The sequence below is a fragment of the Wolbachia endosymbiont (group A) of Chalcis sispes genome, assembly GCF_964026765.1.
In the GTDB taxonomy this organism is placed as follows: domain Bacteria; phylum Pseudomonadota; class Alphaproteobacteria; order Rickettsiales; family Anaplasmataceae; genus Wolbachia; species Wolbachia pipientis.
This window is the reverse complement of record NZ_OZ034697.1, coordinates 1-230,686: the sequence shown is the minus strand read 5'-3', so window position 1 is coordinate 230,686 and position 230,686 is coordinate 1. Positions and strand designations below refer to the sequence as shown.

At 34.7% G+C, this 230,686-nt stretch carries 218 protein-coding genes, 9 tRNA genes, 1 rRNA gene, 2 other RNA genes and 5 pseudogenes (1 of these 235 cut by a window edge); 115 read left to right on the top strand and 120 right to left on the bottom strand.

Translation table 11 applies throughout. The features are described 5' to 3' along the window. A protein-coding gene (locus AAGD72_RS01180) for a penicillin-binding protein 2 (RefSeq protein ID WP_341814919.1) crosses the window boundary here: on the top strand, positions 1–1,209 show its 3' portion. It extends 339 nt beyond the left edge of the window; 1,209 of the gene's 1,548 nt are visible here — the last part of the coding sequence; its start codon lies off the left edge, out of view; the stop codon is at positions 1,207–1,209. Positions 1,210–1,211: 2 nt separating this feature from the next. Here the strand turns inward: AAGD72_RS01180 and AAGD72_RS01175 are convergent, their stop codons facing one another. Together AAGD72_RS01175 and elbB are read right to left on the bottom strand one after the other, a co-directional pair. Further along, entirely contained in the window at positions 1,212–1,520 is a 309-nt protein-coding gene (locus tag AAGD72_RS01175; RefSeq protein WP_341814918.1) for a hypothetical protein, read from the bottom strand. A gap of 190 nt (positions 1,521–1,710) precedes the next feature. Next, positions 1,711–2,418 (bottom strand): isoprenoid biosynthesis glyoxalase ElbB, encoded by a 708-nt coding sequence (gene elbB / locus AAGD72_RS01170; RefSeq protein ID WP_341814917.1) that lies wholly within the window; start codon positions 2,416–2,418, stop codon positions 1,711–1,713. A gap of 136 nt (positions 2,419–2,554) precedes the next feature. Here elbB and AAGD72_RS01165 point away from each other — a divergent pair, with 136 nt between their 5' ends. Next, complete coding sequence (locus AAGD72_RS01165; protein ID WP_341814916.1) at positions 2,555–3,214, top strand: hypothetical protein; 660 nt, start codon at positions 2,555–2,557, stop codon at positions 3,212–3,214. Next, positions 3,196–3,588, top strand: coding sequence for a hypothetical protein (locus AAGD72_RS01160; RefSeq protein ID WP_341814915.1), 393 nt, complete (start codon positions 3,196–3,198; stop codon positions 3,586–3,588). Before AAGD72_RS01165 ends, AAGD72_RS01160 begins: the two co-directional genes overlap by 19 nt. A 44-nt stretch (positions 3,589–3,632) precedes the next feature. Here the strand turns inward: AAGD72_RS01160 and AAGD72_RS01155 are convergent, their stop codons facing one another. The 10 genes from AAGD72_RS01155 to AAGD72_RS01110 form a co-directional block, all read right to left on the bottom strand. Beyond that, the gene (locus AAGD72_RS01155) at positions 3,633–4,184 is read right to left on the bottom strand and encodes a 5-formyltetrahydrofolate cyclo-ligase (protein ID WP_341814914.1); all 552 of its coding nucleotides are present in this window, start codon (positions 4,182–4,184) and stop codon (positions 3,633–3,635) included. After that, positions 4,168–4,788 carry an oxidoreductase gene (locus tag AAGD72_RS01150; protein ID WP_182309699.1) on the bottom strand — a complete coding sequence of 207 codons (621 nt, stop codon included), beginning with the start codon at positions 4,786–4,788 and terminating at the stop codon, positions 4,168–4,170. The genes AAGD72_RS01155 and AAGD72_RS01150 overlap by 17 nt, the downstream gene beginning before the upstream one ends. A gap of 87 nt (positions 4,789–4,875) precedes the next feature. Then, positions 4,876–6,021 (bottom strand): SurA N-terminal domain-containing protein, encoded by a 1,146-nt coding sequence (locus AAGD72_RS01145; protein WP_341814913.1) that lies wholly within the window; start codon positions 6,019–6,021, stop codon positions 4,876–4,878. A 159-nt stretch (positions 6,022–6,180) separates the two neighbouring features. Then, positions 6,181–6,271: transfer RNA gene (locus AAGD72_RS01140), tRNA-Ser, on the bottom strand. Between the two features lie 133 nt (positions 6,272–6,404). Next, on the bottom strand, positions 6,405–6,911 hold the full coding sequence (gene ppa / locus AAGD72_RS01135) for an inorganic diphosphatase (RefSeq protein WP_341814912.1): 507 nt from the start codon (positions 6,909–6,911) through the stop codon (positions 6,405–6,407). A gap of 69 nt (positions 6,912–6,980) precedes the next feature. Next, positions 6,981–8,240, bottom strand: coding sequence for a hypothetical protein (locus AAGD72_RS01130; protein WP_341814911.1), 1,260 nt, complete (start codon positions 8,238–8,240; stop codon positions 6,981–6,983). 66 nt (positions 8,241–8,306) lie between these two features. Next, positions 8,307–8,456: a hypothetical protein gene (locus AAGD72_RS01125; protein ID WP_265029901.1), complete on the bottom strand. Its 150-nt coding sequence runs from the start codon at positions 8,454–8,456 to the stop codon at positions 8,307–8,309. A gap of 583 nt (positions 8,457–9,039) precedes the next feature. Then, positions 9,040–10,152, bottom strand: a complete 1,113-nt coding sequence (gene mnmA / locus AAGD72_RS01120; RefSeq protein WP_264705474.1) for a tRNA 2-thiouridine(34) synthase MnmA — start codon at positions 10,150–10,152, stop codon at positions 9,040–9,042. Positions 10,153–10,468: 316 nt separating this feature from the next. Then, a complete protein-coding gene (locus tag AAGD72_RS01115; protein ID WP_007548791.1) occupies positions 10,469–11,545 on the bottom strand; it encodes a rod shape-determining protein in 1,077 nt (358 codons plus the stop codon). Between the two features lie 23 nt (positions 11,546–11,568). After that, positions 11,569–12,990, bottom strand: coding sequence for a carboxypeptidase (locus AAGD72_RS01110; RefSeq protein WP_341814910.1), 1,422 nt, complete (start codon positions 12,988–12,990; stop codon positions 11,569–11,571). A 275-nt stretch (positions 12,991–13,265) separates the two neighbouring features. On the opposite strand from AAGD72_RS01110, the gene AAGD72_RS01105 reads away from it, so the two are divergent. The 4 genes from AAGD72_RS01105 (at position 13,266) to AAGD72_RS01090 (ending at position 17,900) form a co-directional block, all read left to right on the top strand. Then, on the top strand, positions 13,266–13,745 hold the full coding sequence (locus AAGD72_RS01105; RefSeq protein WP_010081889.1) for an OmpA family protein: 480 nt from the start codon (positions 13,266–13,268) through the stop codon (positions 13,743–13,745). A 184-nt stretch (positions 13,746–13,929) separates the two neighbouring features. Next, positions 13,930–15,225 (top strand): tRNA lysidine(34) synthetase TilS, encoded by a 1,296-nt coding sequence (tilS, locus tag AAGD72_RS01100; RefSeq protein WP_341814909.1) that lies wholly within the window; start codon positions 13,930–13,932, stop codon positions 15,223–15,225. A gap of 12 nt (positions 15,226–15,237) precedes the next feature. Next, positions 15,238–17,076 (top strand): ATP-dependent zinc metalloprotease FtsH, encoded by a 1,839-nt coding sequence (gene ftsH, locus AAGD72_RS01095; protein ID WP_151807536.1) that lies wholly within the window; start codon positions 15,238–15,240, stop codon positions 17,074–17,076. A 155-nt stretch (positions 17,077–17,231) separates the two neighbouring features. Further along, positions 17,232–17,900 carry a hypothetical protein gene (locus tag AAGD72_RS01090; protein ID WP_010081999.1) on the top strand — a complete coding sequence of 223 codons (669 nt, stop codon included), beginning with the start codon at positions 17,232–17,234 and terminating at the stop codon, positions 17,898–17,900. Here AAGD72_RS01090 and tmk read toward each other — a convergent pair. Then, a complete protein-coding gene (gene tmk, locus AAGD72_RS01085) occupies positions 17,893–18,483 on the bottom strand; it encodes a dTMP kinase (protein ID WP_341814908.1) in 591 nt (196 codons plus the stop codon). The genes AAGD72_RS01090 and tmk overlap by 8 nt on opposite strands. 108 nt (positions 18,484–18,591) lie before the next feature. Between tmk and AAGD72_RS01080 the strand changes: the two genes are divergently transcribed. After that, positions 18,592–19,164 (top strand): thioredoxin family protein, encoded by a 573-nt coding sequence (locus AAGD72_RS01080; protein ID WP_006279694.1) that lies wholly within the window; start codon positions 18,592–18,594, stop codon positions 19,162–19,164. A gap of 5 nt (positions 19,165–19,169) precedes the next feature. After that, complete coding sequence (locus AAGD72_RS01075) at positions 19,170–20,888, top strand: monovalent cation:proton antiporter-2 (CPA2) family protein (protein WP_341814907.1); 1,719 nt, start codon at positions 19,170–19,172, stop codon at positions 20,886–20,888. A 30-nt stretch (positions 20,889–20,918) separates the two neighbouring features. Here the strand turns inward: AAGD72_RS01075 and AAGD72_RS01070 are convergent, their stop codons facing one another. The 4 genes from AAGD72_RS01070 to AAGD72_RS01055 are packed head-to-tail and all read right to left on the bottom strand — an operon-like array spanning position 20,919 to position 23,197. Then, positions 20,919–21,536, bottom strand: a complete 618-nt coding sequence (locus AAGD72_RS01070; RefSeq protein WP_182321165.1) for an SURF1 family protein — start codon at positions 21,534–21,536, stop codon at positions 20,919–20,921. A gap of 1 nt (position 21,537) precedes the next feature. Further along, a complete protein-coding gene (gene bfr / locus AAGD72_RS01065; RefSeq protein ID WP_077188433.1) occupies positions 21,538–22,014 on the bottom strand; it encodes a bacterioferritin in 477 nt (158 codons plus the stop codon). Positions 22,015–22,073: 59 nt separating this feature from the next. Continuing rightward, positions 22,074–22,559 (bottom strand): RDD family protein, encoded by a 486-nt coding sequence (locus tag AAGD72_RS01060; RefSeq protein ID WP_341814906.1) that lies wholly within the window; start codon positions 22,557–22,559, stop codon positions 22,074–22,076. Continuing rightward, the gene (locus tag AAGD72_RS01055; protein WP_155969299.1) at positions 22,559–23,197 is read right to left on the bottom strand and encodes an HAD family hydrolase; all 639 of its coding nucleotides are present in this window, start codon (positions 23,195–23,197) and stop codon (positions 22,559–22,561) included. Before AAGD72_RS01055 ends, AAGD72_RS01060 begins: the two co-directional genes overlap by 1 nt. A gap of 151 nt (positions 23,198–23,348) precedes the next feature. On the opposite strand from AAGD72_RS01055, the gene AAGD72_RS01050 reads away from it, so the two are divergent. Further along, complete coding sequence (locus AAGD72_RS01050; RefSeq protein WP_341814905.1) at positions 23,349–23,726, top strand: hypothetical protein; 378 nt, start codon at positions 23,349–23,351, stop codon at positions 23,724–23,726. On the opposite strand, the gene AAGD72_RS01045 is transcribed toward AAGD72_RS01050, so the two are convergent. Then, a protein-coding gene (locus AAGD72_RS01045; RefSeq protein WP_341814566.1) for an IS5 family transposase occupies positions 23,712–24,501 on the bottom strand; the annotation gives its coding sequence in 2 pieces (ribosomal slippage) (positions 23,712–24,239 and positions 24,241–24,501; 789 coding nt in all). The genes AAGD72_RS01050 and AAGD72_RS01045 overlap by 15 nt on opposite strands. 177 nt (positions 24,502–24,678) lie before the next feature. Here AAGD72_RS01045 and AAGD72_RS01040 point away from each other — a divergent pair. The 3 genes from AAGD72_RS01040 (at position 24,679) to AAGD72_RS01030 (ending at position 27,105) form a co-directional block, all read left to right on the top strand. Then, on the top strand, positions 24,679–25,047 hold the full coding sequence (locus AAGD72_RS01040; protein WP_341814904.1) for a hypothetical protein: 369 nt from the start codon (positions 24,679–24,681) through the stop codon (positions 25,045–25,047). Between the two features lie 875 nt (positions 25,048–25,922). Continuing rightward, positions 25,923–26,453, top strand: a complete 531-nt coding sequence (locus AAGD72_RS01035) for a phospholipase D family protein (protein WP_015589462.1) — start codon at positions 25,923–25,925, stop codon at positions 26,451–26,453. 109 nt (positions 26,454–26,562) lie between these two features. After that, positions 26,563–27,105 carry a hypothetical protein gene (locus AAGD72_RS01030; RefSeq protein WP_151807529.1) on the top strand — a complete coding sequence of 181 codons (543 nt, stop codon included), beginning with the start codon at positions 26,563–26,565 and terminating at the stop codon, positions 27,103–27,105. A 338-nt stretch (positions 27,106–27,443) separates the two neighbouring features. Here the strand turns inward: AAGD72_RS01030 and rnc are convergent, their stop codons facing one another. The 17 genes from rnc to AAGD72_RS00940 all read right to left on the bottom strand — a co-directional run bounded on the left by rnc (position 27,444) and on the right by AAGD72_RS00940 (position 45,552). Then, on the bottom strand, positions 27,444–28,142 hold the full coding sequence (gene rnc / locus AAGD72_RS01020) for a ribonuclease III (RefSeq protein WP_006279914.1): 699 nt from the start codon (positions 28,140–28,142) through the stop codon (positions 27,444–27,446). A gap of 187 nt (positions 28,143–28,329) precedes the next feature. After that, positions 28,330–29,397, bottom strand: coding sequence for a quinone-dependent dihydroorotate dehydrogenase (locus tag AAGD72_RS01015; protein ID WP_341814903.1), 1,068 nt, complete (start codon positions 29,395–29,397; stop codon positions 28,330–28,332). A 121-nt stretch (positions 29,398–29,518) separates the two neighbouring features. Further along, positions 29,519–29,590 (bottom strand) — tRNA-Cys (locus tag AAGD72_RS01010). Positions 29,591–29,595: 5 nt separating this feature from the next. Beyond that, positions 29,596–30,492 carry a class I fructose-bisphosphate aldolase gene (locus AAGD72_RS01005; protein WP_038228077.1) on the bottom strand — a complete coding sequence of 299 codons (897 nt, stop codon included), beginning with the start codon at positions 30,490–30,492 and terminating at the stop codon, positions 29,596–29,598. A gap of 64 nt (positions 30,493–30,556) precedes the next feature. Then, on the bottom strand, positions 30,557–32,863 hold the full coding sequence (locus AAGD72_RS01000; protein WP_070357007.1) for an AAA family ATPase: 2,307 nt from the start codon (positions 32,861–32,863) through the stop codon (positions 30,557–30,559). Positions 32,864–33,066: 203 nt separating this feature from the next. Further along, positions 33,067–34,275 (bottom strand): DEAD/DEAH box helicase, encoded by a 1,209-nt coding sequence (locus tag AAGD72_RS00995; protein ID WP_174515734.1) that lies wholly within the window; start codon positions 34,273–34,275, stop codon positions 33,067–33,069. Positions 34,276–34,328: 53 nt separating this feature from the next. Beyond that, complete coding sequence (locus AAGD72_RS00990; RefSeq protein WP_006279919.1) at positions 34,329–34,580, bottom strand: cold-shock protein; 252 nt, start codon at positions 34,578–34,580, stop codon at positions 34,329–34,331. A gap of 174 nt (positions 34,581–34,754) precedes the next feature. Beyond that, complete coding sequence (locus tag AAGD72_RS00985) at positions 34,755–36,089, bottom strand: TldD/PmbA family protein (protein WP_010081974.1); 1,335 nt, start codon at positions 36,087–36,089, stop codon at positions 34,755–34,757. 18 nt (positions 36,090–36,107) lie between these two features. Beyond that, on the bottom strand, positions 36,108–36,980 hold the full coding sequence (gene atpG / locus AAGD72_RS00980) for an ATP synthase F1 subunit gamma (RefSeq protein WP_341814902.1): 873 nt from the start codon (positions 36,978–36,980) through the stop codon (positions 36,108–36,110). Between the two features lie 198 nt (positions 36,981–37,178). After that, on the bottom strand, positions 37,179–38,399 hold the full coding sequence (locus AAGD72_RS00975; protein WP_007548692.1) for a hypothetical protein: 1,221 nt from the start codon (positions 38,397–38,399) through the stop codon (positions 37,179–37,181). Continuing rightward, positions 38,396–39,127: a hypothetical protein gene (locus tag AAGD72_RS00970; protein WP_341814901.1), complete on the bottom strand. Its 732-nt coding sequence runs from the start codon at positions 39,125–39,127 to the stop codon at positions 38,396–38,398. The genes AAGD72_RS00975 and AAGD72_RS00970 overlap by 4 nt, the downstream gene beginning before the upstream one ends. Next, positions 39,120–40,349 (bottom strand): lipoprotein-releasing ABC transporter permease subunit, encoded by a 1,230-nt coding sequence (locus AAGD72_RS00965; RefSeq protein ID WP_341814900.1) that lies wholly within the window; start codon positions 40,347–40,349, stop codon positions 39,120–39,122. The genes AAGD72_RS00970 and AAGD72_RS00965 overlap by 8 nt, the downstream gene beginning before the upstream one ends. A 141-nt stretch (positions 40,350–40,490) precedes the next feature. Continuing rightward, positions 40,491–41,780, bottom strand: coding sequence for a sugar phosphate nucleotidyltransferase (locus AAGD72_RS00960; protein ID WP_341814899.1), 1,290 nt, complete (start codon positions 41,778–41,780; stop codon positions 40,491–40,493). 113 nt (positions 41,781–41,893) lie between these two features. Next, positions 41,894–43,132, bottom strand: coding sequence for a hypothetical protein (locus AAGD72_RS00955; RefSeq protein ID WP_010082038.1), 1,239 nt, complete (start codon positions 43,130–43,132; stop codon positions 41,894–41,896). 84 nt (positions 43,133–43,216) lie between these two features. Then, positions 43,217–43,573, bottom strand: coding sequence for a succinate dehydrogenase, hydrophobic membrane anchor protein (sdhD, locus tag AAGD72_RS00950; protein WP_007548461.1), 357 nt, complete (start codon positions 43,571–43,573; stop codon positions 43,217–43,219). Then, on the bottom strand, positions 43,570–43,947 hold the full coding sequence (gene sdhC / locus AAGD72_RS00945; RefSeq protein ID WP_007548462.1) for a succinate dehydrogenase, cytochrome b556 subunit: 378 nt from the start codon (positions 43,945–43,947) through the stop codon (positions 43,570–43,572). The genes sdhD and sdhC overlap by 4 nt, the downstream gene beginning before the upstream one ends. Before the next feature lie 100 nt (positions 43,948–44,047). Next, positions 44,048–45,552, bottom strand: a 16S ribosomal RNA gene (locus tag AAGD72_RS00940). 154 nt (positions 45,553–45,706) lie between these two features. Between AAGD72_RS00940 and AAGD72_RS00935 the strand changes: the two genes are divergently transcribed. Beyond that, complete coding sequence (locus tag AAGD72_RS00935; protein ID WP_006279813.1) at positions 45,707–46,321, top strand: hypothetical protein; 615 nt, start codon at positions 45,707–45,709, stop codon at positions 46,319–46,321. A gap of 812 nt (positions 46,322–47,133) precedes the next feature. Here AAGD72_RS00935 and AAGD72_RS00930 read toward each other — a convergent pair. The 3 genes from AAGD72_RS00930 to AAGD72_RS00920 all read right to left on the bottom strand — a co-directional run bounded on the left by AAGD72_RS00930 (position 47,134) and on the right by AAGD72_RS00920 (position 51,395). Then, the gene (locus AAGD72_RS00930; RefSeq protein WP_213863303.1) at positions 47,134–47,985 is read right to left on the bottom strand and encodes a ParB/RepB/Spo0J family partition protein; all 852 of its coding nucleotides are present in this window, start codon (positions 47,983–47,985) and stop codon (positions 47,134–47,136) included. Further along, the gene (locus AAGD72_RS00925; RefSeq protein WP_006280226.1) at positions 47,982–48,824 is read right to left on the bottom strand and encodes a ParA family protein; all 843 of its coding nucleotides are present in this window, start codon (positions 48,822–48,824) and stop codon (positions 47,982–47,984) included. The genes AAGD72_RS00930 and AAGD72_RS00925 overlap by 4 nt, the downstream gene beginning before the upstream one ends. Positions 48,825–48,914: 90 nt before the next feature. Beyond that, positions 48,915–51,395 (bottom strand): response regulator, encoded by a 2,481-nt coding sequence (locus AAGD72_RS00920; protein WP_341814898.1) that lies wholly within the window; start codon positions 51,393–51,395, stop codon positions 48,915–48,917. A gap of 160 nt (positions 51,396–51,555) precedes the next feature. On the opposite strand from AAGD72_RS00920, the gene hemF reads away from it, so the two are divergent. The 5 genes from hemF (at position 51,556) to AAGD72_RS00895 (ending at position 55,393) form a co-directional block, all read left to right on the top strand. Further along, the gene (gene hemF / locus AAGD72_RS00915) at positions 51,556–52,380 is read left to right on the top strand and encodes an oxygen-dependent coproporphyrinogen oxidase (protein ID WP_341814897.1); all 825 of its coding nucleotides are present in this window, start codon (positions 51,556–51,558) and stop codon (positions 52,378–52,380) included. 81 nt (positions 52,381–52,461) lie between these two features. Continuing rightward, on the top strand, positions 52,462–53,628 hold the full coding sequence (locus AAGD72_RS00910; protein WP_341814896.1) for a hypothetical protein: 1,167 nt from the start codon (positions 52,462–52,464) through the stop codon (positions 53,626–53,628). A gap of 36 nt (positions 53,629–53,664) precedes the next feature. After that, positions 53,665–54,454, top strand: a protein-coding gene (locus AAGD72_RS00905; protein ID WP_341814578.1) for an IS5 family transposase whose coding sequence is annotated in 2 segments (ribosomal slippage) — positions 53,665–53,925 and positions 53,927–54,454 — 789 coding nt in all. Because the reading frame shifts where the segments join, the coding sequence is not laid out codon by codon here. A gap of 152 nt (positions 54,455–54,606) precedes the next feature. Beyond that, positions 54,607–54,678 (top strand) — tRNA-Glu (locus tag AAGD72_RS00900). A 28-nt stretch (positions 54,679–54,706) separates the two neighbouring features. Next, positions 54,707–55,393 (top strand): 16S rRNA (uracil(1498)-N(3))-methyltransferase, encoded by a 687-nt coding sequence (locus tag AAGD72_RS00895; RefSeq protein WP_006279818.1) that lies wholly within the window; start codon positions 54,707–54,709, stop codon positions 55,391–55,393. 135 nt (positions 55,394–55,528) lie between these two features. Here AAGD72_RS00895 and AAGD72_RS00890 read toward each other — a convergent pair. Next, positions 55,529–56,318 (bottom strand): IS5 family transposase gene (locus AAGD72_RS00890; RefSeq protein ID WP_341814566.1). Its coding sequence is split into 2 segments (ribosomal slippage): positions 55,529–56,056 and positions 56,058–56,318, totalling 789 coding nucleotides; the frame shifts between segments, so codons are not numbered across the junction. Between the two features lie 158 nt (positions 56,319–56,476). Between AAGD72_RS00890 and AAGD72_RS00885 the strand changes: the two genes are divergently transcribed. From AAGD72_RS00885 to sucD, 4 genes are all read left to right on the top strand, one after another. Continuing rightward, a tRNA-Pro gene (locus AAGD72_RS00885) sits at positions 56,477–56,550 on the top strand. A 199-nt stretch (positions 56,551–56,749) separates the two neighbouring features. Beyond that, entirely contained in the window at positions 56,750–56,950 is a 201-nt protein-coding gene (gene rpsU, locus AAGD72_RS00880) for a 30S ribosomal protein S21 (RefSeq protein ID WP_006279819.1), read from the top strand. A 37-nt stretch (positions 56,951–56,987) separates the two neighbouring features. After that, positions 56,988–58,139 carry an ADP-forming succinate--CoA ligase subunit beta gene (gene sucC, locus AAGD72_RS00875; protein WP_341814895.1) on the top strand — a complete coding sequence of 384 codons (1,152 nt, stop codon included), beginning with the start codon at positions 56,988–56,990 and terminating at the stop codon, positions 58,137–58,139. A gap of 3 nt (positions 58,140–58,142) precedes the next feature. After that, on the top strand, positions 58,143–59,018 hold the full coding sequence (sucD, locus tag AAGD72_RS00870; RefSeq protein ID WP_015589444.1) for a succinate--CoA ligase subunit alpha: 876 nt from the start codon (positions 58,143–58,145) through the stop codon (positions 59,016–59,018). An 8-nt stretch (positions 59,019–59,026) separates the two neighbouring features. Here sucD and dapF read toward each other — a convergent pair whose 3' ends face one another. Beyond that, positions 59,027–59,815, bottom strand: coding sequence for a diaminopimelate epimerase (gene dapF / locus AAGD72_RS00865; protein ID WP_341815104.1), 789 nt, complete (start codon positions 59,813–59,815; stop codon positions 59,027–59,029). Continuing rightward, positions 59,796–60,383: a nitroreductase family protein gene (locus tag AAGD72_RS00860; RefSeq protein ID WP_341814894.1), complete on the bottom strand. Its 588-nt coding sequence runs from the start codon at positions 60,381–60,383 to the stop codon at positions 59,796–59,798. Before AAGD72_RS00860 ends, dapF begins: the two co-directional genes overlap by 20 nt. An 85-nt stretch (positions 60,384–60,468) precedes the next feature. On the opposite strand from AAGD72_RS00860, the gene AAGD72_RS00855 reads away from it, so the two are divergent. Next, positions 60,469–60,996, top strand: a complete 528-nt coding sequence (locus AAGD72_RS00855) for a biotin transporter BioY (protein ID WP_341814893.1) — start codon at positions 60,469–60,471, stop codon at positions 60,994–60,996. Next, on the top strand, positions 60,993–61,394 hold the full coding sequence (locus AAGD72_RS00850) for a DUF1284 domain-containing protein (protein WP_264719070.1): 402 nt from the start codon (positions 60,993–60,995) through the stop codon (positions 61,392–61,394). Before AAGD72_RS00855 ends, AAGD72_RS00850 begins: the two co-directional genes overlap by 4 nt. Positions 61,395–62,313: 919 nt before the next feature. On the opposite strand, the gene AAGD72_RS00845 is transcribed toward AAGD72_RS00850, so the two are convergent. Further along, positions 62,314–63,103, bottom strand: a protein-coding gene (locus tag AAGD72_RS00845) for an IS5 family transposase (protein WP_341814578.1) whose coding sequence is annotated in 2 segments (ribosomal slippage) — positions 62,314–62,841 and positions 62,843–63,103 — 789 coding nt in all. Because the reading frame shifts where the segments join, the coding sequence is not laid out codon by codon here. A gap of 66 nt (positions 63,104–63,169) precedes the next feature. Between AAGD72_RS00845 and AAGD72_RS00840 the strand changes: the two genes are divergently transcribed. The 3 genes from AAGD72_RS00840 (at position 63,170) to AAGD72_RS00830 (ending at position 65,443) form a co-directional block, all read left to right on the top strand. Next, positions 63,170–63,472 (top strand): hypothetical protein, encoded by a 303-nt coding sequence (locus AAGD72_RS00840; RefSeq protein WP_341814892.1) that lies wholly within the window; start codon positions 63,170–63,172, stop codon positions 63,470–63,472. A gap of 24 nt (positions 63,473–63,496) precedes the next feature. After that, the gene (locus tag AAGD72_RS00835) at positions 63,497–63,796 is read left to right on the top strand and encodes a hypothetical protein (RefSeq protein WP_341814891.1); all 300 of its coding nucleotides are present in this window, start codon (positions 63,497–63,499) and stop codon (positions 63,794–63,796) included. Between the two features lie 120 nt (positions 63,797–63,916). Further along, the gene (locus tag AAGD72_RS00830) at positions 63,917–65,443 is read left to right on the top strand and encodes an acyl-CoA carboxylase subunit beta (protein WP_015589410.1); all 1,527 of its coding nucleotides are present in this window, start codon (positions 63,917–63,919) and stop codon (positions 65,441–65,443) included. Between the two features lie 53 nt (positions 65,444–65,496). On the opposite strand, the gene AAGD72_RS00825 is transcribed toward AAGD72_RS00830, so the two are convergent. Further along, a tRNA-Thr gene (locus AAGD72_RS00825) sits at positions 65,497–65,569 on the bottom strand. A gap of 247 nt (positions 65,570–65,816) precedes the next feature. Between AAGD72_RS00825 and mutM the strand changes: the two genes are divergently transcribed. Together mutM and pdxH are read left to right on the top strand one after the other, a co-directional pair. Next, the gene (gene mutM / locus AAGD72_RS00820) at positions 65,817–66,623 is read left to right on the top strand and encodes a bifunctional DNA-formamidopyrimidine glycosylase/DNA-(apurinic or apyrimidinic site) lyase (RefSeq protein WP_341815103.1); all 807 of its coding nucleotides are present in this window, start codon (positions 65,817–65,819) and stop codon (positions 66,621–66,623) included. A 16-nt stretch (positions 66,624–66,639) separates the two neighbouring features. Beyond that, positions 66,640–67,233: a pyridoxamine 5'-phosphate oxidase gene (gene pdxH, locus AAGD72_RS00815; protein WP_022626142.1), complete on the top strand. Its 594-nt coding sequence runs from the start codon at positions 66,640–66,642 to the stop codon at positions 67,231–67,233. Between the two features lie 3 nt (positions 67,234–67,236). On the opposite strand, the gene AAGD72_RS00810 is transcribed toward pdxH, so the two are convergent. Further along, positions 67,237–67,313: transfer RNA gene (locus AAGD72_RS00810), tRNA-Met, on the bottom strand. Between the two features lie 62 nt (positions 67,314–67,375). On the opposite strand from AAGD72_RS00810, the gene AAGD72_RS00805 reads away from it, so the two are divergent. From AAGD72_RS00805 to AAGD72_RS00795, 3 genes are all read left to right on the top strand, one after another. Next, complete coding sequence (locus tag AAGD72_RS00805; RefSeq protein ID WP_341814890.1) at positions 67,376–69,529, top strand: ComEC/Rec2 family competence protein; 2,154 nt, start codon at positions 67,376–67,378, stop codon at positions 69,527–69,529. Positions 69,530–69,590: 61 nt separating this feature from the next. Further along, positions 69,591–71,387, top strand: coding sequence for a hypothetical protein (locus AAGD72_RS00800; protein WP_341814889.1), 1,797 nt, complete (start codon positions 69,591–69,593; stop codon positions 71,385–71,387). Then, complete coding sequence (locus AAGD72_RS00795) at positions 71,378–72,322, top strand: RluA family pseudouridine synthase (protein ID WP_341815102.1); 945 nt, start codon at positions 71,378–71,380, stop codon at positions 72,320–72,322. The genes AAGD72_RS00800 and AAGD72_RS00795 overlap by 10 nt, the downstream gene beginning before the upstream one ends. An 11-nt stretch (positions 72,323–72,333) precedes the next feature. Here AAGD72_RS00795 and AAGD72_RS00790 read toward each other — a convergent pair whose 3' ends face one another. The 6 genes from AAGD72_RS00790 to AAGD72_RS00765 all read right to left on the bottom strand — a co-directional run bounded on the left by AAGD72_RS00790 (position 72,334) and on the right by AAGD72_RS00765 (position 75,679). Continuing rightward, positions 72,334–72,684 carry a diacylglycerol kinase gene (locus AAGD72_RS00790; protein WP_341814888.1) on the bottom strand — a complete coding sequence of 117 codons (351 nt, stop codon included), beginning with the start codon at positions 72,682–72,684 and terminating at the stop codon, positions 72,334–72,336. A 197-nt stretch (positions 72,685–72,881) separates the two neighbouring features. Further along, positions 72,882–73,671 (bottom strand): IS5 family transposase gene (locus tag AAGD72_RS00785; protein ID WP_341814578.1). Its coding sequence is split into 2 segments (ribosomal slippage): positions 72,882–73,409 and positions 73,411–73,671, totalling 789 coding nucleotides; the frame shifts between segments, so codons are not numbered across the junction. A gap of 26 nt (positions 73,672–73,697) precedes the next feature. Continuing rightward, on the bottom strand, positions 73,698–73,856 hold the full coding sequence (locus AAGD72_RS00780; RefSeq protein WP_341814887.1) for a hypothetical protein: 159 nt from the start codon (positions 73,854–73,856) through the stop codon (positions 73,698–73,700). Between the two features lie 80 nt (positions 73,857–73,936). Further along, positions 73,937–74,149: an EndoU domain-containing protein gene (locus tag AAGD72_RS00775; protein WP_007550068.1), complete on the bottom strand. Its 213-nt coding sequence runs from the start codon at positions 74,147–74,149 to the stop codon at positions 73,937–73,939. Then, positions 74,146–74,433 (bottom strand): hypothetical protein, encoded by a 288-nt coding sequence (locus tag AAGD72_RS00770; RefSeq protein ID WP_012673373.1) that lies wholly within the window; start codon positions 74,431–74,433, stop codon positions 74,146–74,148. Before AAGD72_RS00770 ends, AAGD72_RS00775 begins: the two co-directional genes overlap by 4 nt. Positions 74,434–74,482: 49 nt before the next feature. Continuing rightward, positions 74,483–75,679, bottom strand: coding sequence for a phosphoglycerate kinase (locus tag AAGD72_RS00765; RefSeq protein ID WP_341814886.1), 1,197 nt, complete (start codon positions 75,677–75,679; stop codon positions 74,483–74,485). A 992-nt stretch (positions 75,680–76,671) separates the two neighbouring features. On the opposite strand from AAGD72_RS00765, the gene AAGD72_RS00760 reads away from it, so the two are divergent. The 7 genes from AAGD72_RS00760 to AAGD72_RS00730 all read left to right on the top strand — a co-directional run bounded on the left by AAGD72_RS00760 (position 76,672) and on the right by AAGD72_RS00730 (position 85,847). Continuing rightward, on the top strand, positions 76,672–77,193 hold the full coding sequence (locus tag AAGD72_RS00760; protein WP_065094760.1) for a cytochrome b: 522 nt from the start codon (positions 76,672–76,674) through the stop codon (positions 77,191–77,193). A 5-nt stretch (positions 77,194–77,198) separates the two neighbouring features. Further along, positions 77,199–78,227: a nitronate monooxygenase gene (locus AAGD72_RS00755; protein WP_341814885.1), complete on the top strand. Its 1,029-nt coding sequence runs from the start codon at positions 77,199–77,201 to the stop codon at positions 78,225–78,227. Positions 78,228–78,349: 122 nt separating this feature from the next. Beyond that, positions 78,350–79,573, top strand: coding sequence for a hypothetical protein (locus tag AAGD72_RS00750; protein ID WP_264329821.1), 1,224 nt, complete (start codon positions 78,350–78,352; stop codon positions 79,571–79,573). A gap of 94 nt (positions 79,574–79,667) precedes the next feature. Beyond that, positions 79,668–80,042, top strand: a complete 375-nt coding sequence (locus AAGD72_RS00745; protein WP_274978971.1) for a hypothetical protein — start codon at positions 79,668–79,670, stop codon at positions 80,040–80,042. 44 nt (positions 80,043–80,086) lie between these two features. Continuing rightward, positions 80,087–82,441 (top strand): type VI secretion protein, encoded by a 2,355-nt coding sequence (locus tag AAGD72_RS00740; protein WP_341814884.1) that lies wholly within the window; start codon positions 80,087–80,089, stop codon positions 82,439–82,441. Then, positions 82,422–85,238, top strand: a complete 2,817-nt coding sequence (locus AAGD72_RS00735) for a hypothetical protein (RefSeq protein ID WP_341814883.1) — start codon at positions 82,422–82,424, stop codon at positions 85,236–85,238. Before AAGD72_RS00740 ends, AAGD72_RS00735 begins: the two co-directional genes overlap by 20 nt. A 123-nt stretch (positions 85,239–85,361) precedes the next feature. Then, a complete protein-coding gene (locus tag AAGD72_RS00730; protein ID WP_265024126.1) occupies positions 85,362–85,847 on the top strand; it encodes a hypothetical protein in 486 nt (161 codons plus the stop codon). Here AAGD72_RS00730 and AAGD72_RS00725 read toward each other — a convergent pair. Next, positions 85,844–86,335, bottom strand: a complete 492-nt coding sequence (locus tag AAGD72_RS00725; protein WP_007551030.1) for an SH3 domain-containing protein — start codon at positions 86,333–86,335, stop codon at positions 85,844–85,846. The two genes, AAGD72_RS00730 and AAGD72_RS00725, sit on opposite strands and share 4 nt — an antisense overlap. Positions 86,336–86,405: 70 nt before the next feature. Here AAGD72_RS00725 and AAGD72_RS00720 point away from each other — a divergent pair, with 70 nt between their 5' ends. Next, complete coding sequence (locus AAGD72_RS00720; RefSeq protein ID WP_341814882.1) at positions 86,406–87,770, top strand: pyruvate dehydrogenase complex dihydrolipoamide acetyltransferase; 1,365 nt, start codon at positions 86,406–86,408, stop codon at positions 87,768–87,770. Between the two features lie 69 nt (positions 87,771–87,839). Further along, positions 87,840–88,664 (top strand): hypothetical protein, encoded by an 825-nt coding sequence (locus tag AAGD72_RS00715; protein ID WP_151807644.1) that lies wholly within the window; start codon positions 87,840–87,842, stop codon positions 88,662–88,664. Between the two features lie 45 nt (positions 88,665–88,709). On the opposite strand, the gene AAGD72_RS00710 is transcribed toward AAGD72_RS00715, so the two are convergent. The 3 genes from AAGD72_RS00710 to ndk all read right to left on the bottom strand — a co-directional run bounded on the left by AAGD72_RS00710 (position 88,710) and on the right by ndk (position 92,031). Beyond that, the gene (locus AAGD72_RS00710; RefSeq protein WP_264719054.1) at positions 88,710–89,930 is read right to left on the bottom strand and encodes a KAP family NTPase; all 1,221 of its coding nucleotides are present in this window, start codon (positions 89,928–89,930) and stop codon (positions 88,710–88,712) included. Positions 89,931–89,933: 3 nt separating this feature from the next. After that, positions 89,934–90,539, bottom strand: a complete 606-nt coding sequence (gene recR / locus AAGD72_RS00705) for a recombination mediator RecR (RefSeq protein WP_006280217.1) — start codon at positions 90,537–90,539, stop codon at positions 89,934–89,936. 1,072 nt (positions 90,540–91,611) lie between these two features. Further along, the gene (ndk, locus tag AAGD72_RS00700) at positions 91,612–92,031 is read right to left on the bottom strand and encodes a nucleoside-diphosphate kinase (RefSeq protein ID WP_182309846.1); all 420 of its coding nucleotides are present in this window, start codon (positions 92,029–92,031) and stop codon (positions 91,612–91,614) included. Between the two features lie 113 nt (positions 92,032–92,144). Between ndk and AAGD72_RS00695 the strand changes: the two genes are divergently transcribed. The 3 genes from AAGD72_RS00695 to AAGD72_RS00685 all read left to right on the top strand — a co-directional run bounded on the left by AAGD72_RS00695 (position 92,145) and on the right by AAGD72_RS00685 (position 94,782). Beyond that, entirely contained in the window at positions 92,145–92,966 is an 822-nt protein-coding gene (locus AAGD72_RS00695) for a hypothetical protein (RefSeq protein WP_341814881.1), read from the top strand. Then, on the top strand, positions 92,967–93,914 hold the full coding sequence (gene hemH, locus AAGD72_RS00690) for a ferrochelatase (protein ID WP_341814880.1): 948 nt from the start codon (positions 92,967–92,969) through the stop codon (positions 93,912–93,914). 70 nt (positions 93,915–93,984) lie between these two features. Further along, entirely contained in the window at positions 93,985–94,782 is a 798-nt protein-coding gene (locus tag AAGD72_RS00685; protein WP_341814879.1) for a hypothetical protein, read from the top strand. Positions 94,783–94,785: 3 nt separating this feature from the next. Here AAGD72_RS00685 and gshA read toward each other — a convergent pair whose 3' ends face one another. Next, positions 94,786–95,946 (bottom strand): glutamate--cysteine ligase, encoded by a 1,161-nt coding sequence (gene gshA, locus AAGD72_RS00680; protein WP_012673378.1) that lies wholly within the window; start codon positions 95,944–95,946, stop codon positions 94,786–94,788. 115 nt (positions 95,947–96,061) lie between these two features. Here gshA and hslV point away from each other — a divergent pair, with 115 nt between their 5' ends. Together hslV and hslU are read left to right on the top strand one after the other, a co-directional pair. After that, positions 96,062–96,616, top strand: a complete 555-nt coding sequence (gene hslV, locus AAGD72_RS00675; RefSeq protein ID WP_006280198.1) for an ATP-dependent protease subunit HslV — start codon at positions 96,062–96,064, stop codon at positions 96,614–96,616. 1 nt (position 96,617) lies between these two features. After that, positions 96,618–98,108, top strand: a complete 1,491-nt coding sequence (gene hslU / locus AAGD72_RS00670) for an ATP-dependent protease ATPase subunit HslU (protein ID WP_006280200.1) — start codon at positions 96,618–96,620, stop codon at positions 98,106–98,108. A 68-nt stretch (positions 98,109–98,176) separates the two neighbouring features. Here the strand turns inward: hslU and AAGD72_RS00665 are convergent, their stop codons facing one another. Both AAGD72_RS00665 and AAGD72_RS00660 read right to left on the bottom strand, forming a co-directional pair. Further along, positions 98,177–99,118, bottom strand: a complete 942-nt coding sequence (locus AAGD72_RS00665) for an FKBP-type peptidyl-prolyl cis-trans isomerase (protein WP_010963087.1) — start codon at positions 99,116–99,118, stop codon at positions 98,177–98,179. Beyond that, positions 99,111–100,118, bottom strand: a complete 1,008-nt coding sequence (locus tag AAGD72_RS00660) for a polyprenyl synthetase family protein (protein ID WP_341814878.1) — start codon at positions 100,116–100,118, stop codon at positions 99,111–99,113. The genes AAGD72_RS00665 and AAGD72_RS00660 overlap by 8 nt, the downstream gene beginning before the upstream one ends. Positions 100,119–100,299: 181 nt before the next feature. Between AAGD72_RS00660 and acpP the strand changes: the two genes are divergently transcribed. From acpP to thyX, 5 genes are all read left to right on the top strand, one after another. After that, the gene (acpP, locus tag AAGD72_RS00655) at positions 100,300–100,524 is read left to right on the top strand and encodes an acyl carrier protein (RefSeq protein WP_213863337.1); all 225 of its coding nucleotides are present in this window, start codon (positions 100,300–100,302) and stop codon (positions 100,522–100,524) included. Positions 100,525–100,537: 13 nt separating this feature from the next. After that, positions 100,538–101,809 (top strand): beta-ketoacyl-ACP synthase II, encoded by a 1,272-nt coding sequence (gene fabF, locus AAGD72_RS00650; RefSeq protein ID WP_077188419.1) that lies wholly within the window; start codon positions 100,538–100,540, stop codon positions 101,807–101,809. A gap of 457 nt (positions 101,810–102,266) precedes the next feature. Then, the gene (locus AAGD72_RS00645) at positions 102,267–102,863 is read left to right on the top strand and encodes a CPBP family intramembrane glutamic endopeptidase (RefSeq protein ID WP_010082032.1); all 597 of its coding nucleotides are present in this window, start codon (positions 102,267–102,269) and stop codon (positions 102,861–102,863) included. A gap of 155 nt (positions 102,864–103,018) precedes the next feature. Continuing rightward, positions 103,019–104,296 (top strand): UDP-N-acetylglucosamine 1-carboxyvinyltransferase, encoded by a 1,278-nt coding sequence (murA, locus tag AAGD72_RS00640; protein ID WP_341814877.1) that lies wholly within the window; start codon positions 103,019–103,021, stop codon positions 104,294–104,296. A gap of 9 nt (positions 104,297–104,305) precedes the next feature. Further along, the gene (thyX, locus tag AAGD72_RS00635) at positions 104,306–105,160 is read left to right on the top strand and encodes an FAD-dependent thymidylate synthase (protein ID WP_015589436.1); all 855 of its coding nucleotides are present in this window, start codon (positions 104,306–104,308) and stop codon (positions 105,158–105,160) included. Positions 105,161–105,232: 72 nt separating this feature from the next. On the opposite strand, the gene AAGD72_RS00630 is transcribed toward thyX, so the two are convergent. Beyond that, complete coding sequence (locus tag AAGD72_RS00630; RefSeq protein WP_141456689.1) at positions 105,233–107,017, bottom strand: hypothetical protein; 1,785 nt, start codon at positions 107,015–107,017, stop codon at positions 105,233–105,235. Positions 107,018–107,161: 144 nt separating this feature from the next. On the opposite strand from AAGD72_RS00630, the gene priA reads away from it, so the two are divergent. Continuing rightward, the gene (gene priA / locus AAGD72_RS00625) at positions 107,162–109,504 is read left to right on the top strand and encodes a primosomal protein N' (RefSeq protein WP_341814876.1); all 2,343 of its coding nucleotides are present in this window, start codon (positions 107,162–107,164) and stop codon (positions 109,502–109,504) included. A 9-nt stretch (positions 109,505–109,513) separates the two neighbouring features. Here priA and petA read toward each other — a convergent pair whose 3' ends face one another. The 8 genes from petA to AAGD72_RS00585 all read right to left on the bottom strand — a co-directional run bounded on the left by petA (position 109,514) and on the right by AAGD72_RS00585 (position 116,929). Beyond that, entirely contained in the window at positions 109,514–110,113 is a 600-nt protein-coding gene (gene petA, locus AAGD72_RS00620; protein ID WP_182309809.1) for a ubiquinol-cytochrome c reductase iron-sulfur subunit, read from the bottom strand. Between the two features lie 86 nt (positions 110,114–110,199). Beyond that, on the bottom strand, positions 110,200–112,908 hold the full coding sequence (gyrA, locus tag AAGD72_RS00615) for a DNA gyrase subunit A (RefSeq protein ID WP_341814875.1): 2,709 nt from the start codon (positions 112,906–112,908) through the stop codon (positions 110,200–110,202). 52 nt (positions 112,909–112,960) lie between these two features. Further along, positions 112,961–113,033 (bottom strand) — tRNA-Val (locus AAGD72_RS00610). A 224-nt stretch (positions 113,034–113,257) separates the two neighbouring features. Next, positions 113,258–114,214, bottom strand: a complete 957-nt coding sequence (locus AAGD72_RS00605) for an IS5 family transposase (RefSeq protein ID WP_341814569.1) — start codon at positions 114,212–114,214, stop codon at positions 113,258–113,260. Positions 114,215–114,398: 184 nt separating this feature from the next. Further along, positions 114,399–114,806, bottom strand: a complete 408-nt coding sequence (locus AAGD72_RS00600) for a transposase (RefSeq protein WP_341814874.1) — start codon at positions 114,804–114,806, stop codon at positions 114,399–114,401. Between the two features lie 19 nt (positions 114,807–114,825). Beyond that, positions 114,826–115,026 (bottom strand): hypothetical protein, encoded by a 201-nt coding sequence (locus AAGD72_RS00595; protein ID WP_010082383.1) that lies wholly within the window; start codon positions 115,024–115,026, stop codon positions 114,826–114,828. Then, positions 115,010–115,339 (bottom strand): transposase, encoded by a 330-nt coding sequence (locus AAGD72_RS00590; protein WP_007548762.1) that lies wholly within the window; start codon positions 115,337–115,339, stop codon positions 115,010–115,012. The genes AAGD72_RS00595 and AAGD72_RS00590 overlap by 17 nt, the downstream gene beginning before the upstream one ends. Before the next feature lie 714 nt (positions 115,340–116,053). Next, the gene (locus AAGD72_RS00585; RefSeq protein ID WP_341814873.1) at positions 116,054–116,929 is read right to left on the bottom strand and encodes a tetratricopeptide repeat protein; all 876 of its coding nucleotides are present in this window, start codon (positions 116,927–116,929) and stop codon (positions 116,054–116,056) included. A gap of 512 nt (positions 116,930–117,441) precedes the next feature. Here AAGD72_RS00585 and AAGD72_RS00580 point away from each other — a divergent pair. Together AAGD72_RS00580 and AAGD72_RS00575 are read left to right on the top strand one after the other, a co-directional pair. Continuing rightward, positions 117,442–118,231, top strand: a protein-coding gene (locus AAGD72_RS00580; protein WP_341814578.1) for an IS5 family transposase whose coding sequence is annotated in 2 segments (ribosomal slippage) — positions 117,442–117,702 and positions 117,704–118,231 — 789 coding nt in all. Because the reading frame shifts where the segments join, the coding sequence is not laid out codon by codon here. Between the two features lie 7 nt (positions 118,232–118,238). After that, positions 118,239–118,940 (top strand): annotated as a pseudogene (locus tag AAGD72_RS00575) (IS4 family transposase); the annotation flags it as partial. Between the two features lie 9 nt (positions 118,941–118,949). Here AAGD72_RS00575 and AAGD72_RS00570 read toward each other — a convergent pair. Further along, positions 118,950–119,159: a hypothetical protein gene (locus tag AAGD72_RS00570; protein WP_015589377.1), complete on the bottom strand. Its 210-nt coding sequence runs from the start codon at positions 119,157–119,159 to the stop codon at positions 118,950–118,952. Between the two features lie 131 nt (positions 119,160–119,290). Here AAGD72_RS00570 and der point away from each other — a divergent pair, with 131 nt between their 5' ends. From der to AAGD72_RS00545, 5 genes are all read left to right on the top strand, one after another. Next, a complete protein-coding gene (gene der, locus AAGD72_RS00565; protein ID WP_012673406.1) occupies positions 119,291–120,616 on the top strand; it encodes a ribosome biogenesis GTPase Der in 1,326 nt (441 codons plus the stop codon). Beyond that, positions 120,613–121,134, top strand: coding sequence for a disulfide bond formation protein B (locus AAGD72_RS00560; protein ID WP_015589379.1), 522 nt, complete (start codon positions 120,613–120,615; stop codon positions 121,132–121,134). Before der ends, AAGD72_RS00560 begins: the two co-directional genes overlap by 4 nt. Continuing rightward, positions 121,109–121,651: a demethoxyubiquinone hydroxylase family protein gene (locus tag AAGD72_RS00555; RefSeq protein WP_006279362.1), complete on the top strand. Its 543-nt coding sequence runs from the start codon at positions 121,109–121,111 to the stop codon at positions 121,649–121,651. Before AAGD72_RS00560 ends, AAGD72_RS00555 begins: the two co-directional genes overlap by 26 nt. 580 nt (positions 121,652–122,231) lie before the next feature. After that, complete coding sequence (gene mraY / locus AAGD72_RS00550) at positions 122,232–123,212, top strand: phospho-N-acetylmuramoyl-pentapeptide-transferase (RefSeq protein WP_151807633.1); 981 nt, start codon at positions 122,232–122,234, stop codon at positions 123,210–123,212. A 6-nt stretch (positions 123,213–123,218) separates the two neighbouring features. Beyond that, entirely contained in the window at positions 123,219–123,815 is a 597-nt protein-coding gene (locus AAGD72_RS00545; RefSeq protein WP_015589381.1) for a ribonuclease HII, read from the top strand. 3 nt (positions 123,816–123,818) lie between these two features. Here the strand turns inward: AAGD72_RS00545 and virB9 are convergent, their stop codons facing one another. From virB9 to AAGD72_RS00530, 3 genes are all read right to left on the bottom strand, one after another. Beyond that, positions 123,819–124,601 (bottom strand): P-type conjugative transfer protein VirB9, encoded by a 783-nt coding sequence (gene virB9 / locus AAGD72_RS00540; protein WP_015589382.1) that lies wholly within the window; start codon positions 124,599–124,601, stop codon positions 123,819–123,821. Between the two features lie 185 nt (positions 124,602–124,786). Beyond that, complete coding sequence (gene mlaD, locus AAGD72_RS00535; protein WP_007548591.1) at positions 124,787–125,242, bottom strand: outer membrane lipid asymmetry maintenance protein MlaD; 456 nt, start codon at positions 125,240–125,242, stop codon at positions 124,787–124,789. Between the two features lie 2 nt (positions 125,243–125,244). Beyond that, positions 125,245–125,559 carry an NADH-ubiquinone oxidoreductase subunit NDUFA12 family protein gene (locus tag AAGD72_RS00530; protein ID WP_341814872.1) on the bottom strand — a complete coding sequence of 105 codons (315 nt, stop codon included), beginning with the start codon at positions 125,557–125,559 and terminating at the stop codon, positions 125,245–125,247. Between the two features lie 64 nt (positions 125,560–125,623). Between AAGD72_RS00530 and AAGD72_RS00525 the strand changes: the two genes are divergently transcribed. From AAGD72_RS00525 to purF, 3 genes are read left to right on the top strand one after another with little or no spacing between them, the layout of a single operon-like run. Next, positions 125,624–127,090 (top strand): proton-conducting transporter membrane subunit, encoded by a 1,467-nt coding sequence (locus AAGD72_RS00525; RefSeq protein WP_341814871.1) that lies wholly within the window; start codon positions 125,624–125,626, stop codon positions 127,088–127,090. Positions 127,091–127,143: 53 nt separating this feature from the next. Continuing rightward, positions 127,144–128,247, top strand: coding sequence for a rod shape-determining protein RodA (gene rodA / locus AAGD72_RS00520; protein ID WP_341814870.1), 1,104 nt, complete (start codon positions 127,144–127,146; stop codon positions 128,245–128,247). 25 nt (positions 128,248–128,272) lie between these two features. After that, on the top strand, positions 128,273–129,658 hold the full coding sequence (gene purF / locus AAGD72_RS00515; protein ID WP_341814869.1) for an amidophosphoribosyltransferase: 1,386 nt from the start codon (positions 128,273–128,275) through the stop codon (positions 129,656–129,658). Positions 129,659–129,677: 19 nt separating this feature from the next. Here purF and AAGD72_RS00510 read toward each other — a convergent pair whose 3' ends face one another. After that, entirely contained in the window at positions 129,678–130,187 is a 510-nt protein-coding gene (locus tag AAGD72_RS00510; protein WP_155969260.1) for a DNA-3-methyladenine glycosylase, read from the bottom strand. A gap of 286 nt (positions 130,188–130,473) precedes the next feature. On the opposite strand from AAGD72_RS00510, the gene AAGD72_RS00505 reads away from it, so the two are divergent. After that, on the top strand, positions 130,474–131,430 hold the full coding sequence (locus AAGD72_RS00505) for an IS5 family transposase (protein ID WP_341814569.1): 957 nt from the start codon (positions 130,474–130,476) through the stop codon (positions 131,428–131,430). 253 nt (positions 131,431–131,683) lie between these two features. Here AAGD72_RS00505 and ruvB read toward each other — a convergent pair whose 3' ends face one another. From ruvB to rsfS, 7 genes are all read right to left on the bottom strand, one after another. Then, entirely contained in the window at positions 131,684–132,658 is a 975-nt protein-coding gene (ruvB, locus tag AAGD72_RS00500; RefSeq protein ID WP_007548585.1) for a Holliday junction branch migration DNA helicase RuvB, read from the bottom strand. After that, the gene (ruvA, locus tag AAGD72_RS00495; protein ID WP_341814868.1) at positions 132,655–133,236 is read right to left on the bottom strand and encodes a Holliday junction branch migration protein RuvA; all 582 of its coding nucleotides are present in this window, start codon (positions 133,234–133,236) and stop codon (positions 132,655–132,657) included. Before ruvA ends, ruvB begins: the two co-directional genes overlap by 4 nt. A gap of 679 nt (positions 133,237–133,915) precedes the next feature. Then, positions 133,916–134,323 (bottom strand): transposase, encoded by a 408-nt coding sequence (locus AAGD72_RS00490; RefSeq protein ID WP_051062209.1) that lies wholly within the window; start codon positions 134,321–134,323, stop codon positions 133,916–133,918. A 19-nt stretch (positions 134,324–134,342) separates the two neighbouring features. After that, positions 134,343–134,543, bottom strand: a complete 201-nt coding sequence (locus AAGD72_RS00485; RefSeq protein ID WP_010082383.1) for a hypothetical protein — start codon at positions 134,541–134,543, stop codon at positions 134,343–134,345. Next, positions 134,527–134,856: a transposase gene (locus AAGD72_RS00480; RefSeq protein WP_007548762.1), complete on the bottom strand. Its 330-nt coding sequence runs from the start codon at positions 134,854–134,856 to the stop codon at positions 134,527–134,529. The genes AAGD72_RS00485 and AAGD72_RS00480 overlap by 17 nt, the downstream gene beginning before the upstream one ends. Before the next feature lie 395 nt (positions 134,857–135,251). Further along, positions 135,252–136,502 (bottom strand): tyrosine--tRNA ligase, encoded by a 1,251-nt coding sequence (tyrS, locus tag AAGD72_RS00475; protein WP_007548582.1) that lies wholly within the window; start codon positions 136,500–136,502, stop codon positions 135,252–135,254. Positions 136,503–136,733: 231 nt separating this feature from the next. Continuing rightward, on the bottom strand, positions 136,734–137,051 hold the full coding sequence (gene rsfS, locus AAGD72_RS00470) for a ribosome silencing factor (RefSeq protein ID WP_006279567.1): 318 nt from the start codon (positions 137,049–137,051) through the stop codon (positions 136,734–136,736). Between the two features lie 179 nt (positions 137,052–137,230). On the opposite strand from rsfS, the gene AAGD72_RS00465 reads away from it, so the two are divergent. Genes AAGD72_RS00465 through AAGD72_RS00455 form a run of 3 tightly spaced genes read left to right on the top strand, consistent with a single transcriptional unit; the run spans position 137,231 to position 139,093 of the window. After that, entirely contained in the window at positions 137,231–137,848 is a 618-nt protein-coding gene (locus tag AAGD72_RS00465) for an AAA family ATPase (protein ID WP_022626414.1), read from the top strand. Between the two features lie 34 nt (positions 137,849–137,882). Beyond that, entirely contained in the window at positions 137,883–138,329 is a 447-nt protein-coding gene (locus AAGD72_RS00460) for an RNA pyrophosphohydrolase (RefSeq protein WP_007548581.1), read from the top strand. Beyond that, entirely contained in the window at positions 138,326–139,093 is a 768-nt protein-coding gene (locus AAGD72_RS00455) for a TatD family hydrolase (RefSeq protein WP_341814867.1), read from the top strand. The genes AAGD72_RS00460 and AAGD72_RS00455 overlap by 4 nt, the downstream gene beginning before the upstream one ends. Positions 139,094–139,120: 27 nt before the next feature. Here AAGD72_RS00455 and mdh read toward each other — a convergent pair whose 3' ends face one another. From mdh to AAGD72_RS00420, 7 genes are read right to left on the bottom strand one after another with little or no spacing between them, the layout of a single operon-like run. Continuing rightward, positions 139,121–140,071, bottom strand: a complete 951-nt coding sequence (gene mdh / locus AAGD72_RS00450) for a malate dehydrogenase (protein WP_341814866.1) — start codon at positions 140,069–140,071, stop codon at positions 139,121–139,123. 3 nt (positions 140,072–140,074) lie between these two features. Further along, positions 140,075–140,647 carry an NADH-quinone oxidoreductase subunit C gene (locus tag AAGD72_RS00445; protein ID WP_341814865.1) on the bottom strand — a complete coding sequence of 191 codons (573 nt, stop codon included), beginning with the start codon at positions 140,645–140,647 and terminating at the stop codon, positions 140,075–140,077. Further along, the gene (locus AAGD72_RS00440; protein WP_096617324.1) at positions 140,640–141,155 is read right to left on the bottom strand and encodes a NuoB/complex I 20 kDa subunit family protein; all 516 of its coding nucleotides are present in this window, start codon (positions 141,153–141,155) and stop codon (positions 140,640–140,642) included. The genes AAGD72_RS00445 and AAGD72_RS00440 overlap by 8 nt, the downstream gene beginning before the upstream one ends. 3 nt (positions 141,156–141,158) lie before the next feature. Further along, positions 141,159–141,512, bottom strand: a complete 354-nt coding sequence (locus AAGD72_RS00435; protein WP_265015749.1) for an NADH-quinone oxidoreductase subunit A — start codon at positions 141,510–141,512, stop codon at positions 141,159–141,161. Between the two features lie 18 nt (positions 141,513–141,530). Then, positions 141,531–141,899, bottom strand: coding sequence for an HIT domain-containing protein (locus tag AAGD72_RS00430; RefSeq protein ID WP_341814864.1), 369 nt, complete (start codon positions 141,897–141,899; stop codon positions 141,531–141,533). A 3-nt stretch (positions 141,900–141,902) separates the two neighbouring features. After that, positions 141,903–142,178: a hypothetical protein gene (locus AAGD72_RS00425; protein ID WP_341814863.1), complete on the bottom strand. Its 276-nt coding sequence runs from the start codon at positions 142,176–142,178 to the stop codon at positions 141,903–141,905. A 4-nt stretch (positions 142,179–142,182) separates the two neighbouring features. Next, the gene (locus AAGD72_RS00420) at positions 142,183–142,980 is read right to left on the bottom strand and encodes a hypothetical protein (protein ID WP_341814862.1); all 798 of its coding nucleotides are present in this window, start codon (positions 142,978–142,980) and stop codon (positions 142,183–142,185) included. Positions 142,981–143,165: 185 nt separating this feature from the next. On the opposite strand from AAGD72_RS00420, the gene AAGD72_RS00415 reads away from it, so the two are divergent. Both AAGD72_RS00415 and AAGD72_RS00410 read left to right on the top strand, forming a co-directional pair. After that, positions 143,166–144,542, top strand: a complete 1,377-nt coding sequence (locus AAGD72_RS00415) for a UDP-N-acetylmuramoyl-tripeptide--D-alanyl-D-alanine ligase (protein WP_341814861.1) — start codon at positions 143,166–143,168, stop codon at positions 144,540–144,542. A gap of 50 nt (positions 144,543–144,592) precedes the next feature. Further along, on the top strand, positions 144,593–145,543 hold the full coding sequence (locus tag AAGD72_RS00410; RefSeq protein WP_341814860.1) for a complex I NDUFA9 subunit family protein: 951 nt from the start codon (positions 144,593–144,595) through the stop codon (positions 145,541–145,543). A gap of 8 nt (positions 145,544–145,551) precedes the next feature. Here AAGD72_RS00410 and AAGD72_RS00405 read toward each other — a convergent pair. Continuing rightward, positions 145,552–145,625: transfer RNA gene (locus AAGD72_RS00405), tRNA-Arg, on the bottom strand. A gap of 417 nt (positions 145,626–146,042) precedes the next feature. Then, on the bottom strand, positions 146,043–146,219 hold the full coding sequence (locus tag AAGD72_RS00400) for a hypothetical protein (protein ID WP_182309489.1): 177 nt from the start codon (positions 146,217–146,219) through the stop codon (positions 146,043–146,045). A gap of 756 nt (positions 146,220–146,975) precedes the next feature. On the opposite strand from AAGD72_RS00400, the gene terL reads away from it, so the two are divergent. Together terL and topA are read left to right on the top strand one after the other, a co-directional pair. Then, positions 146,976–148,418 carry a phage terminase large subunit gene (gene terL, locus AAGD72_RS00395; RefSeq protein ID WP_341814859.1) on the top strand — a complete coding sequence of 481 codons (1,443 nt, stop codon included), beginning with the start codon at positions 146,976–146,978 and terminating at the stop codon, positions 148,416–148,418. A gap of 276 nt (positions 148,419–148,694) precedes the next feature. Then, positions 148,695–151,145 carry a type I DNA topoisomerase gene (gene topA, locus AAGD72_RS00390; RefSeq protein WP_341814858.1) on the top strand — a complete coding sequence of 817 codons (2,451 nt, stop codon included), beginning with the start codon at positions 148,695–148,697 and terminating at the stop codon, positions 151,143–151,145. Between the two features lie 178 nt (positions 151,146–151,323). Here the strand turns inward: topA and AAGD72_RS00385 are convergent, their stop codons facing one another. Continuing rightward, a complete protein-coding gene (locus tag AAGD72_RS00385) occupies positions 151,324–152,151 on the bottom strand; it encodes a rhodanese-related sulfurtransferase (RefSeq protein WP_341814857.1) in 828 nt (275 codons plus the stop codon). Between the two features lie 129 nt (positions 152,152–152,280). On the opposite strand from AAGD72_RS00385, the gene AAGD72_RS00380 reads away from it, so the two are divergent. Beyond that, positions 152,281–153,879, top strand: coding sequence for an iron ABC transporter permease (locus tag AAGD72_RS00380; RefSeq protein ID WP_341814856.1), 1,599 nt, complete (start codon positions 152,281–152,283; stop codon positions 153,877–153,879). Positions 153,880–153,889: 10 nt separating this feature from the next. Here the strand turns inward: AAGD72_RS00380 and AAGD72_RS00375 are convergent, their stop codons facing one another. Both AAGD72_RS00375 and apaG read right to left on the bottom strand, forming a co-directional pair. Beyond that, complete coding sequence (locus AAGD72_RS00375) at positions 153,890–154,795, bottom strand: Rpn family recombination-promoting nuclease/putative transposase (RefSeq protein ID WP_341814855.1); 906 nt, start codon at positions 154,793–154,795, stop codon at positions 153,890–153,892. A 314-nt stretch (positions 154,796–155,109) separates the two neighbouring features. Beyond that, the gene (gene apaG, locus AAGD72_RS00370) at positions 155,110–155,511 is read right to left on the bottom strand and encodes a Co2+/Mg2+ efflux protein ApaG (RefSeq protein ID WP_007549064.1); all 402 of its coding nucleotides are present in this window, start codon (positions 155,509–155,511) and stop codon (positions 155,110–155,112) included. Positions 155,512–155,607: 96 nt separating this feature from the next. Between apaG and AAGD72_RS00365 the strand changes: the two genes are divergently transcribed. Beyond that, positions 155,608–156,672 carry a 5-(carboxyamino)imidazole ribonucleotide synthase gene (locus AAGD72_RS00365; RefSeq protein ID WP_341814854.1) on the top strand — a complete coding sequence of 355 codons (1,065 nt, stop codon included), beginning with the start codon at positions 155,608–155,610 and terminating at the stop codon, positions 156,670–156,672. A gap of 958 nt (positions 156,673–157,630) precedes the next feature. Here AAGD72_RS00365 and AAGD72_RS00360 read toward each other — a convergent pair. Beyond that, the gene (locus AAGD72_RS00360; protein WP_341814852.1) at positions 157,631–158,824 is read right to left on the bottom strand and encodes a bifunctional 2-C-methyl-D-erythritol 4-phosphate cytidylyltransferase/2-C-methyl-D-erythritol 2,4-cyclodiphosphate synthase; all 1,194 of its coding nucleotides are present in this window, start codon (positions 158,822–158,824) and stop codon (positions 157,631–157,633) included. A 263-nt stretch (positions 158,825–159,087) separates the two neighbouring features. Here AAGD72_RS00360 and AAGD72_RS00355 point away from each other — a divergent pair, with 263 nt between their 5' ends. Both AAGD72_RS00355 and AAGD72_RS00350 read left to right on the top strand, forming a co-directional pair. After that, positions 159,088–160,152, top strand: coding sequence for an AI-2E family transporter (locus AAGD72_RS00355; RefSeq protein ID WP_341814851.1), 1,065 nt, complete (start codon positions 159,088–159,090; stop codon positions 160,150–160,152). Between the two features lie 129 nt (positions 160,153–160,281). Further along, positions 160,282–160,917, top strand: coding sequence for a DnaA ATPase domain-containing protein (locus AAGD72_RS00350; protein ID WP_006280257.1), 636 nt, complete (start codon positions 160,282–160,284; stop codon positions 160,915–160,917). 92 nt (positions 160,918–161,009) lie between these two features. On the opposite strand, the gene AAGD72_RS00345 is transcribed toward AAGD72_RS00350, so the two are convergent. Continuing rightward, positions 161,010–161,800, bottom strand: a protein-coding gene (locus tag AAGD72_RS00345) for an IS5 family transposase (RefSeq protein WP_410529947.1) whose coding sequence is annotated in 2 segments (ribosomal slippage) — positions 161,010–161,528 and positions 161,531–161,800 — 789 coding nt in all. Because the reading frame shifts where the segments join, the coding sequence is not laid out codon by codon here. A 188-nt stretch (positions 161,801–161,988) separates the two neighbouring features. On the opposite strand from AAGD72_RS00345, the gene AAGD72_RS00340 reads away from it, so the two are divergent. The 5 genes from AAGD72_RS00340 to AAGD72_RS00320 all read left to right on the top strand — a co-directional run bounded on the left by AAGD72_RS00340 (position 161,989) and on the right by AAGD72_RS00320 (position 165,568). Then, the gene (locus tag AAGD72_RS00340; protein WP_007549057.1) at positions 161,989–162,159 is read left to right on the top strand and encodes a hypothetical protein; all 171 of its coding nucleotides are present in this window, start codon (positions 161,989–161,991) and stop codon (positions 162,157–162,159) included. Beyond that, positions 162,149–163,135: a tyrosine recombinase gene (locus AAGD72_RS00335; protein WP_341814850.1), complete on the top strand. Its 987-nt coding sequence runs from the start codon at positions 162,149–162,151 to the stop codon at positions 163,133–163,135. Before AAGD72_RS00340 ends, AAGD72_RS00335 begins: the two co-directional genes overlap by 11 nt. Positions 163,136–163,328: 193 nt before the next feature. Continuing rightward, positions 163,329–163,916 (top strand): lysophospholipid acyltransferase family protein, encoded by a 588-nt coding sequence (locus AAGD72_RS00330; protein ID WP_010081980.1) that lies wholly within the window; start codon positions 163,329–163,331, stop codon positions 163,914–163,916. A gap of 51 nt (positions 163,917–163,967) precedes the next feature. Then, a complete protein-coding gene (rpsT, locus tag AAGD72_RS00325; protein WP_012673338.1) occupies positions 163,968–164,237 on the top strand; it encodes a 30S ribosomal protein S20 in 270 nt (89 codons plus the stop codon). Positions 164,238–164,317: 80 nt separating this feature from the next. Beyond that, a complete protein-coding gene (locus AAGD72_RS00320) occupies positions 164,318–165,568 on the top strand; it encodes a citrate synthase (protein WP_341814849.1) in 1,251 nt (416 codons plus the stop codon). A 189-nt stretch (positions 165,569–165,757) separates the two neighbouring features. On the opposite strand, the pseudogene AAGD72_RS00315 reads toward AAGD72_RS00320, so the two are convergent. Both AAGD72_RS00315 and AAGD72_RS00310 read right to left on the bottom strand, forming a co-directional pair. Next, a pseudogene (locus AAGD72_RS00315) lies at positions 165,758–166,901 on the bottom strand (transposase). Positions 166,902–167,197: 296 nt separating this feature from the next. Beyond that, complete coding sequence (locus AAGD72_RS00310; RefSeq protein ID WP_010963040.1) at positions 167,198–167,590, bottom strand: TraR/DksA family transcriptional regulator; 393 nt, start codon at positions 167,588–167,590, stop codon at positions 167,198–167,200. Between the two features lie 106 nt (positions 167,591–167,696). Between AAGD72_RS00310 and AAGD72_RS00305 the strand changes: the two genes are divergently transcribed. Next, positions 167,697–168,344 (top strand): heme exporter protein CcmB, encoded by a 648-nt coding sequence (locus AAGD72_RS00305; RefSeq protein WP_341814848.1) that lies wholly within the window; start codon positions 167,697–167,699, stop codon positions 168,342–168,344. A gap of 458 nt (positions 168,345–168,802) precedes the next feature. Here the strand turns inward: AAGD72_RS00305 and trmB are convergent, their stop codons facing one another. Further along, positions 168,803–169,468 carry a tRNA (guanosine(46)-N7)-methyltransferase TrmB gene (trmB, locus tag AAGD72_RS00300; RefSeq protein ID WP_012673367.1) on the bottom strand — a complete coding sequence of 222 codons (666 nt, stop codon included), beginning with the start codon at positions 169,466–169,468 and terminating at the stop codon, positions 168,803–168,805. 139 nt (positions 169,469–169,607) lie between these two features. Here trmB and AAGD72_RS00295 point away from each other — a divergent pair, with 139 nt between their 5' ends. The 3 genes from AAGD72_RS00295 to AAGD72_RS00285 all read left to right on the top strand — a co-directional run bounded on the left by AAGD72_RS00295 (position 169,608) and on the right by AAGD72_RS00285 (position 171,967). Next, entirely contained in the window at positions 169,608–171,260 is a 1,653-nt protein-coding gene (locus AAGD72_RS00295; RefSeq protein ID WP_341814847.1) for a 30S ribosomal protein S1, read from the top strand. Positions 171,261–171,289: 29 nt separating this feature from the next. Next, a complete protein-coding gene (locus AAGD72_RS00290; RefSeq protein WP_010963035.1) occupies positions 171,290–171,568 on the top strand; it encodes an HU family DNA-binding protein in 279 nt (92 codons plus the stop codon). A 72-nt stretch (positions 171,569–171,640) separates the two neighbouring features. After that, a complete protein-coding gene (locus AAGD72_RS00285; protein WP_151808012.1) occupies positions 171,641–171,967 on the top strand; it encodes a cell division protein ZapA in 327 nt (108 codons plus the stop codon). On the opposite strand, the gene AAGD72_RS00280 is transcribed toward AAGD72_RS00285, so the two are convergent. After that, positions 171,942–172,220 carry a succinate dehydrogenase assembly factor 2 gene (locus AAGD72_RS00280; protein WP_006279484.1) on the bottom strand — a complete coding sequence of 93 codons (279 nt, stop codon included), beginning with the start codon at positions 172,218–172,220 and terminating at the stop codon, positions 171,942–171,944. The two genes, AAGD72_RS00285 and AAGD72_RS00280, sit on opposite strands and share 26 nt — an antisense overlap. A 99-nt stretch (positions 172,221–172,319) precedes the next feature. Between AAGD72_RS00280 and rseP the strand changes: the two genes are divergently transcribed. The 8 genes from rseP (at position 172,320) to surE (ending at position 184,653) form a co-directional block, all read left to right on the top strand. Then, a complete protein-coding gene (gene rseP, locus AAGD72_RS00275; RefSeq protein WP_012673365.1) occupies positions 172,320–173,438 on the top strand; it encodes an RIP metalloprotease RseP in 1,119 nt (372 codons plus the stop codon). An 8-nt stretch (positions 173,439–173,446) separates the two neighbouring features. Beyond that, the gene (gene bamA, locus AAGD72_RS00270) at positions 173,447–175,783 is read left to right on the top strand and encodes an outer membrane protein assembly factor BamA (RefSeq protein ID WP_341814846.1); all 2,337 of its coding nucleotides are present in this window, start codon (positions 173,447–173,449) and stop codon (positions 175,781–175,783) included. Next, a complete protein-coding gene (locus AAGD72_RS00265; RefSeq protein WP_077188197.1) occupies positions 175,784–176,335 on the top strand; it encodes an OmpH family outer membrane protein in 552 nt (183 codons plus the stop codon). Between the two features lie 4 nt (positions 176,336–176,339). Continuing rightward, positions 176,340–176,771, top strand: coding sequence for a 3-hydroxyacyl-ACP dehydratase FabZ (gene fabZ, locus AAGD72_RS00260; protein WP_065094742.1), 432 nt, complete (start codon positions 176,340–176,342; stop codon positions 176,769–176,771). A 45-nt stretch (positions 176,772–176,816) separates the two neighbouring features. After that, on the top strand, positions 176,817–179,576 hold the full coding sequence (locus tag AAGD72_RS00255; protein ID WP_341814845.1) for an FAD-dependent oxidoreductase: 2,760 nt from the start codon (positions 176,817–176,819) through the stop codon (positions 179,574–179,576). Between the two features lie 303 nt (positions 179,577–179,879). Next, on the top strand, positions 179,880–181,439 hold the full coding sequence (locus tag AAGD72_RS00250; RefSeq protein ID WP_341814844.1) for a proton-conducting transporter membrane subunit: 1,560 nt from the start codon (positions 179,880–179,882) through the stop codon (positions 181,437–181,439). After that, a complete protein-coding gene (gene ffh, locus AAGD72_RS00245) occupies positions 181,424–182,767 on the top strand; it encodes a signal recognition particle protein (protein ID WP_264719024.1) in 1,344 nt (447 codons plus the stop codon). Before AAGD72_RS00250 ends, ffh begins: the two co-directional genes overlap by 16 nt. A 1,133-nt stretch (positions 182,768–183,900) precedes the next feature. After that, on the top strand, positions 183,901–184,653 hold the full coding sequence (gene surE, locus AAGD72_RS00240; RefSeq protein WP_341814843.1) for a 5'/3'-nucleotidase SurE: 753 nt from the start codon (positions 183,901–183,903) through the stop codon (positions 184,651–184,653). 20 nt (positions 184,654–184,673) lie between these two features. Here surE and hisS read toward each other — a convergent pair whose 3' ends face one another. Further along, complete coding sequence (gene hisS / locus AAGD72_RS00235) at positions 184,674–185,900, bottom strand: histidine--tRNA ligase (RefSeq protein WP_341814842.1); 1,227 nt, start codon at positions 185,898–185,900, stop codon at positions 184,674–184,676. Further along, on the bottom strand, positions 185,897–186,460 hold the full coding sequence (locus AAGD72_RS00230) for a NifU family protein (protein ID WP_341815101.1): 564 nt from the start codon (positions 186,458–186,460) through the stop codon (positions 185,897–185,899). Before AAGD72_RS00230 ends, hisS begins: the two co-directional genes overlap by 4 nt. A 169-nt stretch (positions 186,461–186,629) precedes the next feature. On the opposite strand from AAGD72_RS00230, the gene AAGD72_RS00225 reads away from it, so the two are divergent. Continuing rightward, positions 186,630–186,881: a J domain-containing protein gene (locus tag AAGD72_RS00225; RefSeq protein ID WP_341814841.1), complete on the top strand. Its 252-nt coding sequence runs from the start codon at positions 186,630–186,632 to the stop codon at positions 186,879–186,881. A 19-nt stretch (positions 186,882–186,900) separates the two neighbouring features. Here the strand turns inward: AAGD72_RS00225 and AAGD72_RS00220 are convergent, their stop codons facing one another. Beyond that, positions 186,901–188,430: an N-acetylmuramoyl-L-alanine amidase gene (locus AAGD72_RS00220; protein WP_341814840.1), complete on the bottom strand. Its 1,530-nt coding sequence runs from the start codon at positions 188,428–188,430 to the stop codon at positions 186,901–186,903. Between the two features lie 68 nt (positions 188,431–188,498). Here AAGD72_RS00220 and AAGD72_RS00215 point away from each other — a divergent pair, with 68 nt between their 5' ends. From AAGD72_RS00215 to truA, 5 genes and pseudogenes are all read left to right on the top strand, one after another. Further along, positions 188,499–188,669, top strand: a complete 171-nt coding sequence (locus AAGD72_RS00215) for a J domain-containing protein (protein ID WP_341814839.1) — start codon at positions 188,499–188,501, stop codon at positions 188,667–188,669. A 104-nt stretch (positions 188,670–188,773) separates the two neighbouring features. Next, positions 188,774–190,003, top strand: coding sequence for a cytochrome b/b6 (locus tag AAGD72_RS00210; RefSeq protein ID WP_341814838.1), 1,230 nt, complete (start codon positions 188,774–188,776; stop codon positions 190,001–190,003). A gap of 272 nt (positions 190,004–190,275) precedes the next feature. Beyond that, complete coding sequence (locus AAGD72_RS00205; protein WP_341814837.1) at positions 190,276–191,034, top strand: cytochrome c1; 759 nt, start codon at positions 190,276–190,278, stop codon at positions 191,032–191,034. 284 nt (positions 191,035–191,318) lie between these two features. Next, positions 191,319–191,441 (top strand): annotated as a pseudogene (locus AAGD72_RS00200) (IS630 transposase-related protein); the annotation flags it as partial. 71 nt (positions 191,442–191,512) lie between these two features. Beyond that, on the top strand, positions 191,513–192,250 hold the full coding sequence (truA, locus tag AAGD72_RS00195) for a tRNA pseudouridine(38-40) synthase TruA (RefSeq protein ID WP_264719016.1): 738 nt from the start codon (positions 191,513–191,515) through the stop codon (positions 192,248–192,250). A gap of 88 nt (positions 192,251–192,338) precedes the next feature. Here truA and dnaN read toward each other — a convergent pair whose 3' ends face one another. From dnaN to ffs, 7 genes are all read right to left on the bottom strand, one after another. Further along, a complete protein-coding gene (gene dnaN / locus AAGD72_RS00190) occupies positions 192,339–193,496 on the bottom strand; it encodes a DNA polymerase III subunit beta (RefSeq protein WP_264719014.1) in 1,158 nt (385 codons plus the stop codon). Positions 193,497–193,619: 123 nt separating this feature from the next. Continuing rightward, entirely contained in the window at positions 193,620–194,117 is a 498-nt protein-coding gene (locus AAGD72_RS00185) for an invasion associated locus B family protein (protein WP_341814836.1), read from the bottom strand. Continuing rightward, complete coding sequence (locus tag AAGD72_RS00180; protein WP_341814835.1) at positions 194,110–195,003, bottom strand: RNA polymerase factor sigma-32; 894 nt, start codon at positions 195,001–195,003, stop codon at positions 194,110–194,112. Before AAGD72_RS00180 ends, AAGD72_RS00185 begins: the two co-directional genes overlap by 8 nt. A gap of 318 nt (positions 195,004–195,321) precedes the next feature. Beyond that, a complete protein-coding gene (locus AAGD72_RS00175; RefSeq protein WP_341814834.1) occupies positions 195,322–196,008 on the bottom strand; it encodes an acyloxyacyl hydrolase in 687 nt (228 codons plus the stop codon). Positions 196,009–196,598: 590 nt separating this feature from the next. Further along, positions 196,599–196,931 carry a YbaB/EbfC family nucleoid-associated protein gene (locus AAGD72_RS00170; protein ID WP_010963017.1) on the bottom strand — a complete coding sequence of 111 codons (333 nt, stop codon included), beginning with the start codon at positions 196,929–196,931 and terminating at the stop codon, positions 196,599–196,601. A gap of 3 nt (positions 196,932–196,934) precedes the next feature. After that, entirely contained in the window at positions 196,935–198,536 is a 1,602-nt protein-coding gene (gene dnaX, locus AAGD72_RS00165) for a DNA polymerase III subunit gamma/tau (protein ID WP_012673353.1), read from the bottom strand. A gap of 21 nt (positions 198,537–198,557) precedes the next feature. Further along, an RNA gene (ffs, locus tag AAGD72_RS00160) (signal recognition particle sRNA small type) lies at positions 198,558–198,647 on the bottom strand. Positions 198,648–198,883: 236 nt separating this feature from the next. On the opposite strand from ffs, the pseudogene AAGD72_RS06325 reads away from it, so the two are divergent. Both AAGD72_RS06325 and AAGD72_RS00150 read left to right on the top strand, forming a co-directional pair. Beyond that, positions 198,884–199,000 (top strand): annotated as a pseudogene (locus AAGD72_RS06325) (WPE palindromic element domain-containing protein); the annotation flags it as partial. Positions 199,001–199,107: 107 nt separating this feature from the next. Next, a complete protein-coding gene (locus AAGD72_RS00150) occupies positions 199,108–199,761 on the top strand; it encodes a glutathione S-transferase family protein (protein ID WP_065094500.1) in 654 nt (217 codons plus the stop codon). A 1-nt stretch (position 199,762) separates the two neighbouring features. Here the strand turns inward: AAGD72_RS00150 and AAGD72_RS00145 are convergent, their stop codons facing one another. Then, a complete protein-coding gene (locus tag AAGD72_RS00145) occupies positions 199,763–200,410 on the bottom strand; it encodes an O-methyltransferase (protein ID WP_010081993.1) in 648 nt (215 codons plus the stop codon). Between the two features lie 250 nt (positions 200,411–200,660). On the opposite strand from AAGD72_RS00145, the gene AAGD72_RS00140 reads away from it, so the two are divergent. Then, a complete protein-coding gene (locus tag AAGD72_RS00140; RefSeq protein WP_341814833.1) occupies positions 200,661–200,939 on the top strand; it encodes a DUF2671 domain-containing protein in 279 nt (92 codons plus the stop codon). Positions 200,940–200,968: 29 nt separating this feature from the next. Here the strand turns inward: AAGD72_RS00140 and AAGD72_RS00135 are convergent, their stop codons facing one another. The 3 genes from AAGD72_RS00135 to ssrS form a co-directional block, all read right to left on the bottom strand. Further along, positions 200,969–201,673, bottom strand: a complete 705-nt coding sequence (locus AAGD72_RS00135) for a DsbA family protein (protein WP_038199341.1) — start codon at positions 201,671–201,673, stop codon at positions 200,969–200,971. Positions 201,674–201,727: 54 nt separating this feature from the next. After that, positions 201,728–202,150: a type II toxin-antitoxin system RatA family toxin gene (locus AAGD72_RS00130; RefSeq protein WP_245611012.1), complete on the bottom strand. Its 423-nt coding sequence runs from the start codon at positions 202,148–202,150 to the stop codon at positions 201,728–201,730. Positions 202,151–202,208: 58 nt separating this feature from the next. Beyond that, a non-coding RNA gene (ssrS, locus tag AAGD72_RS00125) (6S RNA) lies at positions 202,209–202,369 on the bottom strand. A 116-nt stretch (positions 202,370–202,485) separates the two neighbouring features. Here ssrS and AAGD72_RS00120 point away from each other — a divergent pair. Together AAGD72_RS00120 and AAGD72_RS00115 are read left to right on the top strand one after the other, a co-directional pair. Then, complete coding sequence (locus AAGD72_RS00120) at positions 202,486–203,076, top strand: phospholipid-binding protein MlaC (RefSeq protein WP_010963011.1); 591 nt, start codon at positions 202,486–202,488, stop codon at positions 203,074–203,076. After that, positions 203,073–204,362: a folylpolyglutamate synthase/dihydrofolate synthase family protein gene (locus AAGD72_RS00115; RefSeq protein WP_341814832.1), complete on the top strand. Its 1,290-nt coding sequence runs from the start codon at positions 203,073–203,075 to the stop codon at positions 204,360–204,362. Before AAGD72_RS00120 ends, AAGD72_RS00115 begins: the two co-directional genes overlap by 4 nt. On the opposite strand, the gene AAGD72_RS00110 is transcribed toward AAGD72_RS00115, so the two are convergent. Then, positions 204,330–205,292: a J domain-containing protein gene (locus AAGD72_RS00110; protein WP_341815144.1), complete on the bottom strand. Its 963-nt coding sequence runs from the start codon at positions 205,290–205,292 to the stop codon at positions 204,330–204,332. The two genes, AAGD72_RS00115 and AAGD72_RS00110, sit on opposite strands and share 33 nt — an antisense overlap. Positions 205,293–205,916: 624 nt before the next feature. Between AAGD72_RS00110 and recA the strand changes: the two genes are divergently transcribed. The 6 genes from recA to plsY all read left to right on the top strand — a co-directional run bounded on the left by recA (position 205,917) and on the right by plsY (position 212,188). Continuing rightward, complete coding sequence (recA, locus tag AAGD72_RS00105) at positions 205,917–206,984, top strand: recombinase RecA (protein ID WP_010963008.1); 1,068 nt, start codon at positions 205,917–205,919, stop codon at positions 206,982–206,984. A 187-nt stretch (positions 206,985–207,171) separates the two neighbouring features. Then, positions 207,172–207,864 carry a phosphatidylserine decarboxylase gene (locus AAGD72_RS00100; RefSeq protein WP_007548750.1) on the top strand — a complete coding sequence of 231 codons (693 nt, stop codon included), beginning with the start codon at positions 207,172–207,174 and terminating at the stop codon, positions 207,862–207,864. After that, a complete protein-coding gene (locus tag AAGD72_RS00095; protein WP_015589351.1) occupies positions 207,861–208,631 on the top strand; it encodes a CDP-alcohol phosphatidyltransferase family protein in 771 nt (256 codons plus the stop codon). The genes AAGD72_RS00100 and AAGD72_RS00095 overlap by 4 nt, the downstream gene beginning before the upstream one ends. A 22-nt stretch (positions 208,632–208,653) precedes the next feature. Then, positions 208,654–209,997: an alanine/glycine:cation symporter family protein gene (locus AAGD72_RS00090; protein WP_038199325.1), complete on the top strand. Its 1,344-nt coding sequence runs from the start codon at positions 208,654–208,656 to the stop codon at positions 209,995–209,997. A gap of 1 nt (position 209,998) precedes the next feature. After that, positions 209,999–211,465 carry an alanine/glycine:cation symporter family protein gene (locus AAGD72_RS00085; protein WP_077188354.1) on the top strand — a complete coding sequence of 489 codons (1,467 nt, stop codon included), beginning with the start codon at positions 209,999–210,001 and terminating at the stop codon, positions 211,463–211,465. A gap of 147 nt (positions 211,466–211,612) precedes the next feature. After that, positions 211,613–212,188, top strand: a complete 576-nt coding sequence (gene plsY / locus AAGD72_RS00080) for a glycerol-3-phosphate 1-O-acyltransferase PlsY (protein ID WP_182367509.1) — start codon at positions 211,613–211,615, stop codon at positions 212,186–212,188. Here plsY and AAGD72_RS00075 read toward each other — a convergent pair. The 3 genes from AAGD72_RS00075 to AAGD72_RS00065 all read right to left on the bottom strand — a co-directional run bounded on the left by AAGD72_RS00075 (position 212,179) and on the right by AAGD72_RS00065 (position 215,119). Then, positions 212,179–214,071, bottom strand: coding sequence for a hypothetical protein (locus AAGD72_RS00075; protein WP_341814831.1), 1,893 nt, complete (start codon positions 214,069–214,071; stop codon positions 212,179–212,181). The two genes, plsY and AAGD72_RS00075, sit on opposite strands and share 10 nt — an antisense overlap. A gap of 52 nt (positions 214,072–214,123) precedes the next feature. Next, complete coding sequence (locus AAGD72_RS00070; protein ID WP_083250476.1) at positions 214,124–215,035, bottom strand: cation diffusion facilitator family transporter; 912 nt, start codon at positions 215,033–215,035, stop codon at positions 214,124–214,126. 11 nt (positions 215,036–215,046) lie between these two features. After that, positions 215,047–215,119, bottom strand: a tRNA-Val gene (locus AAGD72_RS00065). A 250-nt stretch (positions 215,120–215,369) separates the two neighbouring features. Between AAGD72_RS00065 and AAGD72_RS00060 the strand changes: the two genes are divergently transcribed. The 5 genes from AAGD72_RS00060 (at position 215,370) to AAGD72_RS00040 (ending at position 221,113) form a co-directional block, all read left to right on the top strand. Next, complete coding sequence (locus AAGD72_RS00060; RefSeq protein WP_341814830.1) at positions 215,370–218,711, top strand: peptidase M2; 3,342 nt, start codon at positions 215,370–215,372, stop codon at positions 218,709–218,711. A gap of 17 nt (positions 218,712–218,728) precedes the next feature. Then, positions 218,729–218,884, top strand: coding sequence for a hypothetical protein (locus tag AAGD72_RS00055; RefSeq protein WP_153296799.1), 156 nt, complete (start codon positions 218,729–218,731; stop codon positions 218,882–218,884). Positions 218,885–219,172: 288 nt separating this feature from the next. Next, the gene (locus tag AAGD72_RS00050; protein ID WP_174516150.1) at positions 219,173–219,337 is read left to right on the top strand and encodes a hypothetical protein; all 165 of its coding nucleotides are present in this window, start codon (positions 219,173–219,175) and stop codon (positions 219,335–219,337) included. Positions 219,338–219,371: 34 nt separating this feature from the next. Next, positions 219,372–220,259, top strand: coding sequence for a hypothetical protein (locus tag AAGD72_RS00045; RefSeq protein ID WP_341814829.1), 888 nt, complete (start codon positions 219,372–219,374; stop codon positions 220,257–220,259). A 64-nt stretch (positions 220,260–220,323) separates the two neighbouring features. Further along, a protein-coding gene (locus tag AAGD72_RS00040) for an IS5 family transposase (RefSeq protein WP_341814578.1) occupies positions 220,324–221,113 on the top strand; the annotation gives its coding sequence in 2 pieces (ribosomal slippage) (positions 220,324–220,584 and positions 220,586–221,113; 789 coding nt in all). Positions 221,114–222,192: 1,079 nt separating this feature from the next. Here AAGD72_RS00040 and glyA read toward each other — a convergent pair. From glyA to AAGD72_RS00020, 4 genes are all read right to left on the bottom strand, one after another. Then, a complete protein-coding gene (glyA, locus tag AAGD72_RS00035) occupies positions 222,193–223,470 on the bottom strand; it encodes a serine hydroxymethyltransferase (RefSeq protein ID WP_341814828.1) in 1,278 nt (425 codons plus the stop codon). A gap of 40 nt (positions 223,471–223,510) precedes the next feature. Then, positions 223,511–224,731 carry an MFS transporter gene (locus AAGD72_RS00030; protein WP_010081954.1) on the bottom strand — a complete coding sequence of 407 codons (1,221 nt, stop codon included), beginning with the start codon at positions 224,729–224,731 and terminating at the stop codon, positions 223,511–223,513. A 135-nt stretch (positions 224,732–224,866) separates the two neighbouring features. Continuing rightward, positions 224,867–226,096, bottom strand: a complete 1,230-nt coding sequence (locus AAGD72_RS00025; protein ID WP_010962993.1) for an MFS transporter — start codon at positions 226,094–226,096, stop codon at positions 224,867–224,869. Between the two features lie 75 nt (positions 226,097–226,171). Further along, positions 226,172–227,386, bottom strand: a complete 1,215-nt coding sequence (locus AAGD72_RS00020) for an MFS transporter (RefSeq protein WP_174515889.1) — start codon at positions 227,384–227,386, stop codon at positions 226,172–226,174. A gap of 488 nt (positions 227,387–227,874) precedes the next feature. Here AAGD72_RS00020 and AAGD72_RS00015 point away from each other — a divergent pair, with 488 nt between their 5' ends. Then, entirely contained in the window at positions 227,875–228,363 is a 489-nt protein-coding gene (locus AAGD72_RS00015; protein WP_006280043.1) for a hypothetical protein, read from the top strand. A 45-nt stretch (positions 228,364–228,408) separates the two neighbouring features. Here the strand turns inward: AAGD72_RS00015 and AAGD72_RS00010 are convergent, their stop codons facing one another. Beyond that, positions 228,409–229,602: a pyridoxal phosphate-dependent aminotransferase gene (locus AAGD72_RS00010; protein WP_010082012.1), complete on the bottom strand. Its 1,194-nt coding sequence runs from the start codon at positions 229,600–229,602 to the stop codon at positions 228,409–228,411. Between the two features lie 123 nt (positions 229,603–229,725). Continuing rightward, positions 229,726–230,619: pseudogene (hemE, locus tag AAGD72_RS00005) on the bottom strand (uroporphyrinogen decarboxylase); the annotation flags it as partial. Between the last annotated feature and the right edge of the window lie 67 nt (positions 230,620–230,686).

The window sequence follows — 230,686 nt, the reverse complement described above, 5'->3', positions numbered from 1 at the left end:
ATAAAGCGGCACTTGACTCCAAAAGAATTACTAGCGATCAAAAACGCTGGTGTACCAGGAGTAAATTTTTATGACGACATAAAGCGTATATATCCTCACAGTAATTTATTTTCACACGTGCTTGGTTACACTGACATAGATGGCAATGGTATTGCAGGAGTTGAGGCGTATATAAGTAAAAACAATGAGCAAGAAAAGCCCATAATACTATCCTTAGATACACGAGTGCAAAGCATAGTGCATGAAGAGCTAACTAAAGCTGTAAGCAGATATCAGGCACTTGGCGGAGTAGGAATTGTTTTAAATGTGAGAAATAGTGAAGTTATCTCGATGGTCAGCCTACCTGATTTTAATCCCAACTTACAGAATAAGGCAGAAGACGTACAAAAGTTTAATCGCGCCAGTCTTGGGGTATATGAGATGGGGTCGGTATTAAAATACTTTACAATAGCCGCAGCGCTTGATGCGAACGCTACAAAAACTAGCGATTTATATGACGTATCAACACCAATCACCATTGGAAAGTATAAAATTCAGGATTTTCACAAATCTAAAATTCCAAAAATTACTGTGCAAGATATATTCGTAAAATCATCCAACATTGGTGCAGCAAAAATTGCAGTCAAATTAGGTATTGAAAAACAGGTAGAATACTTTAAAGCTATGAAGCTATTTTCTCCTTTGAAAATAGAAATACCAGAAAAATCCACACCGATAGTCCCGGATAAATGGAGTGAAAACACTTTAATAACAGCATCTTATGGTTATGGCATAGCTGTAACTCCTATACATCTTGCACAAACTGCAGCAGCATTAATCAATAATGGGATATTTCATAACGCAACCTTGATGTTGAATAAAAGAAGTATAGGAGAGCAAATTATCTCAAGAAGAACCTCCAGGGAAATGAGAAAATTATTACGTGCAGCAGTAACAGATGGCACTGGCAGAAAAGCAAAAATAAAGGCATATTCAATAGGAGGAAAAACTGGATCGGCGGAAAAAGTTGTAGATGGTAAATATAGCAAAGATGCAAACATAGCATCATTTATAGGAGTGCTAACTATGCTTGACCCAAGGTACATAGTGCTAATTGCTATTGATGAGCCTCAAGGGATGCACCATACCGGGGGAGTAATTGCTGCACCTATAGTAAGAAACATTATAAATAGAGTAGCACCTATACTAAATGTTACACCTGAGATGTAAAATTATGATTGCTTTACTATAATTTCAAATTTATCATTACCAAAATCCTTATTAATATACCAAGAACCATCATCTTTAGTTATAAATTCAAGACCTTTAAGGTCTCTTTTTATTGTCTTTCCATTTTGACCATCAATAGCGATATTAATATCGAATGTAATAACGTCTAGATTTATCATAGCTTCTTTCCCGCTGCATGAATTTAGACTGAACTTGCCTAACATGACATCATTAAAACTCACTTCCCCCGTATAGACATCACACTGACTATCCACACAACACGTAGTTTCAATATAGAAAAGGTCTGACATATAAAACACCTTGCGTTTATAAAAAAAGAGCTAAATATATATAGCTAGTGCAGCCCTACGCCACGCCGCTAACAAGTAGTAAAGCGTCGATAAACCTAAGTTACTTTAGCTACGTAGCCATAATACAGCTAGAAATGTAAAATTCAACAGTTAATTGTGTGATTAATAGAGAAGTCTTATTTAGTACACCTTATAGGAATGGCTGTTTAGTTTTTTTGTTAATCTTTTTTACCATGCTGTCAATCATATGCTTTATCCCTTGATATACAGAGTATGTACTTTCGTCGCTACGCATATAAGCAGAACAGGAAAATACATTATGTTCTTCGTCTTCTATTGATAACTCTGTATCGCATTTTATGTGCTCGCCGCCAAGCCTTTCTATCAACTGTTCTCTGTCATCTCCTATAGTTACCTTAACCTTACTTTCTTCTTTACCTATCTTGCTACTTAAAATTGAAACAATGATGGCTGGAGATATGCATATCGCTCCTATTGGCTTTTTTGTAACAAAAAATTCTAAAACTAATCTTTCAAATTCAGGCATTACTGTCACCATGTCTTTACTTTCAGCTAAGTCAGATAAATTTTTCGCAACCCCGTATCCACCAGGTACAACTAGCATGTCAAAATTTTCAGCTTTGGCTTCTTTTAAGTCATATATTTCGCCTCTTGCGATTCTTGCTGCTTCCACAAGTACATTCCTTTTTTCTTTTGTTGCCTCTTTTGTTCTATGATTCATAACTTGTGTGATATTGATATCAGGTGCAAAGCATTTAACATCCACTTCCTGCTGATCAAGCACAAGCAAACTTAAAACCGCTTCTCTTACCTCTGCACCGTCAAGGTGACCACACCCTGATAAGACCACAGCAGCTTTTAATTTTTTTTCACCCATAAAGTACCTTGATTTCATATAATCTAGATATTTTAATACAAATTCCATATTTGGAAAGGGGTGTGTTATATCAATTATAATATAATTAATGATTAGTATGTATAATTAGGCATATTTATAATCAACGAAGCTGAATATGGAATCTAGCAATAGTATGTTTTTTGACACTGACTATCCAGAACTAAGAAAAGCTATTTCAGATATAATAGAAAGTATTGCACAATCCTCACAAGAGGGGAAAAAAGAGTTATTTACAACCCTATCAGAACAAGTTAAAGGGATGAACCTCAAAGATTTAGGTTTAGCGATTAATGACCAAGGCTTGCAAAAGGAGGTCAACAAAGAATTATTTATAAAATTCATTGAAGAAGCGCTTGAAGGTTTAACTTCTGAAAATGTTAACTCAAAAATAATAGAAGAGGCGTTAGAATCTGTTAACCAACAAGCAATAAGTAATGTTATAAATAATAATAAAGGTCCGCTGGATAATCTAGTCAATTATTTTAAATCAGCCTCTGCAAATGAAAAAATAGGAATAGCTTCTGCTGGAATGGTATTAGGAGTAGCATTTTCTCCGCTTATTGTGCTTGCTACATTAATAGCGCTTGTAGGTATTGGAGCACGTTATGTAGGAATAGGTATAGGAAAGGCAGGGGAAAAAATAAAAGAAGGTGCGATTGATGCAGGAAAAGCAGTGAAAAGTTTATCTAAAAATTTAGGGGATAAATTGCCTGAGGTTGGGCCAAAAAAAATAACTTTAGTAAATTATACAACAGTTTGGCTCAAGAGATTATAGGCTATAATATGTCCGAAGAAGGTGAAAAAATAAAAAACGCCCAGAGTAAAGCAAAGGTCATAGGCATGCTTCAAAATGAAGGGCAGCGATCTGCTATACAAGAGTTAGTAAAGAATGGAACTATTCAAAATTTTTCAGAAGATGACATGAAAAAGCTTAGAGAAAAAGGTACTAGTACTTATGAAAGTGATAAGGAAGCACTTGAGGAACTTATGGAGAAATTTCAATCTAAAATTATGGCCATTGGTGAGGGTAAAATAGAGGAGGTAGAAAAAATTGTTGATGAGAAAGTTGCAGCAATGAAGCCATCTTCTCACTTAGGTATTTCAAGTGCTGCACGAGTGAGTGAAGGAGGAATCACAGGACCAAGTTGATGCATTTTTTTACGCAAAAATTACTATCAGAAAGTGGGGTTACGCTACTCCTTTTTATCCACTTTTTTGAGCAATCCACTTCCACATCTAACACACATCTCAGTGATTATAATATCCAATTTTTGATCATGTTTTTCTACAGGTAAATCTTTACAATATTGTTTCTCATAGGCTACACCTATAAATATTTTTCCAAGTGGCCGCAGTTTTTCTATCATTGTATCATACCAACCACCGCCAAAACCCAATCTATTAAAATGATCATCAAAAGCAATAACAGGAGTAATGATTGTGTCGGGAATTACATCTTCATTTATTTCGTTCCATTTCTCAAATTTTAGTAACTTATTTTTATTAGGAATTGCTACTTTATAATCTAAATCGAGCAAACGACACATCAAAGGGACAACATTTATTTCCCCGTCCATTGGAATGTAAGCTGCTATTGTTTTGCCTTTAACGTAGCTTAAGTTCTGATTAAAGAGATTAATAAGGGAATTTGTTGCATAACTGGAATAACTTTCATCAATATCTTTTCTTATAGCTCTATATTGCTCTCTTATTTCCTTTTTGTGCTGTTTAATATCTTTGAACATGATCTATCCATTTCGCAGTAAGTTTTTCTTGTAAACTATTTTGCTTCAAGCGCTCACTTAAAAAGTCAAAGTCAATAAACTCCATATCCTGGTCTTGATTACTGCAACTATAAACAAAACTCCTTTCTCCTGTTTTCGCATTTATGTGTTGCTGCACACACTGAGCGCAGATTTCTTTCATCATACACTGCATAGGAGAATTAACTGATGATATTGCTATGTGGCCTGATTTTAGATATGGCTTTAAAATTGTTTTTCTAGCTTCATTCACAGCTTTCATCATTTTGTCAGAACCAATAGTGATAATTTTATCTATAACGTTCAAATTAATACCTAATCTTCCTTGTTGATAAGAGACTATTGCATCAACTATATTACCATGAAAGGATTTATCTTGATCTCTGCTTGTTTCTATCAATCCTTCTTCACATGCCCAAACTACTGCATTTGATGCACGCTCTATCAGTGCTCGTTTAAATACATCACTTAACTTCTTATAGCCAGCAAAGTACAAAACCTTGTTATTATTTTCAAGACATGCCTTCCCTATCGAAAATAACACTGCATTTCCAACTCCACCACCAATTAGCATTATATTCTTCATGTGCTACTTTAACTACATTTGTTCAAATTTTTTGAAATTTTGTAGAATAAAGGCACACAAAGACAGAGACAAGGACACTCTCTGACTTCAACTAAACCGATAACTGACAGCTGCACTTTTACGTATAATATCCAATAACAAGTTGCTTTGTATCATAATCTTTTGTTGGTACATCTGCTGTTTAATTGCTTCTATATCCGCTGCATTACTCTTGATATCACACAACATCATCAACTTTGCAGTGCCATTTTCTCTCAATTCTACTATTTCATTCACACTTGTTTTACTAAATAAAATCTGTAAATCAGGATTTAAATCTCGCATTTTTATTTCAAATTCCTTTGCGTTTGGCAACTTAAAATTATCTGCCAATTTATCAAAATTTAAACAATTAACTTTTTGCTCCTTGAGATTATCTAATAAACTTTCTGAACCTTCAACCACAATCTGTTTTAATTTTAAAGTGCTTTCCAGCAGTGCATGATTAAGTTGTACTTTATCTATTACTTTTATAACAGAGTAACCTTCACTAAAACTGAATGGACCTGCTATGTCGCTGGTTTCTAATCCTTCTAAAACGTTCTTGAGTTTTCCTTTTAGCTGACTTAAATTAACTGTTGCTTTACGCATCTTTATTGGAGATTCTGGGTTATTACTGTTGCGTAATTTTTTTACTAAATCTTCAGCTATACCATAAACGTCCTTGTCTTTTTGATCAGGAATTATAAACTCTTGGAACGTGATAAGATAATCCGGCTTTTCTGTTTGCCTTTTTACATCATTTACTTCTTTATCGCTTATATTAATAAATGGCACAATTCTTACTTCAATAATTTTGCTCCACAGTAACTGACATTTTATTTGTTTTCTTAAAATACTAAGATCTATATTATGCTTTTCTATGTATTGATCAACTTCATTAGCCTTAAGTTTAAAACTTTGGGTTAAAAATAACATGACAGCATTATCTAACTCCTCGTTGCTCAATTTTATATTCAGCCTCTGCGCTTCATTGATAATGATAATTTCTTCTATTAGCTCCCTAAGAACTTGAGGCTTTGCTTCTTTTTGATTAACGCTTTGAGTGCCAAACAATGAATTTATAAAGTTGATGCGCTTTTCGATATCTAAATTTGAAATTGGTTCACCATTTACATCTGCAATAATTTCAATCTCGGTTGCAAGCAACCTAAGTGGCAACACTATTAACAGTAAAATTAGTATTCTATACATACAAGCAAAGTTATTTAGTTAATAACCAATTCTATAATAAATACTGAGTCAATGCTAGCCAACTTTTTAATAGTTAAAGACGGAAATAAAAAAAACATTACAACAAGATCAGGTAAACAGGCTAATATAGCGAATTTAAACCGTGCTAAAAACAGTATACGGAAGGAGAGGGATTCGAACCCTCGATACGACTTTTGGGTCGTATAACGGTTTAGCAAACCGCCGCCTTCAGCCGCTCGGCCACCCTTCCAAATTTAGAACCTAAAGATTATATAATACCAAGACCTCTACCACCTGTCTAATGCTTTTAATTGCAATATTTACCCATTAAAAACAACCACATTTTTCCGAATAACTGTAATTCCAGGCTAAATCAATGCAAACTAATTTCTGCTTTTTTCAATGATTTTCTTTGCTTCTTCTATACCAACCCATTCTCCAACTGCTACCGTTTTTCCCTTTTCTAGATCTTTATAATGAGAAAAGAAATGAGCAATTTTATCTAGTAGGCTTTTAGATAAATCAGAATAGTCCTTTATATTGTCATAATAGCTATCAACACTGGAAACAGGCACAGCTAATATTTTCTCATCTTCTCCTTTTTCATCTTTAGTGAGTAATGCACCTATTGGACGCACCGATATTAAAACACTAGATGCTAAGGAAAATTGAGTTAGCACCAAAACATCCACAGGGTCACCATCACCTGCGCAGGTATTTGGTATAAACCCATAATTGCAAGGATAAGTCATTGAGGTAGACAAAAATCTGTCAACTTGTAACAACCCAAACTCTTTATTAAATTCATACTTTACAGGCTCAGCATTTGCACTTATTTCAATTACCACATTCACCGCATTTGGTCCCGCTGTTATTTTACTTAAATCCATAAATCACCTCTTAACTTAAGAATAAGCATTATACAATATGTGCTTTTAAGTTGCCACATTTATGTAGTTCTAAGCTTGTTTTACATGGGGCGGTTCTAATTTTTTATTCTGCACATCATCGACTGTTGAAAGCGGTGGTTTCAATAATTGAAATAAGGCATATACTATTATGATAGTAAGCACTGCAGCAATTACTAGATTAGCAAAATTATCCTGTGGTAGGACACCTTTTATTGGATTAAATAATTTTTGCTCCATAAGGAAATAATCAGCAACATATAACCCAACAGATAATACAAACATACCCAAAATAAGTTTACAGGCTGTATTTTTATGGTTCTTTTCTTTTTTCTTGCTGACAATGAAATTTGACCTACATTTATTCTCTTTTTGTGGCACTGAGTAGTATATATTTTTAGGGTTTGTTACTAATTGTTCAAATTCATCACTATTCTGGTTTTTTAGCAATTGCTTCAAGGTTGGTCCAATGCTTTTAAAGGTTGGAAAATTTTGATTATTTTGATCTGCCAACATATTAAATGTTCTGTTTAGGCTACCTATCTTTTCGCGATTCAGCGTATATTTAGTGGCTCTATTTTGATCTTTCAGATTAATACTTTGCAGTAATCCAGCTAAATTCGTTATATATGTGAGAAAGACCACGTTATCTATTATTGGTAAATTTTCTTTTTTTATCGACTCTTTGTGATGTTCAGAAAGCTTATGATAGTCGACAAGTATAGAAAATAACAACACTACATCCTTGTCTACTTTTATGTCTTGATGAATAGAATAATAGCTGCTGATAACGCACTTATTTAATGCAAATTCTCTATCGTATTTATTTAATGTAGTTTCTTCATCTAGCAACTTTCTAACACCAATGAGTACTTTACTTTCAAAATCTTTTTCTGTTTTAAATATTGGTTCTCTCTTTGGATTTGCTAAGATGTTAAGTAAATCTAATTTTCTTCCATCTACTACTTCATTTATATCTCTATTTAACTCAGACCCTTTAATAACTTCATATATTTTATCTATGACATCTTTAGTATTCAGGTTATTGTTTTCACTAAGTATCTTATAAGCTTGAGCATAAATTAAAAACAGCCCTTGTAGACTAAACTTTAAGTTAAAATATTCATCTAATGGCTCCCTCTCTTTTTTAATGAATGCAGACAAACCAAAATGATTTCTGCGGTCCATACTACGATCTAAGTCAGCATGTTGAAAGCCACCTAAAAAAATAAACAAAGTCTCTAATAAATTACCCTTACCAACAATTTTTATTAGTTTTTCTTTTATTAGTTCTTCAATTTCTTTTATCATTGCTGAAACCTATAATGTTCTACTTTATAGTATAAGGGATACATGGCAAAATAGCAATAAATTTTATTAGACTTCTTGCATAACCCAAACTAAGTAGAAAAAGGTATCACCCAAGTAGCTGACACTGGTTCCTTTATGACGGCAGTGCCCTCTTCTTGTCATCCCAGTGCCCAGACACTGGGATCCAGGAAAGTTTGCTTGTGCACTATATAACATTTTCGATCAAAAGCTGGATTCCAGTGTCAAGCACTGGAATGACACCTTCCGTATAAATATTAAGAAATTTACCAAACGAAAAAAAAGGCAAAAGAAGCCCTGGGGTTATTATCTGCTTTAAAATATTGGCGTTTTTTATGTTTTAAACGCTTGACAAGCAAGATTTAGCTGCTTTTAATTGCAACTAACTTACGCTGCAAATGTTTAAGAAATTTACTAAGCAGAAAAAAAGACAAAGAATCCCCGAGTTAGCTAGTCTTTTACTATCTCTGTCGAGTATTGGCATTTTTTGATGTCTTGTAACGCTTTATAAGCGCGTTCAGCTTATTTAGATAAAAATCTAGATGTAGATGAAGTTTTGTAAAGACATACAGTATCTATATACTGCAAAAAATTGAACATAAGACGCCGATACATTAAGTAATCCTTACCTTTTAATCTGCAGATTGGCGAAAGCAAATACAATAGCTTCAGTTTCATGATAAGGGGGCTGGCGAGGTTTGTCAAGGAAGTTTTTTCGTTTCTGTTATATGGTTATGCAAGAAGTCTATTGTATGTTTACACTCTGCATTAAAGCTTTTAGTTAAGAGCATATCCATCCACCGCCGATAACTTGCTCATCTTTATACGCTACACAGGCTTGACCTGGACTGATGCCAAAGTAATCGTCGTTTAAAATGACACAGGCTTTATTTTTTTCGTCAGTTGAATGTATTGTTGCTAAACTTCCCGCATGTGATGATCTCAGCTTCACAGTTACTTCCATACCTTCCTTTGGTTGTTCTAACCAATTTAACTCCTTGATCAATATTTTTTTTTGCATTAATACGTTGATCGGACCTACTATAACCTCATTATTTTCTGTATTAATTTTTATCACATAAAGAGGTTCATTGTGTGCGATACCCAAGCCCTTTCTTTGCCCCACTGTAAAATTTACTATGCCACTGTGCTCGCCTAGCACTTTTCCATTAACATCCACTATTTTACCTTTCTGTACAGATTGTGGAGCTAATTTAGCTATTGTTTTACTATAGCTTTCGGAAACAAAGCATATATCTTGACTGTCTGGCTTTTCAGAAATTTGTAAACTGAAATACTTTGCTAATTTTCTTATATCACTTTTATAGAACCCACCTAGTGGAAATCGCAAAAGCTTCAATTGCTCTTGAGTTGTAGCAAACAAAAAATAACTTTGATCTTTACTTTTATCAATGCTTCTGCACAACTTTACCTCACCATTTTTTTCTAACCTTCTCACGTAATGTCCTGTTACGAGCACATCCGCACCAAGATTTTTTGTAACTTGCAATAGATCACGAAATTTTACCGTTTGGTTACATCTCACGCATGGTATGGGAGTTTCCCCACGCATATAGGTACTCGCAAAATCCTCTATTACTTCCTTTTTGAATATTTCCTCATAGTTTAAAATATAGTGAGGAAAGCCAACACTTTCAGCTACACGCTTAGCGTCATAAATATCCTGTCCAGCGCAGCATGCACCCTTTCTTGCGTTAGCATTGCCATCAGTGCCATATAGCTGAAGAGTTACACCTATCACCTGGTACCCAAGGTTATGTAGCAGTGCTGCAGCAACCGAGCTATCAACTCCCCCGGACATTGCAACAATAGCCTTGGTCTGGTGCGGAGCTTTATCTTTTAGCAGAGGTTCAATTTCAAATTCTTTTAGCATAATCGCCTTAATTTATAAACGCAAATCTTGTGTCATTCCAACATACAACTGTGCAAACGTTTTGATTTGGGGGCAATTTACATAGTAGATGATGTCATGAAAGTAGCTGACACTGGAATCTAGCTTCTATTACACAAATTCATTAAAACAGCATATTTATTTGTAATCAAGTTTCCTGGATCCCAGTGTTAGCTACTCGGATGACACCCTTTTCTGCTAGAAGTTGCCTTCAAATTACTTGGTGCATGACACTGGGATCTCATTTATATTACATAATTCCATCAAAACAATTCGATAAACTACCTTCAAAAATAATTTAATCTTGCTTGAATAAAACATGGCCAAAATAATCCATGTTTTCAAGCACTTTTCCACTACCTAAGGCAACACAACAAAGTGGGTCATCTGCAACACGAACCGGTAATTTTGTTGTTTCACTGATAACTTTACCTAGATTACGTAATAATCCACCACCACCGGATAAAACTATTCCTCTATCGACTATATCAGAAGAAAGTTCAGGTGGAGTGCTCTCCAGCGCAGTCTTAATAGCAGAAATTATCTGATGTACAGGCTCTATTAAACTCTCTGCAACTTGGTATTCTGATAAAAGCATTTCTTTTGGCATGCCACTCACTAAATCCCTGCCCTTAATTATCATTCCCTCTTTGTTATTTTCACCTGGCAGACTGGCTGAACCTATGCTTTTCTTAATTTTCTCAGCGGTTGTTTCACCGATTAATAACTTATGATTTTCACGAATATATGATTTTATTGCTTCATCCATAATATCGCCACCTACTCTGGCAGAACGTGAATAAACAATTCCACCTAAAGAAATAATTGCAACTTCAGTTGTACCGCCTCCTATATCAACAATCATAGAACCCTCAGGTTCAGTAACCGGGAGCCCAGCTCCGATTGCTGCAGCCATTGGTTCTTCAATTAAAAATACTTCATTTGCACCAGCACTTTCTGCTGCATCTTGTATAGCACGCCTTTCAACTGGCGTGGATCCAGATGGAACGCATATGATAATATTAGGTTTATTAACAGTGAATTTTGTGTTTGCACTGCGTATGAAATATTTTAGCATTTCTTCCGCACTTTTAAAATCAGCAATAACTCCATCCTTTAAGGGCCTTATCGCCTCTATTTCTCCAGGCGTTTTCCCAAGCATCATTTTAGCTTTTTTACCAAAAGCATAAGGAACGTAACTTCCTTTTTCTTTTATTCTTGCTACAACTGAAGGCTCATCAAGCACTATTCCCTGATTTTTCTGATAAACTAAAGTGTTTGCAGTACCAAGGTCTATAGCAATATCGCTAGCAAACAAACCTTTGAAAGTAAAAAGGCTATAAAACTTTCCGGTTAATTTTCGAACAAAATTCATACGCAACTCAAGAAAATCATTTATTAAGACAAATTATACTTTTCAGATAAGTAGCTAATGCAGCACTCAACGTCTAAACCCTTACCTGTTACTTTTTTTAGCAGTTCCAGGCCACACTTTGCACTGTATATATTTTGAGATAACCAACTGATAAGTAAACTAAAATCTCCTTTTATTATAGCACTTAATGATTCGTAATGATTCTTTTTAACGCAAGAGAAAACCTGCACAGCAGCAATTAAAGCAATAATTTTTATAGGAAAGTAGCCCATAACACCGCTTGCCCAATATTCATCTTGAAAATAAGTGTTTAGCTCATTTTCAGCTTTTACTGGAATTTTATAGTGCTTCATACCTTCCAGCCACGCATCATGCAGGTCTTTGACTTCCAATGTACCATTTATTATATCTTGTTCTAACCTAGTTCTCAACATAATATGAGCTAACAGACTAAATTCATCTGCATTTTTTAAAAAAGAAGAAAGGTTTATTTCATTGAAAATCAAGTACAAATTTTCAACACTGCTAACTTTCTCGTTAGTTTTGCCTTTTATAGCAAATTTCTCTTTTATGTGTGGTTGAATAAACTCAATAAATTCTCTGGATGTTCCAATCATCCTTTCCATGAATAACCCTTGAGTTTCATACATAACATGTCTCGTAATTGGACTACTTATAGAATTTTGCGCTAAACATTTTTGATAAATTGCATAACCACTATGCCGTAAAAGTGAAAATAAACCATAACAAAAATCAGATTCATCATAATCTATAGGGTAGTAATAAGAAGTACGAATCTCATTTAGTGCAATACCCATTTGCTGTAAACATAATGAGCCAAGTTCAATCTGTTTCTGAGTAGCAACTTTTTGTATATTAGTAACCTTATCCTTTTTCTGCTTTTCAATTATTTTATCTACATTTTCGCTAAAAAATTTGCCTACCTTGGGGAATACTTCCCTTATATTCTTTTCTGTGATATCAGAGTCATAGTCAGCAAGCAGTGAGTCGTATTTTGAGCATTTTAATTGCTGCGATTTTATAGAAGCTACTTCGCGAATGAGTGTGATTAAATCAGTAAAACGTTCTTTTAGTTTTTCTAAGTTACTGGTTTCAGAATGAGATAGCTTCCATAAATTTTGGCATTCAACCTTAGCTTTGGATAAAGACTTTACTAAATCAATAGGAACAGCACTGTTGCTTTTATGTATTCTCTCTATTAACTTTAGCTGCTGAGTATTTGCACTTTTTTTGTTACCAAGAGCATCTGCTAATGATTCCTTTATTGCGTCATGAGAGATAATTTCATGTCTGATTTCTTCTAGAAGACTCATTTGTTCAACTTTGTCCTCTATATTCAATTGGCTTTGGTTTAGTACTTTTAGCGTATTTTCGATATTCTTTACCCTATATAATACTTCCTCTAAAAACTTATAAGATTGCATATTTGTTCATTATTTTAGAAAACATCTGTTTAATACCGTAATAGATTAATAATAAAGTTAAAAGTATATTTGCTTAAAGTACAATAAAAAATTGTACTTTTTATTCTTTTATTGGATTTTTCTACTCAGAGTCCAGCATATTATAGGAAAATTAATTGTAAGGTTGTAGAAAAAGTATTTAGTATTTTATTTCTCTTGACTATATTACAATATGGAGAGATATTAGCTACTGAAATTAAAGTTACGCACTATTTAAAATTTATGGAGGTTTAGTAATGTGGAGTAGACTGGTTATAATGTGCTGTTTTTGTTTATTACTTACTGGTGTAAGTTCTTGCCCAAAAAAAGGAGCAAATACAACAAATAAAATAAATTCTGTTGTTAAGCAGATAGGTGATAAAAGAGTTTTCTTTGGTTATGATGAATCTAGTATTGCTGAAGTAAGTGCAGATGCATTACTTGACGTAATGGAGGTGTTACAAGATAACCCTGACGCGAAGGTTACTTTAACTGGTCACACTGACAACCGTGGTTCTCATGAATATAATCTTGCGCTAGGCGCTAGAAGGGCAGATGCAGCTAAAAAATTTATGGTTAGTTGTACACCCTACATAGAAAACAGAATAAAAACTGCTTCTAAAGGTGAAACTGAGCCTTTGGTTAATGTAAAAGATGATTCTAGAAATTCTAAATATGAAAAAGAGCATGCTAAAAATCGTAGAGTGGAATTTTCATTTTCTGGAATAAAGAAATAGTTTCTTGCATTAAAACCTGGATCCCAGTGTCAAACACTGGGATGACATAAAGAAAGGGCACTGGGGTAGACAAAAAAGGACAAACTTGTCATATTTCGTTGTTTGTTAGCGGGATCTATATATACCACAAATAAGTCGCGGTATGACGTAAGAGATCTGACCTGTCTGGCCATCAAGAGACATAATGGAATTAGAGTTATTATTTCAAAATGTGGTTAATAGTTTTGCTTTCTATAACAATCAAGTTGCAGTTGCAGTATCAGGTGGTGTAGATAGTATAGTCTTACTGCACTTAATGACTAACTGGGCAAAAAAAAACAAGCTTTCACTTCCTACAGCATTAACAGTAAATCATGGGTTACGTCCAGAGTCTCAAAAAGAAGCTGATTTTGTTGTAAGTTATGTAAAGGAACTTGGAGCAAAGGAATCGTTCATATTAAATTGGGAGAAGCAAAATATTAAAGGCAATATTCAGTTACAGGCACGAAAAGCACGGTATAAGTTACTAGCAGAGTGGTGTAAAAATAATAATGTTAAATATTTACTTGTTGCTCATCACAAAGATGATCAAGCAGAAACGTTCTTGTTAAGATTAGAGCGAGGTAGTGGCGTAGATGGATTATCATCAATGGACTACAAGTCTTTCCTAAATGGTATTTATATATTTAGGCCATTGTTAAATTTTAGTCGTAGTGAAATAGAAAAGTACGCTAAGCTTCATCGGTTAAAATGGATCGAAGATAGAAGCAACTATGACTTAAAATACAGGCGAACTTTATACCGTAACTTACTTAAAGCAAGTGATAATCAAGAGATTTTAACAGAGCGAATATGCCTCACAGCCCTTCATATGAAAAGAGCTGCAAAAGCGTTGATGCACTACACACGCCTTGCGTTTAATGACTGCGTTAATGTGCATGATCTTGGTTATATTGAAATTAAACTAAGTGAGTTTTATCAATTGCCAGAGGAAATAGCCTTGAGGCTTCTTCTTTACTCCATAATGGCAATTGCCAGTAAACATTATAAACCAAGGTACAACAGCCTTATCGTAATATTTAATAAAATATTGCAAAAGGATAGTAATGTTAACTGTACACTTTCTGGGTGTAAAATAAGAAAACATGGAGAAAATATCTTGATAATTAGAGAATCGTCAAAGATACAAGAAATTACCTTAAACCTACCTTTAAATGAACCTACTCAATGGGATAACAGATTTAGCTGCACAATACTCGGAAATCAAGAGTGTTCAGTTATCATCGCTCCATTAAAAAAAACACAAAAAGTTCCTGAATTTCTGAAGGATTACAACTGCTGCCCTGAAGTTTTCTATTCTTTGCCTGTAGTGCTAAAAGATGGAAAGGTGCTTGCTTATCCTGATGTAAATTATAACGGAAAAAATACCAATGACGATAAGGTTCAATGCATTATTAATAGCACGATAAAACAAAATTTGGTAAGCTTGATTAGTATTTAGTTAGAAATAGAAATGAAAAAATTTTTAGAAGGCTTATTGATCTGGTTAGTAATTATTGTTCTTATTTCAGTTGCTTATATTCAGTTCAGCGGAAATGTAGGTAAAAGTAAAACAATTATACCTTTTTCGGAATTTTTAACTAGACTAGAAGACAATGATGTAGAAAATATTGTCATAAAAAACCAGAGCATTGAAGGCAAGTTCAGGGACGGTTCAAGTTTCAATTCAAGCGGTGTCATATATAGCGACCTAATAAAAAATTTACATGATAGAAAAGTGAGATTCTCCTTTTCAACTGGAGATTCTGCCATGAACGTAATTGGTGGATTACTTATCTCATGGGTCCCAACATTTATCTTTATTGGCTTCTTGCTATTCTTTCTTAAACAAACACAAGCGGGGGGCAACAGAACTATAAGCTTTGGCAAGTCAAGGGCTAGACTCATGACTAGTGGAAAAAAAGTAACATTTGATGATGTTGCCGGAATTGATGAAGCAAAAGAAGAGCTAGTAGAGATCGTTGATTTTCTTAAACAAAGGCAAAAATTTCAAATATTAGGTGGAAAAATACCAAAAGGGTGCCTTTTGATTGGCTCTCCTGGAACTGGTAAAACTTTACTTGCTCGTGCAATTGCAGGAGAAGCTAATGTGCCATTCTTTAGTATTTCTGGATCTGATTTTGTTGAAATGTTTGTGGGTGTTGGTGCAAGTCGTGTTCGTGATATGTTTGATCAAGGCAAGAAAAATGCTCCTTGTATAATTTTTATAGATGAAATAGATGCGGTGGGTAGACATCGTGGCATTGGTCTTGGTGGCGGCAATGATGAAAGAGAACAAACATTAAATCAGTTATTAGTTGAGATGGATGGCTTTGAGTCTAATGAAGGTGTAATAATAATTGCTGCGACTAACCGTCCGGATGTCTTAGATCCAGCACTGCTTAGACCTGGTCGTTTTGACCGACAGATTACTATTTCTTTACCCGATATAAATGGGCGTGAAAAGATATTAAATACTCATATAAAGAAAATATCAATAGCACCAGATGTAAACGTGAAAACAGTTGCAAGAGGAACACCAGGTTTTTCAGGGGCTGATCTAGCAAATTTGGTGAATGAATCTGCACTTATCGCTGCAAGAAGAAACAAGAAGATTGTTACCATGGATGATTTCGAATATGCACGTGATAAAGTGATGATGGGCGTAGAAAGGCGATCTCTCATTATGACAGAAGAGGAAAAGAGACTGACTGCATACCATGAAGCTGGTCATGCGATGATTGCTGTTAATATGCCTGCTTCTGATCCTATACACAAGGCAACAATTATTCCACGCGGTAGGGCACTCGGTTTAGTTATGAGACTACCAGAAACAGATAGAGTGTCCCTCACAAGAGAAAAGATGCTAGCAGATATAACTGTTGCAATGGGTGGAAGAGTGGCAGAAGAGCTAATTTTTGGCTACGATAAAGTCACAAGCGGTGCATCTTCGGATATAAAACAAGCATCTGATTTATCACGCGCTATGGTAACAAAATGGGGAATGAGTGACAAAATAGGTCCGATCTATCACAATCGCGAACAAACCATGCATGGTTCTGACATAATTTCTGAAGATACGTTAAAACTTATAGATGAAGAAGTGAAGAAAGTTGTGTCTTCTTGCTATGAAAAAGCAAAAGAGATTTTGACCAAGCATAAGAAAGGCTTAGATCTCATTGCCGAAAATCTACTGGAGTTTGAAACTTTAACAGGAGATGAAATAAAGGACATATTAAATGGAAAAAAAATTGTTAGAGAGGAAAATGAGAAGAATGAGAAAATAAAAAAATCCTCTCTCTATGAGAGTTGACCTCATCTTAAAAATGTTAATCAGCTAACGCTGCAATAAAACAATTTAGAATTGTAACTGTCAATATAAATTGTATTAAAATATTCATAATATTGCATTTTCATCACAATAATGCTATCATTCAGTTAGTATTAATGTTTAATGAGGTGTGAGTAATGATTGATATAGCTTCTATTGGTGTAAGTACAGTTATTGATCAGAATTATAGAAGAAAAGCACAATTATGTTTATCAGGATTATTTGTAACTGTGTCAATAGCAACTGTTACCTGGTTTATTTTCCCTGCGTCACAAAATGTATTAGCTCCGTTTTTACTTCCGGCTATGTTCTTGCTCTTCACTTTATCGATGGGTTATTACATGTTCATATTTAGTTGTGAAGAAAAATCTTTGGTAAAGAATGTTCTTGGTATGGTTGAACCGGCTGAATCGGTAAAGAGAGTGCATTGCCAAGAAAATATTAAGTCCTTATTAGCAGAAGTGAGAAGTACTACGAAAGATAGGTTTCGTAACGTGCTTGTTAATCTTTGTTTTGAAGATCGTAGTAAAGCACACAAACTTGCATTATATGTGAAAGAAATTGACGATATTGTGTCTTCAATAAAAAATAAAGACCTCTTAGACCATTTTGATCAATTTTTTACTATTACTGAAGTAAGCAATAAAAAAAATAGAAGTGAATTAATGAACCTCGCAAGGGCATATAAGATGATAAGTGAAGAAGATCCAGACAAAATACAGGATTTTTTAGCTACTCAAACAAAAAGTTATTCATATGAAATAATGTTACCTGAAATTGATAATTTTCTATCACAAGCTAGGTGATTTTATCAATAATTTCATTGTGTACGTGATTATCATTTTTTGTTTCAATTCCAGTGATAACACTGCACCTAACGGGCTCTTTTATGGCTATTTCCTGAAATCCTTTTCTGACCTTATTGTAAAAATTAACATCCATTTCTTCATATTTATTCTTGTCTTTTGCTCTATTTAACCCAACTTTAACATCAATATCTAGAATAAATGTAATATCTGGACATTTAATTTCCACTAGCTTATGTAAGTCCCTTATTAGCCCTAAGTCAACTCCAAACCCATATCCTTGGTATGCAATAGTTGAATCAATAAACCGATCACAAATCACTATTTTTCCTTCTGCAAGAGCTGGTAATATTAATTTTTTCATATGTTCGCGCCTCATCGAGATAAGTAGCAAGAGTTCAGAAATAGGATCAATGTTATTCGTTAACAACACTCCTCTTATCTTTTCTGCAAAATCAGTGCCACCTGGTTCTCGAGTCAATACCACATTATTTTCGCCGTGAATTTGCTTAAAATGATTTGCAAGTAGCTTAGATTGTGTTGTTTTACCAGAGCCGTCTATTCCTTCGAAAGTTATGAACATAAGTTTTATAATTATAATACTAAAAAAGAATATGCAAACAGTATACATAGAAACCGTTTGACATTTAAATAATAAGACCGTAAATTACATATGGTATAATAATAGTCTATGGTTGCTCTGAATACTCCTAAAGTCGATTTTAGTTTTACTGCAAAAGATTTTAATCTTTTGGGAGTAGACAATAAATATTATGCATTAAGTGACTGTTGTGGAAAAAATGGTCTTATTATAATGTTTATATGCAATCACTGTCCTTACGTTCAGTCAATTATTAGCAATCTGGTAAGCGATGTTGATCAATTGAAAAAAGATTATCAGGTAAACACCATTGCAATAATGCCAAATGATGTAAATGAATATCCAGAAGATTCCTTTGAAAATATGATTAATTTTGCCAAGGAAAATAAGTTTACATTTCCATATTTAATTGATAGTACACAGAAAATAGCTAAAGAATACGGGGCTGTTTGCACTCCTGACTTTTTTGGCTTTAATTCTAATTTAAACCTTTGCTATCGTGGACGTTTTAACGACACAAAAAAAGAAAAGGTTCAAAGCTATGAAGTAGGAAGTAGTGACTTATTTCAAGCTATGAAATTTATTGCAGAAACTGGTAATTCTCCAATTGACCAAAAATCAAGTATTGGCTGCTCAATTAAATGGTCTAATTCTACAGGTTAAATATCATGCACAGTGGCTCTCAGCATTTGTTTGATATTATAATTTTGCTTTCTGCTGCTGTGTTTATAGTCATAGCATTTTGGAAAATGAATATTAGTCCAGTGCTTGGTTACTTCGTTGCAGGTGCAGTTATTGGTTCTCACGGATTTAATCTGATACACTCAGCTGAAGCAATGGATAATCTTGCAGAATTTGGTGTAGTTTTTCTATTATTCATTATAGGCCTTGAATTGACATTTGAACGCCTGATCGCTATGCGTATTCATGTATTTGGGTTCGGTTCTCTTCAAGTTATAGTTACCATGGTAGCAATATGGTGCATCGCTCTTGCTTTCGGAGTGAATACGAATATAGCAACAGTTATTGGTGGTGGGCTTGCGCTATCCTCAACAGCAATAGTGTTGCAGGTTCTGCAAGAAAAAGGTTCTCAAGCAAGTCAGGTTGGTAGGTTGTCGATAGCAGTGCTATTAATGCAAGATTTTGCAGTGGTACCATTAATAGTATTGGTACCTTTACTTACTGGCAATTCTGAGCACAGCCTGATAAGCTCATTGGCAGGTTCATTGGTGCAAGCAGCTATTGCATTAGTGCTGATATTTATAACTGGTAGATTATTGCTTAGACCTTTATTTTCGGTTATTGCTAAAATGGAAAGTAATGAGATCTTTATATCAACAACGCTTTTAATAGTATTAGGAGCAGCATTTATTACTGAGCAATTCCATTTATCGTTAGCATTAGGTGCATTTGTTGCTGGATTGTTAGTTGCAGAAACAGAATATAGACACTCAGTAGAACACGCAGTATTGCCATTTAAAGATTTGTTTCTTGGCTTATTTTTCATGACTGTTGGTATGTCCATCAATACCGAACTTTTACTCAATAAGTTACCACTAATTACTTTATTATCGATTATCCTTATCGTTTTAAAAACATCTATTATATATATATTGTGTAGATTTTTTGGGTTTAAGAGTGCACCTGCTATACAAGCTGGGTTACTGCTTTCACAAGGCGGTGAATTTGCGTTTATTTTGTTTCGCTTAGCAGATGAGCTAAATGTGCTACCAAGTGAAATCGCTCAAGTACTTATGATGGTAACTACAGTAACCATGGCTTTCACTCCTCTTTTATCGGGGCTTGGAGATTGGATAGCAAACTCATTTAGCACTGAGAAAACAATATTAGATGATGAAGCTGTTGAAACAGATACACAAGATCTTTATAACCATGTGATAGTTGCTGGATTTGGTAGAGTGGGATATATGGTAACAAAAATGCTTACGGCAGAGCATTTAAGTTACGTTGTTGTAGATATTCAATCGAAAATAGTCAAAGAAGGAAAAAGTGATAATTTTCCTATATATCTTGGAGATGTTACAAGATGTGAAATTTTAAAATCGGTAGGAATAGAAAGAGCTCAAGCTCTCGTTATTTCAATAAAGAATGAAGTTACTATAAAAAAAGTTGTTTCTTTAGTTGCAGCAAATTTTCCGCATGTAAATATTGTAATACGCTTACCAGATCTGAGTAATGTGGAGGTTTATAGAGATCTAGGAGCTAGTAAAATTATTCCTGAAACATCTGAGATAGGATTGCAGCTAGGTGGAGCTGCACTGAGCCTTAGTGGTATTAGCGAAAGTGGAGTTACGTCTTTAAAAAGTAGATTCAGAAAAGGCAATTACAGTATGTTAAAAGACCTTGGTAGTGATAAAGATGAATAACTACTTTTCTAATTTTATGTACAGAAAGCTTCAAGCTTTATTGAGGTTTTGCCTATAGTAAATTACGCACATAATCAACCAAGTTAAGGAAAGTGCAAACCAAGTGATTGCATATTCCAAATGCTTCATTGGCTGTATAGCTACTTTGCTGCCAAAATTGTTCGGCCACAATACACACTTCTCTAGCTTAATACCTAACTCATTGGAAATTTCTTCTGTACTCAGGGTAAACCATGTATTCGAAGCAGTATCGTTCTTGATAAACCAATTTTTACTTTTATTGCTATCGCAATATAAAATTCCATCTGCAACTACTTTTTCAATTTTTACTTTTTTCTCCTTTTTTTCTCTGACTATTCCTTTATTCACCAACATGTAACGTCCAGTGGTGAGCAACATAGGAGACAGCACGTGATAGCCGTGTTGCCCTGCAAAAACATATAGTTCTATGTCACTTAGAATCCCATCAATCTTGACATGCCTATAGTTAAATTTTTCAAGGTCGTTATTGGGCAATAGATGAACCACTGGAAGACTCATACTTTTAATAATATTATTCTTCCAGTTCAATCTGAATATTTGCCATAACCCTAATAAAAAAAGAAGTGAGCAAGGTATAATTAAAATAAATACTATCTTTTTTAACACTCTATATTTGTGTTCTTAAATAGTTTTCAACACCCATTAGTTCAATAAGATCGATCTGTTTCTCAATCCAATGAAAGTGCTCTTCTTCATTTTTTAACATCTCTTCTAATAACATTACACTAACAAAATCCTTTTCTTTCTCAGCGATAGAAATCGTTTCTTTGATATCCTTAATACCTTTTCCCTCTAATTTCAAATTAGCTTCTAAGATTTTCCGTATTGTGTCTTTTGTAAACTTTCCATCATACTTTGATATTTCGTTTGTATCCTGAAAATTTGGGACTCCTTTAAATAACAAAATTCTTTCTGCCAACTTGTTTGCATGTTCAAGTTCTTCGTTAAGCTCATTTTTTACCTTTTCTGCAAGTCTATTAATTCCATTGTTTTTGAGAATCGCAAAATGCAAAAGATACTGGCGTACAGAAGTCAGCTCATTGGTCAATAATTTGTTCAAATGTTTTACTATCTCTTCATTCATAATCTTCCCTTAGTTCAATTCATCAGCATAATTTATATGATAACGATAGTTATAGCAACTCATTTAATAATTCCTTTGATAACAACCGTATTAAATAGCATGTCGTGGTATGTCTGTTTCTTTTTAGAAAAACAAGCAACTAGATACCAATAGAGGGTGAGCAGCACCATCATTACTTTCAATGCACTCAAGACATTCACTAATACTTCCTGATCTCGCAAAAATTCAGTAAGGACAACTACTACACTGTTTAACAGAGGAAGAAAAAACTGGGAAGTGCTTCTGTCAAACGCTAAATTCAAGTCTATTTTAGAATTATCTAAATTGATAGTATATATATTCATTAACTGCTGACCAGGAGTTGCTTGGGCCTTTGAAGATATAAAATATGTGAAGTAACTACAATTTACACACATGTATGATAGATGTAAGATCAACGGAGAATCCTCTAATAGCAGTATAATTAATAAAGTTGGAATTAATAAAATTGCTACATCTATTAAATATGCGCAAAAGCGCCTTTTTATGCTGGCAATCTCTGTCATTACCTATCTTCCAAATATTTTATTATGAAATCTGTAAGCTTATCAAAATGTTGAAAACATAACAAATCTTCATAACCGCTTATTGATTGACCGTATATAATAGGTAAACAATTGGCATTTTGTGCACACAGAACATCTGTGATGCTATCACCAACGAAAAACACATTTTCTCTATTTATAGGCAACGTACTCTCTTCTAGTGCAAATAGCAGTGGGGTTGCAGATGGTTTATCTTCTGCAGTATCGCATGACCCAACCACTCTTTCAAAGTAAGAATCTAGTTTAAAATAGGCAACTTCTTTACGTAAATTAGTATTTTTCTTATTACTTACTATTGCTAGATAAACATTGTGGCTTTTCAGTGTCTGCAACATTTTCTCTACTCCTTGATTCAGAGCAATGTTTTGCAATAGTGCATCATCTAAATATTGTTGATATATCTGATTCGCTTTTTTCCACTGATCGCCAAATAAATTGACCATATAGCTCTTTCTCGACTCATGGGAATTTCTATCAGCAGCTTTATTACTATACCCCATTGAGTTTATGGTATGTTTAATAGCATTAAAAATGTTATCTTGAGTGTCAACTAAGGTATTATCCCAATCGAATACTACTGCTAATGGGCTGTTTTTCATTTCTATATTGTTATATATTTTAAGTTAATAAGTAAATAGCATTTTAATGAAAAAGATATAAATAGGACGCTCTACCACAAGTTATGTTAACTGTTTTTTATATAATTAGCTAATATACTGGTTATATGATATGTTTTAATAGGTAATAGGTATGGCCCAGACATCTCAAGAAAGTGTTGAAAAAAAGTTTAAAGACGTCTTTGAACGTTCTCCAGGTGCTTTTCCAGAAGGTACCTCATTAGAAGAGAAGGTTAATTATATCGCAAAAGGAACAAAGGCTCTAAAAGCTGTGAAAAGTAAGGAGCTTGAGAACAAAATGAAAAACGTTGCAGAATTGAATCAGAAACTTGAAAGTCAAGAAGGACGTGCAGATGAAAAAGCACGTCAAGATTTTGAAAGAATTGCTGAGCTTGACCAACAATATAAAGGGAAGGGCATCTTCACAAGTGAAAAAGTTGCAGAATTAAAAAATGACAAAAAATTTCAAGAAGCAGCTAACACTCTTAGAACCTGTTTAAAATCTTCGTAATAGGAGAGAAATGAAGGAAAGGACAATCATTTGCAAGCTGGTATTGAGTTTACGTTCGCAATTTTTCCATAGCCGTCTACACTTTTCTAACCAAGCAAAAGAACGCTCAACAACCCATCTCTTTGGCAATACAACAAAAGAATGTAATTCACTGCGCTTTATTACCTCAACAGTTGCACCAATAATATCTTTTATTTGGGTTGCAAAAATTTTTCCTGTGTAGCCTGCATCAACCAATATATTTTTGACTTCAGAAAGGGTATCTTTAGCATTTTCAACCATTCTTACAGCGCTACTACGATCAGTTACTTCTGCTGTTGTTACATAAATTGCATGTGGTAGACCTTGAGTATCAACTGCAATATGACGCTTTATGCCTGAAATCTTTTTACCTGCATCATAGCCCTTTTTTTCAGCAGTATCTGTGTTTTTAACACTTTGAGCATCAATTATACAGAAGCTAGTTTTCTCTTTCCGACCATTGTTGATACGGATCTCTCCAACCAATTTTTTTTAAAACTAATTCCAACAAACTTGGTTCTTCTCCATTCTTTTTATTCCACATTTGAAAATAGTAATATACGCTTTCCCACCTTGGAAAATCTTTTGGCAACATTCTCCACTGGCAACCACTTTTTAGGACGTATAACACTGTACGAAATACATCATACAAATCAAGTTTTCTTGGTCTCGTTTTCTTCCTGCTACTCTCTAGTATTGGTCTGATTTTTTCAAATTGCTCTCGACTCATATCACTTGGATAATTTTTACGCATAGATATACCTCATTCTTAATCTACCACTATTTTACCTCATCTCTCCGAGATTTTAAACAGGTTCTTAGAGAAACTACAACAGAAGGTAAAAGTGTTGAACAGAGTGGACAAAAAAAGACTTCTGAGGCTTCTGTACAAACAGATACACAGCCATCAGAGCACATCGTTAGTCCCTCAGTGAGCAAGAGTTCTGTAAAAGAGAAGCTCAACACTGAGCCGGACAAAAAAGATACCACGCCTCAACCACAAGAAAATCAAAAAGAAGAAGGGTTTTTGAGTCTTCTGAAGCGCTTTGTTAAGAAAATATTAGAAAAATTTTTAGGTGAAGGTGAAAAGGATGTAGAGAATGCTCGTGGCATGAAAGAAGATGCTCAAAGAGATACGTCAAATAACGAAGAGCAACAAAAGAGTAAGCAGCTTGATGAAATTTTAAAGGACAAAAGTGTAAGCGAGGGTTTGAAGCAGGCAACAAAGCTTGAGAACCCGGCAATAACGCCTGTTAATACTCCTAAAGTGAATGAAGTAAACACGGGTCGTGAAAGGTGATCCGCTTTCAAGCTTCATTATACCGCCACGAACCGTCATACCGCCGCGGTATCTCATCCGCTAACAAGTAGCGGGATGACGATTGTCAGGGTGTCATCCCAGTGTCCCTATGATGTCATCCCAGTGCCCTGACTACTTGGATCTAGCAAGCTTTGCTTGCAAATAAGTCTAATACGCGTCGCGTTTTATGCCAAAACACAATTGGAGTTACATGCAAAATAGATCCCAGTGTCACGCACTGGGATGACATCATCCTTTTTTTGGGATTCCAGCGTCACGCGCTGGAATGACACCTCTCTTGGGCTCTCTTAGCTATAAATATTAAGGAATTTACCAAACGAAAAAAAAGGCAAAAGAAGCCCCGTGGTTGGCTAATTACTTACATTATACTTTCAAGTATGGCGTTTTTTTATTCTAAACGCTTAATAACCGCGATTTAGTTGCTTTTAAGCCGCAACTAATCTAAATTATAAACATTAAGAAATTTACTAAACAGAAAAAAAGGCAAAAGAAACCCTAGGGTAGCTAGTTATTCACTATCCATTTTTTAAATCGGCGTTTTTTGATGTTTTAAATGCTTTATAAGCGCATTTCAGCTTATATTAGGTAAAAACCTAGAAATTTTATAAAGACATAAGGTGCACATAGTGCAAAAAATTAAACATGGGACGCCAGATACGTGAGTTTTTTTGTCATTTAATCTGTACAGAGAAGATAAATAAATAGCTTCAGTTTCATGATAAGGGGGCTGGCGGAGTTTGTCAAGTAAGTTTTTTCGTTTCTAACGGTTGTTGCCAAAAACTATGCAAGAAGTCTATTGACAGGTGATTAAATTATAATGTAGCCTATCGCCGTATATCCGGGGGTGGGTTGTTGTGAGGCTTTTTCACTTTTTATTCTTGTTAATGTGTTTTTCTCTGTATTACTATGCGGGTTTTATATTTTCGCCCTGCCCAAAAGCTACGGTTTGCTTTTCACCTGGAGAAGATTGTGCTGTACCGATAATCAACGTAATAGATCAGTCTAAAAAATCTATCTTAGTTCAAGAATATACATTTACTCTTGGAACAGTTGCAAAATCTTTGATTAATGCTAAAGAACGCGGTGTTGATGTTAAAGTCATCTTAGATAAATCGCAACTCTACTCAAAATATAGTGTTATAAATGAATTATTTTCAGGTGGAGTACCAATTTGGATCGATGATAAGCCAAAGATTGCTCATAATAAGATAATGATTGTTGACAATCAAAAAGTCATCACAGGGTCATTTAACCTTAGTAAGACAGCTAAAAAAGGAAATGCTGAAAATTTATTAATTATTACAGATTATCCTGAATTGATTCAGCAGTATGTGAAAAACTGGGAGGCACGAATGTCACAATCTTACAAATACGCTCCCAACTAATCGAGAGCGCTTGCTCAAAATCAGTTTTAAAAACAGCAAGGGAGAGCTTTTTTGATTGATTGGCATAATGATTATGATATAATGAACTAAAAATTTAAGGAATAAAGTAATGGATTATATAAATGATGCTGCCGGTAGCTACACTGCTATTCATGATTTTTTTCAAAACAACGGTGTTGGAGATTACAAAGTTCAATGCAATTATGGTGGGGTGCCGTATGCTACTGATGAGTACGTGCATTCTGGCGATAAATTTTGGAGTAATAATTTCATAGACTCACATTTTGGCAGGGAAATAAAAATGTATCCTCAAAGTGAACTTTTAGCTAAAGAATATGCTGGAAATACGTTGCCAGTTTCAATATCACTAGATAAGGATTTAATAAAAATGAAGGAATGTCAGAAAAAAACGAAATTTGTGGAACTAGAAAGGGAGTCAGGTGATTTAGTGCATGATAAGCAAAAGTATGTAAAGTGTTACACAACAAAGCTATCATATGATAATGTACATATTTACAATAACGATAAAGTTTCAACATTTAGCATAAAATACGACGTGCCAAATGATCCGAAATACAGTTTAAATATAACATTTACAAAGGTTAATGATAATAAACCAGGATTTTGGCAGAAATTTAAAAATATGTTTTAACGTGACCATTCACTGGTTTTTACTCAATCAACCAACAACAGTTAATATCAAATTTTTATAATTAAAAAATATGCTATTTTTTAAAACTTTCATTCTCCTTGACTCTGTCAACTTCACAAAACAACTCTTGGACCAAATGTATCTGGCATAACACCTTTTGGTAACTTGCTACTTCTTTTTTTCCGCATCTCCGACAACAGCCATTGATATTCCACTACATAAGGCTTGATTTTTGGTAGATCAACTTTTTTATGAATAATACTATGCTTCTCCTTAAATTGACCATTTACCCTAAACGCTATTAGCTTCCTTAAAATTTACATTAATGCCTATTTTGCCTAAACTGAAGCGTCTTTTCCAATTTTTTCTAGCATCAACTCAGCAGCTTTTTGTTCAGCAATCTTTTTACTAGAAGCGCATGCAGAAACTTTACCATAATCTTCTATGCAAACTGATATAGTAAATTCAGGATTGTGCGCTGGTCCAGTTTGTTTTACAAGCTCATACTCTGGTAAAGGCAATTTGTTTTTCTGAGTCCACTCTTGCAGTGAGGTTTTAGGATCTTGAGGGGGGTCAAGCATGCCTTTAGCTAGCTTTTCCCAATATTGGATAATAAATTTTTCAACATTTTCAAGCCCGCCATCAATATAAATTGCACCTATTAGTGCTTCAAGCGAGTTTTCTAAATTTTTTAAGTTACATCTCCCTCCATTGCAGCGTTCACTATTATTCATGATGATAAAGCTGCCTAATTTTATTTCTTTAGCAACATTAGCAATGGTGTTGCCACAAACTAAATCCGTCTTTCTTTTTGCCAATGCTCCTTCTTTTTCTTCAGGAAATAGTTTAAACAGTGTGGCAGATACAACCATATTCAAAACACTATCGCCCAAAAACTCTAGTCTTTCGTAGCTTACAATCTGGTTTTTGCTATTCCTTTTATTTACGCTTGGGTGAGTTAGTGCCTCTTCTAATATTGCATAATTTGTAAATTTATAATCAATGATCTTAGATATTGCATCATTCAAACTCTTCATACCCATTATTTAAAAGAATAACACTTCCTACCACACCTTTATACCAAAGAATTAGTTTTGTTTTATTAAAATAATACCAACAACTTCCAAAATATACAGTTTAATAGACTGCTTGCATAACCATTATTTGAATAATGATTCATCGATGTTATTCCAGTATCGGCTACTTAGGTGACAGAGAAGATGTTTAATGTATACAACCCACCACCTCACTAATGTTACTAAATCCATCTCTCCTTATTAGTTCTGCAAGTTCTAGATTAATTTTGTTTACAACTTGAGGTCCGTGGTATATGAGAGCAGTGTACAACTGCACCAAAGAAGCTCCTGCCTTTATTTTTTTATATGCATCAGCACCACTTGAGATTCCTCCGCACCCTATCAATAATATTTTGCCCTTAGTAAATTTGTACATATCGCCCAATAACTCGGTTGAAAGTTTAAACAGCGGTTTGCCACTCAACCCACCACTCTCGTTGTGGTGGGAATGCAGATTATCTCTACTTACCGTAGTGTTGCTTACTGTTAATCCGTCAATCTTATATTCCAACGCAAGCTCAGCGATATTTTCTTTCGTTTGCTGATCTACATCTGGTGAAATTTTTAATATTATTGGTATGGATTTAGAATTATCAATTGATTTCCGGGTTAGAGTTACGGATCTCAACAATTCCGATAATTCTTGCTTATTGTGCAGATTGCGTAAATTAGGCGTGTTTGGGGATGAGATGTTCAGCACTATATAATTGCTCTTTCCATATACTATCTTTATTAAGTCAACATAATCACTGATTTGGTTCTTTGATGTACTGTTTTTTCCTATGTTGATGCCAAAAATGCAGTCATCAAGCTTGGTTTCACCTATTTGTTTAAGAAAATAGTCTATTCCTTTATTGTTAAATCCCAATCTGTTAATTACCCCTTGATCTTTAATTAACCGAAAAATTCTTGGCTTTTTGTTTCCATATTGTGGATTACGAGTTACAGTACCAGTTTCAATAAACCCAAAACCAAATGAGAGCATAGGCCTTATAACTTCTGCATTCTTGTCAAAACCTGCAGCCAGACCTACGGGGCTTCTGAGCTTATTACCAAAAAAATTCACACTCAAAGATTCTGGTAGCTCTATAGGATTCTTATAAGGTATTTTCTTTAATGCCATAATTGCCAAAGAGTGAGCAACTTCGGGCGGTAGTAAAAATAGTAAATTACGTTTGTAAAACACTTTGCTTATTTTTAGTTTATTTTTTACCATGAAACGCTATAAGAGTATAACCATAACTTGAAAAGAAATTGATTTTACTATGGACAAGCTTTCTCTATAGGTTACACACTTAAAGCTACTGTTAACTTTTACAAGATATAGAAAATGAAAGAGGCCGGGACCGGAATTGAACCGGTATAAAAGGATTTGCAGTCCTCTGCATAAGCCATTCTGCCACCCAGCCGTTTTTTATGTGTAGATATCCATTATATCTTTTAGCATAGATAAAGCTTCCTCCCTTTTGCGTTGGAAAGTGTTACGTCCAATGATTGAACCATTACCGCCACCCTGCTTAATTTCTTTCGCTTCATTGTATATGTTATCTACTTCCTTCGATTCACCACCAGAAAAAACTACTATTCTTTTCCCTGCAAAACAAGACCTTTTAACATATTCAATTCTTTTAGATAATGATTCAATATTTTCTGTTTCTATTTTCTCCCTTTCCAAATATTTAGTTGGAAGTTTTACTTTTATTATATTAGCGCCAAGCAAAGCTGCCATGTGCGCAGCATAGGCAATAACATCAACTGCTGTTTCACCTTCTTTGGAAATCCCTTCACCGCGTGGATAAGACCATAGCACTACTGCAAGCCCATAAGATTTGGCTTCAGCTATGATTCCACGGGCTTCCTCCATCATATCGAAACACTTAGCAGAACCAGGATATATAGTAAATCCGACAGCTAAGCATCCCAAACGCAGCGCATCTTTCACAGAAGAGGTTATTGCCTGATCAGAGGTTAGATCCTTTGAATGTAAAGAGTTGGAACTATTAAGTTTCAAAATAAGTGGGAGCATTCCAGCATAAGTTGCAGCACCAGCTTCAATCATACCAAGTGGAGCAGCATATGCACTTACTCCCGAATCAACCGCAAGCTGAAAATGATAATGTGGGTCATAAGCATCAGGGTTAACTTCAAAACTTTTAATTGGACCATGCTCAAATCCTTGATCTACTGGCAGAATCACTAACTTGCCAGTGCCGCCAAGCTTTCCATGCATGAGAATACGAGTAAGATTTGCTTTTACCCCAGGGTTTTCACTTTCGTAGTAGCTTAGGACTTGTTTTACTTTATCACTTATCACTATAATTCAAATTGAATTTAAGTTATAGATTGTAACAAAGATGAAGTTCAATACAAGGATTTTAAACTATATCAAAAGCAATTTTATTTTCTACTTTATTCATATAGATTCTTAATTTCTTTCCTTTTATTAATTTACGATTCAGTATTTCTTCCGCTAAGTAACTTTTTATCTCTTTTTCAATAAGTCTCTCTATCGGACGTGCTCCCATTTCCTTACTATAACCTGTTTGTGCAAGATAAGATTTCACTTCATCTTCTACCAAGCAGTTTATGCCTTTTTGCGTCAGCTGCTTTTTCAGTTCCTGAATAAATTTATCTACAATATGCAGAATTATATCCGCATTTAAGTCAGAAAAAGAAATAATCGCATCAAGACGATTACGAAATTCAGGGCTAAAAACCTGTTCTATCGCTTTTTCACTATCACCAGTGTTAAATTTTTTATGCCCAAAGCCAACAAAACTTTTGCTGCGTTCAGCTGCTCCTGCATTAGTTGTCATAATTAAGATTATATTGGAAAAGTTAACTTTACGTCCGTAAGTGTCTGTAACGCAACCATAATCCATAATTTGTAGCAATATATTATAGATATCGCTATGAGCCTTTTCAATTTCATCAAGCAGCACAACACTATATTGATTATTAGATACAGACTCTGTGAGTAATCCACCCTGATCATAACCTACATATCCAGGAGGAGAACCAATCATCCTTGATATCGTATGAGACTCAATATATTCGGACATATCAAAGCGTATAAGATTCATGCCCATGCTTTCTGCTAATTGTTTTGCTAGCTCGGTTTTACCAACACCGGTTGGCCCTGCAAAAAGATAATTTGCTAAAGGCTTATTGTAATTTCTCAACCCAGATTTAGCAATTTTAATAGAATTAACAAGAGATTCTATTGCCTGCTCTTGGCCAAAAATCACCTTCTCTAGATTAGCTTTTAAAGACTTTACTTTCTGCAAATCATCAGATTCAGATCCGCAAGGCACATTTGTAATTCTAGTAATGGTATTCTTAATATCTCTACTATTTACAATTTTACCCCTGTTTCTTAGCAATTTACAATATGCCCCTGCCTCATCAATAACATCAACCGCTTTATCAGGTAATATTCGCCCAGTAATATACTTATGCGAAAGTTCAGCCGCAGACCTAATGGCATTCTTTGTATAATATACTCCATGATACCCTTCATAGTAGTGCTTTATACCATCTAGTATCTTTATCGTTTCGTTAACAGAAGATTCCTTAACATTAATTTTTTGAAACCTCCTCGCTAATGCTTTATCTTTTTCAAAACTATTGCTGTATTCTCTATATGTAGTTGCACCTATACAACGCAGTGTACCTCTTGCAAGCGCAGGTTTGAGTAGGTTACCTGCATCAAGAAAGCTACCACTTGTAGAACCTGCTCCAATGATAGTGTGTATTTCGTCAATAAAAAGGATAGCACCTGGTTTTGCCTCAATCGCTTTTATTATAGATTTTATTCTCTCTTCAAAATCACCTCTATAGCGTGTCCCTGCAAGGAGTGACCCTAAATCCAAAGCATAAATTATACTGGACCTGAGCGCACTTGGAACACTGTTTTCAATGATTTTGAGTACCAAACCCTCAACTATTGTGGTTTTGCCAACACCTGGATCTCCAACATATAAAGGGTTGTTTTTTCTACGCCTCAATAATATTTCTATAGTGCGATTTAATTCATAATCACGACCAATAACATAATCTATTTTTTTGCTTCTTGCATAGTCATTTAAATTTTTACAATAACTTTGTAGAATTTCCTCATCTTTTAGTAGCTCACCTTTATTTACTGTAGTAGGAGCATCATTATTTTTATCAAGTTTTACTTTATGATTAGTGGTGTATTCATCTATATCGTTAGAGTATTTCATGTTAGATATGTGGTAAATCAAATTGGAATCTTTCGCACTTTGTTTCTGCAATAGATCTTCAACGTATAAATCTTGCCCAGACAAAATTTCTACTAGAACACTTGCTCCATTTATTTCTTTTTTCCCCAAGCTATGAGCCCGTATTATTGCTCTGTGTATTATGCATTGAAACATTGAGCTAGGTTTAACTCCACTGATAATCAATTCAGAACTGCTTTGTAAAAACCCTTTTATATTATTATTATAATCATTAGCCTTAATATTGCATCTTGATAGAATGTTATCCATACTGATGATTTCATCGGCTCTGATATTACATCTTGATAAAACGTAATTTACATCCACGTCTTTAGTTAACGCCAGCAATAAATGTTCTACTTTCGCATATTTAAGATTAAAATTAGAAGCAATGAATAGTGCTCTATTCAAACTTGCCTCTAAGTTTTTGGAAATCATCTCCTATTCTCTTTAAAAGTGGGAACTCATATATAATGAATAGCACACAATTATTAAAAAAATTGAAATCCAGCAGTTCGCTGTAGCCAATTTGAATCCCACTCTGGATCTACGTCATAGCACCGCAATATCTCAGCATAGATTCCGCTAATGAGTAGCGGAATGACGAGTTTTACGCTTATCAAATTGTAGGTAAATCCTATTTAATACGCTTTTTCTAGTACTCTGCTTTTCTTCTTAAATGCATTGATCTTTTTTCTACCGTATTTAGTCTTTAACGTACTTGGCCTTTTAAAGACCTTTTTGCTGTTACGTTTTTTAAATTGCACACTACAATCAAAATTTAGCTCTCCTTCTTTGTCTGCCAGTGCAGGCAGTCTTCTCTTATCTTGAGGTGTAACAAAAGATAGCGCATACCCTTCAGCTCCAGCGCGTGCAGTTCTACCTATACGATGAATATAGTCAGCTTGCGATTGTGGTGCATCATAATTGATAACATGTTGAATGTGGGGAATATCAAGGCCGCGAGAAGCAACATCTGTTGCAACCATGATTTGATTACGGCCACGACGAAAAGAATTAATGACCCTTTCGCGCTTGTGCTGCCTTAAATCACCATGAATTGCTAAAGCGCTATAGTCATCTTTGTGCAATCTGTTAGCTAGCTGATCCGCTCCTCGCTTTGTTTTGACAAAGATAATGATTGATCCTTCGCGCTGACATAGTTGTGTAACAAGCTTTTCATATTTTTCTGATTCTGATGCATAAACAATTTCTTGCTTAATTTTTACAGAAGTTGTAACCTCACAATCAACAGAAATACGTTCTGGTCGATTAAGGTACTTCTCAGCAAGTTTTACTATATCTCCAGGAAGAGTTGCAGAAAACATAAGAGTTTGCCTTATTTTAGGCAAATGCTTCATAATTTCTTCAATCTGAACTCCAAAGCCCATATCAAACATACGATCCGTTTCATCAAGCACAAGAACGCTAACATTGCGAGTAATCAAAGTTTTACGCTCAATATGGTCTATAATACGACCAGGAGTACCTATTACAATTTGTGGTTTTTTCTGAAGCTGATTTAGCTGCCTAAAAATAGGCTCACCACCAATCAACAAAGCGACCCTTAGTGCAGAATTTTGAGATAAGAGTTTTCTTATCTCATTTGTTACCTGATGCGCAAGCTCTCTGGTTGGCACGATGACTAAAGCTGAACCAGTGTTAGGCTCATTCAGCAACTTAGCAACCAACGGAATAGCAAATGCTAAAGTTTTTCCAGTCCCCGTTTGAGCAGATCCGAGAATATCTTTACCTTGTAGCGCTAAGGGAATCGCTTGTATTTGAATCGGAGTTGGGACGAAAAGATTATTTTTATCTAGAGCTTGTCTAAGCGAAGCTGGGAGACCCATCTCATGAAAATTATTCACAATACGTTAATCCTGTTAAAAGACTTCATAATAGATTAATCTTCCAATCTTAAATTTATTGCAGATTTTTTATCTTCTCCGTTTCTACCGCGCTCCTCTTTAACCTCATAACTCACCCTTTCTCCTTTTATTCCCTTCTCTTTATTCTCTCCTTTAAGTGCCTCAGGTCTTATTCCCGAACGTTCCAATGTGCTAATATGTACAAAAACGTCACCCCCTTTACCTTCTGGCTTGATGAAACCATAGCCTTTTTCGGCATTAAACCATTTTACATTACCAAATTCCATTTAAACAACTCCTAAATTATTAACTAACATTACTAATGTGATGAAAAACTTTGAAATTACGATTGAGAATGCTTTAAGCTTAGCTATTGAAACTAAACCTTTATACTCCATAGTCTATTCTTAACATTACATGACAATAATACACAATTGTTGTACTTGATGCAAATAAATTTTTTAATCGTTAAGCGAACCTGCAACCGTCATTTCGCTAACTTTAATCGTTGGTGAATTAAATTGCCCACAAAAAGTTAGATCATCTGCAACGACTAAATTGCTAAACATATCCTTCAAATTGCTAGCAATGGTAATCTCATGTATTGGATACGTTATTTTTCCATTTTCTATAAAAAATCCGGAAGCGCCTTGGCTGTAATCGCCATTGATTAAATTGACACCAAAACCAAATAAATCAGTTACATATATTCCCTCTTTCACTTCCTGAATTAATTCTTCAAACGATACATCACCATTCTCAATGTAGAGGTTACTAGCTGCAGGAATAACTGCAGCATTACTTGCACGAGTTGCACTTCCGGTTGTTTCTGAGTCTAATTTTCTAGCCGAGTATAAGTCTAAAATCCAATTTTGTAATATTCCGTTTTTTACAAATATATTTTTCTTGCTAGTTATCCCTTCTCCATCAAATGGTCTCGATGCTATGCCTCTTGGCAACAATGGATCATCGATAATATTAATTCTATCGTTGAAAATCTGAGCGTTTAAACTACCCCTCAAGAAAGAACTGTTGCTTATAATACTGCTCCCATTTATAGCAGAAGCAAAACTTTTTACTAGCCCTTTTGCTGCTCTTTTTTCAAAAATAACTGGAAATTTACCAGTTTTCATTGTACGTGAATTCAATTGATCAACTGCTCTTTTTGCTGCTTCTTTTCCCATTAACTCTGGCAACTTTAAATCACTAAAATTACATGCTATATCATAATCGTAACCAACCTTCATTTCACTTTCTCTTCCAGCAACAACAGAGACCTGATTAGCAAAGGTTGATTTACTAAACGAGCCAATAAAACCAGAAACAGTCGATAATACTGTATTCACTAAAGCGTATGAAGAAGAGGCTCCTTCAGAATTAGTGATACTCTTATGTGCAAGGGCTGAATTTTCTGCAGCTTCAGCAATTTCTTTTAGGTTATCAACGGTTACAACATTATTATCTGAGATACTTAAATCTGCAGAAGAGATATAATTACTACCATTTACAGCAAAATTAATGCAAGGATCTTCTGGCGCATTCTTTGCCATTTCTACCACTTGGCTTACTGTATCACTCAGATTATTCAAATCGTTTGTAGAAATATACGCAGCTTTGTTTTTACCTGCTATAGCTCTGATTCCTACAGTGCAATTTTTAGATTGTGATATTTGCTCAATTTTTGATAGACGCTGAGAAACTGAAGTCTTATTAGTTTCATATATTGTAACTTCCGCATCTTGATTTTGCTTTTTTATTAGTTTAGTAATATCTGCTGCAATATTTAATATATTCATTTTCTATTCCTTAGATTTCTATAAAGATTCTGCACCACCTATAACTTCAATTAAATCAGTCGTAATCGCTGCTTGACGAAAACGATTATAAAGCAATGCTAATTTGTTCAGTATCTCTTTAGTGTTTCTGTTTGCTGATTCCATAGCAACCATTCTAGCACTATTCTCACTCGTTGCACTTTCAAGTAAAGCAGAGTAAAGAGCAATTACAACGTAATCTTGAACCAAAGATTTTAAAATAAATTCAATATTTTGTGGTTCATACTCATAGCCGTAATCTGTTGTTGGACCAGCCAGAGAGCTATCAATCAAGGATGAGTCTTTACTCCATGGTTTTATTGTTTCCAACATTGGTTTTTGCGTGAAGGTATTATAGAATTTACTATAAAAAACTTTAACTTTATCGTATTTACTTAAATCTATACCATCAACCAAAGCTTCTACGTGCTTTAACGTGATTCCCTTACTATTTTCAATTTTTAAGATACTTTTAGAGTCAAATCTATTTTTACCTACATCAAAAGCTTTTTTACCAAGAAATACAATATCTACTTTTTTGCCATTTGCGATTGACTTATTTACACGCTCTTGACTAAATTTGACAATAGAAGAGTTAAAGTTGCCGCACAAGCCACGATCAGACGCAATAATGAATACTAGGTAAGAACCGTCGTTACTGACATTTAGAATTTTTGCCAGTAATTCTTGATCAACTGATAGCATTAATGAAAAAATAATGTTATGCAGCTTAGATACATATAATTTTGAATTTAATAACTTCTTTTGGCTTTGTAACAACTTTGCTGCAGAAACCATTTGCATTATTTTCGTGGTTTTCTGTACAGACCTAATATTCTTAATTCTTAAGGATAATTCCTTTAAGCTCTTCATTTTGTATACAACCCTGATTTATTAAAATATATAACTGTTAGTGTCTAAAAGCAAGTTTTTTTGACATTAAAACCAAGTCTAGCTAAGAAACTTGCAGGTTTATTGTTTGGAGATAAGGATTATATTAAGAAAGTGCTCTAACTTCAGCAATATCAATGTGAAAGTAGCCTAATGGTAATTTCTACACTTTGTGGAATTTTATAATATATAATAAACACAATTAAAACTATTACAACTTGAACACTTATGATCCCATTGTTCTAGTTCCCTGTTACAATTTTTACATTTCCAGCCTGGATCAGGCAAAGCTTCTGAGCCCATCTTGTTTAGCCAATAAATTACCTTGTCGTGTTCTTGCAATGTAACCTTGAGTTGTATTACAATAAAGTAGATTGACATGTAATTAGCTTTTTTCATAGCAGTGTCTAAATATTGACTTGCAAGATCATATTTACCTGAACTCATTGAGGACAAAGCAAGTAAACAGTAACTAAAATAATAATCAGGGCGTAAGTTGTATAGTCTTTCAGCACCTTTACTATTTAAATTGATGTACATTTTAGCTGACTGAGGAGTAGGATTTACTGTATACTCTGCCTCTAGCACTGCAGAAGCTTTTCTGATTTTTCCAAGTTTAATATATAATTCTGCCTTTAAATAATTGATGGGCTGAAAAATTGCACTATAACGTTGTGCTCTAAATAAAGACTTTATAGCCTCCTTAAAATTTCCTTTACTTTCATATTGCTTTGCTAAAGCGCAATAAAACACTGCAAACATTTCTTTATGATCAAAGGGGAGAAAAATATTGGACTTAACTGCTTCCTTCAACCTCAAAATTGCATTAATCCAATCTTCTTTCAATATGCAATGCTCTATTTGAAAGGGAATAGATAGCATTTTATCGTTAATTGAACTAGAGCAATATTCTATAAATTTTTGAAAGACTACTTTTTCTTGTTTGAGGTGGACAATCAGCTTATTGGCTAGAAGTAGAGCTAAGTTACGATTTTTATTTGCAATATTTGTTAAACCGTTACTGAAAAAGCTGTAATTTCCCGTCTTACCTGAGTTAAAGAGCTTTATTAAAGACAACCTATCGCTCTCCTCACTCAGACTTTTAACTAGCTTTTGGGCATTCTCTATATTGTCTAAGTCTATGCTAAAGAAAGCTTCAAAGAGAAGCAATTCTTCCCTATCCCTTCTTCTATTTCTTATGTTGGCAAATGTTGATGAAATGGAGGAAAAAAAGCGTACAAGTGTAATTAATAAAAATAATAAAACTACACAAGTAAAAATAATGAAATATAGATCAATACTTATAGTGTAATTGCCTAATTCCAATTTTATTACTTCACCACTTACCTTGACCCATATACCAAATAAAAACGAAAAAGCGAAAATTATAAAATAAATCATGAGATATATTGTAATAAGTGATGATATATTGTTGAAATATTCTTAGAAGCTACAATAAAACCATTCAATTTATTCAGCCATGGCTTGAATTCTGAATGCGTTAAATTGCTTACTGTAACAGTTATATTTTGCCAATCATTATCATTTATTGACTCCTCAATTTCTGCGAATTTTACTCTTAATGGATCATTTCGGTCATCTACCTTTATCCAGTTTGAAATGATTTTTTTAGACAATGTACTTTTGTTGTAATCGATAGTATCAATAGTTTTTTCAAAAGATAACTTCAATTCGTGTAAGGTATTTATCTCTTTCAAATTTTCTAATTCATCTACTGCATTTTCTATCTCTGGATCGTCAAGCTCTGATATCAAAGGCTTTATTGAATTTATATGGTTATCAAATTTTGCTTCTCGCAATAACGAATTCTTCATTTTAACCACAAGTAATAGCAATTTTGCAAGGTTCTTACATCTTGAATTATTATCACCTTGCTCACACTGAGCATGCTGACTTCTCTTTAAGTCAAATATCCTTTTTTCCATTCTAGATTGATTAACTTCAAGCAACATTTTCAATTCATCTATGTTTTCCGTCAAAACTTTTATACTATCATCGCTTTCTTGTTGATTCATTTTTAAAAAGATTATGTTATTTATTGTGATGTAACCGGTAAATAACAATACAATTAAGAACCAACCTATGTACTTTTGCTGAGTATCATTCATAACGTAGTATCTCTGCAGGATCTTGTGCAGCTGCCTGCAATGCAGGAGCAATTGTCGCTAAAAATGATAAGAGTAACGCAAGTGCAGAAATACTTACTACATCTTGAGGGACTAATATCACCGGTAAACTTGAAAAAAAGTATATCATAGGATCAAACAGCTTGACGTTAGTAATGTTTTCTAAAAACACTCTAATGCTTTCGATATTGAGAGAAAAAACGACACCTATAATACAGCCAAGACAAGTTCCCGTAAAACCGATTAATAGACCACAAGCGCAAAATATGCGCATAATGCTTCCACTTGTTGCACCAAATGTACGCATAATTGCAATCGCGGATTTCTTTTCTTGCACTATCATCATTAAATTTGAGATAATATTAAACGCTGCTACAACTATAATCAAAGTAAGAATTAAAAACATCACATTTCTTTCAGTTTTTAAAGCACTGAAATAATGGCTTTGCTGTGATTGCCAACTTTCAGCTTTCATTCCTATTTCTTTTTCTATAGCATCTGCCAGCTTATCAGCTCTAGTAACGTCGTCTACAAGTACTTCTATATTTTTTATGCTATTTTCATAATTAAAAAAGGCTTGTGCTGATTTTAGAGGCATATATATCAAGGTATTATCATACTCAAACATACCCATATCAAATATTGCTATAACTTTATATTTTTTCATTCGCGGCATTTCACCAAGTAATGCATCAAATTCTTCAGATGATATAAACGTAATTTCGTCGCCATAGTCAATGTTCAAAACTTCTGCCAATCGTGCTCCTATTATTATCCCTTCATCAAATTTTTTTACATCACCTATAATTACATTATTTGTAACGGCAGTACTATCAAGCAAGTCTTTAGTTGACACACCTCGCACTACGCTACCTGCAATTTTACCATTTGCTGCAATAATGACTTGATCATTGGTCATAGGAGTAGCTTTTAATATACCAGGAATTCTCTCAATAGATTTTGAAACTGCGTAGTAATCTGAATTTATGTTCCTATTAAAATAAACATTAATATGGCCATCAATACCAAGTATTGAGTCAAGCAACTTTGCTCTGAATCCGTTCATCACAGACATCACCACTATTAGTGTTGCAACTCCAAGGGCAATACCGATAATAGAGAACAAAGTCATTATAGAGCAAAATCTGGCATTTTTCGCTCGCAAATAGCAAGCAGCCATAGTAATTTCAAAGGCAATGGACATTACAAAATATTTTGAGGTTAAACATTATATTTTTGAAACTTCGTATAATTGTAGACTTTTCTTTATTTGAAAACTAGAGATTTTTGCTTCCTTAAATTTAGCAGGCTTATAGAATATATTCAATACTATAACATTAGAATTTCAAAATCTTCCATATACATCATCCAACCTCACTATATCATTATCAGATAAATGCTCTCCTATCTGAAATTCAACTATTTCAAGTGGAAAGCTTGTGCTTCTATTTTCAATCCTATGGGAAACTTCCCTTGGGATTTCTATCATATGGTCTTTTACTATAGCATATTCTTTGTCTTCTAAACTAACATACCCAACTCCTGATAGCACTATATGGTATTCATCTCTATAGTGATGGAATTGCTTAGAAGTGCAGCTTAATGGATTTATAAAAAGATATTTTATAAGAAAATTTTCGCTCATTAAAATTATACTACAAAATCCCCATGGTTTAACTTCTTTCCTTATCGCCTTTACTTTCTTAACTTTATGAATAAATGAAATTAGACTTTTGTTTGGTTGCTTACAAGCTCCACCCAATAAATTTTTATTACTTTCTGTCGTTGAAACTGGTTCTTTTTCTCTAATCACATGCTGAAATGACACCGGTTCTTTACTAAACTTCTCACTCAATTCTAAAACTGAATTCCAAGTTCCAACATCCAACCAATCGAAATTAGCTTCTATCATTGCAACGTTTTTTGCTTTTTCCATCACCAAGTAATCAATGGATATGTCTTTAATTCCTGCAAAATCTTGTTGTTTTAAATATAGAAATCTCTTTTGCGGTGTGAAATGTTTAAAACATGAATTGTAAAGATTCAGGGCAGATTTTTTGATCTCATCTATGTAGCGTTTTGCTTTAAACACAAATATTCCAGAGTTCCAATAATGATCGTTACTTAATTCATGCTCAGGTTTCTCTATGAAATCCTTCACTATATGATACTTTTCCTTATGATCATAAACTGCTTTTATATAGCCGTATTCAGAATTGAATTCATTAGGCTTAACCCCAAAAGTGACTATAGAGTTAGTTTCAGAGGCTAACTTAGACGCTTTTTGAGTAGAAGCATAAAAACTATTCAAATCACCTATGAAATGATCTGAAGGCAGAATTAACATTGTCTCGTTTTCATTGCAGAGAAGCGCAGCAATTAATATCGCTGCTGCTGTTCCAATTTTCACTGGTTCGAAAATCACTTTATATTCTCGCAGCGCATGCAACTCCTTCTTCACTAATGACTCGTACTGTATATTTGTAGCAATTATGGGCGGCATATAATCGCTTTTTAGCCTCAACAAAGTGTTGTGAAACATAGTGTTCTGACTAAATATTTTCTGAAATTGCTTTGGCCTGAATAAAGGCCAAAGTCTGCTGCCACTACCACCACATAGTATTACAGGGCGCATATAGTTAAGAAAATTAATTAAATAATTAATATCTTATACTAAGAGTAAAATGCATGCAAGTTTTTGTTGTGGAATAGTTAATAAAGAAAGTAAATGTTGATTTAAAGTAATTGCTAATGAGAGTGATCATGTGTAGCGCCTTGCCCTTGCTGTGAATTTCTTCTATTTTGTAATTCCTCAACATGACCTTTTCTTTTATCACTTAATATTTCATTACCCTTATTTTGTTCTTCCTCAGGACTCTTTAGTATTTCATTACTCTTGCTAACTTCTTTATCATCCCCTTGTTTCTTTGGCCTTCTAGCGTTAAGCTCATCCCATGTGCCCACTAGTGAATCACGATTCCCATGATCCGGCTTTAGCCTTTCTTCACCTTTAATAACATTAAAGTCACTTTTTGCTTCTTCCAAACATCCTTTCAGTTGGTGTTTCCACATGGTGTAGTAAGCATCACCATATTTTTTCTCATTTGCTACAAACAATAAAATTGGAGCCTTAAGTATGGTAGCTCCCATATCCACTAAATTTTTTACTGCCATTGCAGGAGTAAATAAAAGATAACCAAAAGACTTTGCAATTGGGTTTTGTTCGCTTATTAAATGCTCCCCTAACTTTATAGGAAGAGAAGTCAACAATTTAGTACAAACTTTAGCTAAACTTGTAGCAAAAACGATAGGAACAGATATAAGACTTTTATCTAGCTCTAGATTACCATTCTGATCTCTAATTTCTGAAAAATGGGTGCTTAGCTTCTTGTAATCACTAGTGTATAATAATTCTCCATTTCTTCCTTTTTCATCAACAACTTCCTGAACTTTACCTTCTTTATTTTTTACCTCTTTAGTTAGCACAGAAGAGTTAGTTAATTCAAACGGATATTGAGGATCCTTAGTTTTTTCAGCTTCAAAAATTGGCACGTGTTTTTTCAAATCCATTCTCGAAAAGCCTAATGGCTCAAAATATGACTTATGCAACTCATTTATCGGAATTTGCTTACCCTGATTGTCTATATAATTGATAGTAAAATAAGATCTATCATTATCTTTATCTTTGGTAACTAAAGATAATCTGAAACTTGGTTGTTCTCCATTCTCATCTTTTTGACCATACAAAAGTTTATAGGTTGGATTTTTATCTTTATCTAGTATAGCATTTCCATGCATATCCCTGTTTTCTATGATTTTAGCAGACTGTACAATTTGATCATAATTTTTTGGATACTGGCATTTCCTTCCATCATACATCATTACCTTTCTAAGGTCTTCGACGTAAACTTGAGATTCAGGTGAAGTAAGCAGACCTTTTGCTTTAAGTGTAAGATCTATTGCTCCCTTTTTTAATGCTTCAAACATATTGTCAAACCAAAATCGCTATAATGCTATAGTTCAATAATAAAACTAGTACACTAATAATATATTAACACAGCACCGGTGATTTTACAAGAAAATACGCCTGTAGAAGATAAAGATTGTAAAAGCGAGGGTTATATAAGTAATGCTTGATAAGTACTTTATGCATGTAATTGTAAAAATCCTCAAAGGTACGCTGTGTATATAATCTTCGCATACTACCTGCATTCCAAGAACTGCGTGCCAAAAAATGCAAAACAACAATACAACAAAAAATAAAAGCTCTAGAGGGTGATTAATAAATTTTTCACTAAAAGACAAAGAGCTATCAGTATAAAATGTGCAAGAAAATGAATAGATAAACCAAGGAAACAGGAACAGTAAAATTACCGCAGAAACACGCTGAACCCACCAATGATGTACTGAATTTCCAGACTGACTCATATAAACATAAATAAAAAAGCCATAGTAGAAAGAAGTAGCGTTACTGTCAGCAGTATAGCACTCCTTGAAACGCCAGTAATTTCTAAATTAAGCCCAGCATCCCACAATAAATGACGAATACCATTAAGAAAATGATATACAAAACTTATAAAACATAAGACATAAGCTAATTTAGCAACAGGAGTGAATAATAATGCATTTAAGTACCTTACTATAAGTAACTCAGGAAAGTAAACATGTAATATGAAATACCAAGAAAGTATCATTAATAAAAGGAATAGCAAGATACCAGTCAATCTATGCATAATAGAGAAAAAACTAGTAACTTGTACTTTATATATTTGTAAATGTGGAGAAAGAGGTCTATCACTCATAAAATTCCGTTATCGGGAAATTAAAATAAAGTAGAAGTAAAGACAGCAGTATAGCACATAACAACACCATCATTAAAAATGGTAAGTTATGCGCAAAGCCTAAGGAGGTAATCCAGCTGCAGATTCCCCTACTGCTACCTTGTTACGACTTCACCCCAGTCACCGATCCCACTTTAAATAACTCCCTCCTTGCGGTTAGGTCGTTAGCTTCGAGTGAAACCAATTCCCATGGCGTGACGGGCAGTGTGTACAAGACCCGAGAACGTATTCACCGTGGCGTGCTGATCCACGATTACTAGCGATTCCAACTTCATGCACTCGAGTTGCAGAGTACAATCCGAACTGAGATGGCTTTTAAGGGATTAGCTTAGCCTCGCGACTTTGCAGCCCATTGTAGCCACCATTGTAGCACGTGTGTAGCCCACTCCATAAGGGCCATGATGACTTGACATCATCCCCACCTTCCTCCAGTTTATCACTGGCAGTTTCCTTAAAGTCCCCAGCATTACCTGATGGTAACTAAGGATGAGGGTTGCGCTCGTTGCGGGACTTAACCCAACATCTCACGACACGAGCTGACGACAGCCATGCAACACCTGTGTGAAACCCGGCCGAACCGACCCTATCCCTTCGAATAGGTATAATTTCCATGTCAAGGAGTGGTAAGGTTTTTCGCGTTGCATCGAATTAAACCACATGCTCCACCGCTTGTGCGGGTCCCCGTCAATTCCTTTGAGTTTTAATCTTGCGACCGTAGTCCCCAGGCGGAATGTTTAACGCGTTAGCTGTAATACAGAAAGTAAAACTTCCCATATTTAACATTCATCGTTTACAGCGTGGACTACCAGGGTATCTAATCCTGTTTGCTCCCCACGCCTTCGCGCCTCAGCGTCAGATTTGAACCAGATAGACGCCTTCGCCACTGGTGTTCCTCCTAATATTTACGAATTTCACCTCTACACTAGGAATTCCTCTATCCTCTTTCAATCTCTAGATTAGCAGTTTTAAAAGCAATTCCAAGGTTGAGCCTTGGGATTTCACTTTTAACTTACTAATCCGCCTACGCGCCCTTTACGCCCAATAATTCCGAATAACGCTAGCCCTCTCCGTATTACCGCGGCTGCTGGCACGGAGTTAGCCAGGACTTCTTCTGTGAGTACCGTCATTATCTTCCTCACTAAAAGAGCTTTACAACCCAAAGGCCTTCTTCACTCATGCGGCATGGCTGGATCAGGCTTTCGCCCATTGTCCAATATTCCCCACTGCTGCCTCCCGTAGGAGTCTGGACCGTATCTCAGTTCCAGTGTGGCTGATCATCCTCTCAGATCAGCTATAGATCATTGCCTTGGTAGGCTATTACTCCACCAACTAGCTAATCTAATATAGGCTCATCTAATAGCAATAAATTTTTCCCCCGTAGGGCGTATACGGTATTAGTTGCCGTTTCCAACAATTATTCCGTACTACTAGGTAGATTCCTATACATTACTCACCCGTCTGCCACTAAGTTATACCATAGCAAGCTACAATATAACTCCGTTCGACTTGCATGTGTTAGGCCTGCCGCCAGCGTTCATTCTGAGCCAGGATCAAACTCTCAAATTTAGACTTCAACCTATAAAAGGTTGAGGGTACATCGGATAAATCCGACAAAAAAATAATTTAGCTTAATACTGCTGTCTTTATTTCTACTTTAGAAATATTTTAATCTCCAACTATTCAAACAACTTTGAGAACATTATTATGTGATATAATCACTATGTCAATATGTTTTTGCAAATCAAAAGCATTAATGTATAAATATATAACTATTTGGAATATTACCATGAAAAAATACATCTTTCTGCTTGCACTCGCGCCAATGTTAGTTGGCATCACATTATACTTATTGCGCAACATTGATAACACAAAACAATCTATAACTGCAGGTGACAAGTTTTACGAAGTATTATTCTTAAAAAAAGATAATAAGCCGCTGCTAGAAGAAATAGATTCAAATTGGGAGTATTTAGCAAATTTTGAACGCGCATTCAATCATATCTCAGATTCAATGCCAACAGACACAGCATCTATTTATAATGATTTGGCAGATGATAAAGATGCTCCTGGTGTTTTGCGTGAGTTAGCACAATATTTAGAAGTAATGAGCTTACTTCACTCCAACGGTGAAAAAATAAATAAAGATAAAATTGATAATTTAGAATCAAGCACAGTATACCCTTATTCAAGCCAAGAAGCCATCGCTATAGTAAAGATACACAATAACGACGTTAAGGGTGCAACTGAAATATTGCGTTCCCTATTAAATGATAGAAAATGCCCTATCCTAATCAAAGCTAATGCACAAGAATTACTCAGGATATATGGGAGTTAACTCATTGGACTTTTTGCATAGCTTTTGGCAGCGCATCGGATGAAACGAAAAAACTTACTTGACACCCTTCGCCAGCCCCCTTATCATGATAGTGAAGCTATTGTATTTGCTTTCGCCAATCTGCAGATTAAAAGGTAAGGATTACTTAATGTATCGGCGTCTTATGTTCAATTTTTTGCAGTATATAGATACTGTATGTCTTTACAAAACTTCATCTACATCTAGATTTTTATCTAAATAAGCTGAACGCGCTTATAAAGCGTTACAAGACATCAAAAAATGCCAATACTCGACAGAGATAGTAAAAGACTAGCTAACTCGGGGATTCTTTGTCTTTTTTTCTGCTTAGTAAACTTCTTAAACATTTGCAGCGTAAGTTAGTTGCAATTAAAAGCAGCTTAATCTTGCTTGTCAAGCGTTTAAAACATAAAAAACGCCAATATTTTAAAGCGGATAATAACCCCAGGGTTTCTTTTGCCTTTTTTTTCATTTGGTAAATTTTTTAAATATTTATGGCTAAAGATTGCACGAATGTTGCAATTACAAAAACGATTTCTACTAGGGTGTCATCCCAGTGTCACGCACTGGGATGACACCATTCTTTTTCCTGGATCCAAGTAGTCAGGGCACTGGGATGACAGCTACCCTGACAATCGTCATCCCGCTGCTTGTTGGCGGATACCGCGGCGGTATGACGTAGAAGTTATACTTTTATGCTTACCAACTTAATAAAATTCCTTGATTCCAGTGTCAGCTACTTTCATGACACCAACAGTTGATATTGGTTTGTTGCTTTGCTAGCCAACTACTAGCTATGCCTCAAGTTTCCTATTCAAAATTTTCAATATCAAATCCAATTCATTTGGATTATCATACCGTATCATAACTTTACCCTTAGAATTGTTGTCATTAATTTTGATCTTTAAACCAAGTTGAGAAGATATAGCGCCTTCTATTACTGTCATATCTTGATTTCTAGTATATCTCTGCTCTTTTTGATTGTTGTTTTGATGTAGGTCCTTTATCAGTTTTTCAGTTTGTCTAACGCTTAAGCCCTGAGAAACTATTTTTTCTGCAATACTTTCCGCATTTTCAACATTAATCAACGCTCTTGCATGACCCATAGACAATTTTTTCTCATTGATCATTGTTTTCACCCTATCAGGGAGCAACAACATCCGAATCATATTGGTTATGTGGCTGCGGCTTTTGCCTATAGCTGAAGCTAATTCCTCATGTGTATAGAAAAACTCATCTATCAGTTTTCTGTAAGCTTCACCTTCCTCTATTGGATTAATATCTTGCCTTTGTATATTTTCAATAATGGATACTTCCAAGCATTCCTTGTCGCTCAGATCTTTTATGATAACCGGTGCACTATCAAGATTTGCAATCTTGCTTGCTCGCCAACGACGTTCCCCAGCTATTATTTCGTAACCATCATCATTTGAATCTTTGCGTACCACGATAGGCTGTATAATGCCACTTTTCTTTATCGAATTTGCAAGCTCTCTTAATGATTCCTCGTCAAAATGTTTCCTCGGTTGAAATTTGCTTGGGTGCAGTAATGAAATAGGCAAATACTCTTGTCGATCTTCTTTATTATCATAATTATCGCCTATGAGACCGGCAAGACCTCTGCCGAGGCGTCTATCATCCTTCATACCACGCCCTCGCTTACTAGCTTCTTCTCCTTACAACTGCTCGCGTGCTTTTTTAAAATTTCCCTTGCCAAACTTATATACGCTTGTGCACCAGGACATTTAAGATCATACACAATAGCAGGTTTTCCATGAGAAGGTGCTTCTGATAACCGTACGTTACGTGGAATAACAGTCTCATACAATGGGATGATAGTTTTGTATACTTTATCATTTAAATACTGACAAATATCGTTTTTAATCTGCTCACTAAGTTTGTTGCGCCTGTCATACATTGTTAACACTATCCCTTCTATTGCCAAAAAAGGGTTTAGGTTATTCCTTTTTATTAGCTCCACAGTTTTAACTAAATGGCTTAATCCTTCCAGAGCAAAAAATTCACACTGAAGAGGAACAATAATAGAATTAGCAGCAGTCAAAGCATTTATGGTCAGAAGCCCAAGTGATGGAGGGCAATCGATGATTATATACTCATAATTATCGCGTATCTTCTCCAATGCGCTTTTTAGTACGAATTTTCCTCGCTCAAGTTGCGATAATTCAATTTCTGCAGCTGACAAATCAACTACTGACGAAATTAGCGATAAATTCGGAATTTCCTTTATATTGAAAATTGCCGATTCTATCAATTTATTTTCGCTGCTTAGTAGTATTTTGTATATGTTTTTTTCTTCCCTACTACGATAAGAAATCCCGAGTCCGGTGCTAGCATTTCCTTGAGGATCAAGATCTACCAATAAAGTGCTTTTTCCCACAGCAGCAAAGGCTGTCGACAAATTTATACTAGTTGTGGTTTTGCCAACTCCACCCTTTTGATTTACTATTGCAATAATCTTGCTCACGCCTTTTATCTTATGTATAAAATAATTCTATTGTATATATGCAAGAAACTTTTGCATTAGAAAATTTTTTTGTTGCTAACCACACTAAAATTAGACTGTCTTTTTTGCTTTGTGTAACACACTTTGAACCTTGTTTCCTAATTCATTCAGAGTGAATGGTTTTGGCAAAAAGTGAAAATCTTCTATATTGATGTCATCACTCTTTAAAAAAGCATCTTCTGCATACCCAGAAATAAAAATAACGTTGATATTTGGCCTATGGATCAATGCTTCTTTAACTATTTCTGGGCCGCTCACCTCTGGCATGATTACATCAGTGATTATAAGATCTATATGTTGACTTTTTTTACTGATTATTTCTAGCGCCTCGCTGCCTATGCTTGCTTCTATTACATCAAATCCTTTTCTTTTGAGTGCTTTAGAGATGAATTCCCTTACTGAATCTTCATCTTCGATTAATAAAATTATACCATTACCTTTAATTTCACTTACTACCGGTTTTTCTGTTTCTTCACTATCTTCCTCTCTATCATTTTCATCTGATATGTAAACCATGGGCAAAAATATGCTAAATTTAGTTCCATGATTTACTTTGCTAGCAACATAGATGTATCCTTCAGTTTGTTTAATAATGCCATATACAGTAGAGAGGCCAAGACCTGTACCAGAGGTAATATCTTTGGTAGAAAAAAATGGATCAAAGATCTTTTCAGTTGTATCACTCGTCATTCCACATCCAGTATCAATTACTTCAATCACAACATAATTTCCATGTTCAATCGCTTCCTTGTCTGGAGAAAACATATCCTGAGGTGTAGAATTTAATGAGTCAATCTTTTGATTAAAGGTTCGTATAGTTAATTCTCCGCCCTTTTCCATAGCAGCACTAGCATTGACTGCTAAGTTAAGTATAACTTGCTCTAATTGCCCTTGATCAGCCCTAACAGCACCCAAGTCTCTACCATAATAAATATTAAATTTTATATTTTCACCTATTAATCTTTTTATCATTTCATAAAGATTAGCTATAGTATTATTTACATCAATAATTTTTGGCTGCAAGGTCTGTCTTCTTGAGAAAGCAAGCAATTGTCTTACTAAATTTGATCCACGCTTTGCATTTTGCTGTATCTGTATTATATCTCCAAAAGATGGGTCACCAGCTGAGTGTTGGAGTAAAAGCAAATCGCAAAATCCTATTATCCCAGTCAATATATTGTTGAAATCATGCGCAATACCACCTGCTAACTGCCCTATAGCTTGCATCTTTTGATAATGCTCAAGCTTTATCTCTAGGTTTTTGTGTTCAGTATTGTCAATAAAATAACAAAGTATGAAGATCATTTTATTATGAAGAAACTTATTGAAATATATTTTTATGTTATTACCGCCGTTGAGCTGTACATCAAAAGACGCATTATTTATTCTATTACTCGAAAAATATTCACGTATTTTCACATGATAACTATCCAATATCAACGTAAAGATTGAATTATTATCTGACCCTGCAAGCTTTATTAGTGCCGTATTTTTCTTTACAAAGTTGCCGTTTATGTCACATTGTGCAATAGCAATTGATGAATTTGCAAAACAAGGGTGTAATTGATAATCAACAATATTTGATTCGGTTGGTGTTATAAAGCCATATATATAGCTATGGTTGTATTTATCACAAAATATAGCAGTGCTCATATAAGCCTTGAATGGAATACCACTTATAGTAAAAAACAAAATTTCATTATCGGTTGTTGTATTGTTATATTTAGATTGAGATATAAAATCACTGATTGAGCTACCTTTTTCCAGTTTTTTTAGTTCAAATATGTCTAAAAATCTTTTATTTACAGATAAAATCACCCCTTTGGCATTTGCAATGTAAGTTCCTATGCTGTGTTTTTCTATTAACTCTTCATATATCTGCTCCTTGTTTATCTGTGTTGCTTTTAATACAAAATACCCATCTGGCCTTGCTATTGGCACTAATGATAAATTTAAAATCTTATTACCATTTATAGCAATTTGGGGATTATCTGGTATCGGCTCAAAGAGCAAAAGAAAGTTAGATACTCTATTCTTCTTGTTTAAGGAAATGCATACCTGTACAGAAGAGTTATTTTTTAGTGCATGATAGAGTACTTTTTTGTCTGCTTCTGAAACATCTCCTATTTCAAGAATCTTGTCTAACGTAATGTCATCATCTATATGATCTTTAAACCTTTCGTAGAACCTTGCATCAGCATAAATAATACCTTCATCTTTATGTAAAATAAGGCAAAATTCTGTATTATGATTTAGTGCATTTGCAAATATTGCATTTTGAAATTCTATAGTATTAAGTAGGTATCTGTAGCGTTTTACATTATACATCATAAAGAGAGTTGTTAGAATGCTAACTAATAAATTAATCTCTATATTAATATGCTGACTATATATATCAAAAAAGTAGAGTATCGATATTGCTACTGGAGGTAAGAGCATAATAACTGCCATCACAACAATTGACATTCCATAATTTCTTAGTATGAAGTCAACCCTGTTCTCTTTTTTGTTATCTATGTATCTTTTATTCATTATTGTTACTTGGCATTGTTGTACATACGAAAATGTTTTATTATATTGATTTAATTATTATAGATTTATTAACGTCTTTGATAGATAATTATCATCCAAATCTAATTAAGTTCCTTAAATATCAGATATAACAATGTTAATAAGCTAGCAAGAGGATATTATGGAAAAACAAAAAACACAAGCATTTAAATGGTTCTGTGCACTAAGAGATAAGATCATAGAATCTTTCTTATTAATTGAAAAACAATCATCCGCAGAGCCAAAGATCGAAAAGAGAAAGTGGGATCGCCCAGGTGGTGGAGGTGGTGAATCTACAATTATTTTTGGTAATGTTTTTGAAAAAGTTGGAGTAAACGTTTCAAAAGTACACGGAAAATTTGCAGATTCAGCCATCAATGAAATTCCTGGTGCAAGTGAAAGTAACGGAGAGTTCTGGGCAAGCGGTATATCTTTAGTGTCTCATATGCAATCGCCCCTTATCCCTGCAGCGCATATGAACACAAGGCTGATATATACTTCAAAACAATGGTTTGGTGGAGGAATGGATTTTACGCCAATATATAGAAATGAAGAAGATTGCAAGTATATTCATGAATCAATCAAAATGACATGTGATAGATTTGACACCGGATATTATCCAAAATTTAAAGAGCAATGTGACAACTATTTTTTCTTACAACACAGAAAAGAGCCGCGTGGCATTGGTGGTATTTTCTATGATAATCTGAGTTCTGGTAATTGGGAAAATGATTTTGAGTTCACAAAAGCAGTAGGTGAAGTCTTTTTGGAAATTTATTTGCACATCATACGTAAACATATACAAAAATCTTGGACAAAAGAACAACGAGAAAATCAATTAATAAAACGTGGCAGATATGTAGAATTCAATCTGTTATACGATCGTGGCACAAGGTTTGGTTTAATGACTGACGGCAATCCAGATGCAATTATGATGTCAATGCCACCACTTGTTAAGTGGTTATAGAGAGCTGCTATTAGTAGAAAATAAATCATCATAGTTTAAAATTGTACCATGGTAGTGAGCTTTTATATAGGGGGTATAATCATGGGCATAATAGATAATTTTTTAATTAAATCTGTCAAAAACAATGACATAAAAGGTGTTAAACTGACTCTAATTCTCTATGATGCATTAAATAGTTTTAGAAAATTCTTTTCAAAGACTATGTCTCTCAAGAATACAGGATCATTTGATATAAATAATAATCAAGCTTTAAATCAGGCTTTAGGACATGCTACAGATCACAAAATAATGGAATTGCTGATTAATCGTGGAGCTGATATCCACTCAATAGATGAGAATGGAAAGAATGTTATAATTCGTGTTATTGAGAGTTTAGCAGAATCAAAAAATCTAAAATTGGATAGTGAGAAAAACTTACCAGCAGAGATAATTCTTCACCCCACAGTTTCCTTTTTACTAGGAAAAGGCGCAGAGTATTATTCTACAGATGATTTGAATGTTGAAGCTATACAACAAAAACCTCCTAGAACCTCTGAATATGAGCCAATAACTATGTACGCTGAGATGAACAACAATGTAATACCACCTCAAAAACCTCCTAGAACTTTTGAGTATAAGCCAAAGAGCACTAATTATGATGCTTTGCCTTCAAAAGAGCCAATTTACGCTGAGGTGTATGATGCTAAGGTTAGTAACTCATTAGGGGAGAATGGTTATTTGAGTGTATCAGAAGAATCTATTTATGCTGAAATATATGATTCACATAAAAAATCCACTGAAAATTTATCATTGGAAGATAGTGGTTATTTGAGTATATCAGAAGAACCTATTTATTGCACTATAGATGATCTTTCAGAACAAAAAAAGCCTACTAGCCTAAAACAGAAAGAGCCAGAACAGTCGTCAGAACCTATTTATGCTAGGGTAGATTTGTCCAAGAAAAGAGCAGAAAGAAAAGCAAAAGACATAAAAGCTAATTCTGGAACTTGCCATGGGTTAGTGCAAGATAAAGTGAATGATTGGCAAGTGAAGCTAAATGAGCTAAGTGCTAATAAGTCGATAAGTCAGCAACAGACTAATGATCAAAAAATTAAGACCAAGGCTGGCTTTAGTGTAGAAGAAATAAGGCAGAAATATGAGCGTAGAGATTCTGGCTACGATTCTGGCTATGATTCCGATACAAAAGTTGAACAACAATTAGAATTAGCTCCTAAATCTGAGAACCTGTTTAAAATCTCGGAGAGATGAGGTAAAATAGTGGTAGATTAAGAATGAGGTATATCTATGCGTAAAAATTATCCAAGTGATATAAGTCGAGAGCAATTTGAAAAAATCAGACCAATACTAGAGAGTAGCAGGAAGAAAACGAGACCAAGAAAACTTGATTTGTATGATGTATTTCGTACAGTGTTATACGTCCTAAAAAGTGGTTGCCAGTGGAGAATGTTGCCAAAAGATTTTCCAAGGTGGGAAAGCGTATATTACTATTTTCAAATGTGGAATAAAAAGAATGGAGAAGAACCAAGTTTGTTGGAATTAGTTTTAAAAAAAATTGGTTGGAGAGATCCGTATCAACAATGGTCGGAAAGAGAAAACTAGCTTCTGTATAATTGATGCTCAAAGTGTTAAAAACACAGATACTGCTGAAAAAAAGGGCTATGATGCAGGTAAAAAGATTTCAGGCATAAAGCGTCATATTGCAGTTGATACTCAAGGTCTACCACATGCAATTTATGTAACAACAGCAGAAGTAACTGATCGTAGTAGCGCTGTAAGAATGGTTGAAAATGCTAAAGATACCCTTTCTGAAGTCAAAAATATATTGGTTGATGCAGGCTACACAGGAAAAATTTTTGCAACCCAAATAAAAGATATTATTGGTGCAACTGTTGAGGTAATAAAGCGCAGTGAATTACATTCTTTTGTTGTATTGCCAAAGAGATGGGTTGTTGAGCGTTCTTTTGCTTGGTTAGAAAAGTGTAGACGGCTATGGAAAAATTGCGAACGTAAACTCAATACCAGCTTGCAAATGATTGTCCTTTCCTTCATTTCTCTCCTATTACGAAGATTTTAAACAGGTTCTGAGATAGGTTCAGTGAGTATTGAGCATGGAGTAATAGGAGGCTGTCGATATAAGATTACTGATATATCCCTCTAACTATGTGATTCAAAATAATTGAATTGACTTTATATATGTAATCGATATAACCTAGTTAGATTCAAGTTGACTCTTTCGTCTAGTGGTTAGGACACCACCCTTTCACGGTGGTAACACGGGTTCAAATCCCGTAAGAGTCACTCAAGTAGAATATAATTAAAGTTTTGAATGGGAAAAATTAGGCTCTATGTTGAAGAAGCTTTATCACAAGGCGTGAGTTTAGCACTTAATCCACAACAAAGTCACTATATTTGCAATGTAATGCGGCTTAAGAAGTATGATAATCTCTCTCTTTTTAATGGAAAAGATGGAGAATGGTTAGGAGAAGTAGTGAATATATCGCGTAAATTGACAGAAGTTACACCCAAAGAATGCACTAAACAACAGCAATATGAGGAAAATTTATACCTGTATTGTGCCATGGTAAAAAGTGCTGCTTTGAACAACATAGTAAGACAGGCAACTGAAATGGGAGTAATCTGCATTCAATTTATTTCAACGGAACGTACAGTGGTAAAAAATATTAACCTAAGTAGAGCAAAATTACAAGCAATCGAAGCAGCGGAACAATCAGGTAGGATAAGTATACCAGAGATTTTGCCTCCTATTAACTTTTGTGAGTTACCTGATTCCCAGAGTAAAAATTTTGTTTTGTGTGATGAAACAGGTAAAGCTGACAAAGTGCTGAAAGGCAAAAAAAATGTTGCTATTATTGTTGGCCCTGAAGGTGGTTTTTCATCTTATGAACTTGATCTTGCCGATAAGTTTTGTCAAAAATTGAGTCTAGGAAAAAGAATTTTAAGGGTCGATACTGCTGTAGTTGCTGCACTCACTTTCACCAATTGGTGTAGCTAGATTTTTAAATATGACTAAGGTTTGGGTCATAAAGAAATCTGGTTCAGTGTTGCGCGCACAAAAACCCTGTAGACTTTCTACGAAGCAGTCTGTTGTTAAAGAGGAGCTAATAAAAAACATATTCTAAGAACCTGTTTAAAATCTTCGTAATAGGAGAGAAATGAAGGAAAGGACAATCATTTGCAAGCTGGTATTGAGTTTACGTTCGCAATTTTTCCATAGCCGTCTACACTTTTCTAACCAAGCAAAAGAACGCTCAACAACCCATCTCTTTGGCAATACAACAAAAGAATGTAATTCACTGCGCTTTATTACCTCAACAGTTGCACCAATAATATCTTTTATTTGGGTTGCAAAAATTTTTCCTGTGTAGCCTGCATCAACCAATATATTTTTGACTTCAGAAAGGGTATCTTTAGCATTTTCAACCATTCTTACAGCGCTACTACGATCAGTTACTTCTGCTGTTGTTACATAAATTGCATGTGGTAGACCTTGAGTATCAACTGCAATATGACGCTTTATGCCTGAAATCTTTTTACCTGCATCATAGCCCTTTTTTTCAGCAGTATCTGTGTTTTTAACACTTTGAGCATCAATTATACAGAAGCTAGTTTTCTCTTTCCGACCATTGTTGATACGGATCTCTCCAACCAATTTTTTTTAAAACTAATTCCAACAAACTTGGTTCTTCTCCATTCTTTTTATTCCACATTTGAAAATAGTAATATACGCTTTCCCACCTTGGAAAATCTTTTGGCAACATTCTCCACTGGCAACCACTTTTTAGGACGTATAACACTGTACGAAATACATCATACAAATCAAGTTTTCTTGGTCTCGTTTTCTTCCTGCTACTCTCTAGTATTGGTCTGATTTTTTCAAATTGCTCTCGACTCATATCACTTGGATAATTTTTACGCATAGATATACCTCATTCTTAATCTACCACTATTTTACCTCATCTCTCCGAGATTTTAAACAGGTTCTAAGATAATATTAAATCTCATATTATATTTTTTCTAAAGTAAACAAATGAATCTTGCATTTTGCCTGAGTTATTGATACTCTGAGTAAAGAAGTCGGGGCGTAGCGCAGCCTGGTAGCGCATTTGGTTTGGGACCAAAGGGTCGGGAGTTCAAATCTCTCCGCCCCGATGTTAGTACGATTGTAAAAACGCTGCAATATAAGAGCAATCTCCATCAGTAAGCAAGTAGCTGACACTGGAATGACATCATTTACCATGTAAATTGTGGCATATTATATTTTAACGCTCAAGTTTATAAAATAATTGACAATGTTAATTTTCTAATTTATAAATAGATTTTGAAATGATTACCGAAGGAGGTATAGAGTTTGATAGAAGTATCAGTCCATTATGGTGATGTAGACAGAGCTCTTCCAGTATTGAAAAAAACAATTCAAAAGGAAGGAAGAGGGTTGAAAATGAAAAAACAATATCATGAAAAAAAATCAGAAAAAAGAGCTAAAAAGAAAGCTGAAGCTAAAAAAAAGAGGTACCAACAAGAGTGCAGAAGGCAGCGTTATGGTTGGTAGTTTGTATTCAGGTTAATAGTTTATCATTGGTTATTTTATGAATATTCACGAATATCAAGCGAAAGAAGTTTTGCATAAATTTAATGTCCCAGTGCCAAAAGGTTTTGTTGCTACATCTGCGGAAGAAGTAAAGACTCAAGTAAGTCAATTAAAATCTGACGTGTTTGTAGTTAAAGCTCAAATTCATGCAGGTGGTAGGGGTAAAGCCGGTGGCGTAAAGCTAGCAAAGTCAGTTGAAGAAGCTCAACAGTTTGTAAAGGACATGATTGGTATGACTTTAGTTACTCATCAAACAGGGCCAAGCGGGCAGCAAATAAGAAAAGTGTACGTTGAAGAAGGCTCAAGCATTAAGAAAGAGTATTATTTAAGCCTGGTAATCGACCCGAAGCTCAGTAGGCCAATATTCATATTTTCCTCAGAAGGTGGAATGGACATTGAAGAAGTGGCAAAAAATTCTCCTGCAAAAATTGTGAAATTTGATATTGATTCTGCTACAAGTTTTGATAGCAGCAAGTTAAGCAGCAGTTTTGATTTGAGTCCAGAACAAATAGAAAAAATAACAAATGTTGCAAAAAATATATATGATGCGTTTATTGCAACTGATGCGAGCCAAATTGAAATTAATCCACTGGTTGAAACAAACTCTGGAGATTTTATTGCGCTCGATGCGAAAATTAATTTCGATGACAATGCTTTATATCGTCACCCAGAAATTATGGAACTTCGTGATTATGATGAAGAAGTGAAAGAAGAGATAGAGGCTTCAAAATATGGGCTCAGTTACATCAAAATGGATGGCAGTATTGGTTGCATGGTAAACGGTGCAGGTCTTGCTATGGCAACAATGGATATAATAAAATACTACGGAGCAGAGCCTGCTAACTTTTTGGATGTTGGTGGTGGAGCGAGTAAAGAAACTGTAACTGAAGCATTTAAAATCATATTGTCTGATAGCAACGTAAAAGGAATTCTGGTTAACATATTTGGTGGTATAATGCGTTGCGATATTATCGCAAGTGGAATTGTTGCGGCTGCAAAAGAAATGAGCATTAAAGTTCCTCTAGTGGTTAGATTATCAGGTACTAATTTTGAAGAAGGAAAAAAAATCTTAGAAGAGTCAGGATTAAATATTATTGCTGCAGATGAACTGGGTGATGCTGCACAAAAGATAGTAAAAGAGGTAAAATAAAGCATGTCCGTTTTAGTAAACAAAGATACAAGATTAATATGCCAGGGTTTTACTGGTGCACAAGGCACATTTCATTCAGAGCAAGCAATTGATTACGGAACGAAAATGGTGGGAGGTGTAACTCCTGGAAAGGGTGGTAGCACTCACCTTAATTTACCGGTTTTTAATACTGTAGCAGAAGCCAAAGAAAAAACCGGTGCAAATGCTACAGTTATATATGTACCTGCTAAATTTGCTGCTGCTGCAATACTTGAAGCAATAGATGCAAAAATAGAATTGATAATTTGTATTACAGAGGGCATTCCTATACTTGATATGGTGAAAGTTAAGCGTGCGCTTATCGGCTCAAAAAGTCGATTGATTGGTCCCAACTGTCCGGGAATTATTACACCTGAAGAATGCAAAATAGGAATTATGCCTGGCCATATCCATAAGCGTGGACACATAGGAATTATGTCTCGCTCCGGAACTTTAACTTACGAGGCAGTAGCACAAACAACCGCTGTTGGTCTTGGTCAATCCACGTGTATCGGAATTGGGGGGGATCCAATTCATGGTATGACATTTGTCGACTGTATGGAGCTCTTTTTAAAAGATGACGATACTCATGGTATTGTAGTTATTGGTGAAATAGGTGGAAACGAAGAAGAAGATGTATCACATTTTGTGAAAACAGAAAAAACTAAAAAGCCAATCGTTGGTTTTGTAGCAGGCCAAACGGCACCTCCAGGAAGACGTATGGGACACGCTGGAGCAATCATCTCCTCCAGCGGTGGAAGTGCTGGTGCAAAACTAGAAGTTATGCGGAGTGCCGGGATTGCAATTGCTGAAACCCCTGCAGTAATTGGTAAGAAGGTATTGGAAGTAATGCATCACTAGAATTAGGGTCACAAAAACCCTATATCACCGGTCATGAATACGTTATTTGCCCATTCGATTAATAACTTGCCTCCTGGTAAATTTACTGAAGTCTGTTGGGCAACCAGATATCCACGTAGTGTGGATGCAACAAGTGCTGCACAGGCTGCACTACCGCATGATGCAGTAATGCCTGTACCTCTTTCCCAAACTCTTAAAGCTATTTCTCCAGACTTTTCAACTTGTGCAATACTAACATTAATTTTCCGAGGAAATAATGCGTGATTTTCTAGCTTTGGTCCTAAATTTCGCAATGGTATTTCACTTATGTTATCAACAAAAAAAACTATGTGAGGATTGCCAATATTTACTGCAACAGGATCTTTTAGCATTTCAAGCTCTATAGGTAAGTGAAGAGTGTCACACTCAGTAGACAAGGGAATTTCATGCCATTTTAGCAAAGGTTTACCCATGTTAACCTTTATGGATTTATCACCCACTTTAAAACACTCTAAAATGCGTTTGCTTGTTAGCTCAATAATGGAGTATTCAGCACCTTTTTCTGACATTATCAAATATCCAACACAGCGTGCTGCGTTTCCGCACATTTCAGCTCGACTGCCATCAGCATTATAGATATGCATCAAACAGTCTGCAGCATTAGACATTGTTATAATTATCACTTGATCACAACTGCTTTGATCAGCAATTTGTCTATGGTTCCAGTCTAAATTGTTTGTTGAACGTGAGTCTATGATAACGAAATTGTTACCAGTGCCGTGCATTTTGATAAAATTTTCAGAATTTTGGCCACTCATCATAAAAAAATATTTCTTCTATTGGCCTTCTTTTCTTCTTACTTGTTTCAGCACCCTCTTCTTCGTAACCAACCGCTATCACTGACATTACGTTAAAGTCATTGGGTATATTGAACTCTTTCACTATTTTATCTCTATCAAATCCACCCATTTGATGGGCCATTAAGTTCATAACTGCAGCTTGTAACATAAGTCCATAATTTGCTGCACCAGTATCATGATTAGCCCAAAGATTTTCTCCTTTACCTTGTTTACGGAAGTTTTTAGCACTTAAAGATATGATTAACACTTGTGCATCTTTTGCCCATTTTTGATTAGATTCATCAAGGCAATTTAGCAGCTTTTCCCATGCGCTTTGATTGTTCTGTTTGTTGCATATTACGTATCTCCAGGGTTCATCACCAAAACATGAGGGAGTCAGCCTTACAGCTTCCATTAAAATATCCATGTCTTCCTGAAATATTGCTCTTGTAGGATCGTATGAACGTCCGCTGTGTCTTGCTTTCATCAACGATAATAGATCTTGTTTACTCATCATTTTTAATTTAATAGTGCATAAATAATGCATTGTAGCACAATATAAGCAAAATTTAAATTGCAAAACCTCTCATACACATATATTACATTTAATAAGTTATTTTTATTGGGAAGGTATGTTTATAACACAATCTAGCAGCAGATCAACACTGGCTGAAATATTGTCTTGCGTTTTACTTTTATTCTTGATGGCTCAAATAAGCATACCATTGCAGCCTGTGCCTATCACATTGCAAACTTTAGGAGTAATGCTTATTGGGCTTAAATTTAACCGCAGAACAGCATTCTATTCTGTGCTTACATATCTATCACTTGGTGCAGCAGGATTGCCTGTTCTTGCGAATTTTTCTGGTGGTTATCACGCTCTTCTTGGACCAACCGGTGGATATTTAATTGGCTGTTTAGCTGCTGTTATGGTAATGAGCAAAGTAAATGAATTACTGAACTCTAAGTATAAATCATTTGTATGTAATTCTTTAAGTTGTCTGGCTGGTACAGTTGTAATCTTTATTTGTGGTGTTAGTTGGCTTGCTGTTTACTTGGGTCTGGAACAAGCAATAATGGTGGGTGTTTTACCACTTATCCTTCCTGGTTTGATAAAAATTTTTCTACTTGTAGCAGCTTTGCAATATTTGAAAAAATGATAAAATTTCGCCCTCATCATTTTATGTGCACCCTCGCGTTTCGGGGATATGGGTATTCTCGGGATTTTATAGAAAATTATAAAAAGATAGCAAGCAAAGTAATTAGTACTCAAATCGAAGTAGTTGGTAACCTTGATAGTATTTGTAGTGCTTGTCCAAATCAGACTAAACAAGGTAAATGCACCGAACAAGCTAAAGTTTTAGAGCTAGATAGAAGGCATATGGAAATTTTAGGAATTAAAATTGGCGAGACTTTGACCTGGAGTGAAGCGGTAAAAAAGATTAGGGAGAAAATGTCTTTAAAGAAATTCGAGTACGCATGCGAGGGGTGCAACTGGCAGCCATATGGAATATGTAAAAATGCCCTTTTAAATTGTCATTCCTATAAAGATAGTTGACAAAATGTTAAGATAAATTGAAGCATTTTTGTGGAAATAGACTTCTTGCACTACCTCCCAAGTCACAACTGTCATTCAGTAGAAACAAAAAACTTGCTTGACAAGCTCCGCCAGCCCCTTTATTATGATAATAAGGGTATTTATGACTCAAAACTTGTTCTTGACCTGCAGGCTCAATGACAAAATTCAGTAAAAAACTCAGGGTATTTATTGGCGGATTACATAAAATTATAGCGGCTGCATGTCTTTTTTATTTTTTCTACATTCAGCCAAATCGCGCTTATTTTAAGCGTTAGCACATTATTACAGCGCCACTTACAGTAATATAGAGTCAAAACTCGCACCACGGGGCTTCTTTTGCCTTTTTTTTCATTTTGTAAATTTCTTAATGTTTGTAGCTAAACGACAACCGTCATCCCGCTGCTTGTTAGCGGCTAAGAGATACCGCGGCGGTATGACGGTTCGCGGCAGTATGACGATAACCTCGTCATCCCGCTACGTGTTAGCGGGATCTATGCTCAGAGATACCGTGAATAAATCACGGTATGACGGTTCGTGGCGGGATGACGGTTCGCAGTGGCATGACGATAACTTCATCATTCCGCTATGTGTTAGCGGATGAGATACCGTGAATAAATCACGGCATGACGGTTAAGTAATTCGTCATTACGCTATGTGTTAGCGGATGAGATACCGTGACGGTATGACGTAGGATTGCTGTCATCCCGCTACGTGTTAGCGGGATCTCTTGTTAGCGCCGCGGCGGTATGACGGTTCGCGGTGGCATGACGATAACTTCATCATTCCGCTATGTGTTAGCGGATGAGATACCGTGAATAAATCACGGTATGACGGTCTGCGGCGGAATGACGGTTAAGCAATTCGTCATCCCGCTGCTTGTTAGCGGCTAAGAACCTGTTTAAAATCTTCGTAATAGGAGAGAAATGAAGGAAAGGACAATCATTTGCAAGCTGGTATTGAGTTTACGTTCGCAATTTTTCCATAGCCGTCTACACTTTTCTAACCAAGCAAAAGAACGCTCAACAACCCATCTCTTTGGCAATACAACAAAAGAATGTAATTCACTGCGCTTTATTACCTCAACAGTTGCACCAATAATATCTTTTATTTGGGTTGCAAAAATTTTTCCTGTGTAGCCTGCATCAACCAATATATTTTTGACTTCAGAAAGGGTATCTTTAGCATTTTCAACCATTCTTACAGCGCTACTACGATCAGTTACTTCTGCTGTTGTTACATAAATTGCATGTGGTAGACCTTGAGTATCAACTGCAATATGACGCTTTATGCCTGAAATCTTTTTACCTGCATCATAGCCCTTTTTTTCAGCAGTATCTGTGTTTTTAACACTTTGAGCATCAATTATACAGAAGCTAGTTTTCTCTTTCCGACCATTGTTGATACGGATCTCTCCAACCAATTTTTTTTAAAACTAATTCCAACAAACTTGGTTCTTCTCCATTCTTTTTATTCCACATTTGAAAATAGTAATATACGCTTTCCCACCTTGGAAAATCTTTTGGCAACATTCTCCACTGGCAACCACTTTTTAGGACGTATAACACTGTACGAAATACATCATACAAATCAAGTTTTCTTGGTCTCGTTTTCTTCCTGCTACTCTCTAGTATTGGTCTGATTTTTTCAAATTGCTCTCGACTTATATCACTTGGATAATTTTTACGCATAGATATACCTCATTCTTAATCTACCACTATTTTACCTCATCTCTCCGAGATTTTAAACAGGTTCTTATGTTAGAAATGTTTAATCTAGTTTCAACAGGCACTGATGTGAGCCAAGAAGTTCGGAGATTATTGCCAGAAGATATACTGAAAGAACGCGGCGAATATTTGTCACGTCTAAAACAAATTGTAAGTGATAGTATTGAAAATGACAAAAAAGAAAGAATTGTAGTAGAAAGAGATAATAAATTTTATTATGTACAGTGTCCAGAAAAAAGTGTGATCACTCCTGCAAAATTTATGAACTCCCCGGAATTTAAGGACTTAGAATATGGTGCATTGCGAATGGGAGAAGGAGATAATCTAATCTGAATAAAAAGCTGGCAATATCATGATATGCAAGGCAAAGTAAAAATGACCTTTAGGGTAGGCGATGAAAAGATCGAAATGATTTTATCTTCTGAAAAAGCTGAAAGTTTTGGTAAAATAATGGTACATATGGATGACAAAAGTTGTGAAATCTTCTCAAAGTACCTAAAAGAGCTAGAAAAAGAACCACATATAAGCAAGGTTGTTGAAGCTGCTAAAAGTTTTGTGCAAAACAAATCTCCTCTTTCTTCTGTAGACAATGCTAATGTTCAGCAGCTTCAGAGCAATGTCAAAAGTTTACAGAGTAGTGACCGAAATCGAGGTTGAAAAAGTTTTAATAATTGTTATACACATACACTGTTGCATATAGCAATAGTGTATGTGTATAGTTAGTAGGGTTTGTAAACTTAATAAAGTCTACAACTAATTTGAAAACTACTTTATTGTATGCAAGACTTTAAAATACTAGAAAATCTAAAAACCAAAGCACTAGAAGCTGAAAAAGGAGGCGGTTCTGACAGGATTACCAAACAACATGAAAAAGGGAAATTAACTGCTAGAGAAAGGCTCAGTATATTGCTCGATGAAAGTTCTTTTGCAGAATACGATAAATTCGTAAAACATCATGCAAATGATTTTGGCATGCAAAATGCTAATTTTTTAGGTGATGGGGTAGTGATTGGTCATGGTACTATTTATGGCAGAAAAGTTTTTGTTTATTCTCAGGATTTTACTGTCTTTGGTGGTTCACTTGGTGCGTCACATGCAAAAAAAATATGCAAAATTATGGATATGGCAATTAATGCCAGAGTTCCAATTATCGGACTAAATGATTCTGGTGGAGCCAGAATTCAGGAAGGAGTAAATTCTCTTGCTGGTTATGGAGAAATTTTTCAAAGAAACGTAAATGCATCGGGTGTTATACCACAAATTTCTTTAATTATGGGCCCATGTGCAGGAGGTGCAGTTTATTCCCCAGCATTAACTGACTTTACTTTCATGGTGAAAAACAGTTCATATATGTTTATAACCGGGCCAGATGTAGTAAAAAAGGTTACCTACGAAGATGTAAGTTTCGAAGACCTCGGTGGAGCAAAAATTCATACAAGCAAAACAGGAGTAGCAGATTTTGCATTCAATAATGATGTTGAAATGCTGCTAAAAATGCGTGAATTCTTTACTTTCTTACCAGCAAACAATCAAGAATCACCAAAATCTGCACCAATCTGTAATGATGTTGACGACATTGATGAATCCTTAAACACTCTAATTCCTACCAATCCTAATACTCCTTATGATATGTATGAACTCATTGAAAAAGTTTGTGATGAAAGGAATTTCTTTGAACTGAAACCTGATTTTGCTCGTAATATCATAACTGGTTTTGGTAGAATTGGAGGAAATACTGTCGGTATTGTTGCAAATCAACCTATGCACCTTGCAGGATGTTTGGATATTGATTCTTCAAGAAAAGCTGCGAGGTTTGTAAGGTTTTGTGACGCATTTAACATTCCGATCATCACACTTATTGATGTTCCAGGATTTTTGCCGGGTACAAATCAAGAATACAATAATATAATACAACACGGAGCGAAACTGCTTTACGCTTACGCTGAAGCGACCGTGCCGAAAATTAGCCTTATCACTAGAAAAGCGTATGGTGGTGCATACATTGTTATGAATTCGAAACATCTAAAAGGTGATATAAATTATGCCTGGCCAACTGCTGAAATAGCTGTGATGGGCCCTGAAAGTGCAGTTGAGATTATATTTCGACACGAAAAAGATCAGCAAACGTTAATTAAAGAATATAAAGAAAAATTTGCTAACCCATTTTTTGCTGCATCATATGGATACATTGATGACATTATAGTGCCAAGTAAAACAAGGTATCACTTTTGTAAAGCATTAGAGCTACTCAAAAACAAGAAGGTAGAAAGGATATGGAAAAAGCATGACAACTTACCTCTGTAACTTTCTTCTAAGCCTTGCTTACAAGTTATGCAATATTATAAGTATAATCAGTGTGCCGTTACCAAGACTCGAACTTGGGACCTCGTCATTACCAATGACGTACTCTACCACCTGAGCTACAACGGCAAGTTTATATATTATGATAATGAATAACACAAAAAAGAATAAGGAAAAAGAAGAGGAGAAAAAAAGATTAGCGAAAGCTTTAAAGCAAAATATTTTGAAAAGAAAAAAGCAGCAACAGAGTAAACAGAGAACCCTTTCAAAACTCGTTTGTGGTGAGGAATTTTTAGGAGAAAGCACCGCAGAATACTCGAATGTATTTGAGAACGACAAAATTACCATCAGAAACTTAAGTTTTGAAGGAGGTATCATGCCAGAACTACCGGAAGTGGAAGTAATCTCTAATTTTTTGCTTGATAAAATTAAAAACAAGCAAATCAGTAATGTTATAGTGAATAATTGGAATTTACGTGTACCAATAACAAAAAATATTGATGATATGCTAAAGGGCAAAGTCATACGCAACATCAAGCGTAGAGGTAAGTATACGATCTGGAATACAGATGGTAGTATGGCTGTAATCATACATCTTGGCATGAGCGGAAAGCTTATATATGCTCAAGCGCAGAATAAACATGATCACGTAGTGTTTTTGTTTTCTGACAATACTTCAATAGTTTTTAATGACCCAAGAAGGTTTGGATTAGTTATCGTTTTAAATAAAGAACAAGAAACGGATTTTTTTAGCGATTTTGGAATAGAGCCCCTCACGGATGAATTCAGTGGAGACTATTTACAGGAGTTGCTGAAAAACAAAAAAGTGAATATCAAATCAGCGTTAATGGACAATAAATCAATAGTTGGCGTAGGCAACATATATGCTTCTGAGAGCTTGTTTAGAGCCTGTATATCACCACTCAGGTCAGCAAAAAACTTGACCTATAGAGAGTGCGAAAAACTTGCTGCTGAAATAAAAAATACTCTGAGTGATGCAATTGCTGCAGGCGGTTCAACACTGAAAGATTATGCACAGCCATCTGGATCTGCTGGATACTTTCAAAATAACTTTTACGTATATGGTAAAGTTCAAAAACCTTGCAAGATTTGCAATAATATCATAACACTTATACGACAAAATGGCCGTAGCACTTATTTTTGCAACGCGTGCCAGAATTAAGATTTTATTTTTTGATATGATATTTTCACTTGAAAAAGATCCATTTGATTTGTTTTCAAAGTGGTACAAAGCAGTACTTAATTCTCCGTGTGAACAACCAACTGCAATGACGCTAGCAACTTGTAGCAAAGACTGTATTCCATCTGCAAGAGTGGTATTACTAAAGGAATATAGCAAAGAAGGTTTTGTGTTTTTCACTAACGTAAACAGTAAAAAAGGGAAAGAATTGACTGAGAACCCCAAAGCTGCGTTAGTGTTTCATTGGATAGAATTTGCTAGGCAAGTGCGAATTGAAGGAGAGGTTAAACTTCTAAACGATGAAAGAACTGACAAATACTTCTCTTCTCGAGCGCTGGGTAGTCAAATTAGCGCATGGTGCTCAAAACAATCGAGCATTCTGAAAGATTGGCAAGATTTTGAGCAAGCTATAAAATTGAAGGAAAAAGAATTTCACAATACACAAGTTTCTCGTCCTGATTTTTGGGTGGGATTTTGCGTAATCCCAAAAGTAATTGAATTTTGGCAAGAAGGTGAATATAGGAAGCATATTAGATTTAGATACACTCTTGTTGAGGGAAGCGATTGGAAAGTGGAACAACTATATCCTTAAAAATGGTTGCGGGAGTAGGATTTGAACCTACGACCTTCAGGTTATGAGCCTGACGAGCTACCGAGCTGCTCCATCCCGCGTCGTTGCTTATTTAGTTATTATATATACAAATAATGAAAAAAGAAAAATAAAATTTCACCACATGCAAATATCGACACACTTATTAACTTTTCTTGACATAATAGTTAGTTATATACGTAACAATCTGCGCAATGAACAATATAACTTGATACTGTGGTTTCCTGTTTTTCAGTGTGTAGGAATTCTAACCTATTTTTCCCTAAGTTTTGAACCAAGCTGCATATCTATTTTTCTTTTGCTTTTACCCACACTAATTTTGATTGCAATATTGTATAAAAGGTACGCGATATTGTGTATCGCTTTAATTGCAGTGCTCATAGGATTTACAGCTAGTAAATTAAGAACAGCTTTAGTTGATACTCAAATTCTTGATAAAGAGAGATATGTAAAAGATATCGTTGCCACAGTGAAGGATATTAACGACAGGGGCTCATATAAACAATTTCTGCTTTCTGTTGAAAAATCCCCTACTATCTCAAAATCCTCTCCTGTTATCCCAGTGCCCCCTTTTGTCATCCCAGTACTTGATACTGGGATCCAGAAAAAAAAGATATGGATTCCAGCGTCACGCGCTGGAATGACACCGGATAGAGCTCTAGATAACATCAGAATATCAGTTAGAACCAAAGTGGAAAAAGGCATTAAAATAGGCGATCAAGTAAAATTATCAGCAAAACTCTTCCCTCCAAAAATTGCGCCTTCGGAGTATGCATACGATTTTGCAAGAATAGCGTATTACCAGAAAATAAGTGCAACAGGTTTTGCAACAAGCAAAATAACCCTGCACAAAAAGGCTGAAGCAAGGAAATTTCTAGAGTATATAGAATCTTTCCGTCAATACATTTATGAAAACCTGCAGCAAAATATCAAAAAACCACATGTAGACATAATTTCTGCATTACTGATCGGTAAAAAAGACGGCATAGATCAAAAAACTATGGACGCGATACGAGATTCAGGTATAGCACATTTGTTTGCCATATCTGGTTTGCATTTATCATTCGTTGCTGGTCTGTTTTTTGTAGTGTTTCGTAATTTATTCGCAATATCTGAAACTTTGACTCTTAAGTATAACACCAAGAAAATATCTGCATTTCTTACCATTTTGCCAACCACGTTTTATTTGTTGATTACCGGCATGCAAATTTCTGCTCAGCGTGCCTACATCATGGTGATTTTAGTACTCGTTGCAATAATGATAGAGAGAAAATATCGAGGGTTAATAGCAATTGCGTTTGCCGCTTCAGTGATACTTATCATAGAACCAGAAGCAATTTTAAAGCCAGGCTTTCAGATGTCATTTTCTGCTGTTTTGGCACTGGTTGCCAGTTATCAAATTAATGCTAATAAATTATTCAAAATAAAAATAATGAAATATTTTGTGTCGATAATGATCAGCTCAGTAATAGCAAGTTTAGCAACTGTTCCGTATACGATATATAATTTTAATTATTTTTCAATTAGTGGCATTATCACAAATTTAGTTGCTATACCAATAGTTACATTAATTATTATTCCACTTGGAATAATTTATGTCTTATTGATTCCTTTAGGTATTGAATGGATTATAGCGCCATTTATAGAGCGCCCAATTAACAGCATTTTGTATATAACAAACGCTATCGCTAGTCTTCAGTATTTGGTTATTCCCATTCGTACTTTTCCTGCCTCATCAATTATTATAATAACATTTGGGTTATTGTGGCTGTGCTTGTGGGAAAGAAATTGGCGTTTTTTGGGATTTTTTTTTATTGTACTAGGTATTTGCTTTAGCGCTGCATATAAAACCCCCGACATCCTAATAAATGCTGATAATGTTGCTGCAAAGGAGAGTGATAACTTACTATATTCTCTCACTAGAAAAAGCAGAAATTTTGTTATCAAAACGTGGGCAAAGCAAAACGGACAGAACCAAATTTTGAATCATACAAAATATAGCAACCCAGATAAAAGACTAAAATATGGCTGTATATACAATAAAGGAAATAATAAGTCAGTGTTGCTAGCTTATAAAAAAGAAGATATTTCAGAAAATTGTGATAAAGTTGATTTAACAATTCAATTAAGTGAGTTTGACTATTCAGCTTGCAACACTAAAATTATTAAACATGCTGATCTAGAAACGTATGGCACACATTCTGTTTGGTTAACAAATCGTTACGTAAAGATTAATACAGTGCGCTCCAATAGGCCTTGGCACATGTTGAAAAATTAAGAAACTTGATTTTAAGGTTTGGTTAATGTATACCTAAATAAGTTTAAACTAGAAAAATGTTATGGTTACAGACACTAAAGATCCTTTCAAAGACTATTTTGATTTTTTAGGATTTAGAAAACTTTCTGACCAGCCCAGTAGAATTTTGAGCTCTATAAGAAAGTATTCTGGTACTATATCGATAGCAAGTACCATTGCTGCTCTTATAGCATTTACTACCTTTTCTATTCAGCCTGTTATAGTAAGTATTGCTGGATTTGCGTTCACGCCAGCACCTCTTGCCTTTATTCCTCTTGCAGTTCTCTTATTTACTGCTGTTATAAACTTTATAAATACACAAAAAATAAAAGAGAATGAGATAGATAAAAAAGTAGGAAACTGTCAAGTTGATGAACAGTACAGCCAGATTGTTCAAGAAGCCGAAAAAATTGAAATTGTAACAAATTTAGATCGTAAGAGGAAAAAGCTTTTAATAGTTTTACCAATTTCTAAGACGCAGAGAGAAATACTAGAAGATATAAAAGCAGAAAATAGAAATAGGGTTTTCTTATTTACTGGATCATATGTATTTGGTGCTATTATAGTAGTTTCAGCAATATCACAATCCATTAATGCTCCAATAACATTAATATCTTTATTAGTCGTTGTTCTTGTATGCATCATATCAACACTTAGCAATCTAATAAGTAATAGCGTAGATCATGAAAATCATACTATTAGAAACCACAGTACTTTAGGTCTTCTACTTCCATACTGGTCTGGAAAGGTCATGGTTGTATCAGTAATAGAAAATAAGCTTGGTAAAAAGGAAAATGAACTAATATCTCTAATGAAAGAACTGCTTAGTCCGTTTTGCGACTCATTTGGCAGTAACCTTAAAAAAGCTTGCGATTTACTTGATAATAGTCTTTTAAAGCCTGCAAATATTGACATTAAAGAAACGCTTAATGATATAAGAGGTGATTTAAAAGTTTTACTCAATAATTTAGAAGAGATTATAGAGCAAGATGTAGATAAAGTGAAAAAGAACGCTAATACAGAGATAACTACGTGCTTGAAAGGCATTAGTAAAAGTATAGGTGAGTCATTGAAAGAGATACGTACTGAATTGAAAGAAAAACTTAACCAACTTCAGCCTTCAGGAATAGGAAATTATCTTGTTAAATTTGTGCCAACTACAAGCAACAGACAAGCTGGTAATACTGGAGATTCTCATGATCAAAATCACTCTTTGGAAAGTGATGATGAGGAGGAGGAGGAGGAGTTCTTTGATTGTTTTGCGCTTACTGAGGAAAATAAAAAAGAAATAATTCAAGAAGTACGTAAAATAATAAATGACGTGGTACGGAATAAGCTTGAGCCGATACAAGAACAGCTTGCAACGTTGCAAGCAAACGGCAGTCCTGATAGCGCTTTAGGATCTGAAGATGTAGATAATATTGACCAATTTCCATTAACATTAGAAGATACAGTAAAAGCACGACGTAAAACAGTAAGAAATTTGGAACTAGAAGAAGAAAACAATAGGCTGATAAAAAAAGAGCAGAAGTTAACACAAAGAAAACCTGAACAAGAAAAAACAGATGAATGGAAAGAAAAAATCAACGGCAAACCAAGTGACTTTCTATATTATTTATTAGAATCTATTAAGCTGGAAGAAAAAGATAATAAAGAAAAAAAGGTTGAGGCAACATTACGAGATTTTGATAATAAAGTTACAATCTACTGGAAAGATGGCTCTCAAACAATTTGCCATATTAAAAAACAAGGTGATCTGCAAATTGAGTCTAGTGCAACAATGTTTACAGACCCAAATGTTCAAGCAGCATGGGAAATGGCGCGGGGTAAATCACTATAGATCACTCAATAATAACCTTAAGTGTTAATAATGATAAAGAGAAATTAAGGTTAGACACCTATATAGCTGAAAAATGCAACATATCACGCAGTAAAGCTCAAAGATTGATACAAAATGAGCAGGTGAAATTACTTGGCACACCGATAATTAATAATGACTACATAGTAAAACCAGATGAAGAATATGTGGTGCATCTCGTTCAACCTGACATATCCACATCAATTGAGCCTAATTATGACATAAAACTTGATATCGTCTATGAAGATGAGGACATTATAGTTCTGAGTAAACAAAGTGGATTAACAGTGCACCCAGGTGCTGGGACAAACAATGATACGCTTTTGAACGCAGTTATCGCTTACCTTGATGTAAGACCAGGAATTGTTCATAGACTCGATAAAGATACCAGTGGGCTAATGGTAATTGCAAAAAATGAAGAAGCCCATGGTTTTTTGTCTGAATTGTTATCAAATCGTAAAATAAAGCGAGAATATTTAGCAGTAGTTTGGGGAGCATTATCTTCCCAGCAGGGAACTATAGAAACTAACATTGCTCCAAAGCGTGGTAATAAAGAAATGATGTGTGTTACAAAAACAACCGGGAAATTAGCAATCACTCACTATTTGGTGCAGAAAATTATAGGACAAGTAAGCTTAGTCAAATGTGTTCTAGAGACAGGCAGAACACACCAAATTCGAGTCCACATGAGCCACATAGGACATTCTATAGTTGGTGATCAAGTTTATGGGAAAAATAGTAGTAAAAGCACAAAATATGCTAAAAACTCTAGTTTTATTCGTAATTTCAATAGACAAGCACTACATGCTTATACACTGGGCTTATATCACCCCAAAAGTAAGGGATACATGGAATTTGTCTCTGATTTACCGCAAGATATAAAAACTTTAATTGGTGAGTTTGACAACATATCTTAATAACATTCGTATTAACCTGTCAATATTATCATCCATGTTATCAGGAAGTTAATTAATGAAAGAAAAACTGCTGCACTACCTAGATCTTTCACCTTTTTTGAAAGTATGTGTTGTTCACTGGAAATACGCTCAATTGTCGTTTCAAAAGCAGTGTTAACAATTTCCACAATTAACACCAGGAATAGACTGCTTATCATTACTGCACGTTCTAGATTACTTACATCCAAAACAAACAAAATTGAGACACATACTATAAAAAGCAGTAACTCCTGTCTGAACGCAATTTCTGATATAAAAGCTGATTTTATTCCTTCATAAGAGTATTGAATTGCTTTTATTAGACGAATAATGCCCTTCTTCATTATTATTCACAAAACCCTTTAATCAAAATTTTAACTCATTTGGATTTGCTACACCCTATAGCATTTTTATCATTTGTTCACCCTATTGGTTTTGAAATTAAGATTTACCGCAACTACAATAAGTACTCTTATCATCACATTTTGGTGTTAAGTCAGGATAGAACGTGAGTATAGCATCATTCTTTCTTAGAACCTGTTTAAAATCTTCGTAATAGGAGAGAAATGAAGGAAAGGACAATCATTTGCAAGCTGGTATTGAGTTTACGTTCGCAATTTTTCCATAGCCGTCTACACTTTTCTAACCAAGCAAAAGAACGCTCAACAACCCATCTCTTTGGCAATACAACAAAAGAATGTAATTCACTGCGCTTTATTACCTCAACAGTTGCACCAATAATATCTTTTATTTGGGTTGCAAAAATTTTTCCTGTGTAGCCTGCATCAACCAATATATTTTTGACTTCAGAAAGGGTATCTTTAGCATTTTCAACCATTCTTACAGCGCTACTACGATCAGTTACTTCTGCTGTTGTTACATAAATTGCATGTGGTAGACCTTGAGTATCAACTGCAATATGACGCTTTATGCCTGAAATCTTTTTACCTGCATCATAGCCCTTTTTTTCAGCAGTATCTGTGTTTTTAACACTTTGAGCATCAATTATACAGAAGCTAGTTTTCTCTTTCCGACCATTGTTGATACGGATCTCTCCAACCAATTTTTTTTAAAACTAATTCCAACAAACTTGGTTCTTCTCCATTCTTTTTATTCCACATTTGAAAATAGTAATATACGCTTTCCCACCTTGGAAAATCTTTTGGCAACATTCTCCACTGGCAACCACTTTTTAGGACGTATAACACTGTACGAAATACATCATACAAATCAAGTTTTCTTGGTCTCGTTTTCTTCCTGCTACTCTCTAGTATTGGTCTGATTTTTTCAAATTGCTCTCGACTTATATCACTTGGATAATTTTTACGCATAGATATACCTCATTCTTAATCTACCACTATTTTACCTCATCTCTCCGAGATTTTAAACAGGTTCTTACAAACACTGATTGATAATCGTCATCTTCCATTTCATATAGACACATTCCATCTTTTCCTAATTCCTTAAACGCCTTAGTTGCAGAAATTATCGGCATGAAGGTTATATGCGTATCCATTTGGGCATTTAACTTTCACTTCCCCATCCTTACCTAAATATTTCATTCCAAATGTATAAACTGGCGGCTTAATATCTGATTTATTGCATAGGATTCCAAATTGCACCTGCCCATTTATCTTCTTGAGCTTCAACATATCTACCTACAAAATGCATACCACCTAGTTTATCGTTTGGCTCACCACAAAAAATATGTCCAAACCCTATAGTTTCTTTTTCACTTCCACTATTTGTAAACCAAATGTTAGCCAGTTCATCTTTAAGTAACTCCAAATCCGCATCTGGCGTAATCACTTATATATTCCTTTCACTACTTCTTGATGCTGCGGACAACTAAGTAAAATTTTGAAATCTTCTTTATCTGGATGTGCTCCCCAATCTCCACAAACTTTCAACACTCCTCTATCGAAGTCAGTTAATTCTGAAACGGTGGCTGGTTGTGAACTGAAAAATGGTTCAAAATTGACTTCAACATTTTCTTCTACATAGCCGGTGTGAAAATAATGATCCTTAATATAAAAAATAAATCCTATTATTGGTATTATTAAACACAAAATTAGTTTAACTGTCTTCGACATAATCACGTTCACAAAAAAGCTAGCCTATAAGAAATAATTTAAAAAAGTTTTAATCTAATCGTTTTTGCAGAGCAGCAACTCCCGGCATTTCATCGCCACTTAACCAATCTAAAAATGCTCCTCCACCAGTGGAAACATATGTAAAATCCTTATCGGTAAGGCCTGCAGCGCTTATTGCAGATAGACTATCACCTCCCCCTATTATGCTGGTTAACTTTCCTTTGTGCGTTAAGTCACTTACGATTTTCATTACCCCTATTGTACCGCTTGCAAAAGCTGAATGTTCAAAAACACCAATAGGTCCATTCCACAGCAGAGTCTTACTGCTTGCTATTATACTGCTTATTGTACTCAAAGTTTGTGATCCGATATCCAAAATTATATCACCGTCCAAAATGGACTCAGTTTTTCTTGAAATACTAGTGCTGTAATCAGAGTTTACTGCAACCAGAACGTCTTCTGGCACAACTATTTTGCAATTGTTTTTATTTGCTGTTTCAACAATATTATGTAGAAGGTCGTCAACACCATTTTGAAAGAAAGATTTCCCTATATTTACTTTGCTAAATGACAAAAAATTGTTGGCTATTGCACCACCTAGAACTAGGTAATCAACCTTTTCTGTTAGCTTCATAAGCACTTTTATTTTAGTTGATATTTTAGCTCCCCCAACTATCGCAGTAATAGGTTTAGCTTTAAACGATACAGCTTTTTCAAGATACTTTAGCTCATCTTGCAAGCAAAATCCTGCATAGGAAGGTAAAAACTCTGTAATGCGTGAAATAGAAGCGTGAGCTCTGTGAGAGCAAGAAAATGCATCATTTACATATATATCCGCCAGAGATGCTAATTGTCTGGCAAAGTTTGCATCATTCTCCTTTTCCCCTTCATAAAATCTTAGATTCTCCAGTAATATTATATCTCCTGCATCCATAGCACTCACTGCTTTTTGCACTTTTTCACCAACGCAATCATCAATGAATTTCACTTTTTTATTTAGTAACTGTGATAAAATGTCAATTATATTTTTTAGTGACAGATTATCGTCTCTAGCCTTTGGGCGTCCGAAATGCGATATAATAATAATCTTTGCACTCGCATTCACTAAATACTGAATAGTAGGCAATGCTCTCAAAATACGAGTGACGTCACGAATTTCTCCATCTTTTATAGGAACATTGAAGTCAACTCTGAGTAAGACGGTTTTATTGTGAAGATCACAATTTTCTATACTAGGTATATTCATTACAAAATTGAAGCTATAAAGTCACTATACAGCAGTTTGATCTAAAGTAAAGTTTTAAGCTTACGAACGTTTAAGGAAATTTGCATGCCAAACGCTTGACACTGGAACCTTATCGTCATGCCGCTGCGAACCGTCATACCGCTGCGGCGCTAACAAGAGATCCCGCTAACAAGTAGCGGGATGACGAGCTTATCGTCATGCCACCGCGAACCGTCATACCGCGATTCATTCGCGGTATCTCTAGATCCCGCTAACAAGCAGCGGGATGACGAGCTTATCGTCATGCCACCGCGAACCGTCATACCGCGATTCATTCGCGGTATCTCTAGATCCCGCTAACACGTAGCGGGATAACGATTATCGTTTAGTCATAAATATTTAAGAAATTTACCAAATAAAAAAAAGGCAAAAGAAGCCCCGTGGTTGGCTAATTACTTACATTATACTTTCAAGTATGGCGTTTTTTTATTCTAAACGCTTAATAACCGCGATTTAGCTGCTTTTTAATGCAACTAACCTTTAGTCATAAATGTTTAAGAAATTTACTAAACAGAAAAAAAGGCAAAAGAAACCCTAGGGTAGCTAATTATTCACTATCCATTTTTTAAGTTGGCGTTTTTTGATGTTTTAAATGCTTTATAAGCGTATTTCAGCTTGTATAGGTAAAAACCTAGAAATTTGATAAAGACATAGAGTGCACATAGTGCAAAAAATTAAACATGAGACGCCAGATACGTTGAGTTTTTTTGTCATTTAATCTGTACAGAGAAGATAAATAAATAGCTTCAGTTTCATGATAAGGGGGCTGGCGAAGGGTGTCAAGTAAGTTTTGCATTTGATCCGTTCTATGACTTAGATGCCAGTGCCTGCTACTTGACTCTCGGCTGGGTCGAATTTGTATAGCTACATTGTCGGTAAATCTAAATTGCTTTAATAATTTTGATTGAAAAATAGTTTTTCTATTATATAAATGCTACTTTAGGGTAATTAAAATGGAAGACGATAAATATAGCCTAGGTTTAAGGGTTATCCATTGGTTGATGGCTATTTTTATTATCGGTATGCTTTGCTCTGGACTTTATATGAAAAGCCTGCCACTTAGCAATGAAATTAAGTTCAACATATACGCTATTCATAAGGCTTGCGGTATCACTATTCTTGGATTAATCATAGTACGCATATTTTTTCGCGTCTTTACTTATGTTCCACCACTTCCAGCAAATTTTTCTCGGTTTGTAATCAATATAAGTAAAGCAGTACACTTTGGTTTATATTCTTTAATGGTGCTAATGCCACTATCTGGCTATGTCATGTCTTCTGCTTCTGGCAAACAGATCAAATATTTTTTTCATATCCCTTTGTTGATTAATCAAAACAAAGATCTAGCTAACACGGCTAACGAGCTACATTCGATGCTTGCATATTTTATGGTACTCTTTATAATCTTACATATACTTGGCGCTTTGAAGCACACATTTATAGATAAGCAAAACATTTTTAAACGTATGATATAGGTTATATGTTAAGTAGCCTCTGGAAAAAAGGAACAGATTTTCTTGGCAGTGAGTTTGCGATAATGGGTGGTGCTATGAGCTGGGTTTCAGAGAGAAACTTGGTCTCAGCAATCTCAAACGCTGGTGGTTTTGGTGTGATTGCATGTGGTGCAATGTTCCCAGACTTACTGGAAAAAGAAATCATAGAGACACAAAAATTAACTAACAAGCCATTTGGTGTAAACCTAATTACTATGCACCCAAAGTTGAGTGAGTTGATAGATGTGTGTATTGAAACGAAAGTGAGCCATATAGTGCTTGCCGGTGGACTGCCAACAAAGCCTAATATAGAAAAAATCAAGGGTGCAGGTATTGAAGTTATGTGCTTTGCACCAGCATTAAGCCTTGCGAAAAGGTTAGTGAAAATGGGAGTAGATGCGTTAATAATAGAAGGAATGGAAGCAGGTGGACATATAGGTCCAGTGAGCACTTCTGTTCTTGCACAAGAGATATTGCCTCATTTTAAAAATGAACAAATACCAGTGTTTGTTGCAGGTGGAATAGGCAGAGGCGAAGTGATAGTTAATTACTTAGAAATGGGAGCAAGTGGCTGTCAAATAGGCACATTATTTGTCTGCACTAATGAGTCAATTGCCCACAAAAATTTTAAGGAAGTGTTTATTAAATCAGCCGCACGTAATGCAATACCTTCTGTACAGATAAGTGCTGATTTTCCTGTAATTCCAGTAAGAGCTATAGCCAACAAAGCAAGCGATGATTTCATGAAGCGTCAAAAAGAAGTTATTGATGAATACCAAAAGGGACAGATCTCAAAAGAAGATGGGCAGCTTGAAATAGAAAAGTTCTGGGCTGGAGCTTTAAGAAGAGCAGTAATTGATGGAGATGTTGAAACAGGATCTTTAATGGCCGGTCAAAGTGTTGGCATGGTTGATAGGGAAAAGCCTGTAAAAGAAGTAGTGGATATGTTAGTTCAACAGGCAAACAATCATATTGAACGCAAATCTGTAGAAGTAGAAAGCCCAGAAAGCAAATAGTTAAGCGACCTTCCAATAAGCAAGTTGCCGCAATTATTTATAATGTGGCATAATTGCCCAGTTTTAATGTAAAATTAACGCTAAAGAGGTATCTATACATTTTGTTATGTATGGAGGAGTCTATGCTAAGTTCTAAAAAAGATATTAACCAACAATTGCACGACACTATATACAAAAAGGTAACAAAAGAAAATCATAAATATGGAAGCCCACAAAAGGGAGATGGAACTATCAAAAAATGCATAGAGTTGTTCAAGGAAGGAGCTAGTCCTGAGGTATTAACTGAATTAGAAAAATCGCTGAGAGAACAATTAGAAAAATCACCAGAAAAACAAGAGGAATATCAAAAACATTATAAGTATTATATCGAAAACTTTCTTCCTGCATTGAAAGATGAAGTAATAAAATCAGAAGAACTAGCTGTACCTACAGTATTTAACAATGAAAGAGAACAATCACAAAGACCACAAACAATAAGAGGAAAAATAGTAAAAACAATTTTGGATATTACTAACAGGAGCAGCAGTGTAAGCTCAATACCAAATGCTGTTGAAGAAAATATTGAAGATCAAATGCAGCTAAAACATATTGAAGAGCAAAACAACACACAAGAAACACCCTTGAATGTAGCTGAGAAAAAAAGTGGTGATAATAAAATACTTAGTAATTCAGATGTTGCAGAGGAAGTGTTTGAAAAATATAGCAAGGTTGTGAAAGAAATAGAGGAGAAGAAAACTTCTAAACTCAGTAGTGGCAATGACTCAGATAGTGGAATAGACTCACCTAGAACGAGTAAAGAAAGTTTGAAATCACCAGTAAGTAGCAGAAGGAGCAGTTTAACTTTAGTAACAAGCACTTCATCTGAGGAAAGTTTAAACTCAACATTGAGCTCTGTTGAAGGAGATAATGGCTTACAACCAGAGGGTGGAGAAAAAACTGAGTTATTAGAATCAAATTTGGAATCCCCAAAAGAAAACGAGACTCAAGTGCAGCCAGAGCAGACTGTAAAAAAAGAGCCAAAAATGCAAGAAAATGAAAACTCAGATGGTCAAGCAAATCCAGATCAAGTTAAGAAAGATATCCTACTTAAAAACCAACCCAATAACAGAAATCTTCACGTTGCACTTGTAGCAGGTTGTGCTCTCTCCACAATAGGGTGCATTGTTGCAGGAGCAATGACATCAGGATTGATAGGAGCAGGACTACTTGCTATGGTTGCAGTGCTTGCTATAGCAGCAGTAGCTGAATTGCATTCAAACTTCCTATCAAGTAAATTAACATCCATTAATGTGAGTCCTCTTGTTGATGATAAGAGCTTACAGCATGTTCGCAGCGGTAAAAATTAAATATGTGTTACTTGTAGTGGATAAGTGAATTCAGTTCTTGCCTATTGATATAAAAGTTGTTATATTTGAGGAATGTTTAAAAGGTGTTTAGTTGATGCGCATTCAATTGAATAAAGTTTTGGTTTTTATAGCCTTATTAAGTTTCATTTTTGCATCATATTCTAGCGAAGCAAGTTCGGCGAGTGATGAATTAAAGGGTATACAAGAAACGGTAAAAAATTTTATTTCTTCATTTTCAGTTAAAGATACTGTAGAAAATATGAGTCCTTCAACAATCATAGGGTTGTGTATAGCTGCAGTGATACTTGCAGTAGTGTTGAGAGGTCTAATCTTTTTTATGATAATGTTTGGTGTACTGGTCCTGATGTTCGGTAGTACAGAAAAGGCAACAGACTACTTAAAAGAAAAATTTAACTTTGCAAAAGATATAAAATTACAATCCGATAGCGAAAAAAAAGATAAAAATTAAGATAGTATTTTTATCTTTTTTAATTATCTTTATTGAATACGCATATGCAGTTAAAAGTACCAACAGTTAACTCTAAGCTTAAAAAAAAGAACAACTTAGCATTACTAGAAAGCATTGATTTAGATTTTGTTCCTTATGCTTGTCATTACGATGAAGAAACCATACTAACAAAACAGGGAGAATTGTTAAAAATAATCAAGTTAGAAGATTATTCTTCTGTTGATAACTACAGCGACCTCAGAACTGAAATTAGAAAAAGCATATCAAAAAATATTAATAGCCTGTATTTTACCGTTTGGATTCATACCGTTAGAAAGCGCAATAAACTGAGCTTGAAATGGAATAAAACTGAAGACTTCTCTGACAACCTACATTCAACGTGGTTTAATAAACTAACTGATAGTAAATTACAGTATATAAATGAACTATACATTGTAATATTGTTTAGCGATTTTGGCAAGCATACTAATAATTCGTTTTTTTTCAATAGAATAAAGAATAAGCATAAGTTGTCTTTACAAGAAAGCCATCAGGAGTTGCAAAAGATAACTGACGTAATTCAAAATGATTTAGGACCTTTTGGAGCTAAAAAACTGAGTCTAAGGTTTAGTGAAGGTAAAATATATTCTGAAATGATAGAATTTCTCCACTATATTGTTACATTAACGCACAAAGATTATCCAATACATGAAAGGGACCTGTCGCAATATATTAGAAATTTTAAAATAGCTTTTGGTTTCAATACGTTTCAAACAATATTTGAAAATCAACAGAAATTTGGCTCTATTTTCAGCATAAAAGAATACCGGGAAATCTCTTTAGGTAATATAGATAGATGCTTGCAGCTTGAATCTGAATTTATCATTACAGAAATAATGATATTTACTAGTAATAACAAAGCAATAAAAGAATTTAAAAAACAAATCAACATGCTGCAAATTAGTGAGGATAATACCTTACTTAAAAGCTCAGGAATTGAAGAAATAATAGAGCTTGAAAGGACCTCTAGTATAGACTTCTGCCAACAGAAAATTATTTTTACAATATTTGCAGATGATAGGAATAAGTTAGCTGAAAGTATTAGTGATTTATCTTCTATAATGTCATTAGTTGGCTTCATGATGTTTAGAACTGATTTACATATGGAAAGTCATTTTTGGGCACAACTTCCAGGCAATTTTGCTTTTATTACGCAACCGAAAAATATCTTAACAAAATACGCTTGCAGCTTTGCTATGCTGCACGATTTTACGTCAGGTACATTAAAAGGAAGAAGGTGGAAAGAAGCGGTAATGATTTTTTTCTCAAAAAAAGGAAATCCTTACTTCTTTAATTTTCATGGAAAAAGAAATAATGGCCATACTACGATACTCGGAGCTCCAAATTCAGGCAGAACTTCACTCATTAATTTTCTATTATCAGAATCAAGAAAGTTTAACCCAAGAATTGTCATATTGGATAACACTGGAAAATCAATAATTTTTACTAAAGCAGTGAGTGGTAAATATTACATAATCGATCCAAAATATAAGGACAAAAGCCTAAAATTTAATCCACTAAACATTGAAGATAGTGCTTCCAATCGCAATATGTTGGTTGAACTGATCAGAAGAATGGTAGCCGATACGAGCTTGGTGGACGTAGAAGAAAAGATAAGAAAAATTGTGGATTCTATATTTGCTATACCCAAGGAATCACGTTCTATTTCACAAATTTCTGAGGTGCTCTTGCTCCTTGGGGGTAAGATAAGTAGATGGTGTGACGATGGTGACTTTGCTTACTTATTTCAAGATGGTAATGAATCAGATATTGACTGGGAAACAAAAATTATATCTCTCAACACCGCAAACCTTACAAAACAAAAGGAATGTATGTCCGTGATACTTTACTATTTTTTATATTCTTTTGAGGCAAAATGTGATGGCTCGCCTGCAATACTTGTTTTGGATGAAGCATGGGAGATAAGTAATATTTTTCCTACAGAGAAAGAGTTTGATAACTGGATGCAAAGAATGACGGAACTAAATGTTGTAGTAATCCTAAGTACTGAAAATTTAAATCTCGCATTTGCTAGCAAATTTACTCAATATTTAGATAAACATGTTGATACAAGAATCTTGATGCCGAACGTCAATGCAAATAGATTATACATGAAAGCATTTTCTTTATCAAAAGAGGAGCTGAATATAATTCTGCAGACGCCAACGCAGGAAGGTTTATTTTTGATAAAACAGTATAAAGGATTAGTAACTTTAAATTTAGATTTAAAGAATATGCAAGAAATACATGTACTTTCAGCTAACAAAGAGACGATAAAGTATATGTACGAGGCAATAAAGGAAAAAGGAGAAGAAGTTAATGAGTGGTTACCGGTATTTTATGAGAAGTGTAAGGCTTAATTTCTTATTGATATTTTTTTTGATACTTGGTCTTTCGTATCAAGGATATGCTGATTGTCCAACATTTGTAGAAAGTAATACTTGGTGGGAAGCAATATTTGGTGGAGATTGGGTAAAGGAAATTAAGGTGCAAGCAATAAAAGATCAAGGAGTTGATGGTTACTTTAATCCCAAAATTAGAGTATGTGCTTATGATGGACAAAGTTATTGTTATGACTTACAAAGTGGGGAATCCTGCCGCCAGATATATGGAACGCAAGGTACAGGAGCTGGAGTTTCTGCTGCAGCTTTTATTGATTGGGAAGGGGATAAAACAAAAGCTGGAGGAGAAATTGCTCGGGGTCTTAAATGGGAATGGGCAGACGGTGTTACTGATGAGGAAAAAAGAAGATTCGCTAACTCTCCTAAAATATGTGCTTGCAGTCAAAAAGGGGCTTGTATGTCAGGAATTTCTTCATGGGGTTCTAGAGTATTTTCGGGTGAGAATATTTTTCGTCCTGGGGAGATGGAAAAAGTCTGTGATACCTGCTACCAAACGGCAGTAAAATGTGCTCCCGTGCCACTTGCACCTAGCCCCCCTCCATTTTGTGAACAACTTGCAATGTCGCTTCCACAAGTTAGAATTGTTCCTATAACAGATAAAGACAATGATTACTTTAATCCTAAGGTTAAGGTAATCATTGGTGATCTGAAAGGAAGAGACGGAGAGATTGGAGAAAAATTAGATTTCCCTAAAGGGTATGGAGAAAATAAAGCTGAGTGGCGCTCTATTTTAGACAAAGATGGCATCACGTACTACTTCAAAACTTATAGAGAAAAAGATAAGCTCTGCGCTGAATACCTTGGAACTCAAAGTATAGATGAAAACAATCCACAGTTCATCCGCTGTTTTCCTGCACCACCTGCTCCAGAACCTGAGATAGTGGAGATAGTAAATGCAAATACATTGAAAGTAGAAATGAAGATGAGTGAGAGCACTTGTGCTAAAGCACATGGAACCTATAGTAATGGTTCCTGTACTTTTAATGTTAATACTGACCTCAACCATCCTATAAACATTGGCCCCCTATCTTTAAAAGTAGTAAAACCAGCAATAGTAGCAAAAACAACTGATAGTAATATTGATAATATTATAGAAGGTATATTAGAAAGTAATCCGCAACAATTTAAAGTTCTGAAAGAATATGGCTATGTTCCTGATGTGCAAATTAAATGTTCTAAAGGCGGAAGTTTTTATAGTTTTAATGATTTTGAGAAAAAGTTAAAAGGCAAATCTATTCAATGTGAATTTAATAACTCTGGGCAGCCGGAAATAGAAGTAAAGTATAAAGGAAATTCTAACAGTAAAATGCTTTGTCTTTCTGGATGGCAGCCAGAACCAGAGGAGTTTGTTCTTAAAAGAGAAAATAAAATAATACCACTAAAATTAATGGGAACAAGATATACTAAATACAATGCTGTTTACTCCAAGGAATCAAATCAGTTCTATTATCTTCCAAGCAAGGAAAATAAAAGAGCCGATCTCTTAAACAGAGATCAGAGTGAGTTAGATAAAATAATATTCAATAAACAAGGGTATGTTTTCTTCCCTGATGAAAATGAGCAGAAGAAGGGAGAATGCAGTTACTGTGTAAAAAGAAATGATGAGATAGACGATACATTTAAATCTAGTAAAGGACTGAAAGTAGTATACAAATTGACGGATGTAGAGCATAGAGAAAAATGTAATCAAGGTGATGATGGTTGTATCTGCTTTACTGGAACATGCAGCCGTTCAACACGATATGTAGACAAAGAAAACACTCAACCTTTTTATACAAAGATTTCACAAAATACAAATGGCGTTGTCACACAACAAGAAGCACCAATTAAAGCAAACAGAACGGAGGTCTTTTACGCTGATAAATTGTGTAGGTTCGATTTAGAAGGTCTCAAAAAGAAATTAAAAGAAAAATTAAAAGAGATAATCAAGGAACATCTGAAAAATAAGAAACCAGATCTTGAAAAAAATAATGAAAAATCCTATGATCATAAAAATAAAGATGTTTATACAGATGACTTATCAATAAAATTTGATCGTATTAAAATAGAAGCGTGGGGAAGTGGTGAAGCAGGTCATATACAAGGTAGTGGCTGTGACAATCAAAAATGCCATTCTACTGAAAGCAGAGTAGGGATGCCAGGAGATTATATTAAAGCTAAACTGAAAATTGATCCTAATTATCCTATAATTAAGGTGCAAGTCACAGAGGGAGGGGGTAACCAGGAAAGTAACCTCTCAGATAAGGACGGGGGACCTGTTTTCATAGAAATGTGCAATTCGCAGAAGCAACATTGCCAGCAACTGATTACTGTTGCAGGTGGAGGTGAGTATAGAACATACGGTGGTAAGGGTTATGAGGAAACAGTAATTCATAAGCAAGATTTAAAGCTAGAGGAGAAAATTGTAAAGGCAGATAAACTGAAGTCTACACAAGACAATCAAATAGCATATATAGAAAATGGTGAAATCAAGTATGAAACAGTAGAGTGTGGAAGTGGTTTGAGAAGCAGTAGATCTGGTGCAGGTGGCTGCATTAATAAAAGCAAAGGAATTTATGGTAAAGGCTCTCCAGGGTATGTGAAGATTAGACCTATTATAAAGGAATTTGACGAAGAAGAAATAAATGCTGCTATTAAAAAAGTAATAGAGGATCTATACGATCTTGAAACTATGACTGATTTTTGGGTAGGGGATCTTAACGTGAATATAAGTGGGATAATTAAAGAGGAAGTCAAAAAAGAATTATCAAGGTAAAAAGATATAGCTCTGGAAATGATGCTCTTGTTTTAATAATTAATTAAAGTAAAGCATGTAGTAAATGGTGTAATTGCTGTATCTTAACAAAAAGGTATAACGAATGTAAGAGGAGGGTGCTTTATGTCTCTAAAGAATAAAATTTCTGAGTTAATAGAACAACAATTTAGCATTAAATACCATGACAATTATTTGGCTTACACTATACATAATTGGGCTGCAAGCGAAATATCTGATTCTATTACTTTTTGCATAATTGGTTGTGGAAATTGCAAGATTGGATATCAAGATGTTGCAAAGTCATTCAACATAACAAAAGAAGAAATTGACCAAGGTAATATTGCAAGCATAGAAAGTAAAATAAAAAGTGAAGCTGAAAAATCAGGTAGCGAGTTTTCTGAGTTGATTTCTAGAGTGGATCAATCGCTAAGAGAACAAAGTGAAAAGTCTATTGTACAAATTTTAGATTCATCCGCTGAGGAGATGTTAAGGAGTTTCTGTGATAGCCCTGTACAGTCTCCAGAGCCTCAAGAACCCTCTGCTTCATCTGAAGAGCATGCTACAGAAGGCCCAGAAACTAGTGTTAATTCAGATCTTTTATCAACCTAATCAACCCCATATATATGTTTTTTTTGTACCCATGCTTTGCGTTTTGGGGTGGAAAGAAAGCACCATTCTTCGTTGCATTTTTCTATCTTCATCACAACAAACTTGTCTATTTTCATAGTAATCTTGCTGTCTACACTCTGTTTTTGATATCCATAAGTATCTTCTTTTACAATCGCGTAGCGCTTATCACTAAGAAGATTGCCTTTTATCCATCCGCAGTCTTCATCTATATCGCAGACCTTTTTCCAACTCTCAAACTCTTCTATCACTTTCAGGGGCAGATTTTTGCAAGTGTATATCCATTTTACAGGATAGTGAAACCCTGGCCCCGTTCTCATGTTGATCTTATTTGATTTGGTTGAAACAAAGTTGTTAGCAAACAAGCTATGGCTAAATAATAAAAACAATAGGATAATAGTACTGAACCAAGATCCCAGTGTCACGCACTGGGATAACGTGAGGGATAGTGTAACAGACTTATTCATCATAATTCACGATTAGGTTGACATAAGATAAAGAGTAAATTAAAAATTGAATAGATCTTTAAATGCAAAATCAATGCCTATAGAAATATTAATGCCTGCTCTTTCACCGACAATGAGCAAAACTGGAGGAAAAATTGTAAAGTGGCATAAAAAAGAACAAGACAAAGTTGAAGTAGGCGACGTAATTGCTGAGATAGAGACTGATAAAGCCATAATGGAGTTTGAATCTATAGATGAAGGAGTTTTAGCAAAAATTTTAGTAACAGAAGGAACAAGTGGCGTGTCTGTAAATCAACCAATAGCTTTAATGCTGGAAGAAGGAGAAGATGAAAGTGCACTTAACAACTATACTTCAACTTCCATCAATAGTGCAGTTAAAAAGGAAGTGACAAAAAGTGCTGTTGATAATCAAAAATCAGAACACCAAGATTTAAACGGAAAGCCAATAAGTCATTCTTCGGTGTCATTCCAGCGCGTGACGCTGGAATCCAACCCCTCAATGTCATCCCAGTGCTTGACACTGGGATCTAGAAAAGAAGAATGGATCCCAGTGTCAGCTACTCAGATGACAGAGGGTTATGCAGAAGGTAGAACAAAAATAAGCCCATTAGCTAAGAAAATAGCTCAAAATGAAGGGGTTAATGTGCAGCAATTAAAAGGTACAGGACCATATGGTCGCATAATTAAGGCTGATGTGTTGGAGTTTTTAGGCAGTGGTATACATACTGAAAGTCCTGAGAAAGATACCATAGTTGAAGTAAGCAACATGCGCCAAGTGATAGCACAGCGCCTGACTGAATCAAAACAGAATGTTCCACATTTTTATTTAACTGTAGATTGCCAGGTTGATAAGTTAATATCGTTAAAAAACGAGATTAACTTAGCAGATGAAAACAATAAAGTAACAATTAATGATCTAATCATAAAAGCTGCAGCTTTCAGCATGAAAAAATTTCCTGATATAAATTCTTCGTGGATAGATAATAAAATACTGAGATATTCAAATATAGATATTTCAATCGCTGTGGCACTTGAAGATGGGCTAATTACTCCTATAGTAAAAAATGCTGATAAAAAGGGTATTTTATCTATATCAAAAGAAGTGAAAGATTTAGTAAGCAGAGCAAGATCTGGAAAATTGAAACCTGAAGAGTTTCAAGGAGGAGGGTTTACTATCTCCAACTTAGGGATGTTTGGTATAAAAGCCTTCAGTGCTATAATCAATCCGCCGCAATCTTGCATTATGGCAGTTGGTGCATCTAAAAAACAACCAATTGTTATGAATGAGAAAATAGAAATAGCAGAAATAATGACAGTAACGCTCTCTGTTGACCATAGAGCAGTTGATGGGGCACTCGGAGCAAAGTTTTTAAATGCCTTTAAGCATTATATAGAGAATCCTCTGGTGATGCTTATTGAAACTGCGGTAATCTATTAGCATTGTTATTACAAAATTAATACCTCTAAGTTTATACTTTTATTAGTTAATAGGTTTAGAGGTAAAAAAATGAATACTACAGTAGAAAAAAATAATCCAAAAATTTTTCCTCAAAATGAAGGAAAGATTAACTCAAAAGGCATGGTTGCCCCACCTGTTCCTCCGAAATCTTCCCAAGCTAAATTTACTGGAATAAAAGCAATTTTTGAGCGAAATGTACCTCATTCTCAAGCAAATGATAGTAATAAAACAGTGAGTAGCAATCTTGGAAGAACATTTGGCCCAACAATGCAAAAACTCATGGAAGACAACATTCATAGCACTCCTAACAAACAACGCCGCAATTCAGGGGATAGTGGTATCAGTGATATTAGTAGCAGCACTTCTGATGATGAGGATAGAACAATAAAAGATAAAATGATGGAAAATGTTAAGCAGGATAACCATCAAAAAAGCTTTGATTTACATAAAGTACAAGCAACTGATGAATTAGAAACCGTAAAATTTCTCAAAACGCTAAGCAAGAAAGAAAGAGAAAAACTTGGTTTTTCTCCTAAACAGCAAAATAACCAAAAGGTTGAGACTAGCAAAAAAACTTATAATCCACTTGATTGGAATCCAATCTATCAAGGTAAAAAGCTCTTTAGCTTAGGCAATATGTCGAGTAATTCGTCTTCATGTAGTGAAAAAAGCAATATTTCAGATGTAAGCGGTAAGTCTAATAATTCAAACATTGTCAGATGTAATATTACTAGGAGTAACAGTAAGGAAGACCTTCGTAAACCTGATGCTTCACATAATGACAAATTTGCAGGTAAAAAATTATCTAATGTCAATGTAAGCGAATTAATCAGAAAGTTTGAACAAGGTAATGACATAGTAAAAGGGCGTTAATCAAATGTTACCCTATCTTTGTATATGTAAAGGTAGGGTATCTTTTCAAAATAGTATATCCTTTATAGCTTTGTTAATTTTTGACTCCCTCTCTGCAAAAGCAGTTTCTAGAGAGGTTTTAAGTTTTTCCCATTCTTCTTGACCATTTAGAACTAAAGATTTATATTCATTTTCAATTTTTTCCAATGCTCTTTGATATGAAAAACCTAATTCCTCATATATATCAATATTTATCGATTGCAGTATTACCAAAAATGAAAACAAATTCGGATCAGGTAATTCTTCTCTTGTGTGATTCAGAAGACACAGCTTTATTTTTTTTACGCAGTATTCTATTGTTTTTAACGATAGTGACAGGCTTTCTGCATAAAATATAAAACTATCTACAATCAAATTTTTTGACTTTTTCGGTAATTTAATATTTTCAAATAGTTCTTTTGTAAATTTTTCTATCGGTTGTTTTGGCAAATGTAAAGAGAGATCAGTAAAAGATTTTAGGTCAAAATTTGGTCCAAGTATTGTGCTGATTGCTCTTTGTACATTACTCTTATCTTTACTTACAGAAATAATGAAAACCAGCCCCTCCACATCAAGCATATACTTTATAGATTCCAAAAAATCGACAACGAATTTAGGACGGCACACATCAAGATTATCCACCATTATATAAATGTTTTTGTCTTTTCTGATTTTATTAACCACATCCGCTAACTGTGTTTTAAAATCTCTAGTACTCTCTTTTCTTCTTTGGAGAAGACTTAATTCACTCAAGACAAAACCTATGTCTTTTTTATCAGCCTCTTTTGCAGCATCAAGAAATACTGAAAGCATAGCAAGTGGAGATTTACTGATCAGCTTTCCTAGTGTGTTTAGAGAAAATAGCTCTTGGTTTATGTTCTTGAACTGTTGTATAACGCTTCTTTTTACTTCATACGATGCAAATAAATCTTCAAATAGAAAATTTAAAAAAGAAGGAAGTGGTTGGTCCAATGCATTGATATCCCATGCACTATAATAAGCTACAATTTCATTTTGCTGTTTTAACTCTTTTACCCATTCTTTCAAAAAAAACGTCTTGCCCCATCCATCATATCCTTCTAAAGATATTATTGTAAAAGACTGATCAATTGTTTTAATTATAGTGTTGAATTTACCTGAAAATTGCTTATAGTTTAGGCGGTCATTTTCCCAAGCCACCACTTTAAGTGGTGGCACTATTTTTTTCTTTTTGAATGTTATTAGCGATATAAGTTTTTTTAAGCACATGTCTTATTTTATATTTAACTCATATTCTTGTCTTGAAGTAAGTGCTATCCTCAGCGTTCCTTCGTCAAGATAGTCAATTTCTCCGCCCATTGGTATGCCGCAAGCAAGGCGTGATATTTTCACATCCAAATTTTTTAGCAATTCAATTATATATTGTGCAGTAACTTGGCCCTCTAATGTCGGATTAATTGCGATAATTATCTCTTCAATTTTAGACTCTGTCACTTTTTTCAGAATAGTGTCAAGGTTGAGTTCTTTTGGACCTATGCCATTTATTGCAGACAATCTGCCACCCAAAACATGGTATAAACCTGAATATATATTTCCTTTTTCAAACGCCCATAGATCACCTAATTCTTCTACTACACACAGTAACTTAGTGTCACGTTTTGGGTTAGTACAAATAGAACAAGGTGACTTAGTATCTAGATTTCCGCAAACTTCACACTCTATTATAAGATCTGCTAGCTCTTTAATCAAAGATGCAAGTGGTAGCATAACTTTTTCTTTGTTTTGGAGTAAATGTATAACTAACCTGCGTGATGATGATGGCCCTAAACTTGGCAATTTAGAGAAAGCATGAACTAGATTTTTTATGTTAATGTTCATCCAATAAATTCAGAATAGGTAGTCAAATGGTAACATCAAACCCTTTGTAAAGAAAGTGGTAAGTTTCTCTTGATCCACTTTGATTAGCTATAGAAAAAATTTTTTACTCTAACGCAAAAAATTACTTCCGCACACTTAAAGCCTGATTATAATAGACTTCTTGCATAACCCAAACTAAGTAGAAAAAGGTATCATCCGAGTAGCTCTCCTTTGTCATCCCAGTGCCCAGACACTGGGATCCAGGAATTTTATTAAGTTTGTAAGCATAAAAGTATAGCTAACGTGAGCTCTACGTCATACTGCCGCGAACCGTCATCCCGCGATTCATTCGCGGTATCTCTTAGCCGCTAACACGTAGCGGGATGACGGTTGTCAGGCTAGCTGTCATCCCAGTGCCCAGACACTGGGATCCAGAAATTTTAATTGTAAGTAAGCATACTGGGTTGATAAGTATAAAAGTAGCTAGAAAATAAACATTTTTGATGAGATTATATGGAAAACTGGATGCCAGTGTCAAGCACTGGCGTGACACCCTTCACGGACTTTTAAATTACTTTAGCTATAAATATTAAGAAATTTACCAAATGAAAAAAAAGGCAAAAGAAGCCCTGGGGTTATTATCCGCTTTAAAATATTGGCGTTTTTTATGTTTTAAACGCTTGACAAGCAAGATTAAGCTGCTTTTAATTGCAACTAACTTACGCTGCAAATGTTTAAGAAGTTTACTAAGCAGAAAAAAAGACAAAGAATCCCCGAGTTAGCTAGTCTTTTACTATCTCTGTCGAGTATTGGCATTTTTTGATGTCTTGTAACGCTTTATAAGCGCGTTCAGCTTATTTAGATAAAAATCTAGATGTAGATGAAGTTTCGTAAAGACATACAGTATCTATATACTGCAAAAAATTGAACATAAGACGCCGATACATTAAGTAATCCTTACCTTTTAATCTGCAGATTGGCGAAAGCAAATACAATAGCTTCAGTTTCATGATAAGGGGGCTGGCGGAGGGTGTCAAGCAAGTTTTTTCGTTTCTATGTTGTCAGCTACTTGGATGACGCCAATCTGAGTTAACTACACCAACTCACATTCAGCAAAAAAGAAAGCTATCTCCTTACGAGCATTTTCTAGACTATCCGAGCCGTGGACTCTATTTTCACTAATATCATCAGCAAAATCACCCCTGATTGTGCCTTTATCTGCCTGCTTTGGATTGGTAGCTCCCATGATTTGTCTGTATTTACTTACTGCATTTTCACCAACTAAAACTTGAACTACCACAGAACCAGAGGTCATAAACTCTACTAATTCCCCAAAAAAAGGCCTATCTTTATGAATTTCATAAAACAGCTCTGCTTGTTTTTTTGTTAGTAACATCATTTTTTGTGCCGTGATTTTCAGCCCAGATTGTTCGATGTAGGAATTTATATTGCCTGTAATATTATTTTTTACTGCATCAGGTTTTAATATCGAAAGTGTCTTCTCAATTGCCATATTATTTCCTTATATAAGATTGTATATTTATGGATTCATTTTATTGCAAATTTTGATTTGATAAAAGTAGTTTTTTATTTATAGTTAAGAATAAACCATCAAGGAGGTATTGTATGGGTGAATGTTGTAAAAATAACACTACTAAACAAGCTGAGCCTACCACTAAAAAACAAGCTAAATCTACTACTAAAAAATTAGTAAGTAACTTTAAGTCATCACTTTTTTGTGGAACAAAAGGATTTTTAACTTTTAATTTGGCCTTTTTAAGTTATTTGGAATATAGTTCACATCATAATACAGAATTAAAAAAAGGTGCTGCCTTTGCAATGAAAAGGAATACTATTCCATTGCTTGAAATGGCTATCATAGTGCCATTTGTTTGTTTTGCGCTGCCAGCTATGGTAGGCAGTATGAGCCTCATGCAATGCGCACTTATATGCGCTGCGTTGATGGTTGCTACATGTTTTGTTGTAAGAACTTGGCATGTGCGTGAGAAGTTAATGGAAAAAATCACCAACCGTAGTAGAGGAGAAATAGACGCGGAATTTAAGAAAGATACTATAAAATTTCCTATCTTTGATCAAAATAGAAAACACACCGAGTATAATTCGCCTAACTCAGGGCGACTACTGGATGAAACAAGTAGCACCTCTCTTTTCGTTAAAGTTTTACTTTTCCCTCTAAAGGTTCTTTTGAAGGTCCTGCAAAGTTGTATAATGCTATCTTTAGCTGCCGTTGAACTTCTTGAAACAGTACCAAGTCTTTTTGTCGATACATTTTTCGATTGGAACTTCACATCCACCAAGAGTAACCTGAAGAGATCAGGCCACTTATTGTATGCCAGTGTAAGAAATTTAGTGCCTATAACTAAATTTGATGAGTGTGTAGCTAATTTTATAGGCACCCCAGAAGTAACTTGTTGTAGTAGTGCGTAGGTGAAAAAGGCAGTTATCTTATTTAATCTTGGCGGGCCTGATTCACTAAATGCGGTCCGTCCTTTTTTATTTAACCTTTTTTATGACAGGAGAATAATCAATCTACCGAATCCCTTTCGGTTTCTTTTAGCAAAGTTTATATCTGCGAAACGAGAAAATACTGCACGAAAAATATACGAGGAAATTGGAGGTAAATCGCCAATTCTAGAGAATACAAAAATGCAAGCTAATGCTTTAGAACTAAAATTAAACGAAAATAGAAACCATGTACACAAGGTATTCATCTGCATGCGCTATTGGCGTCCATTTGCTGACGAAGTTATTGAAAGTGTAAAACAGTTTGATCCTGATGAAGTAATTTTGCTGCCACTATACCCTCAATATTCAACTACCACAACTTTATCATCCATCGAAAATTGGCAAAAAAATGCTAAAAACCATGGTCTAAAGTGCGATACAAAAATAATTCACCATTATTATAATAACGAAGACTTTATTGAGGCTCACGCTAATTTAATAGCTAAGCATTACAAATTAGCCAGCAGAATCGATAAGCCAAGAGTCCTATTCTCAGCCCATAGCTTACCTCTTAGTATTATTAAAAAAGGCGACCCTTATGCTTCACAGATAGAAGAAACAGTAAAATTAATAGTAAAAAATTTGAATATTAAAGATCTTGATTGGTCAATATGTTATCAGAGTAAGATTGGTTCTGTAAAATGGCTAGAGCCAAGCACTGAAAGTGAGCTATTATGCGCAAAAATTGATGGTGTACCTGTAGTTCTATCACCTATATCTTTTGTTTCTGAGCATTCAGAAACTCTAGTTGAACTTGATATAGAATATAAAGCAATTATCAAGGATGGATATTACTTTCGTGTGCCAACTCTCAGTACCGATCCCTTGTTTATAAAATGCTTAGCCGATTTGTGCATAAATCTCCCTTAAAGTCCTGATTCATAGGGCTTTTCTTTTAGGATTTTATGTGATAGAATAACAGGAAGTTATTAACTATTTCATGCCAAGCAAGCTAAAAAAGAAATCTAACATACTCGCACAAAAGGTGCATGATATTTATGATCATGATTTCAGGAAGGTAATCTGCATCACAACAGGTTTAACAGCCCTATTGTGTAAGATTTCACTGCAATTTTGCTGCGAGTTCATTGACAATAATAGATCCAATATCTTTCTTATACGGAATGTTGCTCGACTAGTAAAGTTTCCGACATCTATTCTATACATTGCCCATTCTGCATTTACTCTACAGGATCTAATTAAGGATTACAGAAACCCTGAGAGTAAAAAAGAGCTGGCAAAAATTGTGGGTAAATCGGCTAATCTTGCAAGCAGCATCATAGAAGCATTGATGATGTTGAAAGTCATCCATTTTTTTACTAGGAGTAATGCAGACGTAATAAGTCACATTCACTTAACATCAACGATCCTATTTCTGTTTATTTCGGAACCTATAAGCTACTATTATTCATGGAGAAAATACCTAGATAATAAGGATCCTGAAAAGTCTGCTGAGTGTAAGAAGGACCTTATTATCAGCACATTAACTTTGTCATTAGGTTTATTAAACTTCATATTAAGAAGTATAGAGACTCCAACTATACCAATAAACTTAGGTAATGGTATAATCTATAATTTCAACTTAAGCGTAACAGTCAGCATAATATATAGTGCAGTATTTCTTGCAGTTCAGCTTGACAAATTGTTTCAACAACCTGTCAATGATGATCCTTCCACTGAACTTGATGATGTTCATAATATAAACGTTCATTCTAATGACAGCACTGTAGAGGTATAAGAATTAGGGATGAAAAGATTTTATTTCTACTGCCAACGCTAGTACTGCTAATTTGCTAACAATACTCCAAAGTGATAGAATTTTACCTTCTACAACCTGGCTAACATCATGAAACTCACAGTCAGTGGCATTCAAGCTAGAATATACATCTTTTCTGCTATTACATCGGTATAAGTAACATGTTGGAGTATCTCCTATATAGTATATTAGCGGTTCTGCAGAACTGCTTTTAAACATGTCAATGGTTGGTACACCTTCTTGTATAATAACGCTATTGATTGCTATTCCTTCTTTTATCTTTTTCATTTTATGACGCTTTTTTTTATTGAGGTTTAATATTTCCTCTCCACTTGTTGCTGTTATAATGCCCATCCCATATGTGCCATTGCTTGCTTTGATAAAAACGTAAGGTTGTGTTTTTATTTCATATTCCTCATATTTTTTTTGCACTAGAGATAATATTTGGTCAACTTTAGTTGCTACTGCTCCTAGTGACAAATCATCATCAAAATCAACTCCATCACAGCTCTCTGTAAGCACAGAAATTAGCCATGGGTCTATTTTAAATTTGCCACAAAACTCAGATGCTAATTCTTGATAGATTTCAAAATACTTAAATTTCTGCCTGCTATGCCAACCGTATAGTGGGCTTGGTACTATATCTTGCTTTACGTCTTTCAGCGTGCCTGGAATGTGGCTCGTCATATCACGGTTCAGTATAATAACATCAGGCACAAATCCTGAAGTTGTCTTTAGCAGAGAGTTTTCTTTCACAACAGTTTCATACTGTTCTATTAAATTGTATACTTCATTATATAAAAGGCCAATTCTAGTCTCAAAACCTGCGAGTTGTAGTATTTTCTCTATAACAAATACGTTTTCTATATACATTTTATTGCGTGTATAATTTTCCGGTATTATAAGAACCTTTTTGTATTGATGTCTTTTAAAATAGCTTTTTATCAATCTTGCTGCCATCGTTCTTGATTCTTCACTTAAGTTATTGAACCCCGCAGGAAATAAATTAGCGTCTACTGGAACGATTTTATAGCCAGAGTTTCTAAGATCTATAGAGCTATAAAATGGCGATGTAAGGCCATTAAATTTTGCTTCGAACCAATTATTTATACTTTTTTCCAAATCTGGGTGAATTATGTTTTGCATCTGCACTTTAAATGTTATAAGGAAGGTATTATATTATAAGCTATAGTTGAACATATTTAGTAAATTTGACTAAAGATTAAAGTATAATGAGATTCTTATTTAAAGTGATAGAAAAATGATTCAACACGATAACAATAAAATGTATGGCACTACTATATTATCAATTAGAAAAGATAAAAGTGTAGTAGTAATAGGTGACGGACAAGTTTCACTGGGCCACACTGTTATAAAATCTGGAGCAAAAAAAGTTAGGCGTCTTTCTGGTGATTCCGTAATTGCTGGATTTGCCGGGGCAACAGCCGACGCATTTACTCTTTTTGAAAGATTAGAATCTAAACTTGACAAGCACCCAGGGCAATTAATGAGAGCATGTGTTGAACTTGCAAAAGACTGGAGAATGGATAAATATCTGAGGAAATTAGAAGCTATGATGATCGTTGCAGATAAATCTATTTCATTAGTAATTACGGGAACAGGTGATGTTCTTGAACCTGAAGATGGAGTCGCAGCTATTGGCTCTGGGGGAAATTTTGCTCTATCTGCAGCAAGAGCTTTAATTGACATTAAAGGAATATCAATAGAGGAAATTGCGAAAAAGGCTATGAAGATAGCTGGCGATATATGTGTTTATACAAATCATAATGTAGTTATTGAAAAGATAGAGGAGTGATATGTCTTCCAAGCAAAAAACTTTATGCACCAATTTTTCCAATCAGCCCATAACCCTTTCAGAAGGGCGGTCTTGTAGTAGTGACACCTACGATGAAAAAGATAACCTCTATAAAGATACTAAGAGTGGTTTTGATTCAAATGACAGCGATGTTCAAGTTAATGACAGCACTCAAGTTTTGTTAGATGACCTGCCACCACAGAAGATAGTTAAAGAATTGGACAGATTCATAATCGGACAGGATGATGCAAAGCGTGCTGTTGCTATTGCGCTCAGAAATCGTTGGCGTCGCAATCAGGTTCCATTTCCATTGCGTGATGAAATCATACCTAAGAATATATTGATGATCGGTCATACAGGGGTTGGTAAAACTGAAATAGCTCGTCGCTTAGCAAAACTTGCCGGTGCACCGTTCATAAAAATTGAGGCAACGAAGTTTACTGAAATAGGGTACGTTGGACGTGACGTTGATTCGATAATACGCGATTTAGTTGATGCAGCAATAGTTTTAGTTAAAGAGAAAGCCCGTAAAGCCTTAGCTAAAAAGGCTTTAATTTTAGCTGAGAAAACAATAGTAAACTCTATGGTAGGCGAAAATGCAACCGAAGAGAGTAAAAAAATTTTTAGAGAAAGGTTGAGGAATAAAGAGTTTGAGGACGGAGAAGTTTCTATTAACGTCAGAGAGAGCAAGAGTATGTTACCTACTTTCGATATACCAGGCATGCCAGGTGGGCAAGTTGGTGTGATGAATGTAACAGAAATAATGGGCAAGATGTTTAACGGGAGCAAAAAAACAAAAACTATTACGGTGAAGGTAAAAGAAGCGCGTGAAATATTAATTAATGAAGAAAGTGAAAGGCTAATGGATGAAGATAAGATAATCAAAGAAGCCATTGATCTTGTTAGTAATGACGGTATAGTATTTTTGGATGAAATAGACAAAATTGCAGCGCGTACAGAAGTAAAAGGTGAAGTAAACAGAGAAGGAGTGCAACGCGATCTGTTACCATTACTTGAAGGAACAACTGTTACAACTAAGTATGGCCATGTAAAAACAGACTATATATTATTTATTGCATCTGGTGCTTTTCATCAGTCTAAACCATCTGACCTCTTACCGGAATTGCAGGGCAGATTACCGATCAGGGTAGAACTTAAGGCACTTACTCAAGAGGATTTAATAAGAATATTAAAGGAACCAGAATCTAGTTTGTTAAAGCAGTACATAGCTTTAATGAAAACAGAAAATGTGACACTTGAGTTCACTGATGATGGTATAAAAACCATAGCTGAAATAGCGTTTACAGTTAATAGGCAAGTGGAAAATATAGGTGCAAGAAGGCTTCACACTGTCATGGAGAAGCTTTTAGATGAAATAAGTTTCATTGCTTCTGAGAAAAATAGCGAAAAATTCATTATAGACAGCAAGTATGTAAAAGATAAACTTGAGTCAATTTCGAAGCAGCTTGATTTATCTAAGTTTATACTTTAGGAAAAACGAAAAGCCTACTTTAAGTAGTATAGAGAGTGTTCAGAAGATTAGCCAGTAGACCTAAAATTTCAGCTATATTCTTTAGGCTGTTTTTCAACAGTAGAATGGTGTGCTGCGACCTCTTGCTTAACATCTAAGCTTAAGTCAATTATTGAGATATTTTCTTCATCATAATCTATGTCTTTTATTAACATATCGTCAGTAATAGTCAAAAGGTCAGGCGGAGAAAGAATAGTTCTTTTATTACCAGCTCTCATTCCCACAACTCCAAGCTCTATAGCAAGTGGTATTTTTTTATCGCCAACCCTAAATTGCACTGTTTGATCTTTGACTATATATTCCCCATTATGCTCCTTTACGCTATATTTAACCGATATCTCATCACCGCACCTTACTTGTTTTCCAGTCTTGTTAATTAAGTCATTAAAAACCATCAGATTATTTACTGAGTCGGGATATTTATCCTTTACTTCGATCAGTTTGACGTAATAAGAATTAAAATTCATTTTGTTCTCATTGGCAATAGTAACTACACGCTCTCCGCCTTCTTTCATACCTATTACCCCTAAACTCACTTCTTTTAGGTCATCTTGACCTATTTTCAAAGTAACATCAGAAACTTTGCTAGGGAGTGTTGCTGAGTTATTATTAGAAATTTTATATATTTGCAATAGGACTTCCAGGCCACAAAAAGCCTTGCTGCCACTGCCTTCAGTAATTTCATAAAAATTTATTGAATCTTCTTCCTTTTGCTGCGTTATTTCTTCTAAATATTCTGTCAGCCCATGCTTTTCAATATAGCGGTCAAGTGCTGATTCAAGTATTGGCTTCACTAGGTAATGTGCTATCGTCTGTATCAAACCACCATGCGTGGCATTTATCTCATAAAGCTTGTCCTTTTTTTCCGGTTTACCTTTGTTTATATAGACAATAGTAAACACAAAAGCAGAAGTTAAAGTGAGAATCATTACTACGGAAATAAGCATTTGTAATATAATTTTTCTAACCATCTTTCTTTACTTGATTCAATAAATCATATAAATAATTAGTATCCCCTGAAAGCGCACTCAAATTATCCAAGCCTTGTTTAAAGAGGACGTCTATATAGTCCTCTACTTCACTTTTACCAAGTACAGACATAAGATTATTTGTTTTATCTTGTTCGTAGTCTTCAATATCATCCTTAGCTTGAAAGATAAGCCCTAGATTTATTCCATAGTTATATAACGCTTTACGTTGCTTGTCTGTAGCACCCCCTATTATAGCACCTATTTCACATGAAGCTGCAAATAGTTTTGCGGTTTTCATCAAATGAATTTCTTTTATTTTATCAGCTTGGCCCGACGTCATTCCAGCGTCATACATACAGCCGTACGAATGTTGTAGTTTTAAGGTAGAAAGGGTGTCATGCAAGTAGCTGACACTGGAATCCATTTCATGTTCAGCTCCACTATCGCATGGCTTTTTGCACGAAATGCTTGTAGGCAAAGCTTTCTGGATCCCAGTGTCTGCTACTTGAATGACAGAGGGTTGGGGGCTAAAATCTATATGCTCACTGTTAATATCTAAAGCCTGTCCTCCCACCATTCCCCTAATTCCTATTGCCTGAGAAAGAACTTTTATGATCTCACAGCGTTTCTCATTTAACGAAGATAATACCTCAAAAGCCAGAGTAAGTAGTGCATCTCCGGCAAGCACTGCTGTTGCTTCATCAAATTTTTTATGGCAGCTTAGCTGGCTTCTGCGAGTATCACTGTTGTCCATGCACGGTAAATCATCGTGAATTAGAGAGTAAGCATGAACAAATTCAATTGCTGCAGCAACTGATATTACTTTTTTAGCTTCCGCGTTAAACACTCGCGATGAAGCTACGACTAAAAAGGAGCGTATATGTTTTGCAGGAGCAAGGAGTATATAACGCATAGCTGATATAAGCTTATTCTCGCTATTTTCGGGTAAGAGTTTATTTACTTCTACAATAAGCAAATTTTTTGTTGTTTCGTCTAGCATTTTTGAATTGTTAATTGTTTAGCACGTAACGCTAGCCAGCTAGGGCAGTAGAAAACTTTACTGTAGTTTACCAGTTATAAAAGATATTGCAAACATAAAAATTTTTTATAACATCAAAGAATAGGTTATTTTTTTGGTAAGAAATGTGAATAGCGAACTAGCAAAGAGCACTAGAGAAGACATAGAAGAGAAAGTGAAAAAGATTATACTAGAGCATATTAGTAAGGATGTAGAGAAATTCAACAGCTCTTCAAAGCTTTCGGAGCATGGTACAGACAGCTTAGATGCAGTTGAAATCATCATGGCAGCAGAAGAAGAGTTTGGAATAGAAATTCCAGATGAAGACGCACAAAAAATGGAAACTATGGAGCAAATAGTTGAGTACATTAATAATAAAAAAGGCTAATAGTTAGTGTTAAATGAGCAGAAGAGTAGTAGTCACTGGTGTTGGTTTAATCACTCCACTAGCGGCAGATGTTGACAACACTTGGTCAAGGCTAATAAAAAGTGAGTCTGGCATAAAAGCAATCAATACGGATAGATTTGACTCTTCTGATCTTGCTTGCAAAATTGCAGGGCAGGTGCCGTTGCAATCAGACAACATTGAGCACCATTTCAATCCACTAGATTATATTTCTGAGAAAGACTCAAAAAGGACAGATCGTTTTATCCATTACGGTATTGCAGCAGCTATTCAGGCAGTAGATGATTCATTAATTTTGGAAAGCCAAAATATCAATCGGGAACGTGTTGGTGTGACTATTGGCTCTGGTATAGGTGGTCTTCCGTCAATTCAGGAAAATGTTATTACCATGCAGGAAAAAGGGCCCAGACGTGTCAGTCCATTTTTTGTCCCTGCAAGTCTAATAAATTTGATATCTGGCCATATTTCTATTAAATACGAATTTACAGGTCCAAACGATTCAGCAGTAACCGCATGTGCAACAGGTGCGCATGCAATCATAAACTCAGCAAGAACTATAAAACTTGGTGAAGCAGATGTTATGATTGCAGGTGGAGCAGAAAGTGCACTGTGTAGAGTTGGAATTGCAGGTTTTGCATCTATGAAAGCGTTATCAACTAAATTCAATGATAAACCCAAAGAAGCTTCAAGACCATGGGATGCAGAACGCGATGGTTTTGTTATGGGTGAAGGAGCAGGTATATTGGTGTTGGAAGAATACGAACATGCAAAAAAAAGGGGGGCAAAAATACATGCTGAACTGGTTGGGTACGGACTCACAGGAGATGCGCACCACATTACAGCACCACATCCAGAAGGAAGAGGCGCATTTAAGGCAATGCAGCTTGCTTTAAAGAGCGCGCAAATTAATCCCAATCAAGTAGGGTATATCAATGCACATGGAACTTCAACGCCACTTGGAGATAAAATTGAAGTAATAGCAATGAAACAGTTATTCGGTGACTACGTTTATAAAATACCTGTTTCTTCAACTAAATCTTCTATAGGACATTTACTTGGTGCTGCAGGGAGCGTTGAAGCAATATTCAGTATTCTTGCGTTAAATAATGGAATTATTCCGCCAACCTTAAATTTACACAAGCCTTCAGAAGGATGTGATTTAAATTTTGTACCGTTTAAAGCTCAGGAGCATAAAATTCAATATGCACTTTCTAATTCGTTTGGTTTTGGTGGCACTAATGCATCGCTCATATTTGGACAAGTTTAGTTGATGTTACCCCAGTGTCTTCCTCTTGTCATGCAAGCAGCTCTCCTACTGTCATCCCAGCACGTGACACTGGGATGACAAACGGTTGTGAAAGGGAATACATATAAAAATTAAACTATCAATAGCAATTCAAAAAGAAAAAATATTCTATTCATCCCTGAAGAAGTATTTTATTGACAATTTATGAATAAAGATCAATAATGCAGAAAAGGAATTGATAGGCGTATGCATGAATTTAACCACTATTAATTGTACATTATTTGTTGTAATTACATATTTTTTGACGTGCATTATAGCTTGGTGCTTACCTTTCAAAGACATAACATTATTAACAACATTTGTTCCGGCTTCAGTTGCAATTTTGCTAACCATTTATAATAAACAGAAGGTAAGGGATCTTTTTAAACTTAGTTCGCCAAAAAACTGTCTATTAGGGTTTATACTTATTCTGGTAAGTATGCTAATTTCCAATGGTCTTTTGTCAATTTACTGCGGTTTTTCATTTTTCCGAGAGTCTTTTACGTTAGACCGTGTAAAGGATTTGAGTGCAGTTTTGAGTCCATTAGTGATGTTATTTGTTTTATTATCAACCTTTGTGATGTGGATCATTATGTCTCTTGGTGAAGAGATCGGTTGGCGTGGCTATCTTTTGAAAAATCTTAAAAGCAAAATATCAAATTTTTATATCAGAGCAATTATTGTCGGTATTATTTGGTCAGTATGGCACATACCAACTTATGTGGTTGCTGGCTCAGCTTTGTGGAAGGATGGCTTTACATTCCCGACTATTTGTGCTTATACCCTTTATATTTGTGCAATGTCTATAATGTTTACCTGGTTGTTTGAAAAAGACAACTCGATTTGGCCAGTAACTATTGCTCATGCAACAAATAATCTTGTGTATAGTGTTTTGAGCATTCTAATGCCGTCTCCTCCTCTGTCAACTTTCGATGCAGTAATTCGCCTTACATTAGGAGCAGCTGGTTATTTCATTGTTGCAATTGGTGTTATTTGGTTTGATAAAGCTCGAGAGCGTCATTTGAGTAATTCATAGTATAAAATTTCGGGGGCAATTCGCATCAGGTGTCATGCAGGTAGCATGACACTGGGATGATGAGGAAGAAAAAGCAAATTTTGCCTTTTACGGTCAATCTATTATACTTAGTAAGACTTCAATAAACTAATGAATTATACTTTATATCTAATTAAATGCACAAGATATTAATAAGAAATAACTACAAACCTTTGGTCGGAAAAATCAAGATTAATGGCTCAAAAAATGCTGTTTTACCAATAATGGCAGCAAGTCTATTAAGTAGCTCCCCGGTAATTTTGCATAATGTACCTGATTTAATTGATGTGCATCTAATGTCTAAGTTGCTTGAAAGTCTTGGAGCAGAAGTGAACTTTATGCACAATAAAAATTATAAAGCGAACCATACTTTGAAAATTGACTGCAGCAATATCAACAATCACGTGATGCCATATAAAACCGCAAGTAAGCTAAGAACTTCTTTTCTAATATTGGGTCCAATGCTTAGCAGATTTGGCAAAGCGAGAACAGCATTTCCTGGTGGATGCAACATTGGAAAGCGTCCCGTTGATATGCATATTAAAGCATTAGAAGAAATGGGAGCTAAAATTGAAATTGACGGCTATAATATAATTGCAACAGTGAAAGGAAAGCTACAAGGAAAAGAAATCACATTTGAGAAAATAAGTGTTGGCGCAACAGAAAATGTAATAATGGCAGCAACATTTGCAGAAGGAGTGACAACAATAAACAATGCTGCAACTGAGCCGGAAGTTCTTGATTTAATAGATTTTCTGAAGAAAATGGGTGCTGATATTGAAATTGATAATACAAAGGTCATAATAACAGGAGTTGAAGCACTAAATGGATGTGTTCATAAAATAATACCAGATCGCATAGAAGCAGGCACCTATGCACTAGCTGCTATAATAACCGGTGGTAAGTTGGAGTTGGAAGGAATAAATCTATCTGATATAAGGTGTATTACAAATGAGTTGGAGACTATAGGAGCTATGGTTGAACTGTATGATGGAGGCATTGTTATTTCCAGAAAAAATGGCTCTATTAAGTCTGCTAACGTTGCGACAGATCCATATCCCAATTTTCCCAGTGATATGCAACCACAACTGATGTCTTCAATGTGCATCGCTGATGGGATATCAGTAATTGAAGAGAACATTTTTGAAAACAGATTTACACATGCAGATGAATTGAGAAAGTTAGGTGCTAATATCAGCATCGAGAAAAGCAAAGCTACTATAAGTGGAATAAAAAGCTTATCTGGAGCTAATCTATATGCTACTGACTTAAGATCAACAGCAGCTTTGGTGCTTGCTTCTTTGGTAGCCGGTGGAGAAACTATAATAAACAATTCACATCATTTATGGAGAGGATATGAAGCAATGCATGAAAAACTCAATTCATGTGGAGCTGATATCTCCATTTCGTCTTGAGGATATTTTATGAATGAAGCAACCAAACGAACTATAGTAAAAGAAATAGATGCAATCTTATATGAAGAACATAAGGTATTAGACCATGGATTTATTCGAGTAGTGGATTATATGGGCTCTGATAGCGCTATAGTTCAAGCTGCTCGTGTTTCTTATGGCAAGGGAACAAAACAGATAAGTCAGGATGAAGCACTTATAAAGTATTTAATGAGACATCATCATACAACTCCATTTGAAATGTGTGAAATTAAGTTTCACGTGAAACTTCCAATTTTTGTTGCAAGGCAATGGATAAGGCATAGAACTGCAAATGTGAATGAATATTCAGCAAGGTATTCAATACTTGATAATGAATTTTATACACCTAAACCAGAACAAGTTGCAAAACAATCTGACAATAATAAACAAGGTAGCGGGGAAGCTTTTGATCCAGATACCTCAAAGGAAATAATAGATTCTCTAACAAATGACTCTAATTTAGTATATTCTCATTATGAAAAATTTATTGAGCAGGGGCTTGCAAGAGAAATTGCCAGAACTAACCTAATGCTTAATTACTACACGCAATTTTATTGGAAAATAGATCTGCATAATCTCCTTCATTTTTTGAAGCTTAGAGCTGATAAGCATGCCCAATATGAAATCAGAGTTTATGCAGAAGTTATGCTGGATATAATAAAAAAATGGGTTCCACTGGCCTACAATGCCTTTGTTGAATATTGCCTAGAATCAGCCTGTATTTCAAGAACTGGTCTAGAAATAATTCGCAAATTAATTAAAGGGGAAAACGTTACTAGAGAAGAAAGTAATATTGGTAAAAGAGAATGGGGCGAGCTGATGTCTATACTTGATAAACAATCTTAAAGATAAAGGCATACGTGTCAATCTCCTCTGTCAGTTAACTCTCGTTCACCAGATTGAATCTTGCTTTTTACATCACATTAACTCATCACTTTTATAGAACATCTCATTAAAATCATTTAGAGTTCCAAAATCCTGACCCTTGATAAACAGGTGATCATTAGCAACATGTGCTTCATCAAGAGTAAACAGCTCGTAATGATGATTGTGAGCGGGCCTAACAATTTCATTATATAAAACCATTACTTGTTCGTAGTTATATCCATCGCCAGCATGATATTTACCACGTACGGTATCATAAAAATTCTTTACATCATCATATGTCACTTGCAGCTCCACCTTATACTTTCCCACTTCAAGAGGACTTCCTGTCTTTATTTTTAAGGGATGTTGTGAATTTGCAACACTGTTAGAAGTTTCTGCTTCAATATCAGAATTTTTATCCATATTTTCTATCACACTTGCCATAACAGTTTCTTGTTCATCTTCTGTTGGTTTTGTTTGTTTTTCAGTCTTATTACTGCTACTGTCAGTTTCCACAGTTACTTTTTTTACTTCTATATCTTTTTGAGCTTTCTCATTACTTTGCTTGTGTATTTCATCTCCATGCAATTTTTCCTGCAGAGCTTTTTTCGTATCAGCATAATCATCACGATTGCTTTGCAAAGCTGGTTTATAACTGCTGCTATCATCCGCTTGCATTTGATCTATATAGTTAGATTCTTCTTCCTGTATAGTATTTTTTGCGTTATCCTCACCAACCGTTCCTTTCTCCCCAGACTTGGCTTCACTCTCTACCACAACTTCTTCGTCTACTTGCTCATCATCAATTGTAAATTCAGTACCTATCTGATTGCTATCTTCCTCCAATTCATTAGATAATTTTTCAGATAGCTGGTCACCACTCAAATATGGTTCCTTTGAATATTTAGCATAATTATGGGGATCGGTTCTGTTTTCTGAATAAAACCCACTTTCAAAGTCTGAGTAGGAGCTTTGATTGAGCACAAAAAATAAGTTTTCATAATTAACCAGCATATCACTATCAGGGCTAACAAAATTTAAATATTCATCGCCTTCCCATTCTGGGTGGTGTCTATACTCTGCTATGTAGTATTTACTAGAGTCGAGAGGTATCTTGTCACCTTCTTCCCCATCAAGTTGTAAAACTACTGCTGAATGCCCATTACCTAAATCATTACCTTTTACCACTTTGAATATTTTAATCTCATCCTTTTCTACAAGTTCTTTTAACTCCTCGTTCTTTTCATTTAACTCTTCCTCCCTTTGTCTTTCTGCTTCTCTTTCTCTTGCCAATCTTTCTGCTTCTTCATCAGCTTTCTTCTGCAGTTGTGAGAATACATTTTGTAATATATCTTGTGTGGTTAAGCTATTTGTGTTGCTTAAAAAATTATCTAACACATTTGATGCAATTGGTGACAATTCACCGTGATCATCAAATACTTTTTCCTTTGCTTTATTATAGTGATTTGGGTTATAGATTGCATACAGAGGATAAAAACCATAATCTGCAATTGACGCTCCGTCAGGTGATAGTTCCATTGAGAATCCATAGTAATTAAGTGGAAGATTGGAGGTTAAATATTTACCGTTATCATCCCTAACGTGTAGCTCACTTCTACCATTGTGCTCACTATATTTGTTGTAGTAGATATAAAAATTCTCATGGTTAAGATTGAAGTGATCATCTAGATTATCGAATTGAATTGTACTGCCAAGCTTCTCCCGCAAAAGATTTTTGCTTTCATCTGTAAGCTTTATATGTGCAGAAAAGTAGTATCGATCTATAGGTTCGCCTTTTTCTATTTCAAAGTTCAAAGTAATCTTGTCGTTGACCATTGGTAGCCTCCACAAATTCTATAAATCATTTTATTTATCAATCATACGGTCTGTACTATGAAAAATGTGTTAAACGTTAAGATTTTCTCTGTACCGATTCATCTATATTGCCAGGCTTAATAAAGTTACAAGCTCTTTAAAACAATGTTAAACTCAATCACTATGGCAAAAACAGTTGACGTATTACTACCACTTCCAATTGATCAGTTATTTTCATATGCAATTGAGGAAAATACTGAGATTTTACTTGGAGATTACGTAGTGGTGCCATTTGGCAAAAAACGCTTAATCGGAATAGTTTGGAAATACAGTGATAAAAGTAACCGAGAATTAAAATTTATTGAGCAAAAAATCGATTTACCAAATATTAGACCAAAATTGATTGCATTTGCAGAGTGGGTTGCACAATACAATTTAATACCTATTGGTATGCTTGCCAAAGTGATAATGGGAGGAGTGTTAAAAGTAAATCACATAGATAAATTGGTTTGTGTTGAACAAAAGCAGGAAACAAGTGAAATAAGTTGCCAATTAAGCCCTGAACAGCAGATAGCTAGTGATAAAATAATAAGCAATTTGAACGAGTATTCAGTGACTTTGCTTGACGGTGAGACAGGATCTGGAAAAACCGAAGTTTATCTCTCTGTGATTGCACAATTGATTAAGAATTACACTGCCGTTCCAAATGCTGCTCAGACTTTACCATCCCAGTGCCCAGAGACACAACTGTACGAACATTGTGATTTGGGTCTACCAAGAGGGTGTTATCCGAGTAGCCTGACACTGGGATCCAGTTTTTCATATAACTTCATTACAAATGTTTATTTTAACTTAAAACCAATACCTAATTTACAATCAAAATTCCTGGATTCCAGTGTCAAGCACTGGAATGACACCTTTATACTCAAGGCAAAACCCACTGTAACATTTAGCATACCGTCTTTGCCACGTACTAGTATGACACCAGAATATGTTGAAATGACACCAGGAGAGGGTAATGCACAAATTTTAATCCTCCTACCTGAAATTGTTTTAACTTCACAATTGGTAAATCGTGTTCGCGGTCAGATATCAAAAAACTTAGTTGAATGGCACTCAGAGCTCACTCCAAAAACTCGCCGGAATAATTGGCTCAATATAGCAAGTGGAAATGCGCAGATAATTATTGGTGCACGGTCAGCACTTTTTTTGCCTTATAAAAACCTAAAATTGATTATTGTTGATGAAGAGCATGATTCATCTTTTAAGCAAGAACAGGGAATTATATATAATGCTCGAGATATGGCGATAATCTTAGCCAAATTTGAAAATATTCCGATTATTTTATCATCAGCTACTCCACTGCTTGAAACGATTCATCATGTTAAAAACGGGAATTACAATCATGTAAAGCTAACCAAGCGATTCGGTGGTGCAGAATTGCCACTCATTAAAGTAGTGGATATGAGAAGCAACAAGCAATGGATCTCCTCTGAGCTTTTTGAAAGCATCAAACAAACCATAGAGAAAAAACAGCAGGTTATGCTTTTTCTAAACCGCAGAGGGTATGCACAACTGGCAGTTTGTAAAAAGTGTGGATATAAAATTTCCTGCTTAAATTGTGCTGTTTGGCTTACATATCACAAGAAAAAAAATGCTCTTTTGTGCCATCATTGCTCTTATCAATTGAAACTTCCAGAAAAATGTTCTAATTGCCAAAGTGAACAGCCATTGTCCCTCTACGGCATAGGAATTGAAAGGTTACTTGAAGAAATGGTGAAATTAATACCAAACGCAAAAACTGCGATGATAAGCAGCGATCAGAAGTCGGTTAGTAACGTAATTGACTTGGTACTGAAAGAAGAGGTGAACATTATAATCGGCACACAAATAATTGCTAAGGGGCACAATTTCCCCAAATTAACTTTGGTTGGAGTAATGAATGCAGATTTGAGTCTCGAAAATTCTGATTTAAGAGCAGCGGAAAAGACGTATCAATTGTTGCACCAAGTTGCAGGCAGGTCAGGAAGGTTTAATGAAAAAGGAATGGTAATAGTGCAAACCAATAACCCTGAAAGTTCAATAATAAAAGCATTGCTGCATCAAAAAAGGGACTCATTTTATGAAATTGAACTTAAGTCAAGACGTGAAGCCAAAATGCCACCATTTAGCAGATTAATAGCGCTTATCATTTGTGGTAAGAATCAGATTGCAACACAAAAAGCAGCGAATGAAATAGTAAAATCTCTTCTTTGTCATCCAAGTAGCTTAACTACTTGTATCCAGGAAAAAAATGTAGGTGTAGACAAAAAGGAATTTGAAATTCTTGGCCCATCACCAGCAGCGATAAATTTTTTAAATAATAAGTATCGGTATAGGGTATTATTAAAAATACACAATAAACACAGTTTATCTATACAAAAAAAGCTGAAATATTGGATTAAAAATTGTAACTTGAATTCGAGTATTGCAGTGATAATAGATGTTGATCCTGTGAGTTTTTTTTAACGAGTTCCGTTAAGCCTTCTTGCCAATTACCACAACATTCTCACTGGGAAAAAAATAATCAGGTACAACCATATTTTTTGGTGCAGGACCCCCAATCACTCGGCCTGATGTGTCATAATATGAACCGTGGCAAGGACAGAACCAACCATTACCATCTCTTGTAGCGTGGTCAACCGGTACACACCCAAGATGTGTACATATTCCGATCATGATTAACCATTCGTCTTTTCCTTCGTATACTCTCTGCTCATCTAATTGAGGATCCCTCAAGCTCTTCACATTCACAGCTCTTGCAGCCTCAATTTCTTGCTTTGTGCGTCTACGAATGAATACTGGTTTACCTTGCCACTTTACTTTTACTCCATGTCCTTCCTGAATTCCAGACAAATTCACTTCCACTGTGGAAGTTGCTAGAACTTCAGCAGAAGGATTCATAGATTTAACCAGTGGCCAAAGTCCACTTGCAGCTCCTATACCTGCCATAGCGCATGTAGTTAATGTTATAAAATCTCTCCTACTCTTATTTTTAGTAAGATCTTTAACAGGAGGTGTTTTTTTATCCTCTTTGTCTGCCAGTGGTTTTTTATTTTTAGTTAAATTTTTGTCCATTGATCTTTACTTAGCCATAAGTATATATTTTAATTTAAATACTGCGTATTAATCAACAAAAACTTGCGCTTTTTGTTTAACCTGTACTACAGTTGAGAAGAGATAGAGTTTTCAACTTCAGAAATACTATCTTCAGTGGAATCAGGATCTTCAATTTTCGCTACTGACACCACCTTTTCTCTACTTTCTGTTTTAAATAGAGTTACTCCCTGAGTGCTACGTCCTGCAATCCTGATATCATTTACTGAAATACGAATTAACTTTCCTTTATCTGTAATAAGCATTATATTATCACCCTGCTCAACTGGAAAACTAGCAACAACATTACCGTTTCTGCTAGTAGTAAGAATATTGGTGATACCAACACCACCCCTGTTAGTTATTCTATACTCATACGCAGAAGTTCTTTTACCAAAGCCATTTTCAGTAATAGTTAATATAAACTCCTCATTCAATGCAAGTTTTAAGAACAATTCGTTATCTATTCCTAAATCATTTAAAGTCTTTTCCAATTTAGAATCAATGGAGTTATTAATTGCAGTTCCCAGTCTTTTTGCAAGTGGAACTTTTAAGTAAAGTTCTTTTGTTTCTGTTGCTACACCTATCCCATTTAATATGGTCATGGATATCACGCTATCATTCTTTACAAGTTTGATACCTCTTACGCCATCTGAATTGCGACTTTTAAATTGACGCACATCACTTACAACAAATCTGATACTTTTGCCGAATCTTGTTGAAAGAAAAACATGATCAATTTCATTGCATACTTTAACCGATATTAATTTGTCTCCTTCATCGAGCTTTATTGCTATTTTTCCATTGCTTGGAATATAGTGAAAGTCCGCTAAAGAGTTACGCCTTATGTTTCCATAGGCAGTAGTAAAAACTATGTTTTGATTTTCATCATTTTCACTTGGTAACGGCATGATATTAGTTATAGTTTCACCTTCAGCAAGAGGGAATATATTAACAAGCGCTCTTCCACGTGCAGTTGGCTCTGCAAGAGGTAACTTATAAACTTTTAATCTATAAACTCGACCAATGTTAGAGAAGAACAAAACGCTAGTGTGAGTATTTGTCACAAATAATTCTGTAATTACGTCTTCTTCTTTTAATCCCTGTCCTAGCTTTCCTTTTCCACCACGACGCTGAGTTCTGTAGTGAGAAAGCTTCACACGCTTGATATAACCATTCATAGTTACGGTTATCACCATATCCTCTTGTGGAATTAGATCTTCAGCTTCAATGTCCGTATCTGATTCCTCTATTGAAGTTTTTCGCGGCACAGCAAATCTGTTCTTTATTTCTTGTAGATTGTTTTTTATTTCCTTCATCAACTTCTCTTCTGAGCCAAGAAAAGCGATATATTCTTTTATCAGGTTGATCATTGAACTTAGCTCAGCTTCTAATTTGTCTTTTTCAAGGCCTGTTAAACGCTGCAGTTTCATATCAAGGATAGCCTTAATTTGTAGCTCAGTTAATCTATACACTCCATCTTTCAAAAAGCTTGCGCTATCTGAAATCAACTCGATAATAGTGTTGATTTCATTCGAAGTTTTCCATTCTTTATTTAAAAGTTCTCTACTTGCTTCCGCAGGATCTTTTGCACCGCGGATGATTTTTATCACTTCATCTATGCTGAGGACCGCAATGTAGAGCCCTATATATATATGAGCTTTTTCTCTCGTTTTTCTTAGACGAAATTCTGTTCTTCGAATTAGTACTTCTTTTCTAAAATCAACAAAAGCAGCTATGATTTCTTTTAACGACATCAAAGCAGGTCTGTTGTTATTGAGGACTAAAGTGTTAACACTAAAACTACTTCTTAGTGGAGTTAGTCCCAATATTTGATTAAGTATAAAACTTGCTTCAGCATTTCTTCTGAGGTCAATTACTACTCTAATACCAGACTTATCGGACTCATCCCTAATTTCTGTTATGCCATCAATTCTTTTTTCTTTTACAAGCTCACCTATCTTCTCAATTAATTTTACTTTGTTTACCTGGTAAGGTATTTCATCAATCACTATTGCTTGCCTATCTTGTGGCAGGTCTTCTATGTGAGTCTTGCCTTGCACAACAATTGATCCACGACCCGTTGCAAATGCTGATCTTATTCCAGACCTTCCAAGAATTGTTCCCCCAGTTGGAAAATCCGGCCCTGGCATCACTTCAAGTAACTCATCCAAAGTAACTTCAGGATTATTTACATATAATATACAAGCATCTATTATTTCTCCAAGATTATGAGAAGGAATATTGGTTGCCATACCAACTGCAACACCACTTGCACCGTTTACCAATAGATTCGGAAACTCTGCAGGCAGCACAACTGGTTCTGTTTCATTTCCATCGTAGTTTGGCCTAAAATTAACTGTATCTTCATCAATATCATTCAGTAAAAAGTGCGACACTTTTTGAAGTCTTGCTTCTGTGTATCGCATTGAAGCTGGTGGATCTCCATCTATCGAACCAAAGTTACCTTGCCCATCAACAAGTGGTAAAAGAAGAGAGAAATCTTGGGCCATTCTAACCAAGGAATCGTAAATAGCTGCATCACCATGTGGGTGATATTTCCCCATTACATCCCCAACTATACGAGCTGCCTTTTTATATGGCTTACCGGCATCGAATCCAGCTCTTGACATTGCATATAATATGCGCCTGTGAACAGGTTTAAATCCATCCCGCACGTCAGGTATAGCCCGGCTTATGATAACGCTCATTGCGTAGGAAAGATAAGAATCTTCCAGCTCTTTTACTATTGAGATTGGTACTATATTATCCTGCATTTTCTATACTTTAATTGAAGTAATTAATAATACTAACATTCAGTTAAGCAAATGGGCAATGACAGACTTGAACTGCCGACCTCCTCGGTGTAAACGAGATGCTCTACCAGCTGAGCTAATTGCCCCTTTAGATCTAATTCTATAGCTCAATATTATTATTGTAAACAAAAATAGCAATAAATTGTATCCGTTCAGCAGAGTGGCAAAATAGGTAGACAAGGTGATCTAAAAAGATAATCATAGAGTAAATGTGAGGTAAGTCCTTACAATAAATGGTGTCATCCAAGTAGCCGACACTGGGATGGCTTTGTTGCATCGCTCTTCGGATAGTAGGTAACGCACAATAAATTTATGAAGCTATCTCAAATTTAGCCATACCAATATCAGTGAACTTATTGAGCAAATAGCATTTAACAAGTAGTTCCTTCTCACGATTAATCTCAGATTTGCTCCTAAAACTAAACCCAAATATTCGCTTCAACCTTGAGAAAAATCCTTCAATATACGATCTTTTTCCGTAATTTACTTCTTCTTTCCATCTTTTTATACCATTCTCACCATGTAATTTCATTAACTGAATAGCGGCATTTCTATCAAGCATATAATCCAATTTTGGATGCTCTGCTGCGTTGTTTTTCGGAGGAATTTTCGTTTTTATACCATATTGATTACACAGCTTATAGAGCTTTTCTCTATCATATGCCCTATCTGCATATAGTACTTTTATGACATACTGAAAATCGACTTCTTTTAGCAAATCACAAGCTCCATAGTGATCAGAGTAGACACCATTACTGTATTTTACAGCTATGGCTTTTTTGCTGTTTGTATTCAACATTACATGCAATTTTCTTGTCTGTTCATAGCTGCGATACTTTCTATCTTCGCTATTTTCCTTGCTATGACCAGGAGTGTTGTTGTATATACTAATTCCTGTACTGTCTATAGCAATTTCGATATCTTCCATATTATTTTTATCAATTCTGCAATCATTGATCTTAATATTAAGTTTCTTAAACCTTCTTGATGATTGTGAATAGCTGATAACTTGCAAATTTTTCCCAATTTGCTCAAGGTATCCTGCTATAAACCCAACTGTTTGCCTCAGGCCTATTCTAAATAAACAAGTTATTATGTGCACCAAAATTACAACTTTATCGCTATAAATATTGTTGCCACCTGGTATTTTTGGACCATTCTCGTACCACTTTTCTATGGCTTCGTTGATATAATGAAAAATATTTCCTCTTTTTTCTAGAAATTTGTTATATTCGCTATGGTTACTGACCCTCATTTTTTGTGGCATATTTTTTCTTTCAAGGTTAAATGGCTATTTTATAATGAATTTTGTCAGTAGCCACCAGATTTTTTCAGTTGCTATGCAACAAAGCCCACTGGGATCCAGAAAAAAGAATGGTGTCATTCCAGTGCTTGACACTGGAATGGCTTTGTTGCATCGCTCTTCGGATAGTAGGTAACGCACAATAAATTTATGAAGCTATCTCAAATTTAGCCATACCAATATCAGTGAACTTATTGAGCAAATAGCATTTAACAAGTAGTTCCTTCTCTCTATTTGTCTCAGATTTATTCCTAAAACTAAATCCAAATGTTTGTTTCAGTCGCGAGAAAAAACTTTCTATATAAGATCTTTTTCCATAACTCATCTCTTTTTTCCACTTCTTTATACCATCTTTATCATATGACTTTATGAGCTTGACTGCAGAATTTCTCTCAGCCATATAGTCTAACTTTGGATGCTCTGCTGCGTTGTTTTTCGGAGGAATTTTCGTTTTTATACCATATTGATTACACAGCTTATAGAGCTTTTCTCTGTCATATGCCCTATCTGCATATAGTACTTTTATGACATACTGAAAATCGACTTCTTTTAGCAAATCACAAGCTCCATAGTGATCAGCCGTTACTGTATTTTACAGCTATGGCTTTTTTGCTGTTTGTATTCAACATTACATGCAATTTTCTTGTCTGTTCATAGCTGCGATACTTTCTATCTTCGCTATTTTCTTTGCTATGACCAGGAGTGTTGTTGTATATACTAATTCCTGTACTGTCTATAGCAATTTCGATATCTTCCATATTATTTTCTGCAATCATTGATCTTAATATTGAGTTTCTTAAACCTTCTTGATGATTGTGAATAGCTGATAACTTGCAAATTTTTCCCAATTTGCTCAAGGTATCCTGCTATAAACCCAACTGTTTGCCTCAGGCCTATTCTAAATAAACAAGTTATTATGTGCACCAAAATTACAACTTTATCGCTATAAATATTGTTGCCACCTGGTATTTTTGGACCATTCTCGTACCACTTTTCTATGGCTTCGTTGATATAATGAAAAATATTTCCTCTTTTTTCCAGAAATTTGTTATATTCGCTATGGTTACTGACCCTCATTTTTTGTGGCATATTTTTTCTTCAACAGTTAAATCGCTATTTTATAATGAATTTTGTCAGTAGCCACCAGATTTTTTCAGTTGCTATGCAACAAAGCCCACTGGAATCCAGCTTTTTCATAATCATTAAAACATTGTATTTTTACATAAAACAGCTATTTTTATGCTCGCCAACTTAATAAAATTCCTGGATCCCAGTGGGCTTTGTTGCATCGCTAGCTATGATGGATTAAAGATAAAAAAGATAGGGAATATCAGTAGCTTATTATTCTGGTATTTATAACAAGAACGGTCAGTGAATACCTAAATTTGAGTAAAAGAAATTTCACTACCACTCACTAATCTGGCTAAAATTCAAGAATTTCAATGCTTTAGCTATTTTCAATAGAATTAAATTTATTAATATAAATAATAAATTACTATTCTTAAATTTGATCAGATTGATTGCAAAAAAACAAGATTTTCAATAGGTTGCTTATAATCCTAATTATAGTTAGCCTTTCATAAGTAGCGATGCAACAAAGCCATCCCAGTGTCAAGCACTGGGATGACACCCTACTGATGGGCCCAAATCACAATGTTCGTACAGTTATGCATTTGTTGTGCAAATTACCTTTGCAAACAAATGTTCGTACAGCTGTGTGTCACACACTTTGCTTCAATATTTGCACATTAGCCACTCCCTTGAACAGATACGATAAATTAGCTTTAGGTAAGCTATAAGCTTTTATGAAATCTTTGGGTGCGTGCTGTGAAGTTTTATAAATTTTAGTCTTGCTGTCACTTTGTATAAAGGTATTTTTTCACTCACATCTTTCGAAGTTGTAGCCATGTTTAACAACTTTAAGTAGAATATTGTAGCATTTTGAAAATCTGAAAGTTTATCTAGAATAACAGCTAAATTATAAGTATAAAAAATATTGTTTTCATCGAGGGAAATAGCAGTTATCATATACTCTTTACCTTTTACATAATCCTCCTTTTTCATATAGATCAGACCTAAATTTGCTAATAAAGGAGCATAATTTTTATGTATATCATACAATTTTAACATTTCACTCAACGCCAGATCAGGATCATATTGTGAGATTATCGTCAGAAAATTTTTTAATATGTAAGGGTTACTAGGGTGTTCTTTTAACAGTCTTGTGTAAATCTCTACAGCTTTTTTGTATTCTTTATTAGCGTAATAAATATTTCCCAATCCAATTAAAGCATTTTTATGATAAGGAAACTTTGCAATGATCTGATTAAGGAGAGAAATAGCTGTTTCATTATCTCCTAACTCAAAGGAATCTTTTGCTTTTTTTAAAGTAGAGTATATGTCAAAACTCTTGCCAGAATTCTGCGCAATTTTGATATTAAATTTATCACTTTTTCTCTCAATAACATCAAGATCTTTATATTTTTTATCAGCTTTTATATGCTTGACAACACTATCAAAGGCCTTCTGTATCTCCAAATTTTCACTAGCATAGGTAACAGAAGACCTCCATAAAATCACAACACAAATTAACATGCAGATAAACATAGGTCCTAGTGTTGTGGCATTGGCTGCAGCGTGTAACCAGTAAACCTTATTTCTTTGAGCTATGCGTAACACATTACAAATTCATAAATGCTAAATTACCTATCTCATACAACAATAAAGATATTATTAATTAGCGATGCTGCGTAGAATGCACTTATCTTTTGTCTTCCATATTTCGCTTCATTAGACTTCTTGCATAATCCAAACTTAAGTAGAAAAAAGGCAAATAGTTCTAAGTTTACCTACACCGTCATTCAAGTAGCCCCTCCCTGCCATCTAAGTAGCCTTCTTCTCCTGTCATTCCAGTAGCATCCTTTTTTTGTCATCCGAGTAGCTGACACTGGGATGACACCCTACTTAACCGTCATACTGCCGCGGTATCTCAGCCGCTAACAAGTGGCAACTGTTCTCCCTCGTCATACCGCCGCGGTATCTCATCCACTAACAAGAGATCCCGCTAACACGTAGCGGGATGACAGCAATCCTACGTCATACCGCGATTCATTCGCGGTATCTCTTAGAACCTGTTTAAAATCTCGGAGAGATGAGGTAAAATAGTGGTAGATTAAGAATGAGGTATATCTATGCGTAAAAATTATCCAAGTGATATAAGTCGAGAGCAATTTGAAAAAATCAGACCAATACTAGAGAGTAGCAGGAAGAAAACGAGACCAAGAAAACTTGATTTGTATGATGTATTTCGTACAGTGTTATACGTCCTAAAAAGTGGTTGCCAGTGGAGAATGTTGCCAAAAGATTTTCCAAGGTGGGAAAGCGTATATTACTATTTTCAAATGTGGAATAAAAAGAATGGAGAAGAACCAAGTTTGTTGGAATTAGTTTTAAAAAAAATTGGTTGGAGAGATCCGTATCAACAATGGTCGGAAAGAGAAAACTAGCTTCTGTATAATTGATGCTCAAAGTGTTAAAAACACAGATACTGCTGAAAAAAAGGGCTATGATGCAGGTAAAAAGATTTCAGGCATAAAGCGTCATATTGCAGTTGATACTCAAGGTCTACCACATGCAATTTATGTAACAACAGCAGAAGTAACTGATCGTAGTAGCGCTGTAAGAATGGTTGAAAATGCTAAAGATACCCTTTCTGAAGTCAAAAATATATTGGTTGATGCAGGCTACACAGGAAAAATTTTTGCAACCCAAATAAAAGATATTATTGGTGCAACTGTTGAGGTAATAAAGCGCAGTGAATTACATTCTTTTGTTGTATTGCCAAAGAGATGGGTTGTTGAGCGTTCTTTTGCTTGGTTAGAAAAGTGTAGACGGCTATGGAAAAATTGCGAACGTAAACTCAATACCAGCTTGCAAATGATTGTCCTTTCCTTCATTTCTCTCCTATTACGAAGATTTTAAACAGGTTCTTACAGCTTGGAATATAGGTGAACAAACGTTGGCGGCAGAGCAATTACCCGAAGTTATCACTCAAATGCGTTTATTAAATCAAGAGAAATTATTATTTATCTATGATCGTCTTCAGTAAAATTCATTCAGCAGCATTATGATTTGGAAGTAGATTTTATTTTTCGCTTGCAAAAAAGAAATTATAGTAAGCTATGGGAACGCTGGCGAATTAGATTTTGATTTTATATTAGAAAATGAAAAGCTAAAAAATAAAATGAAAGGACAGAAAGTAAGAGTTATAGTGCTGACATTAGCTAACTGAGAAACAGAGTTTTTGACCGAGACTTTGGAGCAAAGCTTATGTGTTAAGGTGACACATAGAGGAGTGCTATAAACGACTCAAAGTAGGAGCAGAGTTAGAGAATTTTTCTGGAGAGGCTGTATTACAAGAATTTTGGGCAAACTTGGTCATGTGCAATATATTATCGCTTCATATGTGTGATGCACAAGGGCCCTGGAACCCAGATCAAATTACTGAGTATCGTTTAAATTTTTCAGTTTTATTTGGTGTAATGAGGCAGAAACTCTATCAGGTACTTATTGCGCCAAAAAACTTTCAAGCCCTTTTTAAGTATACGCGCTAAAGTTAAAATCCGACCGGGACAGCCGCAATAAAGTAGATAAGCCTAAACGCCATCATGTCTTTAGGAGAGTTTGCTAATGAAAGTTCTTAAGTTGACGTCATTGACTGTTCCGATTCGTTATATGACATAAGAGCATCATATATTTCATGCAATGTATTTGAGATGTTTTTTTCCATATGTTGATTAATATGCCCATATATTGTCGTCTCTTCCGAACACTCTGTATCTTTATGTATATGATTTTGTTGCTTTAATTCTTCTCTATCTACACTCTCTATTTGCTCTGACACTAGCATAACTACCTCATATTTTACATAACGAAATAAAAAAATTCTAACTGTAGTATGCTTATATAATCTACGAAGTCAATAGTTAAATTGAAAAGTTTCGGTTATAATTTACTTCATATAGAACATGCCCTTGAATTATGCTAAAAATCGCCATAGTAGGCCTACCAAATGCTGGAAAATCGACCCTATTCAACAGATTAGTAGGAAGAAAAGCAGCAGTAGTGAGTAACATTCCAGGAGTGACAAGGGATAGGCGAGAGGGAATGGGGAGAATTAGCGATTTGGAGTTTAAAGTTATAGATACAGGAGGATGGAACGACCAAACTAGTTTTTCACTGCAAGTTATTGAGCAAATAGAGTTTTCTTTATCCAGTTCAAACATAATTTTCTTTCTTGTTGACGCAAAAGTGCAAAATGAGCGAAATAAAGAGTTTGCAAAGTGGCTGAAGAGAAAAATAAATAAACCTGTGATACTGATAGCAAATAAATGCGAGAGTCATAAATCCGAAAATGTTGATTATTTGCAGTTTTTTGATTTTCTTGGCCCGGTGTATATCTCTGCCGAGCATAATCTTGGCATGGTTGATCTTTATGATGCATTAGCTGGTGTTATTGAAAATTTTAACGAGAACACTGAGTTACCTAACAATGAACTGAGTAGGCTGAGGATCGCGATCATCGGCCGTCCGAATGTTGGAAAATCAACTTTTTTAAATGGTTTACTTGCAGAAAACAGACTAATAACAAGTTCAGAGCCAGGTACCACACGTGATTCTGTGGATATTACATATGATCATGATGGAGAGTTAATTACTCTAATTGACACTGCCGGAATCCGCAGAAAGGCGAATGTTGTAGATGGCTTAGAATCAAGATTTGTTGAGAAAAGCATGGAATCAATCAAGCGCTCTCATGTGGTAGTTTTAATGCTAGACTCCCTAGTTGGTATTGAGCAGCAGGATTTATCAATTGGTGAAGCTGCAATTAAGGGAGGGAAAGGGATTATTGTTGTTTTAAATAAGTGGGATTTAATAGGTAAGGATGACAGAAGCAGGTTAATAAAATTTGTCAAACAACAGGAAGTAACCAGGTTATTCTTGGAAGTGCCAACTATAACAATTTCTGCGTTAAAAGGCATGCGCTGCGGTGATGTGATAGATAAGTGTCTTGAAGTGAGTGAATCCTTGAACAAGAAGATCAGCACTGCAAAACTGAATAAGTGGCTCATAGATGCTGTAGGAAAACATTCTCACCCTCTTGTAAAAGGCAAAGCAGTTAAAATGAAGTATATCGCTCAAATTGGTACTAAACCTCCAGCTTTTTCTTTGATATGTAACATACCTGAAAGTGTTGATGAAAGTTACAAACGCTATTTAATTAACGATCTCAGAAAAAATTTCTTTGCAGACGGTGTGCCAGTTAGATTGCTTTTGAAAAAAAATAAAAATCCCTATGTAAAATGAATACTCTGCTTTATACTTTCAGGGATAATTTACTTAAAGTTATGTGTAATAATTCCAGAATTCCTGCAATCTTTCTGCTGTCGAGTGCCGCTGCTCTAATTTTTGCATATGTGCTAGAATATTTTTTCAACATGCTGCCATGCAAGTTATGTACATACGAGCGAATAGTTTACTATATCGCCGGATTACTTGCAGTAGCGTGCATGCTTAAAGACAACAAAATTCTAATCTATGCAATGTTTTGCAGCTACCTCATAGGTGCAGTAATATCTTTTTATCATATAGGTCTTGAACTCCACTTATTTCATGATGTTTTAGGTTGTACAGAGCAAGCAAGTGGTAACGTTAGTATAGAAGAGCTCAGAAATAATCTACTAAATCCTAATTACTCTCCATCTTGTGACAGACCTCATTACGTTCTAGGTGTTTCCTTAGCAACATGGAATCTAATTTATCTCATAGTAGCTCTGTTCGTATCAGGTAAGGTGTATTGTGGAGAAAGAAAGAAATCTAAATAATTTAAGGTACAGCAACAATCAGTTCTTGCAACAGGCAATTAGAGTAGATCACGCTGGAGAATATGGAGCTATTTGCATTTATTCTGGTCAAAAATTTATTCTTAAGAAATCTTCTATAATCAATGAAATAATTGAAATGGAAGAGCAGGAAAAAAAGCATTTTCACTATTTTAATGAGAAAATCAAAGAGCAAAAAGTTCGTCCTACTGTTTTGTTGCCTGTTTGGCGTGTTTTAGGAGTGTCGCTTGGCGTTGCAACTGCCATTATGGGCAAAAAAGCTGCTATGGCTTGCACTGCTGCAGTTGAAGAAGTTATCGGGGAGCACTACAAAGAGCAAGTTTCACATTTAGAAGATGGGGAATTAAGAGAAACTATAAGTAAATTTCGCGACGAGGAGTTAGAGCACAAAGATATTGCAATTCAGCACAATGCTGAAAGCGCATTTGGCTACAACATTTTATCATCATTCATAAAAACAGGCTGCAAAACTGCTATTTACTTGTCTAAGTTAATTTAACTAAGCAGCTTTCTTAAAGTGTTTTAAATGTTCTGATAACAACAGAAACCAGGAAGGAATTCAAGTGTAACAATTATTTTATAACTATATTTACATATCACCATTATTAATAAATAATTAGTATTTGTAAATTAAATACATCTAAAGTATAGACTGCAAAGGAGGCAAAAGTGCGTTTTAATTTAGAAGAGGGAAATGCTCTTATGTAATACCTGCCACAGGTTCACAACTGTACGAACATTCATTTTTGAAGGTAAATTGCACAGCAAATGGTGTCATTCCAGTCTGGAATCCAGAAATTTTGCTTATAACTGAGCTGATAAGCTAAAGGTAATTGTCTTACACTAAAACAAACGTTTTTAATTAAGTTGCATAGAACCAGTGTCTGGGCACTGGGATGACACCCCACTGGTGGTCCAAACTACAACGTTCGTACAGTTGTGGATTCCAGACTGGGATGACACCCTACTGATGGGCCCAAATCACAATGTTCGTACAGTTGTGGGTCAGGCTATAGGATGACAGAAGTTGACTTTATTAGCTATAGGTGGTATGACACTTAGTCAATTTAAGTAAGCAGATGATCTTAGCTACAAAAGTATTTTTTACCTCATTTGTTTTTGGGTTTATTCTTTTTCCCTATTTTATAAAGCTTCTAAAAAAAATAAGCAAAGATGGGCAACCAATTAGATCATGTGGACCAGAAAGTCATTTAATAACAAAAAAGAATGTACCACCTATGGGCGGAATAATAATACTGATTTCTTCTTTATTACCAATTTTACTCTGGGCTCAGTTAACACCAGAAATTTTGCTGCTGATATTGATAACTCTATTTTTTGCTCTACTTGGATTTATTGATGATTATTTAAAATTGAAGACAAATCACTATCGAGGTTTAAGTGCAAAAACCAAAATACTTATTCAGTTTATTGTTGCTCTGGTTGGTGTGTTTATACTTAAGCTATACTCTGCTGAATGTTTTACAAAAACGTCCCTATTTAAAGGAGTAATAATAGATTTTGGCTATCTATATGTTCCGTTTGCTGCGTTTGTAATTGTCGGCTCTTCTAATGCTGTGAATCTCACAGATGGTTTGGATGGCCTTGCTGCAACTCAAGTTATCACTTCCTTTGCTTTTTTGGGGCTAATTGCATATATAACTCAGGCAGATATGAATATTACTTTATTCTGCATTGCATTTATAGGAGCTATTCTAAGTTTCTTGTGGTTTAACACACATCCAGCAAAAATATTTATGGGTGATGTTGGTAGCTTGTCGGTAGGTGCGGCTTTAGGGTTAACTAGTGTCCTAATTAAAAGAGAAATGCTTTTTGCCATTATTGGAATAATCTTTGTAATAGAGACTCTATCTGTTATTATTCAGATATCATATTTTAAATATACAAAGTTTAAATATGGAGAAGGAAAAAGAGTTTTTCTTATGGCACCAATACATCATCACTTTGAGAAGAAGGGATGGTCAGAAAATGCAATCGTTATGAAATTTTGGATAATTTCTATTATCTGTTCAGTTTTTACTATAACTTTCTTATTATAAAAACCTATGAAATACCCAGACTTTACATTAGAAAATAAATTATCAGGAGTGATAGCAGGAGTGGATGAAGTTGGAAGAGGTCCGCTAGCTGGTCCAGTAATATCCGCAGCCGTAGTGTTTATTGATAGAAATACAATTATTGATGGAATCAACGACTCGAAAAAGTTGACTCCTCAATGTAGGCAAGTCCTATATGAAAAAATAATATCCGTTGCAAAATTTGGTATAGGAATGGCAAGCGTAGAAGAAATAAATTCATACAATATCTTGCAAGCAACAAAACTTTCAATGAAACGTGCGTTGATAGACTTGGACCTAGAATTAGATTATGTGCTAGTTGATGGTAATCAACCACCTGAAGTGAAATGGCAAGTGAAATCCATAGTAAATGGTGATAATTTGAGTACATCAATTGCAGCAGCTTCAATCGTTGCAAAAGTTACGAGAGATCGGCTTATGCAAGAATTGCACAATAAGCATCCTGAATATAATTGGTATAAAAATAAAGGATATGGGACAAAAGAGCACCTTAACGCTATTGGCCTTTATGGAATTACAGAACATCATAGAAAAAATTTTGCACCCATATCTCGGGCATTATAGCCTTTACCCTTTTTTGAAAGGTATGGTTTCATTAAATAGGCAAACTGTACTCGATCCATTCCTTAAGGTAAACACTGAACTTACCCTTTCGATTATCAGGTAGTTATCAACTGTACGGAAATTTACTAAAGACTCATATCCTGCAGAATCAACCATAAAAACTGCCGGAAAATCAGAGTTTATTTTATTGAATTGTAGATATGTAAATTTTCCGTCATCAAAAACCTTAATTGGTATTATTGACTGACTACCTTTGACGTGCGAGATGGAATAATTAAAATTTAATCCCTTCTTTACAACTTCAATATCATTGATATCAGGAATAATGGTATGACTAGCTTGTTCGAAGATATCACCGTTATTTGTTGTGTAAATCTCATCACTGCTAAATAGTGGATAAAGAAACCTTACTTCATATGCTAATCTTGGATCATCTAGTCCAGTTGCTTCTTCAGCATGAAGTTCAAAGTAATAAACTCTTTTATTGGTAATTATAGTTGCATTAGTATCAGCAATATCATCTATGGGCTTAATAAACAATCTGTTACCTTGAGGAAGAAGTTGCCAACCAGTTGAATCACCCATTGAAAGGTTTTGTATTATCTCCCCTGGTTCAAACAATATACTGGACTGATAACCATAAAAACCCGTATACTTATGTATAGCCTGTGGGTTATAATTTATTACCTTTATGTGATTATCTCCAGCTATTGAACGTGGCTCCTGTTTTGCAAGTGCATCACTACCACAGAGGAACAATAGTACGGCAAACAGTAAACCAATCATAATATCAAAATGAATTAATCTTCATTTTATCATTAATAGACATGCACTGCAACTGTTAAGGCACTTTCTATACTATAAACCCCAAAGCAAGCGGTAGAAAAGGCAAGAAATAAGGCAAACTCCTTAAATACTTTAGAACTACAGGAGGCTTCACCTGAACGGGTACACTTGGAATCCTGCCATTTTCACTTCGTAAACATACCAAGAATTCTGTCCATTATTCCACCCATGTTTGCTTCAGCTTGAGTATACTCTATTTTACCACCATGCAAGATTAGTTTAATATCTGATCCAGGTGATATATTAACAAATTTACTGCCAACAACTCCACTGCTAGTGATCAGAGCTGAACTATCAATTGGCAATTTTATGTCTTTGCTTATACACATATCGATTCGTGCTACGTAGGTAGCTTTGTCAAGTGATACACCAGTTATGCTTCCAACATCTACACCAGAGATCTTGACACTATCACCAACTCCTATACCGTTAGCGTTAGCAAAAAGACCATATATTTTATAGCAATCCTTATAGTTTTTCTTTATGTAAGATAGCTTATCAATAGCAAAGAAAATCAGAAAAATAGTAAAAATTAATACAAATAATCCAGCGGTTATTTCAAGTATATTTGACCTTCGCATCTTTAGTTATCAGGACTCCAGCTTTTATAGTAATTTTTCACTTTTTGGTTTGGATGGTATGCATCTTTTGTACCCGTTAAATTAGGAGTATGTTTTACTTTTCTTTTTTTATTATTAACTGGTACTACATTATCAGTATAGTGAAGCCATATATGCCATTCCGGAGGCACTGTTGTAGGCTCAGAAACACTGCTATACATAACCCACCTTTTTCCTTTACTTGATTCATAGTAAGAATTTCCATTTTCATCTCTTCCTACAAATTTATCTTCTCTTCGTAATAGGCGTTTTATTGCATTACAAATTTTAGATAACATAAGGGTATTAAAACAAAAAGTATTATATATACTAATACTTTAACGATATATTAACAACAATTTAATGCAATTACCAATCTTACAAGTTATTATCCCAATAATTGCATCAATGTTTTGCTTTCTTGCCAAGAAACACAAGGTATCTTGGTTTATTTCTTTTATTGCAACAACAATCACTCTTACCATTTCATCAATACTACTCATTAAAACATATAAAGGTGAAATTATAACTTATCACCTTGGAAATTGGGCTCCTCCGTATGGAATAGAGTTAAGAATCGACGTGTTAAATTCCTTAATTCTAACCCTAGTGAATTTTATAGCGCTGATTAGTGTGCTTTATAGCTTTTATATTAACGAAAAAGAGATTAGCAAAAACAAAATCACTGGTTTTTACTCTCTATTTCTACTGTGCTTAAGCGGACTGCTCGGGATTCTAGTAACAAACGACATATTTAACCTTTACGTTTTCTTGGAAATTTCATCTCTTTCTTCTTATGTATTAGTTTCAATGGGAAGGGATAAAAAAGCCTTGGTTGCAGCATTTGAATATCTAATTAGTGGAACAATAGGTGCAACATTTTATTTATTTGGCATCGGGCTCTTGTATTCAATGACTGGAACGCTCAATATGTCTGACATGGCTGAAAGAATAGTTCCATTATACGATAACAACATCATAAAACTTGGCACGTTGTTCATTTTTGTTGGTCTCTCAATCAAAATGGCACTGTTTCCATTAAGCAGGTGGCTGGTTAATGCATATAGTGAGGCGCCAAGTTTCATTAGCATATTCTTTTCAGGCACAGTGACAAAAGTGATGATATATGTTTTCATCAGAATCTTTTATACTGTTTTTCATCAAAATTTTTTCTTGTTTAAGCCGCTACTGGACAATGTGATAATTATCCTCGCACTTTGCGCTATTGTATTTGGGTCGATATTTGCAATAACCGCAAAAGACATAAAAAGACTGCTTGCTCACTCTAGTATTAGCCAAATTGGTTATATAATTTTAGCACTGAGTTTTAACTCAAAAACAGGTGTATTTGCAGCAATTCTTCACATAGTAAACCACAGCATAATAAAAACATCTTTATTTATGGCTGCAGGATGTATTTCTTACAAATTTGATACAACAAAAATAGAGAATTTATCGGGACTCAAGAAATCAATGCCTTATACAGCACTTGCGTTCACTCTACTCAGTTTAGCATTAATCGGTGTGCCTTTAACAAATGGCTTTGTAAGCAAGTGGTATATAATGAAAGCAATTATCGAATCTCGCGCGTGGATTTCCCTGATAGCTTTTGCTGCCGGTTCTTTTCTTGCACTAATATACATGTGGAAGATGGTAGAGAAAATGTATTTTGAAAATGATGCAACGTCACGCACTAGAATGACACTAGGCAAAATTAATGATGTGCCATTTCCTATGCTTTTCTGTCTATTGTTTATGGCAGCTTTAACAGTAGTAACTGGAATATATAGCACTCCAATTCGGTTAGTAGTTGAGAAGTTGGTTTTTTGATTTTTATCTTTGTTTCATATTTTACTATACTTTAAGGTTATAAGGTCTTTATTGTGGGTAGGCTGAAGAAGATTCATTGGTTATTAGTCATTAACGTGATAGCGCTGTTTTGCGTTGGCATTGTTGTTCAATACTCTTCTGCTGGAGGAAAGTGGGTGCCATTTGCGATTCACCAACTGGTCATATTTTCCTTCTTTTTCCTACTCGCTATAGCTATGTCATTCATAGAGCTAGATTTTTATTTGAAGTACGCCTACTTTTTTTATATAGCAGCAGCGATTTCACTATTAGCAGTAAATTTTTTTGGCTCACACATAATGGGTGCAACAAGGTGGATAAGAATTGGATCAATTAGTTTGCAGCCATCAGAATTTGCAAAAGTAGGCTTAATACTTGCGCTTGCTCGCTATTTTGATAAGCAGAGTGTATATAAAATGATGGAATTTAAAAGATTGCTTAAGGCACTTATAATTATTTTCTTACCCGTGTTCTTGGTGTTAAAGCAACCTAATTTAGGCACAGCTATGATAATGTTATTTATAGGGATATCAATTATATTCACAACAATAATAAAAAGATCTCATTCAGTAATATGTGGAACTCTTGGCATTTTTGCAGTACCGGCTATTTGGCCTTTTTTACGTCCTTATCACAAGCAAAGGATATTGTCATTTTTGGATTCATCAGTGGATCCACTTGGAATAGGTTATAATGCGCAGCAATCTCAAATAGCTATTGGTTCAGGAGGTTTGCTTGGTAAGGGCTTTGTTAACGGAAGTCAAACTCAACTTGGATTTTTGCCGGAGAAACGTACAGATTTTGCTTTTGCAGTGCTGAGTGAGGAATGGGGCTTTTTAGGTAGCATGGCTTTAATTTTGCTTTATACCTCATTACTTGGAGTAATTTTCTCTATCGCTTATAGGTCGAAAAATTATTTTTCTAAGTCGGTATCTATCGGCATTTTCGCCTTTTTTAGCGCTCATTTTTTTGTAAACATTGGAATGTCAATAGGCCTCTTGCCTGTGATAGGCGATCCACTGCCATTTCTTTCCTATGGAGGAAGTACAACTGCTGCAAGCTTGATATGCATAGGATTATTGCTGGCAATAAAAGCAGATGAACAACAAAATGCTTGTATTTTACCTATGCTAAAGTAAAATTAAACTTTACTTAATAGTTTTTATGCTAGATGAAATGCGTGAGGAATGTGGGGTATTTGGCATAAGTTGCAACCAAAGTGCTGCTTTTAACTCTATACTTGCTCTCCACGCTTTGCAGCATAGAGGTCAAGAGTCTTTTGGCGTAGTAACCAGTAACAACGATAAGCTGCACTCTTATCACTTTCAAGGTCAAGTGAGCAGCGTATTTGATGATATAGATGAAATAAAGAAATCCTTACCTGGGGATTGTGCAATAGGTCATGTTCGATACTCAACAAGTGGTAGTAAATTTGGAGTGCAGCCCATGTTTGGCAAAAGTGGCAAATTTGGGGATTTTGCCATAGCACATAATGGTAATTTAATTAATATTTCTCCGATACGCAAACAATTAATTAAACAAGAGTGCGTTTTTCAGTCAGATATTGATACAGAAGTAGTAGTGCATCTGACAGCAAGCGGTGAAAAAGATAGCTTCTTAGAGAGTTTTATATATGCATTAAAGCAAATACAAGGTGCTTATTCTTTTGTGGCAATCAATCAAGAAGTAGTTATTGGAGTACGTGATCCGTCTGGAATCAGGCCTCTTGTTTTAGGAAAGTTAAACGGTTCTTACGTTCTTGCATCTGAAACTTGTGCTCTTGATATAATAAATGCAGAGTTTGTTAGAGAAATAGAACCAGGCGAATTAGTTACCATCAGTTCGGGTAGTAAGCTAGCCTCAATGTTTCCTTTCCCACAGCAAAAATCAAGTTTTTGTATTTTTGAATACGTTTATTTTTCAAGACCAGACAGCATAATGGAGAATAGGTCTATATACGATACAAGAAAAGAAATAGGAAGAATACTTGCAGAAGAGAGCCCACCAAAAAACAATGTAGATATGGTTGTACCAATACCTGATTCTGGAATACCTGCAGCTATTGGATATGCAAAGCATTCAGGATTACCTATGGAACTGGGAATAATTCGTAATCATTACATAGGAAGAACTTTTATACAACCAACCGCTGAAGTACGTAAAGTTAGAATAAAATTAAAATTCAATGCTAATAAGCACACTTTGAAAGGTAAAAACATAATTTTAATAGATGATAGTATAGTGCGTGGTAGTACGTTAACAAATATAATAGTTATGCTAAAGGATGCAGGAGTAAAAGAGATTCACCTCAAAATTTCAAGCCCACCAATTAAGCATTCTTGTTTTTATGGAATAGATACGCCAGAGTGCAAAGATTTAATTGCTGCAAATAAATCTGTAGAGGAAATTAAGGAAGTTATAGGAGTAGATAGCCTAGCCTTCTTGAGTATTGATGGACTATATCAGGCTGTTAAAGCAGAAAAGCGTAACAATGCTACGCCACAATATTGTGATGCTTGTTTCACTGGTGATTATCCGATTGGCAAATAGTCTACGCAAGATCTTAAGTTTAGAAAATCTTAAACCGCCAAAATTTCTCTTGGCCTTTACTAATTCCGATTCTCGGAGTGCAAATATAATCTGGTTTGAGGTGAGATTCATAAACACAAAATTCGTGGCTTATAGTAAGGTCCTGTTTGTTATGTTCTTTTGTAATATTTAATCTTTTGCACAATATTCCTGGTCCACCTAAATTTGCTTCAAGTGGTTCAATAAGCTTTAATCCCCGTATTAACACTGCTGCTGGGAACCCTTCTGTTTCTGTTACAATATTTAAACAGTAATACATTCCATATATAAAATACACGTATGAAAACCCCGGCATACCAAACATTACTGAGGTTCGGTTAGTATAGCCTCTTGCCGCGTGACAAGCTGGGTCATTCATTCCTATATAGGCTTCAACTTCGGTTATTATTCCACTAAAGTTAGAAAATTTGAGGACTTTTCCCAATAACTCTCCAGCTACAGTTAAGGTCGGCCGCTCGTAGAAATTTCTTGGCAGTATTGTGCTACCCATTTTTTATTTTTGTTCTGAGGTTCTATATAGAGTTCAGTTTAAGAATTTCTGGATCCCAGTGTCAAGCACTGGGATGACAAGAAGGGGAGCTACTTGAATGACAAGAAAATGGTACTGGCATAATAAGAAAGAAACATTGAGATGGTGAAAGAAAGAATATACGCGAGCAGCACCCATAGGGTAGCGCGTGACGCTGGAATGGCTTTGTTGCATAGCAACTGAAAAAATCTGGTGGCTACTGACAAAATTCATTATAAAATAGCCATTTAACCTTGAAAGAAAAAATATGCCACAAAAAATGAGGGTCAGTAACCATAGCGAATATAACAAATTTCTAGAAAAAAGAGGAAATATTTTTCATTATATCAACGAAGCCATAGAAAAGTGGTACGAGAATGGTCCAAAAATACCAGGTGGCAACAATATTTATAGCGATAAAGTTGTAATTTTGGTGCACATAATAACTTGTTTATTTAGAATAGGCCTGAGGCAAACAGTTGGGTTTATAGCAGGATACCTTGAGCAAATTGGGAAAAATTTGCAAGTTATCAGCTATTCACAATCATCAAGAAGGTTTAAGAAACTTAATATTAAGATCAATGATTGCAGAATTGATAAAAATAATATGGAAGATATCGAAATTGCTATAGACAGTACAGGAATTAGTATATACAACAACACTCCTGGTCATAGCAAGGAAAATAGCGAAGATAGAAAGTATCGCAGCTATGAACAGACAAGAAAATTGCATGTAATGTTGAATACAAACAGCAAAAAAGCCATAGCTGTAAAATACAGTAATGGTGTCTACTCTGATCACTATGGAGCTTGTGATTTGCTAAAAGAAGTCGATTTTCAGTATGTCATAAAAGTACTATATGCAGATAGGGCATATGATAGAGAAAAGCTCTATAAGCTGTGTAATCAATATGGTATAAAAACGAAAATTCCTCCGAAAAACAACGCAGCAGAGCATCCAAAATTGGATTATATGCTTGATAGAAATGCCGCTATTCAGTTAATGAAATTACATGGTGAGAATGGTATAAAAAGATGGAAAGAAGAAGTAAATTACGGAAAAAGATCGTATATTGAAGGATTTTTCTCAAGGTTGAAGCGAATATTTGGGTTTAGTTTTAGGAGCAAATCTGAGATTAATCGTGAGAAGGAACTACTTGTTAAATGCTATTTGCTCAATAAGTTCACTGATATTGGTATGGCTAAATTTGAGATAGCTTCATAAATTTATTGTGCGTTACCTACTATCCGAAGAGCGATGCAACAAAGCCCGCTGGAATCCAGTTTTTTCCTATTACCACAAACCGTAGCTTCATTAGTTAGAATAGCATAACTAGCGAGTACGAAATGGAGAAGTTTTAATTTGAACTACAGTTTCAGTGCTATTTAACATATATGCCTTCATACGCAAAAATGCCAGTATATGATATTATGCCAATCAATATATAATTGAATTATGGTAGAAAAGCTCTCTAATATTAAAGGCTCAAATACTCCTTTGCTTGGTCAGTTAAAACGCGCCCTCTTGGTGTGCGCTTTACAAAACTAATTTTGATTAAATAAGGTTCTACTGTTTCTTCAATATTGCCAACATCTTCGGATAGCGCAATAGATATGGTGTCAATTCCAACAGGGCCTGAAGTGTTGAATAAAAATCTTAGATAATTCATATCAAGTTTATTGAGTCCCATTTTATCTACACCCAATTTTAGTAATACAGAATCAGCGACTTCATAAGTAATTTTTTTATCATCTTTCACTTCAACAAAATCCCTTATTCTTCTGAGTAACCTCAAAGCAATTCTTGGAGTGCCGCGCGCACGGCAGGCAATTTCCCGTGCTGCATCCTCTTCAATTTCAGCAGAAAGAACTCTTGCACCTCTTTTTATAATATTAACCAGCTCCTCAAAGGAATAAAACTCAAGATGCAAAGGAATGCCAAAACGATCTCTGAGTGGCGCAGAAAGTAATCCAAGCCGTGTTGTTGCTCCAATTAGCGTAAATGGTGGTAGATCTATCCTTAAAGTGCGAGTAGATGGGCCTTCACCTACTAATATGTCCAGGCAGAAATCTTCCATAGCAGTATATAAAACTTCTTCAATGCTGCGATTTAATCTATGAATTTCGTCGATAAATAGAACATCTTTTGCATTTAAAGTGGTAAGCACTGCGGCCAAATCTCCAGCTTTACTAAGTAAAGGACCAGAAGTTGCGCGAAAGCTAACTCTTAATTCTTTAGAAACAATTTGTGCTAAAGTTGTTTTGCCAAGCCCTGGAGGACCATATAATAAAACGTGATCTAAAGCTTCAGTTCTCGTCTGTGCAGCGTTTATAAACACTTTTAAATTTTGTATTAAGTCTTTTTGCCCGACAAAATCATCAAGTTGCTCAGGCCTGATGTTAATATTGCGCACATCTTCAGTATATTCTTTACCGCACGATATTGATTTCATAATGTTAAGAGCTCCTTAAGCGCTATGCGAATAATATCCTTAGTGTCCAGATTTGACGATTCGTCTTGTATTTTCTTTATCGTATCATAAGCTTTCATTTTTTCATATCCAAGATTGATCAATGCTGAAAGGGCATCTTCATTAATTGGATGAAAATTATTGTTATTTATTTCTAGTTTACTTACTTTGCCACTCAATTCAGTGATGATTCGATTTATGAGTTTCAGGCCAAGTCCGCTCATCTTGAGTGCTACTTTATCTTCATTCATAATTGCCAAAAATAGCTGTTCTGGAGTTAATTTGCCCAAAATTGACATTGCAGTTTTATAGCTAACGCCGCTTACTTTGACAAGCAACCTCAAGCACTGCTGTTCTTCTTCGCTTATAAAACCATATAGCTGAGCGACATTTTCTCTGTTATTTGCATAGGTTTCGATAAGTAATTTGATTCTACTTCCAATTGCACAAGCACTTAAAGTTTTGGCTGAAAGATACACCATATAGCCAACATCATTCACATTCAGGATTATGTGATCACTGCGCACTTCATCAACTATTCCGCTTAGATTTCCTATCATTTTTAACACTATATAGAGTTCAGTTTAAATACTCCCGGATCTTAGGTCAAGCAAACGAACATTATAACAGGGAAACGTGGCTAAAAAACCACTTGACAAACTCCGCCAGCCCCCTTATCATAAACACTGAAGCTATTTATTTATCTTCTCTGTACAGATTAAATGACAAAAAAACTCACGTATCTGGCGTATCATGTTTAATTTTTTGCACTATGTGCACCTTATGTCTTATAAAATTTCTACCTACATAAGCTGAAACGCGCTTATAAAGCGTTTAAAACATAAAAAAACGCCAACTTAAAAAATGGATAGTGAATAACTAGCTACCCTAGGGTTTCTTTTGCCTTTTTTTCTGTTTAGTAAATTTCTTAATGTTTCTAATTTAGATTAGTTGCGGTTTAAAAGCAACTGAATCGCGGTTATTAAGCATTTAGAATAAAAAAACGCCATACTTGAAAGTATAATGTAAGTAATTAGCCAACCACGGGGCTTCTTTTGCCTTTTTTTTCCATTTGGTAAATTTCTTAATGTTTATGGCTAAACGACAACCGTCATCCCGCTACTTGTTAGCGGCTGAGATACCGCGGCGGTATGACGTAGGACTGCTGTCATCCCAGTGCTTGACACTGGGATGGCTTTGTTGCATCGCTCTTCGGATAGTAGGTAACGCACAATAAATTTATGAAGCTATCTCAAATTTAGCCATGCCTATTTCAGTAAATTTGTTAAGCAAATAACATTTGAGTAGCAGTTCCCTCTCACGATTCATTTCAGATTTGTTCCTAAAACTAAATCCAAATGTCTTTTTTAATCGCGAGAAAAAACCTTCTATATAAGATCTTTTTCCATAACTCATCTCTTTTTTCCACTTCTTTATACCATCTTCATCATATGACTTTATGAGCTTGACTGCAGAATTTCTCTCAGCCATATAGTCTAACTTTGGATGCTCTGCTGCGTTGTTTTTCGGAGGAATTTTCGTTTTTATACCATATTGATTACACAGCTTATAGAGCTTTTCTCTGTCATATGCCCTATCTGCATATAGTACTTTTATGACATACTGAAAATCGACTTCTTTTAGCAAATCACAAGCTCCATAGTGATCAGCCGTTACTGTATTTTACAGCTATGGCTTTTTTGCTGTTTGTATTCAACATTACATGCAATTTTCTTGTCTGTTCATAGCTGCGATACTTTCTATCTTCGCTATTTTCTTTGCTATGACCAGGAGTGTTGTTGTATATACTAATTCCTGTACTGTCTATAGCAATTTCGATATCTTCCATATTATTTTCTGCAATCATTGATCTTAATATTGAGTTTCTTAAACCTTCTTGATGATTGTGAATAGCTGATAACTTGCAAATTTTTCCCAATTTGCTCAAGGTATCCTGCTATAAACCCAACTGTTTGCCTCAGGCCTATTCTAAATAAACAAGTTATTATGTGCACCAAAATTACAACTTTATCGCTATAAATATTGTTGCCACCTGGTATTTTTGGACCATTCTCGTACCACTTTTCTATGGCTTCGTTGATATAATGAAAAATATTTCCTCTTTTTTCTAGAAATTTGTTATATTCGCTATGGTTACTGACCCTCATTTTTTGTGGCATATTTTTTCTTCAACAGTTAAATCGCTATTTATAATGAATTTTGTCAGTAATCACTAATTTTTCTGCTGCTATGCAACAAAGCCATCCCAGTGTCAAGCACTGGGATGACAAGAAGAGGGTACTTGGATAAGAGGCATTGCCCTCCTGGTAGGCCCAAATTGCAATGTCCGTACAGTTATGGATTCATTCGCGGTATAGATTCCGCTAATGAGTAGCGGAATGACGAATTTGTTGTTTTTCAAATTGTAGGTAAACCTAAGCCACTCTAGCTATATATAATAGAATTTCGCTTTCTACTATCTTTCCAGTTGTTTTATACATAATTCTCGAATTTTGAAAATTTGCTCCATATCTAATCTCTCACTTGTATAAAATTTGTTTTCTTACTTCGAGACCTAATCTACCACAACTTTTATATGGCGTTTCTTTCCTGCAGATAATTTTATAAATGGCTGATCTTTAAAGCTTTCGAAATTTATTACATGATCAATATTGTTTACAACATTATCATTAATCTTGCATCCGTTGCCCTGTATTAAACGCTTTGCAGCGCCTTTTGAAGGTTCAAAACCGGTGTCATGTAGTAGGTCTACTAAGGATATGCCGCTTGCAACTTGTTCTTTTTTTATGATGTAATCAGGAAGTAGTGAGCTATCTTCATTCTCAAAAGCAGAAATTGCAGCAAATTGTGCAAGTTCCGCTTCTTTGTCACCATGACATATTTTTGTCACTTCTGTTGCCAAGACCTTTTTTGCTTCATTTATTTCTTGATCCTTTAAAGACTCTAATTTTCTAATCTCATCAATTGGCACATCAGTGAGCAATCTTAAAAAACGTCCAACATCTTGATCATCAACGTTGCGAAAATATTGCCAGTAGTCGTAAGGCTTTAGCATATTATCATCAAGCCACACTGCTCCACTTTCAGTTTTGCCCATTTTTTTTCCTTGTGCATTTAATAAAAGAGGCATGGTAAGGCCAAATAGCTCAGGTAAATTCAACTTTTTTCCAAGTTCAATTCCGTTTACTATATTTCCCCACTGGTCTGACCCTCCAATCTGCAGACGACAATCATATTTTTTGTTTAATTCAATAAAGTCGTAAGCTTGCAATAGCATGTAATTAAATTCCAGAAAGCTTAAGGTTTGCTCTCTATCCAGCCTGGTTTTCACACTATCAAAACTTAGCATACGATTTACAGAAAAATAAGCTCCTATATCACGCAAAAAATCTATGTATTTTATGTTATCCAACCAATCTGCGTTATTTACTATCATTGCACCAGTCTTGCTGTCATTAAAAGACACCATTTTCTCTAATATTCTCCTTATACTGGATGTATTTTGATTGATGTTCTCTACAGGCAAGATGCTTCTTGCTTTATCTTTGAAGGATGGGTCACCAATTTTTGTTGTGCCACCTCCAAGTAAGACTATCGGCTTATAACCAAATTTTTGTAGGTGACAGAGCATCATAATCTGAATTAGGTGACCAGCATGAAGACTTGGTGCTGTGCAATCAAACCCAATGTATGCAACTATATAATTGCTCTGCAATAATAATTGATCTAGTCCTTCAATGTTTGTGCATTGGTATAGGTACCCTCTTTCTTGGATGAAATTTAAAAATTCAGATGCGTGTTTCATTTTATAAACCCCAGTCTATCCTGTCATTAATGCCGAAGGTAACCCTAATAGAGAAGCCAGTGCCCAGACACTGGAACTTAATTATAAACAAGCACACTATGCAACGTTTTCGATGAAATTGCATGAAAAACTGGATTCCAGTGTCAGCTACTTTCATGACACCACTACCTGTGCAGGAGTTGCCTTCAAAATTACAACGTTTGTGCAGTTGTGCACCAGCTATCCAGGCAATCAGTTCCATAACTCTTCTATTTTATAATACTCCCTTACTTCCGGCCTGAATATGTGAACCATTATGCCTTGAAAATTCAAAACCACCCAATTGCCTTCATCCATACCTTCTACATCTATTTTATCATGTGGCTTGAGGCTTTTTATTACGTGCTCAGCTAAAGCTTTAACGTGACGGCTTGAATCACCAGATGCAATAATCATATATTTTGCAATAACGGTTTTATTCTGCACATCAAAAGTTACTATATCATGACCTTTATTTTGATCTATTATCTCTTCAATTGTACTTCTTATCGATTCCATATCGCTAAGCATTGTTTACAGGTTATATGATTCATTTATAATTATATACTCAAAATTTCTAAATATGAACTATTTTCAACGCAACTACTTGTTAAAGGTATTACCTGCATCTATTTTATCATCATGTTTTTAGCATGTACAATGTATATACTTTTTATATAATTGAAAATAGCTTTTTACTAGTATTCATTATGGGCAAGACTCTCATCTACTTAATCGGCTTTCCAGGCAGTGGTAAGTTTACTACTGCAAAGGAACTGTGTAAAATCATTGGTGCAGTAATAGTAAGCAATAATCTATTCAATAATATTATATTTGATATTGTTAAATTACAAAACGCTGAAGTTCCAGATGACCTATGGGAAAAAATTTTTGCAGTTAGGGAAAATGTATTAGCAATACTGGAAAAACACTACGTAAAATCAAAACATTATATATTTACAAATGAATTGATAGAGGGTGATCCCTATGACCAAAGATTATATAACTCAGTGGTAAATTTAAGTAAAAAAATGGACATGGAAATTTTTTCTGTAGTATTACATTGTAATAATGAAAAACTAGTAAGACGTGTCCAATCAGAAGAGAGATATCAGGAAAATAAAATTACTGATCCGGATTTTGCTATAAAGAAAATTGAAGGGAAAAGGCTATTTATACCTGAGGGTTCGCTTGAAATTGATAACTCGAACTTGAGTGCAAAGGAAGTTGCAAAGAAAATTGTTGAAGAGATGAAGAAAGAAAAAAATGGAAAATTAATTAAAACTTCTGTAACAAATCATTTAAAAACAGAGCGTACTCGTGGTTGAGCAGAAAGATAAGTACCGTCCTTGTGTTGGCATAATGCTATTTAACAGACAAGGACATGCCTTTATTGGAAAACGCTTTGATAGCGATTCTTACTGGCAGATGCCACAAGGAGGTGTTGATGATGGTGAGGAACTGGAACAAGCAGCGTTACGTGAGTTGCTAGAGGAGGTTGGTACTAATAAAGTAAAGGTTATAACTAAAAGCAAAGATTGGATATACTACAACTTGCCTGAAGAAGTTATACCAATATGCTGGAATGGAAAATATTCTGGTCAAAAGCAAAGGTGGTTCTTAATGAAGTTTTGCGGAGAGGATGAGGACATTGATATTAATTATACTGGTCATCCAGAGTTCAAAGAGTGGCGTTGGCAAGGTATAGATAGTTTAGTAGCCAGTGCTATATCATTTAAAAAAGAAGTTTATAAAACAGTGATAGAAGAGTTTTCTTCTATAATAAAAGCCTCAACAATAAGCTCATGATAGTAGATTCTCATTGCCACTTGATTTATTTTTCTGACGATGAAATACCAAAAGTAATTTCAAGGGCAGAGCAAAATGGTGTAAAGGTTTTGCATAACATATGCGTAAGCATTGACGATGTTCCTAAGTTATTAAAAATTTCTTCATCCTATGATCAGGTCTACTCCTCTGTTGGTATACATCCGCTTGATGCTGCTATAGAAAACGGTGAGTGTATACATGTTGATGAATTAGTTGAATTTACCAAGAACCAAAAGGTAATTAGTATCGGTGAAACCGGGTTAGATTTTTATAAATCTGACAACAAAGACAATCAGAAAAAAAGTTTTGCATTACATATAGAAGCGTCAAGAATAACTGGACTACCTTTAGTTATTCACACAAGAAGCGCTGATAATGAGATGATCGATATGTTAAGGGCAGAAATGAAAGCCGGTGCTTTTAGTGGAGTAATGCACTGCTTTGCTTCCTCTAAAGAACTTGCTTATCAATCTATAGATTTGGGGTTATATATTTCATTTTCTGGAATTATTACTTTTAAAAATGCGAGCTTACTCAGAGAAATTGCACAAAATGTACCACGCGAGCGTGTTTTAGTCGAAACTGATGCACCATATCTATCACCTGAGCCTTATAGGGGAAAAAAGAATGAACCAGCAATGGTGAAATACGTTGTTGATTGTTTGGCAGAGTTGTGGAATGAGTCACCAGAACAAGTAGCGAAGGTAACCACAAGCAACTTTTTTAGGCTGTTTGAGCTATAAAGAAGCTCTATAAAACCATTAATTTGCTTATGAACCTAAAGATTTCACCAGCTCTCTCACCGAGTTTACAGACTTATTAAACATTTCTTGTTCACTATCATTCATTTTAACTTCTAGGATCTTTTCAATTCCGTTTTTTCCAATAATTACAGGAACACCAATAAACAACTCTTCTACACCATATTCACCATTAAGGTAAGCAGCACATGGTAATATGCGCCTCTTATCTTTTAAATATGATTCTAACATGCATATAGCTGAAGATGCAGGAGCGTAGTATGCAGATCCAGACTTAAGCAGATCAACTATTTCTTTACCGCCATTGCGAGTGCGTTCAACTATTTCATCGACTTTTTTCTGTGTGATAAGACCCATATCGATAATTTGAGTAAGTGGAACTCCAGCAACTGAAGCACAATTGATTAGTGGTACCATAGTGTCGCCATGTCCTCCAAGCACAAAAGCAGATATATCTTCAACTGAGATATTTAACTCACTTGCAAAAAAGTAACGAAAACGGGAAGAATCAAGCACTCCTGCCATGCCAACAATCATATTAGTTGGAAGGTTTGAAAATTTATGCACCACTGAAACCATGGCATCCAAAGGGTTGGTAACCACTATTACAAACGCGTTTGGAGAATATTTTTTAATATTTTCGCCAACCTCCTTCATTACTTTAGCATTGGTTTGCAGGAGGTCATCCCTGCTCATTCCAGGTTTTCTAGCGATGCCAGCGGTTATTATAATTGCATCGGAGTTTTTTATATCTTCATACCTATTTGTGCCAGTAATATTGACATTAAATCCATCAATAGGGGATGATTCTGCTATGTCGAGTGCTTTACCTTGTGGTATTCCATCACTAATATCAAGTAAAACAACATCACCGAGTTCCCTTAGTGCAATCATATGGGTGAGAGTTCCACCGATATTTCCTGCACCGATTAAAGATATTTTTTTTCTTTGTACTGTCATTTTCTACTCCTTTGTATTTACTTTTATGGTTTTACCTTCCCAAGGCGATAAGCTATCAAACATACGAAAATCTTGCGGTAAATCTATAGGATTATACACAACCTTTTTTGTCTCTATATCATATCTTACTTCCTCATAACCAGTGAGAGGGAAATCTTTTAACATTGGATGACCTTTGAATCCATAGTCTGTTAGAATCCTACGCAAATCAGGGTGATCAGAAAACTCTATTCCATACATATCAAACACTTCACGCTCAAACCACAAAGCCGTACTAAATATCTTCGCTACACTTGGAGGCATGTCGCTTTCACATAACTGAAGCTTTATGTGTACTCTAATATTATGCACAATGCTGAGCAGATTGTATATTAGCTCGAAACGCTTCTCTCTATTTGGATAGTCAACCCCAAAAATATCAACTAATAGTTCAAGTCTGCATTTTTCATCATCGCGTAGAAAGAGTAAGTGATTTGCAATATCATCTAAAGCTGAATATATTATAATAGTACCATCATCTCTCTGAATACACTCGCATTTAAGCTTTTTTTGTATATATTTTCCAGTTTTATCCATGCTTTATATTTTGAGTTCGTTTTATTTTGTTTTGTAGGCATAGCATTCCATATAGCAACGCCTCAGCGGTTGGTGGACATCCAGGGACATACACGTCAACCGGCACAATTCTATCACAGCCTCGGACTACTGAATAAGAGTAATGGTAATAACCACCACCATTTGCACAACTTCCCATAGAAATAACATACTTCGGGTCTGCCATTTGATCATAAACCTTGCGCAATGCTGCTGCCATTTTATTAGTTAGTGTGCCAGCAACAATCATCACATCTGATTGACGTGGGCTTGCACGGAACATTATACCATATCTATCAAGATCATAACGGCTAGATGCGGTATGCATCATCTCAACTGCGCAACATGCAAGACCAAATGTCATTGGCCACAATGAGCCAGATCTTGCCCAATTCATTACATAATCTGTTAAATCACCAAATTTAGTGACAAGAAACCCTTCTTTTTTATAACGACCCCAATCATCATTAGATAGAATTTGATTTGTCATAAACTACTCCCACTCTAATGCACCTTTACACCACTCATAGATAAAGCCTATAGTGAGTATTGCAAGAAATACCATCATAGACCAAAATCCACCATAGCTTATCTTAGATAAAGAAACAGCCCAAGGAAAAAGAAAAGCAATTTCTAAGTCAAATATTATAAATAATATTGAAACTAAGTAAAATTTAATGTCAAAATTTTTTCTTGCACTGGATAGTGGATTAAAGCCACACTCATATGTGGAAAGTTTTTCACCATCTGGCTTACTCACTGCAAGAAACATAGGCAATATACCTAAAACAAAAGATACTACAATTGATACGCAGATAAAGATTACTATGGTTAAATATTCGCTCATTTAACAAAACATATAACACTATGAATTTACATGCTTTCCTAACTTTTTACCACCTAAAATATGCACGTGAAAATGTGGTACAACCTGCTCTCCATTTTCACCGTAGTTAGTGACTAACCTATACCCTGTTTTTTCTAGATTATATTTATGTGCTATCTCTCTTACAGTTTTGAAGAAATTTGCTATTTCCTCTTCAGAAGCTTTTAGAATAAAATCATCGTATGAAACATATTGATTTTTGGGTATAGCTAAAATGTGAACTGGTGCATCAGGGTACTTATCGCGAAAAGCTAGTACATTTTCATTTTCATGTACCTTCTCACAAGGTAACTCATCTCTTAATATTTGAGCAAAGATGTTATTGCTATCATAAACTTCATTGCTCATATTTTAAGAGCGACCTTTCCCTCTTCCTTCGTTTTTCTCTACATTAGGTGTAGATAGTGGTTTTATCGTTTCACCAGAAGCATTTTCAAGATTTAAAGAGCTTACAAGTTCCCTTGCTTTTACCATGTTCTGCTGTTCTTTCAAAGAGGTTTCTATTCCACTTACCCTTTTTCCAGCAGTAACTCCTGGTTGTAAGTAATACATATCCCCAGGAACAGTTAAACTATGATGTCTTTCCTCTATTTTAACTTCATTCATAATACTCCCCTTATAACTCATAACTTTATCTCCTATTCCTTATATTTTCAGAACCCTGCTCAACTTTATTCTGCCATGCAGTTTCCTTTAATAACTCTCCTCTACTACTATCTACAAATGTTTCAGCAGCTTCCAATGCCTTACTAGCAGATAAAGCCAAAGTTTCTGAAGGCTGATTAGACTCCACAACCTTATACAATTTTTCTGCAATACCATACAGCAATTTTAAGTCTGTGTGAACTTTAAATTCTCCACCAGTGATTTCTGCAAACTTCTTGAGGTCACCTTTAACTTTATCAGCAATTCCTTTAAGAACAAGCTCTTTTATTTCTTTCTCGCTCTTGCCTTTATTATCAGGATTAGTTTTAATAGTGTTAGCTATTTCCTCAACGTTAATTTCAATTACAATTTTGTTTTCTTCTCTGAAAATAGTTACATTCGGTAAACCTACTTTTATTTTACCCAATTGTTCATCGTTCAAATAAGGTATATCTTCCGTCAGAGTCCTTGACACTAAAAAAGCTACCTTTCCTGTCCCTTTCTTTTGCTCTGTTATTTCTACACCAAGATCTTTACTAGCTTGTGTGGTTTTTATGGGTGGATCATATTCTTCAAGTGGGTTGCCAATAATAGAACGCCCGCCATTTTTTATGTCGTGCCGCATTTCATCCCAGGACTTAAACCAATTCTTTGGCCATATAGGGTATACTGCACCCTTGACTAGGACTTTTACACCTCTACTCAGAAAACTTCCTACTCCCGAAGCTGCATTACCAACTTTAGCTAGTATAGAAGTAGATTTTTCATTTTTTCCTGTGAACATACATACCTCCAAGGTACTTTCTACAACTAAATACATTTTAATTATAGACGAAAAAATTTAAACTTCTATATCCATTATAAGATAGAATTATAGGGATTGCAACCATTATTTGTACATTGTCTAAAACATGTAGTATTTTCGCTACTTTTATTGTTCAATTTATTATAAAGAATACTCTCTAAATTATGTTTAAATGGAGCACAAATAATATCATTGATGCAACTGGCGGAAGAGACGTAAATGGTTGTAATTGGATACATAGCTCAAATATTTCAACGGACACAAGAAGCATAAAAAAAGGTGATTTATTTATTGCCCTCAAGGGAAAGAATTTTGATAGCCATAATTTTTTGCATGAAGCGTTTTTAAAAGGGGCTGTCGCTGCAATAGTGAGTGAGGGTAAATATAAAAGTTTCCCTCTCATGATTGTACAAGATACCCTGAAAGCTTTGCACGATATGGCATCATACTACATTAGAAATGTTCTTATTGATGCTAAAGTTATTGCAGTTACAGGCAGTGTCGGGAAAACCACTACAAAGGATATGCTGCACACTGTTTTATCGCAATATGGAGTGTCCCATGCAAACGAAGGTAACTTAAATAATAATATAGGATTGCCTTTGACAATTCTAAAAGCTCCAAAAAACTGCCAGTACTTAATCCCTGAAATGGGAATGAATAAAGTTGGTGAAATAAAAGAATTATCAAAGATTAGTAATCCGAATATTGCAGTTATTACCAACATCGAACCTGCACATACTGAAAATTTTTCATCACTATTTGACGTTGCACAAGCGAAGTTAGAAATTCTGTATGGTATGAAAAATAACGGTACTTTGGTTTTAAGCAGAGATAATAAATATTATGATTATCTCTCATCACACGCCAATAGAAATGTAATAAGCTTCGGTAAAGATAAAAATGCTGAAGTTTGCTTATTAGACATAATAAGAAATGATGACGGGCTAAATTTAAAAATAAGACTAAATAATAATCAAACTATAAACTGTAATTTACGTGTACAAGGTGAGCATTTTGCTTATTCGCTACTTGCTGTTGCAGCAGTTGTGCAAAGCCTCGGACTTGATTTATCAAAATTACCACTTGCACTTAAGAATTTTAGTGTAGCGAAAGGTAGAGGCAATATTCATAAGGTCAAATACAATAGAAAATATATACATTTAATTGATGACTCCTATAACGCCAGCCCTGCTTCGATGAAAACTGCGATAAAAACTTTGAGTACATATTCTAATCAGAGAAAAGTAGCTTTGCTTGGTGATATGTTGGAACTTGGTGATGAAAGCATAGAGTTTCATACAGATTTGGTTAAGATTATCACAGAAAATAATATAGATAAAGTTTATACAGTTGGTAAATTTATGTTAGAATTGCATGAGCTTTTGCCAGATAATATAAGAGGCACGCATTTTAATGATTCTAATCAATTGAAAAGTGATTTAGCTAACATTATTCAGAATAATGACGCAATTCTAGTTAAAGGCTCACGAGGAATGAAAATGGATCTTATTGTACGGGAATTCGTAATAAAATATTAAGCGAAATCATTGTATTAATTTACAGTAACAAATTATTAGGAACTTTAATTGTGACAAAACGTGTAATTATTTTTGGTGGAACGGGGTTTATAGGGAAACACATCGTAAGACGCTTGGCAGCAGAAGGATATTTAATAAAGATATTCACTCGTAATCAGGAAAAAGCTGCTTGTTTAAAATTGTGTGGCAATTTAGGACAAATATCAATATTTAAAGGCGATTTTTTTGATGAAAAATCAGTTCTGGAGGGTATGGAAGAATGTGATGTAGCTATAAACTTAGTGGGAATATTATATGAAGCAAAAAAGCACGATTTTTACGCTGTTCACGTTAAAATAGCTGAAAGGATAGCAAAAGCTGCAAAAATGAAAAATGTACCTATGATGATACATTTTTCTGCTATGGGAATAGAAAATAGCAAGTTGTCAAAATATGCCAAAAGTAAATTGGAAGGTGAAAAAGCTGTAACTTCAGCATTTCAAAAAGCAATAATAATTAGGCCAAGCCTTGTATTTGGTAAAGAAGACAACTTCTTTAATAAATTTGCAAGATTAGCAACTATTCTTCCTTTCTTACCACTAATTGGCAATGGAACAACTAAATTTCAGCCAATATGTGTAACAGACTTAGCTGAAGTGGTATATCGTATTATCAGTTTTAATAAGCAAGACAAGAAAATTTATAACATGGGTGGACCAAAGGTTTACTCTTTCAAAAGCTTATTGAAGTTTATTCTGAATGTTACTAACAGAAAGTGTTTGTTGATCAATGTATCTTTTCCAATGGCAAAGTTAATAGCTTTCTTTTTAGAAAATAAAATTATTTCTATGCTGCTAAAACCAATAACCGGAGATACGAACCCTGTGCTTACTCAAGATCAGGTGAAAGTTATGATGAATAGTTCAATCGAAAAGTCAGTTGACCTTGAAACAATGAAGGTTCGACCATTAGCAATTGAAAATGTGGTGCCAGAGTACTTGAAGATTTATAGAAAGTATTGATAGAAGAGTGTGCCCGGTGGGATTCGAACCTACGACCCACAGCTTAGAAGGCTGTTGCTCTATCCAGCTGAGCTACGGGCACACAACATATATAAAATGCTTCTTAGTACAAGTGAAGTCAAGTACTTCGTGTGAATATGATGTTTATCTTACAAAACCTTGTCATTGCAGTTGTGTGTCGCGCGCTACCGAAATTGGATGCGAGAAGTCTATTTATTTTAGAAAATATTATATAGAAAGCTGCTTGACAAACTCCACCAGCGCCCTTATCATGAAACTGAAGCTATTGTATTTGCTTTCGCCAATCTGCAGATTAAAAGGTAAGGATTACTTAATGTATCGGCGTCTTATGTTCAATTTTTTGCAGTATATAGATACTGTATGTCTTTACAAAACTTCATCTACATCTAGATTTTTATCTAAATAAGCTGAACGCGCTTACAAAGCGTTACAAGACATCAAAAAATGCCAATACTCGACAGAGATAGTAAAAGACTAGCTAACTCGGGGATTCTTTGTCTTTTTTTCTGCTTAGTAAATTTCTTAAACATTTGCAGCGTAGGTTAGTTGCAATTAAAAGCGGCTGAATCTCGCTTGTCAAGCGTTTAAAACATAAAAAACGCCAATATTTTAAAGCGGATAATAACCCCAGGGTTTCTTTTGCCTTTTTTTTCATTTGGTAAATTTCTTAATATTTATAGCTAAACAACAACCGTCATCCCGCTACGTGTTAGCGGGATCTATGCTTTGAGATACCGCGAATGAATCGCGGTATGACGGTGTAGATGATGGTTAAGTAATTCGTCATCCCGCTGCTTGTTAGCGGGATCTAGAGATACCGCGGCGGTATGACGGTTCGCGGCGGCGTGACGATAAGCTCGTCATCCCGCTACTTGTTAGCGGGATCTAGAGATACCGCGGCGGTATGACGGTGTAGATGATGGTTAAGTAATTCGTCATCCCGCTGCTTGTTAGCGGGATCTAGAGATACCGCGGCGGTATGACGGTTCGCGGCGGCGTGACGATAAGCTCGTCATCCCGCTGCTTGTTAGCGGGATCTAGAGATACCGCGGCGGTATGACGGTTCGCGGCGGCGTGACGATAAGCTCGTCATCCCGCTACTTGTTAGCGGGATCTAGAGATACCGTGACGGTATGACGGTTCGCGCGGTGGCATGACCTCGTCATCCCGCTACGTGTTAGCGGGATCTATGTTAAGAGATACCGCGAATGAATCGCGGTATGACGGTGTAATGATGGTTAAGTAATTCGTCATCCCGCTGCTTGTTAGCGGGATCTAGAGATACCGCGAATGAATCGCGGTATGACGGTTAATTATTTTGCAGCGGCATGACGTCTCGCTTACAACCTATAGCCTTCAGTGCTCCTTTTTTTGTCATCCCAGCGTCACGCGTTGGTTTCAACATTATATCATGAACTTTCTAAAATTCATTGAGTTATGCTTTCAAACGGTAGTGCCGGGGTGTGAGTATAACGATTATCAGTATGTAAAAGTCATAGCAGACAGGCTAGAAGCAGTGAGCGTTGGTGAAGTGAGGCGAATAATATTCAATATGCCTCCGCGTTCAATGAAGTCCCTGTGCGCTAGTGTTGCGTGGCCCGCATGGATACTGGGAAATCAGCCAACCGCGAGGATAATAGTTGCAAGTTACTCTCGGCTGCTCAGCGAAAAGCACTCGCTCGACACCAGGTGCGTGATGCAGTCTAGTTGGTATAGAGAGCTATTTCCAGAGGTAGAACTATCCAAAGATCAGAATACCAAATACAAATTTCAAACAGTGCAGAGAGGATACAGAATCGCAACATCAGTTGGAGGAACACTAACTGGTGAAGGTGGTGATTTTATCATTGTGGACGATCCGCTCAGTTCTGCTCAAGCTTTGAGTGAAACGCTTAGAAAGCGTGCCACAAACTGGTTTGATCAGACTTTAGTAACCAGGCTGAACGATAGAAAAAAAGGAGTCATCGTTCTTGTAATGCACAGGCTACACCAGGAGGACTTAACCGGACACCTTCTCTCCAAGCCAAAAAATATATGGCATCATATTTGCTTACCGATGATTTCTGAAAATAAGAAGATTATCTATTCAATCAAAAAGCCAGCGCATCCTGTTTCTGTCATCCAAGTAACTACAACCAGTAATAAAACAGCATCGCGTGCTAGACCTGCAAAGATGTTATACTCAAGAGAAGAAGGCCAGCTATTATATCCCCTCTATGGAGGAAAAAAAGAAGTTAAGATGATAAAAGTCGAACTTGGGAGTTACGCTTTTGCTGCACAATATCAACAGAACCCTCTGCCACTTTCAAGTGGTATAATTAAACGAGAGTGGCTGAAGCGCTATAGAAATTTTTCTGATAGTCTCTCATATGTCACTCAGAGCTGGGACACTGCAGTTTCAACAAGCAGCATGAGCAACTTTAGCGTCTGCACCACCTGGACAAAAGTGGGCAATAAATTCTATTTACTCGATGTATATCGCGCAAAGCTTGAGTATCCAAAGCTTAAAGAGCAAGTTCTGTCACTAGCTGCAAGATGGACACCGCACGCAATTTTAATCGAAGCAAAAACAAGTGGTCAGCAATTGGTGCAAGAGCTAAAGACAAACAGTGATTTACCAATTATCGAAATAGTACCACATGATGGTAAGCTCACTCAATTCCACCGGATTGCTCCGATGATAGAGTCTGGCAGGATTATTTTGCCGCATCAAGCAGTATGGCTAAATGATTTTGAGTATGAAATTTTAATGTTTCCAGAAACGCGCCACGACGACCAAGTGGACAGTACCGTGCAATATTTGCAGTGGGTGAGAAACAGTACCTCTAGGGTTACGGCTGTACGGGCATTGTGATTTGAGAGCAATTTCCACAAGGGAGGATGTCATCCCAGCTCTCCTTTTTTTGTCATGCAAGTAGCTGACACTGGAATCTAGCTTCTCGTTGCTGCTGCGATCATATACTATTGTAATGAGCCTTCAAAGTCACTTAAAAATAGCAACGTCCAAGGGTTTTCTGAAAAGGTCCCACAACCCGGTTCGTAAAATTCACAAGAACCATTAAAATATTTTTTTACTTTTCATTGTATATTTCTCAACATATTATCTTTAAGTACTAAAATAATTAACAATATGGCATTATTAATAGTTGAATCACCTGCGAAAGCAAAGACAATAGGTAAATATTTGAGTAAAGAGTTCAAAGTAGCTGCATCCTTTGGACATGTGAGAGATCTTCCAGCAAAAAACGGTTCTGTCGATCCGGATAATGATTTTGCTATAAAGTATGAAACCATTGAAAAAGCAGAAAAGTATATAAAAGAGCTAGTAAAAGCAGCAAGTAAAGCATCAGATATATATCTTGCAACAGACCCAGACAGAGAAGGGGAAGCAATGGCTTGGCATGTGATAGAGACATTAAAAGAAAAGAAAGCAATCAGTAATGAAAACAACATTTATAGAGTAGTCTTTAATGAGATAACAAAAAGAGCAGTACAAGAGGCTATAAAAAATCCACGTGAAATAAATATGGATTTAGTGCGTGCACAACAAGCACGTAGAGCTTTGGATTATCTAGTTGGATTTAGTTTGTCACCACTGCTGTGGACAAAATTGTCGGGAAGCAAGTCTGCAGGGCGAGTGCAGTCTGTTGCATTAAAGATTATATGCGAACGAGAAGATGAAATTAGTAAATTTATAACACAGGAGTATTGGAGTATAAAGGCAGAAATGCAAAATAGCAAAGATGAGGCTTTTTTTGCTATGCTAAGCCACTATGACAATAAAAAGCTAGAAAAATTTGATATTAAGAATGAAGAAGAAGCAAAGAACTTAGTCAGGGAGATTGAATCAAGGCAATATGCTGTAAGCACAGTAGAACGCAAGCAAGTTAAGAGAAACCCGCTTCCTCCGTTTATTACTTCAAGTCTTCAGCAAGATGCAGTGAATAAACTGTATTTTAATGTGAAAAGTGTTATGCGCATAGCGCAAAATTTATATGAAGGTATCGATATTGGTGGTGAAACTGTAGGGTTGATAACTTACATGCGTACAGATGGGTTTCATATTGCAGATGAGGCTATAAACTCAATTAGAGGGTCAATTAAGTCATTATATGGTGATAAATATTTACCGCAGTCTCCTCGTAAATATGTAAAAAAGGTCAAAAATGCTCAAGAAGCACATGAAGCAATTCGTCCAACTGATATCAATAGAACGCCGGGTAGTATTAAGGATTACTTAACGCCAGAGCAATTTAAATTGTATGATTTAATCTGGAAAAGGACCATTGCAAGTCAAATGGAGTCGGCGATTCTTGATCAAGTGGTAGTTGAAATTAGTTCTACTGACCAGAAAGTAGTTCTGCGAGCAAGTGGGTCGAGTATATTCTTTGATGGTTTTTATAGAGTCTACCAAGATAACATGGAAGCCGAAAATGAAGGCCTGCTACCTGCCATGAAGGAAGGGGAAGCATGCAAGCTGATTTCAGTTGAGCCAAAACAGCATTTCACTCAACCGCCACCTCGTTATAGTGAAGCAAGTATCGTAAAAAAAATGGAAGAAATCGGTATAGGTCGACCATCAACTTATGCAACAATTATTTCGGTATTACAAGATCGTGAGTACGTTTCATTGGATAGCAAAAGGTTTATTCCAAGCAGTCGTGGTAAAATCGTTACTATATTTTTAGAAACTTTTTTTCAGCGTTGTGTAGAGTATGATTTCACAGCACAAATGGAAGAAAAGCTTGATTTAATTTCAAATGGACATGCAGATTGGAAAAAAGAATTAGGCCACTTTTGGGTGCCATTTTTTGGTCATGTAAACTCTGTCAAGCAAATGACGCATGATGAAGTTTTCAGCGGCATTCACGATTTGGTAATCGATTGGTTTTGTTCAGAAGAAGGAAAAAAAGAGGTGAATACAAAATGCCCTGCTTGCTCTGATGGCATATTGAAATTGAACTTTGGAAAAGCCGGGGTGTTCCTTGGATGTTCTAACTATCCTGAATGCAACCATACAAAAGAAATTACAGGTAGTAACGACAATTCAGAATATCCAAAAAGTTTAGGTGTAGATGATATAACAAACCAAGAAGTGATGATCAAAAAGGGTCCTTTTGGACTTTATCTGGAGTTTAATAACGAGTTAAAAAAGAAAAAAACGGTTTCCATACCAAAAGATATAAATGTTAATGATATTGATCTGAATACCGCTACTCAGTTACTTTCCTTGCCAAAAGTAATCGGAGAACACCCTGAAACCGGAAAGGAAGTAAAAATAGGCCTTGGACGATTTGGATACTATATTTTCTATGATGGTAGATACTTTTCTCTTAAGAAAAGCTCCAAAGAGGTGCTGAATACAGAATTGAGCGAAGCTGTACAAATTATTGCAAACAGTCCACGCAAAGAGTTAAAATCTCTCGGGGTTAATGAAAAGGGAAAAGAAGTTTTCATCTGCAACGGTAGGTACGGATTCTATATAAAATGCGGTAAAACAAACGTTGCTTTGGGCAAGAGTGCAGATATTGAAAGCATAGATTTGAAGAAGGCTTTAGAATTGATTAAGGGTAAGAAATAGACTTCTTGCATAACCATTATCTACGTTAAAAATCAGCTTTTTTGTCATTCCAGCGTGTGACGCTGGAATCTAGAAAAAAAGAACCTGGATGCCAGTGTCTGGGCACTGGCATGACACCCTTTCTGGTAGAGGTTGCTCTCAAATCACAACGTGCATACAACTGCAGCAGTATGATGTTTTATTTATTATAGCTATAACACTGAAGTTTACAATCAGAACAAACCACTTGGCCACGTGGAACTGATTTCAGTTTATCAGTTGAAACTTGATTTGAGCAGAATATGCATTTTATTGTGTTGCTTGGAGTAAGTGAGTTATCAACAGCAATTCTATCATCAAAAACAAAACATTCTCCTTTCCAATTACCATTCTTATTATAAGTTTTTTCAAGGTAAGAAAGAATGCCGCCTTTCAGGTGGTACACATCGTTAAATCCAAGATTTTTCATGTACGCTGTTGATTTTTCGCATCTAATCCCACCAGTGCAGTACATAGCCACTTTCAGGTCTTTACTCTCAGAAAATGACTCTGTCCACTGAGGAAACTCACGGAAACATTGTGTGTGTGGATTAATTGCATTCTTAAACTTGCCTAATTTCACTTCATACTCGTTTCGTGTATCTATTACTAAAACGTCAGGTTGAGAAGTAAAATCATCCCAATGCTCTGGATCAACATATTTACCCTTAAGGGAAATATCAAGATTGCTTACACCAAGATTCACAATCTCTCTTTTTAATTTTACCTTCATCTTGCTAAATGGTTGATATTCTGCTGCACTCTCTTTCCATGTAAGGTCCCTTAGCCTATAATCAGAACGTAGAAAATCGAATATTTTATCAATTGCGTTTCTTTCACCAGATATTGTTGCATTAACACCCTCTTCTGCAAGGAGTATAGTGCCCTTTAACTCAACGTTGTTGCATGTAGCTTTTATTTCGTCTTTCATGTCATAATAATTAGAAAGTTCTACAAAATGATAGAAAGTTGCAATGACGAAGCTCATGATTATTCACTTATCAACTAAAAACATGATATACAAAATTATAAAGATATTCAATAGTACGGCTGTTAATTACTGGATATCTTCAGTTTTTACATATAACATTTTAATATAAAATATAGATTCAAATTAATGTTTTTAAGAGTATTTAAAAATATATTCTTATTTTTAGTAAGTATATTATTCGTCTGTCCTATACTATCGTTAATATCAATCTTATTTACAGATTCAGCGAATTCCGAATGGGTAATCAGTACACTTTTCCCTGAATATATACTGAGTACGTTAATTTTGATGATAGGAGTGGGGGGAATATCCTTCATATTTGGAGTAATTCCAGCTTGGCTCACTACATTTTTTTCATTTCCTGGAAGTAAAATTTTTGAGATTGCTTTATTCTTTCCAATATCGATTCCTGGATATATAGTAGCGTTCGTCTATGTAAATACGCTAGAGTTTTCAGGTCCGGTGCAGAGCTTATTAAGAGACATTTTAGATTGGAGCAAAGGTGACTATTGGTTTCCTGAAATAAAATCCCTAGGTGGTGGAATATTAGTAATGGGATTCAGCCTATATCCATACGTTTATATGTTAGTCCGCTCAAGTCTAAAGAATGTTAGTAACTCAGTCACTATTGCATCAACACTTGGGTTCTCCTCATTGAAGAGCCTGTTTTCTGTCATCATACCCTCCATACGTCCATCAATTATAGCAGGGTTGTCCTTGGTACTAATGGAAGTAATTACGGATTTTGGCACACCACAGTTTCTTGCTATTGATACTTTCACGACAGGAATATATCGCACCTGGTTTTTACTGCATGACAAATATTCAACTACTGTTTTAGCAGTTGCAGAATTGATTTTCGTTGCAACACTAATAGCTATCGAAAAAAAACTACAAAAAAAAGGAATATCCTACTCTTCAATCAATACCAATTCAGATTATCACAACAAACGGAGTATAAGTGGCACTATACCATTGATCTTTGCTTATCTTATGTGTGTATTGCCGATATTAATAGGTTTTATTTTGCCAATGATTCCGCTCATATATTGGAGCATAGAGAAGGGGTTTTTCATATATGAAGCAAGATTCTATAACATAATAGCAAATAGCGTTAGTTTATCATTCATCACTGCACTAATCTCAATTAGCATTGCAATAATTATTGGATATACGGCGCGTAAAAATAAGGTAATCAATAATATAGCACGTCTCATTTCTTTAGGCTACGCAATTCCAAATGCAATTATCGCAATTAGCATAATAATATTTTTAAGCAGAATATCCTCTTTCATTACTCAATATATTGTGGAAATTAGCTTGGTAGGAACTATTGGCGCATTAGTTTATTCATATTTATTTCGTTTTTTTGCTATATCTTTCAAGGCGGTAGAGTCAGGGCTCAAAAAAACACCAAATGAAATTGAGTGGACTGCATATACTATGGGTCATGGGCCTATTTCCACATGTTTGAATGTTCATATCCCTCTCATCAAGAAGAGTATATTATCGGGATTTTTGCTCGTATTTATGGATACTATCAAAGAGCTCACAGCAACACTTATTATAAGACCATTTAATTTTGAAACTATATCAACTAGAATATATGAACTTGTAAGCGATGAGCGCTATAGAGAAGCTGCCCCATTTTCGTTAATAATAGTTATAATAGGCTTAATCTCTACAATAACCTTATTTACACTTGATGATAAGGATAAAAAATAAACGTAACCGTTCACAGATTTCCACTTAATTCTTCAATCTCACTAATAGAAAGGCCAGTAAACTTGACAATAGTGTTGACATCAACATTATTAGCCAGCATTGCTTTTGCGACTTCAATTTTCCCTTCAATTTTCCCTTCAGTTTTTCCTTCCTCTTTACCAATTTTTTTACCTTTTTCAGTAGCAAGATCAAGTCTGTATTCAAGAATGGCTTCTTCTTTCCGTAAATCCATTATTCTTTCTTCGTAAGCTACTAAATCTTTTTCGTTCCAACGAAACTTGTCTAACTCATCATATGCTAGCTTTATTATTGGTGCTTTTTCTGCTATTTTCTTTAGATCTTCATCTGTCGTTTCTTCTGCATACTTAAAAAAGAAACACCACCTTTCTATTGTACTCTCTAGTTGCTCCACTCTGCTTTTTGAAAACTTAGGTAACTCAATAAAGACGAATTGAAAGTCTTTTAAGTAATGGCCGTTGGTTTTTATATCACGTATATTATGAGTAGAGATATAATCAACTTCTTCAGGAAGTAAGTTACAATTTGATATAGCAATAAAGAAGACTTTCTTTAAATCAATGTAGTTGCCAGATTTATCTAATTGTCTTGAGTAGGCTTTAGCGGCATATAATTGAGCGCGTTTTTCGAAGCCCTTGTCTCTAGCGAGCTGCATTTCTGCTATATATCTATTTCCGTGAGAATCCTTGCAGAGAACATCAACAATACTTTGTTTATCAGAGGCAACTTCGGGATCCATAATAGTGCTAAGAAACTCAACTTCTTGTATTGCATTTATCTCAGTAAACCCTAAAATATCGTTCAAAAAGTGGATCAGGATATTCTTATTTTTTTCCGTTCCAAAGATTTTTTTGAAACACAAATCATTGCGAGGATCGAGAAATTTTGAAAGAGCCATGGCAAAAATGCTTGAAAATATTAATAATTATACACTATTATTAACAATTATTCAACCATATTTTTGAAGATAGCTATAGCTAACACGTCATGCCGCCGCGAACCGTCATACCGCGATTCATTCGCGGTATCTTAGCATAGATCCCGCTAACAAGTAGCGGGATGACGAGCTTATCGTCATCCCGCCGCGAACCGTCATACCGCCGCGGTATCTCGGCATAGATTCCGCTAACAAGTAGCGGAATGACGATTGTGTATCATGTTTTGCTAAAAATCACAGAATGCAGTCTGGTTACAAATAAACTATTTTGACAGTTAATGGGGTCTAGTTTTGATGTATGGACTATCCAAAGAAAAGGGTGGTATCATAACTTCAAAAACTTTTATGCTTTCTTCATTCAGAAATTCATACTTACCCTGCATTATTCCTGACGGTACATTTAAGTATGTTCCACTTGTGTATTTAAATACCTCTCCAGATTTTATCACAGGTTGTTCTCCGATAACACCAACTCCGGCAATTTCATTTACTTTTCCCTTATAATCTATTATTTGCCAATGACGACTTAACAATTGAATAGTTGATTGGCTTTTGTTTTTTATCTTAACGTTATACATCCATACATAGCAATTTTCATAAGGAATGGATTGCTCTTCAATATAAATTGGTAAAACTGTAACTTCAACAAAGTTGGTAGTTAGTGTGTATTCTATCATTATAAAATATTCATGATAAGAAAATAGTATCTTAATTATATACTTTTTTCATAGATTTTTCAAGTATACTTTAATTAGGAAGTATCAATTTATAGTATGAATGAACCAGATGCGCTTAGCAAAAAAGTAATAGGAATAATAGGTGGTGGACAATTAGGTAAAATGACTGCTATCGCTGCAACAAAACTTGGACAAAAAATACATGTTTTTGCCAGTGCTAAGGACGATCCTGCTTGCTCTGTTGCTGATGATTTCACAATAGCAGATTTCTCTGATAAGAAAGCGCTTGAATCTTTTGCACAGAGTGTGGATTTGGTCACTATTGAGTCTGAAAATATTCCATGTAGTGCAATTAATATCGATGTAAATTTTTATCCGGGTAAAAAAGCGTTACACATTGCGCAAAATAGGCTTAGAGAGAAAGATTTCATTAGAAGCTTGAGTATAAAAACTGCTGAATACAAAAGTATACAAAATTATAATGAGCTACTGAAAAGCAGTAGAGCTTTTGGCTATCCAACAAGGCTGAAAACAACAGAAATGGGTTACGATGGAAAAGGGCAATATGTGCTTAAGAATGATTCTGAAGTGAAGCAATTTGCTTCCTTTGATTGGAATACAGAGTACATTCTTGAAGCAAGTGTTGATTTACTGAAAGAGGTTTCAATAGTCGTTGCAAGAGATAAAAACGGTAAAGTAGCTTTTTTTCCTATAGCAGAAAATTACCACGTTGATGGAATACTTGATACTTCAACAGTGCCAGCTAAAATAGATAGCAAATTAACTCAAGAGGTACAACGAGCTGCAAAGAAAATAGCAAATGCGCTTGATGTAATAGGAATTCTGGCTATTGAATTTTTTGTTACTAAGGATAACGAATTGTTAGTTAATGAACTAGCTCCAAGACCTCACAATTCTTGCCACTGGAGCTTGGATGCATGTAACGTTAGTCAATTTGAACAGCTAGTTAGGATAATATGCGGGCTACCTATGCAGGAAGTAGTATTACGCTTTCCTTGTATGACGAAAAATATAATAGGTAATGATATATATGATTCTCATAAGTATTTGAGCAACGAAAAAGCTAGTTTAACCATATATGGGAAAAAAGAGGTTAGGGATAAGCGTAAAATGGGACATGTCAATATAGATTTAAGTTAACAGTTTTTCTACGTCATACCGCCACAACTGTACGAACATTGTGATATGATGAGATGTTACATAGTAAACGGTGTCATTCTAGCACCTCTTTTCCCGTCATCCCGCTGCTTGTTAGCGGGATCTCATTTCACTTTGTGAAGGTGTCATCCCAGCACCTCTTTTCCCGTCATTCCGCTGCTTGTTAGCGGGATCTCATTTTACTTTATGAGGGTGTCATCCGAGTAGCCCCTTTCTCGTCATCCCGCTGCTTGTTAGCGGGATCTCATTTTACTTTATGAAGGTGTCATCCGAGTAGCCTGACTACTTGGATCCAGGAATTTTATTAAGTTGGTAAGCATAAAAGTGGCTGATCTTATGTTAAAACACAACGTTCTTGATGAGATTACAGCAAGGCTGGGTTCCAGCGTCAGCTACTTGAATGACAGCAGTCCTACGTCATGCCGCCGCGGTATCTCTAGATCCCGCTAACACGTAGCGGGATGACGGTTGTCGTTTAGCCATAAATGTTTAAGAAATTTACCAAACGAAAAAAAAGGCAAAAGAAGCCCCGTGGTTGGCTAGTTACTTACATTATACTTTCAAGTATGGCGTTTTTTTATTCTAAACGTTTAATAACCGCGATTCATCTGCTTTTAAGCCGCAACTAATCTAAATTATAAACATTAAGAAATTTACTAAACAGAAAAAAAGGCAAAGAAAACCTAGGGTAGCTAATTACTCACTATCCATTTTTTAAGTTGGCGTTTTTTGATGTTTTAAATGCTTTATAAGCGCATTTTAGCTTGTATAGCTAGAAATTTGATAAAGACATAAGGTGCACATAGTGCAAAAAATTAAACATGAGACGCCAAATACGTTGAGTTTTTTTGTCATTTAATCTGTACAGAGAAGATAAATAAATAGCTTCAGTTTCATGATAAGGGGGCTGGCGAAGGGTGTCAAGTAAGTTTTTTCGTTTCTATTTCCAATAAAAGTTTGTATGCAATAACACAGAAGCATGCACTGCTATTCCTTCATTTCTTCCAATATAACCTAATTTCTCTGCAGTGGTTGCTTTGATATTTACAAATTCATCATCAATTTCTAATGCTTTTGATATGAATTTCTTCATTTCTACTTTGTAAGGCGATATTTTAGGCTCTTCACAAACTATAGTAATATCTAAATTAGACACGCTGTACCCTTTTTCTTTTGCTTTTTTAGCAGCAAAGTCAAGAAAGTGAGATGAATTGCAATCTTTCCATTCAGAGGAACTAGGAGGAAAGTGCTCTCCTATGTCGCCACATCCCAGTGCTCCGAGTATTGCATCAACGATTGCATGTATTGCAACATCACCATCAGAGTGCGCTTCTATTGCCATGTTGTGTTCAATTTTCACACCGCAAATTTTTATAAAGCTTTCAGCACCATTTTGAACTTTAATGAACTTATGTATATCATAACCGGCTCCGACACGAAATTTTGGCTCTTCAAAAAGGAGTTTTGCCATATTGATATCCTCTTTTGTGGTTAACTTAAAATTGCTTTTTTCACCTTTAATAATCACAACACGCTTTTTGTGCTCTATCATTAGCGATGAATCATCAGTAAATTCTTTGGTTGATTGGTGACATGATAATAGTTCTTTAAAGTTAAAAATTTGAGGAGTTTGTATGGCTCTGAGCTTTCCTCTTGAAATCGTAGATTCAATAAAACTATTACTCACCAATGACATAGTGTCTTCAACTTCTATTGCTGGAACTACTCCTGTATATTGATCATTAATCATAGATTCAACCAAGTTATCTATCAGAACATTTGACACACAAGGCCTACAAGCATCGTGTATAACTACAAAATCTGGGTTAACTTTTTGTAAGCTTTCAAGCCCTAGTTTAACTGAACTTTGCCTGTTTTCTCCTCCATATATTGGACTTAGTAATTTAGTGTCTGTAATTAGTGATATAGCTTTCTCATAGAAGTTTTCATGGTCTCTATTAATTGCTATTCTTATGTGATCTATATATTGGTTAGTCAGAAATCTTTTAATTGTATGAAATAAAACAGATTTACCTGCCAGTTTTATATATTGCTTAGGAATCGTAGAATTGCATCTACTGCCTACTCCCGCTGCAACTATTAATGCTGCTATTTTGTATTTCTTAGCGCACATATTTCTTTTTGTAGAAGCTTTCCTCTCTATCCAAGATTCTTTCCGAAAAATAAAATTTCTGACATCATATAAAAGTTACTTCCCCTATTAACTAGCATAATTATAATAGCAAAAGAGATATTTAGAGAGCTCAAAATCTATCTTTGCCTGCGGATTAAACAACTAAATTTTAGTAAAAAACGATAGTATTACAAATCGTAAAATACTTTCAACATAGGAAAAATAAATTGCATATTTTTCAGTAAATTAGCTATGCTAAACACATGCAAAAACGTCATATAACTATTTGTTTCATACTGCTTTTTATAATAGGGATGTTATTCCTGATGCGTACTATGATTTTTCCATGTTTAATATCTATTATTATTGCATATTTGTTTAATCCGCTAGTAATTAAGTTTGAAAAGTATAGAATACCACGTTCATGTTCTGTAATTTTTATAATACTTGTTTTATTAATAGCTTTTATACTAGTCATAACATTTGTTTTACCTATTATATATGTTCAAATTACTTCAATATTAAATTTCTTAGTGAGTAAAGTGCCTTCATTAGAGCTTAAAGTAATCCCCTCTGTATTAGAATTTCTTAATATAAAAATCGAGGATAGCTTATTTGATCACTTATCTAAAAATCTAGCAGAAAATTACAGCAACTATGTATCTTATTTCATGAATGCTCTTGATATTGCTAGTAACTTTGTAATCCAAGTGTTAAGTTCAAGCTTTAACACGGTATCATTAATGGTGATTACTCCTGTAGTGTTTTTCTATATATTACGTGATTGGCCTTTAATTATAGAAAAAGCTAATAAATTAATCCCTATTCCTTACAGGGGAAAAATTGCAGATTATTTTTTCAAAGTGGATTTCATTATATCTAATTATCTAAAGGGGCAGGTAAATGTATGTATTGTCATGATGGTCTTTTACTCTGTGAGCCTGAGCATAATCGGATTGGAACACTCTATTGTTATTGGAATTTTATCAGGAATGTTAACGTTCATACCTTACGTAGGGCCATTATTATATACCATTATTGGGTTTTTGAGCGCTATCACTCAATTTAGTGGATGGTTTGAAAGTGCTGCTGTTTTGCTATTATTTGGTGTTGGACAATTAATAGATTCAAATATATTAGTTCCTTTATTAATAGGAAAAAAAGTTCATATACATCCAACTGTAATTATTCTGGGAATTACTATATGCGCTTCATATTTTGGATTTACAGGTATATTACTTTTTATTCCAATAATAGCAATGTTCAATGTATCAGTAGAATATGCAATCAATAAATATTTTAAAAGTGAGCTTTATAAAAACGGCTAACAGACCTTTTGCATAATCAATTTATGGTAAGAGGAGAAATGAGCCTAGAATACCTGAGATATTTTAGGAGCGTAAGTAAATTTTTGCGCAAAAATTACTACCAGAAAGAGGTTACGTAAGAGGCTTAACGTGCAATTAAATTTATTTAACAACAATCAAGCTGATTATAGCCGGCAAAATTACATCATCTTAGATGAAAATAAGCACGTATATAATTCGGTAGTTAATGATTTATCTTGGAAATGTCTGATTCTTTTTGGACCTAAAAGCTCCGGTAAAACTCATCTTGCTCATATTTGGCAATCAATAAACGATGCAATCTTTATCAATGTGAATAACTTCGTAAGCGAGATTAGGTATAGCGATGCTTTTATTTTAGAAGACGTACAAAACATTAAAGATGAAGCAATGTTATTACATTGTTACAATTACATGAAAGAAAACGACAAGAGGCTGCTAATCACTTCTTCAATTTCACCAAAAAAGCTTAACTTCAAACTAAGAGATTTAAGTTCTCGAATATTATCAACTATCAGCGTAAAAATTTTGCCTGCAAGCGAGGAATTATTAAGAATTATGCTAATAAAACGATTTTCAGATAAACAGTTAAAAATTGATTTAAAAGTGATTAATTATATTTTAGCAAGAATAGAACGTTCTTTCTATAGCATTGATAAAATTATAGAAAAGATAGATAATGAATCTATAGGGTCAAATGTGACCGTTCCTTTTATTAGCACTTTATTAAAAAAAGATGCCATTTGATTCCTTCTTTTGTAAAGGTATATATTAAAAATTTATTAACACCCATAACACTAACGTAATTGGAATCTCTATCTGTCCATGTTAGAACCTGTTTAAAATCTTCGTAATAGGAGAGAAATGAAGGAAAGGACAATCATTTGCAAGCTGGTATTGAGTTTACGTTCGCAATTTTTCCATAGCCGTCTACACTTTTCTAACCAAGCAAAAGAACGCTCAACAACCCATCTCTTTGGCAATACAACAAAAGAATGTAATTCACTGCGCTTTATTACCTCAACAGTTGCACCAATAATATCTTTTATTTGGGTTGCAAAAATTTTTCCTGTGTAGCCTGCATCAACCAATATATTTTTGACTTCAGAAAGGGTATCTTTAGCATTTTCAACCATTCTTACAGCGCTACTACGATCAGTTACTTCTGCTGTTGTTACATAAATTGCATGTGGTAGACCTTGAGTATCAACTGCAATATGACGCTTTATGCCTGAAATCTTTTTACCTGCATCATAGCCCTTTTTTTCAGCAGTATCTGTGTTTTTAACACTTTGAGCATCAATTATACAGAAGCTAGTTTTCTCTTTCCGACCATTGTTGATACGGATCTCTCCAACCAATTTTTTTTTAAAACTAATTCCAACAAACTTGGTTCTTCTCCATTCTTTTTATTCCACATTTGAAAATAGTAATATACGCTTTCCCACCTTGGAAAATCTTTTGGCAACATTCTCCACTGGCAACCACTTTTTAGGACGTATAACACTGTACGAAATACATCATACAAATCAAGTTTTCTTGGTCTCGTTTTCTTCCTGCTACTCTCTAGTATTGGTCTGATTTTTTCAAATTGCTCTCGACTTATATCACTTGGATAATTTTTACGCATAGATATACCTCATTCTTAATCTACCACTATTTTACCTCATCTCTCCGAGATTTTAAACAGGTTCTTAGAATTATAATCAATGTTATGTTATAATAAATATAGATAGATACAGCTAAGAAGTATTCTATATTTATAGTAGAGCTCACTTTATAAGGTGTTTTTTATAGATTTAACGTTATAATTTAACTATGATAAGAGTAAGATTAAATTTAAGAAAAAGGTTAAAGCAAAAGTTTGTGATGTTCACTCTATTGATAAATGCTTTATTTGTCTCATATTTTCTCATAAGAAACACAGGGAACACTTCTAATCAAATTATAGCCAAAGAAATAAATATAGGAACTGATAATGAAAAATAAACATTCGCAAAATAAAAAAGAAAATCTTTACATAACATATTACATAGATGCTTTAGCTTCAGAGAGGTCCGCTGCACAAAATACTCTGGAAAGTTATCGTTCGGATTTACACCAGTTTGAAGAATTTTTATTGGAAAGCGGCACTACCTTGGTTGGTGTAAACAAAACCAATATTAAAGATTATGTGAAATCTTTATGTACACAAAAAAAATATAAAAGTAGCTCTATATCAAGAAAAATATCCGCTATGAAAAATTTTTACAAGTGTCTATTTAATGACGGAATAATAGATTTTAATCCAGCGCCGGCTAATGATGCTGAATTAAAGAATCCAAAAGTTTCTCGTCCTTTGCCTAAGTATTTAAGTGTCGAAGAAATATTTTTGCTAATGGACACAGTGAGAAAATCAGCAAGCGAATCGAATAAAGAGATAAGCAGTAAAAGGCTATGTGCGATTTTAGATATCCTTTACTCTTCTGGAATGCGTGTTTCTGAACTAATTAGTATGAAATTATGTGAAGTGTCACATTTAATAAACAGTAATAACAAAGAATGCTATATAATAATAAAAGGAAAAAGTGGTAGAGAGAGGCAAATTCTTTTTAATGAACAAGCATTGCAGAGCCTTAGAAATTATTTATCAGTTCGTGATAATCTGATCTCTAAAGAAAAGGAATCCGATTGGCTATTCCCAGGTGATAAACCTAATAAACCAATTACAAGGCAGAGGGTCGGTCAATTAATGAAGGAGTTGGCAAGAAAATGCAATATTGATGAAAATAAGATCTCTCCACACGTGATTAGGCATTCTTTTGCTACCCATCTACTAAATAGCGGAGCAAATATTGTGTTGATACAGAAAGTTCTTGGCCATACTAACCTTTCTACAACACAAATATATACTCATATTGCTAACGAAAAGTTAAAGGACAAATTAGCTGATTCGCATCCTATTACTCAGATGATCAATAATTAAATTTATTGTTTTTAATTTGTAATAAAGTTAAATTTAAATAAATTTATGTGAGTTTGTGATTTCAAGTTTATTGTTTAATTTCTTTCTTATATTATGGGAGGTATTCTATACTTTCATTACTCTCCCTGTAATTTTCTTTTCTGAGTGTGTAATAACCATTTTCCTCGTCTGTTCGGTGAGAGTTGTATTATTCATGCTGCGTTTATTATGTGGCATTAAATATGAAGTGAGGGGAATGGAAAACATCCCTAAGCAACCTTTTATCATTGCATCTAAACACCAATCTCCATTTGAAACATTTATTTTTATACTACTATTTAGAAAAGCGGTTTTTATTTTAAAACGTGAATTGAAATGGATTCCATTCATTGGTTTGCATCTTATAGCGCTGAAAATGATTTTTATTAACCGTTCAGATGGTATCAGTTCTATACGCCATATAATCAAACTAGCAAAAATGCGTATAAAAGAAAATAGAAGCATAATAATATTTCCTGAAGGTACAAGAACAACTATAAACCAAAATATAAAATATCAACCAGGTATTGCTGCTTTATATAGCGTATTATCTGTTCCTGTGTTACCGGTTGCTTTAAACACTGGTTTGTTTTGGCCAAAAAGCATACTTTCTCTGAGAAAGAATCCCGGAAAGGCAGTAATAGAAATATTGCCCCCAATATATCCTGGGTTAAACAAAAATGAATTCTTGCAAAGTTTAGAAAAAATTATTGAAGAGAGAAGCAGTAGATTAACCATAGGAAAAACTGATATTGCAAATTAACAAAAAAACTTTATAATTAAAAGAAAAGTACAGTATTTTAGGTATTAATATATGGCAAATCATAAGAGTGCTAAAAAAATGATAAAGGTAATAGCAAAGCGCACTTTAATAAATAAGATGCGGAAAAGTAAAACTCGCACCTCTATTAGAAAATTGGTTGATATAATCAAGTCTGGCGACAAAGAAAATGTTGTTCTGGCATTTCGGAATGCTGAATCTAATTTACACAAGTGTGTGAATAAAGGTGTTATTCATAGGAATACTGCTGCGCGTAAAATAAGTCGCTTAAATGCAAAAGTAAAAGCATTGATGACCGCTTAATACGGTTAATGTAAAGTTAACTGTATTAATATATACTCCTCAGTTTGTATATTCTGTATAAAATTTAAGTAGCTTAAGTGATGGATAAAAAAATGCTATTAGAACTAAGTAATGGATTAAAAATCGAGCTACCTGTATTAAGCGGAACAACAGGTCCTGATGTGTTAAATATCAAGGATTTATATAAGATGACAGGATTATTCACTTACGATCCAGGGTTTGTTTCTACAGCTTCATGCTCTTCTACAATTACATTCATTGATGGAGATGAAGGAGTTCTTAAATATAGGGGACATAATATAGCTGATTTGGCAGAGAATAATAATTTTACTGCTGTGATTTATTTATTGCTCTATGGTGAATTACCCAGTTCAGAGCAACACAAAAAATTTCTTCTCAAAATACAAAAATTATCCAAAGTATCAGAGCAAGTTACAAATGTAATCAAAGCATTTCCAAAGACTGCTCACCCTATGTCGATTTTAATTGCATGTTTTGCAAGTTTGTCAGCATCTTACCATGAAAAGCATGGCAACAATGTCAATGGTGAAGACCTAGATTTTGGAATTTCTGCAATAGCGCAAGTTTCCACAATTATTGCAATGATTTATAGGCATATCAACAATCAGGAATTCATAAATGCTAACAATGAATTAAGTTACAGTGAAAATTTCTTAAAGATGATATTTGGCGATGCTGTTGATAATGATAAAAGCGCCCTTTTTGCAAAAGCTCTGGATAAAATATTTACTCTCCATGCTGATCATGAACAGAATGCTTCTACGGCGGCTGTCAGATTGGTGGGATCGGCTGGTTCTAATCTGTTTGCAAGCCTCTCTGCAGGAGTTGCTACACTTTGGGGACCAGCACATGGTGGAGCTAATGAGGCAGTTATAAATATGCTAAAAGAGATAGAGCAAAGTGGAGATATAGATAAATTCATCGAAAAAGCTAAAGATGATAAAGATCCATTTAAATTGATGGGATTTGGACATCGTGTTTATAAAAATTATGATCCGCGCGCGCGTATATTGAAAGGCGCTTGCCATGAGGTTCTAAGTAAACTAGAACAAAATAATGAACTGCTTAAAATTGCAAAAAAACTTGAAGAAATAGCTTTAAAGGATGAATATTTTATTGTGCGTAAGTTATATCCAAATGTTGATTTTTACTCAGGTATAATAATGAATGCTATTGATATCCCCTCAAATATGTTCACGCCTATTTTTGCACTTGCAAGAACCACTGGTTGGGTTACTCAGTGGTATGAAATGATAAATGATAAAGAAACTAAGATCTGTAGACCAAGGCAACTCTATTTTGGTAAATAAATTTATTTTCACTTCATTAGACTTCTTGCATAACCCAAACTAAGTAGAAAAAAGGTGTCATCCGAGTAGCTGACACTGGTTCCTTTACGACGGAAGTGTCCAGAGGTGTCATTCCAGTCTGGAATCCAGAAAAAAGGATGGTGTCATTCCGTATCCGTTCAGCCAATGGCGTCAACTTAAGAACTTTCATTAGCAAACTCTCCTAAAGACATGATGGCGTTTAGGCTTATCTACTTTATTGCGGCTGTCCCGGTCGGATTTTAACTTTAGCGCGTATACTTAAAAAGGGCTTGAAAGTTTTTTGGCGCAATAAGTACCTGATAGAGTTTCTGCCTCATTACACCAAATAAAACTGAAAAATTTAAACGATACTCAGTAATTTGATCTGGGTTCCAAGGCTCTTGTGCATCACATATATGAAGCGATAATATATTGCACATGACCAAGTTTGCCCAAAATTCTTGTAATACAGCCTCTCCAGAAAAATTCTCTAACTCTGCTCCTACTTTGAGTCGTTTATAGCACTCCTCTATGTGCCACCTTAACACATAAGCTTTGCTCCAAAGTCTCGGTCAAAAACTCTGTTTCTCAGTTGGCTAATGTCAGCACTATAACTCTTACTTTCTGTCCTTTCATTTTATTTTTTAGCTTTTCATTTTCTAATATAAAATCAAAATCTAATTCGCCAGCGTTCCCATAGCTTACTATAATTTCTTTTTTGCAAGCAAAAAATAAAATCTACTTCCAAATCATAATGCTGCTGAATGAATTTTACTGAAGACGATCATAGATAAATAATAATTTCTCTTGATTTAATAAACGCATTTGAGTGATAACTTCGGGTAATTGCTCTGCCGCCAACGTTTGTTCACCTATATTCCAAGCTGCAAGACGAGCACTACAAATCAGCGAAGTACACAAATCAACAAACAAATTGCCAATGGTGCCTGTTGTTCCATTTGGTTCAAACTCGGATACAATTTCCCCAGAGCTGGGTAATCTCATACCAGAACCATCTGCTGCAATAAGTCTATAGCCTCTCCAACTCAGGTTCATCCTGATAGGCTGTTTGGATGCTTAAATTCTTGAAAGCCTGTATGGCAAATCTTATATCTTGCTTTAGAAAAAGCTTGCTTTGAGGGTACATGTCAATGGCTCCATAAGTTCACATTCTATTCCCAAACTTTTTTTAACTAACTTTAAAATCATAGAAAATACTGTCGAAAAAGGAAGTTTTCTTATTCGTGTAAAACTCAACACAATGGATTTTCTGAAAAGTTTTCGAGTATATTGCATTTTTAATTTGTAGAATAAGGTTTTTTCCTTTTTGCATGTTTCACCTAAAAAAGACACATTTTAAACTTTTTTGTTGCAATAAAATAGAAACAAAAGTGCTGTCCCTTGCACTCTTTGGATAATTTAATGATAAAAAATTTAGAGAGAAATTTTATACACTATCGCTGATATTTTTCCTTAAGTTGACGCCATTGCCTGAACGGATACAACTTAATTTTTAATCTGCAGGAGTCAAGTTGAGAATGTCCAATTTTCCACTTTCTTTATAGCATAACATACTTCAGCGCCTCTTGCTCCTCTTGAAGTCCAATGGGCTCACCACTTATGTGTAAATTAATCGTTAATGTTGTACACGTTCTTTTCTTTTTCTACTCTCTCTTGCTCTTCAATACAATATATAGCAAGCGGATTAGCTTTAAGTCTTTCGACTCCTATTTCTTCTCCTGTTCCATCGCAGTAACCATAAGTGCCTAATTTTATTTTTTCTAACGCCTCCTTAATTTTTTCTTTTCTATCTTTTCGACGCTTGATTAATTCCTCGTTTCCACTATCTTCATCAGAATAGTATGTATCAATACTATTATCTTCTAGTTCTTGTTTCTCTAACTCAGCGAGTATTGATTGTAACTTTAAGCTGAAGTATTCCAGTTGTTTTACGCTCATATATTCTTCATCTTCTGAAGGAGTGTAATCTTCTGGTGACTTTATTTTTGGTAACTTTTCCATAATTGCATTATCAAAAAAATAATAAAACCTATATAATTTATGAACAAAAAATTATACTACCTCAAAGTAAACACTATAATTTATAATAAACATTTAAAAGCCTAGTATGATCGACTCAGTAAAAAAATTAGTAATAGATGATAAGAACTTTACCTATATAGTATGTATTTTTATCATAATGTTAAGTTTATCTTCATTTACACTTAAAAACAACAATAAACAAGAAGTTATGTTAACATTAATATGGATATGTGCTACATTTGTTTTGCAGATTTCTACAAATAATTTGTTTACATCTGATTATCATGATGGAATATTAGAGCAAATCTTTGTACAGCCACTCTCTTCTAGGCTTATAGTTGCTTATAAAATTTTCGCTCACTGGTTATTATTTGGGTTACCGATTTCAGTAATTTCTTCCATATTCAGCTTTGCAATTCTAGGCAATAGTATTGAACACTCAATAGCAGTTGGAGTGTCTTTATTATTTAATACGCTGATAATCATTAATATTTCAGCTACTGGAAATGCATTGATGATTGGTCGAAACAACTTAGCATCAGGAGTATCGCAAATTCTTGTTTTGCCAATGATAATGCCAACCTTTGTGTATTTTAAAATGCTAACTCAATTTGAAAATTTATCCTTGAATATTTATACACTACTAATCACCATCTTAGTTTTTGTTATTTTGATTGTTAACAGCACCATAACTACTCACATGGCACTAAAATTTGCTGTGGAACAGGATTGAAAAATCTTACTGTTATTCAGTAGACTTCTTGCATAACCTAGAAAAAAGGCAAATAGTTATTATAGATTTAGGTTTATCGACAATTTGAAAAACCTTCATTCCAGCATCCTTCCCTGTCATCCAAGTAGCCCTTCGTTGTCATCCCAGTGTCAAAAACTGGGATAACAGCTAACCTGACAACCGTCATCCCGCTACTTGTTAGCGGCTAAGAGATACCGTGACAGTATGACGGTTCGCGGTGGCATGACGATAAGCCTCATCATCCCGCTACGTGTTAGCGCCGCGGCGGCATGACGAGAAAGGGGCTACTTGGATGATACCTTTTTTCTACTTAGTTTGGGTTATGCAAGAAGTCTATTCCTTCATAAGGAGAAGTAGTTAAAGGAATTTACTCTATTTCTCCCTCTTTTTTTATTATTTTTAATCTATAGTTAACGTAAAAGAGATATGCAAAAACTCTATTGATCCATAGTCTGCAAATTATTAATAACACTTACTTTAAAGAACCTCACTTTACGCTGATCTTTGAGCGCTCTTCTGTGGTATTTTGTAAGAGTATAACTTGTGAAATCGTCTTCCCTATAGATTAAAGAGTTACACTGCTTTATATGTGATGCTATCCACTCTGCATAGTCCTGATGATCGGTTGCAATGAATATTTCCCCTGTTATAAGTATTTTTTTTGCTAATAAATTTAAAAATTCCGTATTAATTAATCGTCTTTTATTGTGACTTCTTTTTGGCCATGGATCTGGAAAGAGAATAAAGAATCTTTCAACACTGTTATCAGGAAAATTTGCAATCAATTCTCTTGCATCTTCTGTCCACATTAAAATATTTTTTATGTTCTGTATTTCTATGTTTGTTAGCAAGCGAGAAACCCCCTTTAAGTAGGGCTCACATCCTATAAATAATAGATCAGGTTCATTGAGCACCTGGTAAAGCATATTTTCACCGTTGCCAAAGCCTATTTCTACCCATATTCTTTTTTGTGAATTTACAATTTTCTCTATAGATTCCTTGCTGTTTTGAATAGAATATTTTTCCAATATTTCATCAACATCAGGTTTTAGCCTGGACCTTCTGGAGAACGATCTAATCCACTTGCTATTCTTAAATAGCATATTCTTGATACATATATAATTTTCTCACTATATTTTATATAGCTTAAACAATTCTCGAAATGAGTTAATGAAAAATTACTTGTCAATAATTGTTAATATTATATAATATATGAGTTCTAATAAAGTTTAAGTTAAAGGTATGAATAATAATAATCCAGTCGTAAATCTACCGGTTACTATCAGAAAGCTATCATCAAACAAATTTATAGAAGAGATATGTCAAGGCCAATTTGAGGATCAAGATAATACCTTGTTTGAAGATTCTTTTGTTAACAAAATTAAAGAAGGAGATGTGGTAGAAGGTGTAATTACAAGAATAAACCCTAACGACGTTGTGGTTGATATTGGTTTAAAATCTGACGGGAGAATTCTGATCAAGGAACTCGGTTGTAATGATGAGGTCATTATTGGCTCGAAAATCAGAGTTTATGTGGAAAGAATTGAAGATTATCATGGTAATGTTGTTCTTAGTCGTGAAAAAGCAATTAGGGACGAAAAATGGAATAAGTTGAAAGAAGATACAGTTACAAGGGCTGAAGTAAGCGGAGTTATTAAACGCTCAATTAAATGTGGCTTTATTGTTGATCTTGGTGACGGAATAAGCGCTTTTTTACCGCTGAGTCATGTGGATTTGAAGCAAGTAAAAGATGCGAAGCACCTTATTGAAACTGAACAAAAGTTCATCGTGCTTAAAATGGATAAGAAGCAGGGCAATATTGTAGTATCAAGAAAGCTGGTGTTAGAAAAATTGCACGCTGGTGAAAAAATTAAATTTTTAGAATCTTTAAATGAAGGCGATATAATAGAAGGGAAAATAAAAAGTATCACTCATTACGGTGTATTTGTCGGTATTCATGAATCAGATGTAGTGGGAGTTATAGATGGATTGTTACATATTACAGATATCTCTTGGAGTAGGGTAAGTCATCCGTCTGCAGTTTTTACTTGTGGTCAGACTATAAAAGTTAAAATTATAAAAATAGATAAGGAAAATGCTAAAATTTCCTTGGGTGTGAAGCAGCTAGAAGATAGCCCTTGGCAAGATGCAGAGTCAAAATATCCAGTTGATAGTGTGCATAAGGGTTATGTAACAAGCATAGAAGATTATGGATTATTTGTTGAGCTTAGACCTGGAATTGAAGGTTTAGTGCACTCGTCAGAAATAACTTGGGTTAAGAGTAATTTACCAGTTAGTAGTCTCGTAACAAGGGGACAAGAAGTATATGTAAAAATTCTCAGTATTGACATTGCTAAGAGTAGGATGAGTTTAAGCATGAAAAGGTGTGTAGACAACCCTTGGCAAGTATTTATCAATAAATATCCTCCTGGTTCTATTGTTTCTGGTGAAGTGAAGAATAATACCGGCTCATATGTATCTGTTGCTTTCGGTGATTCTGAAATAGATGAGAACGTAGAAGGGACAATATATGTGAAAGATTTTAGTTGGTCTAAAAATGGTTCAGATGAGATAAAGAAGTATAATGTAGGTGATAAAATAGAAGCAAAAGTAATAAGGGCTAACGTGAATCGGGCAAGAATTTATCTTGGAATAAAACAAATAGAGTATGATCCTCTTGAAGAACTGATAAAGAAAGTTAAGGTAGGTGATAAAATACAGGTTATTGTAGGTAAGAGAGAAGATAATGGACTAGTCGTTGAAGTTGAGAACGATGTAACCCTTCTAATAGATCAAGAGCATTTACCAGAGAATAAAAAATTCTCTATATCAGAAAAAATAGAAGTTGAAGTATTGGGTGTTGAAGAATATAACATAGCATTATCTGCTAAGTGATAAGGTTTACTTATTTTGGCTTCATATAAATGGCAACAAAGTCTGATATAATAGCGAGGGTAGCAAAAAGACATCCTTTTTTAGATAAGATTGTTATAGCAGCTATAGTTGATAGATTTTTTGGGATACTTTCAAGCACATTGAAACATCATAATAGAGTTGAAATTAGGGGGTTTGGTTCTTTTTCAGTTAGAAGTTATAACTTGAAAGAAACAAGCCATTTAATGTTACAGAAGTTTACAAAGAATCAATACTTTAAAACATATTTTCGTAGCAGTAAAAAATTATCTGATTTGATAAATGAATAAAAATTTATACCATAAATAAGATGAAAGTAGGGGTTTGAGTGTATACTGTACGATAGAAATTTTTAGCACCATATGCAAGTAGTAGAAATAGTTATACGTAATAACACATACAAAATATCTTGCGAAAGTGGGAAGAAGAGCCATTTATTACGCCTTGCTAATAGTTTTGACAAGCTAGTTGGTTCTGTATCTCAAAAAATTGGAGGTAAGGGGTCGGATGCATTAAATTTCTTACTTGCAGCACTAATTCTTGAGGATAAAATTTTAGAATTAACAAAGCGATTAGATGAAGTAAATCAAGAGCGCGAAAAGTATAGAAACGAGAAAAGAATAGAATATACTGAGGTACTAGATAAGGTAAATAAGATTATCACTAATCTTGAGTGCATAAAGGATTAGCTTCAATAAAGCAAGCAATTAAATTGACTATCTGACTATTCAAGCCAGGAGGGAGGTTTGTCTTACGAGTTATGTAACAATATAATTCGTAATCATCAAGATCAACTATTTTTTCGTATTCGATTAGTTCGCTTAAGGAAAATTTATCAAGATATTTCAATGCGAAATGCCCTAAAAGTATATCGGTTTCTTTGCAACCCCTATGCCAGCTTCTATATATTAATTTTCTTCTGAGTAGTGAGGTATCTGTCATTACAATTAAACTTTTTTTAATTTAAAAGTTAAACTAAATACTTGTCAAGCGAGGCGCATTTTAATATACTTAACATTTTGTTAAGATCTAAATATACAGGTGGAATTAATTTCTAATCTTATCCATCAATTTAGCGATGGAATATATTATTTTTTATCATTTTCTTTAATAATTTCTGTCATAGTATTCGTGCATGAATATGGGCATTATGTTGTTGCCAAAGCATGCAAAGTTAAAGTTGAATCTTTTTCCATAGGTTTTGGTCCTGAAATTTTTGGTTTTAACGATAAGTCTGGAACTAGATGGAAATTAAGCGCTGTTCCATTGGGTGGTTATGTTAAAATGCTAGGAGATACTAATGCAGCGAGTGTCCCAGCTGATCAACAAGAATTAACGGAAGAAGAAAAATTGTATTCATTTCATACAAAACCGCGTCATAAAAAAGCAGCAGTAGTTTTTGCAGGGCCTTTTGCAAACATGGTATTTGCTGTTATAGCTTTTACAATATTTTTTAGCATAGCAGGTTATTATCGCACTCCACCGGTGATTGAAAATGTAATCGAAGGTAGTGCAGCTAAGCAAGCTGGTTTGTTGCCAGGTGACACTATTACACAAATCAATGAGCATAAAATAAAATACTTTGAAGATATTTCACGTGTGATAATGTCGAATCCTAAAACAAGAATGGAGATTGAGTATAGCAGAAATAATGAGAAGCACAGGACCAGTTTAACTCCATTAATAATCAAGGACAAAGACGTTTTTGGCAACACAATAGAAAGAGAAACTATAGGGATTATTTCAGTCAATACATTAAAGCAGTCGTCTTTTCTTGGGGCTGTGAGCTTATCAGTAAGTGAAACTTACCACACTATGTGCTTAACGATCAAAGCTCTCTTTCACATTATTGTTGGTAAAAGGAGTATCAATGAAATAGGTGGACCAATAAAAATCGCAAAATATTCAGGACAATCAGCTAAAAAGGGATTTATTATGGTTCTATATTTTATGGCAATCATTTCAGCTAATTTAGCTGCAATTAACTTGCTGCCAATACCACTGCTAGATGGTGGGCATTTATTTCATTATATCATAGAAGCGGTTATACGTAGGGATTTAAGCTTGAAATGTCAAAAATATGCAGCTATTTTTGGTGCTTTAGTGTTGTTTTTGCTTATGGCAACTGGAATGTCAAATGATATTAGGGATCTTTTTTGAAATAAAATATGAAAAAGCTATTTTATATACTGGTAGTGGTTTTTATTTCTTTTCCTGCCCTGCTTGTTGCTTTAGGAACTGCGGAAAAAGTGCAGGTGAAAGATGTCAAATGTATTGGTAATGAGAGGGTAAGCAACCAGACAATAGGGTTCTATATAAAACTAAAATCTGGTGATTATATAAACGACGATGATATAGACTCAATTATAAAAGATCTATATAAAACAAAGTTATTTGCTAGTGTTAATGCTTACATAGATGATAAAAAAAATTTAGTAATAAAAATTCAAGAAAATCCACTGATTAACAAGGTAGTGTTAAAAGGCAATAAGTTATTTAACAGCAAAGAGCTGCTAAGTAATGTGATTCAATCAAAGTCGCTAACTATTTTAACTGAAACAAAATTGCAAAACGATTTAGTGAATTTAGTCACTACTTATAGAAATAACGGTAAGATTGGTGTTAAAATTGAATATGACCTGAATAAGCTTGATGGCAATAGGGTCAATCTAATTTTTAAAATAAAAGAAGGCAAAACCTCTAAAATTAAGGATATAAGATTTATAGGCAATAAAAACTTTTCTGAAAATGAGCTAGAGCAAGTTATCAAAAGACATAGTAATGACATATTTAGTAAGTTATTTAGAGCTATTTTTAAAGGCGGAAATCATTATTCACCGCAATATCTATTGATTAACACAGAATTGCTCGATCATTTTTATTCATCTAAAGGATATATTCAAAATAATATTCAACCAATTGTTGAGGTTGATAATAACAATCAAACAGAGTTAACTTTTTTGATTGACGAAGGACAGCAGTATTTATTTGGAAATAATGAGGTTAATATTGAAACTGAAATTCAGGATTTGAGCCTAAAAGAAGAAATATTGGATTTTATAACAGAGGAAAACGATAAGATATTTAATAGAGTTAAAATTAATAATACAGTAGAAAAAATAAACAAATATTTAAATGAGAAAGGATATATATTTGCAAAAGTTAATCCAGAGTATGCACAACGTGACAATGTTGTAGATGTAACCTACAGAGTGCTGCCGGGTAAAAAGATTTATATAAATCAAATTACAATTGATGGTAACGATCGCACTTTAGATAAAGTGATCAGAAGTAAGCTAAGTGTAGCAGAAGGTGATGCGTACAATATATCTGAGATTCAAAAGTCACGTAAAAAACTAATGAGTAGTGATTTTTTTGAAACAGTGAAAGTAAATAGTTATGCAGTTAATGATAATGCAGTAAATCTTGACTTAAGTGTTAAAGAAAAAAACACTACTTCGTTGTATTTGGGAGGAGGTGTGTCTCTTCCTGGTGGAGCATTGATTAAAATTGACCTCAAAGACCGTAATTTATTTGGTACTGGAAAAGAGCTCTCTTTTGCTCTTGAAAAAAGTCAATACGTATTTTCTACTGATTTAGAGTTTGTTGAAAATAATTTTAACGATTCTGATACGTCACTAGGCATGGGTGTATTTTATGAAAAACAAGATAAACCAAACACTACTTTTGATAGTTGCAATATGGGATTTTTTACAAAGTTATCATATAAAGTCACAGAGAACTTAACTAATTCCCTTCGCTATTCTTATAAGTATAATCATATACACATGGATAATAAGGGTGGACAAGACACCGATATCTCTGAAATAATACTGGACCGAAAAGGTAAACATCAGATTTCATCAGTGGGATACACGTTGGCATATAATAAACTGGATAATCTATATGCTCCAAAAGAAGGGTATTTACTGCGCTTAAGTCAGGATATTTCAGGATTGGGAGGAAACGTGAATTTCCTAAAATCTGAATTCTTATCTTTTTATACGCACCCTATATTAAGCAAAATTGACGATGATATAACGCTACGCTTTAAGATGGCGGCAGGTCATATTTTTTCTTATACTGATGAAAATCTAAACATTGGCCAGCACTTTTTTAAAGGGGGTAATGAGATTAGAGGGTTTGACCTTTCCGGTATTGGACCAAGAGCAGAAGACAAAAATAAAAGCTCATTAGGAGGCAAAACTTATTTTAATCTAACACAGCAAGTGGATTTTCCTCTACCAAAACTATATGACTATGCTGGTATCAAAGGCTCACTATTTGTTGACTATGGAACACTTTTTGGCTTAGATGATAAAAATAAGAAGTATGAAGGGAAATACTACGATAGCAAGCTTGTGAGAGTGTCACCAGGTTTTGGCTTTTCAATGCTTTCTCCTTTTGGTAGACTTAGATTGGATTTCGGGTTTCCTTTAGTAAAGGAATCTTATGATATAATACCATCACCAAATGTTAAATTTTCTATTGAAGCGGGGATTTGAATGAAATATATACAGTTATTTATATCAGTTATTGCCTTAATTATTTCCTTATTTGTGGGGTATAAGTTTGTAGGATATCAACCTCAGAACACAAAAGCTGCAATTATCGATAGTGACAAAGTCATCAATGAATCTCTTGCTCTGCAAAATATACAACAACAAATAAAGGAGCAGAATTCTAGATTACAACAAGAATTTGAAAGTGAGTTAGAAAAACTTAAGCCATCAAAAGAAGAATTTGAACTTTTGTCAGAAGAAGCAAAAAAAGAAAAGACAGAACAGTTTAATAAGCACACTGTAAATACTAGAGATAATTACGCTAAAAAAATGTTACATTTAGAAGAAAGCTATAGAGACGCAGTAGAGAGTGTTTTTAACAAGATAAAAGAAGTCGCTAAAAAAACGGCAGAAAAAAACAACATAGATTTGGTACTATTTATTTCAAAAAAGAACCAAGTTTTATACTCCATGGATGAAGTTGATTTATCAGATGTGGTATTAAACAATATAAACAAGAAAATACCTGAATTTGCTTTGAAAGGCATTGAGTAGGCTTATGCAATTTAATATCAGTGATATTATAAAAATATTACCACATTCTTATCCGTTTCTCTTAGTAGATAGAGTTATAGAGTGTGATCCTGGTAAAAGTATAAAAGCAATCAAAAATGTGACTTTCAATGAGCCATTTTTTATTGGCCACTTCCCTGGTCATCCAATAATGCCAGGAGTCTTGATAATTGAATCTCTAGCTCAGGCATCTGCTATATGTGTTCTAGGTAAAGAAACAATAGAAAATAAAGTTGTTTACTTGAGATCCATTGAAAATGCAAAATTCAGAAAGCTAGTTACTCCAGGGGACACATTGATTCTTCAAGCTAACATTCAAAGTGTGTGTTTAGGTGTACACAAATTTAGGTGTATTGCATCTGTTAGCGAAGAAAAAGTTGCAGAAGCAACAATCTCAGCAGTACTGCAAAATAAATAAAATCTTCATCTGTAAGAAACAGCATGTACACTTTATAGTATAGCAATGAAGCTGAATTTCAAAATCTCATTTTCGAATCTATATACTCGCAATGGATTAATAAAATTAGATGAGACATTTTTGAATTATATTAAATCATGTGATGAAAGCTTGTTTTGTTCATTAATTGAAGCAAGAGAAAATCGCATTGGCGATAGCCAGTTGATTATAGACCTTTCGTACTTACTTGATGAATTTATTGCAAAACTTTTCAATGTTGAAAAAGAAATAGAGGAGCTAAAGAAAAAGCACAACGACTTTGCTGTAATATATAAGTGCAAAAGATTATTTGTCCAACGCTATGCATTGAAGAAATACACTAATGTGGCGAATATAGATATTACTAACAAACTAAGTCATTTTCTCACTTTGCCAACAACAGAAAAAAATTTTGCTGAGCAGGTGATGCATTGGTTTGAAGATAAAGAAAATCACAAAGAGGAAATAGAACTTGCGGCACAATATGCAGTGTGGAGAGTAAAAAATAAACAGAGTATACTCTTTAGTATCCATAGGAAAATTGACCATGAAAATCTCATACCATTTTCTAAAAAAGAAGTGGACAAAGTTGAAGTGCTGTATTCAAATGAAGTAAAAAGACGATACGGTTTTGATCTAACAAGCAAAAAGGTGAGTTTGAATAAAGCACTAGATAATGCTCACTACTGCATATTTTGTCATAAGCAAAGTAAGGACAGCTGCTCAAAGGGGCTAATTAATAACGACAATACTTTTAAACAATCTCCACTAAAAGTTGAACTGCACGGCTGCCCACTAGAGCAGAAAATATCAGAAATGAATCTGGTGAAAAGCGAAGGGTACAGCATAGCAAGTCTTGCAATTGTGATGATAGATAACCCATTATGTGCAGCCACTGGGCACAGAATATGCAATGACTGCATGAATTCGTGCATATATCAAAAACAAGAACCCGTAAATGTGCCAGCAATTGAAACAAGGATTCTGGATGATGTGCTCAGTTTACCGTACGGATTTGAAATATATTCTCTGCTCAGCCGTTGGAATCCTTTAAATTTTCAGCGTTCATTGCCAAGAGAAAACACCGGAAAAAACATTCTAATTGTAGGCCTTGGTCCTGCTGGTTTTAATTTAGCTCATCATTTGTTGAACGATGGGCATAACGTTATCACCATTGATGGACTAAAGATTGAACCTTTGATCGATAATTTCCAGCTAATTAAAGATTTCAAACACGAAAAATTGAGTGAACGCACGGCAGGAGGGTTTGGTGGGGTAGCAGAATATGGTATTACTTCTCGGTGGGATAAGAATTACTTAAAGATTATTAGATTACTGCTGGAAAGACGTGAGCATTTCGCACTTTATGGAGGCATTCGTTTTGGTGGCACGATTAATGTTGATGACGCGTTCAACTCGGGTTTTGATCACATCGCCCTAGCACTTGGCTCTGGTAAGCCACGAATGATCAAAATAAAAAACATACTAGCTCGTGGAGTACGCATGGCATCTGATTTTCTGATGTCGTTACAACTGACTGGCGCTCTTAAATTTGATTCTATAGCAAATCTGCAAGTTCGTATGCCGATAGTTGTCATAGGGGCGGGGCTTACTGCGATTGACACTGCCACTGAAGCTTTAGCGTATTATCCAATTCAAGTAGAAAAATTTCTTCTTCGTTATGAGATATTAGTTGATAAGTATGGAAAGGACTGTGTTGAAAAAGATTGGACAGAAGAAGAGCACGAAATTGCGAATGAATTTATATCGCACGCAAAGTTGATCCAAGCAGAGCAAGAATTAGCAAAAAAAGAGAGTAGAGAAATAAAAATATTAGAGTTGATGCAGAGCCTCGGGGGAGTGAAAATTGTATATAGAAAAGAGCTAAAAGATTCACCGAGTTATCGATTAAATAGCGAAGAGGTGCAAAACGCATTATCAGAAGGGATTTACTTTATTGAAAACTTAGAGCCAGTTGAAGTTGTGACGGATAAATATAACCATGCTGAGTCAATAAAACTGATAGACACAAAATCCGGCGAAATCAAACGTATAAAAGCACGTTCTATTTTTATAGCAACAGGTACTGAGCCAAATACAGTTATTGCAACAGAAGATAAAAGGCATTTTAAATTAAGTAATGGGTATTTTACTCAATTGAATTCATTGGGAAAAGAAATAGACCCAATATTTTCTCCTAAAATGCAAAATAAAGACAGAATATTAGTATACAAGCAAGGCAATAAAACAATTAGCTTTTTTGGTGACCTTCATCCTTCGTATAGCGGCAGCGTCGTGAAAGCTATGGCAAGTGCTAAGAACGGCTACCCTATTATTTCCCAGCTTTTGAATAGAGTTAATAGCTTCGTTTCTGTCATTCCAGTGTGTGATGTTGTGGGCCAGAAAAAAAATGCGTGGTCAAGCATTGAAGATCTGGCTAACAAAGAATTCTTCAATAGAATCAAAGAGCAATTCGCTGCAAAAGTCATAAAAGTTCAATATTTAACAGATAAAGTGATAGAAATAGTGATTAAAGCACCACTTGCGGCAAAGAATTTTAAACCTGGACAATTTTTTAGGTTGCAAAATTTTGAAACCAATAGCAGAAAAACTAACCTTGCTATGGAAGGTATAGCTGTGACTGGCACTGAAGTAGACAAAAAAAAAGGAATTATTTCCACTATTGTGCTGGAAATCGGCGGCTCCACTAATTTATGCAGACACTTAAGAGAAGGCGAGCAAATAATTCTTATGGGCCCAACTGGCAGACCTACTGAGGTTTACTAAGTCTCAATATTAAAGTGATGCCAAATTTTATTTCAAAAAGTAAATAATTTACTAACGCTCGTGCACAAATTAAAAATAAATTATGCACGAGTGTAGCGTTATGAATTAGGAGTGCTATATTAAAGCTTACCTCACTATTAAAGCTATCGGTCAGATTAGATTAAAAACCTAATCTGACCGGTTTCTCTATAACCCTCTAAACTCTGATATAATTATATGATAATTAGTTTAATTAGTGGTTAATATGCAAATTGATTTTATTCATATATTGAGATAGCATAAACCATATTGGTTTTAATTATTGTGCAACTTTATAAATCGTCACTGTTACTTCTACTGACTGTATTAATAGTTATAGTCCTAAAATTACCTGAAAATTTGAGCATTGCAGTAAATTGGTCTCTCCCAATTCTAGATTTTGATTTATCTTTTCGTACCATACTAATATCTTTTTTATCAGTTGCATTTTTAGCTGTTCTACCAGCACAAAATTTGACTTTTTCAGAGATGCTATCTTTTGCTGCTTACACTATTAGTTCACTTTATGCAGTTTTATCTGAACATATGATATTGGTTATAATATTCTGTGAATTAATGACCATCAGTGCATTTTTTATTATCGCAGCTAGCTGTAGAGATAGTGGACCTGCAATAAGGTACGCTTGTGTACACTTTTTCGTTGGAGTTATATTAATAGCAGGATTGGCACTTCAAAGCACTAACCTGATAATTTTGGGTTTATTGATAAACTGCGCTTGTTTTCCTTTTTCATTTTGGGTTGTTGATGCATATCCTGCTGCATCGCTACATGGCACCACATATCTCTCTTTATTTACCACTAAAGTCTCTTTTTTAGTGATGCTTTTACACACTTATAACCTATGGCAAAATTGTGCTGAAATGTTAGCACTTGTAGGCACCATCACTGCAATTTACAGCATTATATTTGCTTCTCTCGAGCAAAATATTCGCAGATTTTTATGCTATAACGTTGTAGGACAAATGGGCTTGCTGATTATTGCAGGAGGTTTACTCAGCCCTTCGGAAAAAGCAATACCAATTTTGATACTGCATATAATCTTCTCTCTTGTTTATCAATCATTATTGTTTGTGGTCAGCAATTCGATTATTTCACGAACAAAAACAATTAGTTTTAATGGAGTAGGCAAACTGATGTCAGTGGAAGGCATGTGTGCTATAATCGCAATACTTACAATGGCTGCATTTCCTGGAACCGCTGGATTTATTAGCAAATCATACATTACAGCCGAGATTGAAGCAAGTGGTGCTAATTTAGAAGTGTATAAAAACTTATACAAGACTCTAAATTTGCTGCTTTATTTAAGCGTGGGGCTCAAGTTTCTTTATTATTTATTTATTGCGAAAAGTAAGTCAAAACCTTTAGCAGAGGGGGGAGGAAAAATGACTATGATTATTTTAGCATTTATATGCGTTATTGCTGGCAATCCTTACTTACCTATTTACAATAAGCCTTCAATTTTTAATCTTGCGTACAACACAAAAAATATTTGGTCGCAATTTAATTTATTACTATGTACCACTTTATTGTTTATTCCTTTACGCAAGTTATTTTACCCGAGAGTAAATTTTAAAATGGATGTTGATTGGATTTCTAGAGCTTTCATACCCTATATTATCTTGCTGTTCAATCAATTGGTCTTTAAAGTGAGAGAAATGTCTGCCAACGTACTGCAAAACTTGACTAATTCACTTACTAGTTTATACTTTGATAATATTACTAAACTTAAGGAAGTGCTGAGTTATAACTCAGTGAGTTTTGTTTCAGCTTCTTCTCTCTTTTTAATGAGTATTCTACTAATGCTATTATGTTTAAGTCGTTAACCGAAAGTTTAAATTCTGTATTTAGTAAACTAAGAGGAAAGTCGATCATTTCTGAAGATGATTTTAATCTTGCCATGCGTGAAATACGTATAGCTTTAATTGAAGCTGACGTTTCACTTGAAGTTGCGAAAAAATTCATCAATGACATTAAAGATAAAGTGATTGGGGAAAAAGTCATAAAAAGCGTTTCTCCAGCACAAATGATAATCAAAATTGTGCAGGATAATTTAGTTGCAGTTCTCGGATCAGAGAAAAGTGACTTAAATCTAGCAGTTAAACCCCCTGCTGTGATTATGATGGTGGGCTTACAAGGTGCAGGTAAAACAACCACCTCAGGAAAGCTTGCTTTAAAGCTAAAAAAGCAAAAGAAAAAAGTGATGCTTGCCTCTTTAGACATTTATAGGCCGGCTGCCCAGAAACAACTTGAGGTGCTGGGTAAACAAATAGACGTACAAACTTTATCTATAGTAATAAATGAGGAGCCTATTACAATTACAAAAAGGGCACTGGCAGCAGCAAAGAACGATAATTATGATGTATTAATACTAGACACTGCAGGCAGGCTTCATATTGACAATAATATGATGAATGAGTTGAAAGCCGTAAAGGAAATAGCTTCACCTGCAGAAGTTATTTTAGTAGCCGACGCAATGATAGGCCAGGATGCGGTCAACATTGCCAAATCATTCAATGAGGTAATAGGTGTAACCGGCATTATTCTTACCCGTGTTGATGGTGATGCACGTGGTGGTGCTGCTCTTTCTATGAAAATGATCGCCGATTGTCCAATTAAATTTATTGCTTGTGGTGAAAAATTAAGTGACCTCGATGATTTTTATCCAGATAGAATTGCAAAAAGAATACTTAGCATGGGTGATGTTGTCTCATTGGTTGAAAAAGCTGCTGAGATTGTTGGTCAGGAAGAAATTGATAAGTTACAAAAGAAAGTGAAAAAAGGTAAATTCGACCTAAACGACCTAGTGGGAATGTTAAAAACTCTGAGTAAAATGGATGGCATTAGCAACATAATGAAATTCATTCCTAGTTCATTTACAAAAAAGCTAAGTAGCAGTGTGCCAGATGACAATAAAGTGAAAAAATATATAGCCATCATAAACTCAATGACTGAAAAAGAAAGGCAAAATCCAGATATTTTAAATGGCAAAAGAAGACTTAGAATTTCTAAGGGGTCCGGAACAACTGTAACTGACATTAATCTTCTAATTAAGCAGTATAATCAAATGAGCTCTATGGTAAATAAGTTCAGTAAAGTTGACCATAGTAAACTCAAAGAATCTGATTTGATGGATATGCTAAGCAGAAAGTAAGTCAGCAGGTAGTGGAATGAGACAAATCATCAGTAAACCTTTAGCTATATCAAAAGCGGCTTAGGTCTCGCAAAAAAATTTACAGCTTCTTGCTAGCCAAGAAATTTATTATTAATTTTAAGAAATACTATAGCTGACCCAAGCAACACGTCATACCGCCGCGGTATCTCTAGATCCCGCTAACACGTAGCTGGATGACGAGGCTTACCTTATCGGATTGTTTCAACACGTCATACCGCGATTCATTCGCGGTATCTCTAGATCCCGCTAACAAGTAGCGGGATGACGAGCTTATCGTCACGCCGCCGCGAACCGTCATACCGCGATTCATTCGCGGTATCTCATCCGCTAACAAGAGATCCCGCTAACAAGCAGCGGGATGACGAGCTTATCGTCACGCCGCCACGAACCGTCATACCGCGATTCATTCGCGGTATCTCATCCGCTAACAAGCAGCGAGATACTATACCGCCGCGGTATCTCTAGATCCCGCTAACAAGCAGCGGGATGACGGTTGTCGTTTAGCTACAAACATTAAGAAATTTACCAAACGAAAAAAAAGGCAAAAGAAGCCCTAGTCATTGTCTATTTTCAGTATTGGCGTTTTTTAAGTCTTAAACACTGCAATTTAGCTGCTTTTAAATGCAACTCACCTTAGTTTAAATGTTTAAGAAATTTACTAGGCAGAAAAAAAAGGCAAAGAAAACCTAGGGTAGCTAGTATTCAAATTCTCCCTTGTCTATTTGACGTCTTTTACTGTCTTAAACGCTTTATAAGCGCGTTTTGGCTTGTATAGGTAAAAACCTAAAAGTTTTATAAAGACATGAGGTGCACATAGTGCAAAAAATTAAGCATGATTTACGCCAAATACAAAGTTCCCTTTGTCGTTTTAATCTGCAGATTGCGAAGATAAATAAATAGCTTCAGTTTCATGATAAGGGGGCTGGCGGAGTTTGTCAAGTAAGTTTTTTCGTTTCTATTGTAATGACAGTTATGGCCTGTGCAAGAAATCTATTGATTTACAGCAGGTTCTTTGTTACAGTCCACAGTTATGCAAAGAAACTTAAAGCCTCATGAGTTTATTTACAGCCAGTGGTTTACATAATTTGGAGCTGTATAGCTGAGTATTGTATATGATAATATTAATAACAAACGATGATGGTTTTGGAAGTGAAGGAATAAAATTACTCAAAGAGGTTGCACGGAATTTTGCGTCAGAAATATGGATAGTGGCACCAGATACTGATAGAAGCGGAGCTGCAAGATCTCTTGATTATCCAGTGAAACAATCTATTGGAATAAAACAACATAGTGAAAGGGAATTTAGTGTGTCTGGTACTCCTGCAGATTGTGTCATTATTGCGCTAAATAAAGTTATGAATAAAAAACCAGACTTAATATTGTCCGGAGTAAATATTGGATCAAATGTCGGGAACGATATTTGTTATTCAGGAACAATTGGTGCTGTAATGGAAGGTGCTGCAAGGTCTATACCTTCTATTGCGCTAAGCCAAGTTTATCATGATAAAATAGACTGGCACAATACAAAGGTTTTTGCACCAAAGGTTATTGCCAAGCTAGTTAAGGTTGGTTGGCCTAAAAACATAGTGATGAGTGTAAATTTTCCTGCTACGGAAAAAGTAAAAGGAGTAGAATTTGCTGAACAAGGTGAATATAACATTGATGGGGATTTAACTTTTACTGAAAATTCGAATGGCTCTTTTAGCTTAAATTGGTCTCGAGAGCACTCAGGCAGTGGTAGTATAAATAAAATAAAAGAAGGATTTATTACTATTACACCGGTAAAATTAGATTTTACAGATTATGATACATTGAATACTATGAAAAATTCTTGTGCAGACGAATTTTCTTCTATAGCTGACTGAGAAAAACATTTGCATTGCTCCTAATAGATATTTTCTATTGTGTTATCGCGAGCAATTATTTTTTCTTCACCTGTATCCATGTTTTTAATCTTTAAAGTTTTACTACTCAATTCTTCATCGCCAAAGATTAAAGCAGCTTTAGCATTTGCTTGATTTGCTTTTTTCATTCGGGTTTTGAGCGTTCCGCTATATTCATAGATTACATATAAACCATTTCTGCGCAATTCATTCGCAAGTGTTATGGCATATTCTTCAGCCTCTCTACCGATTGGAATTAGGTAAATAGATCGCTCTTCTTTCGGAGAATAATTGATTAACTCCATTATGCGCTCAATACCCCCTGCAAATCCTATTGCTGGAGTGTGTTTTCCACCTACTGAAGATACTAAATTATCGTATCTTCCACCGGCAAAAACTGCCCCTTGTGCACCTAAATCCTCTGTAACAAACTCAAACACTGTGTGGCAATAATAATCCAAACCTCGAACTAGTTTATTGTTTACGGTATAAGGTATATCAAGAATTATTAATCCATTTAGTATTTGTTCAAAGAAATCTGAGGACTCTTTCGTATAATAATTGCTGATTTTGGGCGCATCAGAAATTATTGATTTATCTTTCTCGTCCTTGGAATCCAGTATTCTGAGTGGGTTTTTGATCAACCTATTTTTGCTATCTTCTGATAGATCATTTTGATACTTTGTAAAGTATAAGATCAAAGCTTCTCTATACTTAGTTATTGTCTCACCATCACCTAAACAGTTGATTTCCAGCTTTACATTTTTATTGATGCCAAATTCAGTTAGTAAATGCTGAGCGAGTGATATCAATTCAATATCAGCTTTTGGATCTTCTATGCCAAAAACCTCAAAATTTATCTGATGAAATTGCCTTTGTCTTCCCTTTTGCGGTCTTTCGTAACGAAATGCAGGCCCTGTTGAAAATAATTTTATCGGCATTTGCAGTTTTTTTTCAATTAATAGCCTGACAATCGCTGCAGTGAACTCAGGACGTAAAGTTATGCTCTTTCCCCCTTTATCATTGAAGCTATACATCTCTTTAGTGATGATATCTGAGCTATCACCTAAAGTTTTTGTAAAAACCTCCGTGTACTCAAATATTGGAGTTTGGGCGGGCAAAAAGCCGTATAGACTTGAGATTCTATTTGCTGTTTGCTGAATGTATTTAAACTTATACCACTCATCAAATAGAAGGTCTTTCGTTCCTCTAACTGTTTGATTAGTCATAGTGTGGTCTCTATACCTGCAACCTCTGGTATGTGGTAGCTCAGCATATTCTGCACTCCTTGCTTTAAAGTAATTGCAGCACTTGGGCATCCAGAGCAAGCTCCTTGTAACTCAACATAAACTATTCCATCTTTATAGCCACGGAATTTGATATCACCACCATCTTGAGCAACTGCAGGTTTGATATAACTTTCCATCAATTCTTTTATTCTATTTACAATTTCTATATCATTTTCATCGAAAAATTCCTCGTCTGGATCATTCACTCCTTCTTTATCTAGTGCTTTTCCACCTGAAGTCAAGTGATCCATAATTGTAGTTAAAACTTCCACTTTTAATATATCCCAATTAATTCCATCCAATTTTGTTACTGAAATAAAATCATGACCAAAAAACACTCTTACCACATGTTCTATTTGAAAAAGATTTGCTGCTAACTTGGAGTTTTTTATTTCATCTGCGTTTGAAAAATCAGCCGTTTCTCCTTCGTTTAGAATTGCAAATCCAGGGAGAAATTTCAGTGTGTTTGGATTTGGTGTTTCTTCAATCTGGATGAACATGTTATTTACCATGACGATTATAATTGTTACTATTTAATCATAAAATGATAAAAAAATATACATGTCATTCATCTTTTTCCTTTTTTTGATATTCATAGTAGTTACATTTGTCTTGCCTAGCGTTGTTGTATTTTTTCTTTTCCTGACAAAAAAAAATAACATAAGTTTCATGATGAACTCTATATTGAGTAAGTTTTTGAACGAATTTAATAGCAATAGAAGTTGTACTGAAAATTACACTGGTGATAACATGTCCAAAGATGAAGCATTAAAGATACTAGGACTGAATCCTGAGGCAAGTCAAAATGAAATCAATAAAGCATATCAAAATTTAATGAAGTTAGTTCACCCAGATAAGGGAGGCTCGGAATATTTTGCGCAAAAGCTAAATGCGGCACGTGATAAATTGTTAAAAAAGTGATCTTAAAAAAAGTTTTCGTTTAACGAATTTCTTCCTTTGCTTTTTCTAAATACTCCAATATTGCTTCATGTAGTGCAGTCCATGTTATCTGTTCTTCCAGGGAAGGTATAAATTCTTGTCTCCAAGCATTCTTAAACTCCTGAAACCACTGTTTCTCAAAATCCTGAAATTCTAAAGAAATATCTGCTTTAAAGCTATCAATTAAACTGGAAACTTCTGCAGCTTTAGAGCTATCTAGTGATTTTAAAGATAACACTCCACTCTTTAAAATGTCTAACTCTTCCAATACATTAAGCTTAAATGGTTCATAGAGTGAAGACCATATGCGATATCTTAAATAAGAATCATAGTATAACTTAATTTTGTACATTAAAGTGGTAGATGCATCAGGAGAAATGTTATTCTCATATTGTGCAAGAGAAGATAATAAATTCTCATAATCTACTTTGCTTAAACATGGTTGTAGAGTCGATTTAATTTTTTCACTAAAGGTTAGATAACTAGAAGAAATGCCATGACTATATTTACTAAAGAATTCAGGAAATATATCTGCTTGTTCTAATTTAAGAGGTAAATCTTTTCTAATTTCTCTTGGTAAATTATGTATTGAAAACTGATAAATAACCCATACAAAATTCTCATCAAACTCATCTGAGTAATCAGCATTATTATCAGGAAAAATTACATTACCTTTCTTATCACTCCAAGGTAATATCTTATAGAAAAATCTGTTCAGCCTTTGTTTTAATTTCAAAATACCTTCATTTCTATCACCTGCTTTATACAATATTTCGCCCATTTGCTGTTTAGCATCTTTAGGGTTTATTCTGTCACTTATGTGCAATCCAATTCCATTTTTCTCTAATAACTCCCAATCAAACAATTTGTGTGGATCTGGTTTACGCATTGTATAGCCAAGCTCTGGATCATGCACTATAGTTCCTATTTCAGAATGACTAAATATCATATCCCTTTTAATTTTAAAACGCTCCATAAGGTATAAAATCAGCTCTTTAACAGATCTCATTTGCTCTTCCGGGAAAGGCTCAAGTCCTGTGTTCACAATTTCAATACCTACAGAATAGTTGTTAAGCTTCTGCAGCTCTTCAAGCTTGCTATTTATCTTAACTCTTGCATAACTAATACCAGCATGCCATGCTTCTTTCTCTAATGGAACCATTAAGGTGATGCTGCCATCCCTATCGACAATAAAATGAACTGACAATCCTCTAGCATTCAGCGTATCTTTTGTACCTTTTAGTGTTGATGTTTCAGTATGGTGAACTATAACCATTAACACTTTTTTACCTGCCCTATCACCATAATTTAAAGCTGAAGCTGGATCTAAAAATAACAAATCCTGATCTTTCAATAATGGTAATTTTTCTTGTAAATCTTGAAAATCATTCTCGATATTGCTTGAACTGGATACTTGCCCAGATATGAGAAATGCTGAGACAGTAATCAGTAAAACTAATAAATATTTGTTGACTTTAGATAGTTGGATTTTCATACCATCTTCATAAACACTTTGTAGATAATTTTTCATTATATAGTTAGAATAGGGTTGTTGAATAAATTTACAAGACAAAATCATACTAGTCTGGTAGTAGTAACATGTTCAGAGATGGAGCATTTAAAGTGCTAGGAATAGATTCTGGAGCGAACCAAAATGAAATCAATAAAGCATATCAAAATTTAATGAAATTAGTTCACCCAGATAAAGGAGGCTCGGAATATTTTGCACAAAAGTTAAATGCAGCACGTGATAAGTTGCTGAAGAGGTAATTAATATTGCTTTAAAGTTTTTATTTGTGCGTAAAGGATAAGTTGCTACAATAAAAAAATAAGATAAAAGTAGCAATGGACATGTGTTCAGAAAGGTTTAAGTTATGCAGGAAGATAACAAGAAAGAAACAATAAAAGAAGAAAAAGGCATATTAGGATGGATAGAATATAGATTGCCTATATTTTCTTTTCTAAAACACACCGCTTCTTATCAAGTGCCAAAAAACTTAAATTATGCTTGGAACTTTGGCTCTTTGGCTGGTATAGCGCTAATTTTACAAATAATAACAGGTATATTTCTTGCTATGCACTACACTCCGCATGTTGATTATGCGTTTAATAGCGTGGAGCGTATAATGCGTGACGTGAACTATGGATGGCTGATACGCTACACTCATGCTGTCGGGGCATCGCTCTTCTTTATGGTAGTCTATGTTCATATAATGCGTGGGTTATATTACGGATCTTACAAGAGGCCACGAGAGATGGTGTGGTTTGTTGGTATATTTATATTTTTTGCAATGATGGCAACTGCCTTTATGGGATATGTATTGCCTTGGGGACAAATGAGTTTCTGGGGTGCAACAGTTATAACCAACTTATTTTCTGCTATACCTTTAGTTGGCAATAAAATAGTTATATGGTTATGGGGTGGTTTTTCCGTTGATAATCCAACACTTAACCGTTTTTTCGCTCTGCATTACCTTCTGCCTTTTGTTATTATTGCTTTAGCTATGCTTCATGTGATAGCTCTGCATAGGTTTGGCTCTGGTAACCCAAGTGGAGTTGAGGTAAAATCAGATAAGGATACCATTCCTCTCTATCCTTATTATATAGTCAAGGATTGCATAACTTTTGGTCTGTTTTTTGTAGTTTTGTTCGCATTTGTTTTCTATGCTCCCAATTATCTTGGGCATCCAGACAATTATATAGAAGCTGACTCTATGGTAACTCCGGTACACATAGTGCCAGAGTGGTATTTTTTACCTTTTTATGCAATGCTACGTTCGATTCCAGATAAACTTACTGGTGTGCTTACCATGTTTGCGTCTATTTTAGTGTGGTTTTTGTTACCTTGGCTTGATAAATCAAAAGTTAAAAGTGGTGCTTATCGCCCGGTGTTTAAGAAATTTTTTTGGGTTTTTGCAATAAATTTTGTACTTCTTGCCTGGCTTGGAGGACAAGAGGTAAAAGAGCCTTACATCACTATGAGTAGGCTATCTACTCTTTACTACTTTGCATACTTTGTGATAATTTTACCACTGCTTAGTAAGTATGAAAAGCCAAAAGAACCACCAAAAACCTTAAGTGATTCTGTGCCGGAGATGAGGTGATGTCAACTCAAAGCAGATCTCTTACAAAATTCTCTGTCATCCCAGAACTCTCTTCTTTCACCCCAGAGCCCTCTTCTGTCATTCCAGAACTCTCTTCTGTCATCCCAGCACCCTCTTCTGTCATCCCAGTGCTTGACACTGGGATCCAGAAAAAAAATAAATGGATTCCAGCATCATGTACACAACTGTATGAACGTTGTATACAACACACAGTGTCATTCCACTATCTTCCGTTGTCATCAATTCGAAATTTACTAAAACAGTGGTTACGCATGGGATCTAATGTATTTGCAATCTTCTGCATGTTATTTCTATCTAGTCTTATATCTGCAGAAGAGTTTAAACCATTACCAAATAAGAAAATAGACTGGAAATTTGATGGAATTGTCGGATCTTTCGATAGAGAGTCAATTCAGCGTGGCTATAAAGTGTATAAAGAAGTCTGTGCTGCTTGTCATTCAATGAATAGGGTAGCATTTCGTAATTTGCAAGATGTCGGTTTTTCTGAAGAAGATGTAAAACAGATAGCAGCTTCTTACCAAGTTAAAGATGGTCCGAATGATTTGGGTGAAATGTTTGACAGACCTGGAGTACCTTCGGATTATTTTATTGCGCCTTTTGATACAAAAGAAGCAGCTACAGCAAGCAACAATGGTGCAGTCCCACCAGACTTATCATTAATTATTAAAGCAAGGCATGATGGTGCAAATTATGTCTATTCATTGTTAACAGGCTATCAAAACGGCGAACACGATGAAAATGATTTATATTTTAATTCGTATTTTCCAACAGGCAGATTAGCTATGGCGCCACCACTTTCTGAAGGAATGGTGGAATATGATGGTGCAAGGCAAGCCACAGTTGAAAATATGGCGTATGATGTGATAAATTTTTTACAATGGGCAGCAGAGCCAGAATTAGAGCGCCGGCATAAACTTGGATTAAAAGTAGTGGCGTATTTTATAATTTTAACAGTGTTTTTTGTATTAACTAACAACAAAGTTTGGAGCAAGCTCTATAAAAAGAAGTGATAGTCAATTTTGCCTCAAGCACAATGGTTGTCATCCAAGTAGCTAACACTGGTTCCTTTATGACGGTGTCATCCGAGTAGCTGACACTGGGATGGCTTTGTCGCATCGTACCTTATACGGTAATAATTTACGATAAATTCATGTAGCCATTTCGAATTTAGCCATACCAATGTCAGTAAATTTATTAAGCAAATAGCACTTAATGAGCAGTTCTTTTTCACGATTTATAGCTCTTTTCATAGAAGTCCGGATGTGATAAGGATAGATAATGATAAGGAGGTTGAATGCCAGCAGCATATAGTTATGATTTAAGAAAAAAAGCAATGGAGGCGCTAGACGAAGGAGAAAGCAGAGAAGCAGTGGCAGCAAGATTTAAGATTGGACGAACTACTTTATGGGAGTGGCAGCACTGTAGGCTTGACCATAAATTATGTTAAGATAGAAAATGACTATTTTAGATAGAGCTTGATGTAATGCAGTGCGATACAAAATAACGGTAGAATATAATGGTAGTAATTTCTCTGGTTGGCAAAAACAGCAACACTCTGCTAACTCAATCCAGGAGAAGATAGAAAATGCTATATTTAATTTCAGTGGTGAGAAAATTGCCTTGTACTGTGGTGGCAGGACTGATGCAGGGGTTCATGCTTTAGGACAAGTTGCTCATTTTGATATGGAAAAGGAATTTGAGCTTTATAGAATAAGAAATGCAATAAATTATCATTTAAAATCAATTCCTATAGTCGTGCTCAATGTAGAAGTTGTAGATGATGCGTTTCACGCACGGTTTTCAGCAAAAAAAAGATATTACGAATACAGAATAGTTAATCGCTATGCTCCTGCCGCTCTGGAGACAGGTTATGTATGGCAAGTGTTTAGTCCACTTGATGTAAATATTATGCGTGAAGCTGCTAAACATCTACTTGGAAAACATGACCTTTCAAGTTTCCGTTCAAAAGATTGTCACGCCGCAAATCCGATAAGAACAATTGATGATATCGATATAGTACAAAACGGGAATCATATACACATCAAAATATCTGCTATTTCCTTTTTACATAACCAAGTGAGGATTATTGCGGGTACTTTAGTTGAATTTGGAAAAAATAGAACCAATCCGCAAGAAATGCTACATATATTAAGCCAATGCAAAAGAAGTGCTGCTGGGGTTACCGCGCCGCCTTTTGGCTTGTATTTGGTAAAGATAGATTACTAATTTAATAAAAAGTAACGTTCTTAGTGAAATAAGTGCCATACCGCCGCAGTATCTCCAGATCTCGCTAACAAGCAGCGAGATGACGAGTTTAAGTTCTCATTGGCATCACTACATATAATACACTTGAATCATCTTCATCAGTGATAATTGTAGCACTATTACCATCGGCTAAGCTAAACTTACATTTATTTTTTATGCAAGATAGAACATCAAGCAAATAACGCGAGTTGAACCCTATTTCTATAGGGGCTTCATTGTAGTCCACTTCTATGGATTCAGTTGCATCACTGCACTCTTGGGAGTTTGAATGCAGAGTTAGCAGCTTTTCTTGTAGTGAGAATTTAATAGATTTTACTTTATCAGATACAACAACGGAAACTCGATCTATAACATCTGAAAGTTTTTTACTTTCAATAATCATATGCTTATCTTGAGATGCTGGAATAACTGCTTTATAATTTGGAAAAGTTCCATCTATTAATTTTGATATTAGAATATATTCACCGCATGTAAACTTGATTTTTCTGTCTGAGAGTTTTACATTAATTTCATTACAATCGTCCAATATTTTTAACAGCTCCATAACAGTTTTACGTGGAATGATCACACCAAATTCGCCATTGATGTTCCCAGGCTTTGGCCTCTTTATACATGATAAACGATGGCCATCAGTTGCAACGCAGTACAGAAACTGCTCATCTGTATGTAGATATATTCCATTTAAATTATACCTTGTATCATCTAGTGATACAGCAAATTTTGTTTTAGTTAATAAGTCTATCAGGTCCGTATTTAGTAGAATAAAATCATGTTTATAATTGTCTTCTTCAAGAGCAGGAAAGCTGCTTGAAACTACATTCGGTAAAGAAAAGTTTGCATTTCCGCAAGACATCAATAATTTTCCTTGGTTGTTTACTTCAAAATTGACATCCAAATCAGCGGGTAACTTCTTCACTATGTCATGTAAAGTATGCGCTGAAATTTTTACTTCTCCTTCTGTTAATACGGTTGCAGCAAGTGAGGCAAACATTGAAATGTCAAGATCAGTTGCCATTAATTTTATGCTGCCGTGTTGTGCTTTGATATTTATACACGCCAAAACATCTATTGCATTACGCCTTTCAACCACTCCACTTACTCTGGATAATGTATTTAAAAGACTTGTGCGGCTCACGCTAAAACGCATCTGCTCGCACACAGAATTTTGCTTTTTGATTTCTGTATCTACACCTGCAACCTCTGACATTGCTAACTCTCAAAAATATATTTTAAATGATATCCACATCCCATATAAAGTAAAGTGCTATTTATATTTCCATTGAAAGAGTAGTCTAGTTTATACTATAGCTGGGTATTCTGTTACAATAATTTACTTTGTATGGCATAAATCATGCATTTTTTGATACGCTTTTTGAAAACCAAGTAGGGAATAAGTATCATCAATGGTCACTGTTTTTGTTTTTCCATTAACTACCATTGATAATCCCTGCTTCATTTTTAGAATGAGATCTTGATCTATTTTTGTATGCTCTGCCCACGCAAAACTTCCCTGTATTATGGGCAGTGTATATTTAATTTTTTTGTCGATATTGAGAGCTACAGGCTCCTTATCATACTGAAAACCAGAGGTAACGCTTACCTCATCTGCTTTTTTATCAACATAACTAACCATTACATACGGCTTGCGATTGGTTGTATAATATTCGCTTTTTTTTTTAGGATAGGATACAATATAACATACTTTCTCTCCATCTTCCAATGCAGTATACACGAGCCAATCTTTATATTTTTCCTTCAGTTGCACATCACTAACTGATGCAAAAGCGTCTATCGAAAAAAATATTAGAAATATAAAAAAACTACGCATGCAAACAAAATTTCAAACTTTCAGATTGTATATATTGTTTTACCTTAGCCATCGCCTGCTTAGCCAACTGCCTTATTCTTTCTCTTGAAACACAATATTTTTTACTAAGTTCATCCAGAGTTTGAATGTTTTCAGACAAATATCTACTGATAAAAATGTCTCTTGCCCTTTCGTTGAGGCTCGCTAGTGCATTGTTTAAAATTGCTTCTTTTAATTCTTTTTCTTCATGATTCTGATAGGTTACTTCTTGACTAACCAAGTTACATGGGATCATATCTTGTAGCTCCCTTTTAGAGTCATCACCTATTTTTATGCAATCGTTTAGCGACTGATCCTTACAAGCCATACGGTAATTCATCTGCAGAACGTCTCCTTCGGATACAGAAAGCTCATTAGATATTGCTTTTATTTCTTCATTATTTAAGGTTTCCCTGTTTGTATACTGTAAAATTCTTTTTTTTATTTTACGTAAACTAAAAAACAATCTTCTTTGTGCTTGCGTTGTGCCTATTTTCACAAACGACCAAGATTTCAATATAAAGTCTTTTATTGAAGCTTCAATCCACCACACCGCATAAGTTGAAAAACGAAACCCTAAATCAGGATTAAACTTTTTCACTGCATGCATTAAACCCATATTTCCTTCCATGACCAGGTCCATCAACAATAGTCCATAATTTTTGAATTTCATTGCAATTTTCACTACCAAATTCAAATGGCTGGTAATCAATTTATGAGCAGAAGAAACATCCTTATATTGGTTCCAATTTTTTGCTAATCGTACCTCTTCCTCTTGAGACAGCATAGGAAATTTTTGCACCCTAGCAATATATTGCATGAGATTGGTTCTGCTATCGACACATAAGTTTGCCATTGAGGTCAACATAACAACTTAAATTAAAACTTCATGCATATAATATATTGATTTTCCAGCAAAAATTCAAGCTTTGATTTGAAAAAAGTACAAATTTTCCATCTAATTTCTTGGAGACAGTAGGCCGCAGTGTTAGCTAATTGGATAACATTATGTAACTTTAGATGATATTCTACCAGTACAATGGTAAACGTTATAGCTTAAACACATAGCAAATAGTGTTATTCCAGTGCCTTGACACTGGAATCCACATTTCTTTTTTCTAGATCCCAGTGTCATGCTACTTGAATGACAAGAAAAAACCCACTGGGATAACAAGACTGAGATAGACTAAAAATTAAACGCTACTCCAGCTTCTGCACCAACAGTGCTGTAAAGGACTGTATGTCCTCCTTTGTCTTTCTCACCACCGCTTTTATCGAAATTAGCACCATAAGAACCGAAATAACGAGCTCCAGCATAAAGTTTGACTTCTGGAGTTACATCATAACTAACACCAGCTTTTACTTGACCAGCAAAACCAAATTTACTTTTTTGATCATTCACAGCGTCTTTCAAAGGAGTGCTAATATACGCTGCACCAACACCAACACCAACATATGGAGTGATAGGCATATCTTCAATTGCTATATCGTAATAAACGTTAACTAGCCCTGAAATTGCTGTTAAACTGTTTGCAATAGTATCTGGCGTAAATTCTGCATCTGTAACATCATTTTTGTTTAGGTATGAATAAACTCCTTCAACATCAACCCTGATGTCGTCCATTTTGTAACCAAATGCACCACCACCAGCTATAAAAGATGGTTTTAATGGACTGTAATCACTCTTGTCTTTCCTATAGGTAATACCATCAACTTTTGTGAAAAGAGGTAAAAATTCACCGTTGTATTGCAAACGAACGTAGTAGCTAGTTTCTTCATCACTTATTGGACCAACAGGATCTGAAAAAGCAGAGTTTGATAAACTTAGCAACGTTGCTAAAGCGGCTGCTGAAAAAAACTTTTTATAATGCATAATTGTCCTCGTAAAAAAAATTAAAGTTCCACTTTAGTAGTCTAAGTAACAACTAAAGTTAAGTCAAGTGCTAACTTAATAACACAAAATATTCTACATTTTAACTAATTTTTAGGAGAAGACAAAGATTTTATTAATGAATAAATACGACTTTTGATTTTTTGGTATAGCTAACACAGGTAAGATTTACTATCGAAAGACCTCGTCATCTCGCTGCTTGTTAGCGGATGAGAAATCCACAACTGTACGAACATTGCAATTTGGGCCTACCAGGAGGGCAATGCCTCTTATCCAAGTACCATCTTCTTGTCATCCCAGTCTGGGATCCAGGAATTTTATTAAGTTGGTAAGCATAAAAGTAGCCGTTTTATGTTAAAACACAATGTTCTTGATGAGATTACGGCAAGGCTGGATTCCAGACTGGAATGACATCGTTTACTATGTGCCATATTGCAATGTTTGTACAGTTGTGGAATGAATCACGGTATGACGTAGGGCTATGCTAGTATAGGTACATTATATGAAGAAGTACTAGCGTTGGGAATATTAGAAAAAAAATACTTACACTAAAAGAAACTTCAGTAGTAAATTCAAAAAGGAAGTTTAAACCCAGATGGTAAACCCATCATACCTGCAAGATCAGAAGTTGCATTCGCCATATCTTCTTCTGCTTTTTTAACGGCATCATTAAACGCTGCTGTTACTAAATCCTCTACTATATCTTTTTCCTCATTTCTCATAAGTTCTAAGTCTATGTTCACCTTTTTAGCTTTATAGCTACCTATTTTTATGACTTCCACTAATACAGAAACTTTGCCACCACCAGAAATACCTTGAAACTCTTTTCCAACATATTTTTCTTGAGCTTCTGCAAGCTTTTTTTGCATCTCTTGCGCTTGTTTCATTATTTGACTAAAATCCACAACTTACTCCTTATTTTCTATATTAACTACTTTTGCACCTTTAAACGTGTCAAGGATATCCTTAACTGCAGGTGCATAATTTAAATTACTCACTTCCCTGTTTATATAACCTGTATCAACTGCAATAACCCACTCTTGCTGAGTCACCTGGTTTAAGTAATTTTTTAAATCATTGCAAAAATTACTATCCAACTTAGATACAGCTTTTAATTTTAAATATCCAGGTTTACAATCTATTAATTGTAGATTATTACACAGTTGTTTGTAAAGATAAATTTGGTTACTTCGCCTTAATAGTTGCAAAATCTTATCAAAATCGTAATTTTGTTGTTTATTTTCCACATGGATCCCAGTGTCACGCACTGGGATGACAGAGTGGGGTTGTTGTTTACTTTCCACATATTTTTTTGGATCCGAGTAGTCAGCTACTTGGATGACAGAGGGGGAAGGTGCAACAGGTCTGCCCTGTCTATTTCCTTGCTCTACATTCTGCGAAAGAACTTTTTTGATCACCTGTTCCGGAGAAGGCAGATCAGAAAGATAACAGAGGCTAATTAACATCATTTCAGCAGCAACATCGTTGCATGTTGAAGTTTTTATATCTTGAATACCTTTAAGCAACATCTTCCACAATCTCGAAAAAAATATTAAAGATCTCTTTATACTTAAATCTTTTATCCTATTCTTTTCATGCTCTGTAACTGCATTATCAATCTCTTTTGTAATCAAAAAACGGCATACTAACTGAATTGTTTGCAATAGACCTTCAAAAATACTAAGTGGGTTTGCTGTTTTTACCGCCTTGTCAAACACTGATAGAGCTTTCTGTAAATCACCTTCTAATATTGCCCCTAATAGATCGAATATAATATCTTTATCCACTAGGCCAAGTATGTCTGTCACATTTTTAGTGGATATTGCACCATCTTTGCTATATAGCACTGCTTGATTCATCAAAAACAAGGCGTTACGCATTGAATTTCCAGAGTGTCGTGCAATTAATTCTAATGCTCCCTTTTCAATGGAATAACTCTCTTTTTGTGCAACATCATTTAAACGTTCCACTATTTTAGCTACAGGAATGTTGTGTAAATCAAATCTTTGACAACGTGCAATAATAGTTATTGGTATCTTTTTTATTTCCGTAGTTGCTAAAATGAACTTTACACTAGATGGTGGCTCTTCTAGGGTTTTAAGTAATGCGTTAAATGCACTGCTAGATAGCATGTGTACTTCATCTATAATGTAGACTTTGAATTTAGAGCTTATAGGTGAATAGCAAATATCTCCCAGGATTACTTTAATATCGTCAATGCTAGTGTGACTTGCTGCATCGATTTCAATTACATCTGGATGGCTTGAATTTTTTATTGCTAGACAATTTTCACATGATCCGCAAGGTTCAAAAATTGGCCCCAGGGAACAATTCAAACATAAAGCTATTATCCTTGCAGTGGTGGTTTTACCAACTCCACTACTACCAGAGAGCAGTATAGATTGTGGGATTTTGTTTAAAATAAAAGCATTTTCTAATACACGCACTAATATATCTTGACCTACTAGATCTTTGAAGCTACTAGGACGATGTTTTAATGCTATATTCATAGCCTCGGATAAAACAAATAATGAAATAGGTATGCAACCCAAAAAGGTTCTGATATGGCTGCTTCATTTCTGATCTGACCAAATTACAGAGTTTTTGCCTGCATACCTTATAAAATATTATACTTTTTTTTTTATTTAGCAAGGTATATCCTATATTAGCTCTATAATTTGATATGTTAAATTTTTTACAGTGCTATTTTGAAGTAAACAAAAAGTTAGTTGTCATGCAAGTCACTACAAGATTGTCACTCCAATGTTTATTTATGTCATTTCAGCGCTTATTTATGTCATCCCAGTGCCTAGGCATACAGCTGTATGAATGTTGTGATATAAGAGCAATTTTTACCGAAAAGGATGTCATCCCAGTGCTTGACTACTTGGATCCAGAAAACTTAACTGTAAATGAGCGCACTAGGCAATTGTATAACAAGAACTGGATTCCAGTGTCAGCTACTTGCATGACACTACCTGCTACGCAAACTTCTGTGGACTACAAAGAAAGTTCGTACAGTTGTAGGTCAAGCCATAGAGTAACAAAAAAAGGATATTGGTATAACAAAAGAGGAACATTATGATTTTATATCATTTTCCTCTTTGTCCATTTTCACGAAAAGTTAGAGCTTTTCTAAAAGAAAAAAAATTAGGCTGTGATCTAGTGTATGAAAATCCGTGGGAAAAGCGGAATGAATTTATGGAGATCAATCCAACCGGGCAAGTACCAGTGTTAATAGATAATAACTTTGTAATAGCGGATAGTAATGCCATTTGTGAATATATAGAAGAGACTTACAATAGCGACGTCAAATTACTTGGTTCATCCACTATTATTAAGTCTAAAATACGCGCTCTAATCAATTGGTTCGATAACAAATTTTACAATGAAGTTACTAAGTATATTATGAATGAAAAAGTAATTACTAACCGCAGCCCTGACTCTAGATTTCTTCATGCAGCTCAGCATAACCTGCCTTGCCATATGGAATACATCGAACACTTAATTAACAAGAACGTTTGGCTTGCAACTGATAAGTTCACTTTAGCTGATATTACTTTAGCATCGCATATTTCCGTAATGGATTATGTAAGTAGTTTTCCATGGGAAAAAAGTAAAATTTTAAAAGAATGGTACTCCATTGTTAAATCAAAGCCTTGTTTTCGTGAGATATTATTAGAGAGGATTTCTGGTTTAATCCCTCCTAAACATTATGCTGACCTTGATTTTTAACTTATGTTAGCTTTAAAGCTACAGTCATTCCTTCATCAGTTGGAATCAATATAGAGAAATATTTTTTTTCATCTGATAATCTATTATTAAACTCCCTCATGGCATGCCATGATTTTTCTGATACTTCTTTTGGAGGCGATTCTAAAAATACTGTGTTAAACAGTAGAGTGTTATCTGCAACGATTAGCCCATCTTGTTTAATGTATGACTCTGCCCAATCTAAATACTTAGGATAACTACTTTTGTCAGCATCAATAAATATCATGTCAAATGGTGCTTTTGCTGATAATTCATTAATTTTTTCCAGTGCATCGCCTTCTATTAGAGTAATTTTATCACTTAGATTAAAAGCACTAAAATTTTTTTTTGCTATTCTTGAGTGTTGAGGATTATTTTCTATTGTATATATATGACCGTCTTTTAGTAGAGCTTTTGCCATGCAAATCGACGAGTAACCGTATAACGTGCCAATCTCAACAATACTTTTGATTTTTTGGATTTTTATAAATAAACTTAATAGCTTTCCTTCTTCAGGGCCAATTTGAATATGTTGCTTTTTTTCAAGAATACAATATTCTTCTATTTTTTTATATTCTTTTGCAAATAGATTTCTTATGTATGACAATTTTATACTAAAATTATTACGCATATATTATAAATTAGGGAGACTTAATTCATACACAATTTATAAATATAATAATATAGTTTAAAATAATAAAAACATTTATTTTAAGTTATTATTTCATAGTATAAAATTTTAAGTGACAAAAATTATTATATATCGTACTATAGTTAACTAGTATAATAAACAGTCGATTATTATGCTAGAATTAAAGGGATTGTTTATGCGCATTTCTCTTTTTAAAATATAATTTTTATAATCAATTAGAGGGGGTTATATGTCTTATACTATTGCTGGTGAAGTTGAAACGTTAAACAAAAAATCTAACAAGAATAAAGGGGTTATGTTACTACATAATCCAGCTTATCGTGAAAAGTATAAAGAACGTTTTGATGAAGCTCAGAGAAAAGTTATGGATATGGTTCAGTTTTATGATGGGACAATAGTATTAATAGAGAATAAAATCGCTATGTATTACTACACTTGGCACAGTAAAAAAAGAGAGTTTGAGCGTAAAAAACAACAAACAGTAGTGAAAAACAATGACTCAGCATAGAGTCTTTTATATGGTAAGCTACAGTGGTATTACTTCACTATAGCTTTTCCATATAATTTATCTATCACATTAGTGAAATATTTCAGCTCTTTATACCCTCCATGTTTAACTTTATTATGCTCTATATATGATTTATCATCGTTAAGCTTGATGAAAAATATTGGAGTGGCTGTGATACCAAGTTTATTAATTGCCAGTGATTTATCATTTACGATTTTATCCATTATTTTCTTATCATTAATGCATTGGTTAAATGCATCTTGCTTTAAGTTGCTTAGTGCAGCAATTCTTTGTAGTAAAGTCAAATCACTTAAATTGTAGTAATTCCACGAATCTATTGAGTTAAAAACAGCTTTGTTAAAATTAAAGTAGTCTTCTTGTTTTTCGTAGCAATGACTTAGCATTGCAGCCTTTAGCCCTCTGTAATCCAAAGGAAAATGACGAAATATATATAACATCTTACCTGTGTCTATATATTTCTCTTTAATTTTAGGAAAAACATTCCTATGAAAAAGAGAGCAGTGATAACAAGTTAATGAAGCATATTCTATCATTAGAATTGGTGCTTTTGGATCTCCTAATAATTTATCATTAGGTAATGGCGATAATAGCTCATTTGATGTTATTTCATTGGGTTTTTTTTGAATGTATTGGTTATCGGATAAATCTTGCTTAACAACTGCATAAGAATTAACACTTATGAAAATTAATAAAAACAATAGTCTAAAAATCATTACAATATAAACACTTAACTTACTAAAAAAAATTATACATTTATATTAATAATGTCAAGATAACTTTTGTTTAGCAAGGCTTTCAGCCCTATCTTTAAATGCAGCAATTATTTTACTTTGTGTATACTTATATACTGAGTTTAATAAAGTGGAAAATGAGTTGGACTTAAACTTAAACTCTATATAAAACTTTACCATAGTTTTATTTTCATCTATGGGAATGAATTGCCATTCATTGTATAGATGTTTAAATATTCCATTTGATGATACAGCTTTTATCCAACCTTCATTTGTTCCACTTGGAGAAAGAGAAGTAACTTCTGATGTATATCTACCTTTAATTCCATGAAAAGCTGCGAGGAGATCCACAACCATTTGGTTGTTAATTTTTTCTTTTATATAAACGGCTTTGCACCAAGGAACAAAATCAGGATACCTTTCAACATCAATTACAATTTGGAATACTTCATTAGGCAAACATAGGAAAACACCCTGTTCTTTGTATTGATGAAGCATAAATGTTAAACCAATCAAAATAGGATCCGTATCTACCGTCAGCCTTAGTAGATTCCTGAGACTAAAGTTAAGGTGGGCATCGCGTATCAATTTCAACGAAATTAACAGAGGCAATTCCCTTGACTAGAAATTATCGCTCGGGAAATTTAACTTAACTCATAACGCATAGAACAGACCCTTAATTAATTGTAGATGATTTATACAAGGTGTGTCTATAGATATATTAAAGCTAGCGATTATTATTTAATCTTTATTAAACTTTGCATTCTAAGTATCATAGCTAATAAATATATCTTATGAACATTACTAAAGTTTTAACTATCATTGTTTTTATTGTAATTTCTTCAAGTGCTTACACTAATTGTACAGATCACAAAATTTTTGTGCATACTATGAAGCAACAAGTGGATGGTATATCTACAAAGGAGAATAAAAAAAACCGGGAATGTGTGCAAAAAAAGCTTCAGGAGGTCATTCAAAACAATGTTAACCTCAAAGGAATATCGCAATTCGTCATAGGAAAACATTGGGCTTTAGTTAAACAAAAAGAAAAAGAAGATTTTTTAAGAGAGTATGAAGTGTATCTTACGCGTTTGTGCGTTAAAATTTTATATAAATACATGCATGATAGTGAAATGATCATAATGAGTACAAAAGCAGTTGACGATGAAACTTGCTTAATTGGTACAAGATTTTCTTACGGTGATGAAGAATTTACAAATATTGATTTTAAAGTTACTAAAAATAACAGTTCTTTCTTGATAAGTGATGTTGTAATGAGTGGAATAAGTATTGCTATTAATCAACGTTATCAATTTAGTGAAAAAATCGACACGCATGGCATAGCAAGCGTTATAGCTGAATTAAAATGCAATAACAATCCATGATATATATGCCTCATTGGCCTAAGCCACTTGGTAGCAGGCCGAATGATTTTTCTCTTGATCGCATAAAAGGCTTTCTTAGCAAACTAGATAACCCCGAGAAAAAAGTGCCTCCCGTAATTCATATAGCTGGAACTAATGGGAAAGGCTCAACACTAGCATTTATAAGATATATAATGCAAGCAGCAGGGTATAAGGTACACGCATACACTTCTCCACATTTGGTGAATTTTAATGAAAGAATAGTTATTGCAGGCAGTTATATCGACGATAATGAATTATATAGCTTGTTAGAAGAATGCCGTGCCGTAATTGCAGAACAACCTATCACTCTGTTTGAAGCTGCAACTATTGCAGCTTTTTTAGCTTTTTCTCGTCATAAAGCCGATATAACTTTAATTGAAGTGGGTATGGGTGGAAGACTTGATACAACAAATGTTATAGATAGTCCGATTTTAACAATAATTACTTCCATTGCACTTGATCATACGGAATATCTTGGCCCTACTATAGAAATTATAGCAGGTGAAAAGGCTGGAATAATGAAACCTAATGTTCCTTGCGTGATAGCACCACAAGAAAAATCTATAATGAACACGCTAGAATACCACGCAATAAATAAGAAATCTCCCCTATATAGAGGAGGTTTTGAATGGAATTGCAAAAAAAAGAACAACAAAATGGTTTTCCAATCAGCTATTCAATCAATAGAATTTCCTTTGCCGTCTTTAAAGGGTGATCATCAGGTGATTAATGCAGGCAATGCTATTGCAGCATGTAGTATTTTAAGTGGAAAGTATGAATTTGATATTGGAGAAGAGGATATCACTTCAGGTTTACAGTGCACTTATTGGCCTGCACGGCTAGAGTCTATAAAAGAAGGTAATTTAATTTTCCTACTACCGAAAGATTGGCAATTATTTTTAGATGGTGCACACAATAATGATGGTGCTAGAGTACTATCTCAGTGGGTAAAAGATAATTTTGCTGAAGGTATTTATATGGTTTTTGGTGTTACTAGTAACAGAAATGTGGAAGAGTTCTTAGAGCACTTAAAGCCATATATCAAGCTACTATGTGCGGTTTGTGTTAAGTCTGAACCTAAAGCAACAAATACAAATTTGATTAGGGAAAAAGCCAATAACATAGGAATAAAAGCAGTTGAATGTGAATCAATTGGCGATGCAATATCAAATCACATATTAAAAGCCTCTACCCAAAACGTCAAAACCATACTAATCTGTGGCTCATTGTTCCTAGCTAGAGACTTCGCTATGGAGAATAGCTAACTTTGATGATATTAACTGACCGATGGGGAAATAACTTTGATTGCTCATAGTACTGCTTGGCTTTTCGTTATCGACTTCTATAAACTGATCATCACCTTTAAATTGCTCCTCAATTGAATTTATAGCTGTCTTTTTGAGAATATAATTACTTGCAGCATTTAAAATAGGTGAAGTAACAATTAAAAGCGTGAATGGTAATGAAAGTAATAAGCCGGATAACATCATAGAGTTAGTTATACCAAAGCCGTTGGCAACTAAATCTAATCCCACACCGAAAAACATTAAAGATGTACAGATTGTGTTGCTCAAAATAACTGAATTTTTTAGCCACTTTAATTTAGTCCTATCACTCTTTGAAAAATTTTCGCATTCTTGGTCAAAGTTAAACAATAATAAAATATTAGTCTGATAATTAAACTCTTTCCCATTTCTAGTATAAATGCTCTTAACAGCTAGACTCAAAATAGATCCTGCTAACAAGGGAGCAAGAAAACCTACTGCTATTGGTACATTAGAAGAAATACCATTAATTATTAAAAATGCAATTAATGTGAAGGATACTAAAAGAACTCCTAAGAGATTTGAATAAGAAGAATATTTTACATAAGCAGTTACATTATTGTTAATTGACTGCTGCTTATTATAGAGTTTATTTCTGCACTTATCATCTAAGTATTTTTGCAATTCTTCATAACTGCGACTCCACAACTTACCGCGTAATTCTTTTATTAAATTATTTCTTTTATTGAGACCTTTCTCCAATGGCTCTATTATAAATTCTTCAAAAAATGGCTTATTTAATGCAATAATCTTAAATTTCTCCTCCGCTTCTTTATTGTTTGGGTTTTTATCTGAGTGATATTTTAACGATAATTTACGGTATTGTTGACTAAGCTTTTTCTTAATATTCTTAATGTCAGAATTTACCACATCCTCCTTTTGAATATTAAATGTTAAAAACAACTGCTTTAAAGCGTGGTACTCATTTTCATTCAAAACATTTCTAGCCACATTACACCTACAAATTAACTAACTATTAATGTTCTATAATATACATATTTCCAAACTATGTCAATTATTTCATAAATATCTTTGGTAAAAATTATTTCTGTTATGACTAGCATGATAAGTGTATGAAGCGACTAAAATTGTCATTACAGCGCTTAGTGTACGACAGTGCTCCAACATTTAGGGTTGCAGTTTTCATGGCAGATCTGAGTAGCTGACCCATCTAAGAGGTGTCATTCAAGTAGCTGACACTGGAATGGCTTTGTTGCATCGCACCTTATACGGTAGTAATTTACAATAAATTCATGTAGCCATTTCGAATTTAGTCATTTCAGTGTTGGCTACTTGGATGACACCACCTGCTATGCTGCAAATTGCAACGTTCGTACACTAAAGTATAGTGTGTTACTAACGAAGGCAAACAAATATCTGCTTTATGAAAACGTTAATATTTTTCATTGAAATAATACATAAATACTAGAAAAACCTTGGCAGGTTATTCGCGTTTGATTATCATAGAGAATTATATAAATCAATAAATGATCTATGGCAAGTAACCCAGAAGAAAGAAATAGTGATAAACAAAAAGCGCTAGATAACGCAATAAGCCAGATTGAAAAAGCATTCGGTAAAGGTGCAATAATGAAGTTGAAGCAAAACCCTGTAGAAAAAATAGACACAATATCCACAGGATCAATTGCGCTTGATTCGGCTCTAGGTGTTGGAGGTCTGCCAAAAGGGCGTATAATTGAAATATTTGGCCCCGAGAGTTCTGGTAAAACCACTCTTGCCTTGCACGTGATTGCTGAAGCACAAAAAAAAGGAGGATCATGCGCATTTATCGATGCAGAACATGCATTGGATGTCTTATATGCTCGTAAACTTGGGGTAAGCACTGATGATTTAGTGATTTCACAACCAGACACTGGAGAGCAGGCGTTGCATATTGTTGAGTATTTAGTGTGTTCTGGTGCGGTTGATGTGATAGTTATTGACTCTGTCGCAGCATTAACTCCAAGAGCTGAAATTGAAGGTGATATGGGTGATCAACATATGGGGCTGCAAGCAAGGCTTCTAAGTCATGGGCTACGGAAACTAACCTCTGCCGTTTCAAAAGCGAACTGTATATTGATATTTATTAATCAAATTCGTATGAAAATAGGAGTAGTGTATGGAAATCCTGAAACTACCACGGGTGGAAATGCATTAAAATTCTATACTTCTGTAAGGCTTGATATAAGAAAAGTTGGTGTAATAAAAGACAAAGAAAATATTACAGGTAATGAAACAAGAGTTAAAGTTGTAAAAAATAAAGTTGCTCCTCCATTTAGAGAAGCGAAATTTGATATAATGTACAATGAAGGTATATCAAAACTCGGAGAAATAATAGATATGGGAGCAAAGCTTGGTGTGCTTGAAAAAGCAGGCGCTTACTATTCATATAACAACACACGTCTTGGGCAAGGAAGAGAGAATGTAAAAACTTACCTAAAAACAAACAAAGAAGTCGCAAATGAAATAGAAACGAAAATCAGAGATTTACTCAGAAATCATGATAATTCTATCATAATAGACGAGGATAGTGAGCAACTTTTAGAAGAATCAGTTTTCTGATCTAAACTTAGGTATTAGATTTTGTGTTGGACGGGTCGTTACAGTATGACGGTAATTCTATGTGCTAATATAACAATCTGTAATGTTACCTTGTATCAAAAAGACTTTGCTGAAGCAGTTAAAAAAAGCTTTTCATGAGAAATTATAAATGATAAATTGTTAACAATAGGTTATTGTTAATAAGATTATGTGTTTTGGTTTACCTAATATAAACAGGGAAGGTTATTCATTTATAGTAGTTTCCTTTATAGTAACGTGTATAGCATTCTCTATATCTTGGGGGTTTGGCGTTACGTGCTTGTTTCCGACATTATTGTGTACTTATTTCTTTCGTGATCCAGCAAGAGCTGTGCCAAACAATAAGAATCTTATATTAAGTCCTGCTGATGGTGTGATTTCAAAAATTGAAGAAGTTAATTATCCTTTATCAGCAGAAAACGGAGAGGAGAAGAAGTTTACGCTTGTTAGCATATTTTTAAGTGTTTTGAACGTCCATGTGAACCGTATACCAATATCTGGTACGATAAAGGAAATGAGTTATAAAAAAGGCAAGTTTGTATCCGCAATGAGCAATAGGTCTAGTAATGAAAATGAAAAGCAGGTTATTGTAATTGAATACGAAAAGGGGAAAGAAATTATTGTGGAGCAAATAGCTGGATTAATTGCACGTCGTATCGTTTGTAATTTAGGAATATCCCAGAACGTAAAAGCAGGTGAAAGGTTTGGAATTATAAGGTTTGGCAGTAGAGTGAATATCTATGTTCCTGCTGATACAGAAGTCAGAGTTTCAGAAGGGCAAACTGTTATTGGTGGTGAAACAATTATAGCAAACTTAAATAAGGAAAACGTTCAAGAGAAGCTTACTTTTGACGTTATATGAATAACGATGGAAGTAACAGTAGATTCTTACCTATTACTAAATTATTCCCAAACTTTATAACTTTATTGGGTTTATGTTCTGGTCTCACTTCACTTAAATTTACATTTAATGAACAATGGGAATTCTCAGTAATTTTTATCATCATTGCAGCAATAATAGATGGAATGGATGGCAGAATAGCTAGAATTCTAAAATCAACTAGCGATTTTGGAGCCCAGCTTGATTCTTTTGCAGATTTTCTAAATTTTGGTGCAGCGCCTGCATTTCTTTTGTATTTTTGGAAGCTAAACGAAATCAAAGTCATAGGTTGGATTTTAGTAATGATATACGTAATCTGCATATCAATAAGACTTGCAAGATTTAATGTTTCGCTACACTCAGAACAACCATACTGGGAAAAATTTTTCTTTTCTGGTGTTCCAGCTCCAGTGTGTGCTTTACTTTCTTTGTTACCAATAATTATTACCTTTCAATCTCATGAGAGTGAATACTTACTTCTCATAGAGCGATTTTTTAACACAAGAAACGTAGCTTGTTACTTTCTGGCCATTTCATTTTTTTCGATAAGTCACATTCCAACTTTCTCTGCAAAATATATTTATATTCCCAAAAGCCTATCCTATATATTTGTGTCATTTTTTGGAGTACTTATTGTATTTTTCATCAGTAAGCCCTGGATGACTCTACCAATTTTAGGTATAGTGTATACACTTACTATTCCAATAAGCATCGGGTTTTACATATATTTTACATATAAAACTCGTTAGCTAACAAAAAATAGAAAACTGCATGATTTTGAAGATAAGTGAACTATTAAATTCATTTCTGTATATAAAGATATTCAACATTCCATTTATAATTATTTGGGTAATTGCAACTGGAATCTTTTGTACTGCCCAGTTCAAATTCATTAACTTTAGGTTACTTAAATATGGAATACAGACGCTATTCAATCTAAAGTGTAATAACAGCAACAATGGCATAATCACTCATATTCAAGCGTTTGCAACAGTAATTTCAGGAACAGTTGGTCTTGGAACAATATCAGGAGTTGCAATAGCTATCACAATAGGGGGCCCAAGTGCAGTTTTTTGGATGGTAATTACCGGAATACTTGGTATGTCGATAAAGTTTGCCGAGGTGGTGCTTGCATTTACTTATCGCTCTGAAAATACAACTGGCGGGGCTTTTTATTACATGAAGTACGGGCTTGCAAAAATTGGATTTGCAAAAACTGGTAGATTTCTTGCCTTCACTTATGCGATTATGCTACTTATTGCAATGATTTTGGGCGGTATACCATTTCAAGCAAATCAAATAGCAGCACTATCAAATAACCTCCTAGAATACAACGCATCCATTATTATATCCCTGCTTGTCTTTATTGTAATATTGGGAGGAATAAAGCGCATTGCTTTCGTTTCAACGAGCTTAGCACCAATTATGATAGTGCTATATGTGGGTATGTGTATATATTTAATTTATGTAAACGGAAGTAATTTGCTGAATGCTCTATCCATAATATTCCAAGATATCTTCAATAAATCAGCTATAGGAAGCGGAGTATTGAGCGGATTAATAGCCGGAGTGAGAAGATCAGTGTTTGCTAACGAAGCAGGTACCGGAACAGCAGCTATAGCACATTCAGCTGTAAAAGAAGAAGATCCAATTAAAGTTGGGTGCGTTGCAATGATTGCACCACTTATAGACACAATATTAATCTCATTTTTGACTGGTATTGTGATAATTATCACTGGTATGCATAGCACTGATAACGTGGGTGATATTACACTAATTAGTTCGATATTTTCAACAGCTTTGCCCTTGTTCAGCAAGTTAGTTTTTCCGCTAATGATGTTTTCCTTTGCATTTTCCACAATAATAGCTTATTGTTACTACTGTGAAGTTGCTTTGCTGTATTTATTTGGTAGTAAAAAAATACTGATACCGTTCCAAATTCTTATAGTGGTTTCAGTGTATATCAGCTGTATGTCAAAGAATATAGAATTTATATCTTATCTAGGTGACAGTTTGTTTATGTGCCTTATGATTCCAAATGCTGTTGCAATATATCTACTAAGAAGGGAAGTTTTGAATACAATAGATTCTTATTACAATTCTAAAGGGTATTAACATGATTTATAGATTGCTTTGTATGGTGTTATTTTGCCTATTGTTTAATGATGTGTACGCTGCTTCAGGTTTTTACGAAAGTTATGACGCTGTGTTGAACGGAATAAATAATTTCATGAATGAAGTACTGTTTTTCAAGATCCTTTACGTGCCATTTATAATCCTTCTACTAGTTTTTGGTTATGTGTTTCTAACATTACGGTTTGGATTTCTCAACATAAGAATGTTTAAGCATGCATTTGCTATTTTATGTGGAAAATATGACACGAATCACCATGATGGTCATATTACGCATTTTCAGGCATTTATGACTGCACTTTCAAGCACAGTAGGTCTTGGAACTGTTGCTGGAGTCGCAATTGCAGTTTCAATGGGAGGGCCAGGAGCGGTGCCTTGGATGATGATTACAGGTTTTTTTGGTATGTCAGCAAAATTTGCTGAGGTAACGTTGGCGTTTAGACATAGAACAGAAGATCAGGACCAATTGTTTAGTGGTCCCTTTCAGTATATAAGGAATGGTCTGGAGGAATTTGGATTTAAAAAACTTGGTATTGTGCTGGCTGCCATGTATGCAGTATTCTTTGTATTATCAGGTCTTGGTGGAAGTGTAGCGTTTCAAACCAATCAAATGGTTTCAATATTATCTGGCTATTCAAGTTGGGTAGATGGTCACTCTTGGTTTCTTTCTTCCATAATCTCTGCGCTGCTTGCTCTAGTGATTATTGGCGGAATTAAAAGGATAGCTAGAGTATCTTCTGCACTAGTGCCTATTATGTCACTTATATATATCTTTAGTTGTATTATTATTATTGCATTTAATATTCATAACCTTGGTTATACGTTAAAAATATTATTTTCCACTATGATAGATTTCAATGCTGTTGGTGGAGGGATGGTAGGAGCATTTGTTGCTGGAATTCAAAGGGCAATCTTTGCCAGCGAAGCGGGTGTTGGTTCTGCTTCAATTACTCATGCAACAACTAAAGATGAAGAACCAGTAAGAACTGGGCTTGTTGCTATGATAGAACCATGCTTTGACACAATGTTAATTTGCTGTTTAACAGGAATAACAATAGTAATAACAGGTGCATACCAGACTAGTGTTGGTGAAGGGATATTAATTACTCAAAAGGCATTTGAGACAGTTTCTCCATGGTTTCCTATACTTTTAACCATAGCTGCACCTTTGTTTGCATTTTCTTCGGTAATTTCATTTGTATATTGTTGTGAAATGGGGTGGTTATATTTGTTTGGTGCAAAAAGTATAGTGATATATCGCATAGCGGTAATAATTGTGGCGTTTTTCTCTGGCCTTTCTAAAGACATAATGGCTATTGCTAATATTGGCGGAACTTTATTCTCTTGTTTAGCTCTTATCAACATGACAGCGCTTATACTGTTTAGTAATCAGATTAACGAGGAAGTTCAGTGCTACCTAAAAAGGCTGAGGAATAATAAAATCAATTAAATTTTGGCATATGCGGAGAGGTATAGCTATAATAAGTAAGATTTCCCTACGTCATACCGCGATTTATTCGCGGTATCTCAGCATAGATCCCGCTAACAAGCAGCGGGATGACGAAATTTTGCGATTATTAATCAGTAAATTTTACCTGTGTTAGTTATAGTCCTTACACTATCCTACATACTCGGTTCAATACCGTTTAGCTTAATTATTACAAGAATAAAAGGGATAAACTTAAGAGAAGTAGGTTCAGGAAACATTGGTGCTACAAACGTTGCAAGGACGGGAAATAAATTTCTTGCTGCTTTGGCATTATTTCTGGATTCCTTTAAGGGATTTATTGCCGTTTATATAGCACAACAATTTTGTGATAATAACGATTTTTATATATATGTATCTGCAATTTTAGCAGTTTTAGGACACATGTTTCCTATTTGGCTAAAATTCAGTGGAGGAAAGGGCGTTGCAACCACTCTAGGGATACTGATAGCATTTAACATTGATATTACTTTAGTATTCGTAATAATTTGGATAATAGTCTTTCTTGCCTTTAGATACTCTTCCCTTGCTTCACTCAGTGCTACTTCAACGGCTGTAGCATGGTCCTTTTTTTTTCAGAGGAATTTGTTCTTAACATTACTAATTATAGGAGCACTGGTCTTCCTAAAACACCACAGAAATATTGTGAATCTTCTGCAAGGTAAAGAGTATAAATTTTATAGATAATGTACTGCCAAATTATTGACACTTAAACTACGAGACAAATTGCTTGACGGTATGATTTTGTCCTCTTTGTTTAAGTCTATGATTTTTGCTTTTGTTATATTCTCTACTTCTTGAGGTGTTAAAAGACCATCTTCAATGAATTCCTTTTTTGTTTCTCTTATTTTTTCATAAAGTTGAGTAACGTGATCTTTATTTCCTTCATATACACTTTCAATTTCTAACTCTAGCTTATGTGAAGCTCCTTTTTTTAACATTTCATCCATTGCTGCTTTTGTTACTTTTAACCTTTCTTGCAAAATTTTCTTTATTTTTTCCTTATCATTTTCGTTATTTTTACTGAGTTCTACATATACCCTATAACATCTTTTTTCTCTTGGGAGCATTCTTAACCCATCTAACATGCTAATTATCTGACCTTCAATAGTCTTCTCAGCCTTTAATTTAAATTCTGCTACTTCTTCTTCTATTATCTTATTAGCTATTCTCTTAGCTCCATCCAAAGATGAATCCTTGAGAGAAAAATCTGTCTCGAGTAGATCTCGATTTAATAGCTCTAAGAATACTTTTTTTCCGATGTTTTCGAGTAAACTTTCTTGGTCACCTAAACCATGCTCCTGCAGTTTATTTCTCATGTGCTGAACCAGCTCACAACATTGTAATTTATTTAACTTTATAGAGCTAATATTTTTCATTAACGTCAGCACAATTTGTTCACTATATTGAGAAGTAATACTCAATAATTTTCTCATTAAAGGAATACTTACTTCTGAAATAAAATCATCAACTATTTTTTGACTTTCATCATCTTCATAACCATTTTGAACGTCATACCAAGCCTTAAAAATTTCTTTATTGTTTTTCTTGTTTTTTAACCTGTCTAACATGAACTTACGTGCTTCATTTTGTGCTCCTGGAAGTAATATTTGCCTAGGAGGAGTAAATCTAATTTCTGGATCAGGATGAATACCCTCTAGCGTGCTTAACATTCTATAGATAATACCGGTGAAGCAAGTGTTAGGAATTCGCTCTTTTCTAGAGAAAGTTTGGCTATCAAGCAAATTTGTAATTAACGCGTCTTTTTTATTTTTTACAGCTTCTCTGTCTCCATCATTGCAGGCTTTCAGAACTAAAAGTAAAATCCGTCCACCTGTAAAGCGGGAGCTATACTTTTGATCATCTTTGCAAAAGTCATTTAAAAATGTAATTACCCTTCCTTTATCCTCATCACTAAATTGACGATAATTAAGTTCATTTAAATCATTTATATATTCAATAAATTGCTTAAATTCTCTATCATTAATAACGTCTTCGGATACTTTTTCACCATACTTATCTTTTAATTTATCAATATTTTTAATGATATCATCATTTAATTGATGGGGCAGTAAATGTTCAAGCTTAACATCAAAACTATTAACCATACCACGTAAATTCTCTTTTATACCTTCCAAAAAGAAATTTATAGAAGCTTTAAGCAGCGTAAATGGGTTAAAATCTTTTGGCCTTAGTTCACTCTGCAATAAAATTAATAGCATTGTAAGTGGTATAGTTCCCAGTAACGAAATAAGCAAGAAAGTGGTAGTGAAAGTTAGATATGTTATGAAAGCAGAAAACAAGAGGAAGGCTGCTACCTTGATTGTATTGTTTTTAAAAAATATTTCCCAATATTCCCTTTTGCTCATTTTTTGCTGTTTTGCCGTTTTTATTTCTTTGTAGATATAAAGAGTTTTAATTTCAGACCTGAAGAACATAGTACCAAGAGAAAAAAGAACATTAACAGGATTAGTGATAATGCTTAACGAGACAAAAGCTCCAAAGTAGCTAACAAATTTTAGCTTACTAGAATCCTTTGAAGGAAATTGTATTTGAGAAATACCTATCATAGCTTACCTTCAACATCATTACACTCTAGTAATAGCATAATAATTTAAAACGTCAATGTTTAAGTATCTTATTATCCGCACACTCATCGTATTCGATCTCGACTGTAGAGTGTGCTATCTCGAACTTATCTAGTAATATTTTTTTTATTTCATATAAAACATTGGTGTGCTGCACATTTTGCTTTATTTTAGCATGCATGGTAATTATAAAATAATTATCAGACAGCGACCATGTATGTATGTGGTGCACATCTATCACTTCAGGTAATTCTGATGTGATCTTACTTTTTATCTCTTCAGCAGATATACCCTCAGGCGTACCTTCAAGGAGTATATGGCAAGAATTTTTGAGAATTTTATAGCCGCTATTTAGAATTATCACACTAACAAATACTGATAAGATTGGATCTACTATTTGCCATCCAGTAAGCATGATAATTATAGATGCAAGTATAGCAGCTACAGAACCTAAAATATCTCCTATAACGTGTAGTACAGCACTTTTTATGTTTATATTGCTCTCGCATTTACTATGTAATATAAAAAAGACTATTATGTTAGAGACAAGACCGAGTGTAGCAATTATTAACATTACTTTCCACTCAACATTGACTGGAAAAATAAACCTCTTTATTGACTCAATTATAATGATTACTGCAATGAGGAATAGAGTTAAACCATTAACAAATGCTGCAATTATCTGCAACCGATGATATCCGTATGATCTCTGCAAATCGGATTTCTTAGCTGAAAACCTATGTGCTAACCAGCTTAAAACCAAGGCAAAGAGGTCAGTGAGCATATGCCCTGCATCTGACAATAGAGCAAGCGAATGTGAAATTATTCCACCTACTATTTCCATAAACATTGTTATCGCAACTATTATTATGGAATAGATTAAGCGCTTGGACTGCGCCGCTGAGTGTTTGCCGTTGTGCACTGCTGTCATATAAAATCTTTTCATGAACAAAAACGTGGGTAACACTGGGTTCGAACCAGCGACCGCTTGCACGTCAAGCAAGTGCTCTACCAACTGAGCTAATTACCCATCGTGGTTTTAGTATAGTGCTTTGGTGGAATGAAAGTCAATAAACCACTTTGCTTTTGTCCTTGTCCAATGTGATTCCGGAATATAGCTGTATAGAATTTCAGCCATATTCTAAATTTTACATATTAAGTTAACTATCTATACTTTATTTATTAAGATATAAATTATATTAATACAGGGATTTACGTTTTTTTTAGGGAAATTACTTTATGCTTGATATTGAAAGATCAGCAAATTAGAGGTTAAAATTATGACAATTAGTCAACAAATAAATAAAAATATAACTAAAGAAGGATACTTCAACAATAACGGCAAAGGGTTTAATTCGCCACATGTTATAGAAGTTGAAGATTTAAATATTAAAGTAGAGGTTTATTCTCACAATTTAAGAGAAAGTAAAGTTACTAACATTGAAAGTGAGATAAGAGAAACAGCTACTAATTTTAAAAACGCATTCGAGTTAGAACGCGGCAGTTCAGAACAAACATTTAAAATTTACATGTTTGATGACAAGGATGATTACACTCACCTTGGTGGAAGCGAGCGTTTCGGTTCTTACCTTGGAGACGAAGGTGGTAAATGTTACTACAAAGGGAAAGCTGACGTTTTTGCTGAAATGTACGTCTACCAGCAAGGTGGCGTTCATAACCTTCAGCATGAATTTGCACATGGTTTAACTTACTTGGCTACAGGAGGCAAATCTTTACCTACAGTATTAATGGAAGGAATTGCAGACTACTTTGAGCATCATTCAGATCATAAATTCAATTCTCAAGGATCAAGTATCGACAAAACTGAAGCTGCAAATTTGGATTTAGATAAAATTTTAAGTTTAGAATACTCAAAGGACAGCGAAGCAAATAGCTTGGTTTATAAAACAGGTCATGCGTTGATAATGTACTTACAGGAAAAAGATCCTAGTTTATTAAGAGACTACCTAGATGCTTTACGTCAAGGTAACTCAGATGAGTCAAAAAGTTTCTTGAAAGACATAAAAGGACACGATACTGACTTCAAAAGTTGGCTTGCTGAGAATGATACAGAAACTGCAATGGAACATCTCAACGCTTTGCAAGTTACAAAAGGAGATTTCATAGCAATTGGTCAAGAAATAGTGGGTGGAGAAATTAAAAACGTATCCTACTATAAAGCAAATATAGAAAAAATGGATGGAGAAAACGTTGGAAGTTTTTCTCCTGTAGAACACGTTGCATTTTATGATGTTGCTCGTGCTATAAATAGGGCAACAAATGATACACTTGATATATCAAAGGAATATCATTTCCTCAAGGTAGTAAAAACTTCCGATGGACAGGATAAACTAACTTACTCTGACCAACAAGGTAATGAATATCGAAACAGTCAAGAGTATAAAAATCAGGCTTTAAGGATATTATCAAAATATGATACAGAAATTAAGAATCAGGTAGATGAATTTGATAATTTGAATAAAGAACGTGGTGAAATGTATCAAAAATATCATAAAGGAGAGATTACTATTGAAGAGTTACGTAATGAGGAAAATACAAAATACAGACCAGCATTTTTAAAGTTTGATCAACTAAAAAACAAAGCTGTTGATAAGATTGAAAATAATTCCCAAGCAGCAAAAATATTAGATGGGCTGGTCAATATCGATCCAAACTTAATCAGAGGTACTCATATTGATCTACAAGAAGGTAAGATTTTTTCTATGCAAGCTCATGGTCAAGGAGATATGGGTGCACTGTCTATATATGACGGAAATACAAAGCTTGGAGAATTATTGAGCGAATCAGGATTTTTTAAGCAAGTTGAAGGCCAAACTAAAGAAACTTTCGTTTTTGAGGATATATTACACAACTTAAATGTTTCATACGAAGGTGGTGCTTACATGGCAGTTACAAAAGAAAACGGTCATTATAAAGCTTCCCTAATAGATGGCAGAACAGTTGAACGTGATGAATACTTTGATGAGGCGCATTTACATGAAAATGAATTGTTGCATCCTAGCACTGGACACATCCAAAAAGATTTAGATTCTCTGCTCCTTAGAGGTACCAAAATTTTGAATCATCAGGATTCAGAGCATGCCCAATATTCTGATGAGCAAAAGGCAAATGGAGTAATCGTAGAAAAAGGAAAACTACTGGATAATAAGGGAACAGATAGGACAGACGACGATGTACACGAAGCGGTTGTAAAACAAGGAGGCGAAAATTTACATACATTCAAAAATATGGGCTTTTATATTACCGAAAAAGGTGATCTATTTATTCATGACCATGGAGCAAATGTAAGGTTTCAACTACCACAAAGTATTACTCATCTAAAATTAGTGGAAAAAGACGGAACATATAAGCTTGTTCCGGTGACAAAAGATGGAAATGAACATCCAATAGGTATGCCAAATATATCAGATGAATATAGATACATAGATCCAATATTTGCACATGAATATGAAAAGAGAGATTATTCCCATAAACATGTAAATGTGGGCCTTATAAACTTAGAGAAATATGGCTCTGGCAAACTTTTTGCTATAAAGTACGACCCAAATGATTATCACATACAAAGAAACTCCAGCGGTGAAATAGTTAGAATAAAAGATCAAACATATTTCACTAAAGTAAAATTGTTTGATGGTGATGAAGAAATTGGAATGTTGTCTAATAACTTTCACAATTTCAAAGGGAAAATATTCTTTTCTGCTGACTACAACTACAGTTATAACGATTTCCTAGCATCTGTTTCTCCTCAAGTTGAAATTGAAGATATGGGAAATGGAAGTAAAAAAATAACTTTTGATCAAGGCAGTGGCGATATCGGTGATACTAATAGAGGCTACACGGACTATCAGAGAATATTTACAAAAGAGAAACAAACCGAAAGTCCAAAAGGGCAAGTAAGTGAAACTAAGACAGAAGTTCATAGTACTACTAATGTTGTTGCACAAGCTGCTGAAGAGAAAACTGCATCAAACGACAATAGTGAAATGCAGTCTGACCAGCCACAAATTCCAACAAGGGCAAAAAGGTCAGCTTCAGTGGAGGAGAAAGAGCAGGTATTAAAAGACACAATTCTCAAAATAGAAAAGAGCTACGAGCAGGACTCAGAAGGGAAGCATAAGGCAAATGTAACGATAAATTATAATGATGTGAAAGCCTTGTATGATAGAGCGGAAGGAGCAGAAAAGCAATCTGTGTTAGATTTTTGGAACAAACTGCACACATCAGATTATAAGGTTGGTGCTTTGCCGGAAGACAAATACTATTTTGAAAAAGGCAAATTCGTAATCCACGATAGTGGCACAAAGAAGCTTATAGTGTTACCTGAAGATAAGGTGTCCATCAAGATAATGAAGGATGGTGATAGTTATAGTTTAGCTATATCAAGTGGTAATGGCAAAGTAATAAACAGCATTAGTAAAATAGATAATCCAAATTACGAATTGCTGTCAGATTCAAGTCATTTCAATTCAGGGGAGCAAGATAATATTGTATTATCAGATCAACATCACGAATATAATCTTTATCTAGAGAATGGTTTTGTGAAAATGTTCGATTGCGCAAGCGATCACATTTATCACGACCACAACTCGGCCTATATCTAATACATACAAGGAGGGCAGTGCCCTCTTCTTGTCATTCCAGTGTCAAGCACTGCCGTCTTGGATGGAAACCAGCGTCACGCCCTGGAATGACAGGGTTTGTCATCCGAGTAGCCCCTTCGGTGTCATCCCAGTGCCCAGACACTGGGATGGCTTTGTTGCATCGCTACTTATGAAAGGCTAACTATAATTAGGATTATAAGCAACCTATTGAAAATCTTGTTTTTTTGCAATCAATCTGATCAAATTTAAGAATAGTAATTTATTATTTATATTAATAAATTTAATTCTATTGAAAATAGCTAAAGCATTGAAATTCTTGAATTTTAGCCAGATTAGTGAGTGGTAGTGAAATTTCTTTTACTCAAATTTAGGTATTCACTGACCGTTCTTGTTATAAATACCAGAATAATAAGCTACTGATATTCGCTATCTTTTTTATCTTTAATCCATCATAGCTAGCGATGCAACAAAGCCCACTGGGATCCAGAAAAATTGATTGTGCACTATACAACATTTTCGATCAAACCAGTGTCAGCTACTTGCATGACATCATCTGCTACACACTTGGATTACAAGAGGAGAATTCTGAAACAACAAGTTTCAGGGAAGTCTTATGCAAAATCTAGCATTTACGGAAATTATATTATTTTTATGCACTCTATGGTTTTTATAATCAATGGAGAGTGTGATATGACGTTAGATGAACCTTTAGAAGAATCACTCATAAACAATAATGATTTTGTAAATGCTCTATTAGCAAAGCTCAAAGCAGGGGCTGATGATAATGGTGTTTATACTAAAAAAGGTGTGGATGATGAGTTGAAAAAGAAAGCTGACACAGCCGCTCTAACTAACAAAGCTGACAAGAATTACGTCGATACTGAGCTAAGAAAGAAAGCTAATTCAGCTAATTTAGCAGCTAAAGCTAATACTGCAGATGTTTACACTAAAAAAAATGTAAATGATGAGTTGGCAAAAAAAGCTGACAAGAATTACGTCGATGCTGAGCTAGGAGAGAAAGCTGGTGCAGCTGATCTAGCCAACAAAGCTAATACTGCAGATGTTTACACTAAAAAAAATGTAGATGATGAGTTGGCAAAAAAAGCTGACACAGCCGCTCTAGCTGACAAAACTGACAAGAATTACGTCGATACTGAGCTAGGAAAGAAAGCTAATTCAGCTGATTTAGCAGCTAAAGCTAACACTGCAGACGTTTACACTAAAAAAAATGTAGATGATGAGTTGGCAAAAAAAGCTGACACAGCCGCTCTAGCTAACAAAGCTGACAAGAATTACGTCGATACTGAGCTAGGAAAGAAAGCTAATACTGCAGATGTTTACACTAAAACTGCTGCTGATACTGCTTTTGCTAAAATCAATGCTTCCAACCTTACAGAGGCAGTAAACAAAAAAGCTTTCGCGAAAGCTATACTTCCTGCAAAAGACGGCGACAAATCAATTCTAGTGGATAAATTAGGAGAATTCCTTGATAACTCTACTGACAATAAGTATGGTGCCAAAAGTGATCAAACAGCAAAGGTGTTCTAAGAACCTGTTTAAAATCTCGGAGAGATGAGGTAAAATAGTGGTAGATTAAGAATGAGGTATATCTATGCGTAAAAATTATCCAAGTGATATAAGTCGAGAGCAATTTGAAAAAATCAGACCAATACTAGAGAGTAGCAGGAAGAAAACGAGACCAAGAAAACTTGATTTGTATGATGTATTTCGTACAGTGTTATACGTCCTAAAAAGTGGTTGCCAGTGGAGAATGTTGCCAAAAGATTTTCCAAGGTGGGAAAGCGTATATTACTATTTTCAAATGTGGAATAAAAAGAATGGAGAAGAACCAAGTTTGTTGGAATTAGTTTTAAAAAAAATTGGTTGGAGAGATCCGTATCAACAATGGTCGGAAAGAGAAAACTAGCTTCTGTATAATTGATGCTCAAAGTGTTAAAAACACAGATACTGCTGAAAAAAAGGGCTATGATGCAGGTAAAAAGATTTCAGGCATAAAGCGTCATATTGCAGTTGATACTCAAGGTCTACCACATGCAATTTATGTAACAACAGCAGAAGTAACTGATCGTAGTAGCGCTGTAAGAATGGTTGAAAATGCTAAAGATACCCTTTCTGAAGTCAAAAATATATTGGTTGATGCAGGCTACACAGGAAAAATTTTTGCAACCCAAATAAAAGATATTATTGGTGCAACTGTTGAGGTAATAAAGCGCAGTGAATTACATTCTTTTGTTGTATTGCCAAAGAGATGGGTTGTTGAGCGTTCTTTTGCTTGGTTAGAAAAGTGTAGACGGCTATGGAAAAATTGCGAACGTAAACTCAATACCAGCTTGCAAATGATTGTCCTTTCCTTCATTTCTCTCCTATTACGAAGATTTTAAACAGGTTCTTAGGAGGTAAAGGGCTAAAGGGAGATCAAGGAAACACCGGGCCAAAAGGAGAGAAAGGGGATACTGGTCTTAAAGGAGCAGATGGAGCTCAAGGCCCACAAGGAGAGACAGGGGAGACAGGAGCAGATGGTAAAAGTCCAACAGCTGCTGAAATAGCTGCTGAGAAAGCCTTACAAGAGCATGTAACAAAGATAAGCATACAAAGTCCAGAATTTAAAAGAGCTGTGCAAGAGGAAATGTCACAACCGTATTTTGAGCCTCCAACAAGTGATGATGCTGCACTTAATTTGATTTGGTAATACAGCTTAGATCCAAGTAGTCACGCTACTTGGATGACGTCATACGGTCCTCGGATGACGGAAAAAGGACTCGGATAACACCCTACAATGTCATTCCAGCGCGTGACGCTGGAATCCAGCCTTTTCATAATCATTAAAATGTTGTATTTTAACATAAAACGGCTACTTTTATGCTTACCAACTTAATAAAATTCCTGGATCCCAGTGTCTGGGCACTGGGATGACAAAGGAGAGCAGTGTCAAGCACTGGGATGACACCCTACTAGCAGAAGTTACTCTCAAATGTTTGTTCATGTTAGCTACAAACATTAAGAAATTTACCAAACAAAAAAAAAGGCAAAAGAAGCCCCAGTCATTGTTTATTTTCAGTATTGGCGTTTTTTAAGTCTTAAACACTGCAGTTTAGCTGCTTTTAAGTGCAACTCACCTTAGTTTAAATGTTTAAGAAATTTACTAAGCAGAAAAAAAGGCAAAGAAAACCTAGGGTAGCTAGTATTCAAATTCTCCCTTGTTCTATTTGACGTCTTTTGATGTCTTAAACGCTTTATAAGCGCGTTTCGGCTTGTATAGGTAGAAACCCAGAAGTTTTATAAAGACATGAGGTGCACATAGTGCAAAAAATTAAGCATGATTTACGCCAAATACAAAGTTCCCTTTGTCGTTTTAATCTGCAGATTGCGAAGATAAATAAATAGCTTCAGTTTCATGATAAGGGCGCTGGCGGAGTTTGTCAAGCAAGTTTTTCGTTTCTGCGGGCTACTTCTACATAAATTAATAAATAGGAAAATTACTACAAATCCTTTCAACTTTAGTTTTTACTGCTTTTTCAACATCTGAGCTATTTTCGCTGATTAATCCCTGAACCACTTCATTTATTAGGCCGGCTATTTCTTTAAAATTTTCTGCCTCAAGCCCGCGTATTGTCTCAGCAGCGGTGCCAAAACGGAGCCCTGAGGTGATGGTTGGCTTTTCTGTGTCAAATGGTACAGAGTTTTTATTGCAGGTAATACCGGCTCTCTCAAGGCTATCTACAACGTCTTTTCCAGTTAATTTCTGCGATCTTAAGTCAACTAGCACTATATGAGAGTCAGTGCCACCGGTTATAATGTCGAGTCCATGCTTTTGCAATTCTTGAGCTAGTACTTTCGCATTTTCCACGACTTTCTTGCTATAAGTTTTAAATTCTGGCGCTAATGCTTCTTTAAATGCAACAGCTTTTGCAGCTATCACATGCATAAGTGGCCCGCCCTGCAATCCTGGAAAAACTGCAGATTGAATTTTTTTGTGTAATATTTCATCATTGGTCATCACTATTCCACCACGAGGACCACGCAAAGTTTTGTGAGTTGTGGAAGTCATAACATGTGCATATTCAGCAGGAGACGGATATTCACCTGCTGCAATAAGCCCTGCATAGTGAGCAATGTCTGCAAGCAAATAAGCACCAACTTTATCTGCAATTTCGCGAAAGCGTTTGAAGTCCATTTTTCTCGGATAAGCAGAAGCACCAGCTATGATCAATTTTGGTTTATGCTCCAGCGCCAGCTTTTCTATCTCATCCATATTGAGCAGATAAGTATCTTTATTTACTGTATATTGAATCGACTTAAACCATTTACCAGAAAGGCTTGGTGCCGCACCATGAGTTAGATGCCCACCACAACTGAGTGACAATCCAAGTATTGTATCGCCTGGAGTAAGCAGTGAAGCAAATACCGCCTGGTTTGCCTGAGAACCAGAATGAGGTTGAACGTTTGCAAATTTAACACCAAACAACTTACAAAGTCTTTCTATAGCCAGACTTTCAATTTTGTCCACATGCTCACAACCACAGTAATATCTTTTACCTGGATAACCTTCTGCGTATTTATTAGTCAGAAAAGAGCCTTGTGCCTCCATTACCGCTTTGCTTGCAAAATTTTCTGATGCAATTAATTGCAATTGTGATTTTTGGCGTTGTAATTCTTTTTCTATAGACTGATAAACCTCGTTATCAAAAGACTTTAAACTATTTTTAGAGCCACAGATTTTTTTTAAAACACTCATCATAGATCAAACCTCGCTTTAATTTTAAGATGCACAAGCAATTTTAAGACTGCTTATCCTGCTTTTTTAACCATAAGAGCCCAAAAACAGCTATCAGCAAACATACAGGAATAATAGATGTTGCTTTTATCAGCAATTCAGCACTATACACAGGATTTCCTTGTATCACTGTCCTATCCCAACACAAATCTATTATTTTTGCGATCCCAGTGTGAAAAAAATAGCCAAAAACCATGACTATCATATTTGACACAGCTGTAGTTAATCCTATTAAGTTATTATTTACATAACTTAATGCTTTGTACAGTGTTACTATTTGATATCCAGAAGCGAAACCTATAACAAGAAGTGCAGGCAATACAATATACAATCCGCCAGCCTGTGTAAAAAGTAAAAGGAAACTAGCAATCATTGCAAAGGAACAGACAATAATAACTTCATAATGTCTATTTGGATATTTTTCTAATATGTGAGCAAAAGAGAGCAACCCAGCTGCAAATCCTACATATATAACAGAAGAAATTGAAGACGCTAGATCACCGGCCATTTGATATACCTCACATAAAAAAGCTTTTGTCCAAGCATCAGCAAAACCTTCTAGTGGACCTACCATTAAGCCACCAAAAAAACTAATTAGAATGATATATTTATTGAAAAGCACAGTTTTTAGATCCTTCATGCTAATTTTTTCTTTTCGAAAGTCGTAAGCATTGTAAGGAATAACTAAAAATAAAGATAAAGCGAGTAAGAAACCAAACCCTGAAAGAATATAAATTACGTAATTCCAACCAAACTCATCAAGCAAAAGTTCTATTGGTAGACCACCATATATTGCCCCTAATAGCCCTATAATAACAGATATGCTTGCCATTTTTGCTGATTTTTCTCGCGGAAAATACATACTGGCAACTTTAAATACTCCTATTACTGACGCAGACGAGCCAATCCCAACAATTATTCTACCTAATACTGAATAATACCACTCATCAAAGCACACAAGAGGTAATGTTCCAATAGATACCAAGACAGCACAAATAGGTAAAACAATTTTTGGACCGAATCTATCAAAACAAAGACCAACAGGGATATGAACTAGTGTAAATCCCACATAGTAGAGACCATTAAATTGCCCTAAATCTGCAATGCTTATATTAAATTTTGTTATTAATACAGGCGCAATTATGTTTGGCATGACACGTAACACATACTGGTATGCATAGAAAAGAGATACTATCAACCATACAAAAAAATTACTTTTCGACATACCTACCACCTAATAAAACCCAATTACAATTAAAACAAAAATATCAAAGTAAAATAAAGTATTATATTTCATAATAACAAGAGCCTTAAATTAGTACATCTAACGATTTTATCATACGAGCCTTCGATAAATTATCTACTTATTACAATCAACTTCTCTAAAATCTTTATTTTTTAACCATAAGAGCCCAAAAACAGCCACCAGCAAACATACAGGAATAACTGATGTTGCTTTTATCAGCAATTCAGCACCATACACAGGATTTCCTTGTATTATTGTTCTATCCCAACACAAATCTACTATTTTTGCGATCCCAGTGTGAAAAAAATAGCCAAAAACCATAACTATCATGTTTGACACAGCTGTAGCCAGGCCTACTAAGTTATTATTTACATAACTTATCGCTTTGTAAATGGTAACCACCTGATATCCAGATGTGAAGCCAATAATAAAAAGCGTAGGTAATACAACATACAAGCCACCAATCTGAGTAAAAAGCAAAAGAAAACTAGCGATCATTGCAAATGAGCATGCAATTATTACTTCATAATGCTTATTTTTATATTTTTCCAATAAATAAGCCAAAGAGAATGATCCTGTTAACATTCCTATCAATATTACGGAAGAGAGAGAAGATGCCAAGTCTTCATTCATTTTATATACTTCAAAAAAGAATGCTTTCACCCAACCATCGGCAAAACCTTGCATTGGACCGACCATGAGTCCACCAAAAAAGCTAATTAGAATAATATGCTTGTTGAAAAGTATGTTTTTTAAGTCTCTAATGCTAACTTTTTCCTGTTGAGCATTGCTTTCAGGCGTTACTAAGAACAGCAACAGAGCAAGTAAACACCCAAATGCTGAGAATGTATAGATAACATAATTCCAGCCAAATTTATCGAGTAAGAAGTCTAAAGGTAACCCGCCACATATCCCTCCCAAAATTCCTATAATTATAGATAAGCTGGCCATTCTTGCTGATTTTTCTTGCGCAAAATACATGCTTGCAACTTTAAAGATTCCAATTGCCGAAGCGGATGACCCAATTCCCACAATTATTCTTCCAATTATTGAATAACTCCACTCATCAAAGCATATAAGCGGTAGTGTTCCGGTAAATGTCAAAACGGTACAAGCAGGTAAAACAAACTTTGGTCCAAATCTATCAAGGAAAAGACCAATAGGTATATGAGCTAGCGTATAGCCTACATAGTATAACCCACCAAACTGGCCAACATCTGCAATACTTATGTTAAATTTTGTTATTAATTCAGGCGCAATTATGTTTGGAATTACGCGTAATATATATTGGTATGCATAAAACAGTGACGTCAACAACCAGATTAAAAAATTCCTTTGCAACATGAATCTCAGCTAAAATTTAGGATTATAGATACTTTAGTTATAAAAAACAATACTATATTAATCATCTAAATCTGCTTAGCTCTTTTTACAGCTTATAACTTTAAGTAACCAAAAGCCTATCATTCCTATTAGTAGGCATATAGGTATTATTAACATAGACTTAACCATTACATCAGTTCCATAAAATGGCTTTCCATCGATAATTTCACCGTTCCAATAAAAATTCATTATATTTGCAATAATGACGTGAAAAAAATAACCAAAACTCATAACTATGGAATTACCTACAGATCCTGCACTTGCTACTGCTTCGTTTTTTACACAACTTACAACTTTAGCAGTAAAAACAATTTGGTATGCAGAAGCAAGACCAATAATGAATAGTAATATACATGCCAGGAGTTCACTAATATTGCATATAAAAAGTAATAAGAACACAATTATCATGGCCATAGCACAAGAAATTATTATTTCATAGTGCTTGGTTGGATTTTTTGCTAATATGTAAGGAAGTAATAAATGCCCAAAGCCAAAGCCTATTAGTATCCATTTTGAAATGCTATATGCAATGTGTCTATCTATAGCGTACATCTCATGCAAGAATGTTGCGGACCACGCATCTGCAAAGCCTTCTAATGGTCCAACCATAAAACCGCCAAACAAACCTATCAATAAAATATCTTTATTAAATATAACTTTGCTTAAATTTTTAATATTTAATTCTTCGTCTGAGGTGCCAACTTTAGGTATAGATATAAAGGTAGTTAAAGCAAGCAATAATCCAAGCATTATACACACAGTAAATAAATAATCCCACCCAAACTTATCAAGTAAGACATGTAATGGTTTGGTGGCAAATACACCACCTGAAATGCCAATAATAACCGATATGCTGAACATCATGGCAAATTTTTCTCTATGGTAATAGATTCTTATTATTTTAAAGAGTCCAAGTACTGAAGCAGAGGATCCAATACCAGTAATTATTCTTCCAATAATAGAATAACTCCAATCATTAGAACTGACTAAAGGTAAAGCACCTAAAGATGTTAATGCAATACAAATCGGTATAACAACTTTAGAACCAAATCTATCTAAAAGAATACCTACAGGAATATGTGCTAACACATAACCTACATAATACAGTCCACAAAATTGTCCTATTTCTGTTGTTCCTATATTAAACCTTACTACCAATTCAGGAATTATAATATTTGGAATTACGCGTAATATATATTGGTATGCATAAAACAGTGACGCCAACAACCAGATTAAAAAATTCCTCTGCAATACTTTATCCCAAAGCTAGCATTATAGATACTCTGTTTATAGAAAACAATATTTTTATGAATACTTATTTTAATTTACCGGAATTTTATACAGTTGAACTCATAGCCAACATAAGTAGTTTATGCATTAACTAAATTTTCCAGGTTCAAGTTTGGATGATGGAAAAAGTTCACTTTTTCTATTTTTAAAAGAGACCTTTTATTTTACTTATAATTTTTTCTACCATATCTACAACTGGCTCATGAATAAGGTATATGAAAAAAATTACACCACAAATGATAAGTATATTTATGATTTTACCCTTATTCATCTTTATCTTGAGCTTCACTTTTGTTACAAGATCCATTTTATTTATGTTTTTATTTCATGCTGACAATTATATCTTAAATACCATAATTTTCAGTAAAATTTGACTTCAGAAGTATTCTATTAATTCAATATTAACCTTTTTATGTGTAAAATAGTTAATATAATATTAAAGCAGGCTGATGAATATAAGCACGATAGATAATACGCTGCAAAATTACATAACAAAATACATTGAACAAACATTCGCTACACACGTGCTAGGCAATAGATACGACAAATTGTATAGGAAACTTCTAAGTGGTATAGAAGAGATAATAAAGCTTGCTGTAAATGAAGCAAAACACTACGATGAAAATTTAGAAGATCTATATAACGATTCAAGATTTAATAAGAAATTTATTCAAGCTGTTGCTAAACATCAGGTGTCGGAATTTTTAAATACTTATCCGAAAAGAAAAGAAATTGTTGCAGAATTTTACAATGAACATCACATTAACGAAAGTGATTTAAAGACTCTGGAAAAGGGGAAAGATTTAGTAAATAAAATAAATAACATTAACTTACTGCAACAAAATGAAAAAAATGAGGAATTCAATATTAGAAAGACACTTGCTCAATCAATAAAAATGCCTTCCATAGAAAAACACAAGTTAGAACATTCAAAATAACCTTGGCGAAGTATGGCAAAATATACAACTTATGGATAGTCTATTTCATTTTAACTCCTGGCACGCTTTAGTAATACTATCACATCCAATTTCTAATTGTTCCTGAGAGGTTGCATAAGAAATTCTGATAAAATTTTCTAGACCAAATGCAATTCCTGGAACCACAGCAACCAAATGATCTCCCAGTAAGTATTCAGTAAAATCTAAATCATTATTTATTATCTTACCACTTTTTGTGCTTTTACTGAGCAATCCTTCACATGAGACAAATAAATAAAACGCACCTTGTGGAACAGACGCTGATAATCCCGGGGCAGAATTTAGCTCTTTCACCATAAAATCTCTACGACTCTTAAAAATCCTTGTTCTTTCTTTCAAAAAACTATGATCACCGTTTAATGCTGCTGCTGCTGCTGCTTGTGCTATCGAATTTGGATTAGAAGTGCTTTGAGACTGCAGCGTAGAGATAGCTTTTACCACATCACTTCTACCTGCAATATACCCTATTCTCCAGCCTGTCATTGCATAGGCTTTTGATACTCCATTGACTACAAAAACTCTATCATAAAGCTTCGGCTCAACCTGAGCGATAGTAAAAAACTTTTCGTCGTATATTATATGCTCATAAATATCATCTGTAACGACATTCATATGTGGATATTCAAGCAATATTTGTGCTATGTCTTTCAATTCATCACATGTGTACACAGCTCCTGCAGGGTTGTTCGGTGAGTTAAGAATTAACCATTTAGTTTTTTTAGTTATCCTGCTTTTCAATAATTCCGCTGTCAGTTTAAAATTTTGTTTGCATTCTACTACAACTGGCAAGCCGCCAAAAAGACTTACCATATCAACATATGAAACCCAATAAGGAGCTGGAATAATAACTTCATCTCCAGAGTTAATTGTTGCCATGAACAAATTGAATAACACCTGCTTAGCACCTGTACCAACACAGATTTGGTTAAGCGTGTACTCGAGGTTATTATCCTTTCTTAACTTATTAATTATTGCTTCTTTCAGCTCACGCGTTCCATCAACAGCAGTATATTTAGTCTTACCTTCACTTATTGCTTGAATAGCTGCTTTTTTTATATGATCTGGAGTATCAAAATCCGGTTCTCCTGCAGCTAAAACACAGATCTTTTTTCCTTCATTTTTCAACTTATTTGCCTTATCAGTTACAGCAATCGTAGGTGATGGTTTTATTAGGGACATTCTTTTTGCAAGGTCTGACATATCTTACTGAAGCTAAATTCAAATGATAAACCCCGTACAACAAAAAAGCTAGAATTTTGTGTATTGTATTAGTAGCTTTTTACCAGGTTTACCAACGCAGCAATATTTTCAACTGGAGTATCAGGGAGTACTCCATGTCCGAGATTAAATATGAAGGGTAAATCTCTAAAGCAATCTATTATACGTTTTGCTTCTTTGATTGCTTCCGTTTTATTATAGGCTAAAAGATTAGGATCAAGGTTTCCTTGTAGAGGGATGTTTAGATTCGCTTTCGCCCATTTTATTGGAACATTATAATCTATACTTACTGCAGATACACCTGTTTGTTCGCAGTAATCTTTATAAAGATTTCCAGCAGACCTTGGAAAACCTATTATTGGAAAATCAGAAAATCTATCCTTTATTGCCAAGATAATTCTCTTTGTTGGTTCGATAACATATTCTTTAAACAATGGTTCCGATAACGCACCAGCATTACTGTCAAATAGCTGAATAACATCTGCTCCAAATTCTATCTGTTTAATTAGATAAATAATCGTTACTTCCGTTATTCGTTCAATTATTTCCTTCAAACACGAAGGATAAAAATTTAATACTTTGGAAAAAGTTTTGCTGCTCCCACCTTCTATGATGTATGAGGCTACTGTCCATGGTCCACCAGCAAATCCTATGAGAGATTTTTCTTTTGGTAATTGGCTTCTGACTTTTTTTATAGCGTTTAGAATTGGTAAGGTTTTAGTTTCAATTTCTTGTGGACCCTTCAATTCCTTAGGACTTTCCACGGGTTTTATTATTGGACCTACACCGCGTACAAAATTCACGTCACAACCCAAAACATCAGCTATTATTAAAATGTCTGAAAAAATTATCGCCGCATCCATGTCAAATCTTGTCACCGGCTGTAACGTCAATTCTGTCACTAAATCTGTGTTGTAGCATATCTCCATAAAATTATTCATATTTTCTACTGCTTTGCGGTACTCAGGAAGAGACCTGCCAGCCTGACGCATTAGCCAGATAGGCACTCTTCCACCCGGCTCATTTCTCTTAATAATTTTCGCTATTGTTGTTTTGCCGCTTTCCA

Bases quoted from the DNA above. Each gene is read 5' to 3' on its own strand.
- AAGD72_RS01175 (WP_341814918.1), bottom strand. From the start codon at position 1,520: ATGTCAGACCTTTTCTATATTGAAACTACGTGTTGTGTGGATAGTCAG.
- elbB (WP_341814917.1), bottom strand. From the start codon at position 2,418: ATGGGTGAAAAAAAATTAAAAGCTGCTGTGGTCTTATCAGGGTGTGGT.
- AAGD72_RS01165 (WP_341814916.1), top strand. From the start codon at position 2,555: ATGGAATCTAGCAATAGTATGTTTTTTGACACTGACTATCCAGAACTA.
- AAGD72_RS01155 (WP_341814914.1), bottom strand. From the start codon at position 4,184: ATGTTCAAAGATATTAAACAGCACAAAAAGGAAATAAGAGAGCAATAT.
- AAGD72_RS01150 (WP_182309699.1), bottom strand. From the start codon at position 4,788: ATGAAGAATATAATGCTAATTGGTGGTGGAGTTGGAAATGCAGTGTTA.
- AAGD72_RS01145 (WP_341814913.1), bottom strand. From the start codon at position 6,021: ATGTATAGAATACTAATTTTACTGTTAATAGTGTTGCCACTTAGGTTG.
- ppa (WP_341814912.1), bottom strand. From the start codon at position 6,911: ATGGATTTAAGTAAAATAACAGCGGGACCAAATGCGGTGAATGTGGTA.
- AAGD72_RS01130 (WP_341814911.1), bottom strand. From the start codon at position 8,240: ATGATAAAAGAAATTGAAGAACTAATAAAAGAAAAACTAATAAAAATT.
- AAGD72_RS01125 (WP_265029901.1), bottom strand. From the start codon at position 8,456: ATGTTATATAGTGCACAAGCAAACTTTCCTGGATCCCAGTGTCTGGGC.
- mnmA (WP_264705474.1), bottom strand. From the start codon at position 10,152: ATGCTAAAAGAATTTGAAATTGAACCTCTGCTAAAAGATAAAGCTCCG.
- AAGD72_RS01115 (WP_007548791.1), bottom strand. From the start codon at position 11,545: ATGAATTTTGTTCGAAAATTAACCGGAAAGTTTTATAGCCTTTTTACT.
- AAGD72_RS01110 (WP_341814910.1), bottom strand. From the start codon at position 12,990: ATGCAATCTTATAAGTTTTTAGAGGAAGTATTATATAGGGTAAAGAAT.
- AAGD72_RS01105 (WP_010081889.1), top strand. From the start codon at position 13,266: ATGTGGAGTAGACTGGTTATAATGTGCTGTTTTTGTTTATTACTTACT.
- tilS (WP_341814909.1), top strand. From the start codon at position 13,930: ATGGAATTAGAGTTATTATTTCAAAATGTGGTTAATAGTTTTGCTTTC.
- ftsH (WP_151807536.1), top strand. From the start codon at position 15,238: ATGAAAAAATTTTTAGAAGGCTTATTGATCTGGTTAGTAATTATTGTT.
- AAGD72_RS01090 (WP_010081999.1), top strand. From the start codon at position 17,232: ATGATTGATATAGCTTCTATTGGTGTAAGTACAGTTATTGATCAGAAT.
- tmk (WP_341814908.1), bottom strand. From the start codon at position 18,483: ATGTTCATAACTTTCGAAGGAATAGACGGCTCTGGTAAAACAACACAA.
- AAGD72_RS01080 (WP_006279694.1), top strand. From the start codon at position 18,592: ATGGTTGCTCTGAATACTCCTAAAGTCGATTTTAGTTTTACTGCAAAA.
- AAGD72_RS01075 (WP_341814907.1), top strand. From the start codon at position 19,170: ATGCACAGTGGCTCTCAGCATTTGTTTGATATTATAATTTTGCTTTCT.
- bfr (WP_077188433.1), bottom strand. From the start codon at position 22,014: ATGAATGAAGAGATAGTAAAACATTTGAACAAATTATTGACCAATGAG.
- AAGD72_RS01060 (WP_341814906.1), bottom strand. From the start codon at position 22,559: ATGACAGAGATTGCCAGCATAAAAAGGCGCTTTTGCGCATATTTAATA.
- AAGD72_RS01055 (WP_155969299.1), bottom strand. From the start codon at position 23,197: ATGAAAAACAGCCCATTAGCAGTAGTATTCGATTGGGATAATACCTTA.
- AAGD72_RS01050 (WP_341814905.1), top strand. From the start codon at position 23,349: ATGGCCCAGACATCTCAAGAAAGTGTTGAAAAAAAGTTTAAAGACGTC.
- AAGD72_RS01030 (WP_151807529.1), top strand. From the start codon at position 26,563: ATGGATTATATAAATGATGCTGCCGGTAGCTACACTGCTATTCATGAT.
- rnc (WP_006279914.1), bottom strand. From the start codon at position 28,142: ATGAAGAGTTTGAATGATGCAATATCTAAGATCATTGATTATAAATTT.
- AAGD72_RS01015 (WP_341814903.1), bottom strand. From the start codon at position 29,397: ATGGTAAAAAATAAACTAAAAATAAGCAAAGTGTTTTACAAACGTAAT.
- AAGD72_RS01000 (WP_070357007.1), bottom strand. From the start codon at position 32,863: ATGATTTCCAAAAACTTAGAGGCAAGTTTGAATAGAGCACTATTCATT.
- AAGD72_RS00995 (WP_174515734.1), bottom strand. From the start codon at position 34,275: ATGGGTCTCCCAGCTTCGCTTAGACAAGCTCTAGATAAAAATAATCTT.
- AAGD72_RS00990 (WP_006279919.1), bottom strand. From the start codon at position 34,580: ATGGAATTTGGTAATGTAAAATGGTTTAATGCCGAAAAAGGCTATGGT.
- AAGD72_RS00985 (WP_010081974.1), bottom strand. From the start codon at position 36,089: ATGAATATATTAAATATTGCAGCAGATATTACTAAACTAATAAAAAAG.
- atpG (WP_341814902.1), bottom strand. From the start codon at position 36,980: ATGAAGAGCTTAAAGGAATTATCCTTAAGAATTAAGAATATTAGGTCT.
- AAGD72_RS00975 (WP_007548692.1), bottom strand. From the start codon at position 38,399: ATGATTTATTTTATAATTTTCGCTTTTTCGTTTTTATTTGGTATATGG.
- AAGD72_RS00970 (WP_341814901.1), bottom strand. From the start codon at position 39,127: ATGAATGATACTCAGCAAAAGTACATAGGTTGGTTCTTAATTGTATTG.
- AAGD72_RS00965 (WP_341814900.1), bottom strand. From the start codon at position 40,349: ATGTCCATTGCCTTTGAAATTACTATGGCTGCTTGCTATTTGCGAGCG.
- AAGD72_RS00960 (WP_341814899.1), bottom strand. From the start codon at position 41,780: ATGCGCCCTGTAATACTATGTGGTGGTAGTGGCAGCAGACTTTGGCCT.
- AAGD72_RS00955 (WP_010082038.1), bottom strand. From the start codon at position 43,132: ATGTTTGAAGCATTAAAAAAGGGAGCAATAGATCTTACACTTAAAGCA.
- sdhD (WP_007548461.1), bottom strand. From the start codon at position 43,573: ATGAGTCAGTCTGGAAATTCAGTACATCATTGGTGGGTTCAGCGTGTT.
- sdhC (WP_007548462.1), bottom strand. From the start codon at position 43,947: ATGAGTGATAGACCTCTTTCTCCACATTTACAAATATATAAAGTACAA.
- AAGD72_RS00935 (WP_006279813.1), top strand. From the start codon at position 45,707: ATGTCAATATGTTTTTGCAAATCAAAAGCATTAATGTATAAATATATA.
- AAGD72_RS00930 (WP_213863303.1), bottom strand. From the start codon at position 47,985: ATGAAGGATGATAGACGCCTCGGCAGAGGTCTTGCCGGTCTCATAGGC.
- AAGD72_RS00920 (WP_341814898.1), bottom strand. From the start codon at position 51,395: ATGAATAAAAGATACATAGATAACAAAAAAGAGAACAGGGTTGACTTC.
- hemF (WP_341814897.1), top strand. From the start codon at position 51,556: ATGGAAAAACAAAAAACACAAGCATTTAAATGGTTCTGTGCACTAAGA.
- AAGD72_RS00910 (WP_341814896.1), top strand. From the start codon at position 52,462: ATGGGCATAATAGATAATTTTTTAATTAAATCTGTCAAAAACAATGAC.
- AAGD72_RS00895 (WP_006279818.1), top strand. From the start codon at position 54,707: ATGGGAAAAATTAGGCTCTATGTTGAAGAAGCTTTATCACAAGGCGTG.
- sucC (WP_341814895.1), top strand. From the start codon at position 56,988: ATGAATATTCACGAATATCAAGCGAAAGAAGTTTTGCATAAATTTAAT.
- sucD (WP_015589444.1), top strand. From the start codon at position 58,143: ATGTCCGTTTTAGTAAACAAAGATACAAGATTAATATGCCAGGGTTTT.
- dapF (WP_341815104.1), bottom strand. From the start codon at position 59,815: ATGAGTGGCCAAAATTCTGAAAATTTTATCAAAATGCACGGCACTGGT.
- AAGD72_RS00860 (WP_341814894.1), bottom strand. From the start codon at position 60,383: ATGCATTATTTATGCACTATTAAATTAAAAATGATGAGTAAACAAGAT.
- AAGD72_RS00855 (WP_341814893.1), top strand. From the start codon at position 60,469: ATGTTTATAACACAATCTAGCAGCAGATCAACACTGGCTGAAATATTG.
- AAGD72_RS00850 (WP_264719070.1), top strand. From the start codon at position 60,993: ATGATAAAATTTCGCCCTCATCATTTTATGTGCACCCTCGCGTTTCGG.
- AAGD72_RS00840 (WP_341814892.1), top strand. From the start codon at position 63,170: ATGTTAGAAATGTTTAATCTAGTTTCAACAGGCACTGATGTGAGCCAA.
- AAGD72_RS00835 (WP_341814891.1), top strand. From the start codon at position 63,497: ATGCAAGGCAAAGTAAAAATGACCTTTAGGGTAGGCGATGAAAAGATC.
- AAGD72_RS00830 (WP_015589410.1), top strand. From the start codon at position 63,917: ATGCAAGACTTTAAAATACTAGAAAATCTAAAAACCAAAGCACTAGAA.
- mutM (WP_341815103.1), top strand. From the start codon at position 65,817: ATGCCAGAACTACCGGAAGTGGAAGTAATCTCTAATTTTTTGCTTGAT.
- pdxH (WP_022626142.1), top strand. From the start codon at position 66,640: ATGATATTTTCACTTGAAAAAGATCCATTTGATTTGTTTTCAAAGTGG.
- AAGD72_RS00805 (WP_341814890.1), top strand. From the start codon at position 67,376: ATGCAAATATCGACACACTTATTAACTTTTCTTGACATAATAGTTAGT.
- AAGD72_RS00800 (WP_341814889.1), top strand. From the start codon at position 69,591: ATGGTTACAGACACTAAAGATCCTTTCAAAGACTATTTTGATTTTTTA.
- AAGD72_RS00790 (WP_341814888.1), bottom strand. From the start codon at position 72,684: ATGAAGAAGGGCATTATTCGTCTAATAAAAGCAATTCAATACTCTTAT.
- AAGD72_RS00780 (WP_341814887.1), bottom strand. From the start codon at position 73,856: ATGGATACGCATATAACCTTCATGCCGATAATTTCTGCAACTAAGGCG.
- AAGD72_RS00770 (WP_012673373.1), bottom strand. From the start codon at position 74,433: ATGTCGAAGACAGTTAAACTAATTTTGTGTTTAATAATACCAATAATA.
- AAGD72_RS00765 (WP_341814886.1), bottom strand. From the start codon at position 75,679: ATGAATATACCTAGTATAGAAAATTGTGATCTTCACAATAAAACCGTC.
- AAGD72_RS00760 (WP_065094760.1), top strand. From the start codon at position 76,672: ATGGAAGACGATAAATATAGCCTAGGTTTAAGGGTTATCCATTGGTTG.
- AAGD72_RS00755 (WP_341814885.1), top strand. From the start codon at position 77,199: ATGTTAAGTAGCCTCTGGAAAAAAGGAACAGATTTTCTTGGCAGTGAG.
- AAGD72_RS00750 (WP_264329821.1), top strand. From the start codon at position 78,350: ATGCTAAGTTCTAAAAAAGATATTAACCAACAATTGCACGACACTATA.
- AAGD72_RS00745 (WP_274978971.1), top strand. From the start codon at position 79,668: ATGCGCATTCAATTGAATAAAGTTTTGGTTTTTATAGCCTTATTAAGT.
- AAGD72_RS00740 (WP_341814884.1), top strand. From the start codon at position 80,087: ATGCAGTTAAAAGTACCAACAGTTAACTCTAAGCTTAAAAAAAAGAAC.
- AAGD72_RS00735 (WP_341814883.1), top strand. From the start codon at position 82,422: ATGAGAAGTGTAAGGCTTAATTTCTTATTGATATTTTTTTTGATACTT.
- AAGD72_RS00730 (WP_265024126.1), top strand. From the start codon at position 85,362: ATGTCTCTAAAGAATAAAATTTCTGAGTTAATAGAACAACAATTTAGC.
- AAGD72_RS00725 (WP_007551030.1), bottom strand. From the start codon at position 86,335: ATGATGAATAAGTCTGTTACACTATCCCTCACGTTATCCCAGTGCGTG.
- AAGD72_RS00720 (WP_341814882.1), top strand. From the start codon at position 86,406: ATGCCTATAGAAATATTAATGCCTGCTCTTTCACCGACAATGAGCAAA.
- AAGD72_RS00715 (WP_151807644.1), top strand. From the start codon at position 87,840: ATGAATACTACAGTAGAAAAAAATAATCCAAAAATTTTTCCTCAAAAT.
- AAGD72_RS00710 (WP_264719054.1), bottom strand. From the start codon at position 89,930: ATGTGCTTAAAAAAACTTATATCGCTAATAACATTCAAAAAGAAAAAA.
- recR (WP_006280217.1), bottom strand. From the start codon at position 90,539: ATGAACATTAACATAAAAAATCTAGTTCATGCTTTCTCTAAATTGCCA.
- ndk (WP_182309846.1), bottom strand. From the start codon at position 92,031: ATGGCAATTGAGAAGACACTTTCGATATTAAAACCTGATGCAGTAAAA.
- AAGD72_RS00695 (WP_341814881.1), top strand. From the start codon at position 92,145: ATGGGTGAATGTTGTAAAAATAACACTACTAAACAAGCTGAGCCTACC.
- AAGD72_RS00685 (WP_341814879.1), top strand. From the start codon at position 93,985: ATGCCAAGCAAGCTAAAAAAGAAATCTAACATACTCGCACAAAAGGTG.
- gshA (WP_012673378.1), bottom strand. From the start codon at position 95,946: ATGCAAAACATAATTCACCCAGATTTGGAAAAAAGTATAAATAATTGG.
- hslV (WP_006280198.1), top strand. From the start codon at position 96,062: ATGATTCAACACGATAACAATAAAATGTATGGCACTACTATATTATCA.
- hslU (WP_006280200.1), top strand. From the start codon at position 96,618: ATGTCTTCCAAGCAAAAAACTTTATGCACCAATTTTTCCAATCAGCCC.
- AAGD72_RS00665 (WP_010963087.1), bottom strand. From the start codon at position 99,118: ATGGTTAGAAAAATTATATTACAAATGCTTATTTCCGTAGTAATGATT.
- AAGD72_RS00660 (WP_341814878.1), bottom strand. From the start codon at position 100,118: ATGCTAGACGAAACAACAAAAAATTTGCTTATTGTAGAAGTAAATAAA.
- fabF (WP_077188419.1), top strand. From the start codon at position 100,538: ATGAGCAGAAGAGTAGTAGTCACTGGTGTTGGTTTAATCACTCCACTA.
- AAGD72_RS00645 (WP_010082032.1), top strand. From the start codon at position 102,267: ATGCTAATTTCCAATGGTCTTTTGTCAATTTACTGCGGTTTTTCATTT.
- murA (WP_341814877.1), top strand. From the start codon at position 103,019: ATGCACAAGATATTAATAAGAAATAACTACAAACCTTTGGTCGGAAAA.
- thyX (WP_015589436.1), top strand. From the start codon at position 104,306: ATGAATGAAGCAACCAAACGAACTATAGTAAAAGAAATAGATGCAATC.
- AAGD72_RS00630 (WP_141456689.1), bottom strand. From the start codon at position 107,017: ATGGTCAACGACAAGATTACTTTGAACTTTGAAATAGAAAAAGGCGAA.
- priA (WP_341814876.1), top strand. From the start codon at position 107,162: ATGTTAAACTCAATCACTATGGCAAAAACAGTTGACGTATTACTACCA.
- petA (WP_182309809.1), bottom strand. From the start codon at position 110,113: ATGGACAAAAATTTAACTAAAAATAAAAAACCACTGGCAGACAAAGAG.
- gyrA (WP_341814875.1), bottom strand. From the start codon at position 112,908: ATGCAGGATAATATAGTACCAATCTCAATAGTAAAAGAGCTGGAAGAT.
- AAGD72_RS00605 (WP_341814569.1), bottom strand. From the start codon at position 114,214: ATGCCACAAAAAATGAGGGTCAGTAACCATAGCGAATATAACAAATTT.
- AAGD72_RS00595 (WP_010082383.1), bottom strand. From the start codon at position 115,026: ATGATTGCAGAAAATAATATGGAAGATATCGAAATTGCTATAGACAGT.
- AAGD72_RS00590 (WP_007548762.1), bottom strand. From the start codon at position 115,339: ATGCCACAAAAAATGAGGGTCAGTAACCATAGCGAATATAACAAATTT.
- AAGD72_RS00570 (WP_015589377.1), bottom strand. From the start codon at position 119,159: ATGCTAGTGTCAGAGCAAATAGAGAGTGTAGATAGAGAAGAATTAAAG.
- der (WP_012673406.1), top strand. From the start codon at position 119,291: ATGCTAAAAATCGCCATAGTAGGCCTACCAAATGCTGGAAAATCGACC.
- AAGD72_RS00560 (WP_015589379.1), top strand. From the start codon at position 120,613: ATGAATACTCTGCTTTATACTTTCAGGGATAATTTACTTAAAGTTATG.
- mraY (WP_151807633.1), top strand. From the start codon at position 122,232: ATGATCTTAGCTACAAAAGTATTTTTTACCTCATTTGTTTTTGGGTTT.
- AAGD72_RS00545 (WP_015589381.1), top strand. From the start codon at position 123,219: ATGAAATACCCAGACTTTACATTAGAAAATAAATTATCAGGAGTGATA.
- virB9 (WP_015589382.1), bottom strand. From the start codon at position 124,601: ATGATTGGTTTACTGTTTGCCGTACTATTGTTCCTCTGTGGTAGTGAT.
- mlaD (WP_007548591.1), bottom strand. From the start codon at position 125,242: ATGCGAAGGTCAAATATACTTGAAATAACCGCTGGATTATTTGTATTA.
- AAGD72_RS00530 (WP_341814872.1), bottom strand. From the start codon at position 125,559: ATGTTATCTAAAATTTGTAATGCAATAAAACGCCTATTACGAAGAGAA.
- AAGD72_RS00525 (WP_341814871.1), top strand. From the start codon at position 125,624: ATGCAATTACCAATCTTACAAGTTATTATCCCAATAATTGCATCAATG.
- purF (WP_341814869.1), top strand. From the start codon at position 128,273: ATGCTAGATGAAATGCGTGAGGAATGTGGGGTATTTGGCATAAGTTGC.
- AAGD72_RS00510 (WP_155969260.1), bottom strand. From the start codon at position 130,187: ATGGGTAGCACAATACTGCCAAGAAATTTCTACGAGCGGCCGACCTTA.
- AAGD72_RS00505 (WP_341814569.1), top strand. From the start codon at position 130,474: ATGCCACAAAAAATGAGGGTCAGTAACCATAGCGAATATAACAAATTT.
- ruvB (WP_007548585.1), bottom strand. From the start codon at position 132,658: ATGAAATCAATATCGTGCGGTAAAGAATATACTGAAGATGTGCGCAAT.
- ruvA (WP_341814868.1), bottom strand. From the start codon at position 133,236: ATGATAGGAAATCTAAGCGGAATAGTTGATGAAGTGCGCAGTGATCAC.
- AAGD72_RS00485 (WP_010082383.1), bottom strand. From the start codon at position 134,543: ATGATTGCAGAAAATAATATGGAAGATATCGAAATTGCTATAGACAGT.
- AAGD72_RS00480 (WP_007548762.1), bottom strand. From the start codon at position 134,856: ATGCCACAAAAAATGAGGGTCAGTAACCATAGCGAATATAACAAATTT.
- tyrS (WP_007548582.1), bottom strand. From the start codon at position 136,502: ATGAAACACGCATCTGAATTTTTAAATTTCATCCAAGAAAGAGGGTAC.
- rsfS (WP_006279567.1), bottom strand. From the start codon at position 137,051: ATGCTTAGCGATATGGAATCGATAAGAAGTACAATTGAAGAGATAATA.
- AAGD72_RS00465 (WP_022626414.1), top strand. From the start codon at position 137,231: ATGGGCAAGACTCTCATCTACTTAATCGGCTTTCCAGGCAGTGGTAAG.
- AAGD72_RS00460 (WP_007548581.1), top strand. From the start codon at position 137,883: ATGCTATTTAACAGACAAGGACATGCCTTTATTGGAAAACGCTTTGAT.
- AAGD72_RS00455 (WP_341814867.1), top strand. From the start codon at position 138,326: ATGATAGTAGATTCTCATTGCCACTTGATTTATTTTTCTGACGATGAA.
- mdh (WP_341814866.1), bottom strand. From the start codon at position 140,071: ATGACAGTACAAAGAAAAAAAATATCTTTAATCGGTGCAGGAAATATC.
- AAGD72_RS00445 (WP_341814865.1), bottom strand. From the start codon at position 140,647: ATGGATAAAACTGGAAAATATATACAAAAAAAGCTTAAATGCGAGTGT.
- AAGD72_RS00440 (WP_096617324.1), bottom strand. From the start codon at position 141,155: ATGACAAATCAAATTCTATCTAATGATGATTGGGGTCGTTATAAAAAA.
- AAGD72_RS00435 (WP_265015749.1), bottom strand. From the start codon at position 141,512: ATGAGCGAATATTTAACCATAGTAATCTTTATCTGCGTATCAATTGTA.
- AAGD72_RS00430 (WP_341814864.1), bottom strand. From the start codon at position 141,899: ATGAGCAATGAAGTTTATGATAGCAATAACATCTTTGCTCAAATATTA.
- AAGD72_RS00425 (WP_341814863.1), bottom strand. From the start codon at position 142,178: ATGAGTTATAAGGGGAGTATTATGAATGAAGTTAAAATAGAGGAAAGA.
- AAGD72_RS00420 (WP_341814862.1), bottom strand. From the start codon at position 142,980: ATGTTCACAGGAAAAAATGAAAAATCTACTTCTATACTAGCTAAAGTT.
- AAGD72_RS00415 (WP_341814861.1), top strand. From the start codon at position 143,166: ATGTTTAAATGGAGCACAAATAATATCATTGATGCAACTGGCGGAAGA.
- AAGD72_RS00400 (WP_182309489.1), bottom strand. From the start codon at position 146,219: ATGAAAAAAAAGGCAAAAGAAACCCTGGGGTTATTATCCGCTTTAAAA.
- terL (WP_341814859.1), top strand. From the start codon at position 146,976: ATGAACTTTCTAAAATTCATTGAGTTATGCTTTCAAACGGTAGTGCCG.
- topA (WP_341814858.1), top strand. From the start codon at position 148,695: ATGGCATTATTAATAGTTGAATCACCTGCGAAAGCAAAGACAATAGGT.
- AAGD72_RS00385 (WP_341814857.1), bottom strand. From the start codon at position 152,151: ATGAGCTTCGTCATTGCAACTTTCTATCATTTTGTAGAACTTTCTAAT.
- AAGD72_RS00380 (WP_341814856.1), top strand. From the start codon at position 152,281: ATGTTTTTAAGAGTATTTAAAAATATATTCTTATTTTTAGTAAGTATA.
- AAGD72_RS00375 (WP_341814855.1), bottom strand. From the start codon at position 154,795: ATGGCTCTTTCAAAATTTCTCGATCCTCGCAATGATTTGTGTTTCAAA.
- apaG (WP_007549064.1), bottom strand. From the start codon at position 155,511: ATGATAGAATACACACTAACTACCAACTTTGTTGAAGTTACAGTTTTA.
- AAGD72_RS00365 (WP_341814854.1), top strand. From the start codon at position 155,608: ATGAATGAACCAGATGCGCTTAGCAAAAAAGTAATAGGAATAATAGGT.
- AAGD72_RS00360 (WP_341814852.1), bottom strand. From the start codon at position 158,824: ATGTGCGCTAAGAAATACAAAATAGCAGCATTAATAGTTGCAGCGGGA.
- AAGD72_RS00355 (WP_341814851.1), top strand. From the start codon at position 159,088: ATGCAAAAACGTCATATAACTATTTGTTTCATACTGCTTTTTATAATA.
- AAGD72_RS00340 (WP_007549057.1), top strand. From the start codon at position 161,989: ATGATAAGAGTAAGATTAAATTTAAGAAAAAGGTTAAAGCAAAAGTTT.
- AAGD72_RS00335 (WP_341814850.1), top strand. From the start codon at position 162,149: ATGAAAAATAAACATTCGCAAAATAAAAAAGAAAATCTTTACATAACA.
- AAGD72_RS00330 (WP_010081980.1), top strand. From the start codon at position 163,329: ATGCTGCGTTTATTATGTGGCATTAAATATGAAGTGAGGGGAATGGAA.
- rpsT (WP_012673338.1), top strand. From the start codon at position 163,968: ATGGCAAATCATAAGAGTGCTAAAAAAATGATAAAGGTAATAGCAAAG.
- AAGD72_RS00320 (WP_341814849.1), top strand. From the start codon at position 164,318: ATGGATAAAAAAATGCTATTAGAACTAAGTAATGGATTAAAAATCGAG.
- AAGD72_RS00310 (WP_010963040.1), bottom strand. From the start codon at position 167,590: ATGGAAAAGTTACCAAAAATAAAGTCACCAGAAGATTACACTCCTTCA.
- AAGD72_RS00305 (WP_341814848.1), top strand. From the start codon at position 167,697: ATGATCGACTCAGTAAAAAAATTAGTAATAGATGATAAGAACTTTACC.
- trmB (WP_012673367.1), bottom strand. From the start codon at position 169,468: ATGCTATTTAAGAATAGCAAGTGGATTAGATCGTTCTCCAGAAGGTCC.
- AAGD72_RS00295 (WP_341814847.1), top strand. From the start codon at position 169,608: ATGAATAATAATAATCCAGTCGTAAATCTACCGGTTACTATCAGAAAG.
- AAGD72_RS00290 (WP_010963035.1), top strand. From the start codon at position 171,290: ATGGCAACAAAGTCTGATATAATAGCGAGGGTAGCAAAAAGACATCCT.
- AAGD72_RS00285 (WP_151808012.1), top strand. From the start codon at position 171,641: ATGCAAGTAGTAGAAATAGTTATACGTAATAACACATACAAAATATCT.
- AAGD72_RS00280 (WP_006279484.1), bottom strand. From the start codon at position 172,220: ATGACAGATACCTCACTACTCAGAAGAAAATTAATATATAGAAGCTGG.
- bamA (WP_341814846.1), top strand. From the start codon at position 173,447: ATGAAAAAGCTATTTTATATACTGGTAGTGGTTTTTATTTCTTTTCCT.
- AAGD72_RS00265 (WP_077188197.1), top strand. From the start codon at position 175,784: ATGAAATATATACAGTTATTTATATCAGTTATTGCCTTAATTATTTCC.
- fabZ (WP_065094742.1), top strand. From the start codon at position 176,340: ATGCAATTTAATATCAGTGATATTATAAAAATATTACCACATTCTTAT.
- AAGD72_RS00255 (WP_341814845.1), top strand. From the start codon at position 176,817: ATGAAGCTGAATTTCAAAATCTCATTTTCGAATCTATATACTCGCAAT.
- ffh (WP_264719024.1), top strand. From the start codon at position 181,424: ATGTTTAAGTCGTTAACCGAAAGTTTAAATTCTGTATTTAGTAAACTA.
- surE (WP_341814843.1), top strand. From the start codon at position 183,901: ATGATAATATTAATAACAAACGATGATGGTTTTGGAAGTGAAGGAATA.
- hisS (WP_341814842.1), bottom strand. From the start codon at position 185,900: ATGACTAATCAAACAGTTAGAGGAACGAAAGACCTTCTATTTGATGAG.
- AAGD72_RS00230 (WP_341815101.1), bottom strand. From the start codon at position 186,460: ATGTTCATCCAGATTGAAGAAACACCAAATCCAAACACACTGAAATTT.
- AAGD72_RS00225 (WP_341814841.1), top strand. From the start codon at position 186,630: ATGATGAACTCTATATTGAGTAAGTTTTTGAACGAATTTAATAGCAAT.
- AAGD72_RS00220 (WP_341814840.1), bottom strand. From the start codon at position 188,430: ATGAAAAATTATCTACAAAGTGTTTATGAAGATGGTATGAAAATCCAA.
- AAGD72_RS00215 (WP_341814839.1), top strand. From the start codon at position 188,499: ATGTTCAGAGATGGAGCATTTAAAGTGCTAGGAATAGATTCTGGAGCG.
- AAGD72_RS00210 (WP_341814838.1), top strand. From the start codon at position 188,774: ATGCAGGAAGATAACAAGAAAGAAACAATAAAAGAAGAAAAAGGCATA.
- AAGD72_RS00205 (WP_341814837.1), top strand. From the start codon at position 190,276: ATGGGATCTAATGTATTTGCAATCTTCTGCATGTTATTTCTATCTAGT.
- dnaN (WP_264719014.1), bottom strand. From the start codon at position 193,496: ATGTCAGAGGTTGCAGGTGTAGATACAGAAATCAAAAAGCAAAATTCT.
- AAGD72_RS00185 (WP_341814836.1), bottom strand. From the start codon at position 194,117: ATGCGTAGTTTTTTTATATTTCTAATATTTTTTTCGATAGACGCTTTT.
- AAGD72_RS00180 (WP_341814835.1), bottom strand. From the start codon at position 195,003: ATGTTGACCTCAATGGCAAACTTATGTGTCGATAGCAGAACCAATCTC.
- AAGD72_RS00175 (WP_341814834.1), bottom strand. From the start codon at position 196,008: ATGCATTATAAAAAGTTTTTTTCAGCAGCCGCTTTAGCAACGTTGCTA.
- dnaX (WP_012673353.1), bottom strand. From the start codon at position 198,536: ATGAATATAGCATTAAAACATCGTCCTAGTAGCTTCAAAGATCTAGTA.
- AAGD72_RS00150 (WP_065094500.1), top strand. From the start codon at position 199,108: ATGATTTTATATCATTTTCCTCTTTGTCCATTTTCACGAAAAGTTAGA.
- AAGD72_RS00145 (WP_010081993.1), bottom strand. From the start codon at position 200,410: ATGCGTAATAATTTTAGTATAAAATTGTCATACATAAGAAATCTATTT.
- AAGD72_RS00140 (WP_341814833.1), top strand. From the start codon at position 200,661: ATGTCTTATACTATTGCTGGTGAAGTTGAAACGTTAAACAAAAAATCT.
- AAGD72_RS00135 (WP_038199341.1), bottom strand. From the start codon at position 201,673: ATGATTTTTAGACTATTGTTTTTATTAATTTTCATAAGTGTTAATTCT.
- AAGD72_RS00120 (WP_010963011.1), top strand. From the start codon at position 202,486: ATGAACATTACTAAAGTTTTAACTATCATTGTTTTTATTGTAATTTCT.
- AAGD72_RS00115 (WP_341814832.1), top strand. From the start codon at position 203,073: ATGATATATATGCCTCATTGGCCTAAGCCACTTGGTAGCAGGCCGAAT.
- recA (WP_010963008.1), top strand. From the start codon at position 205,917: ATGGCAAGTAACCCAGAAGAAAGAAATAGTGATAAACAAAAAGCGCTA.
- AAGD72_RS00100 (WP_007548750.1), top strand. From the start codon at position 207,172: ATGTGTTTTGGTTTACCTAATATAAACAGGGAAGGTTATTCATTTATA.
- AAGD72_RS00095 (WP_015589351.1), top strand. From the start codon at position 207,861: ATGAATAACGATGGAAGTAACAGTAGATTCTTACCTATTACTAAATTA.
- AAGD72_RS00090 (WP_038199325.1), top strand. From the start codon at position 208,654: ATGATTTTGAAGATAAGTGAACTATTAAATTCATTTCTGTATATAAAG.
- AAGD72_RS00085 (WP_077188354.1), top strand. From the start codon at position 209,999: ATGATTTATAGATTGCTTTGTATGGTGTTATTTTGCCTATTGTTTAAT.
- AAGD72_RS00075 (WP_341814831.1), bottom strand. From the start codon at position 214,071: ATGATAGGTATTTCTCAAATACAATTTCCTTCAAAGGATTCTAGTAAG.
- AAGD72_RS00070 (WP_083250476.1), bottom strand. From the start codon at position 215,035: ATGAAAAGATTTTATATGACAGCAGTGCACAACGGCAAACACTCAGCG.
- AAGD72_RS00060 (WP_341814830.1), top strand. From the start codon at position 215,370: ATGACAATTAGTCAACAAATAAATAAAAATATAACTAAAGAAGGATAC.
- AAGD72_RS00050 (WP_174516150.1), top strand. From the start codon at position 219,173: ATGCAACAAAGCCCACTGGGATCCAGAAAAATTGATTGTGCACTATAC.
- AAGD72_RS00045 (WP_341814829.1), top strand. From the start codon at position 219,372: ATGGTTTTTATAATCAATGGAGAGTGTGATATGACGTTAGATGAACCT.
- glyA (WP_341814828.1), bottom strand. From the start codon at position 223,470: ATGATGAGTGTTTTAAAAAAAATCTGTGGCTCTAAAAATAGTTTAAAG.
- AAGD72_RS00030 (WP_010081954.1), bottom strand. From the start codon at position 224,731: ATGTCGAAAAGTAATTTTTTTGTATGGTTGATAGTATCTCTTTTCTAT.
- AAGD72_RS00025 (WP_010962993.1), bottom strand. From the start codon at position 226,096: ATGTTGCAAAGGAATTTTTTAATCTGGTTGTTGACGTCACTGTTTTAT.
- AAGD72_RS00015 (WP_006280043.1), top strand. From the start codon at position 227,875: ATGAATATAAGCACGATAGATAATACGCTGCAAAATTACATAACAAAA.
- AAGD72_RS00010 (WP_010082012.1), bottom strand. From the start codon at position 229,602: ATGTCAGACCTTGCAAAAAGAATGTCCCTAATAAAACCATCACCTACG.